Source organism: Ornithobacterium rhinotracheale DSM 15997 (genome assembly GCF_000265465.1).
Classification (GTDB): domain Bacteria; phylum Bacteroidota; class Bacteroidia; order Flavobacteriales; family Weeksellaceae; genus Ornithobacterium; species Ornithobacterium rhinotracheale.
In genome coordinates, this window is record NC_018016.1 from 173,015 (window position 1) to 372,500 (window position 199,486).

Genomic DNA, 199,486 nt, shown 5'->3' on the forward strand with positions numbered 1-199,486 from the left:
CATTCACCTCGATATATCCTCGTTCTGCCAATTTTACGCCTGCATTTTCCAAAGCTAAATCTTGTACATTGGCACGGCGTCCTGTGGCTACCAAAACCGCTTCGGCTTCTAAATCGCCATCGGCAGTTTGCACGATTGCAACATCCTCTTTTGCCGTAACCTTTTCTACTTTTTGGTTGAGTTTAATCTCGATATTGCGAGAATTCATAATTTTTTCTAATTCTGCCGCAATTTCTCTGTCCTCGCGCGGAACAAAGGTATCGCTGGTTTCAAGAATGGTTACTTTGGTTCCAAATTCTGATAGGGTAAACGCAAATTCAAGACCGATGTAGCCTCCTCCAATTATTACTAAATGTTTCGGTGCTTTCTGGAGTTCCATAATGCTTGTGCTATCGTACACAAACGGATTGTCTTTTAAGCCCTCAATCGGTGGTGCCCAGTTTTTGGCTCCTGTGTTGATGAAAACTCTCTCGGCAGAGATGGTTTCTTCTCCCCCGTCGGCAAGTGCTACTTTTACGGTGTTGGCATCTACAAAACTTGCTTTGCCCGTTACTACTTTGGCTACTTTTGCCACTTTGTCATAGTTGGCTTTGTTTAATTTCTCGATTAAAGCATCTTTCTCATTCACTGCCTCGCCTAGAGTGATTGCGTCTTGCTTTTGCATAGCATGCTTTTCGTGAGCCAAAAAAGCCAACTTTTTGGACGGAATACAACCTACATTAATGCAGGTTCCGCCATACATTTTGGGAGATTGTTCTACTAAAATTACAGATTGTCCGGCTTTGGCTAAATCCACTGCGAGCGTTTTGCCCGCTTTGCCAAAACCTATGATTAAATTTTGTACTTTTTCCATAGTTGTATTATTTAGTGTATAAAACCACTGCAAAAATCGTTCAATAATGTAATAAGTACGATAAAAAAATCCTATGCCCATAAGTTTGTAATTTTATAAGCATAGGATTTATTTTTATAGTTTAGTTATAAAAATTTATTTTATAGCTATAAGTTTTTAGAGCTTCTCGTAGGAGAGGATAGCGAGTGTCTTTTTAATATTTTTGCCTGGGGTGAAAATCACTTTGGGGTTTTTAATGCTTGTGGCATTTACCTCCTCGGCTTTGGCTTTGCCCTCGCTACTGAAACTTGTGCGCAGGCTACCCAGCTCGCCCAAACGGACGATTTGCCCCTCGGCTAAAGCGCCATCCATCACATCTACCAAGGCATACAGCACCGCGCGAATGTCTGCTCCGCTCACCGTGCTAATCTTCTCAATGGCTTTGGTAAGCCCCTCGAGGCTTAGTTCTCCGCTCATATTGGGCGAGGCGTAGTATTTCTTGGCGCCACCGCCCTTTACACCAGGCTCTCCTCTCTCGATTACTTTGTATTTAATTGGCATGTTTCTGTATTTTTGTGGGTTAATATTTAGATTAGTATTTGATGGCTATCACATTATCTTCCACAAGACCACCCCATCCTTCGTAAACACCATCTCCGCCTTGATAACATTGGACACCTAAAATCCTTGAAGCTTGAAGCCAGATAAAGTTTTCTTGTGTTCCTTGGATAGTATTTATTCCTTGGGTAGTAGATATTTGATCTGGTTCTGGTGAATCTATCATAGATAACTCTCTCTCATTTTTCAGAGGGCTACCATCATAAGTATACGGTCCTACGGGGAAAGAAAAGGATCTAAAAAAATTCTGAAAACACTCATCTCCTTCCTTACAATAATTGGGACCAAACACAAACCTGATGGCATTTGTTTCTAAATTAATTTTCTCTAATTCAGAAATGAGATTAGTTTTGGGAACACTAACAAATGCCTTTACTCTTTTCATAGTAGGATAAAGAGGTGCGTCGCCTGACTTCTCTGGGTCGAGACGAAGGACTCCATCGCATCCAACACTAATCGTGGTTTTCATGTTCCAACGCTTATTTTCTGTATCATATTTTATTATTCCCTGCGTGGTATATATAACGCTTTGCTCATTTATCAAGCTAGTATTTATGCTACCATCGCCTAGCCTCCACCAGCTATCCCTCTTTAGCGTTCCATCGTTAGCCATTACTACGCCAGAAATCTCTTCACTCGCGGGGCGTTCTTCTATATGCTGCACTTGTATTTTTGCTTTATTTTGCTCCGTCCCTTTAAAGGTTAAAGTTTTGCCGTCCATCGTTACGGTGCGGTCGGTAGAGAGGGTACCATTGCTCCCATAAAGCGTAGTGTCTAATTTCTTCCACTTGCCGCCGTTGTCTTTGGCGTCGTAATAGTAGTAGCCCACTTGGTCTATCAGCTCATATTTGCCTGTTTTGTTTTTGGTTTCAGCAAAAGGCTCTGTTACATAAAGAAGTAAAGAGTTTTGGTCTTCGCCTACCTTATTGGCATCGGTCATAGTCTTTACCTCGTCTGCCGTAAGGCGTGGTATTAGCAGTCCTTTAGCCTCATCCACGCTTCCTTTACCAATATCTAATGTGGCTTTAGGCGTTGTGGTGTTAATCCCTACTCTAGTTTGATTTTCTTGCGCTAAAAGGTTTCCTCCCATAGCTAAGATAGACAATAGTAAAATGTTTTTCTTCATTTCTATTTATTATTTTTGTATTGATTTTTATTTAATATTTTGATCTAGCATGTAATATTAATTTTCTCCAAGTTAAATATTTTTTAGTTTTTTATACATACATGATAAATGCTAACACATTTACACAATTTACCGAGATTTCTATATTTTATAGAGCAAGTTTTTATCTAAAAAACTATAACATCAAGATTAGTAAACTCCATATTATCAAAAACTTTGAAACGTGCAAAGGTAAAAAATGTTTTTTTAAAAACAATAAAAAACATAAACCCCACAAAAATCAAATTTTGTGGGGTTTATAAATAATATTCTTTACGATTTATTTTAAAATATTTTGAATAATGGCTTGTGCGTGCTCTTTTGAATTTTCGATGAAGAAACGGCTGGTATTTCCGCCTCCGCACACTACCCCCGCAACATAAAGCCCCTCAATATTGGTCATGTGAGAATCCTCTTTAAAGTCTGGCGTACGGAACGGATCGGTTTCGCAATTGATACCGATTTTCTCCAAAAATTGATAATTAGGATGATAGCCAATCATGGCAAAAACAAAATCGTTTTCTATTTCTTGCACTCCTTCTGGCGTTTTTAAAATAATGGAATTGGGCGTAATTTCTTGTACGCTCGTGTTGTAGAAACCTGTAATCTCACCTGATTTAATGCGATTTACGATATTCGGGCGGATCCAATATTTTACATTTTGCCCAATTTCGGCATCACGCACGATAAGGCTCACCTCTGCCCCTTTGTAGAAAAGCTCAAGAGCCACCTGCGTTGCACTATTGGCTGCACCAATCACTGCCACCTTTTTCCCGATATAGGGATGCGCATCATCAAAATAATGAGACACTTTCGGCAAACTTTCTCCTGGAACATTCAGCAAATTTGGCTCGTCGTAAAAGCCCGTTGCCACCACCACATTTTTGGCAAAATAAGCATCTTTCTCAGATACTACACGAAAGGTATTTTCTTCCTTTTTCACCTCCACAACTTCCTCCATGGTGTGAATGTTTAATTCCCATTTTTGCGCCACACGGCGATAGTATTCAAGTGCTTCGTCGCGTTTTGGTTTTTCGTTGATAGAAACAAAAGGCACACCCCCGATTTCTAATTTTTCTGAAGTGGAAAAGAAAGTCATGCTCTTAGGAAAATGATACACCGAATTGACCAAACTTCCTTTTTCTAAAACTATATGAGACAATCCATTGGCTTGGGCTTCAATCGCCGTAGCAATTCCCATAGGTCCTGCCCCAATGATTGCAATATCGTAAGTATTTTTCATGAGTCAAAGGTACGAAATGGGATTAAAAAAAACGATTTTTAAGCTATTTTTTGTCGGACTGAATAGCTAAAACGCACTCTTTTCTTTTCACTTTTCCGCTGAGTGTTTTGGGGAATTCTTTTAAATAAAAAACAGATTTTGGCATTTTATTTTTAGGCAAAAGCTCGGCGGGGATTTCAAGCGGAATCTCTTTTTCGCTTTCTAGTATTAAAACCAATTTTTCGCCTAATAATTCATCTTTGATTCCTCCCACGATAAAATTACACGGAATATAATTTTTTAGCAAGGCTTCAATTGGCTCGGGATTAATTTTTAAACCTCCAGAATTGATGATATTATCGGCTCGTCCTTGCCACACAAATTCATTTTTAGCCAAAATTTCCACCACATCATTGGTCTGAATCGGCTCCTGAAAATAAGGCGTTTGAATCTTTAAACAACCACGCTCATCTTGCGAAATTTGCATTTCTGCCAGCGTGTGAAATGATTTTTGCGCATTGAGTTTTCTGAGCGCAATGTGCGTAATCGTTTCGGTCATTCCGTAAGTTTCAAAACATTCGGAATTTATATTTTTTAGTTGATTTTCAAGCTTTTCGTTTACGGGCGCACCACCGAGAATTATTTTCCCCATCTTATTTAAAGATTCTAGCGAACGCTCGGCTTGCATGGGCGTGAGTGCTGCAAAATCCACATTTTCATGGATTTTCACAAGGCTTTTGGGCTCAATGCAAATAAGCTTAAATCCGATTTCTATCGCACGCACAATCATCATTTTGCCCGCAATGTATTGTGCAGGCAGGCACAACAAAGCCGAATCGCCTTTCTTTAATCCTAAAAAATCTGCCGTGAGCCTCGCCGAATGTTGCATCGCCTGCTTGGGCAAGCGAATTTCTTTGGGCGTTCCCGTAGACCCCGAAGTGTGTGCAATGATTTGGTCGTGGTGCAAGTATTCTTCCACAAAATCAAGAATTTCCTGCTCCCATTTTGCCTCTACACTTAATTGATTTAAATTAAAACTCTCCGATGAAAAATCTAAAATCATGGCTTTTATTTTTGTGTGCGCCAAAGTTTTTCGCCACGCACGACTAAATCCGCCGCAACATTATTGGTAAACAATCCACCTGTGCCCAAACCTTGCGGCAAATCATTATCGAACTCGGCAGTGAATTGCGCAATGGCATTCAGCCCAACATTGCTCTCGAGTGCAGAAGTAATCCACCAAGCGATATTTTGCTGCTCCGCCAATTGTATCCACTCCCTACTTCCTTGAAAACCACCTACCAAAGCTGGTTTTAAAATAATATATTGTGGCTTAATTTTTTGTAATAAATCCGCTTTTTGTTCAAAATCAAACACGCCGATGAGCTCCTCGTCCAAGGCGATGGGTGTGGGCGTTATTTGGCATAATTTTGCCATTTGTTCCCAATTTCCTGCCTTAATTGGCTGTTCTATGGAATGAATTTTTAGCTCGGCTAAATCCTGCAAAACTTCCTGTGCTTGCTCAAAACTAAACGCGCCATTGGCATCCACTCTTAGCTCTAAATCCTCGGCAGAAAATTGCTGGCGTAATTGTTTTAAAATCGCTTTTTCTTCTTGCCAATTGGTGCCGATTTTAATTTTAATACAAGAAAAACCTTGAGCTAATTTTTCCTTGATTTGTTCTTGCATAAATTCCACGCAACCCATCCAAATCAGCCCATTGATTTGAATGCCTTTTTCGGCACGAGAAAATGCATTGTTAAACAAAAATTCTTGTTTTCGGTGTTTTAGTGAAAGCATCGCTTGCTCCCCCCCAAATTGAATAGACGGGAATTTTCTATATTTTTCCCAATTAAAAGTTTTTTGCTCAGTAATTTCTTGGCATACTTGGGTTAAAACTTGCTCGTATTCGGGCACATCATCAGCACTTAAGCCTTCAAATAAATTACACTCGCCCATGGCGGTAAATCCCTCGTTTTCAATATAGATAAAATAAGTGGATTTGGTGTGCAAAACGCCACGCGAAGTGCCCCCTGCTCGCTTGAAAATTAAGGTATATTTATTGAAAAAAGCTCGCATATTTTAGTTTTGACGACCAAAAATTTTGATGATTTGCTCTGCCAATTCTTCGCCAATTCTGTCTTGTGCTTCCTTGGTGTTTCCGCCCACATGTGGAGAAAGCGAAAGCTGTGGATGCATCAAAATCTGCAAAGCTGGATTTGGCTCGTTTTCAAACACATCGAGTGCCGCACCTCGCACTTTGCCATCGTCTATGGCTTTAACCAAAGCAACTTCGTCCAAAACGCCACCACGCGCAACATTTACAATGAATACGCCGTCCTTCATTTTGCTAAATGCCAATTCATCAAGCAAATAGCGATCTTGCTTCGGTGTGTGAATAGTTATAAAATCTGAAAGTTTTAAAACATCGTCTAAATCCACGAGTGGCACTTTGATTGTAACCGTTTGTCCGTCATAGAATTCCAAAGTTACATCATCTTTATTTTCTGGATGGCTGTCTTGCTTAACGCCCATGACACGCATGCCTAGTCCCAGTGCCATTTCGGCTACTTTTCGACCAATTCTACCATAACCGATGATGCCTAGCACTTTGCCCTTTAGCTCAACGGCATTGGCGTAATCTTTCTTTAATTGATTGAAATTGACATCGCCCTCAAGTGGCATATTTCTATTGGAATCGTGAAGATTTCTTGCCAAACTCAACAAATGCGCCATCGTAAGTTCTGCTACCGATTGTGTTGCTGCGTTGGGCGTATTGATGACTTGTACGCCTACTTGATCGGCAAAATCAACATCGATGTTGTCTAATCCAGTTCCCCCACGACCGATGAGCTTTAGAGAAGGAACATCTTCCATTACTTCCATCGGTACCTGCGTTGCGCTGCGCACCAAAAGGATTTCGATGTTTTTGTCGCGCATGAATTTTATGAGTTTCTCTTGCGGAACTTTTTGTGTGAATAATGTAAATCCTGCTTCTTGCAACATTTTCCCTCCTTTAGCAGAAATTCCGTCGTTGATGAGTATATTCATTGGTAATCTTTGGTTTTTAGTCTTTGAAAAAAATTAAGCTTTTTGTTCTAAATGTTTCATACAATCTACCAAAACTTGCACACTTTCAAGTGGCAAAGCATTGTACAAACTTGCACGGTATCCGCCCACGCTTCGGTGTCCTTTGAGTGCTTCCACGCCTGCTTCTTTACAAATTTGAGCAAATTTTTCGCTCAAAGCAGTATCATTTAGCACAAAAGTTACATTCATATTGGAACGATCTTCCTCGGCTGCTACGCCTTTAAAAAGTGGATTTCGGTCGATTTCTTGGTAAAGCAATGCTGCTTTTTGATTGTTTATTTTTTCAATGGCTGACACGCCGCCTTGTTCCTTAAGCCATAAAAGATTTAAATAAGCGGTATAAATCGCAAAAACGGGCGAAGTGTTGAAACAGCTGTCTTTTGCCTTGTGCACTCTATAATCTAGGTATGAAAGCATTTCTCGCTCTGGATTGATTTGCAACATATCTTCTCGCACGGCTACAATGGTAGCCCCCGCTGCTCCGATGTTTTTCTGAGCGCCTGCATAAATGAGCCCAAATTGATTAAAATCTATCTCACGACTTAAAATATCTGAAGACATGTCGCACACCAATGGTACATTGGTTTTAGGGAAAGATTTCATCTGTGTTCCGTAAATGGTATTGTTTGATGTGCAATGGAAATACGGTGCAGATGAATCTATTAAATAATCTTTGGGAATATATGTGTAATTATCTTTGGCTGAACTGGCTACAACATTTGGTTTGCATAGTTTTTCTGCTTCGAGAATGGCATTATTTGCCCAACGACCACTGTCTAAATACGCAGGGCGATCGCCTGCTTTAGCAAAATTATAAGGCACCATGGCAAATTGCAAACTTGCGCCTCCTTGTAGAAATAACACGGTGAATTCGTCGTTGAGTTGCATGAGCTCTTTGAGTAGCTTTCGCGCATCGTGCAATACTTCTTGAAATGCCTCGCTACGGTGTGAAATCTCTAATATCGATAATCCTTTTCCGTTGAAATCTCTGACTGCTTCTGCCGCTTGCTCAAATACGCTCTGTGGCAATATACAAGGTCCTGCACAAAAATTATGCTTCTTCATTTGCATTTAATTTACTATGCAAAGATACTTTTTTTAAAAATGATTTTGCTATGATTTTTAAAAGTTTTAATGATTCTAAAATAAGGAGGTTTTAACTATAATTGAATGTTACTTCATTTTTAAAAATTGATGAATTTCATGTTTTTACTCCTAAAATAATGGTTAAATTTGTTTATCTTTAATTATCAATCAAATGAAAAAAATACTTTTTTTACTATTTTGTTGTGTTGTTTTGCTGAATTACCATTTCACGCAATTGCCTGAACAGGAAAATAAAATTATCCCCTATTTGGATTTATCGCACAAGAATTTAGATCACATTCCCGATTTGTCTAAACTTAGGGTAAAAAAATTGAATCTTTCTCACAACCAAATCACGGAGTTCAAGATTGATTCTTTGCCTCAAAACTTAGAATCCTTAGACCTATCACACAACAAATTGCTTTGGGGAGTAAGCATAAAAAAAGGAAAACGATTAGAGCATTTGAAAGAATTAAATCTAGCACACAACGAAGTGCTAGGCATTGACATAAAAATACCTCTTAAGAGATTGATTGTAGCCAATAATCCTATTTATGAAATTGATGCCCTCAATTTAGATTGTTTAAAATACTTTGATAGGCTTAATACGCCAGGACTTGATGGGGCTCGATTTTTTAATAAAAATAATCCCAAAGAAAGTCTATTAATCCCATTTTCTAAAATTGATACAATCGTTTCAAATGGAGAGCCTTTAATAGATGTTTGGTATATAGAATGATCAATATAATAAATGATTAAAGAAATTCACAAGTGCCTTATGAAAAATTAGCCAAAGAAGGGATTGATTAAATTTCATAGTCTATTTTCATTAATTGAATTCAGCATAGCACTTAAGAAACAAAAGTCAACTTAAACTTAACAATTATGATTAACAAACTCTTTTTATTGATTGCCTCCTTTCTATGCTCTGTTGTGTTTGCACAACCCATAGAAGGAACCTATGTTTTTCAGAGAGATTCACTTCCTATGCGATTAGAAATTAACAAAATAGACGAGAACAAATATTTATTTATGATTGATAGGAAAAATCTAAAAAACTATAAAGAATTTTCTGATAGATACCTAGGTGTCTTTACATTTAAAAATAACAAAATTGTTATAGATTATACTAACAATACATCTCCCTCATTAATCCTAAAATATAACAGAAAAAATAAAGACATCAAAGCCTATGCTGAAATTAGATATATAACAGGCAAAAGGGGGAGAGATGAATTTTATTCTGGTATTTATAGAAAGGTAGCCGAAAATCCCCGTCCTATTTTAAAGGGCATCATTGAAGAGAATTCTCATATACAAACAGATAGCGTTTATTTATTTGTCCCCACCCAAAGTAAATATTTTACATTATATGCTCTTCCTGGAATGGAAAAGGGTAAAAAAAGAATTTTTTTACCTAAAAACACTCCCATTCGTATGTTAGATGTGGTTGTTTCCACTAAAAATATCGAGAATGAATATGTATTTTCTGAAATATATTTAGAGAATAAAAAGTACTATGGCTGGCTTACCGACATTGAAAACAATGGTAGCGTGATAGATTATTACAAAAGAGAACGGTAAAATCAATTACATATATTCTGAATGAAATCAATTATTTATTAAACCCTTTTTTAACAAAGTGAGAAAAATTATATTTTACGTCTTTCTTCATCTAATTATTGCTTGCCAAAAAAAGGAAATCAGCGTAGAGACAATTCTTACCAGTGATTCCGTACAAACTTGGCAGATGTTCCGCAATGGCTTACCTGAAAACGGAGAAAATGAATATTTTACTTATTACTCTTTTGGAAAAGACTCCTCGCTGCTGAAGATTCAAAATTGTATGGGAATCCGAGATCATTACAACTCAATAGACTGGACTGGATTGTGGTTTATAAACAAGGATTCACTTTTTTTAAACAATTACCCAAATCATATTAATAAAAAGTTTCCAAAAGGATTAAGTTCTAAATACAAAATATTAAAAATTTCAAAGGATACTCTATTCCTTTCTCAAAATCAAATCTCTTTTTATCTACTCAAAATTGATAAAAAGGAAATTAAAAATGAGTGTGGAATTCCTATCCAAGTAAACCACTTTGAAAATGGTGGAAAGATTTACAGTGAAGACTTTTATCAAATCGATGAAATAACCCGTAGTGCATTATCGAATGAGATTAATTTTTAAATTGTTAATGTTACTATGAAAGACAAATTTATTGAGATATTGAATAGTAGTCAAGGAGGTAATTTTTGCCAATATTCTTGTTTTGAATCCTTCAAAAGATTTGGCATAATTACGCCGTATCATAAATTGGTCACACAATTACGAGAATAAAGTTTCTATACGTTTTCTACACTTTCTGAATGGATAGAACTGAGGTTTGTAATCTTTTTGATTTTTTCTTTTAGGGGTTTCTAACTGGATTTTCACCTCATTGAACAAGTCAAGCTGAACCGTTTGAGAAAGATAGCCCCTGTCTCCAAGTAACACGCAATCAGAAATTTGAAGTTTTATGTCTTTCAAATAATGAATGTCGTGAACGGAGGCGGGAGATAAGTCAAAACTTTGGAACACACCAGCAATAGAACAGATCGCATGTAGCTTGTAACCATAAAAGTGTAGATTTTGAGGAGCACAAAAACCTTTATTTGGCATTGAAAAGCTATTTTCTTTACAGATTTTGCTTCTGGAAGAGCGGGATAATTTACACACTTCTAAAGGCATGCTGTCCACCAAGAAATAGTTTTCAAAATCATTGAACTTTTTCACCATTTTGCACCTAATTTCTTCAAGAAAAGGGAAGAGTTTTCGTTTTCTTCTGTTGTAAACACTCCTTTCAATTTTAGATTCAATAGCCCAACCTTTTATCTCTCTAAAAAGCTGGTACTCAGAATCGATAGATTTAAATTCTGCTAAAATAATTAAGCTTATCAGCTCTATATCAGATAATTTTGGTTTCACTGGTTTAAAATAAAAATTTTCAGTTCCTGAAATTTCTATTAGTTTATTCAAAATAAAATTGTAACTTGCCTCTAGGTTGCTCATAATTGTATTTGATTGGTAACCAATGCAATTTACTTTTCTTTAGGCTCATGGGCAACCTTTTTTATAATGCACTACGGGTTGAAATAATTAAATCGGACAAAAGATTTCTAGCACTCAATCATGATGAAAACTTTGTGAATCTTTGGCAAATTCTGCAAAATGATAAACGACTTAAACAAGCAGAGCGCACTTTTAAAGAAGACGAAAAAGACGCCCCTTCAAAATCATATATTCAAATTGTAATTTTAGAAGAAGAGCCGACACTTTCCGCTCAGGTTTGGGTTGTGTTTTCTGATGAAGAAAAAATGCTGAATTATCAACTTAAAAGAAATATAAATTCAATATGGCAAATAATATCTTGCCAGACAGAGATAAAAAACGAAAATGTTTTTCCTATTTTTTAAAACAATTATTAGCACTTCGTCTACCAATGTTTAACATGACAAATTTCACGTTTATTTTCATAAAGAAGGTATTAAATTTACCATTATTTTAATTATCAATCAAATGAAAAAATTATTTATTTCTCTCGGTCTTATGGCATCTACGATGATGTTTGCGCAAGAAAAGAAAACTTCTTCAAAGAATATGGTTTTCTTCAATCAATGGTGTTTAAAGGAATATGCAGACATGGTGCCGTGTATTACTTTTTCTGAAAATAACATTGACTACAAATTGCTTTTTGGTAAATTTGGGGATTCTATTGATTTAAATCAACCTATAAAACTTATAGAAAAACACACGCAAAGCCCCAACTTCAAAACGCCCGAAGGTTACACCATAGAAAACACCTACAGCGATGTGAAAAAGTACGGAAACCTGAAAGGTTATCCTGGTTGGGCTTATTATGTAGAGCTGCCTTCTGGCTGGTGTGCCGCATTTTATAAAACTAAACCAAAAGATAATGATAAAATCAGTTTTTTCTTAAAAAAATATAACTAAAACAGCTTCCATAATTTCTATTAAAAATGAAAAAATTATTTATTTCTCTCGGTCTTGTAGCATCTACAATGATGTTTGCGCAAGAAAATCAAATTCCTTTAAAAAATTTAGTGAATTTTAATGTTCATTGTCTTAATTATGATAATAATTTTAGACCATGCATTAAGGTAAAAGAAGGAGATATCGTCTATACCTTAGTCTTTGATCAGACATCTTCGAAACCTGTTGATATCAATAAAACTTTAAATCTTTATATCAAATCAACACAAAGTCCTCATTTCAAAACGCCTGAAGGATTAACGATAGAAAACACCTACAACGATGTAAAAAAATACGGAAAACTCGTAAAAATCGCAGGATTTGGAAATTATGTAGAGCTACCTTCGGGCTGGCGTGCCAATTTCTACAATAAAGAAAATTTATTTGAAACACACGATAACGAAAAAATTGTTTCTTTTTCCAAAGTGTATAAAAAATGAAAAAAATATTTTTTTCAATAATTCTATTTTCTAGCATTTTTGCTTTGGGGCAAACTAACGGAGATCCCTTCAAATGTCCTAAATTCTATTTTTCTGCTAAAAATCTTTATACCAAATCGTATTTAGATTTAAACATGAAAATTATGGAGAAAGACATTACACTTAGTTCGCTCTATTTCGACTTCGATAAAGTTATAAAACTAATAGAAAATACTCTGAATTATAATCAAATACCTAGCAAAGAACAATCTCAAATTATAGAAGAAATTCAAAATTTAAAGGATAATTTGAGCTTAGACGAATTAAAGTCTTTGAATAAAAATACAGAAAAAGATAAATTTCCCAACATTATTGCTTTTAGTAAATCAGGATATTTATCTTCGCTAAACATAAATCCCATTTTGGCGAAATATTTACCTGAAGAAAAAGCAAAAAAAGTTGAAGAAGACTTTACCATTAATCACATAAATGCTAAAAACGCTGAATCATTCTTAGAAGAACAATTTTGCGTGTACAGAGAAAAAAATATAATAGACAAAAAATACGATAATCATTCAGATTTTATGGTTGATTATTTTAAGAAATTAAATTAATTAATAATATGAAAAAAATACTTTTATTATCAAGCATTATTTTTAGCAGTATTTGCTTTGGGCAAGATTTTAGAACACGAGAATTGCCGAGCAAGGATCTCCCAACAGAACCAATTTATGTGCTAGACGGAAATGTAATTTCCAAAGATCAATTGAAAAAAGTCAGTTCATTTGTCCGAGTTTTAAAAGGACCCGAAGCACTTGCCATTTATGGTGCGCAAGCTAGATATGGAGTGATTTTTCTTACAGAACATATGGATTGGGGTAAAACACCTTTGATTTTACTTAGTGGAAAAGAAATTTCTAGCGATGATTTTCTGAAATTGGATCAAAACGAAATTGAAAAAACTAATATCTTAAAAGGGAAAGAAGCCACCGATAAATATGGAGAAAAAGCAGAAAACGGCGTGATTGAACTCACTGCCAAAAATAAAAAAGATCATTTCTACTTATGCCAATGCAGTGGTAAGGATAAGAATACCAAAAAACCCATTGTATTTTTAGACGGGCAAGAAATTACACAAGATCAATTAGATAAACTTTCACCCGAAAACATTGAATCTTTTAAAATTTTAAAAGATCATGCCACTGATAAATATGGTGAAAGAGCGAAATACGGCGTAATTGAAATTACAAGCAAAAAATAAGAAAATAAAGTTCACTTAAAAAAAACCGCCCGTGATAATCATTATCACGAGCGGTTTAATTTTTTTTATTGATTTTGCTGTTGCATTTTCTGGTTAATTTCATCCAAGGCTTGCTGAAACAATTCTGGGTGAAATTTATAAACATATGCTACCATAATCATTAAAAATACCGAAAGTATAATAAGCCCAAAAGATAAAACTCTTGAAATTCTCTTATAGCGATAGGCTTCTACATACTGTGCCGCTTTATAAGCTTTATTATAACGCATGGCAAAAAAAGATGCTGTAAAACCAATCAACAATCCAAAAATCCCGCATGTAAGCACCCCCAAGACACTTGCAACAATAGCAAGCGTTAAATAATTTTCCTTGGGTGGCGGGTTAAAATTCTTATTAATTTCCTCCATTTATTTCAATTTTAAAGTGCATTTGCCACTTCTTGTGGGTTATGTTTATGTTTAAACATAATTGCAAACAAGATAGCTACTACAAGCGAATAAGCCGAGAATACGAGCCATACATCATGCCACAGGATTTCGCCGTTTGGCAAAGTGTAAAATTGCTCGATAAGCCAACCAGAAATGGTACTACCTAAAATAGCCCCAATTCCATTAGTCATCATCATAAATAAACCTTGAGCCGATGAACGAATTTTCTCGCTAGTAGTATTTTCCACGAAAAGTGAACCCGAAATATTGAAGAAATCGAATGCCATACCATACACAATGTTGGACAATAAAATCAACACAAATCCGAATCCTGCAGGCTCGCCATAAGCAAAGAACCCAAATCGCAACACCCAAGCGAGCATACTCATGAGCATTACTTTCTTAATTCCGAATTTCTTTAAAAAGAATGGAATGGCTAAAATAAAGAACACCTCAGAAATTTGTGAAATCGACATAATCACGGTCGAAAATCTCACCACAGCACTATTGGCATATTCTGGATTGTTTCCAAAATCCGACAAGAAAATATCGCCATAAGCATTTGTTAATTGAAGTGCCGCACCGAGCAACATCGAGAATACAAAGAACAATGCCATTTTATAATTTTTAAATAATCTAAAGGCATTTAGTCCTAATTTCTCTGACCAGCTTGCGTTTTTCGGGATTAAGTTTTGAGGCGGGCATTTTGGTAAAGTAAATGAATAAAGCCCTAGCACCAATGCCACTGCTCCCGCTATATAGAATTGATTTTCTGAGGCTTTATTCCCAGTTAAATTAGTAAGCCACATGGCTGCGATAAAACCAATTGTTCCAAAAACACGAATCGATGGAAATTCCTTCACAACATCGTAGCCATCTCTTTTGAGCAAACTATAAGCAATTGAGTTTGAGAATGCAATTGTGGGCATGTAAAAAATCATTGCCAAAAGCATTAACCAGAAAAATGCCGTAGGGCTTACCATACTTGGCAACAAAAATAAAGTTCCTGCATATAAAATGTGCAAAGCTCCGTATAACTTTTCCGCATTGATCCATCGGTCTGCCACAATCCCCATCAAAGTGGGCATAAATAGCGAAGCAATTCCCATGGTTGAGAAAACAGCACCGAACTCCGCTGCGTTCCAATGTTTTGTCCCAAACCAAAAGTTTGCCATAGTAATAAGCCAAGCTCCCCAAACAAAAAACTGTAAAAAACTGATTAATATTAATTTAGTCTTTGTCCCCATGATATTATATTGTTCTATTATTTTGAATTTTCTCTTCTTTTAAGTTCTTCTACCACCATTCCTGCAAATTCATAATCTTCATGACTGATTGCAATATTTTTTAAGCCTTCTAAATCATTGTTATTAAAAGTTCCCCATGACATGTTTCCAAAAGGAAGTTTGTCCATCGTTTCTTTTATAAATTTATAAGAATAAGCTAAAGTTTTTTCGTCCATATCTTTTTGGCGGATATCGCTTGGGCTGGGCGTATTTGCCACCTCTTCGATCACCTCCTCTATGGTTTGTTCTATTTTATCTTGGATTTCATCCAGCTCAGATTCCTCTTCTTCTACTTCCTCATCTTCCACAATTTTAAACTCCACGCCTGCCTGCTGCACCACTTGCTGATACGCAAAAATAGGAGCCTCCACTCGTAATCCAAGTGCTATGGCATCTGATGTGCGCGAATCTAGTTCAAACAATTCTCCATTTTCTTTTTCGAAAATTAAATTAGAAAAGAAAACACCTTCGTGAAATTTGTAAATAATCACCGACTTTAATTTTGCATTCATTCTTTGAATAAAGGTTACAAACAAATCATGTGTGAGTGGTCGTGGAGTGCTCAAATCTTTCTCGAGAGCCATCGCAATTGCCTGAGCCTCAAAATTTCCGATTACGATAGGAATTTTCTTTTGTGTTTCGTCTTCTTCTAAAATTAAAATATATGCCTCAGAATTGGCACTACTATAAGAGATTCCTCGTATACTAAGTTTTACTAAATCCATAATCAAGGGTAAATGTACTAATTTTAATTGAAAAAAAAACCGAACAAGCAAATTTTGCCTATTCGGTTTGGGATTTTTATTTAAATCATTAAAAAATGTATTTTTTTAAGCTTTTAGCTTTCTTAAAGCCTCTGTAAGTTTTGGCAAAACCTCCATGGCATCGCCCACGATTCCATAATCTGCCGCTTTAAAGAATGGTGCCTCGGCATCGGTATTGATGACCAAAATTCTTTTGGAAGCATTCACGCCCGCCAAATGCTGAATCGCTCCCGAAATTCCTGCAGCGATATATAAATTAGGTGCAATGTTTTTTCCCGTTTGCCCCACATGCTCGCTGTGTGGTCGCCAATCCATGTCTGAGACTGGTTTTGAACACGCTGTGGCAGCTCCTAGAACTTCGGCTAAATCTTCCAATAATTTAAAATTTTCGGCACTTTTGAGTCCACGCCCACCAGAAACCACAATTTCGGCAGTTTTTAAATCTTTGGCATTGCTTAAAGCTTCTACTTTTTCAACCGAGATTTGGCTATTTTCAGCTGAAACGGCTCTATTTTCTACTTCGCCCGCTACGGGATTTTGTTTTAATTCAAAGGCATTTACAGCCAAACACAAAATATTGCATTTAGCATCGCTTTCCACCTCCATAATTGCCTTGCCCGAAAATGCTTTACGCGCTACACGCAATGGCGACAATTGGCTAGGCTCGCTCACTACATTGGTAATCAAAGCCGCACCACTTTTTGCCGCTAGTTGCGGGGCCAAATTCAGCCCTTGTGTGGCGTGCGACATAACGATAAAGTTAAACTGCTCGCAATCGATTTGCTTTGCAATAGTTTGTGCATCTATCGCTTGTTCTGATTGAAGATTGATCACTTTCTGTGCACCATATGCAAACAATTCTTCTGGCTGAATGGCGTTTACGCAAAGGGCTGTAATTTCTTCGTTTAAATTTTGTGCATACGAAAGGGCTTCAAAAGCACTTTTTTTAAATTTCCCTTGATGGGTTTCTGCATATACTAAAACTGACATTCTAATTTTCTATTTAGGATTAAAATAGTTTGGTATCTTTTCTTAAAAGTTCCACCAATTCATCTATGGCATTGGCATCAATCATTTTCACAGCACCGCGTGATGCTGGCGTGGTAAATTGTTCTACTTTTAAGTTTGAAGTCGTTTCGCTCGGTGCAATCACCTCTAGTTTTTTGCTACGAGCTTGCATAATACCACGCATATTTGGGATTTTCAATTCGTTTTCAGCTACAATGCCGTTTTGTCCAGCAATTACGGCTGGTAGTTGCAATTTCAAATGCTGCACCTCGTCATCGTTTTCTACTACGGCAATGGCTTCATTATCTTGCACATCCAAGCCCTCGCAATTGTTAGCAAAAGGTATTTCAAGCAAAGCTGCCACAGTTGCTGGCACTACGCCACCATTATAATCAATTGATTCTTTTCCTGCTAAAATTAAATCAAAATTTTGTTCTTTTACCACTCGGGCAATTTCTTGGGCAGTAGCCAATGAGTCGCTCGGCTCGGTATCCACACGCATTGCTACATCGGCACCCATTGCCAAGGCTTTGCGCAACACAGGCTCACACGAAGCATCGCCTACCGATAATACACTTATTTGTGCTCCGTTTTTTTCTTTTAATTGAAGGGCTTTGGACAATGAATATTCATCGTGAGGATTGATTACGAATTGAATTCCTGTTTTGTCAAAAGATTTTCCGTCGGGCGAAAAATTGATTTTTGAGGTAGTATCAGGAACGCTACTTATACAAACTAATATATTCATTTTTTGTATCTTTTCTACTTTTGATATATTTTCGATCGGCAAAGATACAATTTCTATTACAGAATTGCTTAAAAAATGGAATTATGTCAGTTTTTTAGTTAAAATTTAAAATCGATTTTTGATGGTTTTTGGGCTAAAAATTCATCTAAATTCTATTTTTTCTTTCTAGGTTTTAGTTTTTTCATGCGTTCAAATTGTGCTTTCATTTTTTGTTCAGAGCTTAAATAAAACAACGGAATGTGCCAATGATATTTAATGGAAAAATGACGAATTCCAAACACGACAAGCACCGTAACAAGCTGAACGACTGGATTCTTTAATCCAAAAAAATGAGCTAAAAGCAAATATAGAAACGCTCCAATAATGCAGGCGATGGCATAAATTTCTTCTCTGAGCAACAGCGGAATACGATTGATTAAAACATCGCGCAACAATCCGCCAAAACAGCCCGTAATGGTTCCAAGTGCTACGCAAATCAGAGGCGAAAATCCTAAAACTAAGCCTTTTTCGAGCCCTACAATTGTGAAAAGCCCCAGTCCAAGCGAATCAAAAACAAAAAGTGTTACTTTGAAATTATGCTCCAGCGATTTAAAAAACATCGCGGCAGCACAACTGAGCACCGTAATCAAACAAATTCGCAAATCTGTCATCCAGAAAACGGGCACATCGAGCAACAAGTCGCGAATCGTTCCGCCCCCTACCGCCGTGGCAAAAGCAATGATGAGCACCCCAAACGGATCGAGCCTGCTTTGCATAGCGGCAAATGCGCCCGACATGGCAAATGAGATGGTTCCTACGATTTCTATAAACAGCGTTACATTGGCAGAAATTTCTGGCGAAAAAAACATAGTTTATTTTTAAATTTTTGCAAAGGTTAAAAAAATAATTGAAAGCCGTATAGCCTTTTTTAGTCTACTTCTAAGATTTCTGTGTCTTTTGAGAGGTAAACTAAATAAGCGTGCGCGACATCTACCTTTAGCTCAGATAAAAATTGCTTGTATTCTTGGATTTGCAAAATATGTTCTTCGGATTTTTCGCCCGTTTTATAATCAATTAGATACCAGCCTTTTTCAGTTTTCACCAAACGGTCTGGACGGAAAATCTTACCCGTTTTTGAAATAAAATCTCGCTCGTTGAGCACTGTGTGATGCTCGTAAGCTTCTTTTAATTCTGGCTTGGTTAAAAGCTGATGAATTTGTGATTGCAGAACTTGTTTTTCTTTTTGATCAATAAAGCCATTTCGCTCATAATCGTTAAGCACCGCCTCCACCTCTTCTTTGTACTGAATACGCTCTAGCACAGCATGGATTTTTTTACCATAATCCTGCAACTCTCTCTGGCGTACATCCCACATCTTGGAATGTTCGCTACTGATACGCACTTTTTCTTTCCAATCGTTGTACTTTAAGGGATAAAAAACAGTGTTGTCCTCAGATTTATATTCTTTTTTAGGACTTACTTTTTCTGGCTCTCCTACGCAATATTCTGCTTCTGCAGTGCCCACTTTTGAGTTCATGTATTCATCAAGAATCTCACTAAATGAGAAAGAATCATATTTTTTCTGTGTTTTGATGTACATATACAGCTGCTCCTCGGCACGCGTAGTGGCTACATAAAATTTATTGATTTGATCCATTTCGGATTCTTGCACATCTTTCTGAACAATATTTGCCATCTCATCGGGCAAATGCTCTACCACGCCTTTTAGCGGATTGGTTTTATTTACATAAAAATGATTGAATTTCCCTTCTTTTAGCGGAATCCATAATCCGTGATCCTTGATATCTAACTTAGTATAAGGCAAAAACACCACGGGAAATTGCAATCCTTTGGATTTATGTATAGTCATGATTTTCACGGCATTTACGCCACTTGGCACAGCAATGCTTTTTCTATCGCCACGCTCGTCCCAATAGGCGATAAACGCTTGGGCAGAAGATTCGTTTTGGGTTTGAAATTTTAAAATTTCATCTAAAAAATTTAAAACATATTCCTGGTTTTGCGCTTCGATTCCCAGTGCGGCAATCGTTTTCTCGGTCTGGTCATACAGCGAATTCATTTTTTGATTTAAATGAGACAAATCGACCGAAACTTTTGCCAATTCTGCAATGAATTGATAAAACGGAACGCGTAATACATGCAAAGAAAATTCCGTGAAATCTGAAACCTTCAGCTTTTTCATGCTTTTTAAATTCAGCAATAAATCGGCTCGGAATTTATGATTTTCGGTATCGGTAGTAAGTCTTAAAACCGATAAAATCAATTGAATTTCTGGATTATTAATGAGCAATAAAGCTTCATCAGAAAGCACTGCTATTTCGTTTTCTTGCAAAAATTCAGCAATGCGATTGGCCTCTTTGTTGGTATTGACCAAAACGGTTAAATCCCTAAGCTCGTAGCCTTTAGCCAAACAATTTTTCATTTTAGCTAAAAGATCTTCTAGCACATAATCGTTGTAATTTTTGGTATCGCCTTTTTCAATCGTAATGCGTTTTATGCAAACATAGCCTCCTTTTTTGTGATTGATTTTCTGTTCGTTGCCTTGGATATAAATATTTTTAAAACCTTCGTTTTGTATAAATTTATTGGCTACAAAGGTGTAAAAATCATTATTAAACTCGATGATTTCGTGATAGCTACGCCAGTTTTTATCTAAATTTTCTACCGAAACATTGCCATAAAATTCATTGCCTTGATTGATTAAACCAATCATCAAATCTGGGTTTCCTCCACGAAATCGATAAATCGATTGTTTCGGGTCGCCCACTAGCATTAGCGTATCGCCTTGTGCCAAAGCATTTTCTACCAATGGCTGTAAATTGCTCCACTGTATGCTCGAAGTGTCTTGAAACTCATCGATGAAATAATGGCGGTATTTGGTTCCGATTTTTTCATAAATAAACGGAGTGGGCTGCGATTGTAAATTCTCGTTGATGATTTTATTGAACTCAGAAATCAACATCACATTGCCTTCGCTTTCAATCTGCGAAAGATTTTTCTCGATTTCGTTGTAGAGCGACATGGTATTTATACTACCATACACAGCATTGCATACTTGTAGGCGAACGATTTTGGCTTTAATCTGCTCAACGGCTTCCTCAATTTTTGGAAAAATCTCTTCGATTCTATCCACCGCCGATGCCGACGCCGATGAAGAACCTAACTTTCTGCCTTCTAAAATATCGTTGTGCGTCTTGGTAGGAAAATCCATTTTTCCGTTCAAAATTTTAGTAAAAAAGGATAAAATGCCCCTACTTCCGCCACTAAAATCTTTGGGTGCTAGATTTTGCTCCTCGACCAAATTTAGGATTTCGGTGCATTTTTCAGTAAAAAAATCCTGAATTTCATTGATTTCCGTAATGAGTTTACCTCGAAATTCAACTAAATCTTTTAATTCTAACCGACCGATTTCTCTCATGTATTCTAGGAAATGATCGGCATATAAATGCGAGGCGTTGCTTTTTAATTCTTCTGAAATATCCCAACTTTTATCTCGGGCTAAATTTTCGGTTGCTGCCTGCGTAATGATTTTGCTTAAATGCTGATTGTTTTGCAAATCGGCGTAGAGCAAATCCACCGCTTCGCCCATTAATTGAGAAGTATCTAGCTCCACATCAAAGTTAGACGATAAGCCCAAATCGGTAGCAAAGGCACGCATAAGCCTTAAATTAAATGTGTCTATCGTGCTCACCGAAAACAGGGAATAATTATGCAAAATATCGCTTAAAACAGCTCCGCTACGCTCCTGAATTTCTTCTTTAGAAATATTTAAATGCTCCTGAATACTTGCTAATTCGGGTTCAGAAATTTTGCCATTTCGCCACTCATCAAGCTTTTGCAAAATACGCTCTTTCATCTCATTAGCCGCCTTATTGGTAAAGGTGATGGCTAAAATCTGGCTAAAACTTTTGCTATTTTTTTTCTGCAAAAGAAGGTGCATAATCTCCTGAACAAGTGTATAAGTTTTTCCTGTTCCTGCCGATGCACTATAAATTTTGAATTCCCCTGCTTGAAGCATTTTTTTATTTTCAAAAATAAGGTTTTTTGATGATTTTTTAGCTTTTGAGGAAAAGAAAAATCCGCTCCATCGAAATGAAGCGGATTTTGATTATTGTAAGATTACAATCTTGGGGCTAATTATAAATTAGCGAAGTATTGTAATGTACGGATTAACTGAGCAGTATAAGACATTTCGTTGTCATACCAAGCAACAGTTTTCACCAATTGTTTGTCTCCTACAGTCATCACTTTAGTTTGAGTAGCATCAAACAATGAACCGTAAGTGATTCCGATAACATCAGCAGAAACGATTGGATCTTCTGTGTAACCGAAAGATTCGTTAGCAGCTTCTTTCATTGCAGCGTTGATTTCATCAACAGATACATTTTTCTCAAGAACTGTAACTAATTCAGTAAGAGATCCTGTTGGGGTTGGTACACGCTGAGCAGCACCGTCTAATTTTCCGTTTAATTCTGGAATTACTAATCCGATAGCTTTTGCAGCACCAGTTGAGTTTGGAACGATACTTACAGCTGCAGCACGAGCTCTTCTTAAATCTCCTTTTTTGTGAGGAGCGTCAAGTGTGTTTTGGTCTCCAGTGTAAGCGTGGATAGTAGTCATTAAACCTTCTACTACACCGAATTTATCGTTCAACACTTTAGCCATAGGAGCTAAACAGTTTGTAGTACAAGATGCACCAGAGATTACAGTTTCGTCTCCTTTAAGGATATTTTGGTTTACATTGAATACAACAGTTGGAACATCTCCACCAGGAGCAGAGATTACTACTCTTTTAGCTCCACCTTTAAGGTGTAATTCAGCTTTTTCTTTAGTAGCGAAGAATCCTGTACATTCTAGCACGATATCCACTCCTAGCTCTCCCCAAGGAAGTTCTTCTGGATTTGGATTAGCAAGAACTTTTACTTCTTTTCCGTTTACTTTAAAGGCACCATCTAGCACTTCGATTTCTCCGTTAAAACGACCTTGAGTAGAGTCATATTTTAATAAGTGCGCTAATTGTTTTGCGTCTGTTAAGTCGTTGATTGCAACTACTTCCAATCCTTCAACTTCTTGAATTCTACGGAATGCTAAACGACCAATGCGTCCAAAACCGTTGATACCTACTTTTACATTTGCCATAATAATTGTGTTTTTAATTAAATTGTTTTTTTGTTTATAGATTATTATCGTGCCAAAATTTCAGACACTCTAATTAATTCATGATCGATTTCGTTGTGTTTTTGGATAGCTTCTTCGATAGGAGTATATACGATCTTATTGCTTCTTACTCCTGCCATTACATTGCTTTTTCCAGCTAAAAGCCCCTCAACTGCAGCGATACCTAAACGGCTTGCCAACACACGATCTGCACAGCTTGGAGTTCCTCCTCGCTGAATGTGTCCTAGCACCGTAACACGGATATCATAAGTTGGGTACTTAATTTTGGTAAATTTAGCCAAATCATAAATGTTACCTAGCTCCTCGCCCTCTGCCACAACAATAATGCTTGAGATTTTACCTGTTTGTTCACCACGATCTAGCGCGTTAAACATTTCATCGATTTCATCTCTTTTTTCTGGAATCAAGATATCTTGTGCGCCAGCTGCGATACCACTATTTAGAGCAATAAAACCTGCATCACGCCCCATTACCTCAACAAAGAAGACACGGTTGTGTGATTGTGCTGTATCTCTAATTTTATCTATCGCATCAACAGCGGTGTTAAGTGCTGTATCGTAACCGATTGTGTAATCTGTACCGAAGATATCGTTATCAATCGTTCCAGGCACTCCAATTACAGGGATTCCATGCTCTTCGTGGAATAATTTAGCTCCCGTAAAAGAACCATCTCCCCCGATTACCACAAGGGCATCAATTCCATTTTTTTGTACGTTTTCAAAGGCTTTTTTACGACCTTCTACAGTTCTAAATTCATCTGAACGGGCAGTTTTTAAAATTGTACCACCTCTATTAATAATATTACTTACACTTCTAGGTCCTAATGAAACTACATCATTTGTAATCAATCCCTCATAGCCTAAACGCACTCCTTTCACATTTAGCCCATGGTAAGATGCAGCTCGTACTACCGCACGCAGAGCGGCGTTCATTCCAGGAGCATCTCCCCCAGAAGTAATTACACCTATTGTGTTGATTTTTTTTGTTGCCATAGTTTAATTTTAACGATACAAATATAGTGAACTTTATTGATTATTTTATATGATTTATATTAGAATCTATATTACACCTTATATTTTAATACCTTAGAGCCAAAAACAATCACAATCTGTTCGAAACCTCCGTGCGCATTCCGCCAAATTTCTATGCGCATCGCGAAAAAATTGCATGCGCATGCAATTTTTCGGCAAAGCTCTCACAAGTTTTTTACACAATTTCGCTTTCTTATTTTAAGCTCAATCCTATCAAGATTTTCTCCACAAACACCGAAATGGCTGAAAGATTAACTATTTAATAAGCATTTAATAGTATTTTCTAACAATTTTCACAAAACAATTAAGCACTATTTTAAGACACAAATATCTTAATTATTTATTTATAAGCCATTTAAATTAAAACTGATTTTTACTCATTCTGATTATTTTTTATTTTAATTATTAAATTTATTTGTATATTAGTGCTAAATTAAATTTTGATAGAAAATGACTGAAAAAAGAGAGTTTTTAGATGTTTCGGTGGACTGTACCGTTTTTGGATATGATGATAAACAGCTAAAAATATTGCTGATTGAACAAAAAAAACAAAGTCCTGAGCATATTCCGCTCCGTGCGCTCCCAGGAGACCATGTGTATAAAGGAGAAGATATAGACGATGCTGCAAATCGTGTGCTAGAGGAGCTTACAGGTTTAAGAGGTGTTTTCTTAAAACAATTCCACGCATTTGGTAAGCCAGACCGCCTTCAACAAAAACAAGATAAAGAATGGTTGCTCAATGTGAGAAAAGATTTAAACAAACATGTGGTAACAATTGCTTATTATTCTTTAATTAAAATGGAGGATTTCGTGCCCGAGGCTGCCTCTTTTGCCAATAAAACTGAATGGGTGAATATTGATGAAATCCCACACCTTGGTTTTGACCACGATGAAATCTTTCAAAAAGCACTTGCTACATTAAGGTTTGATACCGAAAACTACAATATCGCTTTTGAACTTTTACCTAAAAAATTTACGCTCTCGCAACTTCAAAATATCTACGAAGTGATCCTAGACAGAGAGTTTGACAAAAGAAACTTTAGAAAAAGTATTAAAAAACTAAGCAATCTAATCCCGCTGAACGAAAAACAAAAAGGTGTATTCCACAAACCTGCACAGTTATATTCTTTTGATATCAAAAAACAAATCGAGGAAACAGATGTTATTTAATTAAAAAGCTCACAAAATCCTTGTTGATTTTTTTAAATATCATAATTAGATATATCTTTGTAGAACAATATTTTTTCGTATGAAGTTCAAAAGAATACTACTAAAATTAAGCGGTGAAGCCCTCATGGGTGAACGCCAGTATGGAATCGATCCTAAACAAATCGAAGCCTACTCTAAACAAGTAAAGGAAATCGCCGATATGGGATGCCAAGTGGCAATCGTGATTGGTGGAGGAAATATTTTTAGAGGAATTTCTGGTGCTGCCAATGGAATGGATCGTGTACAAGGCGACTATATGGGAATGCTAGCAACCATCATCAATGCCATGGCTCTACAACAAGGTCTAGAAGATGCGGGCGTAGACACGCGTTTGCAAACTGCCATAGAAATGGAGAAAATTGCAGAACCTTACATCCGCAGAAAAGCCATTAGACACTTAGAGAAAAATCGCGTGGTGATCTTTGGTGGAGGTCTTGGAAATCCATATTTCACAACCGATTCTGCCGCGGTGTTGCGTGCCATTGAAATCGAAGCTGATGCTATCTTAAAAGGTACTCGTGTAGACGGAATCTACACCGCAGATCCTGAAAAAGATGAAAATGCTAAGAAATTCGATAATTTATCGTTTAAAGAAGTTTATGACAAAGGCTTGAAAGTAATGGATATGACTGCCTTTACTTTAAGTGAAGAAAACAATTTGCCGATCGTAGTATTCGATATGAACACCGTGGGGAACTTGAAAAAAGTAATCGACGGAGAAGAAGTCGGAACCATTGTAACCAATTAATTAACTAAACAAATCAAGAATATGAATATAGACAATATTGTAAAGGAAACAGAAGCTGGTATGAAGGATTCTATCGCACACTTGGAAAAGGCTTTTAGCCAAATTCGTGCGGGGAGAGCTACTCCAGCGATGCTTGGTAGTGTAATGGTAGACTACTACGGAAACCTTACTCCACTTAGCCAAGTGGCTAATGTGAGTGCTCCAGATGCTATGACTTTAAATGTTCAACCATGGGAAAATAGCATGATTCAGCCTATTGAAAAAGCTATCATGGAGGCTAACCTGGGCTTTAACCCATCAAACAACGGAAATTCTGTAATCATCAGCGTTCCGCCATTAACAGAAGAGCGTAGAAAAGACTTAGTAAAACAAGCTAAGGCAGAATTAGAAACAGCCAAAATCAGTATCCGCAACTGGAGAAAAGATGCTAACAACACGATTAAAAAATCAGAAGAATCAGAAGATGTACAAAAAGGTCTAGAGGCTGATGTGCAAAAACTGACTGACCAATATATCGAGGTGGCTGATAAGACTTTCTCTAACAAGGAAGCTGAAATCATGAAAGTTTAATAACTCGTTTTTAATTTTTTCATAATAGATTTTTTCTGCTCCAGTTTTAATTTTTTAGAGTTTATTTTTTCCTCTAATTTCTTTTCTGGAGCAGTTTTATTTAAAACAAAAATAAGCGCGACTCATTTTGAGTCGCGCTTATCATTTATTAGGGCAAATATAATTTTATTCCGTAAAGCGAACATCTAAACGACGATTTTGCGCTTGACACGCAGGCGTGTCATTTGCCTCGCAAATTGGGTGCGCTTCGCCATAGCCTTCTGCTTCTAATCTATCAGCAGCAATTCCTTTAGCCACCAAAACATTTTTTAAACTTTCGGCTCTGGCTTGCGATAGCTTTAAATTATTTTCAGGACTACCAACATTGTCGGTGTAGCCTCCGATTTTTAGTTTCACATCTGGATAAGCGTTTAAGATTTTTACTAAATTCTCAATTTGCTTATTAGACTTTTCTGTAAGCTCACTACTTCCTGTTTTAAATCCAATTTGGTCTAAAGTTGTCCAAGTTTTGTACAATCCTGCGTTATCGATTTCGCCTCCATTTAACAAATCTACCAAATGCTTTTCAGTTGAATTAATCCCTTTGTTTAAAGTTTCATTGTTAGGTAAGGCGATTTCTGTAATTTCACCTAATTGATAAATGTAATTCCCATCAGCATCTATTAATTCTTCTTGTGGAGCTTCCTCTAAAATAATCGCTCCATTATCAATCGGTTTTCCTTCATATAAATTGCTTTCTTTCTTGATTTGTTCGCCCAAAATCGGAGCAATTACCAAACCTACCAAACAAGACAATTTAATCAAAATATTCATAGACGGTCCTGAGGTATCCTTGAACGGATCCCCAACGGTATCACCCGTTACAGAGGCTTTGTGCTCGCCAGTTCCTTTGGCATGCTTTACACCAGCCACCTCAACACCTGCTTCGATTGATTTTTTGGCATTATCCCAAGCACCACCTGCGTTGTTTTGGAAAATTGCCCAAATCACTCCCGAAACAGTAACCCCAGCCATGTAGCTACCAAGCGACTCTGCCCCCATTAGGAATCCAATCAAAATTGGTGTAAAAATCGCAATCGCACCTGGCAACATCATTTCTTTTAAAGCAGCTTTGGTAGAAATATCCACACATTTTCCGTATTCTGGCGTGCCTGTTCCTTCCATAATTCCTGGAATTTCACGGAACTGTCTTCTCACCTCTTGCACCATTTCCATAGCGGCTTTCCCCACCGAATTCATTGCCAAAGCAGAGAACACCACGGGAATCATTCCACCGATAAATAAAGCGGCTAAAACATTGGCTTTAAAAATATTAATTCCATCGATTCCTGTAAAAGTAACATAGGCAGCGAACAAGGCTAAAGCCGTAAGTGCCGCAGAAGCAATGGCAAAGCCTTTCCCAATGGCTGCGGTAGTATTCCCCACAGAATCTAAAACATCGGTGCGACCCCTTACTTCTTTTGGCAATTCGCTCATCTCAGCAATTCCACCTGCGTTGTCAGCAATTGGTCCAAACGCGTCGATGGCCAATTGCATCGCAGTGGTCGCCATCATTGCAGATGCGGCGATTGATACCCCATAAAATCCTGCAAAACTATAAGCTCCCCAAATTGCGCCCGCAAATAATACAATAGGTGCAAATGTTGAAATCATTCCTACACCAAGCCCTGCAATGATATTGGTCGCAGCACCTGTTGCAGATTTCTCTACAATGCTTAAAACAGGTCTCTTGCCAAGTGCGGTATAATATTCTGTGAAGTATGAAATGGCAAATCCTACAATCAATCCTATTAATACAGAATAAAAAACATAAATTGAAGGGATTTCTTGAATGCCTAAACCAAAGAAATTCATTTGTAGAACTTCTGGCAACATCCATTTAATCAAGAATAAAGAAACCACTGCTGTAAGTATAATTGAAACCCAGTTTCCTAAGTTTAATGCCATTTGCACTTTGTTTTCGCTTGCATCGTTTGACTTAATTTTTACGAAAAAAGTTCCGATGATTGAAAACACAATTCCGAATCCTGCAATAAATAAAGGTAACAAAATAGGACCCATACCGTGAAATGCCGTAGGTGCACTAGCTCCCATATCACGGATTACATAATTCCCAAGTACCATAGCCGCCAAAACAGTTGCTACATACGAACCAAACAAATCGGCTCCCATACCTGCAACATCCCCCACATTGTCGCCCACATTATCGGCAATGGTTGCGGGGTTACGCGGGTCATCTTCAGGGATTCCAGCTTCTACTTTCCCCACCAAGTCTGCTCCCACATCGGCAGCTTTGGTATAGATACCACCTCCTACACGCGCAAAAAGTGCAATAGATTCTGCTCCGAGTGAAAATCCTGCCAAGGCCTCTAGCACCATTGTCATACTCGAAACAAAATCTCCCTCGCTATCGCCTAAATAAGCCAACAAACAGAAGAAGATAAAACTTAGCCCAAAAACGGCTAAACCTGCAACGCCTAATCCCATCACCATTCCACCTCCAAACGAAACTTTTAAGGCTTGTGGCAAGCTAGTTTTAGCTGCTTGTGCCGTGCGCACATTGGCATCTGTTGCTACACGCATCCCGATGTTACCCGCAATGGCAGAAAACACAGCTCCCACGATAAATGCAGGAACAATCAACCAGTGGGTGGTGGGCACGATATAGGAAATAAATGCCAATGCCAGAGAGGCTACTAGTACAAAAATTAGCAAAATTCTATATTCTGCATTTAAAAAAGCCATCGCTCCTTCCTTGATGTGGTGGGCAATAGTCTGCATTTTGGCTTCGCCGCTGTTTTGCTTTTTAATCCACGAAAACTTCGCTCCCATTACAGCAAGTCCCAGTAGCGCCAACAAAGTCGGTAAATAAATAATCCAATCGCTCATATGTTATATTTTTATATTTTCTACTATTTTTCTTGACAATGTGTAAAAATTACATTTTTAATGATTTTTTAATCGTTTTTAAGGCTTAGCTTAAACAATATTTCAATCATTTTACCAAATTTGGAGCATAAAATTAATATTAATTTTTAAATTCACACAGTTTTCAGTTAATTAAACTAAAAAAAATTTTCGGCCAACATATTTGAAATTTCACAAGTAAAATCTTTATTTTTGAAAAATATTTGATTCCTAACCTATTATTTATGAAAAAAATACTTGTAGTTCTCGGCATTTGTTTGGTTTCTATTAAGCTAAATGCTCAAGAAATTGATGATCAAAATATCTATTTAAAGCAGCTAGAAATTAATGCTAAGGACAATAATGCAGCGATTCAACTGATTAAGGAAGTGATTTCTAAAAGAAAACAAAACAGCCCAAAGAGTTTGCCAGATTTTAGCTTTAAATCTTATACCAAATTCTCGAATGTGCTGAATTTCTTAATTCCAGAAAAAGAGATGGATGAGGAGACCAAAAAAAGTTTCCTGGAGACTAAGGAAAGTATTGATTTCATTTCTGAAAAGGCGGATAGGTATATTTATGACAAGCGTTTTGGCAAAAAAATGATTACTGAAACCTACCGAATTGCTGGTCTGCAATCGGAATTGCCAGAAATTGTAGCCATAGAGCCCCTACCTTATGATTTGAGCGATAAGACTTTCAATTTCTTTTATTTTAAAACCTTCATAAATCCCGTTTCCAATTACGGAATCAATTATTACAACTACCGCATAAAAGACACCATTGAGCTCAATAATCGAAAAACGATTCAAGTAAATTTCAAAAGCAATAAAGAAGCAAAAACACCACTTTATGGTAGCATTTGGGTGGATTTAGCCACAAAAGGGATTGCAAAATTTGAGGCTGAATACCAAAACGATCGAGATGAAATTTACAATTCTGGCGGAATTCAGCTTATAGGAAACGATGGGAAAATGAGCTATGAAATGCAGAGCAATTACAGATTTTATAAAAATGTGTGGATTCCCGTGAATCAGTCTTACCAATCCATTTCTTTAAAAAGAAAAAAAATAAATGGCAAGATGAAAGAAATATCCACGAGCACCTTTAGCATGGAAAAAACTTTTAGCGATTTCTCTACCGATAATCATTTTGTGGCTAAAGATTTCAATGGATATTCTCGCGAAATTGCCCCTAATGCCAGAAAACATTTTGATGAGCGAATTAAAGAATTTCGCCCAAAGGAATTAACGCCTATGGAAATTAAAAGCTATGCTCTAAACGATGCCGAGGGTGAAAAAGAACATATTGATTTCTACTTGAAAAAGGCTCGCTTTTTAATCAATGGGCTGAACTTTAACCTTGGAAAAGTTGATTTAGTTTTGCCCGAGTTTTTTGGGAACAATGAATACGAGGGAATCCGTTTAGGGCTGGGACTACAAACCAACGAGTATTTCAATAGGCGAGTGAGCTTTAATGGGCATGTAAATTATGGTTTTAAAGACAAAAAGATTAAATACGGCGTAGGTACCAAATATTTGGCAGTGCCTAAAAACAACGGATTCTTTTCCTTCGACTATATGGACGATTTGAACGCCGCGGGACGATTCTTCTCGCCACTCAGAACGGGGTTCAATGTTTTTAGAGTAACGGCAATCAACGGGAATAAGCATGATTTCTTTAATCAAAAGAAATTCTCCCTAGCATATCAGCAAGATTTCTTTGATAATCTCACCCTGAGACTAGGCACACACCACGCCGAGGAAAAAAATCTATTTAATCCTAATTTAGAAAATCAAAAATTCAACAATAATTTATTAAGTTTTAATCTAAAATGGTCGCCGTTTAGCCAATATGTAAAAGTGCCCTACGGAACCTTTACGCTAAAAGATGGCTCGCCGAATATTTATTTAAATGTATTAAAATCCAACAAAGTAGCCAACGGAGATTTCGACTTCACTCGTGTGGAAGGTGCCGTAGAATACCAATTCAACCTGTTCCCTAGAGAAACTTATATCAAAATCAACGCAGGAGCCACTTTGGGCAAAACACCACTCTGGTACAGCTTCAATCATGGCTCCAATAACCTTAACGAATCTGTTTTTGATATATTTAACCTAGGCGGAACCGACTCTTTCGAGACCATGCCTGCCGATGCATTTTATAGCACACAATTCATTTCGCTACTGGGGCGCCAAAAATTATTTAACTTAAACGGCAAAAAAAAATCTGCCCCTACCTATTTGATTGTAAAGACTATGTACGGGAAAATCCAATCAAACGACCTATTGTATGCCGATGGCAAAATTGCCCCTAATAAATGGTTTAGCGAAGCAGGTTTAGAATTTAGAAAACTACTGCTCGGCAGTGTGGGAATTGGGGTGTATTATCGTTTTGGGGCTTACAATGTGGGCAAAATCAAACAGGATTTAAGCATTAAATCCATCATAGATTTACCTTTTGCCAAAATTAAATTCTAAAAAAACGAAAAAACTTTTAGCCAAAAAACATAGGAAAATAAGCATACCTACAAGGTAGAAACACAAACCACACGGGAAAATGAGTATACCTACAAGGCAGATACGCAATCCACACAGGGAAATGAGCATACCTACAAGGTAGAAACACAAACCTCACAGGGAAATGAGCATACCTACAAGGTAGAAACACAAACCTCACAGGAAAATAAGCATACCTACAAGGCAGAAACACAAACCTCACAGGAAAATAAGCATACCACACTGGTTTAATGATAAAAAATTAGAGTTATAAACATAGTATTAAAAACTTTTTTTGTTGATTGGTTCAAAAAAACATACATTTGAAAAATTTATAACAAAAATCATCTCAATGAGTACACTACAACACTTCGACCCGAAAGATGCAGTTATTGAAAAAATCAAAGAAAAAGGCGGCTGGGTAAACTGCCACGCACACCTAGACAGAGCTTACTCGCTGCAAAAAGACACTTTCTCATTCACCAATTCTTACTTAAAAGAAAAATGGCACTTGGTAGATGAGATGAAAAAAAATTCTACCGTAGACATTATTTATGATAGAATGGCGCGTGCCATCGAGTATTTCTTGGAACAAGGCGCACAAGCCGTAGGTTCTTTTATCGATGTAGATGAGGTAATGCAAGACCGAAGCATCAAGGCAGCGCAGAGAATCATGGATAAATATGGAAAAGATATCGAGATTCGCTGGGCAAACCAAGTGTTGAAAGGAGTAATTGATCCAAAAGCAAGAGAATGGTTCGACCTTTCGTCTGACTTCGTAGACATCATCGGGGGGCTACCTGCCAAAGATTTTGGTAGAGAAGAAGAGCACCTTGACATCCTTATGGAAACTGCCAAAGCTAAAAACAAATTAGTACATGTGCATGTGGATCAATTCAACACAGACGAGGAAACTGAAACCGAGCTTTTAGCTAGAAAAACTATCGAACACGGATTACAAGGTAAAGTAACCGCAGTGCACTCAATCTCAGTAGCTGCACACCCTAAAAAATACCGTTACGAATTATATGATTTAATCAACGAAGCACAAATGCATGTTATCTCATGCCCTACTGCGTGGATCGACCACAACCGTACAGAGCGTTTGGCTCCAAGCCACAACTCCGTAACGCCAGTAGATGAAATGATTCCGCACGGAATTAATGTTGCCTTCGGGACAGATAACATCAACGATATCTATAAGCCGTTCTCTGATGGAAACTTGTGGACAGAACTTCGCGTAATGCTTGAATCTTGCCACTACTATGATGTAGAAAAACTTTCGGACATCGCAACCATCAATGGTCTAAAATGTTTAGGTATCGAGAAGTAATTTTTTTAAGTAAAAATCTAAAAAATATCCCTTTTTCTAAGGGATATTTTTTATTTAAAAGAACCAAATAAAATGCGTTTTATCAAATACTTTACTCTCCTTATTTCTTTGAATTTATTTGCACAGAAAATTCAAATTTTCGATGATTTCACGCAAACACCAATTCCATATGTTACTATTGAAACTAAGACCAATAAATATTTATCTGATTCTTTAGGAAAGTTTGTTTTTGAAAAAAATCAACCAAAAGACTTTAAACTATATAAGGAGAATTATCAAGAAAAAAATATTACGGCTAACGAGTTCAATGATAAAATCTTTTTACAGCCCAAAAGTATTCAAATTAAAAGTTTAAATCTAAATTTTAAAAACAAAAATGAATTTGGTAATAAAAAAGGAAAAGGTTCTGTTCCCTTAAACAATCAAATGGATTTCACAATTCTTGTGGAAAATCCAAAAAAGCAAAAATGTAAAATCCTTTCCCTAAATTTTAGCGTAAAATCTACGGATTCTATCTCCAAGAATCAATTTTTGGAAATTTCTTTTTTTGAAAATAAAAATAATAAGCCTTACGAAAAGATAGAAACTTCTCAACAAGTTTTAGTTCCGATAGAAAAACGCCACAAAAACTATAAAATAAATCTTGCAAAAGAAAATTTACTTTTTCCAGAAAGCGGTATTTTCACGAAGTTATCACTTTTCAGCAATATTGGCGAGGAGAACAATCAAGTAGGGCGAATTTCCCTAAACACCTTACCTAAATCTGGCAAAGCACTTGCCTATATTCGTAAAAAAACTCACACAAGTTGGGATAATATAGTGCCTCTTTTGGACTCGGGATCGTCTCCTTTGCCCACAATTCCAGCCATTAGTTTTGATTGTATTTGCGCTGAATAAAATTCACTTTACAATCTGTCAAATATTTAGTAAATTTGCGGTTTAATCTTGTAATTTAAACCCAAGTGATACAAAATTTGCCCAAAATACAATTTACCGATTCTGGTAATTTCTTTTTAATCGCAGGACCTTGCGCCATAGAAAACGAGGAAACTCCTTTTGCCATTGCAGAAGAATTAGTAAAAATCACTAATGATTTAAAAATTCCTTTCGTGTTTAAAGGTTCGTTCCGAAAAGCTAACCGTTCGCGTATCGATAGCTTTACGGGAATTGGAGACGAAAAAGCCTTAAAAATCATTCAGAAAATAGGCGAAACTTTTAATGTGCCTACTACAACAGACATTCACGAAAGTAGCGATGCCGCACTTGCTGCCAAATATGTAGATGTGTTGCAAATCCCCGCATTTTTGGTGCGCCAAACTGATTTAGTCGTAGCGGCTGCCAAAACGGGAAAAGCGGTAACTTTGAAAAAAGGACAATTTCTTTCGCCAGAAAGTATGCAATTTCCCGTGCAAAAAGTAACCGACAGCGGAAACCAAAATGTCGCCATCATTGAACGAGGTACTACTTTTGGCTACCAAGATTTGGTAGTAGATTTCAGGGGAATTCCTGTAATGCAGCAATATGCTCCTGTGATTTTGGACATCACACATTCACTTCAACAACCAAATCAATCAAACGGCGTAACGGGCGGAAAACCAGCACTTATAGAAACCATAGCTAAAGCTGGAATCGCCACAGGCGTAGACGGAATTTTCATCGAGACACACCCGAATCCAAGCCAAGCCAAAAGCGACGGTGCTAATATGCTACCGCTTAATCAAATGCGCGATTTGCTTGAAAAATTAATTAAAATCAGAGCGGCTATAAACTCATAAAATGAACAAAGAATTAATTCAAAAATATAATATTCCTGGTCCACGATACACCAGCTACCCCACTGTTCCCTACTGGGACAACGAGCATTTTTCGGTATCGGACTGGGAAGAAACACTTAAAAAATCATTTAAAGAATCTAATCAAAAAGAGGGAATTTCGCTGTATTTGCACTTACCATTTTGCGAAAGTCTGTGTACTTTTTGTGCTTGCCACAAGCATATTACCAAACGCCACCAAGAGGTGGAAATGCCTTATATCCAAACGGTTTTAAAAGAATGGAACTTATACTTAAATCTTTTAGACGAAAAACCAATCATCAAGGAATTGCATTTAGGGGGCGGTACCCCAACTTTCTTTTCGCCTGAAAATTTAAAATTCTTATTAGAAAGTATTTTCAGCAAAGCGGAAATTGCCGAAAATCCTGAATTTAGCATCGAAGGGCACCCCAACAATACAACTTATGAGCATATGAAAATGTTGTATGATTTAGGATTTCGCCGTATCAGTTTTGGTGTGCAAGATTATGATTTAAAAGTGCAAGAAGCCATTCACCGCATTCAGCCGTTTGAAAATGTAAAACGAGTTACCGAGCAAGCCAGAGAAATTGGTTATGAGAGCATTAGCCACGATTTAGTATTTGGATTGCCGTTCCACACTTTAGACAAAATGAAATACACCATTGCTAAAACCAAGGAGCTCAATCCAGACAGAATTGCGTTTTATAGCTATGCACATGTGCCGTGGATCAAAGGCGTAGGGCAGCGTGGTTTTGATGAAAAAGATTTGCCCTCTCCTGCCGAAAAACGAGAATTGTACGAAGTGGGAAAAGAAATTTTTGAACAAATGGGCTACGAGGAAATCGGAATGGATCATTTTTCATTAAAGACCGATAAGCTTTATTTAGCTTCAAAAAACGGAACGCTACATCGCAACTTCATGGGCTACAGTTCGTCTAAAACACAGGTAATGATTGGGCTGGGAATGTCCTCTATTTCAGATAGCTGGTATAGTTTTGCACAAAATAACAAATCCCTGAAAGAATACACCGAATTGGTAGAAAACGGAATTATTCCCGTAACCAAAGGGCATATCCTTAGCCGAGAGGATTTAACCATGCGTCGCCATATTCTAAATTTAATGTGTAATTTAAAAACCAATTTTAAAGAACTACCGATTGAGAATTTAGACGACATTAAAACACGATTGGCAGAAATGGAACGCGATGGATTGATTGAATTTACCGATGATGAACTAATCGTTACCGAAGCAGGACGAATCTTTATTCGCAACATTTGTATGGCATTTGATTTAAGAATGCTGCGAAATAAGCCCGAAACTCGAATTTTTTCGATGACAATTTAATTTTTTAGCCAAAATACTTAGTGTAATTTAAATACATTTAATAACTTTACCCCTTTAATTTTTACTTGAAAAATGGAAAAATCGATTACTATTCTTGATAAAACTTTTGTTCCTTTTCTCTCTGACGAGGAAATTCAAAATGCCATTGAAAATGTGGCACAAGACATTTACAAAAAATTTAAAGATGAAACACCGCTTTTCGTAGGAGTTTTAAACGGAGTAGTAATGTTCTTTAGCGATATGCTTAAGCACTATCCTGGCGATTGCGAAATCTCATTTATCCAAATGAAATCTTACCAAGGCACCTCTTCCACAGGACAAGTAAAAAGATTGATGGAAGTGCCAGATGAGCTGGTAAAAGATCGCCATATCATCATCATGGAAGACATCGTAGACACAGGCAATACCCTAGAGGCTCTCTACGACATGATGCAATCAAAACCTATTGCAAGTGTGAGCATTGCAACTTTGCTTTTCAAACCAAATGCTTACAAAAAAGACTTAAAAATCGATTATATCGGGCTTAGCATTCCAGACAAATTTGTAGTGGGATACGGCTTAGATTACGATGGATTAGGACGAAATATTCCAGAAATTTATCAATTAAAAGAAAATTAATCTTATATCATGAAAAACATAGTACTTTTTGGACCTCCGGGCAGTGGAAAAGGAACTCAAGCACAACTTTTAATCGACAAGTACAATTGGGTACAGCTTTCGACTGGAGACATGTTTAGACACCACATCAAAAACGAAACTGAATTGGGGCTACTTGCCAAGTCTTACATGGACAAAGGAAATTTGGTGCCAGATGAAGTAACAATCAACATGCTTAAAGAAGAATTAAGCAAGCACAAAGATGCAGAAGGAATTATTTTTGACGGGTTCCCACGCACTACGCCACAAGCCGAGGCTTTAGATGAGATTGTAAAAGAAGTTTTGGGCGAAGAAATCGACGCTACTTTAGCTCTTGCGGTGGAAGATGAAACCCTAGTACAAAGAATCCTTGAAAGAGGAAAAACAAGCGGAAGAAGCGATGATGCAAGCGAAGAAATCATTCGCAACCGAATCAAAGAATATTATAACAAAACCAATCCTGTTGCCGAGCACTACAAAGGACAAAACAAATGGAACGAAGTAAACGGCGAAGGAAGTTTAGAAGAAATTACAGCAAGATTGATTGAAAAAATTAATCAATTAGACTAATTTAATAATTTATAGACTTGAATAAATCCTTGTAAAAAATTACATTTACGGGGATTTTTTCAAGTCTTTTTTATCTTATGGAATATCACTTAATCGAAAAATATTTTCCTGCACTCAGCGAAACGCAAAAAAAACAATTTGAGCAATTAGGCACGCTCTACCCCGAATGGAACGAGAAAATCAATGTAATTTCTCGCAAAGACATCGAGGAATTGTACACACGCCATGTTTTGCACTCGCTTGCCATTGCCAAAGTGTACCAGTTTTTGCCCAATCAAAAAGTGCTTGATGTGGGCACAGGTGGTGGATTCCCTGGGATACCTTTAGCCATTTTATTTCCAGAAACGCAGTTTCATTTAGTGGATTCCATTGGAAAAAAAATCCTCGTGGTTCAAAATATTGCCGAAGCACTTGGGCTAAAAAATGTTGTCGCTGAACAAAAACGAGTAGAAAAAATCAAAGATAAATACCATTTTATAGTAAGCCGTGCAGTAACTCAAATGCCGAGATTCATGGCTTGGATTAAAGGTAAATTCTTAACCCAAGAATTTGAAAATCAAAAATTAAAAAATGGTATTTTGTATTTAAAAGGTGGTGATTTAAGCGAAGAATTAAAAGACTACCCTAAAGCTAAAATATACAATATTAGCGATTTTTACACCGAAGATTTTTTTGATACCAAAAAGGTGGTTTATTTAGCCATGAACACAAAATAATTTCGACAAAAACTAACAATTTTCATAGGTAAAGTTTCAAAATTTATTTTTAACTTAGTAAAGTTAATCTTAAAAATAAATATTTTATGGCTTTTCCTACTGATATTGAAATTGCCAACTCGGCAAATATTCAACACATCAAAAAAATCGCTGAAAAATTAAATATCCCCGAGGATGATTTAGAAATGTATGGCAAATACAAGGCTAAACTTCCGCTCACGCTCATCGATCCAGAGAAAATCAAGCAAAACAAATTGATTCTGGTTACCGCCATCACTCCTACTCCAGCGGGCGAAGGAAAAACCACCACTTCGATTGGATTGGTAGATGGGCTCAACAAAGTGGGCAAGCAGGCTCTTGCCGTGTTGCGCGAGCCTTCGCTGGGTCCCGTTTTTGGTGTAAAAGGCGGTGCTGCGGGAGGTGGTTACGCACAAGTAATCCCGATGGAGGATATCAACCTGCATTTTACGGGGGATTTTGCAGCAATTGAAAAAGCCAATAATTTACTTTCTGCTGCGTTAGACAATAATTTAAATAGCAAAAAACGCTCGCTCAACATCGACCCGAAAACCATTACTTGGAAACGCGTAATGGACATGAACGACCGCACTTTGCGCCAAATCATCATCGGTGTGGGCGACAACAACGGTGTGGTGCGACAAGATGGGTTTAACATTACGCCTGCCTCAGAAATTATGGCAATCCTTTGTTTGTCTGAAAATTTCTCGGATTTAAAAGAACGACTGGGCAACATTTATGTAGCTGATACTTTCAACGGAAAACCCGTTTTTGCACGAGATTTAAAAGTTGTAGGAGCTATGGCGATATTGCTAAAAGATGCCATCAAACCGAATTTAGTGCAAACTTTAGAGGGCAATCCTGCCATCATCCACGGTGGGCCGTTTGCCTCTATTGCACAAGGAACCAACACCGCGATTGCGACCAAAATGGGCTTATCGCTGAGCAATTATGTAGTTACCGAAGCTGGTTTTGGAGCAGATTTAGGTGCTGAAAAATTCCTTGATATTAAATGTACTTCGGCAGGCTTAAGCCCAGATGCTGCCGTAGTAGTGGCAACCGTGAGAGCATTAAGACATCACGGCGGAGCGAGCAAAGATGAATTGCAAAATCCAGATTTAGAAAAATTAAAATTAGGTTTCCCGAATTTGGAAAAACACATCGAAAATGTGCAAAAATTCAATTTAAAACCTGTTGTAGCCATTAATTTATTCCCAAATGACAGCGAAGAGGAATTGCAATACATCATCGACAAATGTGCCGAAAAAGGCGTAAAAGCTGTTGTAGCCGAAGGCTTTGCAAAAGGTGGAGACGGTATGAAGGATTTGGCTAAAGCCGTAGTAGAAATCGCTGAAAATAACACCGAAAAATTTACGCCGATTTACAATGCAAATGACAGCGTAGAAGATAAAATCAATAAAATTGCAACTGAGATTTATGGTGCAAAAAGTGTAAAATATTTAGCCAAAGCAAAAAGACAAATCAAAGAATTACAAAAAAACGGATTTGATAAATTGCCTGTTTGTATGGTAAAAACGCCAAAATCACTTTCTGATGATGACAAAAAACTCGGTCGCCCTGAAGGCTTCTTTGTAACCGTAAGAGAATTTGAAATTGCTGCAGGTGCAGGATTCATAATTCCGATGCTTGGCGATGCGATGCGTATGCCAGGGCTTCCGCCAGTGCCAGCAGCCGAAGGCATGGACATCGATGACCAAGGCGTGATTACTGGATTAAGCTAAAAAATAATTTTTCATAGTTTGTATTTCGCAGTGTTTTCTTACATTTGATGAAAACACTGCTTTTTTTAATTTAAAAATTTAAGAAAATGTACACCATTCGCAAAGCCGAACCTTCTGATTACAAAGCCATCGCTCGCTATCTACTCATGGCGATGGAAGACATTGTTTACAAATTCATCGGGCACGAAGATGAAGAAAAAGCCTTGGCTTTTTTAGAACATTTCATCCCCGAAAAAGACAATCAATATTCTTATGAAAATTGCCATGTAATATTGCACAACAACCAAGTGATTGGGGCAGCAGATGTGTACGATGGCGGCAAACTTGCAACACTCAGAGCTCCCATCAAAAAATATGTGGAAGAAACGCATTCAAAAGACTTTTCGCCCGAAGACGAAACCGAAGCTGGCGAGTATTATTTGGACACGCTCGGCATCGATCCTGCGTATCGTGGCAAAGGATTAGGAACTCAATTGCTTAATTTCCTAATCACAGAATATACTGTAAAACGCCACAAACCGCTCGGACTTTTGGTGGACAATGATAATCCTAAGGCTAAAAAATTATACGAAATTTTAGGTTTTAAAAAGGTAGCCGACAAAACTTTAGTCGGAAAAAAAATGGAGCACTTGCAATATGCCCCATCTCGAGAATAATTATTTTTTGGTAAATTTTCGTTTTCTCCAATAAGGGAGCAGCAAGCACATAAGCCCCACAAGCAGTGCAGGCAAAGCGATATTGTACCATCGCCAAGCGCTTTTTTCGTCTTTAATTCTATTTTTGTCTAAAAGATAAATCGTGCGTTGTTTGTCGTTTAGGTTTAGAATGGTTTCATCTCCTACCAAATAATCCATGCAATTTACCAAAAAGGCAGCGTTGTCATAAATCACACTCGGAGCCGCAGGCATATCTGGACGCATGCTGTATTTATCTGCTCCAAGTGGCAACGGCACACCGCGAAACAAGTGATTTTTGGCAAAATCACCATCGCCAATAATGATCATTTTGTTGTCTTTTACACTTGGTTTAAAGCCTTGCACCTCACGCGATTCGTAACGCCCAGCATAGGCAGATTTAAAATTTCCTTCGAGCAACACTGCCAAAGGATACACGCCTTCTTGAGCAGGATAGTTCTCTGGCACGGTATTATTAATTTCGTTAAAATCTATGTAGGTCAAAGGAGATTGCAACTGCACATTGGGCGAAGTGGATAAAAGCACCTCCGCCTTTACAGAATCTCTTGGTAAAATCTCAACGGGATTGGCAAATTCAAAACGCAACGGATTGCTAATTTTCTTAGTAATCGGTGAGTTTCTCATTGGCATACTCAGTGGGAAATAAGCCCACGGAAATTGCTCATAAGCTGCATTTCCATCGGTGTTGCCAATGGCAAGCGTTATGTAAGCCGATTGCAAATCTTTGACTACCGCAGGCATGATTCGCACACCGTAATTAAACAATAAATCTTTGATATTTGGGTCGCGTGGAAAAGCCACAATTTTATCTTTTCTGAAAAGGCTATCCATCTCGGCATCCACAGACTCCGTCATCCAAAGCGTTTTTCCGCCGTGCATAATATATTGATCTATAATCAATTTATCTGAATCAGAAAAAGGCTTAAGCGGCTTGGCAATCACCAAGGCATCAAATTTCTCAAGATTTTTTAAATCCTTGTTGGTAAGCGTAAAACTGCCATTGGTTATGGGCTCGGTATAAGGTTCGATGTCATAATCTGGTGCCAAGGCATTCAAAAATCCATCTAGATATTGGCGGAACAATTCGTCGTGATGCACGATTAATCCTATTTTTTTTCTTTGTTTTTGGGTTAATCGATAAATCTCTTTGATGAATTTATTTTCGATCTGGTCGGTCGAAGCCAAAGCACGCTGCTCGATCGGAATTTTTTGATTGCTCAACAATGAAATGGTTGCTGATTTGCCTTCGGTATCAATCGTCGCAAAAGGAAAAACACGCAAAATTTTATCATTGGTTGGCACTGCAATATCTTGCACCCCGTGCTGTTTTAAGCTATCTAAATTCAGATTTTCGGCTGTGGGGTTTATAAATTTAAATTCAATGTTTTTATTGGCTCGCTGAATTTCGTTTAAGAAAAACTGCGTTTCGTTTTTAAGCGTTTTAAAACTTGCCGTTAAATCTCCGTCCAGAAAAATATGAATTTTAATCGGATTTTTGATATTTTTTAAAACTTGCTCGGTACTTGGCGCAAAAGAATATCGCTTATCCTCGGTAAAATCCCAGCGTTTATAAAAGATTTGGCTTAAAAATATAATGACTAAAAGCCCAACGATGAGCACTAAACTAAGACTTACTTTTTTCATTTTTTATTCTTTAGCAATGAAACATAAGAAATGAGCAAAAACACTGGAATTAAGCCCAAGAAATAAATTAAATCTCGGGTATCTATCAATCCTTTCAAAAATCCGTCGTAATGAAAACTTGCGCCCCATTGTTGTAATGTGTAGTCTAAACTTCCCAATAAATTATAAGATGCAATTCCTTGAAAACCAAAAAACAACACAAAATTGCAAAATACAGCCACAATGTATGCCGTAACTTGCTGACTGAAAAATGTGGACGCCATAAGCCCCACTGCGGCAAATAATAAAGCCAACAAATATAAACCTAAATAAGCAGTAAATACGACGCCCGTGTCTATTCCGTTTAGGCTAAAATGAGCTAGCGTAATCACCGAAAAAAGCGTTAAAGCAATCATTAAAAGCAAAACAATTGCCACCGAAAAAAATTTACCCAAAATGATTTTTTTCAAAGAAATGGGCTGAGTCATCAGCCAATCTAAAGTGCCGATTTGCTTTTCTTCTGAAAATTGCTTCATCGTAATGGCGGGTACTAGAAAAAGCAAAATCCAAGGTGCTACAAAGAAAAATGAATCTAATCTTGCAATTTCTGAATTAAATACATTGTAATCGTTGTCAAAAAACCACAAAAACAAAGCACAAACCAAGGCAAAGGCAAATAAAATGGCATAAGTGGCATAATTGCCAAAATAGCCCCAAAGTTCTTTTTTTAAGACACTTAGCATAATTATTTGTTTTTATTGACCAATTTTACAATGAGCATAATGAGTGCCCCCATTGCCACAAACGAAATCAATGCCCAATACCAATATTGAATAAAAAATGTTTTTAATACCACCGCAAATACCACCGCAAATAGAATCAAAGTGGCGACTTCATTCATCATACGGAGCTGCACAGAGCCTAATGTAATTTTTCTATTCTTTAGGTTTTTAATCATTTGCCAACACCAATAGTGATACACAAATAAAATTAATACAAAAAGCAATTTCACATGCATCCAGCCTTGTGAGAGATATGCCCAATTCATTGCATAGAGCAAATAAATACCTGAAATCGTCATGATACACAATGCTGGAACAGTGATGATGTTCCACAGGCGTTCTTCCATAAAACAATATTGTTTATGCAAAATTTCCTTTTCTGTCGTGTTGTTTGATTGCAAAGCCTCGGTATGGTAAATAAATAATCGTACCATGTAGAAAATCCCTGCAAAATAACTCACCACAAAAATGATGTGTATTGCCTTTATAATCGAATAATCCATTTTTTACTTATTTTTTGATACTTATATAAATTTGAGCTCCTTCCTTTAGACCAAAAAGCGTGCATGCCGCTCCTTGCCTTTTGGGATCTGATTTGTACACGCCAATTTCCAAAAATCCCGTACAATTGAACAATGCAAAGACATTTCCCATTCGGTTGCGTTCCTCCTCATCGGGTTTTATATCGCTGTATCGTTCATGCACTTCGTCGATCGAATTGGAGTAAAATTTAATTTCAAAATTCCTGCCTCGCACAAAATCTCTAAAATATCGTTGAGTTACATTAGTCACCGCATTTCCAAACTTATCGACATAAATCACTGTCGCGATAATCGTGTCCTCATCGCGTTTCATAGGCACTAGCGAGTTGAGACTTACAAACTCTTCCGTCGCATTGCCGACCAAACTTAAAGTTCCGCCCCTAACCAAATGGCACGCCACTGGCACAAAAATATCTCGTGTGGGAAAATTACTAAACGGATCATATTTTCCAATCGTGATTTCCACCATTTCGTCTGGTTTGGTTTCAGCCAAAATAAGCGACAAAATTCCGTTATCTGCAGCCAAAAAATATTGCCCGTCGATGCGAGCCGCTAGAAGTTTTTTATTTTTATCTGGCAGGGCATCTACCCCGATGATGTGCACCGTGCCTGCGGGGAAATTGGGATAAGCATTTTTAATGATAAAAGCCGTTTCTTTTAAGTCAAAAGGTCTGATATCGTGAGAAATATCCACCAAGCGAGCATCGGGCAATTCTTTTAAAATACTCCCCTTCACTGCGGCAAGTGAATAGTCTTTTAATCCAAAATCTGTCGTAATTGTTATAATTGGCATGGTGAACTACAAATATATTGCTTATTTTTGTATCTGAATTAAAAAAATTAAAAATTCAATTTGAATAAAATAAGTATAGAACTCGCAGAAATCAATGTTCAGGATTTTTATGGCATTCAGAATAAGAATCTTGAATATATTGTACAACAATTTCCTAAACTTAAAATTGTGGCTCGCGGTAGAAAAATTACCGCAGTAGGTCCGGATGATGAGCTGGTGAATTTTGAACAAAAAATCAATATGATTTTAGATCACATTCATCATTTCAATCGCTTAAATGAAACGGATTTGGAATATCTTTTTGAAGAAAGTAAGCTTGCGCCTAAAAGAATTGCACTCGACGATACCATCATTCATGGGCTAAATGGCACCATTATTAAAGCCCTTACGCCCAATCAGCGAAAATTGGTAGATGCGGTGTACAACAAAGATATGGTTTTTGCTACGGGTCCCGCTGGAACAGGGAAAACCTACACTAGCGTGGCTCTTGCAGTGAAAGCACTGAAAAACAAACAGGTAAAAAGGATTATTCTTACGCGTCCTGCCGTGGAGGCGGGCGAAAGTCTAGGTTTCTTGCCTGGAGACTTGAAAGAGAAACTAGATCCATATTTACAGCCGCTTTATGATGCTTTGCGCGATATGATTCATTTTGATAAACTTGCTAGCTACATCGAAAAAGGCGTGATAGAAATTGCTCCATTGGCTTTTATGCGTGGACGCACGCTCGACAATGCTTTTGTGATTTTGGACGAAGCACAGAATACTACACATTCTCAAATGAAAATGTTTTTAACCCGTATGGGGAAAAATGCCAAATTCATCATTACGGGAGACCCTGGGCAAATAGATTTACCTCGAAAACAAAAATCTGGATTGAAGGAAGCTATGGCTATCTTAAAAAATGTGCCCGATATTGCATTTGTTCAGCTAGATGGTAAAGATGTGGTGCGCCACAAGATTGTAAAACAAATCATTGATGCCTATCAAGAATACGAAAAATAGGTTTTTAAGTAATTTTTTATTTGATTTAAAAAAGTATTTAATCCCGTTTTTACGCGTGTCTCCCTGAACTTGTTTTAGGGTCTCAACCACGCACAGGGATTCTGAATTAAATTCAGAATGACAAATCGAGATTAAATTTGAGAGATTCCAAATCAAGTTCGGAATGACAAAAATGTATTAAATTCTGTTTTTATAAACAAAAAAAGGAAGCGCAAAAGGCTTCCTTTTTTCAATTATAATTTTTTGAACAGGTTATTCTACAATCAATTTACCATGCATCATCACATAATGCCCTGGGAATGAACAAATGAAATCATATTCACCTTTGTCCAAAGCTGGGATTTCAATTGTATCTTCTTCGCCTCCACCTAAGATTCTAGTGTGCGCAATTACATCATCTTTCATTTCCTGCGGAATAAAATCGGTGTCCTTTGCCTGAGTAGCAGCTTGCCCAAAGGCATCTACATCGGTTCCTTTTTTAAGCAATACAAAATTATGCCCCATGGTTTCTTTGCTTTGCTCTCCCACATGTTTTAAAGTGAGTGTAATTGGCTCTCCAGCTTTGGCTTTCAATGTAGTTTTGTTAAACTTCATTTGATCTGTTGCCTCGATACTAAGTTGATTCTCTTTGGCTTCTGGAGCAGCTGCTTCAATCGCTGGTGCGTTGTTTTCTGTTGCTTTTTCGGTGCAGCAGCTTTTTTCTTTGCTACAGCTGAACATTACAGCCGCTGCGCTTAACATTAAAATTATCTTTTTCATATTATTTTATTTTTTTGTAAGTTTCAAAAGTTAGTTTTATACCTTTTTCCGTTGTTAAATCCTTAGCTTTTATCAGTTCAAACTGAGTGGCATCAATGGCTGGAAAATGCGTATCTCCTTCATAAGTTTCATGAATTCTCGTGATTTCTATTTCGTCGATTAAATCCATGGTTTGGCGATAAATATTGTCACCACCTATTACATGAGCTTTTTCTGAGTCTAAATTTTTTGCAGTGGCTACGGCTTCCTCCAAGCTAGTTACCCAAATTACTTGCTCGGTATTTGGTTTTGGGTCGCGAGAAAGCACAATGTGCACACGATTGGGCAATGGTTTTGGGAAAGATTCAAAGGTTTTACGCCCCATAATCATGGGGTGCCCCATGGTTACTTTTTTGAAGTGTTTTAAATCTTCTGGGATGTGCCAAATGAGCCCGCCGTCTTTGCCAATTACATTGTTTTCTGCCACGGCAACCACACTGATGAGTTTAAACTTTTTGTGCATTTTTCTCTGCTTTTAATGAAGCTAAAATTCCTACCAAAATACTCACAAAAATCACGCTCAATGAGAACCATTCAGGGATTTCGATATGGTGAATGAGTAGCATTTTGACACCGATGTAGAACAAAATTACAATGACACTGAATTTTAAATATCTAAATCTTTCAAGCATATTTGCCAAGAAGAAATACATGGAACGCAATCCTAATGTGGCAAAGATCGTCGCACAGAACACAATCAAGGAATCGTGCGAAATGGCTAAAATCGCCGGAATGCTATCCACCGCAAAAAGCAAATCGGTAAGTTCAATAATCACCAAAGCTCCAAACAACGGCGTGGCTACTTTCACACCATTTTCTATGGTGAAAAATTTATTTCCGTCAAGATTTTGGCTCATTTTTAAATGCTTATGCATAAATTTATCTAGAGCAGAAGTTTCTTCTTCTATTTCCTCATTGTTATTGATTTCTTCCCACAACATTTTCACCGCAGTAAAAAGTAAAAACACTCCGAACACATAAACAATCCAGCTTACTTTGTTAAATAATACAACTCCCACGGCAATCATGATTCCACGAAAGACAATCGCACCGATGATTCCCCAGAAAAGTGCCTTGTGCTGGTACTTTAAAGGAATTTTATAGGATGTAAAAATCATCGCAATCACAAATAAGTTATCTACGCTTAAAGAAAGCTCTATCAAATATCCCGTGATGTACTTTACCGCTGCCCGATACGGGGTTAAATGCGTAGGGTTGTGCACTAATTCGTTTTTGTACAAAAGGTACAAAACGCCCGAAAATCCCATAGCGATCGCAATCCAAAAAAGGGTTTCGATAGCGGTTTTCTTGTGCGAAATGTCTTCGGTTTTGTGCAATACTAAAAGATCAAAGGCTAAAAGTCCTGCTATAAAAATTAGCAAGCAAATCCATACAATTAAATTTAAATCCATTTAAGTTTTTTTAATTCCAAGATGATTACACTGCAAAAACTACACCAGCAAACGGACGAATCGCTGAAGAAAAAATACTATTTTCTTCTTTATACAAGACATTATACATAATTCCTGCTCTCAAAGAAACTCTCCCTTCGCTTTGGTATCCTCCTCCTATCCACAGAGCAGATTCATTGATATCATAACTATCGTTTGTAATTTTTGATTTTTGACTCCCTGAAAAATACTCATAATGCACTCTTCCAAAAAACTGAGGAACAAACATATAATTCACATAAGGACCGACTGAAAATAAATTACTTTTGAAATAATTATCTTTATTATATTGGTATCCAAGCGTAGCTCCCGCCTCTAGCCCGTTACCTAGCTCATACCCAAGTGATGGCGCAAGTGCCAAAGCCATATAATTATTATTCCCAAAGCTTAAACCTGCTCCCATTCCCAATCTCCAGCGATTAGGCTGCGCATTTTGGTCATATTGTCCCCCGAAGCCGTTCAGCTGAGCATGCCCAGACACCATTCCAAATGCCAAGGCTACCATAAATAAAATATTTTTCATAATTAAATTTTTTCAATTAAATTTGAATGCCCCAAAATTAATAAATTTAAATGACTCCAGAACAAGTACAAGCCGAAATTCAAGAAATCGCCATGCGATACAAGGATATGTTGAGAAACACATATCGCCATTTGTCTGACGAGGATAAATTGGTCATACGCAAAGCATTTGATCTTGCCATGGATGCACACAAGAATCAACGACGCAAAAGTGGCGACCCCTACATCTTCCACCCGATTGCCGTGGCGCAAATCGTGGCAGACGAAATCGGGCTTGGAGCTACCAGTATAAGCTGTGCACTCATGCACGATGTGGTAGAAGATACCGACTATACTTTACAAGATATCGAAAAACTTTTTGGGGCTAAATTTGCTAAAATTATCGACGGGCTCACCAAAATTTCGGTTCTAAACGACCAAGAGCTTTCCATTCAGTCTGAAAACTTTAGAAAACTTTTGCTCACGCTGTCTGAAGATGTGCGTGTAATTTTAATCAAAATCGCCGACCGCCTGCACAATATGCGCACGCTGGAATCTATGTCTCCAAGCAAGCAAATGAAAATTGCATCGGAAACGATTTTTATCTACGCTCCACTAGCCCACCGCATGGGGCTCTACAACATCAAAAGTGAGCTAGAAGATTTAAGCTTAAAATATACTAAACCAGAAGAATATTTTGAAATCGCGAATAAATTAAAGGCGGAGGAAGAAGATAGAAACAAGTATGTAGAAGACTTTAAAAATGCTATTTCGGAGAAATTAGACGAAGAGGGCTTAAATTATGAAATTAAGGGACGCGCCAAGTCTATTTTCTCGATTAACAAAAAAATGAAAAGCCAAAATGTGGCTTTTGAGGAGATTTTTGACAAATTTGCCATTCGCATTATTTATAAGTCCGACCTTAAGAACGAGAAATTCATTGCTTGGAAAATTTATTCATTAATTACCGCCATTTATAAGCCCAACCCTGCCCGACTTCGCGATTGGATTACGCTGCCTAAATCTACGGGCTACGAGTCGCTACACATCACCGTAATGGGACCTGGCGGAAAGTGGGTAGAAGTGCAAATCCGCTCGGAACGAATGGACGAAATCGCCGAAAAAGGGATTGCGGCACACTACAAATACAAGGAAAATTATAAACTCGAGGATTCCAAAGTTGAGGAATGGATTGCACAAGTGCGCGAAGTGATAGAAAATCAACGGAATAGCAACACTTCGGAATTTATTGATAATTTTAGACTTAATCTTTATACCAAAGATATTTTTGTCTTTACGCCAAAAGGCGAAGTGATGTCTCTGCCAAAGGGTTCTTGCCCGATTGATTTTGCCTACGCCATTCACACCAAGGTGGGAGACCGCTGTTTGGGAGCCAAAGTCAATGGAAAACTTTGTCCGTTAAGTTATGAACTTAAAAACGGAGACCAAATCGAAATTATAGCCTCACAAAACCAACGCCCCAAAGCCGATTGGCTCGATTATGTAAAAACAGGGCGTGCGCGTACCAAAATCAAGGCTTCGCTCAATGCAGAACGCCGCGAAAAATCGGAAGAGGGGAGAGAAATTTTAGAAAGAAAGTTGCGCCACCTGCGTTTAACGCTTGACGAAAGTATGGTAAATGAACTGCAAGCTTTCTTTAATGAAAAAAATTCGCAAGATTTATTTTTCCATGTGCAAAATGGCGTAATCGCTAACCAAGATTTAAAACGATTTGCCGATAAAAAAACAGGGGTTACCAGTTTCCTAAACCGATTTAAAACACGAAGCGGAAACAAAAAAGCCATTGTAGCACCACAACATCTTGACCAAGTAGTGTTTGGCGACGAAGAAAAGAAACTAGACTACACTTTGGCTAATTGTTGTAGCCCAATTCCAGGAGACGATGTCTTTGGTTTTATTACCGTAAATCGTGGTATCAAAGTGCATAAAAAGACTTGCCCAAATGCCATAGAACTCCGTGCCAACTACTCTTATAGAGTAATGGAAGCCAAATGGATAGACTCTTCTCGCAGAGAGTATAAAACATTTATAAAAGTAATAGGACTAGATCGCCACGGAATGCTCAACGACATCACCAATTGCCTTTCTAGAAACAATAATGTGGAGATGAAAAGCGTGAATGTGAGATCTGAGGGAGGAATGATGATTGGCGACCTTGAAATTGTGGTTTCTCATAAAAATCAGTTAGAAAATATTTTGTCTGAAATTAGACAAATAGAGGGTGTAAATAAAGTGAAAAGAAGCCAAGATTAATTTTAAATTTTATATTTTTGTTTTTTCAGAACCAAAAGAATTAAACTAGAAACTTAGAACATGGAAGAAAATACGCCGCAGAAATCTAATCTAGACATTGTAAAAGAAGTACTTACACACTTTTTGGACGAGCACAAACATCGCAAGACACCTGAACGCTATGCTATTTTAGAGGAAATTTATAGCACAGAAGACCACTTTGATATTGATGAGCTCTACATGAAAATGAAAGAAAAAAAATACCGTGTGAGCCGTGCTACGCTTTACAATACGATAGAACTTCTGATGGATGCCAAATTGGTGCGCAAGCATCTCTTCGGCGACTCTCTACAGGCGCGTTATGAAAAATGCTATTTCGACAAGCAGCACGACCACGTTTTGCTCACCGACACGGGCGAAGTTTTAGAATTTTGCGACCCTAGAATTCAATCAATTAAAAATACAATAGAAGAAGTTTTTGATATTACTATTGAAACGCATTCGCTTTACTTTTATGGCAAACGCAATCCAAAATAAAAAATATATATTTAGCCTATTTTTAGTTTTATTATTCAGTTCGCTTGTTTTAGCCCAAAAGAAAACAAGCAAAAAAGAAATGATAAAACTTGTAAATGCTGATAAAATTGAAAGAGTTCCCGAAAAATACAACGGGAATTTGTTGTTTTCTGGCAATGTAATTTTTACGCACAAGGGTGCCACTCTCAAAGCTGATAGTGCTGTATTTTATCAAAAAGAAAATTATTTCGAGGCATTTTCTAATGTGGAAATGAAAAACGAGAAATACGACATCACTGCTGGCTATGTGGAATACAACGGAAATACCGAAATCGCTATTGCCGAAAAGCATGTGGTGCTGCGAGATGGCAAACAAACGCTCTACACCGACCGATTGGAGTATGACCGAGCAAGCAACAAGGCTTTTTATAACACAGGCGGAACGATTGTGAGCAAAGAAAATACAATCACAAGCCAATCTGGGGAGTATGATGTGGCTACCAAAACCAACACTTTTGAGGGGAATGTAATCATCAACAACGAGGATTATTACATCGATAGCGATAATGTGGAGTATAATAGCAACGAGGGTTTTGTTCAATTTTTGGGCAAGACTACAATTCAAAGCAAAAAAAACAGTTCGCAATACATCAAAACCACTCGCGGAAAATATTATTTAAACAAGAAAGAGGCTTTCTTAAAAGATCGCTCATCGGTCTACAGCGATGGCAAATCTATTACCGCAGATGATTTGTATTACAATCAATTAACGGGACAAGGCGAAGGGAAAGGCGATGTTTTTCTAGATGATCCCGAAGAGAGAAGGTTTATAAAAGGAAATTTAGCTAAATTCTACAAAGAATTGGATTCTGCCTTTGTAACACAAAACGCTCTGGCTGTGCGTGCCTTTGAAAAAGATAGCCTATACCTGCATGCCGACACACTTTTGGCTACTAAACGAGATAGTGTGAGCCTTGTTCGTGCATTCCATAATGCTAAATTCTTTAAGTCCAACGCACAAGGCAAAAGTGACTCTATCGTTTATTCCGAAAAAACTTCTAGCGTAGGCATGTTCAACGATCCAATTTTGTGGAGCGATGCCAAGCAAATTACAGGAGATACCATCTTGGTATATATCAATGCAAAATATGAGCAATTGGATTCTATTCAAGTTAGGAACAATGCTTTTGCCATGGCACAGAGAGATTCTATTAATCCCAAAGATTTCAATCAAATAAAATCTAAAAACATGACTGCCATGTTTAAAAATGATTCGATTGAATGGGTACAAGCTTTTGGGAATGCACAATCCACGCTATTTCTTGAAGATGAGGACAAAAAAACGAAACAAAAAGAATTGCTAGGGATCAATCGTTCCGATTGTGGGATTATAGAGGCTACTTTCGAAGACCGAAAAATGGAAATCATCTCTTGCAAAATTGGGCAACAGTCTAAACTCTACCCGCCTGCAGATTTTCCAGAAGATCAGCAATATCTCCCTGGCTTTTTGTGGAGAGGAAAGGAAAGATTCAAACGCTGGCAAGACATCATGAACGACTCTCCTACTCCACCCGAACAAGAACCAGAAAAGAATCAAGAACCAAAAGTTATTCTAAAAAAAGAAGAACAAGATGATGCAAATTCCAAGCAATAGCAATTCTATTTTTGATGATTTTTATGATTGGCTGCACCAAGCATTGTTGGAACTTGGGTTTCAAAATGACTTCAATCGCTATGCTGTTGTTTTAACTCTTTTCGTTATTCTATTTGTAATTGTTGCCGTTGTGCTTTATGTCGTTCGGTTTATACTGCGTGGCGTCATGGAACAAATGGTGAAACGAACTAATTTTCACATTTTTAAATATTTAAGAAAACATTATTTTCCTCACAATGTAGCTTTATTAGCCCCTGTACCAATTATACTAAGTGCTATTCCTTTTGTGTTTAGAGATTTTCATGCACTACACAAAATCGCAGAAAAATTAGTTCAGGTTTATATCATATTTGTAATTATCAGGATTGTAATGTCTGTCATAAAATCCTTTTTTGATATACTACGAGAGCGACCTGCCTTTAAATACAAACCTATGTCCAGCTGGAGCCAAGTGATTCACATCATTTTCCTATTCATTGGATGTATTTTCTCCTACATGATTATCACAGGAAACGACATCACCACCCTCGCAGGAGTTCTAGGGGCAACATCGGCGGTTTTATTATTAATTTTCAAGGACACCATTATGGGCTTTGTAGCAAGTATCACGGTGGCTACCAACGACATGGTGAGACTTGGCGACTGGATTACGATGCCAGAATACAACGCAGATGGCGATGTGATAGAGATAAATCTGAATACTGTGAAAGTTCAGAATTTTGACAAAACGATTACAACAATTCCTACTTACAAATTGATTCAAAATTCGTTTCAGAACTGGCGCGGAATGGAGAATTCGGGAGGTAGAAGGATTAAACGATCGATTAACATCATTCAATCTACGGTGCGATTTATTCCTGAAAAAGAATTAGAAAAATTTTTAAAAATCCAGGGGATTAAAGACTACATCATTGAAAGACAGAACGAGATTAATCAATTCAATACTGAAAACAATGCCGATAAGAATTTCCTTGTAAATGGTAGAAATTTCACCAACTTGGGACTTTTTAGAAAATATGTAGAAATCTACTTAAACAATCACCCTCGCATCGATCATTCTAAAACGCAACTGGTACGCCAGCTCGCACCTACCTCAAAAGGAATTCCTGTGGAGATTTATGCCTTTACCAATACCACGATTTGGCGCGAGTATGAGGATATTCAATCTGATATTTTTGATCATTTAATCGCGGCAATTAAATATTTTGATTTAAAAATATTTGAAGATTTACACAACAAGATCGATCACTCGGTGGCACAAGATACTTTTGATCAGTTTGATTTCTTTAATCAAGAAAGTAAGTTAAAATAATTTTTTAAGAGTAATAAAAAAGCTTTCTTTTCTCGGCGAAAAGAAAGCTTTTATTTTTTCATAAACAATGCCTACTCAATTAGCCATTAATCCCCAAAATGGAGTTTACAAATGCCGTAAGCACTGATAAGATTAAGCTGAACAACATTGCCCACCAGAATCCATCGACACTAAATCCGCTAATTAATGCACTGCACAGCAGGATAATTATCGCATTGATTACCAACAAGAATAAGCCCAAAGTAAGCACCGTAAGTGGCAAACTGAAAAAGCTTAAAATAGGTTTTACTGTAACGCTCAAAAGTCCCAAAACTATTGAGAAAACAATTGCTGTCCCAAAACTATTGATATGGACTCCGCTCAAGTTGTTGGCTAAAAAATAAGCCACAGCCGAGGTAACTAGTAAATTAATAATTAAATTCATATAACTGATTTTCTGTTTAAATCTGTAATTAATAAAGGATTATCCTTTTTCAATTTTTCTTCAAGGCTCATAATTGAGTCTAAATTTGGGTTTTCTAAAAGAAATTCCAATTCTGGCGTAGTGATTCCTACCATTTGCAAAAACTGCACTTCGCCATGCAGCGTATCAATCTTGCCTAGCACCGAGTCTTCTACAAAAATAATGCCCGTAATATCGGTATCGCACTCAAGACGAATGGGTCCATTGATCGGCAAAAACTGATGTGGCATAAACCAATGTTGTGTCTCATTGACAAACATTGCTAAATTATTCATCACTTGCACTGCCCAAGTAGGATCCCCAAATTTTTCGTTTTTCTTATCGGCATCTAATTCAAATGGTTTTAGTCTAAAAGTAAGTTCAAATCCCCATTTGCTAAATTTCTGACCAAAGGCTTTTTCGTTGAAATACAACTCGCTTAAGCCATAAGAAATCAAATGTTTGTGATTTTCTGGCTCATCGCAATCAAATATGCTCACGCCCTGCAAGGCATCTAGATTCGGGTTGTAGAAAGCGTCTTCTTCTTGTGTAGCATAATGCCTAAAATCCATTTTGGGATAGAATTTTGCCAAATGCTCATCGATGGCAGCACGCCCTGGTGCTTGAGTTTCGTTTTTATAATTCTTAATGTATTCTTCTTTAGTCATGAACAAATTTTTCTGTTCAAAAGTACGCTATTTTTTGCGAATTTCTTAATTAAATCAAGGCTTTTTTCTTTTGACAAAAAAATAGTGTGGTAAAAACACTTTGCTTTTGAAAAAAATTCATACTTTTGCATTCCTTTTTTGATTAAAAAATAGCAGTATGGATACAGAGTTACTTTTGACGATTATAAAACAAACGGGAAAGGTTGTGATTGTTCTATTCCCGATTATTGATATTTTAGGGAACTTACCTATTTTCATTGGGTTAGAGAAAAAAGTAGGAGCCATCAACTCAGAAAAAGCGAGTATTGTGGCTGCATTGCTTATGATTATATTCCTTTTTGTAGGAAATGCTTTGTTTAATTTTATGGGAATTCCGTTGCCAGCCTTTGCCGTTGCAGGTTCGTTTGTACTATTTTTGCTTGCAGTGGAAATGATTTTGGGAGTAACATTCCACAAGACTGAAATCCCTGACAGTGTTTCTATCGTGCCAGTAGCATTCCCTCTACTGGCAGGTCCTGGGGTACTTACTACAATTTTGGCACTTAGATCTTTGTACCGAGTAGAGGCGATCATTGGTGGTATTATCATCAACTTGATTATTGTTTATGTAATCATGAAAAATTCAAAATATATCGGAAAATGGCTAGGTGATACTGGTGTTGTGATTGTACACAAAATCTCGGGAATTATCCTTTTGGCTATGTCGGTAAAAATCTTCTCAGAAAACTGGCCAGAATTATTTGGTGCAGCTTTCAATTAAAATCTGAATCTTTATTTATTGTTGTTATAAAAAGAAATCCTCTAGAATTTAAATTCTAGAGGATTTCTTTTTTTTATAATGTTTGGCCTACATAAAAATTGAACTAAGTAATCTTGTTTTGTCATTAATTTCTTCGTCAAGAGAAATCATAGATTCTGTTCTTAAAACATCTTCAATCTCATCTATTTTATAGATTACTTCTTTGGCATCTCTGGTATCTTTTGCGCGGATTTTACAGAAGATATTGTATTTTCCTGAAATCACACTAGCGACTGTGATATTTGGGATTTTTTTAAGACGCTGAAGCACTTCTTGGATTCGGTTTGATTTCGTAAGCATAATACCTACATAGGCAACGAAATCGTATCCCATTTTTGAATAATCAATGTTAAGCGTAGATCCTTTGATGATTCCTGCGTCTTCTAATTTCTTTACACGCACATGGATTGTCCCTGCTGAAACATCCATTTTCTTTGCAATTTCTGTAAATGGCATTCGTGTATTCTCTATCAGATAGCGTAAAATTCGCTTATCTACCTCGTCAATTTTGTAAGTTGGTCTCATAATTCAGATATTTTTAATTGTAACAAATTTAATAACATTTCACCAATCTTGCCAATATTCTTTGCGAATTTTTTAATAATAAAGCAAATATCATACTTATATAATACTTTTGGATATTTCGTAGCGTGGCTTTAAATAAAAACACGCGTCTTTTTTAAAAAAAGACGCGTGTTTTTCTAAAAAATGTAGTGTGTTTTTTATCTAGCCGTTGTTTGCCTTTAGCTATTTAGAAAATTGAACTGTTTTGTTTTTAAGTTTTGTACTATCGTTTACGGCTTTTTTGTCGAGCGTTTTTTTATTGGTTTCTTGCTCTTCATCGTCCGATTTTAGTGAGAACAATTCTCTAAATCTATTAAATGCTCTATGGTAAACAATCCCTGCTCCATAACTTTGGGCATAAGTGTTGTTGACATTGTAGTTTTCCAAACCTATGGTGGAAGGTCTAGAGAATGCTCTGAGTCTTAGCCCCCCGTCTATTTTTTTAGAAATATCATAATCTAGCTCAAACGAAGTTGTAACTTCTTCGTTGAATTGAGACCCCAGCGGTGTTCCCACCATTCCGTTGATTTTCAATCTTGGATTGATGGCAAAATTAAACTGAGTTTGAATTCTATCTGCTTGATTTCTACTGTCTGATGATTGCAAATAAGTAGGATTGATCTCTAATCCTGGGATAATGCTAGAAAAGGCATTTCCTATCTGGCGACCAAGCAATTCAAAGGCAGACGATGTGGCAACATCTGATGCAATGGCTGTTGTAATGCTTTGATTTACATCAAATTTACCTAAAACAAGGATAGACCCCACTTGCCTGATTCTCTCGTCTACATTGTTTTTAATCTTGCTATTGAGCATGCTTTGCACTTGGCTATTTGCCTCTGGCACCTCAATGCCTAAATCTATATTGGTTTTGTTTAAATCTCCACTGATGGAAGCTACTACATCCACCTCCATTGGTTGCAAATAAGTAGCTCCTATGTATGCACCTAAATTGCTCACATTTCTGGAGTAAACTGCTCGTAAATTCATTTGTGCATTATATGGATTTCCATTAAATCGAATGTAGCCTCCTTTCTCGATGTCAAACTTTTTATCAATAATCACACTTTGGCGATAATTGTACACCCCATCTGTGATTACATATTCACCATCGATACTAAGGTTTCCAGCTCGGTTCATGGCTATCTTGAAGTTTTTGGCATATCCTTGCGCCTCTATTTTGTCATCAGATTTTTCATCTAAAACTAAATTCACCGTAGTATTGGCGTCTACATTTAGGCTTAAATCCATAGAGAAACCAGAAACACGCTGCTCCTGCGTCTCGTCTTGCACAATACTTCCCTCCTCGTCTACCGAATAAAACTGAATGAATGGGTTGTCGCTCACATTCTTGGTTCCAGAAGTATTTAAATTTATTACAGAGCCCTTTAGCACATCTAGATTTCTTCCAGAGATTACCAAGTCGCTTGCAGGACCGAACATGAAAAATTCGCCCTTAGCAAATACACGACCATAGAACATCTCATTGTCCTTTACGCTAGTGCTTATAACTAAAAGTTTATTTGTTTTAAAGTCTAAATCAAGGAACCAGCTCGATAGGTCTGAGAAAATCAGCGAACCATCTACTATTCCTTTGGTTTTGGAATTGGTCTCGGTAAAGGTGATATTGTCTAATTCCAATTGCCCGTTGAATCCTGGTTGTTTATTCAAAGTCAATTCATTTTCTCCATCGAACTGATAGCGAGTTCCTAGGTAAACAACTTTAAATCCTAAATTCTTCATCGTTACCTCTCCCGAAATCGATGGATCCATTAAATTTCCTTTTACAACAACATCTCCAGAAAGTTTTCCTTTCCAGTCGGTCATCACTTCGTCCAAGAATGCTCCTAAAATATCTACATCAAAATCATCAAAGTTTGCCACCAAATCTAGCTCTGGCTGCGAGTTGGTATTTTTAATATCCCCACTCACAAACAATGTGTTTTCGTTATACTTGTCTAAACTTCCCGTGATGTTGAATGTCTCTGTTTCCACATCATATTTAGTTTCCGTTGCAAAGTTCCCGATCAGTCTATCATTTAATTGAATAGAATCAATCTTTAAATCAGCAATTGGCTCTACTTGATTGTTATCTTTCTTAATATCAATAGTTCCGTTGGCTATTCCCTTTAAATCCATACCCGCCATGTAGGATTTTGGAATGGCTTTTTCTAAATGAATGTTTTGAATTTCTGTTTGAAAATTAAATTTCTCTGGATTGAAATAATCTCCATTGATTTTTAAATATTGATCGTCTGACTGCAATACGAAATCCGAAACTTTATAAATGTTTTTATCAAAATCTATACTGGCATAATTGCTATCGGTGGAATTATCGGGATTGATATGCCACTCAACGCCTTCCAAATTGAATTTAGATGGCGAAAATCCTACTTTGATTTTATGCTCTTCATCAAATGTTTGATAAAAATTAAGATTAAACTCAGACGCCTTTTGCTCGCCCGCAAAAAAGTGCATTTTTGCATTTAGCGTATCTCTTTCGTTTTTACCATCAAGTCTTAAATTAGAAAACAAGAAATTCTCTATTTTCAGCTTTTCGCTGGTGAGTTCTATGGTTTTCTCCTCTCCCGCAGTGGCAGCTAAATGTATATCTTCTGCCATATAATCTTTGTAGCGGATACTTGGCGATCGGAAATCGATTTGGAACACATCGTTATCATTATCAATCACTCCAGCGGCAAGTGTTTGCGGTTTTACGCGCAAATTGGGCAAAAAGTAATTGATCAAATCATCTTCTACAATGACCAAATAGTTTAAGTGTTGCCCTTTGGATACTTTTTTCTTTTTATAATCTACCAAGAAATTCCCCACACCGTTGTAGATAATATCGCCCAACTCGTCCAATTTATATTGCCCCTCCATGGTGGCTGTCAAATAATTAGGCATTTGTAAATCGATGAGTTTTTCTCCGTTTGGAGTTTTAGAGAATGATAAATCTGTTTTTGGCAGATTTACAAGCAAAGTATCTGAATTAAAGGTAATTTGATCCATCACAAAATCTCCTTGCAAATCATTGATGTCCGAGAACCTCGCATCACCTTTCACTTTGGCTTTAATCCAAGAATTTTTCTTATCAGTGAGTTTAAAATAATTTAAATTCACATACGACACATTGGATTCAAAATTTGCCTTAATCTCTTTTTGGCTAAAATCAAAAAATCCTTGATAATCCAATTGTGCTTTGCCTGGATCGTTGATAGAAAGGTATCCGTTGTAAGTTTCCTTGCTCAGCACACCATCTAGGCTCAAATTGTTGTAACGCTCGCCCATCAAATCCAGATAATTGATTTTTCCTTTGGCAGTAAGCGTCATAGTATTGATGTCAAAACCAGCTCCTTTAAAGTCGATTTCACCCGAAACTTTATCGAGCATTTTCAACTCAGTAAGTTGTTTTAAATCAAAATTTGGCGTATTGATAAATCCATTATAAGTAGGATTTTCTTTGCGATAATCATACATATTTAAATTCACAAAAGCTTGTCCCAAAGCTGATTGCAAATTCCCTTTGGCATACACCAATTGATCATCAAGATTAAAGGCTCCGCCATAATTCATTTCGCCAAATCGCTTGATGTATGGCGTGATGTTTTTATCTATAAAAGTTGGTAAAATTCGCACCAACTCGTCGTAAGAAGTACTGACATTCAATTCGTTTGAAAACACCCCGATATCGCCATCAATCATATTCTGAAGATTGATGACAGGCGTTTTTATTTTCGTTTTCCCGTTGGCTAAGTTTAATTCGGCAAGGTTTAAATTATTTAAACTCCCCGTTGCTTTCCCCGAAATCTGGACTTTCTCGCTCGAGTCCCAATCAGGCACAAAATAGCGAATATCCTTAAAGCCAAGCACATTATCCTTACCAAGTAGCAAATCCCAATCTACTTTGTTGCTAAAGTCTGAAAAAGCATTTTCGGTAGGCGTGAGCAATCGGATATGCCCTTGCAAGAAAGATGATTCTGTTTTAAAGGTTAAATCATTGAAATAAAGCCCAGTATTATCCATTTTAAATTTCGAAGCTAATTTCTTTAATTCAAAATTTTCGCCATTTTTCTTGGCTAAAAAGCTTAAATTTCTAATATCTGCTTCGTAAATATCATCGTGCATTTTGAAGCCCTTTACTACTGCATTTAAGTTATTTGCATCGAGCCACACGCGGCTTTTTTCATCTAAATTATCATTAATGATAGAAAGTGCACTTTCGTTGATTTCGATGTTTCCTCGAAGTTTAAAATGTGATTCGGTGGTATCTCCCGTAGCAAAAACATCGAGAAATCGCATAAAATTGGACAAGCTATCTCCTTTATAAGTCAGCACCTTAACGCGTGCTTGATCTAGCACCAAGCTTTTCACCGCCACATTGTTGGAATCTTGATAAATATCCCACAAACTGATGTCTGCCGTTACTTTTTTAATATCGATAAAATCGTTTTGCTTGTAATCTTTAGCCGAAATATCACTTAAAACGATGTCGCCCCAGAAATCAATATCCACTCCTCCCACACTGATGGAGGTGCCGAAATCTTGGTTTACTTTTTCTACAACTTTACTGATAATTTTAGACTGAACAGATGGGATTTGAATCGCAAAAAACAATCCTGCTGCCAGCAGTATAATTATGGCAAAAAATATTAAAATAAAGCGAAAAAACTTTTTCAAGGTTTTATATATTCAATTTTAAACTTTAACTTTGTCTCTATGAGCGAACCAATCATACTTGCCATAGAATCTTCTTGCGACGACACTTCGGCAGCGGTTATCAAAGGTAACACTATCTTATCCAACATTATAGCAAGCCAAAAGGTACATGAACAATACGGCGGCGTGGTGCCAGAATTGGCGTCTCGTGCTCACCAGCAAAACATAGTTCCTGTGGTAGCTACAGCGTTGAATAATGCAAAAGTAACACAAAAAGATTTAACTGCAATAGCTTACACGCGAGGACCTGGATTATTGGGCTCACTTTTGGTGGGTAGCAGCTTTGCAAAATCTATGTCAATCGCTCTAAACATACCACTTATCGAGGTAAATCACATGCAAGCACATATTTTTGCACATTTCATAAGCGATGCCAATGAGCAGCGTCCTAGTTTCCCGTTTTTGTGCCTCACTGTGAGTGGCGGGCATACACAAATCGTAAAGATTTCGAGCTACACGGAATTGGAAGTTTTGGGCGAAACCAAAGATGACGCCGCGGGCGAGGCTTTTGATAAAATTGGCAAAGTGCTGGGACTTCCATATCCTGCGGGTCCTGTGATGGATCGTTTAGCCCAGACGGGAAATCCTGAAAAATTCGTTTTTACCAAACCTAAAATGCCTGGTTATGATTTCAGTTTTAGTGGACTCAAAACGGGCGTGATGAATTTCTTAAACAAAGAAAAACAGAAAAATCCGAATTTTGTAGAAGAAAATTTGAACGACTTGTGCGCAAGCGTTCAGCATACGATTACAGAAATGTGTATCGAGAAATTATTGCAAGCGGCACAAGATTTAAACATCAAACATATTGCACTCGCAGGCGGTGTTTCTGCCAATAGCGAACTGCGTAAAAAAATCAAAAATCTAGAAAAATTAGGTTTTACAACTTATATCCCAAAATTTGAATACACAACCGACAATGCTGCCATGATTGCCATGGTGGGAAGTATTAAGTACCAAGCGCAAAGTTTTTCGGATGTAAGTGCTAAAACCATAGCAAGATACAAACTTTAATTTATGCATTTATTCATCGGGATTAAACAAGAAAATCAAGCACTTTTAAACGAAAATGAAAGCCACCATTTAGCTAAAGTTTTAAGGCTAAAAGTAGGCGATGAAGTACTTTTTACTGAGGGCAAAGGCGAAATGTTTTTAGCTACCATTTCGCAAGTGCTCCCCAAAAACACTTTGCTACAAATCGTTGAAAAAACGGATTACAATCAATCCCGAAACTACAAATTACATGTGGGCATTGCACCAACCAAAAACATTGACCGTACAGAATGGTTTCTCGAAAAATCCATCGAAATCGGAATTGATGAAGTGAGTTTTTTAGAGACTTTTCATTCAGAACGCCGAAACATCAAACTCGATAGAATGCAACGCGTGGCAACTGCCGCCATTAAACAATCGCTTAAGGCAGAAGACACACAACTTCATGATTTGATTAAATTCAATGATTTTTTGGCACAACACAAAGATTTTCAAGGACAAAAATTCATCGCACACTGCAACACCGATTTTGCCCGAAAAGATATTAAAGACTGCATTTTGCCTGAAAAAGATTATTTATTTATCATCGGTCCCGAAGGTGATTTTTCGGCAGATGAGATAGAATTGGCTACGGCACAGAATTTTATCCCCATCAGCCTTGGCAACCAAAGAATGCGCACCGAAACAGCCGCACTCAACACGGCTTTTATCGCCAATTGGGTAAATAAATAATATTAAAAAACCCGTAGTGCATTATAAAAAAAGGTTGCCCATGAGCCTAAAGAAAAGTAAATTGCATTGGTTACCAATCAAATACAATTATGAGCAACCTAGAGGCAAGTTACAATTTTATTTTGAATAAACTAATAGAAATTTCAGGAACTGAAAATTTCTATTTTAAACTAGTGAAACCAAAATTATCTGATATAGAGCTGATAAGCTTAATTATTTTAGCAGAATTTAAATCTATTGATTCTGAGTACCAGCTTTTTAGGGAGATAAAAGGTTGGGCTATTGAATCTAAAATTGAAAGGAGTGTTTACAACAGAAGAAAACGAAAACTCTTCCCTTTTCTTGAAGAAATTAGGTGCAAAATGGTGAAAAAGTTCAATGATTTTGAAAACTATTTCTTGGTGGACAGCATGCCTTTAGAAGTGTGTAAATTATCCCGCTCTTCCAGAAGCAAAATCTGTAAAGAAAATAGCTTTTCAATGCCAAATAAAGGTTTTTGTGCTTCTCAAAATCTACACTTTTATGGTTACAAGCTACATGCGATCTGTTCTATTGCTGGTGTGTTCCAAAGTTTTGACTTATCTCCCGCCTCCGTTCACGACATTCATTATTTGAAAGACATAAAACTTCAAATTTCTGATTGCGTGTTACTTGGAGACAGGGGCTATCTTTCTCAAACGGTTCAGCTTGACTTGTTCAATGAGGTAAAAATCCAGTTAGAAACCCCTAAAAGAAAAAATCAAAAAGATTACAAACCTCAGTTCTATCCATTCAGAAAGTGTAGAAAACGTATAGAAACTTTATTCTCGCAGTTGTGTGACCAATTTATGATACGGCGTAATTATGCCAAATCTTTTGAAGGATTCAAAACAAGAATATTGGCAAAAATTACCTCCTTGACTACTATTCAATATCTCAATAAATTTGTCTTTCATAGCAACATTAACAATTTAAAAATTAACCTCATTCGATAATGCACTACGGGTTATAATGAACTTTATTATTTCTATTTCTTTCTAAACTACAATAATCATTTATTACATTTTCACTCTAAAAAAGCAAATCCAAACTATTTACTTTTACATAATAAAAAAAGCTAAAACTTATAAATAAATTTTAGCTTAAATAAATTTCATTAGCCTCAAAATTGAGCCGCTTATTTTCTAGCTTTGATCATTCTCCAATTGCCCGATATATCTTTCTGTGCCTTTACTTTAGAGAATTTTTTCTCAAAAATCTTTTCAGTTTCATCTTTTAAATCTTGATGAATTTCTACATACACTCTTGCCTGCGGACTGATGTGGGACACGGCATAATCACAAATTGCTTGATAATAAAGCAATGGCTTTTCATCTGGAACAAATAGTGCCGTTTGTGGCTCAAATTTCACCACCTGCCTGTCCATTTCTTCTTTCTCTTTTTCTGGAATATAGGGCGGATTACTCACTATCAAATCCCATTTTGGCAAATCTTTATCAGCCGAGAGTTTAAAAATATCTCGCTCCAAGAAATTCACCTCAACCATATTAATGTCCGCATTTTTCCTTGCGACTTCTATCGCCTCTTTGCTTATATCGATACCATACACATTGGCGTTTGGCAAATATTTTTTAAGCGAAATGGCAATCGCACCACTTCCTGTCCCGATGTCCAAAATATTTCCCGAAAAATCTTCTGGATATTTTTTCAAAATCCACTCTACCAATTCTTCGGTTTCTGGACGCGGAATCAGCACATCTCGATTTACATAAAATGGTAGTTTCATAAACTCGGTTTTGCCTATCACATATTGGTAAGGCTCACCTTGTTTTAATCTAGCTAGTGAAATATCAAACAACATTTGACTTTGCACCAATTCTGCCCAACTTTCGTCTAAACCTGCTCGAATGATGCTTTTATTTTTCTTTAAATAAAGCTCGGCAAGTTCATAAAAAATCACATCAATTTCTTGGGGAGTGTATAAATCTTTTAATGCTTGGTCATATCTCTCTTTAAATGTACGAATTGTCATTTTCTTTGGTATTTTTTACTTATTAAATCTCTCTATGATTTGCAAAGCTAATGCCAAAGCTTTTGTTCCGTCTTCTAATGTTACAGGAATCGGCTCATCGTACATAATGGCTTTTGCAAAACTTTCTAATTCGTCCAAAATTGCATTATTGGCAGTGATTACGGGATATTCAAACCAAATTTTCTTTTGTTGTTTTTCGGCATTTTCAAGCACCATTGCAAATTCATCGGCATCGTTTCCAGATAAATCTTCCATGCGAATGATTTCTGATTTCTTCTCTAAAAAGTCTACTGAAATATAGGCATCTTTCTGGAAAATTCGCATTTTTCGCATATTTTTCATCGAAATTCGGCTAGTAGTAATATTGGCAACGCAGCCGTTTTCAAAAGCTAAACGAACATTGGCAATATCTGGCGTTTCGCTAATGACAGAAACACCGCTGCTGTGAATTTCCTTTACCTCCGATTTCACCATAGAAAGAATTACATCTAAATCGTGAATCATTAAATCAAGAACCACAGGCACATCTGTCCCTCTTGGATTGAACTCCGCTAAACGGTGAGCTTCTATAAATAAAGGCGAGCTCAAACTACTTTGCACTGCTGTGAACGCAGGATTGAATCTCTCCACATGCCCTACTTGCCCTTTTACATTGTGTTTTTTAGCCAATTCGATGATTTCTCTCGCTTCTTCCTCGGTCTTAGCGATTGGCTTTTCCAAGAAGACATGTTTTCCTTTGCTTATAGCTTTTTTTGCCACTTCGTAATGCGACAAGGTAGGCGTCACAATGTCTAAAACCTCCACAGCATCGAGCAATTCATCTAAATCCGAAAAGTATTTATACCCAAATTTAGAGGCAACTTCTTCGCCATTATTTTCATCGGTATCATAAAAGCCCACAAGCTCATAAAGCGATGATTGTTGTAATAGTTTTAAATGTATTTTGCCTAAATGTCCTGCACCGGCAACACCTACTTTTAGCATAATATTTTTGGTTTTAATTTAGGTCGATAAAATTAAATATAATTCGGTATATTTTTTAATTTTTCGGTGATTTTTTTCATTTTTGCAAAAAAATAGGGAGATTGGAAGAGACTTTTAAACACAAGGGACTGAGAAAAAAATTGATTGATTTACTGAGAGCCAAAGGGATAAATGACGAATCGGTGCTCGATGCGATGAATAAAATACCTAGACACTTGTTTATAGATTCTGCTTTTGAGGCGCATGCTTACGAAGATAAGGCGTTTCCTATCGCTGCGGGACAAACGATTTCTCACCCTTTCACGGTGGCTTTTCAATCATCGTTACTACAAATTCAGCCAGGCGACAAGATTTTGGAAGTAGGCACTGGGAGCGGGTACCAAACTTCGGTTTTAGTAGCCATGGGAGCCGAAGTCTATACCATTGAAAGACAGAAAACTTTGGTCGATTTTTCAAGAAATATTTTAAGCAAAATAGGTTTTAGTCCTAAATATCAAACCTTTGGAGACGGATATAGAGGCATGCCTACTTTTGCTCCGTTTGATAAAATCATTGTAACAGCGGGAGCTCCTTTTTTACCTAAAAAATTACTTAGGCAATTAAAGATTGGAGGCTTAGCGGTGATTCCTATCGGAGACAAACAGCAGAAAATGTACACTTTCTTGCGCGTGTCCGACAAGAAATTTGAACAAATGAGTTTTGGGGATTATCGATTTGTTCCTATGTTAGAAAAAAAGGATATAGCCGATTAAAGCTATATCCTTTCATTTTTTTATTAAGCTCTGATGACTTTTACTTGCCCGTCGATTCCGAGTTTTATGATTGAAGAACTCGTGAATTTAGGCACAAAATCTTTGGCTTCGGGCAAAATGTAATCTACTTTTTCTAAAATTTCGGGATTGATTTGTGAAAAGGTTTCAGGTGCTGCTTCGCCCGAAATATTTACCGATGTTGAAATCAATGGCTCTCGCACCTTGCCTATGATTCTCTGCAAAACGGGATCTTTTACCATGCGAATTGCCACACTCCCATCGGGTGCCAAAACATATTTAGGCAAAGATAAAATCTTGTCGTAAACGATGCTCACGGGCTTTTCGCTCAAATCCATTAAATCCCAGGCCAGTTCTGGCACTTCTACCACTTGTTGCAATCGGGCAGGATTGTCCACCAAAAGGATAAAACTTTTGTTTTTAGGTCTTTGTTTAATCTCAAAAATTTTATCAATTGCGGCTTGATTCGAGACCAAACAGCTCAGCCCAAAAGTGGTATCGGTATGCGTTAAAATCACGCCTCCGTCTTGCAAAATCTCGGCAACTTTAGCTATATCTGTAGACATTATTTCTTGATTTTATACGGCTACACCATTGTCTCTCAAGGCATCGTTAAGCGATGTCTTTTTGTCGGTAGATTCTTTTCTTTGCCCAATGATTAAGGCACAAGGCACTTGAAATTCTCCCGCAGCAAATTTTTTAGGCATCATTCCTGGAATCACCACAGAACGCGGTGGCACATAGCCTCTCACTTCTTTTGGCTCAGCCCCCGTTACATCAATGATTTTGGTAGACGAAGTAAGCGTTACACCTGCACCAATCACTGCCTCTGCCCCAATGCGCACTCCTTCGACAATGATACATCTTGACCCAATGAAAGCATTATCTTCCACAATCACAGGTGCAGCTTGCAATGGCTCAAGTACACCACCGATTCCTACTCCACCACTCAAGTGAACATTTTTACCGATTTGTGCACAGCTTCCCACAGTCGCCCAAGTGTCTACCATGGTTCCTGTTTGCACATGCGCCCCAATGTTTACATACGATGGCATCATTATCACTCCACTTTCTAGAAATGAGCCATGTCGAGCAATTGCATGAGGCACTACACGCACGCCTTTTTTGGCATAGTCTCTTTTTAAAGGAATTTTGTCATAAAACTCAAATGGTCCTACTTCGATAGTTTCCATTTGCTGAATTGGGAAATAAAGCACCACTCCTTTTTTCACCCATTCATTTACTTTCCAGTCGTCGCCATTTGGCTCAGCTACTCGCACACGCCCAGCGTCTAATTCATCTATAAGGTATCTTATGGCTTGTTGCGTTTCTTTTTCTTTAAGCAATTCTCGCTCTTCCCAAGCCTTTTCTATAATGTTCTGTAAATCGGTCATATTTCCTATTTTAATTTAAGCTACAAATATAATTAGTTTTTGATTAAATAATCTTTATTTATAAATCTTGTTTACAATTAAGGCTATTGCCCCGTCGCCCGTAACATTGCATGCTGTCCCAAAGCTATCCATAGCGATGTAAAGGGCAATCATCAATGCCACGGCTTCTTGGTTAAAGCCCATCATACTTTGCAAAATCCCAACGGCTGCCATGATGGCTCCTCCAGGCACGCCAGGAGCTGCAATCATCACAACTCCGAGCATAAAAATAAAATGTGCAAACATTTCGAAATTAAAAGGCATTCCCTGCATTAGCATAAGTGCCATGGTACAAGCCACGATTTTCATTGTGCTCCCCGCCAAATGTATGGTTGCACAAAGTGGCACCGTAAAACCTGCGACATCTTCGTCCACGCCATTCATACGAACTTGCTCTAGCGTTACGGGAATTGTGGCGGCAGAAGATTGGGTTCCCAGAGCTGTGAAATAAGCTGGCAACATAATGCCCAAGGCTTTGAATGGATTTTTCTTAGCAATTAGCCCCGCTATTATATACTGAATCAAAATTAAACCTATGTGCATTACGAAAATTACACCGATAATTTTTAAAAACACCGATAAAACCGAGGCTACTTTTCCGCTAAATGCCATTTGAGAAAATATGCCTAAAATGAAAATTGGCAATAATGGTATGATTACTTTTTCTATGACTTTGACTATGATTTCTTGAAAATCTTTAAACACATTTCCCAAGGCTGATTCTCTCTTAAATGATAATCCTAAACCAATCATAAATGCCATGACCAATGCCGACATGATATTAAGCACAGGCGGGATTTGAATGGAAAAATACGGCAAAGCTTCTCGCACATTCTCTTCCACATGATTGATGTGGTAATCCTTTGCAAAGATTAATCTCGGGAAAATAGCATCGCTCACAAAATAAGTCATAAATCCAGAAAAAAATGTCGATGCATAGGCAATCAAAACAGTAATGATTAAAAGCTTGCCCGCGTTCTTTCCCAAATCCGAAATTGCAGGAGCCACGAGTCCCAAAATAATTAAAGGAATAGAGAAGGTCAAAAACTCATCAAAAAGTGTGTTGAATGTTGCAAAAATTCTATTGAGCCATTCGGGGAAAAATAACCCCGAAACAATTCCTAAAACAATCCCTAAAAAGACCTTAAATAATAGATTTGAAAATATTTTGTGCATCATTTTTTTATACATTTTTTAATTTAAAGACTACTTTTCGCCAAATCTTTAAAACTACAATGACAAAAGTAGTGAAATTTTACTTTTTTATAATACTTAAATGCCTTACTTTTGCACCAAACCTATTGTGTAATATGACTGACTTATTAACCTTTTCAGTTGGTGCTTTTGTAAGCATCTCCACCTTGACCAACCCGATTACGAATGTACCGATTTTTCTTGGATTATTGGGCGACGAAGATGATGAAACACGCAAAAGAATTGCCAAAAAAGCATGTTTAATCGCTTTTTTCATTTTATCGTCTTTTGTACTTTTAGGAACATATATTTTTAGCATTTTTGACATCACAGTACCTTCCTTTAAAATCACTGGGGGGCTTCTTGTATTTTATGTAGGTTTTGAGATGTTGCTTTCTAAGAAATCTACCATCCGTAGCTCTGGGATTGAAAAGCCTGATGATGATGTGGCAATTTCTCCTCTGGCAATCCCTTTTGTTGCGGGACCTGGTGCCATTGTAGCCTCTATGAACTCCGTCTCAAACGCCAATTTTTTCCGCGTTTTGATTGTGGTTTTAATCATTGCCTTAATTATGGCGCTAAATTACTACGCCTTTAATTTCAGCAGACTTATTATCAAAAGATTAGGAAAAAACATCATCAATGTTTTGGGCAAAATCATGGGGCTTATCATCGCCATTATTGGTACAGATATGTTTATTCAAGGGATTAAGCTATCGTTTCATTTAGACTAAAATTTCTAAAAAACAAGACAGAAAAAAACGCTGAAAATATGAATTTTCAGCGTTTTTTCGTTTTTATTAAACTCATTATTTAATGTTATTTTCTTTTAGCCATTGGCGATATTTGGCTGCATTTTTTTGATGCTCTGCATAGCTATTGGTAAAATTATGATAGCCAGGTCTGTCTGGATCGGCACAGAAAAAGATGTAATCGTGTTTTTCTGGTTTCAAAACTGCATCTATCGCCGTGGTGTTTGGCAAGCAAATCGGTGCGGGTGGCAAGCCATAATTCAAATATGTATTATAGGCAGAAAGCGTTTTTAGATGTTTTTGATAAACGCGCTGCACCTTTTGCGTGAAACCATGTTGCAATTTATAAGCATACACCGAAGTAGGATCGGCTTCTAGTTTTTTGCCTTGTTTTAAACGATTGAGATAGGCTCCCGCCACACGCGCCTGCTCATCGGGTTTAGGCGATTCCATTTGCACGATAGAGGCTAGTGTGTAGACCTCGAGCTCCGTCATTCCAGAATTTTTGAGTTGTTGTTTTCTTTTGTCGTTCCAGAATTTGTCGTGTTCCTTCAGCATACGATCTACGAAATCCTTGCCCGATGTAATCCAAAAGAAATTATAAGTATCTGGAATAAAATAGATTTTGGCAGTTTCCATGTCTAAGCCATTTTCCTTCACGCGCGGATTGTTTAAAATTGCCTCTACAATACTTGCAGAATCCGCCGTGATGCCTTTGGACGCATCTCTTGCCAAATGGAAAATCGTAGGCGAGTTAGGAATACGAATCTTTACTTCGGATTGCTTTCCGCTTTTTAAAACATTTACCAAGTCTTCATTGGACATCTCGGGGTTTAATTCATATCTACCCGCTTTGATATTCTTGTCATAATCTTGCGTGCGTGCATAGGCATCAAACTGATCGATGTTTTCCAAATGCGGCGCGATAGAATCTAGCACGCTTTGGTAGGTTGCATTTTCTGGTATATATAGAAAGGCTTTCTCCTTAACCAAAGATTTGGATTTATAAAAATATCCACAACTTTGAAACAAAAGAAAGAAAAATAAAAAACCTAAAAAATATGTTTTTTTCATCATTTTTTTCAATTAAGTATAAATCTCTCCTTGAAACACTTGCTTGGCAGGTCCCGTTAAAAATACTTGCACAAATTGCTCGCCTGAGGGTTCAAATTCCACAAAAAGAGTTCCGCCGAGGGTTTCAATCTCGATTTTCTTTTGGTCGGTTTTCTCGTTGGCAAAATAAGCAATTGCCGAAGCCGTAACGCCTGTTCCGCAAGAATAAGTTTCGTCCTCCACGCCACGCTCATAAGTTCTCACCTTTAATTTCTCGGGCGAAAGGATTTCAACAAAATTCACATTAGAGCCCTCTGGATACAATTCCGAATATCGAATTTTGGCACCTGCATTTTTCACATCTATTTCATCGGCTTTATCTACAAATTCCACATGGTGTGGCGAACCTGTATTTAAAAATGTATATTCTGGCTGAATTTTGACAGCTTCTACATCAATCATTTGCAAACGAATATTTTCCCCGATAAACTCCGCAGAATGCTTGCCATCGATGGCATTAAATTCCACCAAATTCCCATTTACTAAGCCTAAATCTTTCATAAACTGCGCAAAGCACCTGCCGCCGTTTCCACACATAGTGCTCTCGTTTCCGTCTGAATTGAAATAGCGCATTTGGTACATATTATCTTTTTCAAACAAAGTAATCAAGCCATCTGCCCCCACTCCCATACGGCGTGTGCATAGACTTTCAATCGTTTTTTGATCATAATTAAAGGTAGCTTCTCGGTCGTCGATCATCACAAAATCATTGCCCGCTCCTTGATACTTATAAAAGTGTATTTTCATGTGGCTAAGATAAATATTTAGTGCTTTATGCCTTTTATTTTTTAATTGATTTAACACATTCTCTGCAATAATGATTATCTCTAAGGCTTTAAAATTGAAAATAATCTGTTAAACCAAAGCTCTGAATTTAAACTATTCTAATCCGAGTTAAAGATTGTTAAACATTCAGTTTCAATAAAATTTGTGGTACCAAATTTGATTTTAACACTCCACGAACAATAAAACTTTTATATACAATGAAAAATATACTAACCTATGCCTTGGTAGGAGTCGTGAGTGCTGGTACTACCTACGGATTGATTGAATACTCACAAAGCAACTTTAATTCAAACCAAATTATTACAACCTCTGCAAATGGTTCTGACAATAATAACGGACAGTTTGCAACTTATAGCTACACTTCTGGCGGAACGGTAATGCCAGATTTCACAAAAGCGGCAAACGAATCGGTGAATGCCGTGGTGAGTATCACCAACTTGCAAGATGCTAGCCAGCGTTCTAGCCAACAAGGAATAAATCCTTTTGACTTGTTTAATGATCCTTTCTTTGATCAATTCTTTGGTCCAAGAAATAAAAATCAAAGACAACCACAAAGACAAAATCAATCAGACAATGAGCCAATTCCAGTAGGTGCTGGTTCTGGTGTAATTATTTCGTCTGACGGGTACATCGTAACCAATAACCATGTGGTGAAAGATGCTGCAAAATTGGAAGTAACATTAAATAATAAGCAATCTTATGTAGCTAAATTAATCGGAACAGACCCGAATACAGATTTGGCTTTATTAAAAATTGATGAAGATAATCTTCCTTTCTTATCTTTCTTTAACTCAGACGATTTGCAAGTAGGAGAATGGGTACTTGCTGTAGGAAACCCATTTGGTCTTACCTCTACCGTGACTGCAGGTATCGTGAGTGCAAAAGGGCGTGGAATTGGAATTTTAAGTAAAAATAGCGACCACCCAATCGAATCATTTATCCAAACAGATGCGGTGATTAACCGAGGAAACTCAGGTGGAGCACTTATCAACACCAATGGGCATTTGGTAGGAATCAACACAGCGATTTTCTCTGAAACTGGTTCGTATGCAGGATACGGATTTGCTATTCCATCGAACTTGGTGAAAAAAGTAATCAACGATATTAAAAACTATGGAATGGTTCAGCGTGGATATGTGGGAATCCAAGGATTTGACCTTTCAGATGAAATGCGCGTAAAAGCTTATAACAAAGATAAAGGTACTAAATTAAGATCTGGAAGAGGTATCTATGTAACTGATGTTACACCAGATGGAGGTGCGCAGCAAGCAGGTATCAAAGTAGGAGATATCATCGTAAAAGTAGACGGACAGCCGATCAACACCTTCTCTACTCTATCTTTTGCCGTAGGTAGAAAAAGCCCAGGCGACAAAGTGAGCGTAGAGGTATTGAGAGATGGTAGCAACAAAACTTTTGATGTTATACTAAGAGATTTAAAAGGAAACGCAAAAATCCGTTCAAAACAAGATTTAAGCGTGTCTGAAAAATTAGGCGCAAGCTTTAAACCATTGACCGATAAACAAAAAATACAATATGGCATCAATAGCGGAGTGCTGGTAGAAAGCCTTCAGCCAAATAGCCAATTTGCAAAAATCGGAATCAACGAGGGATACATTATACTAAAAATCAATGGAAAAGAAGTAAACAGCGAAAAAGACATCAACAAAATTTTGAAAAACTTCAAAGGAAATGTTTCTGTAAATTTTGTCGATCGATATGGTAGAATTTATACGCAAGGTTTTTCAATGTAATCTTGATTTAATAATTTTTAAAGTTAGAAAAGGAAAGCACTCAATCACGGATTGAGTGCTTTTTTTGTATTAATTCAGAAAATCAACACGCTACGGAAAATAAAAAATTTTATATTTGCACACATTTATAAATAAAACAGACCTGATTATCTGAAGGATTTATCTATGAAAAAAATATATTTTTTAGGTATTTTTTGGTTTATTTCGTCTTGGCTTTCTGCCCAAGTGAAATACCAAGCGGTAACGCCTTACACAGTGTTTAATATAGGCTACACCTACCAGAATGCTAGCTTTTTAAATGCTGGTGTAGATGAATATTTGGTAATGCCAAACAATTACATCATCGATCTTGGAGCGAGTGTGGACATGGGGATTTTGAGTAAAAAATTTACTGCAATTCCCAAAGTGAGTGTGGGCTACTTATTTAATGCCAAAAATAGTGTGATAGATCCGTATTCAAGCAATTTTAATTCTGCTTTTTATGTTGTAAGGGCTAATGTAACTCCTTGGAGCATAGAGCCAGAAGCAGGAATTACGGTTCTGAGTCTTTTGGAGCTTACGGCGGGTTATGGTTTTGAGTTCCGTGAGCATAAAGAGGCTTCGCTTGATGGATTAAAAATTGGTTTCAATGTAAAATTACCATTGTTGCTATTTTTTCATGATTAAATTTTTCAAAAGTTAAATGAGAGCGGAATGTGCCTAAAATGGGCATTTAAAATAAGAAATATGTCATATTAAGCATTTTAACGCAAATTAAAATTGTGAAGAAACTTAACAAATGTTATATTTGCGAGTTATTAAAAGAAAAATTAAAAGTAATTTAAAGAATAATGCAAGGAAAAGGATTAGTTATCTCGTTTGCGATTGCTCTTGCGGTGTTGAGTGTGTACTACCTAAGTTTTACTTGGTACACTAGAAGCATCGAGGAAAAAGCAAACCGAGAGGTGGTTTACAAAATGGATTCGATTGAAAAGAAAAATCCGAATCTAACGGTTGCTGAACAAGAATCTTACGAAAATGAATTTACTCGTAAGGCGCTAGATCAGTTAAGCAAGGATACTTTAAATTTAGGTTTCGTAAAATATACTTACGAAACTGCCAAAGACAAAGAGATTGCTTTGGGACTAGATTTAAAGGGTGGAATGAACGTGATTTTACAAGTTTCTGTAAAAGATTTATTGGAAGACTTGTCTGATCATTCTACCAATCCGCAGTTTAAAGAAGTGCTTGAACAAACTGATTTGGCACAAAGAGGTAGCAACAGAGATTATTTAGATGATTTCTTCATTCAGTACAATGATTTGAAGAAAAAAGATCCATCGCTTCGATTGGCTTCATCTGGGTGGTTTGGTACTCGTAAAAACAGCGAGAAGATTGGTATCAACACTACGGATGCTGAAGCTGAAAAAATAATCAGAGAATATGTAGAAGCAAAAGTAAGTACCGCTTATCAAGTAATCCGTGCTCGTATCGACCAGTTTGGTGTAACTCAGCCAGTTGTTCAACAAATTGGAGAAAAATCAAGTGGTAGAATCTTGGTGGAACTTCCAGGGATTAAGGATACAGATCGTGTGAAAAAATTATTGCAATCTACTGCAAAATTGGAGTTCTGGGAGGCGGTTCGCCTAGATGAGAGCATTCACAACTATTTTGTAAGCTTAAGCCAAAAAATAGAGGCAGCTCAAATCGAGAAAGGAAAAGATTCGCTACAATCTGTAAGAAATTCATTGATTTCTAAATTAGCTCCTGCAACAGGAAGCAACGCTATCTATTATGTAAGAGTTCAGGATACTGCTATTGTGAATAATGCACTTAAAAACCCAATTGCAAAAACTATTTTGCCTGCAAACATGAGATATTTTAAATTCTTATGGGGGAATAAGGCTTCTGAAACAGCAACTAATGAATACATCTTGCCGCTATACGCCATCCGTGGAAATGCTAAAAATTTACCATTGCTTGATGGTGGTGTGGTTACAGATGCTAGAGCTGAAAGACAGACTCAAACAATTAGACACAATGTCGTGGTTTCTATGCAAATGAACTCAAAAGGTTCGCAAGAATGGTATGAAATCACTAAAAAATTCAAAGGACAACCAATTGCTGTTGTGTTAGATAACTTAGTTTATACAGCTCCAAATATTAATGAACCTATCTCGGGAGGGCGTTCTCAAATCACTGGAGACTTTACCATGAATGAGGCTAAAGATTTAGCAAGTGTTTTGGCAGCAGGTTCTTTACCAGCTTCAGCTAAAATTATCCAAGTAGATGTTGTAGGACCTTCGTTAGGTAAAGAATCTATCCACAATGGTATTGTGTCTTTTGCGATTGCACTATTGGTAGTATTCATCTACATGATTTTCTTCTACAACGGTGCTGGATTTATCTCAGTCATTGGTCTATTAGCCAACATCTTATTCTTGATGGGTATTCTAGTGTCGTTTGGAGCGGTGCTTACACTCCCAGGTATTGCAGGTATTGTGCTTACTATGGGTATGGCGGTAGATGCCAATGTGATTATCTATGAAAGGGTAAAAGAAGAATTGAGCAAAGGCAAAGGCATTAAACAAGCTTTAGGTGATGCTTACACTTGGAAAGGTGCTTACTCTGCAATCATCGATGCGAATTTAACTACATTGATTACTGCAATTGTTTTATTCTTCTTCGGAGACGGACCTATCAAAGGTTTTGCTGTAACCTTAATCATTGGTGTATTTACTACTTTATTCACTTCAGTGTTATTGTGTAAATACTTCATCTACAGACGAGTGGATAACGGAAAATCAATCACATTTGGTAACAAGATGACAATCAACTTCTTGAAAAATGTAAATATTGATTTCTTCAAATTCAAAAAAGCTGCTTTCATTTTATCATCTATCTTAATTCTTGTAAGTATTGTTTCGCTTGCTACAAGAGGATTGAACTTAGGTATTGAGTTCCAAAATGGTAGAGAATATAAAGTGAGATTTGACAAGCAAGTGAAGGCTAACGAAATCGCTGCAGATTTAGCAAAAGTATTTATTGATGAAAATGGAACCAAATACTCTCCTAATGTTGTAACCATTGGTAATGCAAACCAAGTAAAAGTTACCACAAAATATAAGAGTAATGATGATAGCCAAGCAGTAGATGTGGAAGTTGAGAAAAAATTATACGAAGGCTTGAAACAACATTTCCCTAACCTATCATTTGACCGATTTGTGAATGTAGGTGCAGGAAAAGATGGAGCTCTAGGTGTTGTAGAGTATAGAAAAGTAGGACCATCTATTGCAGATGACATCACTTACAACGCATTCTACTCTGTAGCCATTGCATTAAGCTTGGTATTCCTTTACTTATTACTCACATTCCGCAAGTGGCAATTCAGTGCAGGTGCCGTATTAGCAACCTTGCACGATACCATCATCGTATTAGGATTATTCTCAATCTTCTATGGTGTTTTACCATTCTCTCTAGAGGTAGATGTTGCATTCATCGCTGCAATTCTTACTGTAATTGGATACTCTCTGAACGATACTGTAATTGTATTTGACAGGGTGAGAGAATTTATGGGAGATTTCAAAAACATGCCAGTAAAAGATGTAATCAACAAAGCAGTAAATACTACTTTGACTCGTACATTGAATACATCACTTACAACATTGTTCGTAATCTTAGTAATCTTTATGTTCGGAGGAGAATCAATCAGAAGCTTTATGTTTGCACTACTCATAGGTGTGGGTGTAGGTACATACTCTTCTGTATTTGTAGCAAGTTTCTTGCTTTATCAATTCTCTAGCAAAAGAAAAGTAGAGAACAAAAAATAAGTTTAAATACTGAATTTTTAAAAGCCACTCAATTGAGTGGCTTTTTTTATGGAATAATTAAAAACTTTTCACACACCCATTCTTAACATAGAAAAGTTAATTTTAAATAATTCTGAATTAAATTATTGTTCATTATATAAATAACTCCTAAATTTAGAACAGTAATTCAAAATTTTTCGAGTATGAGAAAATTAATAATTAAAGTGATTTTCTGTTCCGCAGCTATTGTTGGGAGTATCCCATATACATACGCCCAACAAACGGTTATAAATCACGTTGTAAAGGTTTCAACTCCTATGCCTGATTTACTACAATCTTTGGCAGAAAAGTCCGGTAAAAAGATAGATTTTAAGGCAAGTGATTTAGATGATATTTTAGTATCCCCGCACGACTTTAAAAATCTCACCTTAAAAGAAGCTCTTGAATATCTTTCTTCAAACTATCCTATTGAGGTAGATTACGAAAAGGGAAAAATTGAAATCTTAAGAGACTACTCAAGAGATCAATTACTTGGGTTAAACAATAAAATCGACTTAAAATCTGTCGTAGTCACAGCTTTAGGCATTAAAAGAGAAGAAAAGTCATTAGGCTACGCTCTACAAGAAATCAAAGGAGATGATTTAGTAGCATCAAAAGAAAAAAATATTACAAATGCTCTAAGTGGGAAAGTAGCAGGGCTTCAAGTTGTAAAAGGAAGTAATGGTCCTGCAGGCTCTTCCAAAATCGTATTAAGAGGAAATAATTCATTGACAGGAGACAATCAACCACTTATTGTCGTAGATGGTATTCCTATGGATAACTTTACTGGAGCTACAAATAATGACTTTTACAACCCATCTACAGATATGGGAAATGGATTGGGAGATCTAAACCCAAATGACATCGAAAGCATGTCTGTACTGAAAGGACCCGCTGCTGCTGCTTTATATGGTTCTAGAGCAGGAAATGGTGTAATATTAATCACCACTAAAACTGGAAAAAAACGTAAGGGATTGGGCATTACATACAATTCATCTATTGGTTTTGAAACCATATTTATGTCTCCTGATATTCAAAGTTCTTTTGGACAAGGTACAAATGGTATTTACAATGCACTGAATGGAAGTAGCTGGGGGCCAAAAATTGAAGGGCAAACTGTTGAGAATTGGGATGGACAACAGGTTCCTTTAAAATATTATAACAACCTAGACAATTTTATGAAAGTTGGTTATGAAACACAGCAATCTCTATCTTTTCAACAACAAATCAGCGAAGGAACATCTCTATATTCATCAATCACTTATGTGAATAACAGAAGTAATATACCTGGTGCTGAACTTAGAAGAATTAATTTCGTAACAAGAGCTCTTACAAAATATGGAGAAAGCAAAAAATTATCAACAGACTTCAAAATACAATATATTAATTCAAGAGTTAGAAATAGACCTTTGAGTGGTAGTCGTATCAAAAATAGCTTTAGAACATTGGTTGCTATGCCTGTAACTGTTGATGTAAGAGATTTTGAAAATGCAGTAAATAAGTATGGAAATCATTTCTGGTACAATCCTTCCGCTGGACTAAACCCATACTGGGCTTACAAATATGATATAAACAAAGATTCTAGAGATCGCTTCTTGCTTCATGGTGCCATAAAATATGATTTTACAGACTGGCTATTTGCTGAATTAAAGGTAGGTTCTGACTTGTACACCACCAATAATGAATCAAAAACCTACGGAAAAGGAATTTTAACTCCAAATGGATTTTATTCAACTGGCAAAGGGACTTTTAACGAAACAAACGGAAGTTTTTTAATCAGTGCTACTAAAGATAATTTATTTGGAAAATTTGGAATGGCAGCAACATTTGGTGGGAATCTAATGAATCGCAAAAGATCTTATATTGGTGTAAACGCTGGAGAACTAGAAGTTCCCAACCTATTCTCTGTGTACAATAGTAAAGGAAACCCCACTCCAGAAGAAAGTATTAGTCAACACAAAATCAACTCATTGTACGGAACTTATCAAATTAGTTACGACAAATTCTTATTCTTAGACTTTACAGGTAGAAATGATTGGAGCTCAGCTTTAAGTAAAAAAAATAGATCTTTCTTCTACCCGTCAATCAGCACATCTATTGTTTTTTCAGAAATGATAGAGAAAATTAGAGATGAAAAAATCTCATGGCTAAATTATGGTAAAATTCGAGCATCATATGCTTCTGTAGGTAACGATATGGGTCCTTATCAATTATATAACACTTATACAATAAACAAAGATCCTAATGGAAATGTAATCGCAGGTACTAATAAAGTTTTATACAATGAAAATGTAAAAAATGAATTGATTAAATCTTGGGAATTAGGCTTTGAGGCTAAAATGTTTAAAAATAGAATTGGTTTAGATTTCTCATTATATAAGTCAAATGCGACCAATCAAATTCTAAACTTGCCTAAAGACCCTACAAGTGGATATGTAAGTGAAAAGGTAAATGCAGGAGACATTGAAAATAAAGGTTTTGAACTTATGCTTAATGCAGATATTATTAGAGCAGAATCATTTAACTGGAATTTGAATGTAAATCTTTCTAGAAACATCAACACCATTATAGAACTTACAGAAGATGTATCTCAATATCAATTAGGTGGTTTTGAAAATGTAAAAATATTAGCTGCAACTGGCGAAAAGTACGGAGTTATTTATGGATCTAAATATGCCAGAGTTGAAGATGTAAACAGCCCATTCTATGGAGAAATTATCGTTGATAAAGAAGGCGTGCCAAACGCAGCTAACGGATCTTTCTATTTAGGTAGCCAGCAACCTAATGCCCTACTAGGCATTACCAACAGTTTTAAGTATAAAAATTGGAATTTTAGCTTTTTGATTGATGGTAGATTTGGAGGTAAAATATTTTCAGGAACCAATTATGGATTAAAACAAAATGGTAATTCTGCACTCACCGTCGTTGATGGAAAAAGAGAAGATATCATTTTCAATGGAGTTGTAAGCGATGGAAATGGAAACTATACTAAAAATACAAAAGCCATTTCGCCTCAATTATTCTGGACTCAATTAAGTGGTAAATCAAACCCTAATTTGGGTATTACAGAAGATAACTTATACGATGCCACAAACATTAGAATTAGAAATATTCAAATCGGATATAAACTACCGAGTAAACTAACTGACGCAATAGGAATTCAATCAGGAAAGATAGGATTTTCAGTAAATAATGTTTTGATGTTAAAAAGCCATTTAAATGGAATAGATCCAGAATCTGTTTATGCTACAGGTACAAATGCTACAGGTTTTGAATATTTCTCTCCTCCAACGTCAAGATCATATTTCATAAACTTTTCCCTTAGTTTCTAAAATTTTTAAATTTAAAAAAAATGAAAAATTCAAATATTTATAAAATTGCTGCCTTATCCATATTTACTACTTTTATCTCTTGTAAGGACTTTGAGGAAATAAATATAGATCCTCTAGCAGCAAATATAGACCAAGTTCAAACCGAGTACTTTATCAATAATTCAATCATCGGAACTCAACAAAATCCACACATAGCAGAAAGAGTTTTTATCCTCTATTGGAAAGCAGCTGGTAGAATGGATAGAATTAACACATTACCAATTGGAGTTTCTAATGATGACTGGACTAGAGATTATTATGACTATCTAGCTGGCTGGCAAACTAATGTAAACACTGCAATAAAAGTTGCAGAAAACTTGGAAAAACAAGGAAAAGCAGAAGATTATGTGAAAAATTTAAAGCAAGTTGCTCGAATTTGGAGAGTATACCTACTTAGTGAAGGTGTTGACAATTTTGGTCCATATCCAATCAGCAAATTTGATGGAAGCAATCCTGAATTTTCCAGTGTCGAAGAAGTTTATAAATTTATGCTAAAAGAGCTAAAAGAAGCATCTGAGACTATGATTGATAATGTAAATGTAGAAGATCGCGTAGCAAAATTAGACCCTGCTTATAGATATGATTTTGACAAATGGAAACGATATGCAAACTCTATGAGAATGCGACTTTCTATGAGAATTTCAGAAGTATCTCCTGACATTGCCAAACAAAACTTTGAAGACGCTGCTAAAAGCAATAAATTTATTGAATCTTTAAGCCAAAATTTCCAAGTAGAAGAAAAACCAGGCTGGAGTGATCTAACTGGAGTAATGAGTCGTGAATGGAATAATCAATATTTATCATCTACAGCAAATAACCTATATATAGGACTAGGGGGGATAAAATCTTCGGAACTACTTAGTAATTACTCACAAGATTTAAAAAACTATATAAAGCCTGAAAACTATTTAGGAGTAAAATACGATAAACATTTTGCAACTAAAACAAATGATCCATCCGCAGGATTTTGGTTTGATGGCTTACACTACAGCATGGATCCAAGAGCGTACAAAGCTTATCCAATTCCTGGAAATTTTGAAGACCCTCAGTTCAATTACTATCCTTCTTGGTCTAAAAAGAATGTTACCGAAACTAAACGAACTTTAATCAATGTAGAAGATAAAAAAGTTCTAAAAGAAATTAATGCAAAATATACATGGAATACTTATAGTTTAGGAGATTGGGGAGAAAAAGCCGCTATAAACAATCTATTTGGATGGCCTGGAACTTTACCAAGATTGGTAACTAAATTTAGAGATAGCTCGGCTAAAAGAATTTTCTTTGCCTCTTGGGAAACATATTTCCTTATTGCTGAAGCTTCTTTGAAAGGATGGAGTGTTCCTATCGAGGGTAAAACTGCATATGAAAAAGGAATTAAAGAAAGTTTTGAATACTGGGGCACCTTGCCTTATTATGACAAATACATTGCCTCTGATTCATATAATAAAAATGGAACATCTGTTAAGTGGGAGCACACAACAGAACCTTCACCTATAAATATGGATTACATGGATGGTTACTCCAATCAAAGTAAAACAGTCATTTATGAATATCCAAAAAATAAACTATATAAAAACGGAACCATAAAAAATGATCAATTGACTAAAATCATCACACAAAAATTCATTGCTCAACTTCCATGGTTACCACTAGAAACTTGGAGCGACCACAGAAGATTAGGATTACCTTTCTTTGATAATCCAGCTATAGAACAACCTCTCCCTGGTATTCCTACCTTGAACGATAATAATTATAAAGAAAGTAAGATTGAGTTTTTTCCACAAAGGCTTCCATATCCATCTAACCTGAAAAACAATGTTCCGAAAAGTTATCGACAAGCAGTTGAATTACTTGGAGGAGAAGATAATGTACATACTCCATTATGGTGGGCTAAGAAAAAATAATACTTCCCATTATCCTTTTTAACCTCTGTAATTTGATTACAGAGGTTTTTTACTTAAATCTCTTATCTATTAAAATCACAGGCAAAATATACCAAGAGATCAAACATAAAAGAAGAATAAGATTACACACTAGCTTTGCCCATTGTTTCTTATGTTTTAAGAAAATAGCCTCAATAAATAAAATTAAAAAAAATACAATATTTATTATTGGCAAAATAATTAAGAACAGAAACACTCCTCCCTCATTAAAAAATGCAATACTCAGCCCAAAAACTAAGCTATAAACAAGGATTAAAATGAGTAACCGCAACAAAAAATGCTTAACAACAGTAAAGCACTAACTAATATTTTTCTTTTTTCTGGCTCCATTCAACTAAAATATATTTTAAACATTTTTGAATACAAAAAAGCCTTATCCACAAAGATAAGGCTTTTTCTAAATTTTCGTTTTTCTATTATTTGTCTAAAACTTCCATATCAAAGAACAAAGTAGCATTTGGCGGAACGACTCCACCTGCTCCTTGCGATCCATAGCCCAATTGTGGCGGAATGATTAAAAATACTTTACTTCCACGATTGAACATGGTAAGAGCTTCCATCCAACCTTGGATTAAACCAGTTAATCCAACATCGATATTTAAAGGCTGATTTCTATCGTAAGATGAATCTAATTTTCTACCATCGGCAAGACGCAATGTGTAGTGAACATCGATATTGTCTCCTTTTTTAGGTTTTTCGCCTGTGCCTTCTTCAAGCACTACATATTTTAATCCGCTTGGAGTAGATTCAGCTTTTGCGCTTAAATCTTTTATTCTTTGTACTTCTTTTTTCATTTCTTCTTCTCTTTTTCTTTTGGCTTCTTCTAGTTTAGCTTGGTGATCGGCTTTAGCTTTTTCAAATGCTTTATTGGCATCATATTTTTTGTAGGCGTCTCCTTTACGCACGATTTCTACCTTGTTGATTTTGATATCTTCTTTCGGCTTGTCTTGTGCGTTTTTCTCTACATTGGCAATGGTATCAATTACATCTAAACCTTTTACCACTTGCCCAAAAATAGTGTGTCTGCCATCTAACCAAGGTGTAGGCACCTCAGTGATAAAGAACTGGCTACCATTGGTATTAGGACCTGCATTTGCCATAGAAAGCACCCCTTTTTTATCATGTTTTAAGTCATTGTCTACTTCATCTTCGAAATCGTATCCAGGACCTCCCACACCAGTACCTTGTGGGTCTCCCCCTTGAATCATAAAATCTTTGATCACTCGGTGAAAAATCAACCCGTCGTAATACGGAACGCCTTTTTTCTTGGCTTTGTTTTCTTTTACGCCTTCTGCCAAACCGATAAAGTTTGCCACCGTCATAGGCGCTTCTTGCTCGTATAATTTAATTAGCATGTCGCCCTTAGAGGTTTCCATGTTGGCATATAAGCCATCGTCTAAATTTTTAAATTCTTCTTTACTCATAAATTTTGGAATTGAGGTACACCTTGTGAGGAATAAGCCCGCAAGGCATACTATTAAAATTGTTTTTAAATTTCTCACTTATTTTTATTTTCAATTAATTCTATTTCTATAACTAAAGGCTCATTGGCTCCAATTTTATTGCCATCTCCGTTGGCACCATACGCCAAAGACGAAGGCAAAAGCAGGGTAGCCTTTTCGCCCGCGTTCATTCTTTTCAAGGCATATTCTATGCCAATTAGCATTTCTGCCTTGCCCATTACTTGCTTTTTTTTGCCAATTTCCGAAGCAGAATACAGCACACTATCCTGCAAATCTTTTATGACATAGGTATAAACAATTGTATCGTTGTCTTGAGTATTTTTTTCGCCCAACTGCGTTTTCGTCATTTTAAAACCTGATTGCGTATTCACAAATTCCTGGGAGGGATGCGCTTGCATGTAGGCATCAAAATATTGATTTTCTAAGTTTTTTAAATCACGATTAAATTGCTTAGAATATTCCATAAATCCGCCTTTTTTGTATTGAGACGGATATTGTGGCGGGTTGTGCGTGCAAGCCCCCAAGGCGATTAGGCTAAGCCAAAGTATTTTTGAGTTTTTCAGCATAATTAGGCAACAAATCTATGAATTTTTTTACAGTTTCTTCTAGGCTAAGCTCCGAACGCCCTCCTGCTGCGTTGATATGACCGCCCCCGCTAAAATGCGTGCGTGCCAATTCGCTTACATCAAAATCTTCTTTAGACCTAAATGAAATTTTGACAAAATCCTTTTGTGTGTCTTCTGCCATAAAGACAGAAAATACATAGCCTTTTAAATTTAAACCATAATTTACAAAAGCATCGGTATCCCCTTTCTGGAATCCATTGCTGAGCAATTCCTCTCGGCTTAAAGTGAAAAGTGCCGTTTTGTACTCGGGAAACAATTGCATATTGTCTAAAAATCGACTGAGCAATTTGAAACGGGCTTCGGTGGCGGTGTCAAAAATTTCGTCTTGAATTTTATACGGCAAGGCTCCTTTGCGCACCAATTGTGCCGCAACTTCCAAGGTAGAAGCCTTGACCGACGGAAATCTGAAATTTCCCGTATCGGTGAGCAATCCTGTGTATAAGCAAGTAGCGATGTCCTCGTCAATGAATTCCGTCCAATTCATTTGCTCGGCCAAATGATATATCATTTGGCAAGTGGCTGGCATCTCGGTATCCGAGTACACAAAATCAAAATCATCTGGTTGCTGGTGGTGATCGATTAAAATCTTTAATTCTCTAGATTTTTCTACCGCCGTGCCCAGTTCATCGATTCTGTCGAGCGAATTAAAATCTAGCAAAAATATAATTTCGGCATTTTTTATTTTAATCTCAGCACCTTGTGGATTGAATTCTGAATTGAAAACCGTCTTGGAATAAGGCATGAATTTCAAAAACTTAGGAAAATCATTTGGGCTCACGACTTCTGCCTTGTGTCCCATTTTGATTAAAATTTGAGCCAAGGCTACCGTGGATCCAATGGCATCGCCATCGGGATTCTTGTGCGGAATCACTACGATTTTTTTAGGCGTTTGGAGTATTTTTTTAAGTTCTTGTATCTGAGATTCTGTAAACATGTTATTTTTTAATTTTTGACTTTCATTTTGCCATTTCTAAATCGCTCACTTGCCGTTTGATAATAGCTTATCGTGAGATTTAAAAGACTATCTACGGGCTTTTTCAATTCTATGAGATTGGTATTTTTGGCGTCCCAAAGATATTGATTGTATTTTTTTCTGTCGTTTAATTCGGTAAAAATATTATTTTTTAACAATCCGAGCGTTCTGTAATTTCCGATTAATGCTCGCTCATCTTCTTTATTAAATTCAAAAACATTTTCGCCATAAAACTGGGAATCATAGCCCCAGCCTAAATATCCAAAAAGTGTAGGCATCAAATCTATTTGAGAACAAAGTCTGTCTTCTTTTTTCTCCAGTCCTGCATTGTAGATAAAAGCCGGAATGTGGTGTTTCTCGACATTGATTTCCCACTTGCCTGCACTACTCGCGCAGTGATCTGCCACGATAACAAAAATCGTGTTTTTGAACCATTTTTCTTTTTGTGCTTGTTTTATGAATTTTTCCAAGGCATAATCGGTGTACCGCACCACGCTCTCACGCTCTCCTTGTGGCATATCTACCGCTCCTTCTGGAAAAGAATAGGGCTTATGATTGGAAGTGGTCATAATAAATTGAAAAAATGGCTTATTCTGGGCATAAGATTTTTGTGCATATTTAAGCGATTGCTTGTAAATATCCTCATCGGCAATGCCCCACGCGTTTTCAAAAGTCACCTCATTATCTTCGATTTCATAGCGTTTGGTATCCAAGAAATCAGGTAGAGGATTTCCTCTATCTCGATCCACGATTTCAAAACCTTGTCCGCCAAAAAATGTATTCATATTATCGAAATAACCATCGCCTCCATAAATGAATTTTAAATCATAATTTTTCTTCTTTAAAACCGTAGCGATAGAGAAAAGGCTATCGTTGTTCAATCTTCTCACTATGCTATTGCCTGGTGTAGGCGGCACGCACAAGGTTAAAGCCTCCATACCACGCACCGTGCGTGTGCCTGTTGCATACAAATTGGTAAAAAAGATACTTTTGCTAGACAAAGAATCCAAAAACAGTGTAAGCTTTTCTTTATTCCCAAAAACACCCAAGAAATCTGCACTTAAACTTTCAATAGTAACAAGAATAATGTTTGGCGTTTTCAGCGTGTCGCTAGTGGCTGGAACAATTCTTTCAATATTATCAAATTCGGAATTTGTGTATTTTTCTCCTTTTTGTAATAAGTTTTGTTTCAAAATAGAATATGCCTCTTTATCATCAAGTTGCATGTAAAACTTACTGTAATCTAGCTCATTAGCTCTATATGCTGCAAAAATAGAATATACGCCATTTTTGCTTAATTCGCTCTTATAAGTATTTTGGCTCCATTCGGCATCGGTATTTTTTACTGAAAAAATGTAAATGGCAGCGACCAGAAAATATCCTACCACCACCCATAAACGGCTTAAAAATTTAGTTTTTTGATTAAATGTATTGTATAAACTTTTAGTCTTATAATAAATGAAAAATAAAACCAAAATAAATAACACTAGCCCTCCTACTAAAAACGGAATCGGATAAGATTGATTGATGTTTTCTACAACTTCGTAAGTATAAATTAAGTAATCTACTGCAATGAAATTAAATCTTACATTAAACTCATCCCAAAAAGGAAATTCTGCGGCAATGGCAAATAGACTTATGAAAAGCATAATGCCCGTGATGAAGAAAGTGAGCACACGATCTACTATGCTGCCGATGAATCTTGAAGGGAAAAACAACAGATAAACTAAATAAAATAAACTAAAAAATACGACTGCACCAATGTCAAAAAATAGCCCGTATCCAAATATTTTCAATAGATTAATGATTGAAAAATCTATACTATTGAAACTTAAAATATAGAAAATTAAACGAGTTAAGAAACAAAGTAGCAAAAAAGTGATTTGAAATGCCCATAAAAGGCTAAATCTGGATTTCAGTATATTTTTCATAAAGCGCATATATAAGGGTAATAAATTAATACTCCGATTACTAAACTGATAAGTACCGCAAAACCTGATGCTCCCGCCGAAACATCTTTTATGAAACCTATCTTCTGATGAAAATCTGGATGCACAAAATCACATAGTTTTTCTATCGCGGTGTTTAAACTTTCTGCCGTTAAAATCAAGGCTAAACAAAAAAGCTGAATTGCCCACTCTATGCGACTAATCCCGAAATAAAAACCTAGAAATATGAGCGGGGTAAATAGTATGATTTGTGAAATAATGGCATGCTCTGTCGAAATCAATTTCCACATGCCTATGAATACATATTTTACGCTTTTTATGCGTCCTCCTACAAATTTTTTCATTTTTTATATTTTTTATATACCCACTCTACAAGAAAACAAAATAAGATAATTCCTGCCGAAACATAGATTCCTAGTTTATTTTCTTGCCATTGTTGATTGACTAAAATTACAAATGCAATAGCACTTAATATTGTTCCCAAAAGTGGAATGATTCTGACTGAATTTGTGCTTTTATAGCACTTTAAATTAACTAAATTTACTACGCCAAAAATAAGAATAAAACCAAGGCTTCCCGCCGTAGATATGCTTTCTAAATCGAGCGTGTTTACTAAAACAAAGGTAGAAACTGCCGTGATCATAAGCCCTATGGGTTGCCCCCATAGTTGCCCCAGAAAATGATGCGGAAGCTCTTTATCCTCTGCAATTTCATAATTTACTTGGCTACCACCATATAATGAGGCATTTATCGCAGAAAAAGTGGAAATTAATGCCGCAATGGTGATTATGGTAAACCCAACTTTACCTAGCATAGGTTTTGCAGCCTCGGCAAGCACATAATCCTGCGCCCTCGCAATATCCGAAAAAGGCAAAGAACCCACCGTAACATAAGCAATTACGATATATAAAAGAATTACAAAAATCACCGAGATGTAGTAAGCTCGTGATACATTTTTTTCTGGATTTACTAAATCTGGCACTGCATTGGCTATGAGCTCAAATCCTTCATATGCCACAAAAATCACCATTCCGCCCGCAAAAAGCTTTACGGGAGATTCCCAATGCGAAATGGAAAGCTGCGAAATGTACTGACTCTCCATCAAGCCATAGCCCCCGATGGCTACGAAGGCTAATAGTATTATTAATTTGATAATCACAGCGTAGGACTCTATTTTCCCTACGACTGCAATGCTGTAATAATTGATAATGGTGGCAAATAAAATAATGAAACTTGCAAATAAGTGAAAATCAAGTTTTTTATCGCCCATGATTTCCCACAAGTTTGGGGCATATGAACCAAATGCCGATGCATAGAGCGATAGCATAATGATGTAGCTTAACCACAATAAATTATTTATCGCCCCGCTAAAAACCGTTACACCAAATCCTTGATTTACAAACTTTACCGTTCCTCCACGATCAGGATAAGTTTGCGAAAGCTTGGCATAGCTATATGATGTAATCAAAGCTAAAATCCCCGCAAACAAAAATGCTACGGGGGTACCTCCTTTTGCCAAAGAAACGGCTAATCCAAGCACGGCAAAAATACCGCCACCCACCATTCCTCCAATTCCGATGGAAATTGCCTCTTTTAGACCTATTTTTTTTTGCATTCTTTAGTCTAAAATTTCATCGATTTTTTCGGTAGGGCGAGCCACAACGGCTCTGTCTCCATTGATTACGATAGGGCGTTCGAGCAATTTTGGATTTTCTACAATGGCAGAAATAATCTGCTCATCTGTTAAATCTTTTCCTTTGTAGTTTTCTTTCCAAATATCTTCGTTGGTTCGTACCAAATCTATGGGCTTTAATCCTGTTTTAGCTAAAATATCTTTAATTTGATTTTCGGATATTTTTTCGTCTAAATATTTATAGATTTCAAATTTTTGGTTTTTATCTTCTAAATACTGTAATGCCGCACGACTTTTGCTACATCTGGGATTGTGAAACACTTTGATCATCTTGAACAATTAAATTTTTAACTTTAAATGTTCAAATTAAATAAATTTATCTTTGTTTCGCAAAATATTCTTTCCAAATTTGTTTCCCCAATGATAGACTTGAAATTTCTGTTACTTCAATTGTTGGCTCTCCTGTGCTTCCGTCTGTATAAATTTTATCGCCTTTATAAGTTACTTTAGTCTTTTTAAGCCCTATCAGTCTTCCATCTTCTGTTGTATTTGATTTTGTATCATTGCTATTGGTATAATATAGCGCATCCACAAATCCTTTTTCATCGAAATGAGCTCCCCAAACGACAATTGCATGCCCCCCGCCGGCGATTTGAATACCTATAGACATGACATCTCCTCGGCTGAGTGCTTGATCACAAAACTTGGTAAAACGATAAGCATCAACGTTAAAATCTCCATTGGCTATGTTTTTATTTTTAAAAACTTCTTCGAAAAATCCTCCGCCTGGGATTTTCACGCTAGAGTCTGATAAAAACCAATTAAACGCAGGCTGAACACGGTTTCCGCGCGATGGCCAATGTTTTTTCAAATATTTGTAAATCTCACTATTGTATGTATCTTTATACTCTCTTGGCATTCCAGATTTTTCTAAGGTTTTACCTTTTAATCTGTAATATTCCTCAATATTTTCTTTGTTTTGATCCATCCACCAATGCAAAACATTTGCTGTGGTAGCTGCCCAACAAAGCGGATCGTTTGCTTGGTCTGTATCATACCATTTTTTGGTTTTATCCCAAACTACTGTTTTATTTTCTGAATATCTAATCGGCACCCAATCGTTTGCTTGGGGAATATCTACCCCTTCTGCAAAAACATCTTGATTTTTATATTTTTTGCTTGGTTCGTTAAGTAAAGATTTATCTATTACCTGCCAAGCGACGTACAAAGTTACATCATGCGAGGGCATTTTAAACTCTCTTCCGTGTTTAATCCATGCACCTTCTTCGGGAGAATCGTTGTAGCCTCCTCTGGCTTCATAATTAAATCTTTTGAAATGATCTCTCGGGTCGGGTAATGATACTACTTCTCCTGGTTTGGCAAATATATCGTTTATAGCTCCCGTTCCGCCTGCTGCATTAAAAGATAATCGGTAGGTGCCTTCGGGATTGGTTCCATTGTCGGTGTTTGGTGTTGTAGGAGTTTCTGTTGTGGGATTTTCGCCTGAGTCGTCTCCTGCATTATCTCCTGTTTCATCACTAGTGGTGCTAGGGATTTCATCTTTTCCTTTCTCTTTTACTACTTCTTTTTTCTTTATCTCTGGCGTGCTGTTTTCATCATCGCTACACGAATAGACTAAAAAAAGCATAACTGAAAGGCTTAAAAGAAATTTTATCTTTTTCATTTTTTTCTGGAAATTTATTTGACTGCAAAGTTAGATTATCTTTGGATAATAAACACACTCCATCAAGTACTTTTTATTTTTAGCAATGTAAAATTCAAAAAAAAAAAACAGAAAGCTTTTTTACGGCTTTCTGTTCTTCTATCCTAAGTTATTTTAAAATCTCGCGTCCTATCACCAGTTTCTGAATCTCTGTGGTTCCCTCTCCTATGGTACACAATTTTGAATCTCTAAAGAATTTTTCCACAGGAAAATCTTTGGAATAACCATAGCCCCCAAAAATTTGTACCGCATCGGTGGCGATTTCCACACAAGATTCCGAAGCATACCATTTAGCCATAGCACCTTCTTTGGTCATTTTTAGATTTTTCTGCTTCATTTCGCAAGCTTTCAAAATCATTAATTCAGAAGCGTGAATTTTAGTTGCCATTTCTGCCAATCTAAAATTAATGGCTTGGAAATTAGCAATTGGCTGACCGAATTGTTTTCTTTCCTTAGCATATTGCAACGCTGCTTTATAAGCCCCTTTTGCAATACCCAAAGCCAAGGCTGCAATCGAGATTCTCCCGCCATCTAAAATGGCTAAAGCCTGTCTGAACCCGTCGCCCACATTGCCTAAACGATGCGAATCTGGCACGCGTACATTATCAAAAATCAATTCGGCTGTTTCCGAAGCACGCATACCTAATTTATTCTCTTTTTTACCAGAAGTAAAGCCTGGCATTCCTTTTTCTAGCACAAAAGCGGTTGAATTCCCCGAAGTTCCCACCTCGCCCGTGCGCGTCATAATCACAGCAATATCGCCAGAAATCGCGTGTGTAATGAAGTTTTTCGCTCCATTAATCACCCATTCATCGCCATCTTTCACGGCAGTGGTACTCATCCCGCCCGCATCAGAGCCCGTATTGTGCTCGGTAAGTCCCCAAGCTCCTAGAGCTTGTCCAGATGCCAATTTCGGAATCCATTTTTGTTTTTGTTCCTCGTTCCCAAAAGTCAAAATATGATTGGTACAGAGCGAGTTGTGAGCCGCCACCGACAATCCAATGGAAGGATCTACTTGCGAAATCTCGTCGATAATGTCCACATACTCCTCATAACTCAAGCCCGAACCGCCTAATTCTTCTGGCACAAATACGCCCATACAGCCCATTTCGCCCAATTCTTTAAACAATTCTACAGGAAAATGTTGTGCCTCGTCCCACTCCATCACATGGGGTTTAATTCTTTGTTCGGCAAAACTTCTAATGGCTTCTACAATGATATTTTGTTCTTCTGTTCTTTCTCTCATTTTCTCAAAATTTTCAATCAAATTTTAATATATATTGATTTTTTAGCTGGGTTAAAAGTTCGATATTATCAATCTTCAATTTTTCTAAATCTGCGACTGATTTAAACTTCCCCATAAAACCCCGAAATTTAAGAATATTTTTAGCATCTGCCTCACTAAATCCTATTTTTAACCAATCTTTTAAAGTCATTTCATTGGGATACAAAATCATATTTTGCTGCTTTTTCTGAGGTGCAGACTTCGTTTTGGGCAGAGTAATAAAATCTTTTATTTGATTAAATTTAAAATCATTAATAACATAGCAATCCTTAATTTGTTGTAAATTCTCAAATTCACCACCCAAAATTTTATCTCTGTATTTAATTATAGCTTGGGCTTGTTTTTCTGAAAAGCCCAGCTGTTCCCAGCCTTTTTGGTCTAAAGTATTAGGATTAAAATTCGATATTTTAATGGATTTTTTATCACTAAAAGTTTTCGGCGATGGTGGCGTAGATTTCGTTGCCACTTCGCGGAGTTCAATATACGGTAGAAGCTCTTTAAATTTCGCCTCGCTCACGACAAAGCAATTCGCAAATTCTTCCGCGGATTGGAAGTTTCCGCCCAGAGAAAAACGATATTTTACAATGATTTCTGCTTGCTTTTTAGAAAAGCCTAAACGCTGAAACCCCTCGGCATCCAAAGCATTGGGATTAAATTTTTCTAACTGAATTTCGGTAGTTTTTTCATCTAAACTTTCGGTTTGTGCTAAATAACTTTTCACCTCATCGGGAAGCTCGGCGGGCTTGCTTTCTGCTGAAAAATTAGGCATAAATTCTAAACCTAAAAGCCCCACAACGACCAAAAAACACAACAACAAAAATGCAACTCGCTGACTACGATTGACTGAAAAATGCTGAAAAAAATCCCTCAAAATGTGTTTTTTAATTATAAATCAAAAACTGATTTTCTTTTTTTGATGAAGCCGTCTTTTACCCAAAGGAAAAACGCCATGATTAAATAAAAAACAAAGGTAATTCCTAATGTGGCAAAAGATAAATAAATGAAAAGCAAACGCAATTTGGCGGCACGCATTCCGAGCTTGTCCGAAATACGAGAAATTACCTCAAATCCGTGAGCTTCCATTTTGATTCTTAAATCGTCTAGCATGATTTTAAAACTTGATTTCCAATGTTACAAGATAAACATTTTTTGTGATTGCAAAAACTTTTTTTCAATTCTAGCAAAGCTTGGCTATCTTGTGCATTTTCAATTTCAATTCCTAAATTTCTAAAATTCAACAAAATAGAGTTTTCTTCGGCTGGAATTTCGGCATAAGCCTCTAAAAATTTTTCCACATCAAAATCGGCTTGATTTTTCTCAAATAAAAACAAAATCGGATACCAAACATTGATTAAGATTAAATGAATCAACGATTTGGATATTTTTTTAGTCGTTTTTCGTTTGCTTTCTACGCCTATTTTATAATGATTATCCCAATATTCGCTCGTGGAAAATCGCTCAAAAATGGTGTAAAATTCTTTTAAATTCCGTGCCGATTGTAGCAAAGAAAACATTTGGTGCGTTTCGCGATAAATCCCTGCTAATTGTGCAATTCTCAGCGTAGGAAAGCTCGGCGGGCGCAATCGCAAAAACTTAAATAAATGATTGGAAACGGGCGACAATTGATGTTTATGCCGAATAAAATCATAGGATTTTTTCAACGCAATGCTATAATCATCTTGTGGCTCTTCCAGAAATCCCGCTTGCCCTAAAAGCAATGCCTCGGCTTCTCCATGATTGGCACGCAACACTTGGAAAGGAAAAGATTTAGCCAAAAGCCGCATAGGCTCGGCATTGATTTTCAATCCAAAAATATAGCTTAATTCTTCAAACAAAAGGGCTTCCCAATCGCCTTTTAAATATTGCAATCGCTGATTGAGCTGCTCGGATTTTTGTTGCAATCGATCGATGAATAATCGCTCGGTAAAGGTTTTTAGATAAAAGTCATCTAGATCTCCCATGAATTTTTCGCAAGGAATGAAATCAAAATTTTCTTGCAAATTTTGATATTTCCCGATGATGGCATTTGGCAAATATTTCTTTAGTTCTAAAGTAGAAAATTTGCCCAATGATTCTTGGTAATCGTCTTCAAAAACGATGTGCAAAATGATATTTTGGTAGTTTTTGTCTTGCTGATGATTATGCAAAATCCAGTCAGACGATTTTACATGAATTTCCACATTGCCAGCCCATAAAATACCATTGATTTTCAATTTGGCATTGATGAAATCGGGACCTGCGTGCTCGTTTCTCTCTCCTGGCGAAATCACCTCGATGCTCTCGCCTTGGGTAGAAAGCAAAGGCGTTCCTTTACTCCACAGTTTAAATTTCCAAATGTAGTAAAGAAACGCCTCGTTTATTATCATAGAACAAATTTTGTCTTATATCGCCTCCTCGCCTTTCATTTTTTCGGCGTTTTCTGCTAATTTAAGTGCATCGATCATCTCTTGAATGTCGCCATTCATAAAGTTATCGAGATTATAAATCGATTTATTGATTCGGTGATCGGTCACACGCCCTTGCGGATAGTTATAAGTACGGATTTTTGCCGAACGGTCTCCCGAAGACACCAACGAACGACGCTGTGCGGTACGCTCGCTCATAATTTTTTCAAACTCGATTTCGTATAATTTGGTGCGGAGCATTTGCAAGGCTTTTTCTCTGTTGGCGTGTTGCGAACGAGATTCTTGACACTGAATCATGATTCCCGTAGGCTTGTGCGTTAATTGCACCTTGGTCTCTACCTTGTTTACATTCTGTCCTCCCGCTCCACTTGAACGCGCTGTTTGGTATTCCAAATCTGCTGGGTTGATTTCCACATCCACTTCTTCTGCCTCTGGCAATACAGCCACTGTAATCGCCGAAGTGTGCACACGCCCTTGCGACTCCGTTTCTGGCACACGCTGCACACGGTGCACCCCACTTTCAAATTTCATTGTTCCGTACACAGAATCACCGCTCACCTCGAGCACCAATTCTTTGTATCCTTTGATTCCTCCTTCGGTTGCGTTTAAAACCTCAAAATTCCAATTTTTACTTTTGAAATACATAGAATACATACGGAAAATATCTTCTACGAAAATCGCCGCTTCGTCCCCACCAGTTCCTGCACGCAATTCCACAATCACGTTTTTGTCATCTTCGGGATCTTTCGGAATTAAAAGATATTTCACTCTTTCCTCGATTTCTGGAATCGCTGCCAGTGCACTGTCTTTTTCCTCCTTGGCAAGCTCTACCATATCTCTATCCTCGGCAGATTCGATGATTTGGTTTGCCTCCTCGAGCAAGTTTAATTGTGCCTCGTACTCTTCTTTTACCTCAACAATTTCTTTTAAATCTGAGTATTCTTTATTGAGCTTGGCATAACGCTGATGATCGTTGATGACATCGGGCTGAATGATTAAATCAGCGATTTCATCAAAGCGTTGTTGTATTCCTTGTAGTTTTTCTATTAAGTTTGACATGGTTCAAATTCTTTGAAAGTGGGTGCAAAATTAAGGATTTTATTTCAATTTTTATTTAGCTATATTTTTGGGCTAAATTATCCATTAATTTTTCAAGAAAATTGGTCAATGGTCGCTTTACCATCATCTCAATCATCGGATTGAATTTTCCATTAAAATCAATAAAAACCTGAGTTTGTGAATCGCCCAACGCCTCGGTTACAATTTTCATTTCATAATTAAAGTTGGCATTCGGTGATTCAAATAAAATGTAATTGGGTTCGTTGATTTCTTTTAATTTAAGCCCTACCTTTGGCATTCCATTCAACTGAAAGTCAAAACCTTTAGCATCATCATACAGAAAGAAATTGGTATTTTCTGGCATTAAGCTTTCGTAATTTTCTGGCTGTGCTAATGTTTGGTGAATTTGTGCCTGTGGCTGATTTATAACAATTTTTTTACTTTCAAATTTCATTTTTTAATTAATTTTATATCTTTAAAATGTAAAACTACAAAAATGTACAGAGTTTTTATTAATAATGTAGAAGTTTCTTTTGCTGAAAATCCAAGTAAAAAGGCTAATTGCCTAAATATCGTGGTGAAAAACACCAAGGTTTTTGAACACATTTACAACCTTTGTATGCTCGAGGAAAACGAGGGCGAAATGGGTTCTTTTTGTATTGTTTCAAAAAAGCCTAAAAATACTTTTGAGGAGTTTAAAGCAAGTTTTGAGAACATCAAAGCGGCAGGCGGTATTGTTCAAAATAAAAAAGGGGAAATTTTGATGATTTATCGCCTCAATACTTGGGATTTACCCAAAGGAAAAATCGAAAAAGATGAGAAAAAACAAGCGGCCGCACTGCGCGAAGTGGAAGAAGAATGTGGCATTACAGATTTAAATATTACTAAAAAATTGCCGAAGACTTATCACATGTACGAGCTTAAAGGCAAGCCCGTTTTGAAAACAACTTACTGGTATGAAATGCTCTACAAAGGCGATGAATTGCCTACGCCACAAACGGAAGAAGATATTTCTGAAGCACAATGGTGCGACCGATCTTTTGTGCTAGATGTGCTGAAAAATAAATCAAGTTACAAAAATATCGAAATCTTGCTAGAAGATTATTTAGAGTTATAAAAAAACAATGACGCCGAGCGAAATTTCGCTCGGCGTCAATTTTTATAAAATTATGAACATTACATTCTTTGTGGCACTTTGATTCCAAGTAAATTGAGTGATTTTTTGATTTTCACGGCTACTTGCTCGGCTAGGTGCAAACGAACTTGTTTTTGCAAATCGGTATCGGCGTTGAGAATGCTGTGATTTTGATAGAACGAATTAAATTGTTTTACCAAATCATACACATAGTTTGCAATCAAAGCGGGGCTCAGTTCTTGAGCGGCTTTTTGCACTGTTTCGTTGTATTCGTTAATGGCTTTAAGCAAATCTTTTTCTATCGTGCTGAATTTATATTCGCTCATATCTACCGATTGTGGCTGCTCTCTGCGCAACACCGACTGGATACGCACATAAGCGTATTGAATAAATGGCCCTGTGTTCCCGTTGAAATCGATGCTCTCTTTGGGATTGAACAAGATTCGTTTTTTAGGGTCCACTTTTAGGATATAATATTTCAACGCGCCCAGCCCGATGATTTCGTATAATTCTTCTTTTTCCTCTTCGCTGAGCCCATCTAATTTTCCTGCTTCGGCAGCAATGTCTTTGGCGGTTTGTTTCATCTCATCCATCAAATCGTCTGCGTCTACCACGGTTCCCTCACGAGATTTCATTTTCCCGTCTGGCAAGTCAACCATTCCATATGATAAATGATGTAATTGGTCTGCCCAATCAAAGCCTAATTTCTTTAATATTAAAAATAAAACTTTAAAGTGATAATCTTGCTCATTCCCCACGACATAGGTCAAACCATCGATATTGTAATTTTTGAAACGCTCTACGGCTGTTCCTAAATCTTGCGTGATGTAAACCGAAGTTCCGTCGGCACGCAATACTAATTTTTCGTCTAGTCCTTCGCTGGTTAAATCAATCCAAACTGAGCCGTCTTCTTTCTTGAAGAAAACACCTTTTTCTAAACCTTGATTCACCAAATCTTTACCGAGCAAATAAGTTTCGCTCTCGTGCTGCACTTCGTCGAAGTTTACACCAAGACGCTCATAGGTTTCATCAAATCCTTTGTACACCCAATCGTTCATCGTAGCCCAAAGCGTACGCACTTCTGGGTCGTTGGCTTCCCATTTTCTGAGCATTTCTTGTGCTTCTAAAAAGATAGGAGCTTTCTTTTTCGCCTCTTCCTCGCTCACGCCTTGCTCCACCAAATCTTTGATTTCTGCACGATAGGCTTGATCAAAAGCTACATAGTATTTCCCCACCAAATGGTCGCCTTTGATATTGGCGCTTTTCGGTGTTTCGCCGTTGCCAAATTTCTGCCACGCCAACATGGATTTACAAATATGGATTCCACGATCGTTCACGATTTGTGTTTTGATGACTTCGTTGCCCGCCGCTTTTAAAATCTCGGCTACCGAGTAGCCCAATAAATTGTTACGGATATGCCCCAAGTGCAATGGCTTGTTGGTGTTAGGCGAAGAGTATTCTACCATCAATTTTTGTTGAATGGCTGGGGCTTTTTCGCCCTCCGTTAATTGCTGTAAGTATTCTGCAAAAAACTTTTCTGAAAGTACAAGATTCAAAAATCCTTTCACAACATTGTAGCCCGAAAAAAGATTTTTTTCCATCAAAGCCTCTCCTATCATTTCGCCCGCTTGCTCTGGTTTGGTTTTAAGCAAACGCACCAATGGGAAAACGACTAAAGTGTAATCTCCCTCAAACTCTTTTCTCGTAACTTGAATTTCCACACTCTCTGGCGAAAGCTGAAATTTCTCCTTTAGCGTGTCTAAAATTATCTCGGCAATATGTTGTTTTATGTTCATTTAATTTAAAAATTTATATTTTTAATTTTCCTTGAATAAAAATTACACAAAAATCAGATTTTTCCTCATAAAAAATATGAATTTAAACGATTTTTGGGTTTTAGTTCAAAGTTTCAAAAATACGATAAATTATAGTTTTTGCAAAACATATCCGCTCCCGTTTTCTTTCTCCCCCTATTCAAATTAACTTTACATTGTCTTGATAATTTGTGTTCTCATTTTACACATTATATTTTGGCTCTACGCTTTTTAATCGCTTTTTTAGTTTTTCGTAATAGGGAAACAGTCATCATAACCCGTAGTGCATTATAAAAAAGGTTGTCCATGAGCCTCGGGTTAACATAATTTTATTTAATAAACTCTTCTAATGTTTTAATTTCAAATTCTATTTTACTATTTTTTGTTATTTCTTCTAATTTTGACTGCCAGCTTTTTAACAACTCAGGGGAAATATTTTCCTTTGGCATATAAATAAATATGAATTTAAGTATTAGTTTAATTGTTCAATATTTTCTAACTTTTTCCTCTCATTTATAATCAGTTCACCTTCCAAATAATTTGCCATTTCTAAAAGAATTTTAGCAACTTCTTTTTTCATTTTCTTTTCTATATCAATTTTAATACTGCCATTCTCTAAATATCTAACGACTAAATCATGTTGATTTTCCACAATTTTATTTGTACTATATACAGTTGTCTTGTTTAAATTGTAAAGGACGCGTTCTTTTGCCCAATCTGGTACTTTTGTTATGTTTTCTAACACATGTTTTCCTTCTTCTGTATTTTCATACCACACAAAATAATCTTTATTAAATTCGATAAATTCGATCCATTTCAGATAGTCTATTTTTTCAATTGAATTTGATTTCAAATCTGATTTCATTCCTACAATTTTTATATTGTCATTTCTTCCTATTTTCATAATTTCTATTTTACGAAATCTTCTATGGTGTATTTACATTTGAAGCTCTGCAATAACTTTTTCATCTATTATTTTTGTGCCATCTACTAAAAGTAAAGCGTCGAGATAGTTTGCCATTTCTAAAAATAATTTCAAATCAGAAATTGTAACTTTCTTTTCAAAAGAAATTGTAATTCTTTTTAGTTCTTTATGAAAGATAACCCCAATATTATATATGCTTTTTGAGTCATTCCAGTCTCGATAACAGCTTGTATAATCAAATAAAGAAAGAAAACTCTCTTTAAAATCATCTGGAATTGTATCAATTTTAGATAAAATTTCTTGTCCATCTTCTGTGTTTTCAAACCATGTGAATAAATCAGACGCATTGACATAATCTCTCCATTTATTATAATCTAAATCTTTTAAATTATTTTCATCAAATATACCGAATTTATCACTCGCAATATATAATTCTCTAACTTCTCCTATATTAAGTATCATAATTTTATTTAATAAACTCTTCTAATGTTTTAATTTCAAATTCTATTTTACTATTTTTTGTGGTGATACATATACTGCACCATTCCATCGGCAAGACCTATTTTTGGCACATGCATCTTTTTAGCTTTGGCAAATTTCATTACCGAAGTATAGATTTCCAACGCTGGAACGATAACATCTGCACGGTCGGGTTTCATGTTGTAAATAGACAAACGATCTTCGAAATCCAAAGCACTTAAAATCTTTCTTTGTTGGTTCAGATAAGTAAAGCTGAGTGCTTTCTTTTTACCCGAATATTTAAAAATATGGTTGATGTTCCCCCCCGAACCAATCATCTCGATATTGCCTAAATCTTTACAATTTTCAATTACCCAAGGTTTCACTTCTTTTACCAAATAGGAAGCATCTACCTTGCCATTGAGCCAGCGCACCGTTCCCACATCAAACGAACGGGTATTGAGCACTTTTCCGTGCGCCAAAACGGTGAGCTCGGTACTACCACCTCCTACATCTATGTATAGATAGGAATTCTTATCGTTTACATATTCTTTTAGCTCGGTTTCAAAAATGATTTGCCCTTCTTTTTGTCCGTCGATAATTTCTAAATCCACGCCTGCTTTTTCGCGGATTTTCTTTACGATTTTTTTACCGTTTTTCACCTCTCGCATGGCAGATGTAGCAAAGGCTGAATAGCCTTGCACTTGGTGCACATCCATCAAGAGTTTGTAGGCAGTCATGGCTTGGATCAGTCTTTTTTCGTTTTCCTCAGAAATTTCGCCTCGCACAAAGGCATCTTCTCCCAAACGAATCGGCACACGCACCAAGCTGGTTTTGTTGAATGTTACACGACCTTCCTCATTATATATGGAACACACCAAAAGTCTTACAGCATTTGAACCTATGTCTATGGCGGCAAGTTTAGTTATTTTCATTATACAATTTTTTATAATATTCGTAAATGCTAATTTGCGAACGATTTTCTGGCAAATCGTTGCTTTGATAAATTTCGTCTTGTGTATTATTTTGGATTCTACCTTTTACATTGTCATTAAAACTTAAATCAAAGGTATCCATTACTTCTTTCTTCAATTCAGGGTCATAGATAGGGCAGCCTACCTCCACACGGTGATCGATGTTACGCGTCATCATATCGGCAGATGAAATGTAAACTTGATCATCTCCCCCGTTTTTAAACCAATAAATACGCGGGTGCTCCAAGAATTTATCTACCACGCTGATGGCTCTTATGTTTTCGCTCATGCCTGGAATGCCAGGAATCAAACAACAAATGCCACGAATTACCAAACGCACTTCTACCCCTGCTTGGCTGGCTTGATACAGCTTATCTATCATCTTTTTATCTGAAAGGCTATTGGCTTTGATATTGATTTGCGCGGGTTTTCCTTGCTTTTTATTTTCAATTTCTTGATTGATGTAGCGTGTGAGCTTTCGGCGCATTTCGTGTGGCGAAACGATTAAGTGCTTATACGGCTTAACTTTATAATTAAATTCAAAGAAATCAAACACTTGCGATACTTCCTCTGTAATTTCTTTGCGAGAAGTAAGCAGCGTAAAATCGGTATAGATTCTCGCAGTTTTCTCGTGGAAGTTCCCCGTACTCACAAATGCAATTTTCTTTTCCACCCCCTCTCGCTCATAAGTTACCAAACCTAACTTTGAGTGAACTTTTAAATCTGCCACACCAAAGATTACTTTCACGCCCTCGTCTTGCAAAGTTTTAGACCAGTGCACATTATTTGCCTCGTCAAATCTTGCACGAAGCTCCAGCACGGCAGTTACTTTTTTACCATTTTTGGCGGCATTCACCAGTGCACTCATAATTTGCGATTCGCTAGCCACACGATACACCGTCATTTTAATCGATTTCACATGCGGGTCTATCGCTGCCTCGCGCAAAAATTTCAACAAAACTGAATAATCGGCATACGGGGCATACAACATGTGGTCTTGCTTTTCAATCTCGCTGATGTAGCTTTTTACATGCTGTAATGCAGGTGGTACAAGTGGTTTTATCTTTTTAAATTCTAGATCGGTTCTGCCCAAATTCGGGAATTTAATGAAATCTCGCTTATTGTGGTATTTGCTACCTGGCGAAATGGTATCATAAGAATCGATATGTAATATCTTTTTTAAATAATCTAAAGTATCTGGTGCCATATCTCTATCATACACCAAACGCACAGGCTCACCACTACGGCGACGCTCCACACTGCGCGAAATCCTATCCATGAAACTTTTTTGCACATCTTGATCCAAATCCATTTCGGCATCTTTGGAGGATTTAAAAGAATGTGCCTCGATATGGTCGTAATCAAAAATATTGAAAATCTCATTTAAGTTATATCGAATCACATCTTCAAGCATCATGATATAGTGGCGATTCTCGTCCATCTTGGGCAATACCACAAAGCGTGAGAAGAGATGTGTAGGCACTTCAATAATCGCGTAGGTATTGACTGGCTGTGGCTCATTTTCGGGTTTAATGCCCTTCCAAGCCTTAGAATTTTGTCTTAAACGGCGAGTCTCGGATTTAATTTCAGGATTTTTCACCATTTTCACTGCCAAGTAGTTTGCCCCCTCTCGCAATTCTGGAATTTTGGTACTATCTGGCGGGTATAGATACACCGCAATGGTATGGCTTAATTTATCTTGAAAATAATCGCGAATATAGTCGGCATATTTCCCCGAAACCTCGGTGTCATCGATAAAGAAAATATCCTCTTTCTCTAATTCTCGGATAATCTCATCATAAGTATCATCATAGGTTTGCTGTTGCAAGGAAACGCTTTCTTTGATGTCGTTTAATAAAGTTTTAAGCGACTGACCTTTAATTATATTGGAATAAATCTTTTGGTCTATCTCCAAAGCACGCACCACCGTAGCGTATCGCACTTTGTAAAACTCGTCTAAATTATTTGAATAAATACCTAAAAATCTTAGTCGTTCTAATAACGGAACGCTTTTATCTCTGGCCTCTTGCAATACTCTTGCATTGAATTTCAGCCAGCTAATCTCGCGGTTTATGTACTTGTAATTACTCATATATAGGTTCAGAATTTTTCTTTTTTCATCATTAAATTAAACCTCAAAAATCAAGATTTAATTCAAATGATAAAGTTACAAAAAATTGATAAGATTTCGTGCATAAAATTAATTTTTACACAAAATTTACACCTAAAGGGTTTTACCTGCGTGAGTGGCATCTACAAAATTTTTATTTTTTGTATTTTAGCCGAAATTTTATTTTAATCCAAAATGAAAAAAACACTTTTAATCGCTTGTATGGGCTTATCGCTAAGTGCCTGTAAATTTTTAAAAACCTCGAAAGAACCTGAAACTACAACTGTGGAAAATCCCGCTGAAGTGAAAAATCTTTATCAATTCACCGTGAAAGATATCGACGGAAATGATTTTAATTTCTCGGACTTAAAGGGCAAAAAAATCATGATTGTGAACACCGCCTCGGAATGTGGTTTCACACCGCAATATGCTGATTTAGAAGAATTATACCAAAAATATAAAAATCACAATTTCACTATTGTAGTTTTCCCTTCCAACAACTTCAAAGGGCAAGAACCTGGTAGCAATGCCGATATCAAAAAATTCTGCACAGGCAACTACAATGTTACTTTCCCGATGATGAGCAAAATCGATATAGTGGGCGAAAATCAAGCTCCGATTTATCAATTTTTGACTCAAAAAAGCGAAAACGGCGTAATCGATGCACCCGTGGAATGGAATTTCCAAAAATTCTTGATTAATGAAGATGGCACAGTGGCACGCGTTTACTACTCTCGCACAAAACCTACCGATGCCGAGATTATGGAATGGATTGAAGAATAAAATCTTCTTTTCAAACAAATATAAAAAAAAACGATTTTTTTAATTTTATTTAAATGAATATTATAAAGAAACTTCTTTTTTCTACTCGTGCCATGGCAGTGATGCTTTTGATTTATGCGGTGGCTATGGCAGTAGCAACTTTTATAGAGAATGATTATGGCACACCCGCCGCCAAGCAGCTTGTGTATTACAGCGTTTGGTTCAGTGTATTGCAGGTGCTTTTAATCATCAATTTTATAGCCAACATCTTCCGATATCGCTTGTGGCACAGGGGCAAATGGAGTGTTTTGCTATTCCATGTGGCGTTTGTGGTAATGTTCATCGGGGCGGCTTACACGCACCTATTCTCGGTAGAGGGCATGATGAACATCCGCGAGGGAGAAACTTCAAACCACATTATTTCTAATAAAACTTATGTGAAATTAGATATTTTTGATGGCGACCAACATTTGGCTTACGAAACGCCCTACACCATGACTTTCTTAAATAGCAAAAAGGTGGGCTTTCCTTTGCATAGAAACTTTAGCCAAAGATATTTGTTTAAAGACCGAGACATTTCGGTGAGATCTTTAGACTACATTCCGCATGCCAAAGATACCGTGATTGCAGGTAAAGGAAAATTAAGCCTAGAAATCGTAACCGTGGGACAAGGCGGACGCAAAACCAACTATATACAAGAGGGCGAAATCAAGGAAATCGGTGGGGCAATTTTCACTTTCAATAATCCTATCGAAGGGACTATCCAAATCTCTGGAAACGAAAATGCACTCACAATTAATTCGCCACTTGAGGGGCAGAGCATGAGCATGCAAGGACAGCAAATGGGAGCTGTAACAGATTCTGCCACCTTTGCCCAGAGTTTACAAAAAATCGAAGTGAACACGCCACAAAATGCAAGATTGCGCGCCATGTACCAAATCGGCCCTGTGAATTTTGTGTTGGCTAAACCTGCCTACCGCGGAACGCTAGAATTTATTGCAGGTGATAAAAATAAAGACCAAGAAAACAGCAACGTGGTAGTGCTTGAGTATAAAGATGGGAATGTAAAAGACACCCTCATCTTGCGCGGCGGCGAAGGCTATACCAACTTGAGCGCACGCAAACAAATCAACGGGCTTATGATTTCTGCAGGCTATGGCTCCAAAATCATCAACACGCCATTTGCCATTAAATTAAAAGATTTTCAAATGGAAACTTATCCTGGCTCTCAAAATCCTTCATCGTTTGCAAGCGAAATCGCTGTAATCGACAACGGAAAAGAGAAAGATTATAGAATTTATATGAACAATGTGTTGGATTATGGCGGGTATCGCTTCTTCCAATCAGGCTACGACCCAGACCAATTGGGGACTCGCCTATCGGTAAACCAAGACCGCCCAGGGACAATCATTACTTACATCGGATATTTTATGCTGTATCTAGGAATGTTCTTAACACTTTTCTGGAAAGGTTCACGATTTACAAATCTTGCTAAAATGCTTAAAAATTTAAGTCATAAAAAATACCTATTTTTAGGATTTTTAAGCGTTCTTTCGCTTCAAAACTTAAAAGCACAAGATGCCGAAAGCCACATCAGAACGCTTGACAGCATCGCTAATTCTGCCGAGGCTGAACAACACCACGAACACGATGGGCACAATCACGGCAGCGATGAATTTGCCATGAAGGCCGATAACATCACCACAATCGAAAAAGGCGAAGACATTGTAAAACAAATTCATTTTTCGCCAGAACATCTTGATAAATTTGAACACCTTTTAATCCAAGACGATCGCGGGCGCATTAAACCCGTGAGCACTCATGCTCTTGAGTTGTTGAGAAAAGTATATAAATCAGACAAGTTTTATGGCTTGCCTGCCACCGCTTGGTTTATTTCTGTTCAGCAGAATCCTAGCTTGTGGGCAAAGGCTCCAATCATTAAAGTAGGCAAAGACATCGGTCCTGAATTATATAAAAAATTAAAGGTAGATGAAACGAACCATACTTCTCTTATGAATATGGTGAACCTAGGCACAGGCGAATTTTATTTGGCTAAAGCCTACGGCGAATCTTTTAGAAAAAAACCTTCTGAAAAGACCAAACAAGACAACGAAATCATTAATGTTACCGAGCGTTTCACGATTTTGGATAACTTGGCTAAAGGCTATTATTTAAAAATGATTCCTGTGCAGAACGACATCAACGAAACTTGGACGAGCTGGATTAAACAAGGCGAAACCATGGACATCGATACCACAGCACTTGCTTTCTTTAATAAATACTTTAACGCCGTGAACCAAGCACAGAAAAACAACGACTGGGCACAAGCAAATAGCGTGGTAGACGAGATTGGTGCTTATCAACAAAAATGGGGCAAAAACATCGTTCCACCACAAACTAAAGTGAATATTGAGGTTTTTTACAATCATTTTGAACCATTCTTTCATGTAATGAAAGTTTACGGAGTATTGGGCATTATCTTTTTGATTTTAGGATTTATGAATTTATTTTCAAACAAAAAAATCCTTAGAAAACTCATTTTTTATACCCTCATTGCCACTTGGGCAGTATTTATGGTTCACGCCTTTGGGCTTGGCTTGAGGTGGTATATTTCGGGACATGCCCCATGGACCAATGGTTACGAAGCCATTGTATTCATCTCATGGATTGGTGTTTTGGCAGGGCTTATTCTCTACCGAAATAGCAACGCATTTTTACCCGCAGCAGGGTGTTTCGTTGCGGTAATCATGATGGGCTTTGCGCACGGTTCAGCTTTGCTAGACCCGCAAATCACGCCACTGGTTCCTGTGCTTAAATCATATTGGCTCATTATACATGTTGCCATCATTGCAGCAAGTTACGGTTTCTTTGGGCTCGGAATGGTATTAGCAATTTTCTCTTTGGTTTTATATTGCTTAAAACCTTCAAAAATTATAACCAAAAACATCAAAGAACTCACTATCGTAAACGAAATGTCGCTTACCATCGGTATTTTCCTACTCACGGTGGGAACTTTCCTTGGCGGAATGTGGGCAAACGAAAGCTGGGGACGCTACTGGAGCTGGGACCCGAAAGAGACTTGGGCGTTTATTTCTATCATTGTGTATGCCTTTGTATTACACATGCGATTGGTGCCTGGACTTAGAGGAAATTTTGCGTTTAATATTGCATCTCTGTGGGCGGTGGCTTCTCCGATTATGACTTATTTTGGGGTAAACTACTACCTCAGCGGATTGCACACCTACGCCGCGGGAGATAAAATCCCAATCCCTACTTGGGTACCAATAAGTGTAGCCATTGCATTGGTATTAAGTTTAGTTTCTTACTATTTCTATCGTAAAAACCATAAAAAATTGGTTTCTCAATAGATTTATAGAATCAATGAAAAAAGCGCGAAAATCGGATTTTCGCGTTTTTTTTTGGTTTAATCTTTTAAACTCTGCCCATAGATTTCCCATTTAATTTAGGAGACATCTGTGGCGTTGTTTAATTGTAAACAACCAGCAAAAATTTCACCTCTTAATCACATTGCATAAACTCTCCACGAGCTGTCACCCTGAACTCGTTTCAGGGTCTAGCACGAAGAGATTCCGAATCAAGTTCAGAATGACAGATATGAATAAAAATCTGTAAATTCCGTTTTTTCAGATTCCGAATCAAGTTCGGAATGACATCACCACGCACCACTTTCTGAAACGCGTGTCACCCTGAACTCGTTTCAGGGTCTAGCACGAAGAGATTCTAAATTAAATTCAGAATGACAGATATGAATAAAAATCTATAAATTCCGTTTTTTCTGAGATTCCGAATCAAGTTCGGAATGACAAAATAATATTTCACCTATTAAAAATCAGTATTTTATTGTTTTCTTTATCTTGCTTGCCCTTTGAAATTAGCCTATCTTTGTTAGGATTGGAATTTTGAAAATTCTGATTTCATTCATTTTTTAATTTTAATCAAAAAAATAGCTGATATATGAAGAAACTTATTTTTGCACTTTGTTTTATACAGAGCCTCTTGCTTTCGGCTCAAACCGAAACGCCTCCCATGGGCTTTATGACATGGAACTACTTTGGTGTGGATTTCAACGAAAATGACATTAAATCTCTTGCCGATGACTTGGTAAGTACTGGGCTCAGAGATTTGGGCTACGATTACATCTTTATAGACGATGGCTGGCAGGGCGGACGAGATAACAGAAACAACATTATTCCCGATCCGCAGAAATTCCCCTCTGGCATCAAAGCACTTGCCGATTATGTGCATTCAAAAGGCTTAAAAATAGGAATTTATTCCGATGCGGCTCCCCTCACTTGCGCGGGCTATACTGCGAGTTTAAATTTTGAAGAGCAAGATGCCAAAACCTTTGCCGATTGGGGAATTGATTATCTAAAATATGACTATTGTGGTGCTCCAGCTGACAGCGTAACGGCAAAAAAACGCTACAAAAAAATGAGCGATGCACTCAAGAAAACCAACAGAAATATAGTTTTCAGCATTTGCGAATGGGGCGATCGCAAGCCATGGCACTGGGCTAAAAACGCAGGCGGAACCCTTTGGCGCACATCGGCAGACATTCGCGATAAATGGAAAGCCACCGAGCCCTACACCACGCCCGAAGAATTGCACCGCTGGGGGGCAGGAATTTTAGATATTTTAAACATCAACGCTCCGCTTGATGAGTTTGCGGGCAACGGCTACTGGAACGACCCCGATATGCTCGTGGCTGGGCTTTATGGCAAAAAAGGTGCACCGTCTACGGAGCTAAACGGACATGGCTGTACCGACACAGAATACCAATCACAAATGAGCCTATGGAGTTTGATGGCTTCGCCTCTGATGATTTCTCTGGACTTAAAAAGCATGACGCCTAAAACCAAGGAAATATTAATGAATCCCGATGTTATCGCCATCGACCAAGATGCACTTGGCAAACAAGCTAAAAGAGTGATTTTTACCGAAAAATTACAAGTTTTTGTAAAGTCCTTGGCTAATGGAGATGTTGCGATAGGCGTGCTTAATACCGAAGATAAAAAGGCAAAAGTAAACCTTGATTTAACTAAAATCGGGGTAAAATCTTATCGCCAAGCCAAAGATTTATGGTCTAAAAAATCTTTTAAAATTCGTGGAAATAGCATTTCGCTCAATATCCAACCTCATGAAACTATTTTGCTTCGTTTGAGCAAATAAATTTTATTTTTTCAAGGCTAAACCTAGCGTTTAGCCTTGAAAAAATCTTTGATAATAAGGCTACATTTTTCAGCTAAAACACCGAACTTTTCTTGCGTTTTAGGATGTAAACTTAAGCCCGCTTGTCGGTAGCCTCGGTGCAAGTCTTCTGCCCCAACTACCACCCGATCAATCTGCGACCAGTACAAAGCACCTGCACACATTACACAGGGCTCTAGCGTTACATACAACGTACAATCTTTTAAATATTTTCCTCCTAAATATGCCGCCGCCGAAGTAATGGCTTGCATCTCGGCATGTGCCGTAACATCGGTAAGGCGTTCGGTCAGATTATGCGCACGAGCAATGATTTTATCCTTGCACACGATGACTGCTCCCACGGGAATTTCATCGGCTTCGTAAGCTTTTTGTGCTTCGATATAGGCTTGCTGCATAAAATATTCATCGGTAAAAATTTCCATTTTAGTTTATTTTCTTAATTAAAACAATTTCAGTCAAGACAACTGCAATTATAATTTTAAAAAAATCATTTATAAAAATAGGAAAAACATTATATATAATTAAAAAATACACGAAAACATTTATTGAAATTAAGCATAAATGTATTAGTATTTTATTAGTTTCACTATAATTATTTTCAAATACTATTTTTGTGATATTTCCCGAATAAAGATAAGAAAATCCATTCAGTACAAATAGAATAATAGAGTCATCAGTGTCTCAATTGTTCCTAAAATTGTACTAGCTTTTGGATATACTAAGGGGTAAATTCTTAAAAATTCAAATAAAGAAATTATTAAAAAACAAAATAATATTTGAACACCTACAATCAAAAAAAATTTTTTTAATCGGATTTTCATTTTAAAAATGCCTAGGGAAAGCTTTTTGAGGTTCTTGTTTTAGTAAATTAATCTTGATTTGGCTTTCCAAAAATCCATAGCCATAATTAGCAAATTGTAAAATCACTACTACCACGCTGAGAACGCCCACGCGCAAACAACGGTTTTGCACCGAAGATTCAATCAAAATCCATAAAAAATAGATTCCGTAGAGGTATAATAAATAAGGAAAACCTAAAAATAGTAGTGCTAAAGCCAATAAAAATCCTAAATCAAAAAAGGTAGGAAACCAAAAACTTGCCTTGGTATAAGCTGGGTGCAATCGGTTTAAAATTGGGCGTGCCCGACCAAAACCACGCACTTGCCGTGCAAAACTCTCCAAGGTGTTTCGGCGTTTGTGCTCTACTTTTAAATCGGAAAAGCCTTCGGACTGAAAGCCAAGTTCCCACAATCGCATTGTTAAATCTGGGTCTTCGCCTATACGCATGGGGATAAATCCTCCGCTAGCTTCAAACGCCGCACGCGAAAGCCCCATATTGAAACTCCTAGGCTGAAACTTACCTACGCTATTTCTGCCACTACGCAATCCACCTGTGGTGGCTGTGGAGGTCATGCTATAATTAATTGCCTTTTGCAATATAGAAAAATCTTTGCCCGCCGTATCGGCTCCGCCATAGAAATCCACCCAACGGGTAGAGAGTTTTTGATATAATTTTTCAAAATAATCGTTCGGCACAATCGTATCGGAATCAAAAAACACGAAATAATTTCCCGTGGCTCGTTTCATTCCATAATTTCGGCTAAGCCCTGGTCCTGAATTGGGCTTAAAAAAATAAGTGATTTTTAAATCTTTTTTTGCCAACGATATCACGGGTTGCAAATCGACCGAAGAACCATCGTCCACCACTACCACCTCAAAATCTTTGAAAGTTTGGCGTGCAAGACTTTGTAGCAATTCGCTCAATTCCTCGGCACGATTGTACACGGCAATAATTACCGAAAATTTAATTTCCTTCATCTTCTTTTGCCTTGTCGTAAATCTCGTATTTCACAAATTCGGTTTCGATTTTTCCGTTATAGAGCTTAATTTTCTCGGTGTACCACAAGCCTGTGTCCTTGGCTGATTCTAAATCTGATGTGATGAACCATGCAAAAGTGTTTGGATAATTATTTTTAAGCGTGTCGCCTATTCTCCTGTAAAAATCTTCGGTTTTCACCTCCAATCTTTCGCCATATGGCGGGTTAAATACAATTAAAAGTGGGAAATGCTCTTTTTTAGTTTGGAAGAAATTCACCTGTTTCACTGTAATGAAATCTTGCAAATCCGCCGCTTGAATGTTTTTCTCAGCAACTTTTGTCATCAACATATTGATGTCGTATCCTATGATTTCGCCATGAAATTCCTGAATTCTATCGATTCTAGTTTGTTTGATTTTTTGAAATAAATCAGCATCAAAATCTTGCCAATTTTCAAACGAAAAATGCGGACGATGCAATTGTGGCGGGATATTCATCGCAATCATAGCCGCCTCTATCAGCAAAGTTCCCGATCCGCACATGGGATCCAGAAAATTTCCTTTTCCGTCCCAACCTGCCATTTTAAGCAAGCCCGCCGCCATTACTTCGTTCATTGGTGCAGCCCCCGTTTCTTGGCGATAGCCTCGCTTGAACAATGCTTCTCCACTACTATCGAGCGAAAGCGTAACCGTGGTGTGACTAATGTGCAAATTGATGACAATATCTGGCGTGTTTTTCTCCACACTCGGACGCTTTCCCGTTAAATCTCTAAATCTATCTACAATGGCATCTTTCACTTTAAGTGCCGCAAATTGAGAATGCTTAAAGTTAGGGGAATTTACCGTAAAATCTATTCTAAAAGTTTGGTTTTCATGAAAAATTTTCTCCCATGCAAAGTCCTTTACCGCACGATAAAGTTCGTTCTCATTTTTAGCCTTGAAACGCTCGATGGGTTTAAGGATACGCACCGCCGTTCTTAAGCTATAATTGGCTTTGTACATAAAGCCATTATCGCCTTCAAACTCCACCAATCGGTTTTTAATTTTGACATTGGCACCGCCCAACTCTCTAATTTCTTTAGCTAAAATCTTCTCAAACCCATAAAAGGTTTTCGCTTGCATTTTAAAATTTTCCATACAATAATTTAATGTTGCAAAGATAGGAATTTGTTTGAATGTTTTTGGCTAAAAACTTAATTGCACCAAAACGGGCAAGTGATCGGAAAACCACAACCCACTAGCTCGCTTATCGGCAATGTGGCGGTGTTTTAAAATTTTGAGATTTTGGGCAAAAATATAGTCGATTCGGGTTTCTAGCAGAGCGTCCAATTTCCAAGCATTGAATGTGCCTTTGGGACCATAATGCGGTGTATTGCTGTGCAAAAATGTGTCTGAATAGTGTTTTTGTAGATATAAAATAGGGGCTTCGTTGGAATCTAAATTAAAATCACCCGTGAGGATAAAAGCTTGCCCTTTGGGAACCATGGCTTTGATTTTGGATTGAATTAATTTGGCTGACTCCAAACGAGCTTTTTCGCCCTGATGATCAAAATGCACATTGAACACCCAAAGCTTTTTACCATTTTTGATATTCTGAAGTTCGGCAAAAGTACAAATACGCTCAAGGGCTGCATCCCAGCCTATCGAAACTTTTTCGGGCGTTTGTGATAACCAAAATGTGCCAAATTTTAATTTTTTCCAGATTTTTTTATTGTAAAAAATGGGGGCATATTCTCCTTTAGTTTTACCATCTTCTCGCCCCACGCCCACAAAATCATAATTCGGTAACATTTTTTGAATGTCTAAAAGTTGAGTATGCAATACTTCCTGAAAACTAAAAATAGATGGCTGGTAATAATTGAGTAAAGTAGAGAAATCATCTTTTCGGTGGTTCCAGTAGTTTTCTTTGTCATTGGGATTGGCATAACGGATATTGTAGCTCATTACTTCAAAAGTTTGAGCATTTAATAAAATTCCAAAGAAAAATGCCAAGAATAATAATTTTGTTTTCATGATTGATTTTTGAATTTAATTCTCTCGAGTGAAGATACAAAAAAAGCCTCGATTTAAAGAAATCAAGGCTTTTAATTTTATAAAGGAAGGATAAATTATCCTCCGAAGTCGTCGAAACGAACATTCTCTCTTGGTACACCAAAGTCTTCGCACATTTTTACAACGGCTTTGTTCATCATTGGTGGTCCACAGAAATAGTATTCGATATCTTCTGGTGCTTCGTGATCTTTCAAATAATTGTCGATCAAGGCTTGGTGAACGAATCCTACGAAACCATCTCCTTCCACATCATTGATGTCTTTTTTCTCTTTCCAATTGTCTTCTGGAAGTGGCTCAGACAATACAATGTAGAATTTGAAGTTAGGGAATTTTTCTTCCAATGCTCTAAAGTAGTGAATGTAGAATAATTCTCTCTTAGAACGCCCTCCGTACCAGTAAGATACTTTACGATTTGTTTTAAGCGTGTGGAATAATTGATATAAGTGAGAACGCATAGGTGCCATACCTGCACCACCACCGATATAAATCATTTCTGAATCAGAATCTTCGTTGATGAAGAACTCACCGTAAGGTCCTGAAATCACACATGGATCGCCTGGTTTAAGTGAGAAGATGTAAGAAGATGCTACCCCTGGATTTACATCCATCCATCCACCTTTGGCTCTATCAAATGGTGGTGTTGCGATACGCACATTCAGCATAATTTCTCTACCTTCTGCAGGGTAAGAAGCCATTGAGTAAGCTCTTTCTACTTGCTCATCGTTCTTCATTACAAGTGGCCAAAGTTTAAATTTGTCCCACTCTTCTTTAAATTTCATTGGCTCTCCTGGGTGATCTTGTGGGTGAGCTGTGATGTCGATATCCTCGTATTTTACTACGCATTTAGGCACTTCAATTTGAATATATCCTCCTGCTTTGTAGTTCATATCCTCTGGAATCTCAACAACAAATTCTTTAATAAATGAAGCCACATTGTAGTTACGCACCACTTTAGCATTAAATTTCTTGATACCAAATACTTCTTCTGGTACGCGGATTTTCATGTCTTGCTTTACTTTTACTTGACAAGCTAAACGAGCTCCGTTTAATAATTCTTTTCTTGTAAAGTGAGGCGTTTCGGTAGGTAATGCTTCTCCACCACCTTGGTCTACATGACACTCACATTGTAAACATGAACCACCTCCACCACAAGCTGATGGTAAAAATATACCAGCATTACCAAGTGTAGTTAACAAAGATCCTCCTGAAGGGACTTCAATAGTTTCGTCGTTATTAATCGTGATTTTTACGGGGCCAGATGGCGCTAATTTTTCTTTAGTAAACAATAATATACTTACAAGTATTAAAATCAATACTAAGAAAGCGACAACGGCTGCCAATATTGTTGTAATCATTGGTTGTTCTCTTTAGGGTTAGTATTCTCTACAGTTGCAGTGTTTGCAGGTGTAGCTTCTTTTTGCTCATCTTGTGAAATCACTTCTTCTGTCGCTTGGTCTGCTTGAGCAGCAGCTTCTTTCTCTTCGTTTCCAGTAAGCATACCACCAAAGCTCATAAATCCAATTGCCATAAGACCTGTTGTGATAAATGTAATTCCTAAACCTCTCAATGGAGCAGGCACATGCGAATATCTGATTTTTTCTCTAATTGCAGCAATGGCTACAATAGCTAAAAACCAACCTATACCTGAACTAATTCCATAGTTTAATGCTAAACCAATCGTAGGAATTTCTCTTGATTGCATAAATAATGAACCTCCTAAAATCGCACAGTTTACCGCGATAAGTGGCAAGAAAATCCCTAATGAGTTGTATAAAGCTGGTGCAAATTTCTCTACAATAATCTCTACCAACTGTACCATGGTTGCAATGGTAGCGATGAATAAGATAAATGACAAGAAACTCAAATTCACATCAGCGAACTCTGGTCCTAGCCATTGCAAGGCTCCATCTTGCAAGATGTATTGATCTAGCAACCAGTTTACAGGAACTGTAATCGCCATTACGAAGATTACGGCAGCTCCCAAACCTACGGCTGTAGATACTTTTTTAGAAACGGCAAGGTACGAGCACATTCCTAAGAAAGTCGCGAACACCATGTTGTCCACGAAAATTGATTTGAAAAATAATTCTATATGTTCTAACATAATTTCTAATTTTTAGGATTAATGTGCGTCCTCGATTAATTTTTTGTTTTTACTTCTTTGAATCCAAATGATGATTCCCAAGGTAATTAACGCCATTGGAGAAAGGAGCATAAATCCGTTGTTCTCATAGCCTATGCTATAAAGACCTGTTTTCTGGATTGGGTCTCCCAATACTTGGAATCCTAATAAAGTTCCAGAGCCTAAAAGCTCTCTGATCGCTCCTACAATCACCAAAATCAAACCATATCCTGCTGCGTTTCCGATACCATCTAGGAACGATGCCCAAGGACCATTTCCTAAAGCAAATGCCTCAAAGCGTCCCATGATGATACAGTTTGTAATAATCAAACCTACGAATACTGAAAGCTGCTTACTTAATTCATAAGAGAATGCTTTTAGCACTTGGTCTACAATAATTACCAACGCCGCAACTACAATCAATTGTACGATAATTCTAATTTTACTTGGAATTATGTTTCGCATAAGCGAAATCACTACGTTCCCCATTGCTAGCACGAACATTACAGAAAGTGCCATAACTATGGCAGCTTTTAATTGTGCTGTAATTGCCAATGCAGAACAAATACCTAATACCTGAACGGTGATTGGGTTATTGTCATTCAATGGGCTAATAATTAATTCTTTATTCTTTTTTGAAAGTGCCATAATTAATTTTGTTTTGCTAGTTCTAATAAATAAGGTGAATACATCTCTAGCGTGCTATACAACATAGCGGTAACACCGTTTCCTGTAATGGTAGCACCTGCAATAGCATCTACTTTGTGGTCTTCTTTTCTTTCGTTAAGTGGATCCATATTCCCTTTTTGGATAGTAATTCCTTTCAACTCATGATTATCATCGTAGATGTGCTCTCCGTGGAAATCATCCATAAAGAATCTTTCCTTGATATTTGCCCCAAGACCTGGAGTTTCCCCAGCGTGGTCAAAGTAAATACCTTGCACTGTTAAATCTTGTTTCAATGCGATATATCCCCAAATTGCATCCCAAAGACCTTTTCCTCTCATAGGCAAAATGTAGAATTTTTGTCCTTCTTTTTCTCCGATGAATAAAGGTAATTTAATTTCGTTTTTGTTTTTCTTAGCTAATTCTTTTTTAAGATCAATTAGATAAGCTTTTGGATCTTCAATAAATTTACCGTTTTGGATAACATATTGTTTCACGATATATTTATTAAACTCTTGTTCTACTTTATCGGTTGGAATAAAATTAACTGAACCTGCTCCACTGTATGGATTTTCGTCGTTGTTTTCTCCCATTGCATAAAGTATGTTTTGCTCTTTTTCCAAAGTTTGGTTAGCTTTAATTCTACCTTTTAAAGATGAAGCTACAAAGGCCAAAAGAGCACCCACCACAACCACCATTACGATGGCAAATATTATAGTATAAGCGTTACTGTCTGTTCTCTTTGCCATGATTATGCAGTTTTAAGTTTTAAACGTTTTTTTCTTTTGCTGATGTTTCCTTGGATCACATAGTAATCAATGGTAGGAGCAAATACATTCATAAGTAAGATGGCAAGCATCACACCTTCTGGGTAAGCAGGGTTGAAACATCTAATCATGATGGCTAAGAAACCTACTAAGAAACCATAAATGTATTTTCCTTTTTCAGTTTGGGCAGCGGTCACAGGGTCTGTCGCCATGAATACTGCTCCAAAAGCAAAACCTCCAATGATTAATTGTTGCCACCAAGGGAAGCTCATCAATCCATAGAATTGACTATATTCTGAAATCCATCCTGCGTCTACCACTCCATTGAAGATAAGTCCCATAACGGCACCTCCTACAAAGGTAGAAAGAATGATTTTCCAGCTTCCGATTCCTGAATAGATTAAGTAAAGAGCTCCTAATAAAATAAGGAATGTTGAAGTTTCTCCCACAGAACCTGGAATGAAACCAAAGAACATATCTGATACGCTATAACCTGCTGGTGTGTTTTGCGCTAAATGCCCTAAAATTGTTTCGCCTGAAATAGCATCTACTTGAGCACCACCTGCGATTTCTTTCATACGATCTACCGCTCCAGCTACCCAAACTTTATCACCACTCATCCAAGTAGGATAAGCAAAGAATAAGAACGCTCTAATGGTAAGCGCTGGGTTCAAGATATTCATACCAGTACCTCCAAATACCTCTTTACCAATCACAACACCGAATGCTACAGCTACTGCAAGCATCCAAAGTGGAATATCAATCGGAACGATAAGTGGAACTAAAATACCTGTTACAAGATAACCTTCTTCTACTTCATGTTTCTTGATTGCAGCAAAAAGGAACTCAATTCCTAAACCTACTACATAAGACACGATCAATAGTGGAATGATTTTCTTGATTCCAATCCAAATATAATCCCAAGCTAAACCATCGCTGAATGATTGTAAAAAGCTTGGAGCCACGCCGTTGGTTTTAGCCCAATCAGCATCGTGCAAAAAGTGCTGATACCCTGCGTTCCAAATAGCGAAAAGCAAACATGGAATCAAAGCGATGATTACAGTATTCATCACCCTTTTAAGGTCAGCCGCATCGTGAATTTGCGATCCTTTTGACGCAGAAACTTCATCTGGGGTGTATAGGAAGGTATGAAACGCTCCAAACACAGTACCCATGCTAGTTCCAGCGTACTTTTGTTTTAATTTATGTAAATTCTGTTTTAAAGCCATTTTTTATATTTTAATTAGCCAACTTCTTTATTCATTACATCTAAACCTTCTCTTATGATTTGCTGATGTGGGATTTTAGAAACACAGATAAACTCTGTAAGCGCAAAATCCTCTGGAGCTACTTCATAAATTCCTAGAGCTTCCATCTCGTCTAAATCTTTATAAAGACATGATTTAAGCAATTGCATAGGGTAAATATCTAGCGGAAATACTTTTTCGTACTCACCTGTAAGCACAAAAGCTCTCTGCTCCCCGTTAGTATTTGTAGATAAGTTATACTTTTTATTAGGAGACAAGAAAGAGAACATATTTGCTCTAAGAACGCTAAACTTATTAGCTCTAGGCAATGCCCAGCCAAAGAAGTCATAATCATTTCCTTCTTCCAAAATCACCACTTGGTTGGTGTAAGCTCCTACATAATCTTGTGCAGTAGCCTTTTCGCCAGAAATAGGATTTCCTTTGATGATTCTGTTATTATCTCCTTTGATGGTAACTTGTGCCAAAACATCTTCTAATTTAGCACCCGCTTTGGCTCTTACATATTTAGGATTTTCCACCTGTCCACCATTTACGGCGATTAATTTAGTTAGGTTTAATTTTCCTGTTAAAAGGAAATCTCCTATCGTTACTAAATCTTCAGGTTTCACCACCCAAATTCTTTCACCTTTATTGATTGGGTCTACTTTTGCGATTTGTGTAGAAACATTCCCCACTGGGTGTGGTCCATAAGCCTTGTGCAATTCCACCCCGTTCAATTTAGAGAACGCAGAAGCGCCACTATCTTTCCCAATGGTTAAATGAATTTTTCCCGAAGTTAATTTTCCGAGTGCATCGATAGCTGCTTGCAATTCTCTCTCCTTACCTTCCACTAGGTAATCGGCATCTGGTGCCAAGGGTGCTGAGTTGTACCCCGAGATAAAAATTGCTTTTGGCGTTTCTTCTGGATTTGCAATCACATCATAGGGACGCTGTTTTACAAATGGCCAACAACCACCTTCTAGCAATCGTTGTTTTACTTCCTCTGCGGTAGCCTTGCTCAAATCTAGCGGAGTAAATTCTAAGCTAGTATTTGCCCCATCTGGTTCAACTACAATAGCTAAAATTTTTCTTTTTTCGCCTCTTCTCACTTCTTTTACTGTACCACTCACGGGCGATGGGAACAAAATTTTATCATCCATTTTGGAATGAAAAACTGCTTCTCCAGCCTTCACTTGATCGCCCTCTCGCTTGATCAAACGAGGGATAATCCCGTGAAAATCATCAGGTACAATGGCATACTCTTTCGATTCGGCTGCTTCCGATACAATCTTGTCGGCTTCGCCCACAAGTTTAATATCTAAACCTTTACTAATGCGTATGTCTTTGGACATAAAATAAATTTTTCTTTTTTAAACAGCCACAAAAATATAAATTTGCATAGCAAACTGCAAGATTTTTACTATACTTAATTTTTTAAATAAGATTAAAACATCTTATTTTTATTAATTCTAAATAATATTTTTTTTACGCCCGTTATGAGAATTTTAATGATAATCATTTGTCTTTTAGTTCAAAACGCCACAGCTTGGGCGCAACTAAAGACAATTCAACTCTTTAATCCCCAAACAAATGACCACACTCCCGTGGTGAAAATAGGAGAAAATCTGATTTTTTCTTTCGATGATTTAAACCAAAATTATCAAAACTACGATTATAAAATTGTTCGCTACAACCGAAATTGGGAACCAAGTGCTGCCTTTGTTTCTGAATTTTTGGAAGGAGCGCAACGCAATCGTTTTAGAAACTACAAAAGCTCCTTCAACACGCGAGTGAATTATATGCACTACGAAGTCAAATTTCCAAATGCCGATTTCAGTTTTAAACTGTCTGGAAATTACGGCATTCAACTGCTGAAATCTGGCAGCAATGAGGTGTTGGCAGAAAAGCGTTTCTATGTAGTGCAACCGCTTGCAGATGTGGGCGTTTCGATAGAGCGAATCAACAATAACAAAGCTAAAAACCAGCGTATGGCAGTGGTGGTAAATAGCCCTTCGCTAGACTTTTTTAAGTCTAATGACTACGACTTATTTATCATGCAAAACAACAATCCCAAAGCGAGCAAAACATTGGGCAATCCCACTTTTACGCAATCGCACCAATTAATCTATAAATCTTTTGACACTAATTTTGCAGGCGGTGCTGAGTTCGAATTTTTTGACACCAAAAATATAGACATCGCGGGCATGACGACTCAAAATATTTTAAGAGATCGTGTATATAATGTATTCTTGTACCGAGTTTCCTATCCCGAGCATCGGGTTTACGAAGATCAGCCAGATCTAGATGGCGATTATTATATTAGAAACATGGCAACAACGCCACAAAATTCAGCTTTTGAGGCAGATTATGCCGAAATCCATTTTTTTCTCGAAGATTTTGAACCCAAAGGGCAAGAAAATGTGTGCGTGGTAGGAGCCTTTAACGATTTTTCTTGCACAGATGATTCGGTATTGCACTTTAATTCTGAATTTGATGTTTGGGAAACCAAGATTTTGCTTAAACAGGGCTATTACAATTATAGTTTTGCTACCCGAAACGAAGACCAACAAATGGACTACGCTAGCGTTACGGGGTCTTTCTGGGAAACTGAAAATAAATACAGTGCCCTGCTCTACATCAAACCCTGGGGGCAACGCTACGATTTGCTTGTGGGCTATGGCGAGGGATATTCCAAGCCTCCTTATAAATAGGACTTAGTATAACCGAGCTAAATAATCAAAATGAGAGCCATCTGCAATTTTTTCGCATTGTAGTTTGGCTTTTTTTGCGGCTTGTTGCAACTTATCATAAGACAGATACAACCAGTCTAATTCCTCGGTTTCTCCGTTATAGTTTATAGTGAATTCCACTTCGCCATAGTACTTTTCGGCTTGCGGAACTACAAATTCTCCCTCTTCGTTTTCAAACAGATAAATTAAGTCTGAAGAATCCACCAAGATTTGCCCCTCTGGGGCTAAAAGCGTTTTTAAATGTTTTAAAAAAGGCAGCAAATTCGATAATTTCCCACAAATTCCCGTGCCGTTCATCAGCAACAAAATCGTGTCGTATTTTCCTTGGCACAACATCACATCTTGCACGCGGGCATGTGCAATTCCGCGCGCTTGGCACACCGAAATGGCTTCGGGCGAAACATCTATTGCCTCTACACGCTCCACACTCGGCACATTTTGCAAATACATGGCATGCGCCCCTGCTCCACAGCCCACATCTAGCACTTTGCCATAAGCCAACTCCAGAGCGGCTTGTTCCAGCGGAGGCATTTCTTCGATTTCTCTAAAGAAATAATCTACTGGAAACTCCTCTGCATCAATCAGATTGGTCCGAGTAAACACCTTGGTTTTTAAATCATTTTCAAAATAATCTTTCATGGCTATGCCTAATAAATGCTGCATGTTTCAATCAAGTTTAGGGCGACAAAGATACAAAGCTTTTAGTTTAATGCCTCTTTGGGGCAAATTATCTAGCCAAGAATGTTTACTTTTGCATAGTGTAAGAGCCTTAGCCTTAAAATTATATCCAAATGAATATTTTAAACCTACAAGATAAGCACCCTGCCGATATTGCCGAGCAATTGGCTTCGCTAGATCCTAAAAGTAGAGATGTTTCTTTCCTGTTTCTTTCTAGCGAAAAGAAATCGGAAGTTTTCCCCTACTTTGATACCGAGTTGCAACAGGAAATCATAAAATCGCTGGGCGACAAAGACATTGCCGAGGTGATGAACAATCTAGAGCCCGATGACAGAACGGCTATTTTTGAAAGCTTTCCAGATGATTTAATCAAGCATTTAGTCAATCTTCTGGATAATAGCGAAAAGGAGACTGCCTTAAACCTAATTGGCTACCCCAAGGATTCGATCGCTAGGCTTATGACACCACAGTATGTGCAAGCACGCCCCAACTGGACGGTGGGCGAAACATTGCAACACATTAAAAAACATGGCAAAAACGCAGAAACGCTAAGTTTTATCTATATCGTAAATAAAAAAAATGAGCTGATAGACGACCTAAAAATAGGGCAACTCCTGATGGCTGAAAACGACATGCCTCTTAAAAACCTGATGGACAATAATTTTGTGAGCATTCCTGCCATGACTTCCATCGAAGATGCTTTTGCTTCTTTTGAAAAATACGACCGCTCGGCACTCCCCATTATTACCGATGCTGGGGTGCTGGTGGGCATTGTAACTTTTGACGATATTCTAGACAAAATCAAGGAACGAGACACCGAGGATATTCAAAAATTTGGGGGTGTTGAGGGGCTTGAGCTTTCCTACACCCAGACCTCGCTTTTGGAACTCGTGCGCAAACGCGCGGGCTGGCTCATCATTCTATTTTTAAGTGAAATGCTCACGGCATCTGCCATGGGCTATTTTGACGACGAAATCGAAAAAGCCGTGGTACTTGCGCTTTTTGTGCCACTCATTATTTCTAGCGGGGGGAACTCTGGCTCGCAAGCGGCATCGCTCATCATTCGAGCCATGGCATTGCAGGAACTTAAACTCAAAGACTGGTGGTATGTGATGAAGAAAGAAATCCTCTCGGGTTTAATGCTTGGATTTATCCTCGCCATTATAGGCTTTGCCCGTATTTTTATCTGGCAAAAAACAGGGATTTACGACTATGGCACTTATTGGCTATGGGTGGCTATTTCTGTGTCTGTATCGCTACTATTTATTGTGCTATGGGGCACCCTTTCGGGCTCGCTTATACCCTTTATATTAAGACGCGTGGGGCTCGATCCCGCCACTGCATCGGCTCCATTTGTCGCAACCTTGGTCGATGTTACAGGGCTTATCATCTATTTCAGTGTTTCGGCATTGTTCTTAAGCGGAAAGTTGTTGTAGCATTACGAAAAAAGCTTTTTCTTTTTGCTTAGAAAAAGCCTTTTCTCCTTTGCTCTAATCGGTGTTTTTTTCAAAAGATATTTTTAAACGCATTTTTCCTCAACAAGAGTGCTTTCACTCGCCGACTAATCCGCACCCAAACTCCGACTAGTCCGTGTTTTTGCTCGAACTAGTCCGTTCTATCGCACCGACTAGTCTGTGCTACACACCAAACGGGTTCAGCCTTGCGCCCCCACTGGTTCGCACTAAAAATGCAATTACTTCCCTTGTCAATAAACACTAAATCCTATAAACTACAAAACGATTGCAACTCAAAAGCTACACTCGTTTTTGGATATATATTAAACATATACCTTGATTAAGTTACTTGCCAAACTGCGCCTTGGCGTCTCTTAGCTCTACTTTGGCTAAGGCATCTTTTAAAGTTTGCCCAGGCGTAAAGCGGATATTTACTCGTTTCACTTTATTAGGCGTAGCGTCCTCCTCTTTAGCCGCCCCCTCAGAATTGAGCGTAAGATGAAACGAACCCCAATCGCCTAATTGCACCGTTTGCCCATTGAGCAAAGCGCGAATGAGCACCTTTTCAAACTGAGCCAGTGCCATCTCCGCCTCTTTGGGATTGAGCGTAGTCTCCTCCGAAATCTGAACAGCTACCTCTTTTTCCTTTAACATGCCTACACTGCGTAGGGCTAAATACCACTTAGCAGGCTCACTCGGCTTGCTTGGGTTTTTCTTCTGAATTTTGTTATAAAATACTGGCATAATACTTTACTTTTTTTTAATTCTTATTGTTTCATATTTATGATTCATATTCCTATTTGTAATTCATATTTATAATTTTTCTTTTTGTAGGGTTAATTCCTCACCTTTCCCATAAGGGAATAAAAAAGCCTGCAAAGTCTTTCTATAAGCGCCTTTGCAGGCTTCTTCTTTCTTTGTTCTTTTGGCTTGACCCAAAACGAACCAAAGTCCGCGACAGCGGAGTATGTGAGTCAAGAGCAAGAGAAATGGGCTACTGCGTACCGTAGGACTCCGCGGGCTTGCCTCCCTTTCTCCCTAGGCTTATCCCTCGGACGCGCTCCGCTCCGCCTACTGCCCATGCACTTGCTCGGTAAGGCTTCGCTTTGCTTGAGCGTGAGTTGGGTGAGTGAAGGCAGGTTTAGGGAGAGCCTCCATAGCGAACTTGAAAGCGACAGCTTTCAAATAGCGGAGGCGAACCCCGTGCCGCTAGGCAAACCGCTGCCTTCGCTCTTGACTTTTTGCTTTCACATACTCTTGCTCCAAGTCTTTGCAAGACTTTGGGTCAAGCCAAAATGAACAAGAAAGAAAACACTCCACCCTATCAAGCCCCCCCCTCCCAGAGGGGAATTGAACGCTCGCTAATCTTGGCGACAGCGCAATGGTTGCCCCCATTTACGATAGCTGCTACTGCTACCACTGAAGTACAAGTAGCACGCGTGGGAACTATCGTACGGAGAAGAGGTCCAGTACCAGCCTTCAGGATCGCCTGGAAGTGGATACCACCTTCCAGCGCTCTTACCGCCCGCATAAGTGAGGTGCAACACATCAGACTGCCAAGCTTGTGCATTTTTGCTTGGAAGTAAATTATTATAAGCATCCCACTCCTCTTTTGTAGGCACATGATAACCCGCAGGACATGGATCATTGAAAGTCTGTAATTGGTAATCGCTGTACCAAGGCATGTCAGGGTGGGTCATAGAACCACTGGTAGGAGAAGTATAAGTGGTAAGCTCGTGCCCATCGGCTTTTCTACCCCACTGGAAGTGTGAACCATAAGCATTTTCATCTCTTAATGACTTAGCCCCCTGCACTGGGTTAAAGGCTGGGTGGTCTACATTGGCATAATTAGCCCCTAAATTATTGTTAAGCCATAGCTTGCCGTCTAAGCCTTTTACTGGCACATAGATAAATCTATGCTCGTACTTGCCATTGGTCATTACATTAAAGTTCTTATCTAGGATACCGCCTATTCCTTTTAATACGACATCGTAACGTGTACCATTCATATCAATAGGGAAGGTAGCAATGGTATATTGCTCGCCTGGCGCCAGCTGTTTTACTAAATACTCGCCGTCGCCATCTACACTTATCGTGGCGGTAAGCTTCCCCTGCACCCCAAAGTTGCCCGCAGGGATAGAGAGGCTTAAATTATTTATATCACCATTTTGCCCTGGTGCGGTTCTTATGTTGTTAATGTTTACAGCATTATATGAGCCTTTCCCATTGGTATATGGGATTTTTATCGTTACTTTTTCTGCTCCGTTGTTTATTTTCCCTGGAACAACGGTATTGGTAGGCTGGTAATACAAAGATACCGTGTAATTGTCTTTGTTCGCAACACTTGCAGAACCTAAACCTACTTGCGTTTGCAAGTCGGCAGTTAAGCCTAAATGATTAAAATTTGCTACCAAAGCTCCCTCTTGGGGCGTACCTGTAAGCGTATAACTCAACGTGGTTTTACCGCCTGCCTGCAAACTCACATTAGAGTTCTGCCCAGAAGAAACACTCACCCCTCCTTTATTGGAAATGCTCACGGCGCTAGAAAAATCTACATTGCTAATGGGAGAAAAACCATTGTTTTGCAACTCAAACTTTACTTTATTGGCACTATTCATCGCAATACCTGCGACATAAGTCCCCTCAAAGCCCGCTGGCACTATTGCCACATTTTGGGACTGTGCACTCGTCGCATTCGGAATACAATCCCAATGGGCTCGACCACCTTTCAACCCAAAATACATCTCTAAACATTTCTTGGTCGTGTTGTAGATCATAGTACCCTCTGCCACATTCTCAAACTTAGAACGCTCCTCCGTACTAAAATTCGGGAACGAAACCCCTTGCGCTTGCTTTTGGGTCTCTGCATCTTTCAATAATGCCTCGTTCCGAGAAATGTCTAAACTCGCTACAGGATTTGAGGTATTAATACCCACACGCCCCTCTGCATCTTGCTGCGCAAGGGCTACACCGCCCGACAGCAACATTCCTAGAAGATAAAAACTTCGTTTCATACTTTTTTACTTTTTTAAAATTAAACTTTATGATTTATTACTTTTTATTTTTCTTTATATCACACGGGATTTTGTATAGTGTTTCCTTTTTGCAGGGCTAAATCACCTATGTGAGAGGAGAATTAACTCCGCCCATGCACCTGCTCATTAACGCTTCGCTTTGTTTGAGCGGGTGAACCTTTGCGCACGCAGGGTGAGTGAAGGCAGGTTTAGGGAGAGCCTCCATAGCGAACTTGAAAGCGATAGCTTTCAAAAAGCGGAGGCGAACCCCGTGCCGTTAGGCAAACCGCTGCCTTCGCTCTTGACTTTTTCGTTTCACATACTCTTGCTCCAAGTCTTCGCAAGACTTTGGGTCAAGCCAAAATGAACAGAAAAACACCTCGCTCTATCAAGCACCCCTCTTAAAAAAAGGAGAATTAACTCCGCCCACGCACTTGCTCATTAACGCTTCGCTTTGTTTGAGCGGGTGAACCTTTGCGCACGCAGGGTGAGTGAAGGCAGGTTTAGGGAGAGCCTCCATAGCGAACTTGAAAGCGATAGCTTTCAAAAAGCGGAGGCGAACCCCGTGCCGTTAGGCAAACCGCTGCCTTCGCTCTTGATCTTTTGCTTCTTTTCTATCAAGAGAAAAGAAGAAGAAAGAAAACACTAACACTATACAAAATCCCAAAGAACTTCTCATTTATATTAACAGCTATAAAGCTGTGCTACTTTCAACAAAAAAGCCTTACCGTGGAGTTAGGGGATTTCCACAGCAAGGCCAAAACTTAAAAACGATTGTCGGCTATTCTCATAGCGAACATCACATAACAACTCTCCTAACTGTTTAGCTAGAAAAATTAAGTATGAAAAAAAACTTTCTACTAGGAAGCCCGTTCCATGAGAGTGTATGAAGAAAAGTATTTTACAGTGTAGGGCACTGCAAAAACATTTATTTTTAGATAAACATAAAGCCAATGCTCCTAAACGGAACTTTGGCTTTATTTTATAATATAGTATAGCTAGCCATAAGCTGGCACCACTATTTTTTATCTTTAAATCGAATGGAAAACTACTTGCAAAAGCAAATAGACAGGTTATATTAAGGTATAAGTTGTGTGTGTGTGTGTGCTTACACTTTTTCCTGTATTAAGCAAGGAAAAACCGTTAAACTTATCACAATTCATTATATATTGTACACACTGTTTCATAAGAGTGGGGCAAAGCTATAAAAAGTTTTAGGAACTGCAAGCCTTTAGCATGTTAAAATATTTTACCAAGCCGGCAATTTTTCGCTGCCAAAAGGCTAGCTAAAGCCTCTAAAGTAGCCTAAGCAACTAAGAATTTTATGCTTTTAAAAAAAAAGTAGTTTTAGTCCTCACAAATTTAGTACATTTGTCATCATGACAACAGTACTAACTGCAAAAGACTTTGTATCAGACCAAGAGGTAAAATGGTGCCCTGGTTGTGGCGACTATTCTATCTTAAAACAAATGCAATCGGTATTGCCAGGCTTGGGAATCCCGAAAGAGGATATTGTATTTATTTCAGGAATCGGGTGCTCTTCTCGCTTTCCTTACTATATGGATACTTATGGCATGCACAGCATTCACGGGCGTGCTACTGCCATCGCTACGGGAACTAAAATTGCCAACCCCAATCTGCATGTCTGGGTGATTACAGGCGATGGAGATAGCCTTTCTATCGGGGGAAATCACTTGATTCATGCTTTGAGGAGAAATGTGGATTATAACATTTTAATGTTTAATAATGAAATCTACGGGCTCACCAAAGGGCAATATTCGCCTACTTCCAAACAAGGTTTAAAAACTAAATCTTCGCCCATGGGCTCTATCGATTACCCGTTCAATCCACCCGTAGTGGCACTAGGTGCAGAGGGCTCTTTTGTGGCGCGAAGCATGGACAGAGACCCGCTACATCTACGCCAAATGATGGAGCGTGCGGCATCTCACAAAGGAACGACTTTCCTAGAGGTGTACCAAAACTGCCCTATCTTCAACGATGGCATTTTTGAAGAGTTTACCGATAAAAAACAAAGACCAGAAACCGCACTGTATGTGGAAGATGGCAAGCCACTCGTCTTCGGGAAAGAAAACGAAAAAGGAATCATTCTCGATGGTATCACACCAAGGTTTGTCAATTTTAAAGAAGAAGGTTTAAGCGAAAATGATTTGATGGTGCATGATGAAAAAGATTTAATCAAGGCTGAAATTTTGGCTAGATTTGATTTCATTGGCGGAGAAAATTTGCCACGCGTTTTTGGTATTTTCTATGCCAAAGAACGCCCTACTTACGAGGATTTACTACTAGACCAAATCCACCGTGCCGAGGAACATTCGCAAGAAACCTTAAATCAATTACTTTCTGGAGATAATTTCTGGGAAATTAAATAATTAAAAAAACTGTAAAATTTTAGCTATAAATAATAATGAAGAAAATTTATTTGCCGCTGTTTGCAGCACTTGCACTAAGTGCTTGTAAAACAGCTCAGACCAATCAACAATCAACGGAACCTAAAGAAGTTACAGAGCAATCTGTTCCGCTCACAAAATTAACGCCCGCTCAGGTGAAACACGAAGGTATCGACCTCGAAAACATGGACACTAGCCTGCGCCCACAAGATGATTTCTACAATTTTGTAAACGGAAAATGGATGCAAAAAGCCAAAGTCCCTGCCGACAGAGGACGTTGGGGAAGCTTTGACCAACTAAGAGAGAAAAACGACGAAGTTTCTTTAAAAATATTAAAAAACCTTTTAAATCAGCAATTTGCAGAAGGTAGCGACGAGAAAAAAGTGGCTGATTTATACCAAAGTATCATGGATACTGTTTCGAGAGATAAAGCAGGGTTAAGCCCTATTCAAGGGAATTTAGACCGAATTGATAAGGCTAAATCGCTGAAAGATATTACCAATTACCTCATCGCTGAAACGCCTTACTACGACAACGAGTTATTTGATTTTGGTGTAGGAGCTCACCCTAAAAATTCAAACCAAAATGCGGTGTATTTAGGCTCAGGAAATCTGGGCATGAACCGTGATTATTACCAGAAAAAAGACAAAGAATCTCAATCAAAATTAGAAGCCTACCGCGAATATTTGGTAGATTTATTTAAATACATGAAAGACCCAACACCAGAAAAATCTGCGACAGCGGTTCTAGATTTTGAAAAACAAATCGCAAGTAATTTGCTTGGTTTTGAGGATTTAAGAGATGCCGAAAAGCAATACAATCCTGTAAAAACTAAAGATTTAAGCAAATATGTGAAAAATGTAGATTTGCAAAAATTCTTAAAAGGACAAGGGGTAAATGTAGACGAAGTTTTGATTCCTGAGATTAAATACTATAAAAACTTCGATAAGCTTTACAACCAGAAAAATCTTTTTGCTATCAAAAAATATTTAAAAGCACATGTTGTAAACGGGGCGAGTTCGGCTCTAGGGACTGATTTGGATAAATTACGCTTTAATTTCTACAGCAAAAAGCTCAACGGAATCGAGAAAATGCGCGATAGAGACAAGCGTGCACTGGGTACCATCAACGATCATTTGGGCGAAGCATTCGGAAAATTATATGTAAAAGAAGTTTTTCCGCCAGAGGCAAAAGAACGCGCTTCTGAAATGATCGACTACCTTAAAAAATCATACAAAAAACACATTAACGAATCTAGCTGGATGACGCCTGCCACCAAACAAAAGGCACTTGAGAAACTGGCTAAATTCACCGTGAAAATTGGGTATCCAGATAAATGGAAGGACTACTCTGCCGTGGAAATCAAAAGTACCAAAGACGGCGGTAGCTACTACCAAAACTTGCAAAATCTAGCACACTGGAACTTCCAAAAAGACATTGCTAAAATCGGAAAACCCGTAGATAAAACCGAATGGCACATGTCTCCACAAACTGTGAACGCATACTATAACCCGTCTTACAACGAGATTGTGTTCCCAGCAGCGATTTTGCAACCACCTTTCTTCAACTTTAAAGCAGATGCTGGCGTAAACTTCGGAGGAATTGGTGCCGTAATCGGGCACGAAATCTCTCACGGATTTGATGACAGTGGGGCTAAATTCGACGGCGATGGAAACTTAAACAATTGGTGGACAAAAGAAGATGAAACTAAATTTAACCAATTAGGAAAAGCACTTGCAGCTCAATTCAATGCCTATGAGCCATTCCCAGGAATTAATGTAAATGGAGAAGCAACCCTTGGCGAAAATATTGCCGACCTAGGCGGTGTGAATGTTGCCTACGATGCACTACAACTGTATCTAAAAGATCACGGAAATCCTGGCAAGATTGATGGATTTACTCCAGAGCAAAGATTCTTTATCTCTTGGGGAACTATCTGGCGCACAAAAACCAAAGATGAATCTTTGAAAAATCAAATCAAAACCGATTTCCACGCACCAGGCATCTATCGTGCTACCGCTCCTCTAGAAAACATCAATGCGTTTTATGAGGCATTTGACATTCAGCCGAATGATAAAATGTATAAATCACCTGAAAAACGCATTGTAATATGGTAATTCCACTATTCTTAAGAAGATTGCTTTTTGGAAATAAAATTTTAAACACAGATACTATGGACGCACTTAAAAACCCAAATGCTACGCTAATTGATCTTAGAAATCAAGACGAGCTAGATGAGTTCGGCTCAATTGAACAAGCTAAACACATTCCTCTAATGGAGCTACCGAGCCAATTGGAAGAAGTGAAAAAGTTTAGCTTACCGATTGTTTTGTTCTGCAAAGCAGGCGGAAGAGCTGAAAAGGCTAAACAATTCCTTGAATCACAAGGCATCACCGAAGTCTACAATGCTGGTGGCTACGATGATGTAAAAGAAATTTTGGGGTAATATAAATCACACACATACAGAAAAGGCTTCCGATTTCGGAAGCCTTTTTAATATTAAAAAATCCATATCTTAACAACCCATCCATAATTTTTATCTTTATACCACTTTAATCTCAATGTTTCTTTTGATACATTATTCTGAAAAAGATAAGTATCTGATGTTGCCAAATATCTGATAAAATCATAATTGTTCTGCTTCGCTAATTCTATAAACTCATTTGTTAAATAATACTTTCCGTCTTTTCCTTGATAAAATGCTATATTAGAATCAGTATAATAATTCGTTATCTGTACCAATCCTTGCTTATCTTTAGAGGGATCTGATTCGTATACCCAATAATTTCTATTCAAAATATTTGTGTCTTCCTCTACTTCAAAATACAATTGATTCTTAATATAGCCATTTTGTTCATATTTAAATCTAGATTTTTCTTCAATCAATTTACCACCATTTTGCAACTCATAAGCCTTAACCTCCTCGAGTGTTGCCCCTTTCTTAAAAAATGGGAATGTTTTTAAAGTAGCCTGAGGAGCCAACTGTTTAGGGAAATAAGTAGCTGTGTAATGATTATGCCCCTTATCATTCATAAACTCAATTCGAACTTGTTTTTCTTCGTTTATAAAAACTTTTTTATCAATTTCATTCAAAGATAGTGTATTCTCAAACCCTTTAACTATTTTTTCAATAAAACCATTCTCTCGTAAATAGTTTTCAAAACTTTCTTGGTTTTCGTTTGATAAAGTTCCTCCTTTAGCGTAAATAGAAGATTTTACATATCTATTTAGGTTAACTAAATAAGACACCTCATCAAAAATATTATTCTTTAGTCTAAAATTTAAAAGTGTACCCGTACCTGTATCTGTTTCTCTTGCCAATTCAGAATTTCTATCTTCTTCATAAAGTTTCAATTCAGCAGTATTTAACCCAAATTCAAAACTTGGCAAAATATAATTATCTGATTCACTTTTTTGTTTTATGACCAACTTCCCTACTACATTTCCATTACTTATAAAAGAAATCTCGCCAGTTCTTGCCTCAGCACCATCATTTGCATTTACATGAAAAAAAACTTCACTATTCTCGTAATCAATCCTTATTCCAGAAATCCAGCTTACACTAGATAAGTATCTAAAATTATTTGTATTTGCTACAATCTGAACCGAGTAATCTCCTAAAGGTGATGCTACAATCAATTCCTCAGGGTTTGCCATAACTTTAACTGCCTCTCCTTCTTGAGTAATAGCAATGGTTTTCTTTATATCTTTGGCAACAACTTCAACATAACCACTTCTATCTCCTGCTTGATTGTTTTCATCAACTCTAATAATTAAAGAATTTTGAGAAAAGCTTGCGTGTATCCAACTATCAGAGACTAATATTTTCAAATCCTTAACATTTGTTTCAAGATTTAAAGTTTTCTCAATACCAGATTTAGGAACCAAAATATCTTTTTCTTTGATGAACAATTGCGGCACATCAACATTTTTATCATCATCTGAACAAGATGTTAAGCCCAAAGATGAGAGACTTAAAAAGAATAAAGCACCTCTAAAAAATAATTTCTTCATAAAAAGTTTATTTAAAATAATTAATCTAATTTTTGCGAGTGCAATATATAAAATTTCTATTTAATAGAAAATTTTTCAATTTAGAAGATTGATTTATAGAAATTTAAAGAAAAAAATCCACTCAACGTATTCTATTGAGTGGATTAGCAAATATTATGAAAACAAAAACATTTTACTTAGTTTCTAAGACCTTTAATGCATCTTGGTCATCATACTTCAAGATCTGTTGTTTCAGTAGTTCCCTCATCTGTTTCTGCACTTTTGCATAGGCTGGATTTCCATACACATTTCTCAACTCATGCGGATCTTTCTTTAAATCAAACAATTCCCAATTATTAAGTCTCTTATAGTATCTAATAAGTTTGTAACGATCGTTTCTTACCCCAAATTGCGGAGACACTGCGTGCTCACCGTTTTCGTAATAATGATAGTATAACTGGTCTTGTACTTTAGCTTTTGGATTTTCCAAAACAGGCACAAACGAAACACCTTGCATATCTGCTGGGATTTTTGCTCCTGCCAATTGCAACAAAGTAGGTGCGATATCGATGTTGGACATAAAGGCGTTGGTTTCAGTTTTGGGCTTAATTAATTTTGGATATTTAATCACAAAAGGCGTTCTAAATGATTCCTCGTACATCCATCGCTTATCGAACCAGCCGTGTTCTCCCATGTAAAAGCCTTGGTCTGAGGTGTAAATCACAATGGTATTATCAGATAAATTATGTTTATCTAAATAATCTAATGTTCTACCGATGTTGCGATCTAGCGAAATGGCAGTAGACAAATAGTCGTTCATATAGCGATTAAATTTCCATTCTGCTAAGTTTCTACCCTGTGGCTTATCTTTCTCAAATGCCGCACGGATTGGCTCATAATAGGCATCATACGCTGCACGCTGCTCAGGAGTCATACGCGTAAAGTTTCCGTCTTTGGTGTTTTTTGGCAACATTTTTAAATCATAGCCCAAACGCATATCTTTTAAGATAGACATTTCTTGCATCGCTGCCGCAGGACGAGATTTATAATCATCATAAAAAGTCTTAGGAATTTTAAATCTTACGCCATCAAAAGCCCCTAAATCTGGCAAATCTGGCATCCAAGTGCGGTGCGTATTTTTATGCCCGATAATCAAGCAGAACGGTTTGTCTTTGTCTCGATTATCTAGCCATTTTTCAGCTTCGTCTTCCACTACATTTGCCACATAGCCCTGCTCTCTCACTCTGCCCTGCGCAGTGATGAAGTCTGGATTAAAATAATGCCCTTGCCCTACTAAGACTTTATAAAAATCAAATCCCTTAGGATCATGACCTAAGTGATATTTCCCAATCCAAGCAGTTTGGTAACCTTCGTCTTGTAATATGTTTACAAATTGCTGCTGGCTACTATCGTAAGAAGAGGTTTCATTGTCTTTATAGCCATTTTTAGTACTAGTTTTCCCAGTCAGTAAGCAAGCTCGGCTAGGCCCGCAGATGGAATTATTTACATACGCACGCTTAAAGAGCATTCCCTCATTAGCAATGCGATCGATATTCGGCGTTTGGATGTACTTGTCCTTGTGATTGTATGCGCTAATGGTTTGATACGCATGATCATCGGACACGATGATAACGATGTTTGGTTTTTTACTTTGTGAGTAGCTTACACTCAAAATGAAAAAGTAAAAAATAATTAAATATTTCTTCATGATGTTAGAATTTTGGTACACTAAATTAAGAATATTAGCTTAAAAAATCATATAAATCCAAATAAAACTAAAAAAAATCATATATTTAACCTTCGAAAAATAGATGATGATATGAGCAGTAGTTATAATCCATTAAGCTTTGTATTGGTAAAACCAGCGGGTCCAGACTGCAACTTAGGTTGCACCTATTGTTTTTATCTTGAAAAAGCGGAACTCTATAAAAACACCAAAAAACACCGCATGAGCGATGAGGTTTTGGAAGAACTAATAAAACAAGGTATAGAACAATCTCATGATTATATCAATTTCACTTGGCAAGGAGGCGAACCCACGCTCATGGGGCTAGATTTCTTTAAAAAAGTAATTAAATTCCAACAGAAATACGCGCGCAACAAATCCGTAGCCAATGCTCTACAGACCAATGGCGTTTTGCTAAACGATGATTGGGCTAAATTCTTGGGACAATGGAGATTTTTAGTAGGTCTCTCTCTCGACGGCCCCGAGCATATTCACGACAAATACCGATTCACTGCTGGGGGCAAGCCTTCTTGGGACAAAGTGATGCGTGCCCACGAATTGCTCAAAAAATATAATGTAGATACCAATGCGATGTGCTGCGTTACCGATTATTCGGCAGATTATCCCGAAGAATTGTATAATTTCTACAAGAGCTTGGGGCTTACTTGGATGCAGTTTATCCCCGTGGTAGAAACTGACAAAGAAGACCCTACCAAAGCGGCGGATTTCTCGCTCACACCTGAAAAATATGGCAAATTCCTGAATAAAATTTTTGATTTATGGCTAGCTGATTTCGATCGTGGCGAACCGACTACGGTGATTAGAAATATAGAATCCGTATTCCATACCTATGTAGATATGCCTGCACCTGAATGTACTTTGCTCGAGCAATGTGGCGTCTACCCTACCGTGGAACACAACGGCGATGTGTATAGCTGCGACTTCTTTGTGGAAAACGAGTGGCGACTTGGCAATATTATGCAAAAAGATCGCTTGGTGGATATGATAAATTCTGCCCAGCAAAAGAAATTTGGGCGAATGAAAAAGGATTTACCTCCCAAATGCCATACCTGCGAGTGGTATAAACACTGCTATGGCGGCTGCACCAAAGACAGAATCAAAGATGCACGCGATAATGGAAATCCTCGTTTTTGCCAGTCCACGATTGATTACCTTAAACACATCGACCCCACGATGAAGCGTTTGGCTAAAGAATGGAAGCAAAATCAATTGGCTCAAAACCCTATTACTTACGATATTTACAACGCAGGATACGATTTTTAATACAATTTAAAAAGCCTTTAATTTTACGATTAAAGGCTTTTTTTAGCTCCAAAAGCTAAACCTCACCAAACCAATGTGTTAAAATTTTGTTTTTCATTTTAAATATATTTAATTTTAAATCGTTATAGTCCTTAAAACTAAATAATTATGAAAACAAAAATCTTATTTTTTAGCCTTTTTATAGGCTTATTTGTCTTAACAACCGCTTGCAACAACGATGACGACCCTAAACCACCCACCGAATTAATCGGTCAATGGAAATGTCTTGGTTTTGGCAATACCAATGGAGAGTTTAGAGCAATTGAACCCACAGAGCGTGCAGAAGTGATTTATATTCTTCATTTTAAAAATGATTTTACTCTCTCAAGCGCAACTTCGACAAACTCGATTTGGGGAAAATACAACACATACGATTCTCAAACTATCAAAATCCTTTTAGCATCAACTAATGTAGCTGAATTTGAAGATGGGGGTAAATATATAAAAAGCCTATATGACGCAGACCACTATTCATTTACAAAAAAAGGAAACTTACAACTTTTCTACTCAGACACAGAATACTTATTGTTTAACGAACTATATTAATAAGCAAATAAAATGAGAGCAAAAATTCCACCATAGGTTATTTTGTTTGATGGGTAGAAACGAATCCATCCACATAAGGTGCATCTGATTTAATTACGGCAAATGCTTGTCTGACGAGTTTGTTAGCAACAGCGATAAGAGCCACTTTGGAAGGCTTCCCGTTGGCTTTCAACCGTGCGTAGCATTCTTTACAGGTTGTGTTTCCACGTAAAGCAGACCACGAGGCGACATAAAGCAAAGAACGCAGGCTCGCATCCCCGTTTCGGTTAATCCCACCTTTGATGTGTACGGATGTTCCTGACTGCTGGTAAGTCGGGCATATCCCGATAAAACGGGAAACCTGCTTTGCATTGTTGAAATAGGAGAATCCTCCGGTAGCGACAATCAAGGCTGTAGCCAAAGTGATGCCAATCCCTTTGATGGATGTGAGTAGTTTAACCTGCCTGTCAAACTCAGACGAAGCCAAGTCTGCAAGTTCGGATTCCAAAGACTCAATTTGGCTTGCCAAAAAAGAAATGGTCTTATCCAACGCTTTCATCCCGTTCTTGTCTTGGAACGGAAGCATAACGAGGGAGCTTTTCAGGTTCTTGCTCGCCGTAAGCTGTTTCTTCAACTGCCTGATAATCGTTTTCTTCTGCTTCAGCAGCATGACGGCTTCAGAGGGCATCTTGTAAACGGGAGGATTCATTTTCTCCCCGTACATGGCAATCATACAGGCATCTTTGGGGTCGGTCTTGGTGACGGTCATCATCATGCGTGAGAAGTGCTTGATTTGTTTGGGATTTACCATACTGGAAGCTATTCCTTGCCTGTCAAGCAGATAAAGAAGCAGAAAGCCGTAATTGCCGGTGGCTTCCATCACACAATGATGTTCTGTTACGGAAAGCGAGCCGATGAACTTCCTGATACCTTTTACGGTATTAGGGTAAGTTTGGGTCTGATAACCCGATACTTTCGGAAAAGCAGCTACAAAGCTGTCCTTGCTGATGTCAATTCCAATGTAAGTCATAACGTCTTTAATTTGGTTGAATACATCCTGTAATCTATCGTCGCCAACACGGGATCATAAGTCCCAACGAACTATCCAGATTTCAGATGTAAAGGCATGGGGACTGAACGTTAAACCCGGTTTCTTGAACCACCCCTTAATCGGTCTTTGTCCATGCCTATATCAAAGTTATAAATTATCAAATTATTAACCAACGTACAAATGTACGACCCTTTAAAATTAAAATAATTTAGCACAAAGTGCGATTACTTGCCAATTTTTAAATTATGAACATTTATTTAACTAAAATTAAAGAACATAAACAAACAAACAAAAATTTAAAACGAAATTTATTTATAATAATCGCACTGAGATTCCTTTTATTTTCATCGCTAACTTTTTTGATTTTCAAATACGAATCTCTTAGCAAAATCTTATTTTTCACATTAGTAGGATTTTTTTTAATTGTTTTCATTTTTATTTTTAAAATTCATTCTAAGCTAAAAAATAAATTACTTTTAACTCAAAATTTAATTCAAATAAATCAAAAAGAATACGATTTTTTAACCGAAAATAAAAAACCATTTTCAAACGGCGCACAATGGATAGATCCTACGCACAATTACACTTTTGATTTAGACATTTTTGGCGAAAGTTCACTATTCCACTACCTGAATCGCTGTGCCTCTATTTTGGGAGAAAGAAATTTGGCTCAAAAATTAAGTTCAGGTTTGGGAGAAAATGAAATTACCGCCAACCAGAGTGCAATTCAAGAATTAAGCAAAAAAATTGATTTTAGGCAATTTCTATTGGCACATACTATGCAACTTGAAAATGAGGAAAAAAATTACCAGCAACTCCTTAATTGGGCAAATAAAAAATCTAAATTTAATTTTTTTTTCAATTTTATGCTGTATCTATCGCCAGCTCTTTTCATCATTTCAGTAGGGGCTTCAGTGTATGATTTAAGATTTTTATGGCTAAGTTTAATTGCATTTTCAATTAATTGTTTTATTCTTTTGTTTTTCTACAAACCTATTATGAACGAAATCGCGCAATTTGAGCGAATTTCGGCAATTATTCAAATTTACAGCCAAAGCCTATCAATCATAGAAAAAGAACATTTTAACGATAAAAAACTAAACGAACTTAAACAAAAAATTCAACAAAATACATTTTCTGCAAGCCAAGAATTTAAACAACTGGCACGGATTTTTTCTGATTTAGAAGGAATTTTCAACATTGCAGGAGCTTTGGTTTTCAATGGCTCAGTACTATACCACATTCATATCTTTAAACGGCTATTCGCTTGGAAAGAAAAAAATGTACAAAATATTGAATTCTGGACGGCAGTCATCGGCGAATTTGAAATGCTCAATAGCCTAGCAAATTTTGCATACAATAACCCCAGCTATTGCTTTCCACACATTAATCAAAATAATTCTATTTCGTTTGAAAATATGAGCCATCCGCTTATTAACACTCAAAATAGAATTGGGAACACGATTGATTTTAATCCGCAACATTTTGTAATTCTCACAGGAGCCAACATGTCTGGAAAAAGTACTTTTTTGCGCGCATTGGGCGTAAATTTAGTTTTAGCCAAAATCGGTTCGCCCATCTGTGCAAGGCACGCCAACATTCAGCCGATGAATATTTTGGTTTCTATGCGACAAACAGATTCGCTAAATGATGGGAAATCGCTTTTTTATGCTGAAATTTTAAGGCTAAAACAGATTATTTATAATTTAAAAACTGAAAAATCCTTTGTATTGCTTGATGAAATTTTGCGGGGGACAAATTCCGAAGACAAGCAACTCGGAACACAAAAAATTGTAGAAGAAATTTTAAATTTAAAAGCTTTTGGCTGTTTAGCAACACACGATTTAGTCATCACAGAAATGGCTAAAAAATATCCTACTCAACTTGCCAACAAATATTTTGAGACCCGAGTTATAAACAATCAACTAGCCTTTGATTACCGATTAAGAGAGGGAATCAGTAATAGTAAAAATGCACTTCATCTCATGGAATCCCTTGGGATTTTCTCTACCATGGAATGCAAATAATCGTTAAAAATTAGGTTTAAAGGGTGTAACTCGCTAAATTTGCACCGCAAAATAAAATTAAAGATTGGAGGATAAATTTGACGGGTTGCAACCTCATTAAAAAATGCTAATACGGATTTTTTCTATATTCACAGCTTCCCATTTTATTTATTGCTCCGGTGTAACAAAAAAAATTAAATTATGTCTTATTTTTTTACATCAGAGTCGGTGTCTGAAGGGCACCCAGATAAAGTAGCAGATCAAATTTCTGACGCTATTTTAGATCACTTTTTGGCATTTGATAGCCAAAGTAAAGTTGCTTGCGAAACTCTTGTAACCACAGGACAAGTAATCTTGGCGGGCGAGGTGAACTCAAAAGCCTATGTTGATTTACAAGAAATTACACGCAAAGTTATCGGTCGTATTGGGTACAACGACAGCCAAATGAATTTTACAGCAGATTCTTGTGGTGTGCTTTCTGCCATTCACGAGCAGTCGCCAGACATTAGACAAGGTGTAGTGCAATCTGAAAAAGAGAATCAAGGGGCTGGAGACCAAGGAATGATGTTTGGTTATGCGACCAACGAAACCGAAAACTTTATGCCTTTGGCACTCGATCTTTCGCACAGAATTTTGCTTGAATTGGCAGATATTCGCAAAAACGGAACCGAAATGCCTTACCTTCGTCCAGATGCCAAAGCACAAGTTACTTTGGAATACAGCGACGATAACAAGCCTACAAGCATCCACACGATTGTGGTTTCTACACAGCACGATGAGTTTGGCGATGAAAGAGCAATGCAAGAGCGCATCCGTAGAGATGTGATTCAAATTGTGATTCCGCGTGTGATTCAGAAATTGCCTACGCACATCAAGGAATTATTTACATCAGACATCACCTACCACATCAACCCAACGGGCAAATTCGTAATCGGTGGACCGCACGGAGATACAGGACTTACGGGGAGAAAAATCATCGTAGATACTTATGGTGGTAAAGGTGCCCATGGTGGAGGTGCTTTCAGTGGTAAAGACCCATCTAAGGTAGACCGTTCTGCGGCTTATGCTATGCGCCATTTGGCTAAAAACTTAGTAGCTGCAGGCGTGTGCGAAGAAGCTTTGGTACAAGTGTCTTACGCCATAGGTGTAGCAGGGCCTATGAGCCTTTGCATAGAAACTTATGGAACAAGCAAAGTAGATTTAAGCGATGCAGAAATTGCTCAAAAATTGCTTGAAAAATACGATTTCCGTCCTTATGCGATTGAAGAAAAATTCAAATTGCGTAATCCTATCTACGAAGAAACTGCGGCTTACGGGCACATGGGTCGTGAACCTCGCACCGTGAAAAAAGTTTTTGAAGGAAACGGACGCGATAAAGTAGAGTGCGAAGTAGAACTTTTCACTTGGGAAAAATTAGATATTGTAGATGAATTAAAAGCGCTATTTGAGCTTAAATAATTAATCTTTCTTTTATAAAAAAGGCTGAAATTCTAGAATTTCAGCCTTTTTTTGATTAATGAAGTTTTTTGTACTATTCTTGAGTGTTTAAATTTTTATCTACCAAGATAATTTTCTCTGCTTTAAAATTCGGTTTTCCTGCTTTTTTAGCTTTAAAAATAATTTGGCAAAGGTCTAAATCTCCATCAAGCACTGGCTTCTCACCCACATTCACAAAAGTAGGATAAAGCACTTTTTCTCCACTTGAGTGCAAACGATCGTTGGTCAAATTTTCCATGGATTGCAAGTTCAGTGGCTTGATTGAAACAAACTCATAAGACTCGCTGTTATACGGAATCGCTAGGCTCAGCGCATTGACAGATTTAAGCCCTTTACCTTTGATGGTTACAATCACATCCTCTCCCGCTTGGTAAGATTTCTTATCGGTTGAAAGGCTTAAATTTCCCTCCACTTTGTCCGATGTATTTGGGTTTACGCCATCTTCCAATTGTGTGGCAACATTGGAAATATCGTAGGCATCGATCCAGCCATTTTTATTGACATCACCACGGCTTACATAACCTTCAAAATCAGAATCTCCTTGTTTAAGCCCTGTATAGTTGATGTAAGATGTAAAGTCGTTTTGGTCGATTTTGCCATCGTTGTTAATGTCGCCTGGGATATAGCTTTCTGTACCAGGCACCTTGAACACATAAATTTCGCGTCCGCTTCCGTAGTTACCCACCGCTTCGGTTACAGCGATTTTCACGAAACGAGCCGTTGGATGTTTTTCAAAATTAAATACCTTTGGTGTATCACTTCTATCCCAGCTAAATGTTCCGCTTTCTGTCCAGTTCTTTTTATCTTCGCTGGTGTACACTTTTCCTTTTAAGAAGATACCATTTCCGCCATCTACTCTTGGCAAATAAGAGAATTTATCCAATTCGTTATATGATTTTAAATCAATCACAATATCAAACGGAACAGCTTGGGCTCTGTATTTTGTATGCATGGTAGAGCCTTCGTTTCTGTCGAATAAATTGCTTAGCTCAAAGCCTTCTTGCATAGGCACAGAAATTTCTCCTTGAATGCCCTCAATCGCAAATTGCAACGGATTGGCTTTGGTCGTTACCGCAAGTGTTTCCCAGTCTGATGCGCCCGATTTATTTACCGCTCTTAATTTTAGCTCATAAGGCGTTTCTGCGGTCAAGTTTTCAATCAACAATTCGTTATTTTTAATGGTAGAAAACTTAACATCGCCAAGCATGATTTCGTAGAAATCCGCGTTTGGTTCCGCTGTCCAAGTTGGGCGAAGGCTATACGGTTTTATATTCTCATCGGTCACTGCAAAATTTTGTGGTGCCTGCAATGCGCCTGTTTTCTTTAATAATGGATTTTCTATATTAAATTTAAATCCTTTTACTTCTAGCTCTACTCTGTTTTGAGCAACATCTGTTTTTTCCAAACGAACTAAAACTTGCGGATTTTTGATGATTTCCACTTTTTCAAACTCGCTACCTTTGGTCGCAAATTGATTAAAATTTGGTTTTTCGTTATAGAAATAAACATTGGTTTGCTCCATGAAATCTTTTAAAGAATGTACTTCTTTTAGCTTAATTCTTTTTCTACCAATGCGTGCTTTTAATCTTTTAGGCTTTTCGCTTACATTAATTCTAAATTCTGTAATTTTTTCTTTTACAAAACCTTTAAAATCACCACTTGTAGGCTCCACCACTACTTTAACTTTATCTCTATCTTGGTCTGAATTGATTATAGTTTTGGTTGATTTTCCTTTTAAATAAGCTTGTGTGAGCCCATCGTCGTCGTATGCAGTAAAGCTTGATTTTCCATGAGGATAAATGTCATAAATTCTTAAAGCTTTATCTATTTCAGATACATTGTTATTAGGATTTGCCATCGGAATGATTGCGCCTGCTTTCACAAAAACTGGCAGTTTCCAAATTGGTGCATCAAAATTATTGATGACTTGCCCACCTTGGTACACATCGCCAGAGAAATAATCGATCCAGAGACCTTGAGGCAAATAAATATTGTTTCTAACATCGTTTCCTTTGTCGTCTGATTGTGTTGCTTGATAAATCGGTGCTACAAGGAAGTTCTCGCCACACAAAAATTGATATTCAGTCGCTTTACCGAGCGTGTATGGATTGGGCTCGGCAAGAAGCATTGCACGCACAATTGGATCTCCATCTACTGCCTCATTTGCCACACTATAAATGTATGGCATTAATTCAGATTTTAATTTTAAATAATTTCTATTAATTGAAGTCGTAGGCTCTCCCAAAATGTGTGGATATTTAGGATTTGCACCCCAGCCATCCATGTTCAGCTGCATAGGTGTAAAGGTTTTCCATTGGAAATCACGAATATTCACAATTGGATTTTTACCTCCAAAGATTCCGTCCATATCCGATGAAATATTGGGCTGACCAGATAATCCACTACCTAAGTAGGTAGGTATATGGAATCGGATATATTCCCAGTTTCCGCCTGTTTGGTCTCCCGACCAAATTCCTGCATAGTGCTGTGTGCCAGCCCAGCCATCTAACGAAATAATGAAAGGACGAGCATCGTTTCCGTATTTAGGCATAATTTCGGCGACATCTTGCACGCCATTTAGCCCAAAAGAATATCCTGCTCCCACCCAAGCCACATCGGTCTTGAGCACTCGCACGCCTGCATCTTTCACTTCCTTGATAATGTCTCGCTGCAAGAGTGCCTCAATACCTTTTTTCGGGTGTAAATCAGACTGTGTCCAAAGCCCCACCTCTACGCCATGCTTATTGGCATACTCAGTAAATTGCTTTAAATTCTGAATATTCCCTTCCAGCGTATTGGTTTGCCCATATCCTGCACCATAACCATCGTTGGGCAAAATCCACCCCAGTGGCATATCGTAACGGCTGTAACGATCGACCACGGCACGCGCCGAAAATTGATAATTATTTTTTTCTCCGTTCAAGGATTCTTTGATGCCACCATTGTCCTTTTGGCTTTCTTTGTACTTTTTGCCATCTTCAAACAAAATTCCCTTAGGGTCTTCTTTCCAATAATCTCGGTTATAAGCATTTAAATGCCCTTGATAAAATCCAAATTTTGGTAACAAAACAGGATTTCCCGTTAATTGATAATAGTCGTTTAAAAGCCCCACTGGCGTTTCGCTCACCATGAAGAACACATCGGCATAGTTTGTATCGTGTTGCAATTTTACCACACCGCTGTTTCGGGTACCAAAATCGTATTTACCTTTTTTGAAAGTGTACCACATAAATCCGTAGCCCTCCGTAGACCAATAAAAAGGCTTAGGCGAAGCCACGCCGCCATCTGTCCAGCTGTTTTCGTTTACAATGTTGATGGCTCTGCCTTTATGCGAAAATCGTCCGTTTTGCACGCCGCCGCCATAGAAATACTCGTTTGGCCGTTCTTTTAAAGTAATAACTACACGATTTTTTTGAAATTCAACAGGCGAAGCTTCTTTTACCACCCATTGGTTATTTTTCTTATTTTTTATGCTAAATAATCCCGATTTTTTATCAAAAACCACAGCAATTACATCTGTATCTATAGTAATATTGCTGCCGCTTTCGTTTAAGGATAAATTTTGTACTTTTTTGCGGGCATTTGGGATTAAGATTTCTGCCTCTGGCTTGGCTTGTGGCTTTCGGAACGAATTGCCCGAAGGGTCTAGAAAATACCTAAAAATATTGTTTCCATAGAAATCTAAAAGAATCTTTTGCTGATTTTGCAAAATGATTTCTACTGTGGTAGCATTCAATTTTTTTGCACCCACAATGGGCGAGCTTTTTACTCCGAGTTCACTTGTGGAACTAGTTTGTTGCGCTTCGGTCATCGTGGGAGTTGCCACAAACCCAACTACCGAAAGGGCAAACAAGGCAATTTTGTTTGTTTTCATTTATAAAATTATTTATTAAAAAATCGATTAAAAATAAATTTCAGACTAATTTACAAAAAAATCATAATTAGCCACAATTTATCCATAAAAAAAGCCACCCATCAAATTGACGAATGGCTTTAATTCTTAAAATCAATAAACTACATTTTCTTAAATGCCTTATTTATTACACATTATAAATAGGCGCTGTTTTGTCCAAAACTTCTTTTAATTCTTTGGCTGCGTTGTAATACCGAATATTATCTATATCCTCTGGATCCTCTTCATAATATTCTTTCTGTTTCTCATAATAATCGTTCATAAAATCTTGATAATTACTATCATTGCAAAGCCTTAATATAACAGCCTTTTTCATTGGGGCAAATTGACCTAAAATATCCCATAATTCCTCCTCTGTTTTGTCTTTTATATATTCGTACAATACCGTTAAATCTTTCCATTTTTCAAAAAAGGGAAGGGCTTCAAACTTTAATATAGCGCTAATTTTTTCTTTAACCTCATTTATAGTTGTTTCATTTATCAAGCACCCCTTGTTATAAGATATATTTCTACTAAAATCATACATTATATTAAAAGAATTTCTTACTCCTTTAATTGTTTCCAATCCTTGTAACTTGTTTTTGAACAATATAGGCTGTATTATCTCTTCTAAAAAAATATAATGTAACCAATATTTTGTATTAAAAATTTTTATTTCATTATTTTTTTCCTCCAAAAACCAACTGAACCCAAAATATCTACCATGATCTTTTTTCAAAAAAATAATACTATCGTCTATACTTATATGGTCAAAATGGTTTAAGTATTTTTTCACACCATCTACAATATATCTATTACACTCAATTATTTCCATATTCTTAATCTTTAAAATTAATATCGTTCATTTTGAAAGGAGGTATTTTTATATTATCTCCATCGCTAATTATCTTATATACATCCTCTCGGTGGATTCGGACATTTGTATTACCCTGAAATTCTTTTGGCAATTTGGAGTCTATTGTCCTCACCTCAAATTCTATAAATTTTTTATTAGGATTGTCTCTAAAAACATTTATCAGCTCGCTTTTCTGGTTTGGTGTCCAAGGGGAAGTTTTACTTAACTTACTATCGCTTATAATCGCTCTAAAATAAGTTCTCCCTCTATTGTCTCTAACCTGTTTCAAAAATAATTCATCGGCAAGAAAAAAGCAATTTTGCAAAACAAAAAAAAGCCGTTCGAAAAAATCGAACGGCTTTAACTTTTGTCGGGGTGGCAGGATTCGAACCTGCGACCTCCTGGTCCCAAACCAGGCGCGATAACCGGGCTACGCTACACCCCGAACAAAAAACCTTAACAATAAAATAACCCTAAAAAAAACCACTTTAACAGTGGCCTCAATTGTGATCACGGCAGGATTCGAACCTGCGACCGATTGCTTAGAAGGCAATTGCTCTATCCAACTGAGCTACGTGACCGCTTTTTTTAAACTTGTCGGGGTGGCAGGATTCGAACCTGCGACCTCCTGGTCCCAAACCAGGCGCGATAACCGGGCTACGCTACACCCCGAGGCTGCGGAGAGACTGGGACTCGAACCCAGGCGACGGTTTCCCGCCGACAGATTAGCAATCTGCTCCGTTACCACTCCGGCACCTCTCCTTTCGCTTTACTAAATAACTTTAAGCCTTTAGTCTCAAAAGCGGTTGCAAATATATAACTCATTTTTTATTTTCCAAAAAATTATCGCTTTTTTTTGCAAATATTTTTCAGCAAAAACATTTAATCATTTAGTAATCAAAAAGAAACAAAATATCATTTTTTATCATCACTGGCAAATAAGTATATTTATCTTATCTTTGATTTAATTTCTAGATTTTTATTCTTTACTTCTTTTTATATTTAAAAACATCGTATATTTGTTTAACTTAATCAAAGAAAAAACACAATGAATAAAGAATTAATAGGTACAGGTGTAGCACTTGTAACTCCGTTTTTAGACAACGGCGAAGTGGATTATCAAGGATTGGAAAGTCTAGTAAATCACGCCATCGATGGCGGGGTGGAATACCTTGTTGTGATGGGGACTACGGCAGAGGCTGCTACTTTGACCAAGGAAGAAAAAACGGAAGCTATTGCCTGCATCAATAGAGCAAATAATGGTCGTGTGCCGATGGTGCTCGGTATTGGAGGAAACAATACAAGAGAAGTGATCAAACAGATAGAATCTACGGATTTAACTGATTACACAGCAATTTTATCGGTTTCGCCTTATTATAATAAGCCTACGCAAGAGGGAATTTACCAACATTTTAAAAGCATTGCGGAATCTACCGAAAAAGACATCATTTTATACAATGTCCCAGGAAGAACGGGCTCAAACATCGAGCCTGCAACTACGATTCGCTTAGCAAACGATTTTGAAAATGTGGTAGCCATTAAAGAGGCTTCGCCAAGCTATAGCCAGTCGGCAAGTTTACTTTTAAATAAGCCTAAAGACTTTTTGGTGCTTTCTGGCGATGATGAGTATGCTCTCCCGATGACTTTGGCAGGTGGCTCGGGCGTAATTTCGGTTATTGGGCAGGCGATGGGCGAATATACGCAAATGATTCGCCACGCACTTAATCGTGAAGTGGATCAAGCTTATGAAATTTTCTACAAACTTTTGCCACTTACGCGTGCTATTTACAAAGAAGGAAATCCTGCGGGAATCAAAGCTACTTTGGAACATTTGAACATCTGCGACAGAAACACCCGTTTGCCACTAATAAAAGCAAGCCAACAGCTTTCTGATGAAATTAAAAGTTATTTATAAACAAAATACTTTCAGAACAAAGAATCCTTGGTGAATTTTCGTCAAGGATTTTTTTTATTTAATAAAATTCAATACCTTTAGTGACTGATTGAGTATTAATCTTTCAGTATTTATATAGATTCTTCTAACAGAAATAGGATTATTTATCATGGATTACATCAAAATAAAAGGTTTTAAATCAATAAAAGACACATATATAGAAATAGCGCCTATTAATATATTAATAGGCGCAAACGGTAGTGGTAAAAGTAACTTCATATCATTTTTCGATTTTATACACGCAATCTATAATCTCAAATTAAATGAATACACTGCGTTAAAAGGTGGTGGAGACAAAATTCTTCATAAAGGAAAAAAAATAACAAATGAACTTTCATTTAAAATTGAATTCGATTCTGGTAACAATGGATATGAAGTTAATATGAAATTTGGTGATGATGGATTTGTCATAACAAGAGAAAATTTAATTTACAAACAAGATAATTGGATTATTTCTACATCTAGCAATGAAACAAAGTTGAAATACTCTACAATTTTTAGAGCTAAATATATCAAAAATTATTTAAACGGATTTAGAAGGTATCATTTTCATGACACAGGAAAAAACTCACCTTTTTCAAATTACAGTAATATTGAAAATGATTCATACTTTTTCTATACAGATGGTTCAAATATTGGAGCTTTTCTATATAAAATCTTAAATGAGGATAAAAGTACATATAAAAAAATTATTAAAAACATAAAATCTATTGCTCCATATTTTTCTGATTTCTATCTAGTTCCAAATAAAGAAAAAAACATAAGATTACAATGGAATGATATTTATAGTGATACTATATATGGTGCTAATGATTTTTCTGATGGTACTCTGAGGTATATAGCTCTTTCAATTTTATTTCTCCAACCCAATCTCCCCCACACAATTATTATTGATGAGCCTGAATTAGGATTACATCCCACAGCTATATCAAAATTATCAGGTATGATAAAAATAGCAGCGTCCAAAAATTGTCAGATAATCATTGCTACCCAATCTGCCGACTTAATTAAGTACTTTAATCCAGAAAATATCATAAAAGTAGATCAAGAAAACGGAGAAAGTAATTTCAAAAGACTGAGCAATGAAGAACTTAAGATTTGGCTTGAAAATTACACCTTAGATGATTTGTGGAAAAGAAATTTAATTCAAGGCGGACAAGTAAATTATTTTTAAAAAATGAAAAGAATTTTAATAATATGTGAGGGGCAGACAGAATTAGAGTTTTGTAATAAGATTATTTATAGATACTTAATAAAACATGATATTTTCGTATCATCGACAATTATTGGAAAATCTGGAGGTATTGTTGTTTGGGAGACTTTGAAAAATCAAATCGAAAAATTTTTATTTAACGATACTAATATTTACGTAACAACATTAATAGACTTTTACGGAATACATTCTAATCATAAATTTCCAAATTGGGAAAAAATAGAGATTATCAATAACAAGTTTGAATTTGTTAGACTCATCGAACAAGGAATGAAAGAAAATATTGATATAAAAATTCAAAATCGCTTTGTCCCATATATACAACTTCATGAATTTGAAGCTTTGTTATTTATTGATATTAAATACTTTGAGAATATCTTTACGGATGATGAGTTAATTGGGGAAAATGTAATTAAACATTTGATAGAAACAAATAATAACCCCGAAACGATTAACAATAAAAAAGAAACATCTCCTAGCCACCTACTATTAAATCATATTAAAGGCTATAACAAAGTAGTATATGGCAATATTTTAGCCGAAGAAATTGGGATAGAAAATATCACAAAAAAAGCTATTAGGTTCAATTCTTGGATAAATAAATTAATCAATATTTTTTCTGACAACGTACTATTCTAAAAGTCGTAATGGCTATTTTTTTATATTTTTGCAAGGAATGAATTTTTAGAATTAAATGAAGAATTATTGGAAAAAGAGCCTTTTTATACTTGGAGCTCTCAGCATTGTTTCATGTACTACAACTAAGCATGTAAAAGTGGTAAAAACCATTACCAAAACTGATACTATTTATGTAAATCCATTTAAAGATGTAGATGTAAATAATTATGTTGTCGCAAAACCAGAGGGCTACACCATCAACAACGACTACTACCCTGCCGTGAGTCAAGATTTTAGACAAAAATTTTTGATTTTACATTACACGGCACTTGACACGCCAAAATCACTTATGGTTTTGAGCGAAAGAAATGTGAGCGTGCACTATGTGGTAAACGACTATGATGACAACCAGATCAATGCACTTGTGAGCGAAAACAAACGCGCTTGGCATGCGGGCGTGAGCTACTGGGGCGGGCGTACTAATTTAAACGATTCTTCCATCGGGATAGAAATCGTAAACATGGGGAACACTTATGGAGAGTATCAGGATTTTCCAGATTACCAAATCAAAAAAGTAGGTGCCCTTGCCAAGGATATTGTGAGCCGTTACAACATCGATCCCACCCATGTTTTGGGACACGAAGATATTGCGCCACAGCGAAAACCAGATCCAGGACCTAAATTCCCTTGGAAAAGACTGTATGATGAGTATGGCGTGGGAGCTTGGTACGATGAACCTACCAAAATATTCTATATGAATCAATTTCCTGAGGCACAAAAAGATGACATGAATTTCATTGCAGATTTTCAGAAAGATTTAGCCACTTATGGCTATGAAATCTCACCTCTTGGCTACTGGGACGAAAAATCGAAAAAAGTGGTAAAAGCCTTTCAAAAACACTTTAGACCCACAAATTACGATGGAAACCTAGATGCAGAAACTTGGGCAATCTTAAAAGCTTTGCTTAAAAAATATAAATCTAAATAATTCATTTTTCTGGTATGAAAAAATTGCTCATTTGCAGTATTCTCATTTTAAGCTTAGCCTTAAAAGCTCAAAAAAACGCTCCATTGTATGTAAACGAAATTCAAATGCAGTGGGTAGACAGCTTGTCTCAACAAATGTCTCTAGACGAAAAAGTGGGACAGCTATTTATGGTTGCGGCTTACACCAACAAGGATTCGGTGCATGAAAAAGAAATCGAAAATTTGATTGCCAAAGAAAAAATAGGCGGATTGATTTTTATGCAAGATAATGCCGAAAAGCAAGTTGAGCTAGCCAATCATTACCAGAATTTATCCAAATATCCACTACTCATAGGCATGGACGCTGAGTGGGGGCTCGCCATGCGGCTTAAAAACACACATCGTTTCCCGTGGGCAATAACGCTCGGGGCGGTGCAAAACAACGATTTGGTATACCAAATGGGCAAAAAAATCGCCGAACATCTAGCCATGGTGGGAGCTCAGTTTAATTTTGCGCCAGACATTGATGTAAATGTAAATCCTAACAATCCAATCATTGGGAATCGCTCATTTGGCTCATCGCCTAAAAATGTGGCAGAAAAGGGATTTTATTACATGAAAGGCATGCAAGATCAGCGAATTTTGGCTTCTGCCAAGCACTTCCCTGGGCACGGCGACACCGACCAGGATTCGCACCAAACGCTACCCACCATCGCACACAGCAAAGCTCGCCTAGAAGCCATAGAATTGGCACCTTTCAAAGATTTGATACAGAAGGGAGTTACTGCCATTATGGTAGCACATTTGAATGTTCCTGCCTTTGAACAAGATCCTAAAAAACCTGCTTCGCTTTCAAAAAATATTGTAACTCATTTATTGAAAGAAAAAATGGGATTTCAGGGAATTATCATTACCGATGCGCTCAATATGAGTGGCGTGACCAAAAATTTCCCTGACGGAGAATCGGATTTTATCGCCTTTGAGGCTGGAAACGATATTTTGCTATTTTCTCAAGCAGTGGCAAAGGGCAAACAAAAAATTATAGACGCCATAAAATCTGGACAAATTTCTGAACAAAGATTAAATGAGAGTGTTCGCAAGATTTTAATGGCTAAATACTACTCGCATTTAAATCAAAGAAAACCTCTTTTTGCTGAAAATTTAATCCAAAAATTAAATGACAATGAAAGCAAAACACTTAATTATCAAATTTTTGAAAATGCCATGACGCTGCTCAAAAACGATAAAGCTCAATTACCTTTTTCTGCCAATGAGAAAATTGCTTGGCTCCCACTAGGAGAAGAAAATTACGAAATTTTAGCTCAAAATTTAGCACAATTAAACATTCAGCAAATTGGTAGAAATGAAAAAGATTTAAAGAAATTTGATAAAATCTTTATTTCTTTTCATGTTTCTAATGCCTCTGCATATGCTTCCTACAAAATCAGCGATGCAGACCGCAAATTGATTGAGGATTTAAGTCAAAAAAATAAGGTTTCGCTTGCCATTTTTGGTAGTCCTTATGCACTAAAAAATTTAGAAACACAAAATATCAAAAGCATCTTGGTCGCATACCAAAACCACCAAGATTGTCAGGAAATTGTGCCAGAAATCCTTTTCGGCAAGAAAAACACGCTGGGCAAATTGCCTGTAGATGTAAAAGATTTCCCTGTGGGTTCAGGGCTTAATTTATTAGAAATCAATATTGAATAAATTTGAGATGGAAGATTTTTTTATAGAACTTATTATACATTTTGTGTGGACAACCTTTCTTATCTGGTTTATAGGGTATTTGGTAGCCAGACTTTTAAAAATTAAAAGACCTATTATGTTTTCTATTGTGATTGCTATAATCGGTATTTTTTCAGTTCTTGGGTATTTTATACTAAATCTCAGATTCAGTCCATAAAAGATTTTAAATTTTTAAATTTGCCTAAAATTATTAAATCAATGAAAATAGGAATCGTCTGTTATCCCACCTATGGTGGGAGCGGAATCGTGGCAACAGAACTCGGTATGGAAATGGCTAAAAAAGGGCACCAAGTGCATTTTATAAGCTACAGCTTGCCAGCTCGTTTAGATGTCACTATTTCAAACATTACTTTTCATCAAGTACATATCAAGGAATACGAACTCTTCCATTACCAGCCTTATTCTCTTGCACTTAGCACACTTATTGTGGAAATCGCAGAGCGGCAAGGTTTGGATTTACTGCATGTGCATTATGCCATTCCGCATGCTTATGCGGCATACATTGCCAAGCAGATTTTAAAAGAAAGAGGGAAAGATTTGCCAATCATTACCACTTTGCATGGCACCGATATTACGCTTGTAGGGAAGCACCCATCGTATAAATCGGCAGTGGAGTTTAGCATCAATCAATCTGATGTGGTAACTACGGTTTCAGAAAGCTTAAAAAGAGATACTTACACGGTTTTTAATATTTCTAAACCGATTGAGGTGATTCCAAATTTTATAGACAATGAACTTTATAATGATTTGGGCGAATGTATCCGTAGCCACATTGCAGAACCAGATGAAAAGATTTTAATCCATGTATCGAATTTAAGAGCCGTAAAACGCGTAACCGATGTGGTGGAAGTGTTTTATCGTGTGCAGAAGGAAATCCCTTCCAAGCTCATTATTGTGGGCGAAGGTCCTGAATGGGACAATGCTCTACATTTAATCCAGAAATATAATTTGGACGACAAGGTGAAAAACTTTGGAAAAGTGAAAAACCTCAACCAAATTTTATGCACTTCGGATCTTTTTGTATTGCCTTCGGCACAAGAAAGTTTTGGATTGGCAGCACTTGAAGCCATGGCTGCGGGCGTGCCTGTTTTAAGCTCTGATGTGGGCGGAATCCCTGAGGTGAATATCGACCGAAAAACAGGCTATGTATGCAATATGGGTGATGTAGAGACCATGGCACAAAAGGCAATTGAACTTTTGAGCAATGATGAATTGCTTGCCGAAATGAAGGTTAATGCCAAAAAAAGGGCGCATGATTTTGATATCAAAAACATACTGCCCCTTTATGAAAATCTTTACCAAAGAGTACACGAGGAATTTTAAAATTCCTCGTTTTTTTTATCTTTTATTTAAGCTAAATTCTACTGGAATCCCGTGCTGGCAAGCTACTTTGATTTCCGTTTTCCCTGCATGGTGCTTCACCTCAACTTTCTCGTTTGGTTTAGCCAATTCAAAATTGCCATTCAGCACCACTCTTCTATGCGTTACGCCGCTTTCTCTACTCGTGGTGTAATTATAATCTCCTAAGTCCAAATCTGGGTTACAAACACTCATCAAAATTCCCGAATTTTGTGGCTGAACCATTACCATCGTTTGTTCTGAAATCTCTTTGATCAACTTAGCCTTATCATCTCTAAATTCTTTAAAAACCGCATACGCCTCTACCCCACTTGGCTTATCTTTTACAATGTGTGCCACCTCATCTTGACGCAAAATCTGATAATCTAATCTTCCTTTTCTAATTCTCTTTTCTTGTGATTCATCGGCATTCAAGAAAACAGTATAAGCATATTTTTGTGCTTTTGGAGCATTTCCATGATTTAACACCGCTGAATAAAATAAACCTTTTGCCATTTTTTTAGTTTTATCATTTGGCGAAGTTTGTTCTCTTAATTTAATCTTTAAATCTTGCCCTTTTGGCACATAATACAGCGTTCCCGTAAAATCTTTGAACATGTAGCCATTGCGATTTTTTTGATAAGAGTAAACTATATTTTGTTTAGCAGTTTGCTGGAACAAGGTCGTTTGTGTAGGATATTCCTTATTATCATTTGAAATATTTGAACCTAAACAAATTAACTGATTTCCAAAACAAAACACAGATTTATAAGCTTTGAACGAAGGCGTAAAATTCTTAACATCATATTCGCCCAATTTCATTGCAAACATGCCATATTTGCCTTCTGCCAAACGAGAACTGCCCGCAAAAGTACTAGGCTGAGTGAGCATATCGCTCCCCGCAAAAGGAGATTCCAAAATATCCCAAGGCAACTGAATACTTGTAACGCCTGGCGCACGATTCCAATCCCAGCCATCTTCTGCAAAACCGCTTGCACGCTCAGTAATCACTCCGTCTTTATTGGCTGTCCCGATGATTTGTACCAAACCATAACTCTGGTAACGCCCATAGCGATTGTCTCTAGCATAAAGCTCTGCTCCCCAAATGTTTTGCGTGAAACCTTTTAAGGAAACCATATAGTTTTGATAACGATAAATGCCCTGGCTTGCATAATTAAAGACATAAAATCCTTGAGGCGAATCAGATGGCTTAACACCCTCTTTTTCAAATAAATTAATGAATTTCTTATATTCTGAAGAAGGTGTAATTCCTTTGCTTAAACGGAGAAAATCGGCAGCCAATTCTTTGTCCAACTCTGGATTAGAAACCGCTGTGTAGGCAAACGCCAAAACGGCTCTCTTGCTCATTCCGCCATATACAGGATGGAAAGGATGTCGCCCAGCATCTGCCAAGCCCCAATCCCTTAAATTGGCATATCTCACCAAGGATTTTAGTGCAAATTTATATACATCATACGCAGGTTTATCTAGCACAAAATCGGTTTTTTCCACACAATTCAAATACTCCCCAATCCCAGCATACCCTGGCACAGAATAAGCGGGGTAATTACCACCATGATGAAATCCTGTTCCATCGATTTTGATACCCCCAATCGTGCCTGGCGTAAATTTCAAAGTGCTACTAATCCAGCGGCTTAGCGATTTTAAATTTCGGTATTTTTCCTCTGGCGTATCTGCCCACAGTGCAGCCGTCAATCTTGGCGTGAGAAGCGTGTTCCAAGAATCACAAAGCTCATCTCGTTTAGCCTCTACAAGGGCTCGCGTTTCTGCCAATCCGCTCCAGAAAACCAAGGCTTTGCGTGCTTCGTTCCATAAGTTTTCTTGTTTTAGCACCTCTTCCATTCGCCAAAGGGCACCAAACATTTCTTTGATATCATACCCATAATGGTGATTGGTTCCCATGCCGCTCTCGTAGGCAAATCCTTGATTTAGCATGTATTTCACTCCTTTGATGAAATCATTTTTAAACTTAGGATTTTTGGTATTGATATAGGCTCGAGAGTTTAAATCTAAATAATCATTGATTTCGATAAAGCTTACATCTTCGCCTTTGCGCACATTGTTTTTTTGCATTAGAGGGGCACCTTTTGTCCCGTCGGGCGAAATGTGTAAAATTTGGTCTAATTCCAAGAGTCTTGCACTTTCTTTTTCAGAAAGATTTTTCTCAGAATACATCTTTTTCACGCGTTTTTCTACTTGCGCAATTTGTGCTTTTTGCGCTGGCGAAATCTGAGCTGGAATGGCTAAATCATATGGCGTTTGCTCCCATTTGTGCAACAATCCCCAATGCCAAATATCTCGCTTGAGATGTCTATTATTTTCTGGGATTTGCGCATCGGGTGTGGCTTGGCGATCTACATAATTTTCAAAACTTACACGATCGATGAAAATATGGGAATTTGATACATTTTTAGGCGAAATCACATTCATTGCCACAATTGGCTTTTCGGTTGTTTTGCCACCATCGGGTGTCCACATATCTGAATACGAAATCCATGCAGCACGCCAACCCGTAAAATTTAGATTAAAATCAAATGTATATTGCACTTGACCTTGCGCATCTACAAAATTAAAAACCAAAGGTGTCTTTTGTGGTTTTTCGTTAAATACCCAAAGCTTAACACCTGCTCTTTTCTTGAAATTTTTGACGCTTTTGGCTATATCTGGGCTAGCGAAAACCAAAGTGGATTGTGGAGCTACCCACTGCCATAAGAGTGATTGTTTTCCGTCTTTGTAATATTTATCACTCAACGAAATCGTTGATTTTTTGCCAGAAATTTTCACCTCTTGTGGTAAGGTATTTCCTTCAAAACTTTGCGCTCCTGCTTGCCCAAAGATCAGTGCAGAAAATGCTAAAAAACTATATTTATTCATATTCTATTTTTTTCTATGCATAAGAAACAAAGATATAAATTTAATCAATGCACAGACTATGCTTTGTGTCATATTTACAAACAAAAAAGACAGCTTTTTCAAGCTGTCTTTCCTTTATTTAATGTTTAAATTATTCTACAATAACGCCTACTTCTGCGGCACCTAATCTCTGCTTACCGTCGAGTGTTTGCAATGCTTTTAATTTTAAAAATCTCGTTTTTAAGGCATTTTTAAACACAATGTTCTGCGTAATTGGATTGTTTTCAATATTATCAAACTCGCCTTGGGCTACTGGTGTCCAGTTTTTGCCATCGGTGCTTGTTTCAACTTCGTATTTTTTAACAATGCCGAGCACACCGCTACCCGTAGGTGGAGTGTAAATCAGCTCTTTCACATTCTGTAGATTACCCAAATCGAGCACAATTCCTGGGACTTCTGCCACAGGACTTGCCCACCAGCTTTGTTCATTATCATCTACCATGCGTTGCATTCTGTCTTGCTCTTTTGGACTAATGATTTTGAAATCTTTTTTTGCAAAAGAGAATCTTCGATTGATGATATCACTTGATTTTTTGGTTTTAGCATCTACCGATTTAGCCAAAACAATTCCTTGTTTTAATTGAAATGGTGATTGATATAATTTAGCATTTTTATCAAAATCGGAATTTGATATATTTTGATTTTCTGGCAATACTAAATAATAAATATCCACGCCTAAATCATCGGCAGAGAGCGTAACTTCGCCATTTCTATTGCGATCAATGTGAGGCGTTGTCAATAAAGTTGGAGCATTGTACAATTGAACGGTGGAAATCACGGGTGTTGCTAGCGAACTCTCGATATTGAAACGCAAAGCAGTTGCCGTAACGGGTCTAAAACGCAAAATTCTCTTATATCCAATGGTGGTTCCTTCTCCTATCTTTTGCCACTTTCCATCAATCTGGGCTTCTATGCTGAAGGCTTCAACTCTTTGTCCTAAGCGTATATTTTCTTGGGCTAAAAATCGGTTGAAGGTCTGTGGCTCTTTAAATTTAAAGATAACAAATCCCGTTTTCTTATTATCGTCAAGTGCCCAATAGGTGTCCAAATCATCATCTAATAGATTTTTGGGCGAAAAAGCTTTGTTGTTATTTCTAATGTTTGAAACCTCAATTTTCACCGATTTTAAAACTGGATGAGCAAAATCTTCTTTTAATTTTTCGCCTAAACGCATTAATTGCTTTTCATCGTTTTCGTGGATAAGCCCGCGTGTATCAATCGGAATATTGAGCAATAAATTGGCATTTCTACCTACTGATTTGTAATAAATGTCTAAAAGATGGGGCAAAGTCTTCACTTGATTGTCTTGGTTTTTATGATAATACCAGCCTGGTCTTGTGGAAACATCTGCTTCGGCAGGCGACCAATCTTTTCCTCCTTTTATCCCATTGACTAGGAATCTTCTATTGTCTTTCCCAGGAATAATGCTATCTCTATCAAGCGTACTCCAATTGGTTACGGCTGCAATTCCTTTTTCGTTTCCTACCCATCTTGCATCTACGGCATCTCCCCAAATAATAGCTTTAGGCTGATGTTTACGCACGATTTCGGTTACCTTGTCCCACTCATAATAAGTTTTACTATCGATTTTACGAGTTTCGCGTGCGCCACCATAGTAGCCATCTCCGCCATTGGCTCCATCGAACCAAACTTCGTAAATATTTCCATAATTCGTCATCAATTCCTTTAATTGATTATGAAAATATTCCACATATTCTGCGGTGGCATATCCTGGGTGATTTCTATCCCAAGGCGATAGATATACTCCGAATTTCAGTCCATATTTTTTGCACGCATCGGCTACTTCTTTCACGATATCTCCTTTTCCATTTTTGTACGGAGAGTTTTTGATTGAATGCTCGGTGTATGCCGATGGCCAAAGGCAGAATCCATCGTGGTGCTTGGCCGTGAGAATAATCCCCTTCATGCCAGCATCTTTCACAATGCGAGCCCACTGTTCTGCGTCAAATTCTGTGGGGTTAAACTTTTTAGGATCTTCATCGCCATAGCCCCATTCGCGATCGGTAAAGGTATTCATGTTGAAATGTGCAAAAGCATAATATTCCAACTGATTCCATTTTACTTGCAAATCGGTAGGCGTAGCACCATACGGTGCAGGTGCACCTGCAATTTGATTAATTTTATTAGGCGTGGCACATGCTAAAAACAAAGCACTTGCCACACCTAAAATCATGTTTTTTTTGTTCATTTTTTAGCCTTAAAACTAAATTTTTACTTTAACCACTAGTTTTCTCACAGTTCCTTCCCCTATCACTGGAGCATGCGCATCTTCTGGATAAAAAATCACAAAATCATTAGGCTGCAATTCAAAATATGAAGTGGCAGCATCGTTGTACAATCCACAATCTTTTTCTTCTAAATAAGCTTGTTTTTCGTCGGTGCACTCGTCTAAATCTTTCCAACCGATGATTTCTTTCCCTTCCAAAACGATTTGGATATCAATATACTTCTTGTGATATTCCAAAACTTGCTCTTCTTTTTTCTTCAAAGTTGAATTGGAGTTTGCGATGAATAAATTGTCATCGTCTAAATAAATTTTGCCCAATTCGGCATTTAATAAATCATGAGATTTAATGTAATCAAAGGCTTTTTTAAAAGCTGGGTGCAGATTCTCGTATCTGCTGCTGTTTTTTAAGTTAGATAAAATCATAATTAAATATTTATTTTTTAAGTTTTCTGGTTTTCCAAGTAAGACCTGTAAAGTCTTTGTTATTTTTAGTAAAAAGGCTAAAGAATAGTGCCAATCCAATGCTTGCAACCAATCCAATTAAGCCATATAATAGGAATGAAATTGGGGTATGATCTTTCACAAGATAAAGAATGAACACACCGCAAATAACGCCCAATAGTGCCGATTTTCCGTTTACGCGTGGGAAGAAAATTCCAAGGATAAACAAGGCTCCCAATCCGCTAGTGAGCAATCCCAAAAATGTATTGAACTGATCCCAAAGCGAAGCAATATTCCATGTAGCTAAAACGAGTGCCATTGCCATTCCCAATAATCCGATCAATATGCCCGAAAACTGCGCGGCTTTCATTTGTTTTTTAAGCTCAATGTTTGGGAAAATGATTTTGTAAAAATCATTGACAAGCACTGCCGATGCCGAGTTGATATTAGATGAAAGTGTGCTCATCGCTGCGGCAAAAATGGCTGCGATTAATAAACCTGCAAAGCCGATTGGCATTTCGGAAACGATAAATTGCGGAAATACCGAATCTACATTTGGATTTGTGATTGAAAAATCCGCTGGATTTGATTTATAAAAGGCAAAAAGACCTGTTCCTAAAAGGAAGAAAAGTACACTCACAGGCACGCTGATGATACCATTTAGCCAAATACTTTTAGCGGTAGATTTCTCATCTTTTGTCGTCATATAACGCTGTACCACCGATTGATCGCTGGTATAAGAAATCATCGTATTGGCAAATCCGCCCAAAAGCACTACCCAAAATACGGGCTCTGAGAAATTAAAATCAAAATCAAAGGTTTTCATTTTGTGGTATTCTATCGTGGTTTCCCAGAATCCTGATAGCCCCCCTTCTACGCCCATTAGCATAAAAACTAAAGCGGCAAAAGCTCCTACAATGAGTATAAATCCTTGAATCACATCGCCCCAAACCACTGCTTCCATTCCACCACTGGTAGAATAAATAATGGTTACAATACTCATGATCAAAATGGAATAATACACGCTGAACCCCGTAACGGCATTTAAGGCTAAAGAGGGCAAGAATAACACAATGGCAATTCGGCTGACCATAAAAAATAGGAATAAAGTCGCCGCTACCCAACGCGTTAATCGATTGAATCTGGCTTCTAGATATTGGTATGCCGTGTCAAAATTAAAGCGTAAAAAGAAGGGCAAAAAGTATTTTATAATAAATGGTGCCGCCAAAATAATCGACATATTGAACATAAACATACGCCAATCCGAGGCATAGGTTTTGGCAGGTATGGAAATAAATGTAATTGCACTTAATGTGGTGGCAAAAATACTAATCCCCGCTGCCCACCAAGGAATCCTTCCACTGGCTTTGAAATAGTCATCGGTATTATTATTGTTTTTCATAAAGAAAAATCCGAGCAATAACATTCCCCCGAAATATAAAATCAGTACCGCATAATTTATCCAACCAAAATTGCTTTTATCCTGAAATTCGTAATGCATAATGTAAGGCGATCGAACGCCTGCACGCTCCTCGCCCCCCATAACATAAAGCGATTGCTTATCTGAGACTGTGCCAGTTACTGCGGTAGGATTTTTCAAATCTTGCTTCATCGCAAACCAAGCATCGGTTATGGTATTATACACCAAAACTTTATTATTAAATCCTTTATGATTTTGCCACAAAGAATCTCTGAGTGCCGTATTTTCCTGCTGAATGGCTTTTTCTACTTGATGAAATGTGTCGCCATGATCACCGCCCACAATCACAATGCTTGATGCTCCCACAGCTCCTGCCGATGCCACTGCTAGAGGAAAATCTTTTTGTTCAATCTGGATATTTTGTTTTTTAACCCATTGATTTTTATTATAATTATAGACCTCAGCATAAAAAGTTGTAAGCTCTCCTTTCGGCTGATTTCTTCCGCCCAAGGCAAACAAAGAAATGCCACTTCCGTCTTGCTGTGCTACCAGAGCTGCCCCAGAAACTGGCAATGGATAATCTGATAATTTACTCCAATCGGAGTTTTTTAAATATAAATCCAATTGCAAAAATTGCTGAGAGGAACTGCCATTTTCCAACTGCCCACCCAAAACATAAATTTTGCCTTTTAACTCACAAGCCGCCGCCGCTCTCACAGGAACAGGCAACGAAGGAAAATCTTTGATTTGAATATTTCCGCTGTCGTATTTAATTAAATATACCTTATCGGTGTATCCATTATTCGTTTGCCCGCCTATGATGAGTAATCCTTCGGGCAAACTCACATAAGCGGGTTCTGCCACGGCTTCGGGTAAATTGTCTCCTTGATATACTAGCTCAAACTTTTGGTTTTTATTTTGTTTAAAAACAAAAACCTCTTTAGATAAATATTTTTTTCCGTTTTGCCATGGCTTACCCTCTGGAAACGACGAACCGCCTGCCACGATAAAATAATCGCCTACTTTTCCAAAGGCACTTCCTGCCAAGCCCTCGTCAAAATATTTATTTTTTAATTCACTAAAATTATAAACTTCTGCTGTCTCAATTTTATTTTGAGCCACAAGCCCAAAAATCATAAACAGAGAAAAACACAGTGCTAAAATGTACCTCAAATGCCTCATGTAAAAAACGTGTTTTTAATCTGTTTTTAAAATTTCATCGCAAAGCAGACTTCCGTAAATCATCATGCGCGGAATGTGAAATGGCCCTTTGAACAAATTTCCTTTGGCGGGCTGTGCTACGCTACCATCTCGGTGCAAATAGCCATACCATTCGCCATGTTTTTCATCTGGAAAATGCTTGTATGTCCACTCGGAAATTAATTGATGTTTTTCTAAATATTTTTTGTCTTTGGTGGCTAAATAAGCGTAAAGATTTGCGATAATTGCCTCGGTTTGAGGCCACCAGAATTTCATATCTTGGGCATAATCTTGACATGGCAAATTCTTGCAATCTCTAAAATTAATGATTCCGCCATATTCTTTGTCCCAGCCCCAGTCCCAACTCCAGTCGAGAATTTTTAATCCTAAATCAGTCAGTTTTTTATCCCAATTTCGGTTTTTGGCTTCTTCGAGAATAAACCAAGCTGTTTCGATACAATGCCCTGGATTGATTAATCTTCCCGCATTGGTATCAATAAATTCGCCGTTTTCGCCCACTACCTCGAGCAAAGCCTTAAATTCTGGTTTTAAGAAATCTCGCTCCAAAATTTCGATAGAATCATCAATTTGCTGATTCAGTGCATCATCTTGAATCGCTAAACGAATACGAGATGCGGTATTAATGAGAATCATGATAATTGAGTGCCCTTTCATAGGCAAAGTATCGGTGTATTTAGGCTCGAGAATGCCAGGCGTGGTCAAGAATCTTTGCATTTCCTTAAACAAATGCAAAGCTTTTTCCGCATACTTTTTTTCGCCCGAAGCTATGGCGTATTCTGCAAAAGCGATTGCTGCAAATGATTCTGAGAATACATAACGGCGTTTTCTGAGCGGTCGCCCGTCCTCGGTTACTTCAAAAAACATTCTGCCATCGGTGTCAAAACAATGGTTTTCTAAAAATTCTACGCAAGTTTTTGAAGCGGCTAAATATTCAGGATTTGGCTCAATCTGGTTGTATGCCATCGCTGCGATAAATCCAAAACGCCCTTGAAACCAAACGGATTTTGTAGTATCCATCAAACTCCCATCTTGGTTAAGGCAAGTGTACAAGCCTCCGTGTTTGCGATCGATTCCGTTCTTTAACCAAAAGGGTAATATATCTTGTGTAAGTTGCTCTCTATAAGATTTTTGCCAATCCTTCAAATATTGTTTTACATTCATTTCTTAAAAAATTAATTGCGTAAAGATACATTTTTTTAATTTTTTATGAAATGATAAAATTCTTGTTTTTAAATCTATTTTTTAATTTTTTCGCCACATACTTTGCAATATCTTGCATCTTTATCATTATCATGATTTCCGCAACGATCACAGATCAATACAAATGAACGGTATTTATAACGATTGATTTCCGAGGTTACAATTCCCGTAGGAACTGCAATGATGCTATACCCGCAGAGCATCAAAACTACTGATAGGAATTGCCCCATCGGGGTAACTGGCGAAATGTCTCCATACCCCACCGTGGTAATGGTTACCACTGCCCAATAAATGCAGGTAGGGATATCGACAAAACCATTTTCTCCGCCTTCGATTACATACATCAATGCGCCCACAATTACGACTAGAATGACTATAAAAATCATAAAAATATAGATTTTTCTTGAATTTTTCTTGAGTGCATCCATAATGAAGGCTCCATCATACATGTAATCCATTAGATTGAAAATCCTAAAGACTCGCAAGATTCTGAGCAATCGGATAATCATAAAGAATTTGGTCATCGGGAAAATTAAGCTCAAGAAAAATGGTACAATCGAAACAAAATCTATGATTCCCATAAAGCTAAAAATATAGCTTAACTTATTACGAACCACCCAAATACGCATAATATATTCTATACTGAAGAGGATAGAGATTATCCACTCTACGGTGAAAAATAATTCATGGTATTTATCGTTTAGGCTATTGATGCTTTCTAAAACTACGGTGAGCGTGCTGATGATGATTAAAATCAAAAGCGTGATGTCGAATAGCTTACCGAGTGGCGTGTCTGAATAATATATGATTCTAAAGACATCCCACTTCCAACCTCTTTCTGGGATTAAATTATGTTCTCTTAATTGTTTTCTCCTTCTTCGTATCATCAATCAAATGGTTTTTCACAAAATAAGACAAAAATACTAAATGTACAAAGTACAATAATTTATTTAAAACTCGTTTTTTTTGTTTACGAAAAATGCAGAGAATCTAGTCCTCTGCATCTTACATTTAATTAAAAAAAGTATCAAAATGATTTTTTAGTCGTTGTCGTCGCCGTAATATTTTTCGCCGATTTTAATTCGCTCACGACCATTCTGAAGACGCCAGTGGTTGCTATCTCTAAGCGAGTATGCACAGCCACAATATTCTTGCATGTAGAATCTTTCTCGCTTGCTGATTTCGAGCATTCGGGCAGATCCTCCTTTTTTGCGCCAGTTGTGTGTCCAGTAAGTTATGCCTTCATATTTTTCGGCAGCACGCTCTCCACAATCATTGATTTGGGCAAAATTCTTCCATCTTGAAATCCCCAGAGAGCTTGTAATGGTATCGAAACCATTCTCATACGCATACAAAGCGGTACGCTCAAATCGCATGTCAAAGCACATGGTGCAACGAATGCCTCGCTCTGGTTCAAACTCCATTCCACGTGCACGCTCATACCAGTTGTCTACATCATAATCTGCATCAATAATTGGAATATTATGCTTTTCGGCATAGCGAATGTTTTCATCTTTTCTTAAATCGTATTCCTTCTTTGGGTGAATATTGGGGTTATAAAAAAAGATGGTAAAATCGATGCCAGAAGCCATGATTGCCTCCATCACTTCGCCTGAGCAAGGGGCACAACATGAGTGCAAAAGCAATTTTTTTCCGCCATTTGGCAATACCAATTTATCTCGTTTCACGGTAGTATCCATACAATTTATTTAAAGCTTGGGTGCCAAAGATACTACATTTAGATAGATTAACAAATTAGATTTTCTTTGCTTTTAATTATACCCAAAAAAAGAAAACAGCCTGAATGTATGCAAATTAATCTGGCATCCTAGCTTTATACCTAAGCTATGATTATACTCAAACTTGTTTAAATAACCTGTATTGTAAAATGTGGGGTCGTATTCCAGACCTAGATAAATTATTTCTGAAATTCTAAATTTAATAGGAATACTCAATCCAAAGGAAGTGTACTCAATCTTCGAGTTGCGTTTATTATCATAAAACTCATCTCGTCCTCTAAAGGTAACATTCATTCCATAGCCTACATCAAATCGATTAAATCTGTGATTATTAGTCAGCTTCAGAACATCGGTATATGCATTCCCATAATGGGAAAAAAGAATATATCTTGGTAATTGTAGATGACTTTCGTAAATAAGATTTATATATTGATTAGGGGAATGATAATACCCTACTCCCAATCCGTATGCAAGCCTGAAATTATCGCCATCACCGTTTTCTATTTCTTTGTAAAAATTGGTGTACAATGGGCTATCAAAATTCAAGAAAACCTCATTTTTATGATTCCCTACTCCAAATTTTTTATAAGTAGAGCTTTTCTCATGAGTGTCTATAAAAATAGAAGCTGGATAGGAATATTGCTTATCATTTTTTAAATCAACTAGCAATCCTAGTCCTAAATTATAAAAGTTATTGACCAATGTCAAAGAATGAGTACTTGGCACCAAGTACTCATTCTCAACACTGTCTGTTATTATCTCAAACTTCAAATCTTTTTCACTTCTTTTGGCTAAAATTTCAAATCTATTATTTTCACTTTCAATTGTGTCTTGATTGTAAATCATCTTGGCAGGTTCGTTTACATATATGGTAACTCCCTTATTTTTACCATTGAACAAAGACGCACAAGAACTTAAACTCAAAACAAGTAGACAAAAACTTATATACTTCATAATCAAAAAAATTAAGTTTAGAGATAATTATTTTTTACAAATTAAACGCCCTCTTCTTCTTTGGGCTTTACAAACCAAGGTCTTGCCGATGGAGTAAACAGCAAGATAAGTGCAATTATCTGCAATAAGCATGAAATTGCATAGAAAAATAATAAAACTTTATCTATTCGCATCAAAATAGGCAATACAGAAAAAATAATAACAAATATTCCCAAAACACCTAATACCAAAATAACTATTCTTGCCCAATTTTTCCCCTTATACACCATATAGAGTAAAAATATATTCAATAAAAAACCTATGTATCCTCCAATTTTTCCGCCCTCTGTTGCGGCAGAATTTTGAGGAACGCCTTGTGCATACTGCTGTTGAATTTCTGCAACATATGCATCTAGACTTTTACTAAGAAACTGATGTGAAATAATCCCTAAGACGATAGATATCCCAAAAAGGATCAACGAAGTTTTCACATTCTGTGGCATTTTTGCGGTAAGATTTCCCATAGTAAATAATTTTTTGATTAAACTAAATTGTTCTCATTTTTTTAAATAAATATTTAAAACTTTTAGTGAAGGTACAAATTAATTTAATATGAAAATGATTTAATTAAAATTTTAACAGCATTATTTTTAAACAAAAAAATCGCAGATAGCAATATACCTGCGATTTCATTTTTTAACTTATTTAAAACTTAAAACAATTCAGTTAAGTGCTTGATATTGCTACTAATGGATTGTTCTATATCTCCAAATTTGCCTTCGGCAAGTTTTTTAAACATCGAAGTGGTAAATCCTTTCATCTGCTGCAATGTGATGTGTGGTGGCATTGCCAGCGAGTTTGGATTGGTGTAAATGTTTACCAATGCAGGACCATCATGCTCAAATGCTTCTTTAATGGCTGATTCCACTTCGCTTGTTTTGTGAACAGCAATTCCTTTCATGCCCATTAATTCCCCGATTTTATCGAATTCTGGATTCACCATATCGGTTTGCCAGTCTACATAACCTGCTACTTGCATTTCGAGTTTCACCATTCCCAAACTTCTGTTATTGAAAACGATAATTTTTATCGGCAATTTGTATTGCATTATGGTTGCCAAATCGCCTAAAAGCATAGATATTCCCCCATCACCACACATGGCAACCACTTGGCGATGTGGTGCTGCTCCTGCCGCCCCAATTGACATAGGCATTGCATTTGCCATAGAACCATGATTGAAGGAACCTGTTAAATATCTTCCTCTTTTACCTTTGATAAATCTAGCAGCCCAAACAGATGTCATTCCCGTATCTACGGTGAAAATCGCATCATCTTCGGCTAATTCATTGATGACATGTGCCACATATTCTGGTTGAATTTCGTCGGTTTTGGTAGAATCTTCTTTTACAAATCTTTCCAAAGCATCTTCGGACTCCTTGTACTCTTTTTGCATTTTTTTCAAGAACTCATCGCTGTCATTGCCTTTTAATTTTGGCAACAAGGCATTGATGGTATCTTTGATATCTCCTGCCAATCCAATGTCTACTTTAGCACGGCGACCAATTCTGCTTGGTTTTTCATCAATTTGAACGATTTTGATTTTCTGTGGCAAAAATTCTGCATAAGGGAAATCGGTTCCGAGCATAACTAAAACATCGGCATCGTTACAAGTTAAATACCCAGAACGGTGCCCTAGCAATCCATTCAACCCCGTAGCATAAGGATTATCCACTCGGTCAAAGAAAATTTTACCTCTAAACGAGTAAGCCATTGGTGCTTTTAGCTTTTCGGCTAGTGCCATGACTTCTGGCACTGCATGGCGACAACCATGCCCGCAATAAAGAGAGATTTTCTTGTTTTGGTTTAAAAGTTCTGCCAAAGTGTCCAATTGCGCATCGCTAGGGAGATAAACGCTTTCTGTTTTATAATTTTTCTGAGAAGTAATGATGTCATTTGCCTCTGCAGCAGCTACATCCCCTGGCAACCCAACTACGGCAACGCCCTTTTGCTCGATGGCTGCCTGAATAGCGTGTTGCATCATATGCGGGAATTGCGTAGGCGTATTAGCCACATACACATATTTGCTACAATCTTGGAACAAATAAAATGGATTGGTTTCTTGGAAATATTCTTGTCCAAATTTATTGGACGGGCAAGTACTTGCAATTGCAATTACAGGGTTTCCTGCACGGTTGGCATCATACAATCCATTGATTAAATGCACATGCCCAGGTCCCGAACTTCCCATACAGCACCCAATCCCGTTGAGCTCGGCATCCATCGAAGCGGCATAAGCTCCCGCTTCCTCGTGGCGCACATGCACCCACTCTAGTCTGCCATCGTTTCTGATGGCATCGTTTACGGGATTTAAACTATCTCCCGTGATTCCGTAAACTCTTTTTACGCCTGCTTCCACAAGCATTTCTACTAATTGATCTGCTACTCTTTTAGCCATAATTTTATTGTTTAAGATTTTCTTACTGAAAATCGCTCAAAAATTAAGCCAGAGTATTGCAATAGCCTTGGAATTTCTTAGAAATCTTTTAACAGATTAGTTTCTCTACTTTGCTTAATTATAAATAATTAAAATTTGATTTTTTAATCCACATGCTCCACCTTCAATAAGTCTAAACTTTCGTGAAAAAGCTCTTTGGAAATTCTCGCTACATTGTAGATAAAGATGTAGTTTTTGTGCGTAGTTGTGTTTTTAAGCATTTGCAACTCATCTACCAATTTATCGCATTCGGCGAGCTCTTGTGTGTAGTCCTCTTCTGGATTTTCCCATAGGCTTAAAATCTGATCAAGCGTTTCGGACACGCGAATGCAATATTGCAACTCATCAGCCGACACAAAATCTTTTGCCTTATGCACGCCAAATGCCGAAATATACGACAACAAAGTATGATTAAAATAAGTTAAATTACGAGCCGTTGCAATCATTTTTCGTTTGCTTTTAGGCTCCAATTTCATTCCTTTCCAAGCATTGGTAAGTGTAATATCTGCTCGGTGCGCACTTCGCTGATTGTGCAAATAAGTCGTATTTCCTACGCCTATGTCATAAATAGATTCAAAATAGCGTTTGTTTTTAAGCAATGCATTTTTCAGAATGGCGTTGAGCTGCTTGTATTGCCAATCTGGCCAAAGGAATCTCACGGCACAATAAGCCAATAATGCTCCAATGAGCGTATCGATTAAGCGTGGTGCCATGACAAGCAATCCTTTGTTGGACTGAATGTTGAACGCCTCCAACACAAAAATCGTAATAAAAATTACCGCAATGGTGTAATTTTTCTTTAAATAATAATTAAATGAATAAATCGAAATCAACAACACAATGACTTGCCCCGCGGCAGTAGGGATTAAATTCGCAATCAACACTCCCGCAATCACGCCCAAGAAAGTCCCGAGCACACGGTACAAAATTCGCTGACGAGTGGCATTGTATGTCTGCTGACAAACGATGAGCGAGGTGAGCAAAATCCAAGCACCTTTATCAATATTAAATAAATACATTATGGCATAGCCCACTACAAAACAAAGGCTGATGCGCACTGCAAATCTAAAACGGGAATTGCTAGGATTTAGCAATTGCGAAATACTTGGCTTTTCGGTTGAGATTTTTTGGTTCACCGCGCGTTGCTGTTCCTCGATTGGTAGCTCGTCGATGTGTTTTAAAATATAATTAATCTCGTTTAAGTTTTTAAACAAAAGACGCAACGCCTTATTTTCTGAATCCTTAGAATAATGCGCCATTAAATCTCGCATGGCACTTGCCGTCCAGTCCAGACTTATCGGGTGCTGATACACTGAATTAGACAACAAACTTTGTGCGTACAAATGTAGCGCATTGGCAATCTCTTTCATCATCTGCCCCAGCCCTTGAATCAGCTCTTTGTTCGGTGCTTCTTTAGATAAAACATCATACTGGTCGTGGCTCGAAGTCGCACGCTCGTGCAACATTTGGAGCATATACCATTTTTGATAAAAAACATCGATTCGGTGCATAGATTCTGCCGAAGACTCATTGGTAAAGCTGTATAAATCTTTTTTGATTTGCTCAATTTGCTGAAAAACCTCAATGTTTAATAAAGCCAATTCGTTACGAATTTTCTCTTGATCTTCAGGCAGGCTCGGGAATAATTTAGATTTATTATTAAAATATTCAGCGAGTTTTTCATATCCAAATGCTACTTGCTCTTGGAGGATTCTCCAAGGTTTTTGATATAATAAAAACAATGAAACTGCACTATAAAACGCACCTCCTAAAAAGAAAAATACGGGCTGATAATAAAATGGCTTATGCGCTCCCGTACCGAGCATGGTATAAGTAATAATGAGCAACCCACCAAAGGTAACTCCCTGAAAGCGTGCATCTCTCCCCCCTAGCAAAGTAAGCCAAAAAGTAGTAATACCAATTCCTATGATGAAGAGCCATGGAATATCAATCGTGAGCTCTACAAAAAGGCTGAGTATTGGCAATAAAATAATAGATGATAAAAGTGATTTTAATCTCCCACGCGGGTGCACATCGGTCTCGGCGAGCGATGTTGCCACAATCCCGAGTGCTAAAGTGGTGGCGATAAATGCATCTCCAAAAATCTTAACAGGCACGAGCAAAACAGCGATACACAATGTAACTTTGAGCGCCCATAATTTATTTGGAACTTTGATGAAATTTTCGATCCAATAGCGGTTGAATTGGTTTTTGAGAGATTCAATATAGCTCATAGCATCATTATTTGTGGGCAAAATTACGCATAATCCTCAATATGCGCTAAAAGATTACCGAAATGTTTTTGGGTTTTCTGATTTATTTCAATTCGGCAAAAATCTATAAAAAAAGGATTTTTGCCCCTTTGAACAAAAATCCTTTAAATTCCTTTTTTTAGGTTTAAATCTTATTCCCCTCTTTCCTATTTTTAAAAAAATAGAAACCGCTACCCAGAATCAATAAGGCAAAAATTACATTGCTTGCCAAAGTGATTGTAGAGCCTAATTGAATGGATTTTGGTTCAAATTTGAAAACAATTTCGTGCTTGCCTTTAGGGATTTCAAGCCCGCGAAGGAAATAGTTAGTCTGCACAATTGGAGCTTCTTTTCCATCGATACTGGCTTGCCAACCTTTGTCATAAAACACTTCAGAAAACACCGCAAAACCATCATTGGCATTCTCGCTAGTATAATGGATTTCAAATGGTAAATACTTTGTCAATTCAATATTAGCATTGGCAGAAGAATAGTTTTTATTTGCTGAAAAATTATTGACTACCGCTTGATTTTTGATGTCGATTTGTCCAATTTTCACAATAGACTCGTTGTCGTCTTTAGCCTCTAAAACTTGTTGCACAAACCACGCATTTCCTGCAGGATTTGGATTTTTCATCACCTGAGGTTCTTGCGGATTGCCCACAATCACATAGCGTGTATTGAGCATATTTAAGATGTTTTCGAGCGAACGATTGCTTAAGCCCAATTGTTTTTTCTGGATAGAATCACTTGTAAAATAGACATCTATGATATTTTGATAATTCTGCAATTTAGCGCCGTGGTAGCCCCCAATCGCATTGACGAAATAAGATGTAGAGGCATCATTGAATGTATTAACTGCTCGGTTAAACACACGATAATGCCCTTTGTCGTTTTCTTTGATTTGGTTTAAAACATTATTCATCGGGATTTTGTATGCAATCTGCATCACCATCGGATTGCTTTGTGCCGCCTGCATCATGCGATCGGTCATTTGTGTAGGAAACGGATTTTTCACCCATTGTGCAGGAATAAAGTTTTCTTCGTTTAAGTATCGTTTATCCACACCCCAAACATCAATTAAACTTAAAATTGCAATGCCTGCAATCACGATTTCTTTGTGTTTCAAAACCTTGAATTGATACAATAAAAACAAACCTAAAGTGAGCACAACAAAGACAATCGTGCGCAAAGTATCCGCTTTAAACATCGCAATTCTATCCGCTTTAATGCCTTTTGCCATGGCTTGTGGCAATTGTGAATCTATCTCAGATGTAAACGAGAACATACTACCACCCGCCACATACAAAATCACTAAAAACAGCACAACGCCTCCACCTGCATAATACAAGATTTTCTTCTTTGTTTCTTGGCTTAAAGTTTTATCTTTAAAGTAGCGATACACCGCAAAAGCACCTAACAATGGCATAGTAAATTCCGCCATGACAAGAATAGAAGAAACGGCTCTAAATTTATCGTAGAATGGCACATAATCTATAAAGAAATCAGTGATAGGCATAAAGTTTTTGCCCCAAGCAAGGATAAAACTCAACAGCGTAGCACTTAAAAGCCACCATTTGTATCTTCCTTTAACCAAGAATAAGCCCAAAATAAACAAAAATACAACCACCGCACCTTGATAAGCTGGACCACTTGTAAATGGCTGATCGCCCCAATAAGTTGGGATAGCACTAATGTTTTGACTCATAGAAGCTAAAGCTTGCGGGTAAATTTCTTCGTATTTGGCTTGAGGATTTTGCGCTGCATATTGTGCCGCCACTTCGCCCGCCGCTTGCTGAACAGATTCTTGCAAATTCTTTTTATAAGTTTCTGGCTCGGTAGAACCTCCACCCATAAAATTAGGGATAAAAAGGTTTAAGGTTTCTAGTTTCCCGTAGCTCCAAGCCGTGATGTAATCTTTGTTTAAGCCAGCATGATTGCTATGTTCATTTTGCAACAAAGTTACATTGTTTTTGCCACGGGTGCTTAATTTTCCGTACTCATAAGTGGCTAAATAATTGGTGCTATTTAAGCCTAATGCTAGAAACAATGCCACAACGCTTAGCCCTAGCGAAATTCCAAATGCTTTGATTTGTTTTTGTTTAAAGGCTTCTACCCCTTCAAAAATGACAAATAATCCCATGACAAAACCGAAATAATAAGTCATTTGTGGGTGATTGGCATTCAGCTCCAATGCCATAAAAAGTGTTGTGAGCAAAAGCCCTAAAATATATTTCCGTTTAAACAAAAGGATAATTCCAGCGGCTAATGGTGCAAAATAAGCAATGGCATGTGCTTTGGAATTGTGCCCTGCCTCGATAATGATGACAAAATAAGTGCCTAAGCCAAAGAGAAATGCACCCACAAGTGCGTATTTCCAATTTTTAAACAATACCAAACCGAGTATAAAAAATCCCGCCAAAAGCAAAAACATGTAATCGGCAGGACGCGGCAAAAAGCGCAAAACTTGGTCTATTTTCTTAATCACATTGTATTGGTAGCTCGCCCCCGTTTGGTAAGTGGGCATACCGCTAAACATGGCATCGCTCCAGTACACATTTTCGCCCGTAGCTTTTTGATACTGGTGCATGCTCTCGGCACTACCTTTGTAGTTTACGATATCGGGTTGCAACAAAGCTTGGTTTCCGCTGATAACGGGCATGTTGTATGCCAAAGCCACAAGGGCAATCAGCACGATAGAAATTAACCCAAAAATTACATTTTTATTTAGTTTCATCCTCTTCAATTTCTTCGTAATCTACCGTTTCGGCATCTACATTATACTTTGATTTTTCTACTTCTTTTGTTTTAAAGATACGCACATCTCGGTCTTCGTTTCGTCTGCGAGACGAGGATTTTTTGATGGTTTTTCGGTAGTAATCATATATAAAATACAGAATTACTCCAAGCAATACTAATTTCAAAATAGGTGTCATTTAATTTTAAGTGTAAAATAGCTAAAAAACGAATTTAATAAAAAAAGGAACAAACTCAAACACTTTATGAGCGTTTAAGCCAGTTCCTTTTGCTTTCAATCTCAAATAATTATTTATTATTGATTTCTGTATGAGTGTTTGTGGTAGACGAGAAATTCATTTTTTGTCCTTGATATTCCTGAGTTTCTCTCACTACTTCTTTTCTCTTGATGTCTGCAGAAGAAATCCAGCCCGATTTTTGGTCTAATTTAGCCAAACCGTCTACACTTCCCTCTAGGCTTCTGTACAAATTCACTCCTTGCGGATTTGATTGCGAATCGCTTCCCTTGCTGCTTCCATCGATTTTAATGTCTACCACTCCATTATCTACTGATTGTAGCGTGTAGTTCATCGTAGATTTTGCTTTATCTGTCCCTTCTGATTTGCTCCATTTTCCGCCTAGTTTCACAGCTTTTTTAGGATAGAAAGAAGTTGATTCATCAAAAATTGTTTGGATCGCTGTAATGTTCAATGTTTGGCTCAACACTTGGTCTAGCCCTTCTTGCTCCTCTTTGCTTAAATCTTTTTTAAGCTCTTCTTTCACAGCGTTTCGCACAGGCAATAAATTAGTTACATCTACTACTTTACCGCTACGAGTAATTTCCATTTTAAAGACTTTTCCTACAATGGCTTTATTAAATTCCCATTGTCTTGCAGCTCCTTTATCGGTTGGTTTTTCTGCATCGGTATCAAACCCAATTGTTTTTTTATCGCTCTTGTTCTCTTCTTTAAAACGAGTAAACTTAACATCTAGCACATAAGTACTATCTTTTACTTGCGCCACGGTATAATCAAGTGCTGTGGTAGAAGTTTGCTTCACAGTTTGGCTCTGTTGCCCATTAGACTGCGTCATGGTAGCATTATTGGTAAGGCTAAACGGATAAGTTTTTCCTTCTTCTAGATTAAAAGCAAAAACATATTCACCTTGGGCATTTTTAGTAAATGCTTCTGCTGGAACCTCTTTTTTCACTTCAGTTTTTGTGGTCTCGCTAGTTGTGGTGGTTGTATTTTCTTTTTTACAAGAAAAAGCCAAAGCCACAATCGAAAGTGCTATTATTGATTTTTTCATATTTTTAATTTCAATGTTTAATGTATTGCAAATATACAATTTAGTTTTTAACATCATCTAATTTCAAATTGATATTGCAGGACAATCATATCTTTTCTTTCGCTCACTTCTTTGCTCACCGCGTCAAAAACAGGTCGATTGGCATAACCTAGCGATAATTTGCTGGCTTGCCCATTGAGGTAAACATTCACGCCGGCATTGTAGCTAACGGCAGCATCTTCCAATCCTTTGTAGTTGGCATAACGCAAACCTACGTTTGGCTGAATTCTCACATCATTGGTTCCGCTTTTTGGCAACAGATAGCCCAAATTCCAGTACAAAGTGTTTCCCGTTCCCATCATGGGTTCCTGCACGCCTTTTCCGTTAAAACTTATTCCGCCCTTGTCGGCTATACCATTTGGGCCTACATTTCTCACATAATCATCTCCAAAATCGGTGTAGAAATAGCCCAAATAAGTTGTTAGAGCATCTCCTCTTTCAGACAATTTTTTCTCCATAAACACATCTGTCGCAAAGTTTTTGTAGTCAAAATATTCAATATTTGGCGCCAAGCCTCTTTGCATCATATCTGGCTGATATGCACCACCTATTCCTACGCTTAATACATTTTTGGTTCCTAAATAAGTCCCTGCCGAACCGCTAAAGGCATTGAGATTGCTCTCATTTTCCCAAAATTCATATTTAAAATAGCCCGAAATTCGTTTTTTGGAATTATTTACGGCATAATCCACCTTGGTCTGGTTTGCCGTAGTGGTTTTATTAAACTCTGGAGCCGAAAGAGCTACACGATAGTCCAACTTCCCGATTTGCCCTTTGGCATAAACACCTAAGCTTCGCCCCAAATCGTCTTGCCTGTTCAAAGTAAAAAGTGAAAAAATTTCCGAATCTAAATTTAGCAAGTTTCCATTGCTAAAAGATGAAATCCTATTGCTCGTGCCCCAGCTGCTTTTCCCCGCCCCCAGTGCAAATGCTGGGCTAAAAGTGTAATCTGCGTGCAAATCAATCAACTGCACACGAAATGTATTGAAAGTATTTTTGTTGATATTATTTCCTCCGATTTGAGAAAAAACATAAAATTTCTCGCCAATTCTAGACTGAATGCCTAAACGCAACCTCCTCATCGAGAAATCTAGTCCATTATTCACCGCTTCGCCATTGAGTTTAGTTCCTGGATTATAATTGGCATATCTTGCCCAAAACTGCCCTCTTAAATTTGCCTGAATATAGGATTGCCCATCATCAAAGTTTAAACGCAAATGCCTTTTCTGCGCTTGCACTTGCAAACTCATCAATACCACAAAACAAATTCCTGCTATCTTTTTCATTTCTTAAAATTTTTAGCAAAAATACACCTTTATAAAAAAAATTGGGTTATGATATATTTCACAACCCAACTTTTGAATGGTTTTATTTTTTTATCTCATAAACAATAATTCTCTATATTTTGGCAATGGCCACATTTCGTCGTCGATTCGCATTTCGAGCGCATCGACATGCAAACGAATTTCTTCTAATTTAGGAATTAATTGAAAACAGAAATGATCGGCTCTTTCCTGTGCAGTTTTCATTAATTTAGCTTCGGCACGGATTTCTCTTAACTGAGAAACTAAATCTTTAATAACTGTATGATGCCCAGAGATTTCCTTGATTAAATCTAATTGATCTTTAGCATATTCTTTATATTCTTCGCCAAAAATCTCCTTCATACCTCGCACATTTTCAAGCAATTGATTTTGGTATCGCACGGCGGTAGGCAAGATATGGTTTCGAGACAAATCGGCAAGCACACGAGATTCTATCGCTACAAGATTAATGTATTTCTCGAGTTTTATTTCGTTTCTCGCCTTGATTTCGCGCTCGTTATACACTTCGTTTTCCACAAAAACTTGCATGTTCTTTTTCTCCAACTCCACACGCAATGCCTCTGGCGTAGTTCGCAAGTTTTTCAAACCTCGTTTTTCGGCTTCTTTTCGCCATTCTTCTGAGTAGCCATCACCTTCAAACAAGATTTTTTTACAGGCTTTCACATCATCTCTTAATTGATTAAAAATCGCCTCATCTTTCTTTAATCCTTTAGCAATCAGCGCATCTACTTTCTTTTTAAAAGTTTTAAGCTGCTCTGCCATGATGGTGTTCATCGTGATGATGATTTCGGCACAGTTGGCAGAAGACCCCACGGCACGCACTTCAAATTTATTTCCTGTAAAAGCAAATGGCGAAGTACGGTTTCTGTCGGTATTATCCAATAAAATTTCTGGGATTTTCCCGACTAAATTTAGTTTTAAATCCGTTTTTTCGCCTGCGCTTAATTTTCCTTTAGTTACTTTTTCCAATTCATCCAAAACTTCTCTTAACTGAGAGCCAATAAATACAGACATAATGGCTGGTGGTGCCTCATGCCCACCCAAACGGTGGTCGTTGGTAGCCGATGCAATTGCCGAACGAATCAAATCGCCGTAATTGTGCACCGCCATAATGGTATTGATGAAAAATGTAAGAAATTGTAAATTTTGTTTTGGATTTTTACCTGGGCTTAAAAGATTATCGCCTTTATCGGTCGCTAGCGACCAGTTGTTGTGTTTTCCCGAACCATTGACATCGGCAAAGGGTTTTTCGTGCAACAACACCTTTAAATGATGTTTTGCTGCCACTCTTCCCATAATGTCCATCAAAAGTGAATTATGATCCACCGCTAAGTTTGCTTCCTCAAACATCGGTGCTAGCTCAAACTGATTGGGTGCCACCTCATTGTGTCGAGTGGTTACGGGAATCCCTAATTTCATACATTCCACCTCGAGCTCCTTCATATAATTAATCGCACGAAACGGAATCGAACCAAAATAATGGTCGTCTAGCTGTTGCCCCTTAGCTGGTGGATGTCCAAGCAAAGTGCGACCTGTGAGCCCAATATCGGGGCGAGCACTTGCCAAACCTGCATCTACCAAAAAGTATTCTTGCTCCCAGCCGAGCGTGGTTTGCACTTTCTTGACATTTTTATCAAAATAAGAACGCATCACATCGCCCGCCGCATTGTCTATGGCTTGAATAGCTCGCAAAAGAGGTGTTTTATAATCTAAAGTTTCGCCCGTGTAGGAAATAAACACCGACGGAATACACAAAGTGGTATCAATAATAAAGGCGGGCGAAGTGGGATCCCATGCCGTGTACCCTCGTGCCTCGAAAGTATTTCGGATACCGCCATTTGGAAAACTTGACGCATCGGGCTCTTGCTGAATCAACATACCACCGTTGAAACGCTCAATCCCACGATTGCCCTCAATAGGAGAGAAAAACGAGTCGTGTTTTTCTGCCGTGGCTCCCGTAAGTGGCTGAAACCAGTGCGTGTAGTGCGTAACGCCCTTGGACAAAGCCCAATCTTTCATAGCGGTGGCGATTTGGTCGGCAATGGAGCGGTCGATGTTTTTACCGCGTTCCACGGTTTCTACCATTTCTTGGAAAGCTGATTTGGTGAGATATTCACGCATTTTCTCGAGCGTAAAAACATTTTCACAAAAATATTCCGAAAGTTTTTTTTCTACTTTAAACTTTCTATACGGAATGCTGGCGAGCCTTTCTAAGGCATTAAATCGTAAGGTTGACATCAATATTTCTTTTAGTTCGCTCGCAAATATACAAATTCAAACAAATTACCCTATAAAAAATAGGGGTAAATTTAATTTTTAATACTTTTTCAAAACAAACACCCCATTTCAACACCCCATTTCAAGCAAGAAAATACAAAAATCAATTTTTAATACATTTTCTAATGTTAATTATTTGGAATTTCCATGATTATTAAATATATTGCACTAAGCAAATTAATGAAAATCAAAAAATTATGGACAATTTATCAGCAATTTTAGTCGCAATTTATTTAATTCTTGGTGCTTTTTTAAGCGTTTGGGCTATTGTAGACTGCATTAAAACAAAAAGGGAATACAGCACTTTATGGATTTTGGTCGTATTTTTCTTCCCACTTATAGGTGCTTTTGCTTATTTCATGACCAAACCGAGAGCTAAATTTAAGCCGTTTAAAAACAACATTCAATCTTATAGAAAATAGATAAGATTTAAAAGAGATTTTTCACAAAAACATCCCCGCTCGGCAAAGCCGAGCGGGGATGTTTTCTAATGTAAATGATTAATCACGATTTACACCGCCACCTCGCATCATTTTAAGTTGTTCTAAATGATCTTTAATCAGCTTTTGAAACTCAGCCGATGAAATGGTTTTGTTTTTATTGAATTTCTCAATACTTGGCAAACTACTCTGCTCCCCGATGTTGATGGCAATAGTTTCCACATTATTCTCTGGTTGATTTTCTGGATGCGAAACGACTTTCATGATTAAACCTGGCAATCCGTAATAGTCTAGTGGTCCCATTTTATAAGGTACATCGGTTGTGTACCACGCAGTGATTACAATTCCCGTATCGGTTTTAGCCACCGCTTTTCGGCAAAGAAAGCCTAAAATTTCTTGCTCTCCGTCTTTCAATTCCCATTGATAATTTTGCTGCAATTGGCTTTCTACCCAAAACTTTTTGCGGGCATAAATCGCTTCTTGTATTTGTTTTTTGTCGGCGTAATTTGTCAAAACCGATTCCACTTTCACCTCGCCCTGCACAGGTAGTATGTATTTCTTCTGACCATTGTCTACAACTTCTTGCTTTTGATACAAACTTTTATCTTTAAAAATAAACAATTTGTAGTAAGTAGGGCGGCTATACACTTGCATCATTAATTTGTGCGTATCGTTTGGATTGTCTCCACCTATTTTCATATGCTTGGTTTGCTCGTAGTCTACCACGACGCTTTGAGCACATAAAACCATGGAAAACAACAATAAAACTGAGTTTAAAATAATTTTTCTCATATCAAATATTTTTAATAAATTTAGAAAAAAATATTTATTCATGAAAAAGTTACTTCTGATTTTTAACACTTTAACACTTATCGGTTGTCAAAAAGATTTTTTCCATAATAATTTTGAATATTACCAAACTGATAATTATCCCAATAAAAAAGCGGCTCGATTTATAAAAAATCAAGATACACTGCGTTTCGTTTTGGCAGCGGATTATCGCACAGACTACCAAATTGCACAAAAATTAAAAAAAGATTTTGGCAATGACCCAATTTACTTTAAAAGTAGGGATATGCGCAAAATCCTAAGAAGAAATAAAATCGGCAAACCGAGCGAACAGTTTTTATTTTACTTTACGCCAGATTATGTACACCTCAATTCGTTGGGATTTTATTACGACAAAGCATTCCCTGAAAGCAAACTAAAGGCAAGCAAAGATTCTGTGGTAGTGCGCGAAGACGGGAAAGTAATTTCGCTGTATTATCCTTACAAAAATCAATATGCGGTAGAAAATTTTGTTCCAATGACGCAGGGTTTTGCAAGAATCATTACAATAAACAAAGCGAGCTACAACGAAAGACAAACCAAGGGATTTTTACACGAAGTAAATTCCTATATAAATGATAATTTTAGAGATAAAAATTACAAGGCTAAAAATTATTTGTTGCTAAATCAAGAGTAAAAAATTAAACAAAAAAAGGCTTCTCAATGAGAAGCCTTTTTCCATCGTTAAAACTTGTATTTCACTTGCAAGATGAAGTATTTTCCCAAAACTTCTTTTCTATAAATGTAGGTATAAGTATCTGTAAAACCTTCGGACACGATTAAATTATTATCTAACAAATTATTGGCTGAAAATTTCACAAAAACTTTGGCTGCCGGACGAAATCTCACAGATGCAGACAAAGAATGATAATGATTTAAAAAATCGCCATTTCTCCACTGCTCGTTGTAGGCGTAATTGCTTTCCACAAGCCATTTTTCGCCCAAGATAAATGCCATGTTTGCAAAAGGCGAAAGTGTTTTAAATTTATTTCCTCTACTCCCTGTTTTATAGTTGCTTACGCCGAAACTTGAACCAAAATTCAGCTCAAAAAGATTATTCCATTTCAATAAATTGTTTAATTGATAATTTTGCGATGTATTGTCCACGGCAAAGTATTTTCCGTTTGAACGCGTATCAAAATCGCTTTTTTGCCAATTTGCCTTTAATTTTAATTGATATTTTCTAGAAAATCTTTTACTAAAACCTAAGTTTGCTGCATAATTGTGCTCAGGCATATTTGCATTAAATGGCGATAAAATTTGATTTAAAGTATTGGCTTCTACTTGATTTCTGATATTGTCTAATTTCCTCAAATAACTCAATTGAAAGTATGCATCTACAAACTTGAACAGATTATTGTATCCCACAAACGCGGTTATTCTTTGATTTTTGGCAACATTAAGCAACGGATTCCCCTCATACAATGTATTGAAATTCACGACATCTAAGCCTTCGCTAAATTCGGAAAGACTAGGCAAACTGTAAGATTGCAAATAACTGGCTTTGAATGTATAATATCCCGCAGTGAGATTCGCCGAAGCGTGCGGTAACACCTCCGTTCCCTTTAACGTTTGAGATGATTTAGGTTGTTTATTTTCTGAATGATAAGCACTCAAAGTGGCTCCAAAATTTAAATTTAAATTTTTGATTTTTCTTGAATAATTGGCGTCTGCATAAATTTCAGAAAAGCTAAAATCCGCAGCTTTTAGCACTCTATTTAGTATCGTGGTTTGATGAGAATTAAATTCATTATCAAGTTTTTGCTTATTGTAATTCAGCCCAGCTGTTACTCTTAAATTACTCACGGGCGTGAGCAAACGATTGTAAACCGCCAAACCAGACAATACATTGGATTTATTTTTCGTCTGTTTTTCAAAGCCATAGTCCTCTGCACCTTTCGACAAATTCCAAATATTATAAAACGGATTTTCGTTTGATTTTATAGCAAGTGTAGACGTTTCGTTATTATATAAATGCAGAACATAAATACCTAAATTATGCTCTCCCATTTTCTTGATGACACTCAATTTTTGATTAAAATTTTGGTCATCGTTATCGTCATTCACTTTTCTAAAAGCCTTCAAAGAGCCATTTTCTGCCACAAAGCTGGTATTATCGGTAAAGTTTTCGGATTTTTTAGCATTGAAATTTGCTTGATATTTCACTTGCCAGTCGTCTTTCGGAGAATAGTTGAGCGTAAACCGAGACAACAAAGCCAGCAAATCATGTTCCTTTTTATTCTCATCAATTTGCGTAAAATCTTGATACATTTTTCTGTAAGATTCAGCATAGCGCACATTGCTTTTATTTGCCATCACAAAACCTGAAATATACAACTTGCTATTCTTTTGATACCCTAAATTTAAAGCCGTATTTGCACTGCGCATATCGGGCGAATTTCTATCAATTGCGATGGCATTGCTATTGCTACTTCTGAGCGAAAACAAACCGCCCTCTCTCCTTAAATAATCCGTTACGCCAGAAAGCTCTCTATAATCTTGATTAGAGAAAACTTGTTTGCCAAATGTATTATAATCCGAAATTAAAGTTCCATCGACTTTTCTTGAAAAGTAGAAAAGATTTTCTTGCAAATCGGTGTGTTTGTGAGCATCGCCCCCAATGGATAAATTACCGAAAACAAGACTTTTTTTATCTTCCTTTAAAACGATGTTTAATTCTGGTTGGTCTTCTTCTTGCAACGAACTTGCAAAGGGATTCATCTTTAATTTCTGGCTTAATTGAATTTTCTCTACCGCATCCGAAGGTAAGTTTTTAGAAATCAATTTGGCATTATTCCCGAAGACTTCTCGCCCCTCAACCTTGATAGATTTTATAGGCTTGCCTTGATAATACGCCACGCCGTTTTCTATGCTCACGCCTGGCAATTTCTTTAAAATATCTTCTAAAACCTCCTCATTCCCCGTTTGAAAAGATTGCGCATCATACTCTATGGTATCCCCTTTTATCTGAACAGGAATCCTGCCTTTGGCAATCACATCTTTTAACGAAACCATCTCATTGGTCAAGATTATTTTCTTAAAGTTTTCAGTTTTTACATCAATTGTTTCTACTCGCTTGCTGAAACTTATATGATTGATTTCAAACTTAATTTTCTCGCAAGGTAGAGCAAACTCGAAATTTCCATTTTCATCAGAAAACACAAAACCTAAAGATTTATTTTTGGAGTCAAAAGCCGTAATCGAGGCATCGTACACGGGATAATTGATAGAATCCAACAACTGCCCTTTAAAAGAACATTTTTGCCCAAAACTCCCAACGGAATACAACAGAAATAGTAAAAATATTGATTTTTTCATCTTTTCGCAGTTTACTACTCTATAAAACTACAAAAAAATATTAAAATTCGTATTTATTTTAAATCAAAAATGCCTTTAATTATGATTTTTCAGGCAAAAATGGCTGAAATTGAATTTCCCCGTCATTCCACTGAGCGACAATGTGCTGAATGCCATTGGTTAAATAAATCCACGGGGCACGGATTTCTTGATTATATCGTAGGATTTGATCCATGGTTTTTTGCGTAATTTTCACCTCGGGCTTTTTGCATTCACACAAAATAAAGGGTTGTGCTTTTTGATAAACAATGCAATCAGCTCGCTGTGGCAGTCCGTTGATTTTTACAGGAATTTCCGCCCCTATGCTTTCTGGTCTGTATTTTAAACTCCTAACCAAAAACTGCATTACATGCTGGCGCACCCACTCCTCGGGCGTGAGCACGAGCCATTTTTTTCGCCACGCACAAAAAATAAATGTGGTTTTTTCCGTTTTTTTGATACGAAATTGGTATTTTTCGGGAAAATTTAGAACGGGCAGTTTTATGAAAGAGTTTGAAAGCATACGCAAAGATATACAAAACAAAAGATTTCAACCGATTTATTTTTTCTGGGGAGATGAGCCTTATTTTATAGATGTTTTGACTCAAGAAATTATAAAAAATGCACTTTCCGAAGAGGAAAAAGCCTTTAATGAACATATTTTTTATGGCAACGAAATCAGTATAGAAGATGTAGTGATGCAAGCCAAACAATTTCCCGTAATGGCAGAGCGACAGCTCATCGTAATCAAAGAAGCACAGCACCTGAGCCGCACGATGGCAAATTTTGCCACCTATGCCGAGGATCCCGTGCCCACAAGCATTGTGGTCTTTAATTTTAAAAATAAAAAACCAGATGGGCGTAGTGCTTTTTTAAAAAATATCAAAAAAACGGGCGTGGTGGCGGAGTCCAAAAAAATGTATGAAAACCAATTGCCCACTTTTATCGAAACACAAGCGCAATCTTTAGGGCTAAAATTACACCCAAAAGTTAAATTTCTGCTCACGGAATTCATTGGGAACGATCTTTCTAGAATCCAAAACGAATTGGCAAAAATTGCCTCGGTGATAAAAAATGGCGAAGAAGTTTCGCCTGAATTTATTGAGAAAAATATAGGTATCAGCAAGGATTACAACAACTTTGAATTGGTGTCTGCCATTGCCGAAAAAAATCAATTAAAGGCTTTTAGCATTGCTAAATATTTTGGTAAAAATCCGAAAGACAATCCTATCATCGTGACCAATTCTGCATTGTTTAATTTCTTTTCAAATCTGCTACTCTTCCACTCGCTGCTGGACAAAAGCCGTGGCAATGTTGCAGCAAATTTAAAAATTAATCCATTTTTTGTAAAAGAATACGAATTGGCAGCGCAGAACTACCCGATAAAGAAAGTTACGCGAATCATCTCGTTTTTGCGAGAAAGCGACGCCAAGTCTAAGGGTATCGGCAGCTCCAATAACACAACGGGCGAAGATATTTTGATAGAATTTTTATATAAAACTTTCAAGATTTAACTTTGCACAGACTTTAGTATATAATAATGAATAATTTATTCCGCACGATATTCCTTTTATCAATCACCTTTAGCCAAGCACAAAACCAAAATCTCCCGCAAGACTTTCGTTCGCCCTTGGACATTCCACGCTACTTAGCAGGCAATTTTGCCGAGCTTCGTGGTTTTCATTTCCATTCGGGCATCGATATCAAGACGCAACAGCGCGAAGGCAAAAATGTGTATGCCATTGGCGATGGCTATATTTCGAGAATTAGCATTTCGCCCTCGGGCTATGGCAATTGCTTGTATGTAACGCACCCCAACGGCTACACCTCTGTATATGCACACTTGCGCGAGTTCAAAGGGGCGATTGAGGACTATGCTCGCAAGCAGCAACATTTGTTACAGTCTTTTGAAATCAATGTTTATCCTCCCAAAGAGGCACTTCCTGTGAAAAAGGGCGATGTGATTGCACTTTCAGGAAACTCAGGCAGTTCGGGCGGTCCGCATTTGCATTTTGAAATCAGAGATACCAAAACAGAAGAAACCATCAATCCTTTTTTGTTTGGGCTCACTACTCCAGACACGCGCAAACCGATGATTAACGGCATGTATATCTATGCACTCAACGGGAATGTTGCAGGTAAAAAACGCTACGACTTAACGGGAGCCACTCAGTTCAAAACACCTATTTATGCCACGGGCGAAGTAGCTTTTGGGATTAAAACTTATGACAAAATCAACGGGGCAGAAAACTGGGACGGCATTTATAACATTAAAGTATATGCCAACAATGATTTAATTTTTGAATTTAAAACCGATCAATTTAGTTTTGATGAAACGCGCTACATCAATTGCCTTACGGATTATGCGCAATACATGACAAACAAAGGCTTTATTTATCAATTATACAAAAAGCCTGGCAACCAACTTCGCATGATAAAATTGGCTAAAAACGACGGAATTTTGAATTTAGCCAACGGAAAAACCTACAACATCAAAATCGTAGTGAGCGACTTTGCAGGCAACACCAGCACGGGGACTTTCACCATTGTGGGCAAAGCGGGCAACACAACGCCTGCCGAAAAACCAAACAAAAACCGATTGTATTGGGACAAAGAAAATTATTGGACCAATGGCGAAGTAGAACTTAGCTTTCCGCCACAGGCTTTCTACGAAGACTTTAACCTTGAATACAAAAAAGCCAACGGCAAATATTACATTCAAAACGACAAAGTGCCTTTGCATAAATTCTATACGCTCGCCATTGTACCAAAAGATATTCCAACTCAAAAAGTGGACAAAGCCGTGATTGCTGTGGAGTATAACTATGGAGGCAAAAAAGTAACCGACTATTTCCCTACCTCCTACCAAAACGGAAAATTGGTAGCACAAGTGAGAGATTTTGGAGTATTCAAAATTGATGTAGACGAAACCGCTCCGAGCATTCAGCCGCTGGACAAATCCAAAACTTTTTCGGCTAAAAATGGCAGAATTAGTTTTAGGGTAAAAGATAGCCAAAGCGGCATTAAAAAATATGATGCCTACATCGATGGCAAATGGGCGATTCCCGTGTATGATAAGAAAAACAAATTGATTTATGTGGATTTAAACAAAGAAGACTTAAACGCTGGCAGTCATCAATTTGAGTTAAAGGTAACCGATTTCAATCAAAATGTAGGCAACTACGCAACCACGATTATTTATCAATAATTATTCTCTATGAAAAAGCAATTTTTAGCCTTAAGCAGTATTTTAATGTTGGCGCAAAGCACTTGGGCGCAAGTAAAAAAAGAGAATAAAAACGAAAAAGTGAATTTGCCCGAAATTATATTTCAGGCAGAGGAAAAGGAAAAAATTTATTCTGAAAACCTAGACCCCGAGGTAGTGAAAAATGCGCCATCGCTCACGGGAAGCTTTACCGATATTTTAAAAACCTTGCCCTATGTGAGCGTGAACACCGAGCTGAGCTCGCAATACATGGTGCGCGGTGGAAATTACGACGAAAACCTAATTTATGTCAATGGGGTTCAGATCTATAAACCTCAACTGATTAGAAACGGAGCACAGGAAGGGCTCAACTTCCTAAACCCAAACATGGTAGCCAATGTAAATTTCTTGCCCGGTGGCTGGGAAGCACAATTTGGCGATGCTATGAGCTCGGTACTTGATGTGATTTATCGCACGCCCACTCAGTTTGAACTTTCTTCTCAATTAAGTTTAATGGGCGGCAACCTAACGCTGGGCACCATGAGCAAAAATAAGAAACTGAGTGCCTTAGTGGGTGCAAGATACCTCAACCGCAGCCTTTTGCTTAAAACTCAAGAAGACGAAACCGAGTTTAAACCCTCTTCCTACGACATTCAAGCAAATGTTCAGTATAAAATAAGCCCTAAGTGGCAAGTGGGCTTTATTGGCAACTTCAACAATAGCTTATTTCAACAAACGCCCCACAGCCGAGAAACCAATTTCGGAACCCTGCAACGCCCCATTCAGCTAAAGGTGTACTATGCAGGAAATGAAAAAGACCGATACATGACTAATTTTGGGGCAATTACCTCTATTTTTAAGCCCAATGGTCTTTGGGATTTAGGGCTAGATTTGTACTCCTACCAGAGCAAGGAAGAAGAATATTTTGACATTCAAGGGGCTTATTTCATAAGAGATTTAGACCCCAAAACCATGGAGCCGATTAATTCGCCCAATGCAGCGGGACAATTAGACCATGCAAGAAATGATTTAGATGTTTTGGTCGCAGGAGTGCAACATCGTGGAAAATACAAATTCAATAGCAATTCCAATCTTGAATGGGGGCTTGGCGTGCAGCGAGAAAACATGCAAGATATGCTCAACGAGTGGCAAATGATTGATTCCGCAGGCTACAATGTTCCGCATGGGCACCAAAAAAGATTATTGCCTGGCGAGGTGGATAGAGGATTGCTTAAGCTCAATTATGCCATGCGCTCCCAGCACAATATCACGATGCAACGCTACACATCCTTTGCACAATGGAGCAAAAAATTCTACTGGAACTCCGCCAAAGTTTTGCTCAATGCTGGGGTGAGAGGCACCTACAATGATTCAAACCAAGAATTAAACATCAGTCCGCGTGCGCAAATTGCCATTCGCCCTGATTGGGTAACAAGCCAAATCTTCCGCTTTGCAACAGGATATTATGTGCAACCACCTTTCTATAAAGAGTTTAAGAAACCAAACGGCGATTTAAACCCTGATGTAAAGTCCCAAAAATCCCTGCAAGTAATGGCAGGACACGACTTTGAATTCTTTATGTGGGAGCGCCCGTTTAAGCTCACCACCGAATTGTATTACAAGAATATACAAGACCTCAACCCTGTGTACATAGACAATGTGCGCATGCACTACTTTGCTAGCAACGATGCCAAAGGGCGTGCTTATGGTATAGATACTCGATTGTATGGCGAGTTTATCCCAGGTTCCGATTCTTGGTTAAGCCTTTCTTATGCCAAGTCTGAACAAAACATCGGGGAACAAGGCTGGATTCCGCGTCCTACCGATCCACGATTTAAGGCTTCGCTTTTCTTCCAAGATTATATGCCCATTTACCCTAGTCTTAAAGTAAATGTGAATTTAATCTATGCTTCGGGCTTACCTACGGGTGCACCGATTTTCACCAATCCGTATGATTTCACGAGCTATTTGCCCGACTACAAACGCGTAGATATTGGATTTTCTAAGATTTTAATCGACCGAGAGAAAAATATACATTTGGGCAATAATTTGTTTCATGGGATAAAAAATCTTTCGGTGGGCTTAGAGGTATTTAATGTATTCGACATCAAAAACACCATCTCTACCCAATGGATACGAGATGTAAATAGTGCCAAGATTTACGGCGTGCCTAACCGATTGACGGGGAGATTCTTCAATGCTAAATTAAATTTAAGTTTTTAATCTATTTAGACTTAGTCTCTTCTTAGCTTAATTAAAGCCAAACAAAATAGCGATTTCTTAAATTTTTTACTTACTTTTGCGCGAAAGTTAAATTATATGAAATCAAAATTATTATTAGGAGCACTATTGGCTTTTGGCAGCCTTTCCGCTCAAGTACAGCAATCTACAGAATTGCCCGTGTCTAAGAAAAATGTGGTAAAAACAAATCTTTTAGCTTACGCTTTTCCTAACTTCAATGTAACTTATGAGCGTGTGTTTACTAAAAAATTCTCACTTGCAGCAGCAGTGGGCTACACGCCAGCTTTTAAGCCAAATAACTATGTTAGTATCAATAACAACAATGATGTAGACATCAGCTCTATAAGCATTTCTAATTTCAGCTTTACATTAGAGCCTAGATTCTATTTGGGCAAAGGCTACTCACAAGGCTTTTACCTCTCTCCTTACTATCGCTACTCTAAATTGAGCCTAGAGAAATTCTCTGTTTCTGAGTCTAAAGGCAATGCAAAAGTTGATATTTCTGGAGATTTAAGCGCCAATAGCTTAGGGCTAATGATTGGGAAACAATGGTTTTTGTGACAAAAGAAAAACTGGGTGCTAGACTGGACAATCATCGGGGTACATGCTGGTTTTTCGGCAGGAAACCTTTCTGGAAAGTCTAACCAAACACTCTCTGCCCAAGAGCAAGCAGACTTTAAAAAAGATTTAGAAGATGTTTCTCTAGACTTCGTGAAAATCAAAGCGAATGTAGATGCACACAATGCCTATGTAGAAACTGATGGAGGCTGGCTAGGTTTGCGCACTGGTCTATCTTTAGGATACAGATTTTAATCGGCAAAACAGTCATTCTTTATAAAAACAAAACGCCCGTGTAGTTGTGCTACACGGGTGTTTTTGTGTGTTCTAAAAAAATGTTTTCTTCTACTCCCTGCCTCTAGCTTAGGCATAAAACCAGCGCAACATTGTCTTGAAACCTGCGCAGGTTTTGCTCCAAACCCGCGCAAGTTTTAGCCCAAACCTGCGCGGGTTTCTTTTGGAACTTGCGCAGGTTTTTACAACACTACAAAAAGAAAGGCACTAAAAAAATAGTGCCTTTTCTATTATAAATAGGAATGATAAATAAAACTACGCCTTTTCAAATCCTGCCGACTTCATCACATCTAGAATACGCTTGCCTGGGCGGTAGTTTACGCCTACTTTCTTGATTAATCCCGCTTGAAACTCTTTCTCGCTTGCGGCAGCTCCACTGCTTAGCGTAGGGTAGAGCGTTCCTAGTTTCTCTAAGCGTACAATCTTACTGGCGGCCAAGGCGTCTTGAATTACATTCTCTAGCGCAATGATGACACCACGGATGTCTGCCTCGCTAAGTGCCGAAAACTTCTCAATTTGTTTTACCAAATCGTCTATACTATACTCTCCATCGTTCACCACATTGGCATAAAACTTCTTGGTGCCGCCACCTTTTACACCGGGCTGACCTCTTTCTACTACTTTGTATTTAATGCTCATTTTTGTTTTTTTTTGATTGTTAATTCTTATTTGTTATTCATAATTCATATTTATAATGCTTCTTTTTATAGGGCTAATTCCCCTCTCTACAGATCCCTTTATAGGCTTTGGGCTTGTCTTTTCTTCTCACCCTGTTTCACCCTATGGGCTACCCTATGCCTACGGCTGGTTGACAGAGAATAACTATAATTAATTATCTTTGGTACAACGAACAGGATAGCCATACTGACTTATTTCAACAACTGTATCATATGATTCTATATAGTATGCCCAGTTGCCAGCTTTCGCGTAGTAATTCTGTCTAAGCCCCTCATTTGTCCAATATTTTATATCTCCGCTAAATACAAAGGAACCATTTTCTGTCCAATGTGGTGTTGGTATAAACAACGGTGCTATTGTAGGACTTTTCAGTGCCCTAAGACCGACTGAAGCATCTACTAAATTTTTCCACTCCAAAGCAGAAGGTAATCTCCATCCCTCTGGGCATGGATTATTAAATGTACGCCTATCTTTCCATGGTATACTATAGTATTCATATTTTCGGTTCATGCCTCCAAAATAATTAGATGTATAAATCCACAACTCATGTCCATCAGGTTTTCTACCCCAGTTAAAATTAGAACCATGGGCTTTGTAATCCAATTTATCTGTTGCCTGTTGTACTGGGTTAAAATACGGAGAACCCACTCTCGCATACTCTGCCCCTAAGTTGTTGTTAAGCCATGTTCTGCCGTCTGGTCCTTCTATTGGCACATAGATAAATTCATGCTCTTTTACTTTCGCGCCATAGCCTACACAGTCAAATGTCGTTTTGCCAAAACAACGGTCTGGGATACCACCTATACCTTTTAATACAACATCGTAACGTGTACCATTCATATCAATAGGGAAAGTAGCAATGACATATTGCTCCCCTGGCGCCATTTGCTTTACTAAATACTCTTGGTCGCTACCCCCCACCGTAATCGTTGCCTCTAACTCACCAGTTACGCCAAAGTTACCCGCAGGGATAGAAAGGCTTAAATTATTTACATCACCACCTTGCCCTGCTGCGGTCTTAATGTTGTTAATGTTTACAGCATTATATGAGCCTTTCCCATTGGTATATGGGATTTTTATCGTTACTTTTTCTGCTCCGTTGTTTATTTTCCCTGGAACAACGGTATTGGTAGGCTGGTAATACAAAGATACCGTGTAATTGTCTTTGTTCGCAACACTTGCAGAACCTAAACCTACTTGGGCTTGCTGGTCTGCCGTCAATCCTAAATGATTAAAATTCGCTACCAAAGCTCCCTCTTGGGGCGTACCTGTAAGCGTATAACTCAACGTGGTTTTACCGCCTGCCTGCAAACTCACATTAGAGTTCTGCCCAGAAGAAACACTCACCCCTCCTTTATTGGAAATGCTCACGGCGCTAGAAAAATCTACATTACTAATGGGAGAAAAACCATTATTTTGCAACTCAAACTTCACCTTATTGGCTCTATTCATCACAATACCTGCGATATAAGTCCCTTCAAAGCCCGCTGGCACTATCGCCACATTTTGGGACTGTGCACTCGTCGCATTCGGAATACAATCCCAATGGGCTCGACCACCTTTCAACCCAAAATACATCTCTAAACATTGTTTAGTAGTATTAAAAATCATTGTACCCACCTTAGGGTTTTCAAACTTAGCACGCTGTTCCGTACTAAAATTTGGGAACGATACCCCTTGGGGCTGCGTCGATGGCAAGTTGCTCAACTCCGCAATGTCCAAAGTAGCTTGGGGAGAGTCGGTATTAATCCCTACACGCCCCTCTGCATCTTGCTGCGCAAGGGCTACACCGCCTGCCAGCAACATTCCTAGAAGATAAAATCTTTTCTTCATCTTTTTTACTTTTTTAAAATTAAACTTTATGATTTATTATTTTTTATTTTTCTTTATATCACACGGGATTTTGTAATTCCCCTCCCACAAAGAGGTGGCAGGCATATGCCTGACGGAGTGTTTATTCTTTATTACTTTTTTCTTGAAAAAAAAGTAATCAAAGTCCGCGACAGCGGAGTATGTGGAGCAAGAGCAAGAGAAATGGGCTACTGCGTACCGTAGGACTACGCGGGCTTGCCTCCCTTTCTCCCTAGGCTCATCCCTCGGACGCGCTCCGCTCCGCCTACTGCCCATGCACTTGCTCGGTAACGCTTCGCTTTGTTTGAGCTGGAATGCTCGAAGCTTACGCGTGGTGGTGAGTGAAGGCAGGTTTAGGGAGAGCCTCCATAGCGAACTTGAAAGCTAAAGGCTTTCAAATAGCGGAGGCGAACCCCGTGCCGCAGGCAAACCGCTGCCTTCGCTCTTGATCTTTTGCTTTCACATACTCTTGCTCCAAGTCTTCGCAAGACTTTCTATCAAGAGAAAAGAAGAAGAAAGAAAACACTAACACTATACAAAATCCCAAAGAACTTCTCATTTATATTAACAGCTATAAAGCTGTGCTACTTTCAACAAAAAAGCCTTACTGCAGTATTAGGGAATACTACAGCAAGGCTAAAACTTAAAAACGATTGTCGGCTATTCTCATAGCGAACATTACATAACAACTTTTCTAACGGTTTCGCTAGAAAAATTAAGTATGAAAAAAAACATTCTACTAGGAAGCGCGTTCCACGAGAGTATATGAAAAAAAGTATTTTACAGTGTAGGGCACTGCAAAAACATTTATTTTTAGATAAACATAAAGCCAATGCTCCTAAACGGAACTTTGGCTTTAGTCTCTTTATACAATATAGTATAGCTAGCAACAAGCTAGCAACAATATTTTTGGTTTTTAAATAAAGGAAAGAAGCATTTGCACAAGCAAACAGACAAACTATATTATAAGGTATATAATTGTGTGTGTGTGTGTGTGTGTGTGTGTGTGTGTGTGTGTGTGTGTTTACGCTTTTTCTTGAACTATGCAAGAAAAAGTTGTTAAACTTATCACAATTCATTATACGTTGTACACACTGTTTCATAGAATTGCTGCAAAGCTATAAAATGTTTTAATAACCACAAACATGTTTTTTGTTAAAATATTCAACTTGCTTTCAAGCAACTAAGATTTTTCCATATAAAGTTTGGTAATTCAATAAAAAGGCATACTTTTGCACCTCAAAACATACATAATAATCATTTAAAACAATATTGGAATGTATTTAGACCCACAAAAGAAAAGAGAAATTTTTGAAAAGTACGGAGAAAACGCTAACGATACAGGATCTCCAGAGAGCCAAATCGCACTTTTCACTTACAGAATCAACCACCTATCTGAGCACTTAAAAGTGAACAGAAAAGATTTCAACACTGAAAGAGCTTTGGTGAAATTGGTAGGTAAAAGAAAAAGTTTACTAGATTACTTAATCAAAAACGACATCGAAAGATACCGTGCAATCATTAAAGAATTAGGTATCAGAAAATAATTTTTTTTCGCACAAAATTTTTTGAAAGCAGCCACAACTACATGTTATGGCTGTTTTTTTATACTCAAAAAAACAAAGGGCTAGGCAAAAAAATTGAATTTAATTACTGAAAATCACAAGATTTGCCTTACCTTTGGTAACTATAAATTATCGTATGAATAATTATCAAGAATTTACAGAAGAAATCCGTCTAAAAGACGGGCGTTCCATTACCCTTTCCACCGGAAAACTTGCTAAGCAAGCCGATGGCGCAGTGGTAGTGAAGATGGGTGGCACCATGCTCCTTGCTACCGTAGTAGGAGCGAAAGAGGCTAAAGATGGCGTAGACTTTATGCCGCTTACCGTAGAATACCGCGAAAAATTCTCTGCCGCAGGGAAAATCCCTGGAGGTTTTATCAAAAGAGAAGGTCGCCCTACGGATGATGAAATCTTAACAATGCGATTGGTTGACCGCGTGATGAGACCTTTGTTCCCAAAAGATTATCACGCAGAAGTCCAAGTAATCATAAGCGTTATGTCTTACGACGGAACTGTGATCCCAGACTCTTTGGCTGGTCTTGCAGCATCTACCGCAATGGCATTAACCGATATTCCTTTCAAAAGCTTAATTTCTGAAGTGCGTGTAGTGCGCGTGGACGGAGAATTACTCATCAACCCAGACCTAGAAACATTGAAGAAAGCAGACCTAGATATTATGGTAGGAGCTTCTAAAGATTCTGTGGTAATGGTGGAAGGTGAGATGAACGAAATCTCTGAAAAAGAAATGGTAGAAGCCATTAAATTTGCTCACGAAGCTATCAAAGAGCAAATCGAGGCACAAGAAAGATTGGCTGAAAAAGTAGGAAAATCTTTCCCAAAAAGAGAATACTGCCACGAAGTGAATGATGAAGCATTGGAGCAAAGAATCCATGATGAGCTTTATCAAAAATTATATGATGTGGCTAAAGAGCCAAGCGATAAGCACGAGCGTTCTGAGAAGTTTGATGCTGTTTTGGCTGAGTTCAAAGCTCAATTTAGCGAAGAAGAATTAGAAGAAAAAGAAGCCTTAATCGATAAATATTTTGGAGACACCAAAAAAGAGGCAGTTCGCCAAATGATTTTAAACGAAAATGTTCGTTTAGATGGTAGAAATCCAAAAGAAATTCGCCCAATCTGGTGCGAGGTAGATTATTTGCCAGCAACACACGGGTCTTCAATCTTTACCCGTGGGGAAACTCAATCATTAAGTACCGTAACCCTTGGTTCGTCACTTGATGTAGATAGAATCGATAGCATTGTAGAAGAATACGACAAAAAATTCTATTTACACTACAATTTCCCACCATTCTCAACTGGTGAAGCTCGCCCAATTAGAGGAACTTCTCGCCGCGAAGTAGGTCACGGAAACTTAGCTGAGCGTGCATTGAAAAAAATGATTCCAGCCGATAATCCATACACTATTCGTTTAGTTTCTGAAATTTTAGAATCAAATGGTTCTTCGTCTATGGCAACTGTGTGTGCAGGAACTTTAGCTTTAATGGATGCCGGTATCAAAATCAAAAAACCAGTTTCTGGTATCGCCATGGGACTTATCACCGATACAGAATCTGGAAAATGGACTGTGCTTTCAGACATCTTAGGAGACGAAGACCACCTAGGAGATATGGACTTTAAAGTAACCGGTACTCGCGACGGTATCACTGCTTGCCAAATGGATATCAAAATCGCAGGACTTAGCTACGAAATCCTAGAAAAAGCCTTGATGCAAGCACACGAAGGTAGAATGCACATCTTGGATAAAATCTTAGAAACTATTCCTGAACCAAACGAAAATTACAAACCAACGGCTCCAAAAATTGTTACTTTAAGAATTAAAGGAGACTTCATCGGTGCAGTTATTGGACCTGGTGGAAAAGTAATCCAAGAGCTTCAAGCAGAAACAGGCACTACCATTTCAATTGAAGAAGATGGCGATTTCGGAGTTGTGGAAATTTCGGGTGTAGACCAAAACGGAATGGATGCCGCTGTTCAAAGAATCAAAGACATTACTTTTGAGCCAGAAATCGGAGGCGTTTATAAAGGAACCGTAGTTTCTATCAAACCTTTTGGTGCATTTGTTCAAATCAAAAAAGGCGTTGAAGGACTAGTTCACATTTCAGAGCTTGAGTGGAGCCGCGTAAACGATGTAGAAGATGTGGTGAAAGTAGGCGACGAAATCGAGGTGAAATATCTTGAAAACGACAAAAAGACTGGTAAAATGAGACTTTCAAGAAAAGTTTTATTGCCTAAACCAGAGAAAAAAGATTAAAAATTCATATTTTTAAGTTTTTTAATACTAAAAATCCTTTCTACAATAGAAAGGATTTTTTGTTTTTCACTACATTTACCCTTTCAAATTAAAATACATTTTTAAACAATGAATACTCCCAATTGGCCCAATATTCCTTTTCCTAAGGCTGAACAAAAAGACTATGTGCGCGACATTCACGGAGAGCGTGTAAACGACCCTTATTTCTGGATGAATGCTTATTTCAAAAAAACAGAAGATAGCCCTGCCGTGCTTGCTCATCTAGAACAAGAAAACATCTATGCCGAGGAAATGATGGCAGATACCAAAAATCTGCAAGATAAACTCTTTGTAGAAATGCGTAGCCGAATCAAGGAAAAAGATGAAAGTGTACCAACCTTTATCAATGGCTATTATTACTACACTCGCACCGAGGAGGGCAAACAATATTATAAATTTTGCCGAAAAAAGGCATCGCTTGATACGCCAGAAGAAATTTTGCTAGATGTAGATGAAATGGCAGAAGGCAAAGCTTATTTCAATGCTAAAGGTTTCTCTATCAGTCCAAATAACGAATTATTGGCTTTTGGCGTAGATGAAGTTTCAAGACGACAATATAAAATCTTTATTAAAGATTTAAAAACAGGAAAAATCTACGACGAAGGCATCCAAAACACTTCGGGCTCAAGCGTTTGGGCAAATGATAATCAAACGATTTTTTACACCGAAAATAATACAGAAACACTTTTAAGCGAAAAAATTAAACGCCACCAATTGGGCACACAAGCCAGCGAAGATGTTTGTGTGTATCATGAGCAAGACCCAACCAATTACATCGGAGTTTATAAATCTAAAAATCGTGATTATATCCTAATTTATTCATCGGCTACCACTTCATCGGAGGAGCGATTCATCAAAGCCAGTGAGCCTTTTAGCGAATTTCAAGTTTTCCAAAAACGCCGAAAAGATGTTTTATACAGCGTGGTGCCGCTGGAAGACAGATTTTTAATCATGACTAATGACCAAGCCGAGAATTTTAAGCTTATGCAATGTCCGCTTGATAAAACTACGGTAGAACATTGGGAAGAAATCATTCCGCACCGCAGCGATGTTTTGCTCGAAAGCGTAGAAGAATTTAAAGACTTTTTAGTCATTACTGAAAGGTTTAACGGACTCACGCGTTTAGTCATTCAAAACCGAAAAACCAAGGAAGAAAAACTCGTAAGTTTTGACGATCCCACCTATGTGGTATACCCAAGCGGCAACGAAGAATACAATTCACAAGAGTTGCGATTTGTGTACAATTCTATGGTTACCCCGCCGTCGGTCTACGATGAAAATATGGTAACGGGCGAAAGAAAATTGCTAAAACAGCAAGAAGTTTTAGGCGACTTCAACAAAGATTTATATACATCTGAAAGGCTTTTTGCCACTGCACAAGACGGCACAAAAATTCCGATTTCGGTTGTTTATAAAAAAGATACGCCTCGAAACGGAAACACTCCACTCCTACTCTACGGCTATGGTTCTTACGGCTATTCGCTCGACGCAAGTTTCTCTACCACAAGACTTTCATTATTAAATCGAGGTTTTGTTTTTGCCATTGCCCATGTGCGTGGGGGCGAAGAAATGGGGCGTGCTTGGTACGAAAACGGAAAACTACTTAAAAAGAAAAATACATTCAATGATTTTATAGATTGTGCCAAATTTTTAATCCAAGAAAACTACACTTCGCCAGCACACTTGTATGCCGAGGGTGGAAGTGCGGGCGGACTGCTCATGGGAGCAATTGCTAACCAAGCACCCGAACTCTGGAACGGAATCATTGCACAAGTGCCTTTTGTAGATGTCATCAACACAATGCTCGACGAGACGATTCCGCTCACTACCAACGAGTACGACGAGTGGGGAAATCCGAACAATGAGGAATTTTATCATTACATGAAATCCTACTCCCCTTACGAAAACATCAAGGCACAAAAGTATCCCAACATGCTCATCACCACAGGATTGCACGATAGCCAAGTGCAATATTTTGAGCCTGCAAAATGGGCGGCAAAGCTGAGAGATTTCAACCAAGGAGAAAGTAAAATCTTGTTTAAAACCGAAATGGATTTTGGACACGGGGGTGCATCTGGACGATTTGATTATCTAAAAGAAACCGCTTTTGAATTTGCCTTTTTATTTAAATTAGAAGGAATTACAAAATAATTTTCATGATTAAATTTTGAAAATTAAAAAATATATAAAAATCGTATTTTTGCATTTATGAACTACGAAGAAACCATCATTGCCCCTGCTACGGGCATGCAATCAGCTGCAATTGCTGTACTTAGAATTTCTGGCGAAAAGGCTTTTGAAATCACCGAAAAATGCTTTCAACCTAAAAATAAAAAAAGAAAGATTTCGGAAAAATCGCACGCCTTGATTTTTGGCGATATAGTAGACAACAAAGGCAATTGGATTGATGAAGTGCTGGTTTCTGTGTTTAAAAATCCAAATTCCTACACGGGCGAGGACACGGTAGAAATCTCGTGCCACGGCTCGTCGTTCATCATTCAGCAAATCATAGATTTATATTTAAAAAATGGCGCACGCATGGCAAATGCGGGCGAATTTACCTTGCGTGCCTTTAAAAACGGAAAATTAGACTTGGCGCAAGCCGAAGCCGTGGCGGATTTAATCGCTTCGGACACGCAAGCGGCACATGATTTAGCGATGAACCAAATGCGTGGTGGCGTTTCGACCAAATTGAAAGAACTGCGCAAACAGCTCATTCACTTTGCTGCGATGCTGGAATTGGAACTGGATTTTACCGAAGAAGATGTGGAATTTGCCGACCGAGAGGAGTTTCTACTTTTGGTTAAAAATCTACAAACGCACATTCAAGCTTTGATAGATTCGTTTCAATACGGAAATGCGATAAAAGACGGAATTCCAATTGCGATTTTGGGTAAGCCGAATGCGGGAAAATCTTCGCTACTCAATAGTATTTTGAACGAAGATAAAGCCATTGTTTCTGATATTGAAGGAACAACACGCGACAGCATAGAGGATGTAGTGATTGCTAATGGGATTAAATTTAGATTAATCGACACGGCGGGCATTCGCGAAACCGAAGACACCATCGAGGCTCTAGGGGTAGAACGCGCCATTGCCAATGCCAAAAAATCGAAATTAGTTCTATTTTTATACGACACCGAAAACACTCAACCTGAAGAAATTACAAAATTACTGCAACCGATTAAAAATTTAGGAATTCACCTATTTTTAATTGAGAATAAAATCGATGTGCGAAATGGATTTAACCCAGAATTCTTTAATTCCGATGAAATTTCATCGCTAAAGGAAAACTTTGCCAGTGTAAAAAATCTTGGAATTTCGGCTAAAAATCCTGTTCAAGTTTCTGATTTAATGACCGAAATCGCTAGTCTTGTAAAAGATTGGAAAAACACTAGCGACACGATTATCACCCATGCGCGTCACAAAGAAGCACTCGAGAAAACTTTGACAAGTCTACAAGCCACGCAACAAGCACTCGAAATGAATATCCCTGGGGATTTGATGGCGCAAGATGTGCGAGAGGCAATTCGCCACTTGGGAAGCATCACGGGCGATATCGAAGTCGATCGTGATATTTTGGGTACTATCTTTAGTGAGTTCTGTATCGGGAAGTAGGTAGTGTTAATACCGGACAACAAAACACTACCAAGCGACTAATATAGTGATAGTTACAAATTTTCTTCTTACATTTGTTGTAAATCGTCAGTAAAAAGTTTACCTGTTTAATAGTTAAAAAAGAAAATACTAACTTTACAAAAAACACTTAGAACATGATAGAAATATACCTAATAAGACACGCAGAAACTGAATACAACCGTATTAATAATAAAATTGGAGGACGCTCAAGCCATTTACATATCAACGAAACAGGTAAACAGCAAGCTCAAAGCTTAAAACAAAGAATTTCGGAAAGTCAAATAATCTTTGATAAAATGTTTTGTTCCACCTCTGTGAGGGCAAAAGAGACTATATCTTTTATTGCCAACACTCCAGATAATATTATTTATTCGGATAAATTAGAGGAACTTTCTCAAGGGGATTGGGAAGGACTTCCAAGAAATCAGATATACACAAAAGAAAGACTAGATGAAATTAATGCTAATAATTATACATTTAAGGCTCCAAACGGAGAATCACAAGAGGAAGTGGAGCGTAGAATGTATAAATTTATAAAAGAACAAATAATATTAAAACACAAAGAAGGAAAATTTCTAGTCCTTACACATGGAATGAGCATAAAATGTTTCTTACGAAAAATTTTAGATTTCAATCCTGCAATCACATACAAAATCACTATTGATAACACTGGCGTTACAAAGCTTGTACATTCACAAGAAAAAGGTTGGGAAATTTCTTATATAAACAGGCACCAAGAT

163 protein-coding genes, 4 tRNA genes and 1 pseudogene (2 of these 168 cut by a window edge) are annotated in these 199,486 nt (G+C 37.4%); 68 read left to right on the forward strand and 100 right to left on the reverse strand.

The features are described 5' to 3' along the window. The 8 genes from ORNRH_RS00835 to serC all read right to left on the reverse strand — a co-directional run. Window positions 1-853: the 5' portion of an FAD-dependent oxidoreductase gene (locus ORNRH_RS00835; RefSeq protein ID WP_036600857.1), read on the reverse strand. Its footprint begins 494 nt before the window's first position; 853 of the gene's 1,347 nt are visible here — the first part of the coding sequence; the start codon lies at window positions 851-853; its stop codon lies off the left edge, out of view. A 156-nt stretch (window positions 854-1,009) separates the two neighbouring features. Beyond that, a complete protein-coding gene (locus ORNRH_RS00840) occupies window positions 1,010-1,393 on the reverse strand; it encodes an HU family DNA-binding protein (RefSeq protein ID WP_014790022.1) in 384 nt (127 codons plus the stop codon). 31 nt (window positions 1,394-1,424) lie between these two features. Then, a complete protein-coding gene (locus ORNRH_RS12465; RefSeq protein ID WP_014790023.1) occupies window positions 1,425-2,576 on the reverse strand; it encodes a hypothetical protein in 1,152 nt (383 codons plus the stop codon). A 319-nt stretch (window positions 2,577-2,895) separates the two neighbouring features. Then, window positions 2,896-3,858: a YpdA family putative bacillithiol disulfide reductase gene (locus tag ORNRH_RS00855; protein WP_014790024.1), complete on the reverse strand. Its 963-nt coding sequence runs from the start codon at window positions 3,856-3,858 to the stop codon at window positions 2,896-2,898. Window positions 3,859-3,901: 43 nt separating this feature from the next. Continuing rightward, window positions 3,902-4,900 carry an AMP-binding protein gene (locus ORNRH_RS00860; RefSeq protein WP_014790025.1) on the reverse strand — a complete coding sequence of 333 codons (999 nt, stop codon included), beginning with the start codon at window positions 4,898-4,900 and terminating at the stop codon, window positions 3,902-3,904. Between the two features lie 5 nt (window positions 4,901-4,905). After that, window positions 4,906-5,916, reverse strand: a complete 1,011-nt coding sequence (locus tag ORNRH_RS00865; protein WP_014790026.1) for an o-succinylbenzoate synthase — start codon at window positions 5,914-5,916, stop codon at window positions 4,906-4,908. A gap of 3 nt (window positions 5,917-5,919) precedes the next feature. Next, window positions 5,920-6,888: a D-2-hydroxyacid dehydrogenase gene (locus ORNRH_RS00870; protein WP_014790027.1), complete on the reverse strand. Its 969-nt coding sequence runs from the start codon at window positions 6,886-6,888 to the stop codon at window positions 5,920-5,922. A 33-nt stretch (window positions 6,889-6,921) separates the two neighbouring features. After that, a complete protein-coding gene (serC, locus tag ORNRH_RS00875) occupies window positions 6,922-7,992 on the reverse strand; it encodes a 3-phosphoserine/phosphohydroxythreonine transaminase (protein WP_014790028.1) in 1,071 nt (356 codons plus the stop codon). A 193-nt stretch (window positions 7,993-8,185) separates the two neighbouring features. Here serC and ORNRH_RS11475 point away from each other — a divergent pair, with 193 nt between their 5' ends. From ORNRH_RS11475 to ORNRH_RS00890, 3 genes are all read left to right on the forward strand, one after another. Continuing rightward, a complete protein-coding gene (locus ORNRH_RS11475; protein WP_014790029.1) occupies window positions 8,186-8,752 on the forward strand; it encodes a hypothetical protein in 567 nt (188 codons plus the stop codon). A 146-nt stretch (window positions 8,753-8,898) separates the two neighbouring features. Beyond that, window positions 8,899-9,597 (forward strand): hypothetical protein, encoded by a 699-nt coding sequence (locus ORNRH_RS00885; RefSeq protein WP_014790030.1) that lies wholly within the window; start codon window positions 8,899-8,901, stop codon window positions 9,595-9,597. 58 nt (window positions 9,598-9,655) lie between these two features. Further along, window positions 9,656-10,204, forward strand: coding sequence for a hypothetical protein (locus ORNRH_RS00890; protein WP_036600869.1), 549 nt, complete (start codon window positions 9,656-9,658; stop codon window positions 10,202-10,204). Here the strand turns inward: ORNRH_RS00890 and ORNRH_RS00895 are convergent. Then, a pseudogene (locus ORNRH_RS00895) lies at window positions 10,181-11,065 on the reverse strand (IS982 family transposase). The gene ORNRH_RS00890 and the pseudogene ORNRH_RS00895 sit on opposite strands and share 24 nt — an antisense overlap. 134 nt (window positions 11,066-11,199) lie before the next feature. Between ORNRH_RS00895 and ORNRH_RS00900 the strand changes: the two are divergent. The 5 genes from ORNRH_RS00900 (at window position 11,200) to ORNRH_RS00920 (ending at window position 13,726) form a co-directional block, all read left to right on the forward strand. Then, window positions 11,200-11,469 (forward strand): hypothetical protein, encoded by a 270-nt coding sequence (locus ORNRH_RS00900; protein ID WP_155814483.1) that lies wholly within the window; start codon window positions 11,200-11,202, stop codon window positions 11,467-11,469. Window positions 11,470-11,572: 103 nt separating this feature from the next. After that, window positions 11,573-12,007 (forward strand): hypothetical protein, encoded by a 435-nt coding sequence (locus ORNRH_RS00905; RefSeq protein ID WP_014790033.1) that lies wholly within the window; start codon window positions 11,573-11,575, stop codon window positions 12,005-12,007. Between the two features lie 26 nt (window positions 12,008-12,033). After that, entirely contained in the window at window positions 12,034-12,486 is a 453-nt protein-coding gene (locus tag ORNRH_RS00910) for a hypothetical protein (protein WP_014790034.1), read from the forward strand. After that, window positions 12,483-13,079 (forward strand): hypothetical protein, encoded by a 597-nt coding sequence (locus ORNRH_RS00915; RefSeq protein WP_014790035.1) that lies wholly within the window; start codon window positions 12,483-12,485, stop codon window positions 13,077-13,079. The genes ORNRH_RS00910 and ORNRH_RS00915 overlap by 4 nt, the downstream gene beginning before the upstream one ends. Before the next feature lie 8 nt (window positions 13,080-13,087). After that, the gene (locus ORNRH_RS00920) at window positions 13,088-13,726 is read left to right on the forward strand and encodes a TonB-dependent receptor plug domain-containing protein (protein WP_014790036.1); all 639 of its coding nucleotides are present in this window, start codon (window positions 13,088-13,090) and stop codon (window positions 13,724-13,726) included. Window positions 13,727-13,791: 65 nt separating this feature from the next. Here the strand turns inward: ORNRH_RS00920 and ORNRH_RS00925 are convergent, their stop codons facing one another. The 9 genes from ORNRH_RS00925 to pfkA all read right to left on the reverse strand — a co-directional run bounded on the left by ORNRH_RS00925 (window position 13,792) and on the right by pfkA (window position 24,130). Beyond that, window positions 13,792-14,133, reverse strand: a complete 342-nt coding sequence (locus tag ORNRH_RS00925) for a CD225/dispanin family protein (RefSeq protein ID WP_014790037.1) — start codon at window positions 14,131-14,133, stop codon at window positions 13,792-13,794. An 11-nt stretch (window positions 14,134-14,144) separates the two neighbouring features. Beyond that, complete coding sequence (locus ORNRH_RS00930; protein WP_014790038.1) at window positions 14,145-15,401, reverse strand: nucleoside permease; 1,257 nt, start codon at window positions 15,399-15,401, stop codon at window positions 14,145-14,147. A 17-nt stretch (window positions 15,402-15,418) separates the two neighbouring features. Beyond that, entirely contained in the window at window positions 15,419-16,165 is a 747-nt protein-coding gene (locus ORNRH_RS00935; RefSeq protein WP_014790039.1) for a bifunctional nuclease family protein, read from the reverse strand. Window positions 16,166-16,270: 105 nt separating this feature from the next. Beyond that, on the reverse strand, window positions 16,271-17,194 hold the full coding sequence (locus ORNRH_RS00940) for an electron transfer flavoprotein subunit alpha/FixB family protein (protein WP_014790040.1): 924 nt from the start codon (window positions 17,192-17,194) through the stop codon (window positions 16,271-16,273). A 19-nt stretch (window positions 17,195-17,213) separates the two neighbouring features. Continuing rightward, window positions 17,214-17,960: an electron transfer flavoprotein subunit beta/FixA family protein gene (locus tag ORNRH_RS00945; protein ID WP_036601009.1), complete on the reverse strand. Its 747-nt coding sequence runs from the start codon at window positions 17,958-17,960 to the stop codon at window positions 17,214-17,216. Window positions 17,961-18,112: 152 nt separating this feature from the next. Beyond that, window positions 18,113-18,808: a trimeric intracellular cation channel family protein gene (locus ORNRH_RS00950; protein WP_014790042.1), complete on the reverse strand. Its 696-nt coding sequence runs from the start codon at window positions 18,806-18,808 to the stop codon at window positions 18,113-18,115. A 59-nt stretch (window positions 18,809-18,867) separates the two neighbouring features. Next, window positions 18,868-21,978 carry a UvrD-helicase domain-containing protein gene (locus ORNRH_RS00955; protein WP_014790043.1) on the reverse strand — a complete coding sequence of 1,037 codons (3,111 nt, stop codon included), beginning with the start codon at window positions 21,976-21,978 and terminating at the stop codon, window positions 18,868-18,870. 119 nt (window positions 21,979-22,097) lie between these two features. Beyond that, a complete protein-coding gene (gap, locus tag ORNRH_RS00960; protein WP_014790044.1) occupies window positions 22,098-23,099 on the reverse strand; it encodes a type I glyceraldehyde-3-phosphate dehydrogenase in 1,002 nt (333 codons plus the stop codon). Between the two features lie 44 nt (window positions 23,100-23,143). Further along, the gene (pfkA, locus tag ORNRH_RS00965) at window positions 23,144-24,130 is read right to left on the reverse strand and encodes a 6-phosphofructokinase (RefSeq protein ID WP_014790045.1); all 987 of its coding nucleotides are present in this window, start codon (window positions 24,128-24,130) and stop codon (window positions 23,144-23,146) included. Window positions 24,131-24,619: 489 nt separating this feature from the next. On the opposite strand from pfkA, the gene ORNRH_RS00970 reads away from it, so the two are divergent. The 3 genes from ORNRH_RS00970 (at window position 24,620) to frr (ending at window position 26,696) form a co-directional block, all read left to right on the forward strand. Then, window positions 24,620-25,339, forward strand: coding sequence for an NUDIX hydrolase (locus ORNRH_RS00970; RefSeq protein WP_014790046.1), 720 nt, complete (start codon window positions 24,620-24,622; stop codon window positions 25,337-25,339). A gap of 79 nt (window positions 25,340-25,418) precedes the next feature. Next, on the forward strand, window positions 25,419-26,126 hold the full coding sequence (gene pyrH / locus ORNRH_RS00975; protein ID WP_014790047.1) for a UMP kinase: 708 nt from the start codon (window positions 25,419-25,421) through the stop codon (window positions 26,124-26,126). A gap of 21 nt (window positions 26,127-26,147) precedes the next feature. Next, window positions 26,148-26,696 (forward strand): ribosome recycling factor, encoded by a 549-nt coding sequence (gene frr / locus ORNRH_RS00980; RefSeq protein WP_014790048.1) that lies wholly within the window; start codon window positions 26,148-26,150, stop codon window positions 26,694-26,696. 165 nt (window positions 26,697-26,861) lie between these two features. Here frr and ORNRH_RS00985 read toward each other — a convergent pair whose 3' ends face one another. Continuing rightward, window positions 26,862-29,585 (reverse strand): sodium-translocating pyrophosphatase, encoded by a 2,724-nt coding sequence (locus ORNRH_RS00985; RefSeq protein ID WP_014790049.1) that lies wholly within the window; start codon window positions 29,583-29,585, stop codon window positions 26,862-26,864. 263 nt (window positions 29,586-29,848) lie between these two features. Here ORNRH_RS00985 and ORNRH_RS00990 point away from each other — a divergent pair, with 263 nt between their 5' ends. From ORNRH_RS00990 to ORNRH_RS01035, 10 genes are all read left to right on the forward strand, one after another. Next, window positions 29,849-32,083: a DUF5686 family protein gene (locus ORNRH_RS00990; protein WP_014790050.1), complete on the forward strand. Its 2,235-nt coding sequence runs from the start codon at window positions 29,849-29,851 to the stop codon at window positions 32,081-32,083. 370 nt (window positions 32,084-32,453) lie between these two features. Then, the gene (locus tag ORNRH_RS00995; protein ID WP_014790051.1) at window positions 32,454-33,434 is read left to right on the forward strand and encodes an amidohydrolase family protein; all 981 of its coding nucleotides are present in this window, start codon (window positions 32,454-32,456) and stop codon (window positions 33,432-33,434) included. Window positions 33,435-33,506: 72 nt separating this feature from the next. After that, window positions 33,507-34,331: a hypothetical protein gene (locus ORNRH_RS01000; protein WP_014790052.1), complete on the forward strand. Its 825-nt coding sequence runs from the start codon at window positions 33,507-33,509 to the stop codon at window positions 34,329-34,331. 65 nt (window positions 34,332-34,396) lie between these two features. Further along, a complete protein-coding gene (kdsA, locus tag ORNRH_RS01005) occupies window positions 34,397-35,209 on the forward strand; it encodes a 3-deoxy-8-phosphooctulonate synthase (RefSeq protein ID WP_014790053.1) in 813 nt (270 codons plus the stop codon). Between the two features lies 1 nt (window position 35,210). Next, window positions 35,211-36,572, forward strand: coding sequence for an oxygen-independent coproporphyrinogen III oxidase (hemN, locus tag ORNRH_RS01010; protein WP_014790054.1), 1,362 nt, complete (start codon window positions 35,211-35,213; stop codon window positions 36,570-36,572). Window positions 36,573-36,644: 72 nt separating this feature from the next. Continuing rightward, on the forward strand, window positions 36,645-37,190 hold the full coding sequence (gene hpt / locus ORNRH_RS01015) for a hypoxanthine phosphoribosyltransferase (RefSeq protein WP_014790055.1): 546 nt from the start codon (window positions 36,645-36,647) through the stop codon (window positions 37,188-37,190). 9 nt (window positions 37,191-37,199) lie between these two features. Continuing rightward, window positions 37,200-37,778, forward strand: a complete 579-nt coding sequence (locus ORNRH_RS01020) for an adenylate kinase (RefSeq protein ID WP_014790056.1) — start codon at window positions 37,200-37,202, stop codon at window positions 37,776-37,778. A gap of 77 nt (window positions 37,779-37,855) precedes the next feature. Beyond that, complete coding sequence (gene rsmG / locus ORNRH_RS01025) at window positions 37,856-38,494, forward strand: 16S rRNA (guanine(527)-N(7))-methyltransferase RsmG (RefSeq protein WP_014790057.1); 639 nt, start codon at window positions 37,856-37,858, stop codon at window positions 38,492-38,494. 86 nt (window positions 38,495-38,580) lie between these two features. Next, window positions 38,581-40,254 (forward strand): formate--tetrahydrofolate ligase, encoded by a 1,674-nt coding sequence (locus ORNRH_RS01030; protein ID WP_014790058.1) that lies wholly within the window; start codon window positions 38,581-38,583, stop codon window positions 40,252-40,254. Between the two features lie 86 nt (window positions 40,255-40,340). Beyond that, a complete protein-coding gene (locus ORNRH_RS01035; protein ID WP_014790059.1) occupies window positions 40,341-40,910 on the forward strand; it encodes a GNAT family N-acetyltransferase in 570 nt (189 codons plus the stop codon). Here the strand turns inward: ORNRH_RS01035 and gldG are convergent, their stop codons facing one another. From gldG to ORNRH_RS01055, 4 genes are read right to left on the reverse strand one after another with little or no spacing between them, the layout of a single operon-like run. Next, the gene (gene gldG / locus ORNRH_RS01040; protein WP_014790060.1) at window positions 40,911-42,593 is read right to left on the reverse strand and encodes a gliding motility-associated ABC transporter substrate-binding protein GldG; all 1,683 of its coding nucleotides are present in this window, start codon (window positions 42,591-42,593) and stop codon (window positions 40,911-40,913) included. Further along, the gene (locus tag ORNRH_RS01045) at window positions 42,590-43,315 is read right to left on the reverse strand and encodes an ABC transporter permease subunit (protein ID WP_014790061.1); all 726 of its coding nucleotides are present in this window, start codon (window positions 43,313-43,315) and stop codon (window positions 42,590-42,592) included. Before ORNRH_RS01045 ends, gldG begins: the two co-directional genes overlap by 4 nt. A 2-nt stretch (window positions 43,316-43,317) precedes the next feature. Continuing rightward, entirely contained in the window at window positions 43,318-43,857 is a 540-nt protein-coding gene (locus tag ORNRH_RS01050; RefSeq protein WP_014790062.1) for a CopD family protein, read from the reverse strand. Window positions 43,858-43,864: 7 nt separating this feature from the next. Further along, a complete protein-coding gene (locus ORNRH_RS01055; RefSeq protein ID WP_014790063.1) occupies window positions 43,865-44,689 on the reverse strand; it encodes an SAM hydrolase/SAM-dependent halogenase family protein in 825 nt (274 codons plus the stop codon). Between the two features lie 60 nt (window positions 44,690-44,749). Here ORNRH_RS01055 and ORNRH_RS01060 point away from each other — a divergent pair, with 60 nt between their 5' ends. Continuing rightward, complete coding sequence (locus ORNRH_RS01060) at window positions 44,750-45,691, forward strand: PhoH family protein (protein ID WP_014790064.1); 942 nt, start codon at window positions 44,750-44,752, stop codon at window positions 45,689-45,691. Window positions 45,692-45,943: 252 nt separating this feature from the next. Here the strand turns inward: ORNRH_RS01060 and azu are convergent, their stop codons facing one another. From azu to ORNRH_RS01080, 4 genes are read right to left on the reverse strand one after another with little or no spacing between them, the layout of a single operon-like run. Further along, complete coding sequence (azu, locus tag ORNRH_RS01065) at window positions 45,944-46,450, reverse strand: azurin (RefSeq protein ID WP_014790065.1); 507 nt, start codon at window positions 46,448-46,450, stop codon at window positions 45,944-45,946. Window position 46,451: 1 nt separating this feature from the next. Continuing rightward, window positions 46,452-46,952, reverse strand: a complete 501-nt coding sequence (locus tag ORNRH_RS01070; protein ID WP_014790066.1) for a dihydrofolate reductase — start codon at window positions 46,950-46,952, stop codon at window positions 46,452-46,454. Further along, window positions 46,936-47,901 carry a TerC/Alx family metal homeostasis membrane protein gene (locus ORNRH_RS01075; RefSeq protein WP_014790067.1) on the reverse strand — a complete coding sequence of 322 codons (966 nt, stop codon included), beginning with the start codon at window positions 47,899-47,901 and terminating at the stop codon, window positions 46,936-46,938. The genes ORNRH_RS01070 and ORNRH_RS01075 overlap by 17 nt, the downstream gene beginning before the upstream one ends. Before the next feature lie 25 nt (window positions 47,902-47,926). Further along, a complete protein-coding gene (locus ORNRH_RS01080; RefSeq protein WP_155814484.1) occupies window positions 47,927-48,463 on the reverse strand; it encodes a transporter in 537 nt (178 codons plus the stop codon). Between the two features lie 50 nt (window positions 48,464-48,513). On the opposite strand from ORNRH_RS01080, the gene ORNRH_RS01085 reads away from it, so the two are divergent. From ORNRH_RS01085 to ORNRH_RS01100, 4 genes are read left to right on the forward strand one after another with little or no spacing between them, the layout of a single operon-like run. Next, window positions 48,514-50,715, forward strand: a complete 2,202-nt coding sequence (locus ORNRH_RS01085) for a RelA/SpoT family protein (RefSeq protein ID WP_014790069.1) — start codon at window positions 48,514-48,516, stop codon at window positions 50,713-50,715. Between the two features lie 60 nt (window positions 50,716-50,775). After that, window positions 50,776-51,231, forward strand: coding sequence for a Fur family transcriptional regulator (locus tag ORNRH_RS01090; RefSeq protein ID WP_014790070.1), 456 nt, complete (start codon window positions 50,776-50,778; stop codon window positions 51,229-51,231). Continuing rightward, window positions 51,209-52,864 (forward strand): OstA-like protein, encoded by a 1,656-nt coding sequence (locus tag ORNRH_RS01095; protein ID WP_014790071.1) that lies wholly within the window; start codon window positions 51,209-51,211, stop codon window positions 52,862-52,864. Before ORNRH_RS01090 ends, ORNRH_RS01095 begins: the two co-directional genes overlap by 23 nt. Beyond that, entirely contained in the window at window positions 52,842-54,176 is a 1,335-nt protein-coding gene (locus ORNRH_RS01100; RefSeq protein WP_014790072.1) for a mechanosensitive ion channel family protein, read from the forward strand. Before ORNRH_RS01095 ends, ORNRH_RS01100 begins: the two co-directional genes overlap by 23 nt. A 79-nt stretch (window positions 54,177-54,255) precedes the next feature. Here ORNRH_RS01100 and ORNRH_RS01105 read toward each other — a convergent pair whose 3' ends face one another. Then, window positions 54,256-54,600, reverse strand: a complete 345-nt coding sequence (locus tag ORNRH_RS01105) for a phage holin family protein (protein WP_014790073.1) — start codon at window positions 54,598-54,600, stop codon at window positions 54,256-54,258. After that, on the reverse strand, window positions 54,597-55,286 hold the full coding sequence (locus tag ORNRH_RS01110) for a suppressor of fused domain protein (protein WP_014790074.1): 690 nt from the start codon (window positions 55,284-55,286) through the stop codon (window positions 54,597-54,599). Before ORNRH_RS01110 ends, ORNRH_RS01105 begins: the two co-directional genes overlap by 4 nt. Window positions 55,287-55,443: 157 nt before the next feature. Between ORNRH_RS01110 and ORNRH_RS01115 the strand changes: the two genes are divergently transcribed. Then, window positions 55,444-56,046, forward strand: a complete 603-nt coding sequence (locus ORNRH_RS01115) for a MarC family protein (RefSeq protein WP_014790075.1) — start codon at window positions 55,444-55,446, stop codon at window positions 56,044-56,046. Window positions 56,047-56,133: 87 nt separating this feature from the next. Here the strand turns inward: ORNRH_RS01115 and ORNRH_RS01120 are convergent, their stop codons facing one another. Then, window positions 56,134-56,610, reverse strand: coding sequence for an Lrp/AsnC family transcriptional regulator (locus tag ORNRH_RS01120; protein WP_014790076.1), 477 nt, complete (start codon window positions 56,608-56,610; stop codon window positions 56,134-56,136). Window positions 56,611-56,832: 222 nt separating this feature from the next. After that, window positions 56,833-61,329: a translocation/assembly module TamB domain-containing protein gene (locus ORNRH_RS01125; RefSeq protein WP_014790077.1), complete on the reverse strand. Its 4,497-nt coding sequence runs from the start codon at window positions 61,327-61,329 to the stop codon at window positions 56,833-56,835. Window positions 61,330-61,368: 39 nt separating this feature from the next. On the opposite strand from ORNRH_RS01125, the gene tsaD reads away from it, so the two are divergent. The 3 genes from tsaD to ORNRH_RS01140 all read left to right on the forward strand — a co-directional run bounded on the left by tsaD (window position 61,369) and on the right by ORNRH_RS01140 (window position 64,067). Further along, a complete protein-coding gene (gene tsaD, locus ORNRH_RS01130) occupies window positions 61,369-62,382 on the forward strand; it encodes a tRNA (adenosine(37)-N6)-threonylcarbamoyltransferase complex transferase subunit TsaD (RefSeq protein ID WP_014790078.1) in 1,014 nt (337 codons plus the stop codon). A gap of 3 nt (window positions 62,383-62,385) precedes the next feature. Further along, a complete protein-coding gene (locus ORNRH_RS01135) occupies window positions 62,386-63,093 on the forward strand; it encodes an RsmE family RNA methyltransferase (RefSeq protein ID WP_014790079.1) in 708 nt (235 codons plus the stop codon). 89 nt (window positions 63,094-63,182) lie between these two features. Further along, the gene (locus ORNRH_RS01140; RefSeq protein WP_014790080.1) at window positions 63,183-64,067 is read left to right on the forward strand and encodes an IS982 family transposase; all 885 of its coding nucleotides are present in this window, start codon (window positions 63,183-63,185) and stop codon (window positions 64,065-64,067) included. Between the two features lie 182 nt (window positions 64,068-64,249). Here the strand turns inward: ORNRH_RS01140 and prmC are convergent, their stop codons facing one another. Together prmC and ORNRH_RS01150 are read right to left on the reverse strand one after the other, a co-directional pair. Beyond that, on the reverse strand, window positions 64,250-65,104 hold the full coding sequence (prmC, locus tag ORNRH_RS01145) for a peptide chain release factor N(5)-glutamine methyltransferase (RefSeq protein WP_014790081.1): 855 nt from the start codon (window positions 65,102-65,104) through the stop codon (window positions 64,250-64,252). A gap of 15 nt (window positions 65,105-65,119) precedes the next feature. Further along, on the reverse strand, window positions 65,120-66,088 hold the full coding sequence (locus ORNRH_RS01150) for a Gfo/Idh/MocA family oxidoreductase (RefSeq protein WP_014790082.1): 969 nt from the start codon (window positions 66,086-66,088) through the stop codon (window positions 65,120-65,122). Window positions 66,089-66,189: 101 nt separating this feature from the next. Between ORNRH_RS01150 and ORNRH_RS01155 the strand changes: the two genes are divergently transcribed. Further along, complete coding sequence (locus tag ORNRH_RS01155; protein WP_014790083.1) at window positions 66,190-66,840, forward strand: protein-L-isoaspartate(D-aspartate) O-methyltransferase; 651 nt, start codon at window positions 66,190-66,192, stop codon at window positions 66,838-66,840. A 23-nt stretch (window positions 66,841-66,863) separates the two neighbouring features. Here ORNRH_RS01155 and ORNRH_RS01160 read toward each other — a convergent pair whose 3' ends face one another. Genes ORNRH_RS01160 through ORNRH_RS01170 form a run of 3 tightly spaced genes read right to left on the reverse strand, consistent with a single transcriptional unit; the run spans window position 66,864 to window position 69,470 of the window. Continuing rightward, window positions 66,864-67,424: an L-threonylcarbamoyladenylate synthase gene (locus ORNRH_RS01160; RefSeq protein ID WP_014790084.1), complete on the reverse strand. Its 561-nt coding sequence runs from the start codon at window positions 67,422-67,424 to the stop codon at window positions 66,864-66,866. A gap of 12 nt (window positions 67,425-67,436) precedes the next feature. Then, window positions 67,437-68,252, reverse strand: coding sequence for a 2,3,4,5-tetrahydropyridine-2,6-dicarboxylate N-succinyltransferase (locus ORNRH_RS01165; RefSeq protein WP_014790085.1), 816 nt, complete (start codon window positions 68,250-68,252; stop codon window positions 67,437-67,439). Window positions 68,253-68,306: 54 nt separating this feature from the next. After that, window positions 68,307-69,470, reverse strand: a complete 1,164-nt coding sequence (locus tag ORNRH_RS01170) for a dicarboxylate/amino acid:cation symporter (protein ID WP_014790086.1) — start codon at window positions 69,468-69,470, stop codon at window positions 68,307-68,309. 131 nt (window positions 69,471-69,601) lie between these two features. On the opposite strand from ORNRH_RS01170, the gene ORNRH_RS01175 reads away from it, so the two are divergent. Continuing rightward, window positions 69,602-70,219, forward strand: a complete 618-nt coding sequence (locus tag ORNRH_RS01175; protein ID WP_036600898.1) for a MarC family protein — start codon at window positions 69,602-69,604, stop codon at window positions 70,217-70,219. A gap of 75 nt (window positions 70,220-70,294) precedes the next feature. On the opposite strand, the gene mltG is transcribed toward ORNRH_RS01175, so the two are convergent. Continuing rightward, complete coding sequence (gene mltG / locus ORNRH_RS01180; RefSeq protein WP_155814485.1) at window positions 70,295-71,314, reverse strand: endolytic transglycosylase MltG; 1,020 nt, start codon at window positions 71,312-71,314, stop codon at window positions 70,295-70,297. A 9-nt stretch (window positions 71,315-71,323) separates the two neighbouring features. Next, window positions 71,324-72,097, reverse strand: a complete 774-nt coding sequence (gene dapF, locus ORNRH_RS01185) for a diaminopimelate epimerase (RefSeq protein WP_014790089.1) — start codon at window positions 72,095-72,097, stop codon at window positions 71,324-71,326. A gap of 236 nt (window positions 72,098-72,333) precedes the next feature. Here dapF and ORNRH_RS01190 point away from each other — a divergent pair, with 236 nt between their 5' ends. From ORNRH_RS01190 to ORNRH_RS01210, 5 genes are all read left to right on the forward strand, one after another. After that, the gene (locus tag ORNRH_RS01190; RefSeq protein ID WP_014790090.1) at window positions 72,334-73,887 is read left to right on the forward strand and encodes a Do family serine endopeptidase; all 1,554 of its coding nucleotides are present in this window, start codon (window positions 72,334-72,336) and stop codon (window positions 73,885-73,887) included. 165 nt (window positions 73,888-74,052) lie between these two features. Continuing rightward, the gene (locus ORNRH_RS01195) at window positions 74,053-74,553 is read left to right on the forward strand and encodes a hypothetical protein (protein ID WP_014790091.1); all 501 of its coding nucleotides are present in this window, start codon (window positions 74,053-74,055) and stop codon (window positions 74,551-74,553) included. Window positions 74,554-74,717: 164 nt separating this feature from the next. Further along, window positions 74,718-77,696: a protein translocase subunit SecDF gene (locus ORNRH_RS01200; RefSeq protein WP_014790092.1), complete on the forward strand. Its 2,979-nt coding sequence runs from the start codon at window positions 74,718-74,720 to the stop codon at window positions 77,694-77,696. A 182-nt stretch (window positions 77,697-77,878) separates the two neighbouring features. Further along, complete coding sequence (locus tag ORNRH_RS01205; protein ID WP_014790093.1) at window positions 77,879-81,046, forward strand: SusC/RagA family TonB-linked outer membrane protein; 3,168 nt, start codon at window positions 77,879-77,881, stop codon at window positions 81,044-81,046. 20 nt (window positions 81,047-81,066) lie between these two features. Beyond that, window positions 81,067-82,989: a SusD/RagB family nutrient-binding outer membrane lipoprotein gene (locus ORNRH_RS01210; RefSeq protein WP_014790094.1), complete on the forward strand. Its 1,923-nt coding sequence runs from the start codon at window positions 81,067-81,069 to the stop codon at window positions 82,987-82,989. A gap of 455 nt (window positions 82,990-83,444) precedes the next feature. On the opposite strand, the gene ORNRH_RS01220 is transcribed toward ORNRH_RS01210, so the two are convergent. The 14 genes from ORNRH_RS01220 to ORNRH_RS01285 form a co-directional block, all read right to left on the reverse strand. After that, complete coding sequence (locus ORNRH_RS01220; protein ID WP_081484544.1) at window positions 83,445-84,452, reverse strand: peptidylprolyl isomerase; 1,008 nt, start codon at window positions 84,450-84,452, stop codon at window positions 83,445-83,447. Window positions 84,453-84,526: 74 nt separating this feature from the next. Then, entirely contained in the window at window positions 84,527-85,057 is a 531-nt protein-coding gene (locus tag ORNRH_RS01225; RefSeq protein ID WP_014790096.1) for an FKBP-type peptidyl-prolyl cis-trans isomerase, read from the reverse strand. Further along, a complete protein-coding gene (locus ORNRH_RS01230; RefSeq protein ID WP_014790097.1) occupies window positions 85,026-86,051 on the reverse strand; it encodes a DHH family phosphoesterase in 1,026 nt (341 codons plus the stop codon). The genes ORNRH_RS01225 and ORNRH_RS01230 overlap by 32 nt, the downstream gene beginning before the upstream one ends. 8 nt (window positions 86,052-86,059) lie before the next feature. Next, window positions 86,060-88,021 (reverse strand): LTA synthase family protein, encoded by a 1,962-nt coding sequence (locus tag ORNRH_RS01235; protein WP_014790098.1) that lies wholly within the window; start codon window positions 88,019-88,021, stop codon window positions 86,060-86,062. Further along, window positions 88,018-88,383 (reverse strand): diacylglycerol kinase, encoded by a 366-nt coding sequence (locus ORNRH_RS01240; RefSeq protein WP_014790099.1) that lies wholly within the window; start codon window positions 88,381-88,383, stop codon window positions 88,018-88,020. Before ORNRH_RS01240 ends, ORNRH_RS01235 begins: the two co-directional genes overlap by 4 nt. Further along, the gene (locus ORNRH_RS01245; protein WP_014790100.1) at window positions 88,380-89,654 is read right to left on the reverse strand and encodes an APC family permease; all 1,275 of its coding nucleotides are present in this window, start codon (window positions 89,652-89,654) and stop codon (window positions 88,380-88,382) included. The genes ORNRH_RS01240 and ORNRH_RS01245 overlap by 4 nt, the downstream gene beginning before the upstream one ends. 3 nt (window positions 89,655-89,657) lie before the next feature. Then, the gene (gene arsC / locus ORNRH_RS01250; RefSeq protein WP_014790101.1) at window positions 89,658-90,002 is read right to left on the reverse strand and encodes an arsenate reductase (glutaredoxin); all 345 of its coding nucleotides are present in this window, start codon (window positions 90,000-90,002) and stop codon (window positions 89,658-89,660) included. A gap of 46 nt (window positions 90,003-90,048) precedes the next feature. Beyond that, window positions 90,049-91,356 carry an IdeS/Mac family cysteine endopeptidase gene (locus ORNRH_RS01255; RefSeq protein ID WP_036600901.1) on the reverse strand — a complete coding sequence of 436 codons (1,308 nt, stop codon included), beginning with the start codon at window positions 91,354-91,356 and terminating at the stop codon, window positions 90,049-90,051. A 148-nt stretch (window positions 91,357-91,504) separates the two neighbouring features. Beyond that, window positions 91,505-92,641, reverse strand: coding sequence for an acyl-CoA dehydrogenase family protein (locus tag ORNRH_RS01260; RefSeq protein ID WP_014790103.1), 1,137 nt, complete (start codon window positions 92,639-92,641; stop codon window positions 91,505-91,507). 13 nt (window positions 92,642-92,654) lie between these two features. Further along, window positions 92,655-93,551 carry a ComEA family DNA-binding protein gene (locus tag ORNRH_RS01265; protein ID WP_014790104.1) on the reverse strand — a complete coding sequence of 299 codons (897 nt, stop codon included), beginning with the start codon at window positions 93,549-93,551 and terminating at the stop codon, window positions 92,655-92,657. 14 nt (window positions 93,552-93,565) lie between these two features. After that, on the reverse strand, window positions 93,566-93,787 hold the full coding sequence (locus ORNRH_RS01270; RefSeq protein WP_014790105.1) for a PspC family transcriptional regulator: 222 nt from the start codon (window positions 93,785-93,787) through the stop codon (window positions 93,566-93,568). After that, on the reverse strand, window positions 93,781-95,046 hold the full coding sequence (locus ORNRH_RS01275; protein ID WP_014790106.1) for a DUF2851 family protein: 1,266 nt from the start codon (window positions 95,044-95,046) through the stop codon (window positions 93,781-93,783). The genes ORNRH_RS01270 and ORNRH_RS01275 overlap by 7 nt, the downstream gene beginning before the upstream one ends. 15 nt (window positions 95,047-95,061) lie before the next feature. After that, the gene (gene prfA / locus ORNRH_RS01280; RefSeq protein WP_014790107.1) at window positions 95,062-96,144 is read right to left on the reverse strand and encodes a peptide chain release factor 1; all 1,083 of its coding nucleotides are present in this window, start codon (window positions 96,142-96,144) and stop codon (window positions 95,062-95,064) included. A 55-nt stretch (window positions 96,145-96,199) separates the two neighbouring features. Then, entirely contained in the window at window positions 96,200-96,598 is a 399-nt protein-coding gene (locus tag ORNRH_RS01285) for a hypothetical protein (RefSeq protein ID WP_014790108.1), read from the reverse strand. 42 nt (window positions 96,599-96,640) lie between these two features. On the opposite strand from ORNRH_RS01285, the gene ORNRH_RS01290 reads away from it, so the two are divergent. Next, window positions 96,641-97,261, forward strand: coding sequence for an NUDIX hydrolase (locus ORNRH_RS01290; RefSeq protein WP_014790109.1), 621 nt, complete (start codon window positions 96,641-96,643; stop codon window positions 97,259-97,261). A gap of 59 nt (window positions 97,262-97,320) precedes the next feature. Here the strand turns inward: ORNRH_RS01290 and argS are convergent, their stop codons facing one another. From argS to ppk1, 5 genes are all read right to left on the reverse strand, one after another. Next, window positions 97,321-99,075: an arginine--tRNA ligase gene (gene argS, locus ORNRH_RS01295; RefSeq protein ID WP_014790110.1), complete on the reverse strand. Its 1,755-nt coding sequence runs from the start codon at window positions 99,073-99,075 to the stop codon at window positions 97,321-97,323. A 490-nt stretch (window positions 99,076-99,565) separates the two neighbouring features. Continuing rightward, window positions 99,566-99,997, reverse strand: coding sequence for a hypothetical protein (locus ORNRH_RS01300; protein ID WP_014790112.1), 432 nt, complete (start codon window positions 99,995-99,997; stop codon window positions 99,566-99,568). A 33-nt stretch (window positions 99,998-100,030) separates the two neighbouring features. After that, window positions 100,031-100,480, reverse strand: coding sequence for a hypothetical protein (locus ORNRH_RS01305; protein WP_014790113.1), 450 nt, complete (start codon window positions 100,478-100,480; stop codon window positions 100,031-100,033). A gap of 50 nt (window positions 100,481-100,530) precedes the next feature. After that, window positions 100,531-101,412, reverse strand: a complete 882-nt coding sequence (locus tag ORNRH_RS01310) for a Ppx/GppA phosphatase family protein (RefSeq protein WP_014790114.1) — start codon at window positions 101,410-101,412, stop codon at window positions 100,531-100,533. Continuing rightward, window positions 101,399-103,543 (reverse strand): polyphosphate kinase 1, encoded by a 2,145-nt coding sequence (gene ppk1, locus ORNRH_RS01315; RefSeq protein ID WP_014790115.1) that lies wholly within the window; start codon window positions 103,541-103,543, stop codon window positions 101,399-101,401. Before ppk1 ends, ORNRH_RS01310 begins: the two co-directional genes overlap by 14 nt. Window positions 103,544-103,756: 213 nt before the next feature. Between ppk1 and ORNRH_RS01320 the strand changes: the two genes are divergently transcribed. The 3 genes from ORNRH_RS01320 to ORNRH_RS01330 all read left to right on the forward strand — a co-directional run bounded on the left by ORNRH_RS01320 (window position 103,757) and on the right by ORNRH_RS01330 (window position 109,513). Next, window positions 103,757-104,344, forward strand: a complete 588-nt coding sequence (locus ORNRH_RS01320) for a glutathione peroxidase (protein ID WP_014790116.1) — start codon at window positions 103,757-103,759, stop codon at window positions 104,342-104,344. 53 nt (window positions 104,345-104,397) lie between these two features. Then, window positions 104,398-107,691 carry a cytochrome c biogenesis protein gene (gene ccsA, locus ORNRH_RS01325; RefSeq protein ID WP_014790117.1) on the forward strand — a complete coding sequence of 1,098 codons (3,294 nt, stop codon included), beginning with the start codon at window positions 104,398-104,400 and terminating at the stop codon, window positions 107,689-107,691. 607 nt (window positions 107,692-108,298) lie between these two features. Then, complete coding sequence (locus ORNRH_RS01330) at window positions 108,299-109,513, forward strand: glycoside hydrolase family 27 protein (RefSeq protein WP_014790118.1); 1,215 nt, start codon at window positions 108,299-108,301, stop codon at window positions 109,511-109,513. A gap of 23 nt (window positions 109,514-109,536) precedes the next feature. Here the strand turns inward: ORNRH_RS01330 and ORNRH_RS01335 are convergent, their stop codons facing one another. The 10 genes from ORNRH_RS01335 to ORNRH_RS01380 form a co-directional block, all read right to left on the reverse strand. Next, window positions 109,537-109,974: a nucleoside deaminase gene (locus tag ORNRH_RS01335; protein WP_014790119.1), complete on the reverse strand. Its 438-nt coding sequence runs from the start codon at window positions 109,972-109,974 to the stop codon at window positions 109,537-109,539. A 400-nt stretch (window positions 109,975-110,374) separates the two neighbouring features. Further along, a complete protein-coding gene (locus ORNRH_RS01340) occupies window positions 110,375-111,370 on the reverse strand; it encodes a glycosyltransferase family 2 protein (protein WP_014790120.1) in 996 nt (331 codons plus the stop codon). Further along, window positions 111,357-112,505 (reverse strand): THUMP domain-containing class I SAM-dependent RNA methyltransferase, encoded by a 1,149-nt coding sequence (locus tag ORNRH_RS01345; RefSeq protein WP_014790121.1) that lies wholly within the window; start codon window positions 112,503-112,505, stop codon window positions 111,357-111,359. The genes ORNRH_RS01340 and ORNRH_RS01345 overlap by 14 nt, the downstream gene beginning before the upstream one ends. 48 nt (window positions 112,506-112,553) lie before the next feature. Beyond that, window positions 112,554-113,381, reverse strand: a complete 828-nt coding sequence (locus tag ORNRH_RS01350) for an endonuclease/exonuclease/phosphatase family protein (protein ID WP_014790122.1) — start codon at window positions 113,379-113,381, stop codon at window positions 112,554-112,556. Between the two features lie 95 nt (window positions 113,382-113,476). Continuing rightward, window positions 113,477-114,775, reverse strand: a complete 1,299-nt coding sequence (gene nqrF / locus ORNRH_RS01355) for an NADH:ubiquinone reductase (Na(+)-transporting) subunit F (RefSeq protein ID WP_014790123.1) — start codon at window positions 114,773-114,775, stop codon at window positions 113,477-113,479. Beyond that, entirely contained in the window at window positions 114,772-115,524 is a 753-nt protein-coding gene (gene nqrE / locus ORNRH_RS01360; RefSeq protein WP_014790124.1) for an NADH:ubiquinone reductase (Na(+)-transporting) subunit E, read from the reverse strand. Before nqrE ends, nqrF begins: the two co-directional genes overlap by 4 nt. Window positions 115,525-115,542: 18 nt before the next feature. After that, window positions 115,543-116,190: an NADH:ubiquinone reductase (Na(+)-transporting) subunit D gene (locus ORNRH_RS01365; RefSeq protein WP_014790125.1), complete on the reverse strand. Its 648-nt coding sequence runs from the start codon at window positions 116,188-116,190 to the stop codon at window positions 115,543-115,545. A 2-nt stretch (window positions 116,191-116,192) separates the two neighbouring features. Continuing rightward, entirely contained in the window at window positions 116,193-116,957 is a 765-nt protein-coding gene (locus ORNRH_RS01370; RefSeq protein WP_014790126.1) for a Na(+)-translocating NADH-quinone reductase subunit C, read from the reverse strand. Between the two features lie 2 nt (window positions 116,958-116,959). After that, a complete protein-coding gene (locus ORNRH_RS01375; protein WP_014790127.1) occupies window positions 116,960-118,204 on the reverse strand; it encodes an NADH:ubiquinone reductase (Na(+)-transporting) subunit B in 1,245 nt (414 codons plus the stop codon). A 14-nt stretch (window positions 118,205-118,218) separates the two neighbouring features. Further along, the gene (locus ORNRH_RS01380) at window positions 118,219-119,574 is read right to left on the reverse strand and encodes a Na(+)-translocating NADH-quinone reductase subunit A (RefSeq protein ID WP_014790128.1); all 1,356 of its coding nucleotides are present in this window, start codon (window positions 119,572-119,574) and stop codon (window positions 118,219-118,221) included. Window positions 119,575-119,730: 156 nt separating this feature from the next. Here ORNRH_RS01380 and ORNRH_RS01385 point away from each other — a divergent pair, with 156 nt between their 5' ends. Further along, window positions 119,731-120,933 carry a type IX secretion system plug protein gene (locus tag ORNRH_RS01385; protein ID WP_052040707.1) on the forward strand — a complete coding sequence of 401 codons (1,203 nt, stop codon included), beginning with the start codon at window positions 119,731-119,733 and terminating at the stop codon, window positions 120,931-120,933. Window positions 120,934-120,936: 3 nt separating this feature from the next. Here ORNRH_RS01385 and ORNRH_RS01390 read toward each other — a convergent pair whose 3' ends face one another. After that, window positions 120,937-121,635 carry a class I SAM-dependent methyltransferase gene (locus ORNRH_RS01390; RefSeq protein ID WP_014790130.1) on the reverse strand — a complete coding sequence of 233 codons (699 nt, stop codon included), beginning with the start codon at window positions 121,633-121,635 and terminating at the stop codon, window positions 120,937-120,939. A gap of 128 nt (window positions 121,636-121,763) precedes the next feature. On the opposite strand from ORNRH_RS01390, the gene mgtE reads away from it, so the two are divergent. Continuing rightward, window positions 121,764-123,086 carry a magnesium transporter gene (gene mgtE, locus ORNRH_RS01395; protein WP_014790131.1) on the forward strand — a complete coding sequence of 441 codons (1,323 nt, stop codon included), beginning with the start codon at window positions 121,764-121,766 and terminating at the stop codon, window positions 123,084-123,086. Window positions 123,087-123,449: 363 nt separating this feature from the next. Here mgtE and ORNRH_RS01400 read toward each other — a convergent pair whose 3' ends face one another. Together ORNRH_RS01400 and ORNRH_RS01405 are read right to left on the reverse strand one after the other, a co-directional pair. Next, window positions 123,450-123,848 carry an HU family DNA-binding protein gene (locus ORNRH_RS01400; RefSeq protein WP_014790132.1) on the reverse strand — a complete coding sequence of 133 codons (399 nt, stop codon included), beginning with the start codon at window positions 123,846-123,848 and terminating at the stop codon, window positions 123,450-123,452. Window positions 123,849-124,465: 617 nt separating this feature from the next. Continuing rightward, window positions 124,466-126,118, reverse strand: coding sequence for a fibrobacter succinogenes major paralogous domain-containing protein (locus ORNRH_RS01405; RefSeq protein ID WP_014790133.1), 1,653 nt, complete (start codon window positions 126,116-126,118; stop codon window positions 124,466-124,468). A 1,379-nt stretch (window positions 126,119-127,497) separates the two neighbouring features. On the opposite strand from ORNRH_RS01405, the gene ORNRH_RS01410 reads away from it, so the two are divergent. Genes ORNRH_RS01410 through ORNRH_RS01420 form a run of 3 tightly spaced genes read left to right on the forward strand, consistent with a single transcriptional unit; the run spans window position 127,498 to window position 130,972 of the window. Then, window positions 127,498-128,508: a 2-oxoacid:ferredoxin oxidoreductase subunit beta gene (locus ORNRH_RS01410; protein ID WP_014790134.1), complete on the forward strand. Its 1,011-nt coding sequence runs from the start codon at window positions 127,498-127,500 to the stop codon at window positions 128,506-128,508. A gap of 35 nt (window positions 128,509-128,543) precedes the next feature. Beyond that, complete coding sequence (locus ORNRH_RS01415; protein WP_014790135.1) at window positions 128,544-130,643, forward strand: M13 family metallopeptidase; 2,100 nt, start codon at window positions 128,544-128,546, stop codon at window positions 130,641-130,643. Beyond that, the gene (locus ORNRH_RS01420; RefSeq protein ID WP_014790136.1) at window positions 130,637-130,972 is read left to right on the forward strand and encodes a rhodanese-like domain-containing protein; all 336 of its coding nucleotides are present in this window, start codon (window positions 130,637-130,639) and stop codon (window positions 130,970-130,972) included. The genes ORNRH_RS01415 and ORNRH_RS01420 overlap by 7 nt, the downstream gene beginning before the upstream one ends. Before the next feature lie 53 nt (window positions 130,973-131,025). On the opposite strand, the gene ORNRH_RS01425 is transcribed toward ORNRH_RS01420, so the two are convergent. Both ORNRH_RS01425 and ORNRH_RS01430 read right to left on the reverse strand, forming a co-directional pair. Beyond that, window positions 131,026-132,540 (reverse strand): BACON domain-containing protein, encoded by a 1,515-nt coding sequence (locus ORNRH_RS01425; protein ID WP_014790137.1) that lies wholly within the window; start codon window positions 132,538-132,540, stop codon window positions 131,026-131,028. 172 nt (window positions 132,541-132,712) lie between these two features. Continuing rightward, complete coding sequence (locus ORNRH_RS01430) at window positions 132,713-134,227, reverse strand: sulfatase family protein (protein ID WP_014790138.1); 1,515 nt, start codon at window positions 134,225-134,227, stop codon at window positions 132,713-132,715. A gap of 111 nt (window positions 134,228-134,338) precedes the next feature. Here ORNRH_RS01430 and ORNRH_RS01435 point away from each other — a divergent pair, with 111 nt between their 5' ends. Together ORNRH_RS01435 and ORNRH_RS01440 are read left to right on the forward strand one after the other, a co-directional pair. Next, window positions 134,339-135,529, forward strand: coding sequence for an anaerobic sulfatase maturase (locus tag ORNRH_RS01435; RefSeq protein WP_014790139.1), 1,191 nt, complete (start codon window positions 134,339-134,341; stop codon window positions 135,527-135,529). 147 nt (window positions 135,530-135,676) lie between these two features. After that, window positions 135,677-136,114, forward strand: a complete 438-nt coding sequence (locus ORNRH_RS01440; protein WP_014790140.1) for a hypothetical protein — start codon at window positions 135,677-135,679, stop codon at window positions 136,112-136,114. 37 nt (window positions 136,115-136,151) lie between these two features. Here the strand turns inward: ORNRH_RS01440 and ORNRH_RS01445 are convergent, their stop codons facing one another. After that, the gene (locus ORNRH_RS01445; protein ID WP_014790141.1) at window positions 136,152-137,123 is read right to left on the reverse strand and encodes an IS110 family RNA-guided transposase; all 972 of its coding nucleotides are present in this window, start codon (window positions 137,121-137,123) and stop codon (window positions 136,152-136,154) included. A 266-nt stretch (window positions 137,124-137,389) separates the two neighbouring features. Here ORNRH_RS01445 and ORNRH_RS01450 point away from each other — a divergent pair, with 266 nt between their 5' ends. Next, entirely contained in the window at window positions 137,390-139,171 is a 1,782-nt protein-coding gene (locus ORNRH_RS01450) for a MutS-related protein (protein WP_014790142.1), read from the forward strand. A gap of 180 nt (window positions 139,172-139,351) precedes the next feature. After that, on the forward strand, window positions 139,352-140,608 hold the full coding sequence (gene metK, locus ORNRH_RS01455) for a methionine adenosyltransferase (RefSeq protein ID WP_014790143.1): 1,257 nt from the start codon (window positions 139,352-139,354) through the stop codon (window positions 140,606-140,608). 73 nt (window positions 140,609-140,681) lie between these two features. Here metK and ORNRH_RS01460 read toward each other — a convergent pair whose 3' ends face one another. The 6 genes from ORNRH_RS01460 to ORNRH_RS01490 form a co-directional block, all read right to left on the reverse strand. Then, entirely contained in the window at window positions 140,682-144,521 is a 3,840-nt protein-coding gene (locus tag ORNRH_RS01460; RefSeq protein ID WP_014790144.1) for a TIM-barrel domain-containing protein, read from the reverse strand. Between the two features lie 166 nt (window positions 144,522-144,687). After that, on the reverse strand, window positions 144,688-145,374 hold the full coding sequence (locus ORNRH_RS01465) for a hypothetical protein (protein ID WP_014790145.1): 687 nt from the start codon (window positions 145,372-145,374) through the stop codon (window positions 144,688-144,690). Between the two features lie 391 nt (window positions 145,375-145,765). Then, window positions 145,766-145,840 (reverse strand) — tRNA-Pro (locus ORNRH_RS01475). Window positions 145,841-145,902: 62 nt separating this feature from the next. Then, window positions 145,903-145,976 (reverse strand) — tRNA-Arg (locus ORNRH_RS01480). 16 nt (window positions 145,977-145,992) lie between these two features. Beyond that, window positions 145,993-146,067: transfer RNA gene (locus tag ORNRH_RS01485), tRNA-Pro, on the reverse strand. 6 nt (window positions 146,068-146,073) lie between these two features. After that, a tRNA-Ser gene (locus ORNRH_RS01490) sits at window positions 146,074-146,157 on the reverse strand. Window positions 146,158-146,443: 286 nt separating this feature from the next. Here ORNRH_RS01490 and dapA point away from each other — a divergent pair. The 6 genes from dapA (at window position 146,444) to bshA (ending at window position 153,221) form a co-directional block, all read left to right on the forward strand. Continuing rightward, on the forward strand, window positions 146,444-147,310 hold the full coding sequence (dapA, locus tag ORNRH_RS01495; RefSeq protein ID WP_014790146.1) for a 4-hydroxy-tetrahydrodipicolinate synthase: 867 nt from the start codon (window positions 146,444-146,446) through the stop codon (window positions 147,308-147,310). Window positions 147,311-147,458: 148 nt separating this feature from the next. Next, window positions 147,459-148,523, forward strand: a complete 1,065-nt coding sequence (locus ORNRH_RS01500; RefSeq protein WP_014790147.1) for an AAA family ATPase — start codon at window positions 147,459-147,461, stop codon at window positions 148,521-148,523. Window positions 148,524-148,526: 3 nt separating this feature from the next. Continuing rightward, entirely contained in the window at window positions 148,527-149,201 is a 675-nt protein-coding gene (locus ORNRH_RS01505; protein ID WP_014790148.1) for a DUF4276 family protein, read from the forward strand. Between the two features lie 55 nt (window positions 149,202-149,256). Then, window positions 149,257-150,168, forward strand: coding sequence for an N-acetylmuramoyl-L-alanine amidase (locus ORNRH_RS01510; protein WP_014790149.1), 912 nt, complete (start codon window positions 149,257-149,259; stop codon window positions 150,166-150,168). 14 nt (window positions 150,169-150,182) lie between these two features. Continuing rightward, window positions 150,183-151,859, forward strand: coding sequence for a glycoside hydrolase family 3 protein (locus ORNRH_RS01515; protein ID WP_014790150.1), 1,677 nt, complete (start codon window positions 150,183-150,185; stop codon window positions 151,857-151,859). A 237-nt stretch (window positions 151,860-152,096) separates the two neighbouring features. Then, entirely contained in the window at window positions 152,097-153,221 is a 1,125-nt protein-coding gene (gene bshA, locus ORNRH_RS01525; RefSeq protein WP_014790152.1) for an N-acetyl-alpha-D-glucosaminyl L-malate synthase BshA, read from the forward strand. Between the two features lie 15 nt (window positions 153,222-153,236). On the opposite strand, the gene ORNRH_RS01530 is transcribed toward bshA, so the two are convergent. The 16 genes from ORNRH_RS01530 to ORNRH_RS01605 form a co-directional block, all read right to left on the reverse strand. Continuing rightward, the gene (locus ORNRH_RS01530; protein ID WP_014790153.1) at window positions 153,237-156,131 is read right to left on the reverse strand and encodes a chondroitinase family polysaccharide lyase; all 2,895 of its coding nucleotides are present in this window, start codon (window positions 156,129-156,131) and stop codon (window positions 153,237-153,239) included. Between the two features lie 130 nt (window positions 156,132-156,261). Continuing rightward, window positions 156,262-158,379: an alpha-L-fucosidase gene (locus ORNRH_RS01535; protein ID WP_221403032.1), complete on the reverse strand. Its 2,118-nt coding sequence runs from the start codon at window positions 158,377-158,379 to the stop codon at window positions 156,262-156,264. Between the two features lie 15 nt (window positions 158,380-158,394). Further along, window positions 158,395-158,841: a YhcH/YjgK/YiaL family protein gene (locus ORNRH_RS01540; protein WP_014790155.1), complete on the reverse strand. Its 447-nt coding sequence runs from the start codon at window positions 158,839-158,841 to the stop codon at window positions 158,395-158,397. Window positions 158,842-158,851: 10 nt separating this feature from the next. Further along, on the reverse strand, window positions 158,852-161,461 hold the full coding sequence (locus tag ORNRH_RS01545) for a sodium:solute symporter family protein (protein WP_014790156.1): 2,610 nt from the start codon (window positions 161,459-161,461) through the stop codon (window positions 158,852-158,854). 15 nt (window positions 161,462-161,476) lie between these two features. Beyond that, complete coding sequence (locus ORNRH_RS01550; RefSeq protein WP_014790157.1) at window positions 161,477-162,661, reverse strand: AGE family epimerase/isomerase; 1,185 nt, start codon at window positions 162,659-162,661, stop codon at window positions 161,477-161,479. 74 nt (window positions 162,662-162,735) lie between these two features. Continuing rightward, complete coding sequence (locus ORNRH_RS01555) at window positions 162,736-163,587, reverse strand: ion transporter (protein ID WP_014790158.1); 852 nt, start codon at window positions 163,585-163,587, stop codon at window positions 162,736-162,738. A 153-nt stretch (window positions 163,588-163,740) separates the two neighbouring features. Next, complete coding sequence (locus tag ORNRH_RS01560; RefSeq protein ID WP_014790159.1) at window positions 163,741-164,400, reverse strand: epoxyqueuosine reductase QueH; 660 nt, start codon at window positions 164,398-164,400, stop codon at window positions 163,741-163,743. Window positions 164,401-164,472: 72 nt separating this feature from the next. Further along, window positions 164,473-165,393 carry a hypothetical protein gene (locus ORNRH_RS01565; RefSeq protein ID WP_014790160.1) on the reverse strand — a complete coding sequence of 307 codons (921 nt, stop codon included), beginning with the start codon at window positions 165,391-165,393 and terminating at the stop codon, window positions 164,473-164,475. A 41-nt stretch (window positions 165,394-165,434) separates the two neighbouring features. Further along, complete coding sequence (locus ORNRH_RS01570) at window positions 165,435-165,896, reverse strand: hypothetical protein (RefSeq protein WP_014790161.1); 462 nt, start codon at window positions 165,894-165,896, stop codon at window positions 165,435-165,437. Between the two features lie 188 nt (window positions 165,897-166,084). Then, on the reverse strand, window positions 166,085-167,827 hold the full coding sequence (locus tag ORNRH_RS01575) for a ubiquinone-dependent pyruvate dehydrogenase (RefSeq protein ID WP_014790162.1): 1,743 nt from the start codon (window positions 167,825-167,827) through the stop codon (window positions 166,085-166,087). A gap of 143 nt (window positions 167,828-167,970) precedes the next feature. Further along, on the reverse strand, window positions 167,971-170,100 hold the full coding sequence (locus ORNRH_RS01580; protein WP_014790163.1) for an FUSC family membrane protein: 2,130 nt from the start codon (window positions 170,098-170,100) through the stop codon (window positions 167,971-167,973). A 163-nt stretch (window positions 170,101-170,263) separates the two neighbouring features. Further along, entirely contained in the window at window positions 170,264-172,855 is a 2,592-nt protein-coding gene (locus ORNRH_RS01585; protein ID WP_014790164.1) for a YfhO family protein, read from the reverse strand. Continuing rightward, on the reverse strand, window positions 172,842-173,042 hold the full coding sequence (locus tag ORNRH_RS01590) for a hypothetical protein (RefSeq protein ID WP_169313176.1): 201 nt from the start codon (window positions 173,040-173,042) through the stop codon (window positions 172,842-172,844). The genes ORNRH_RS01585 and ORNRH_RS01590 overlap by 14 nt, the downstream gene beginning before the upstream one ends. Window positions 173,043-173,163: 121 nt before the next feature. Next, entirely contained in the window at window positions 173,164-174,162 is a 999-nt protein-coding gene (locus tag ORNRH_RS01595; protein WP_155814486.1) for a DUF6263 family protein, read from the reverse strand. A 53-nt stretch (window positions 174,163-174,215) separates the two neighbouring features. Continuing rightward, window positions 174,216-175,487, reverse strand: a complete 1,272-nt coding sequence (locus ORNRH_RS01600; RefSeq protein ID WP_014790167.1) for a porin family protein — start codon at window positions 175,485-175,487, stop codon at window positions 174,216-174,218. 90 nt (window positions 175,488-175,577) lie between these two features. Then, a complete protein-coding gene (locus ORNRH_RS01605) occupies window positions 175,578-177,764 on the reverse strand; it encodes a glutamine synthetase III family protein (RefSeq protein ID WP_014790168.1) in 2,187 nt (728 codons plus the stop codon). A 236-nt stretch (window positions 177,765-178,000) separates the two neighbouring features. On the opposite strand from ORNRH_RS01605, the gene ORNRH_RS01610 reads away from it, so the two are divergent. After that, on the forward strand, window positions 178,001-178,225 hold the full coding sequence (locus ORNRH_RS01610; protein WP_014790169.1) for a PLDc N-terminal domain-containing protein: 225 nt from the start codon (window positions 178,001-178,003) through the stop codon (window positions 178,223-178,225). A gap of 78 nt (window positions 178,226-178,303) precedes the next feature. Here the strand turns inward: ORNRH_RS01610 and ORNRH_RS01615 are convergent, their stop codons facing one another. After that, entirely contained in the window at window positions 178,304-179,035 is a 732-nt protein-coding gene (locus ORNRH_RS01615) for a GLPGLI family protein (protein ID WP_014790170.1), read from the reverse strand. A gap of 40 nt (window positions 179,036-179,075) precedes the next feature. Between ORNRH_RS01615 and ORNRH_RS01620 the strand changes: the two genes are divergently transcribed. Beyond that, the gene (locus tag ORNRH_RS01620) at window positions 179,076-179,708 is read left to right on the forward strand and encodes a hypothetical protein (protein WP_014790171.1); all 633 of its coding nucleotides are present in this window, start codon (window positions 179,076-179,078) and stop codon (window positions 179,706-179,708) included. 47 nt (window positions 179,709-179,755) lie between these two features. On the opposite strand, the gene ORNRH_RS01625 is transcribed toward ORNRH_RS01620, so the two are convergent. Further along, window positions 179,756-182,389 (reverse strand): porin family protein, encoded by a 2,634-nt coding sequence (locus ORNRH_RS01625; RefSeq protein ID WP_014790172.1) that lies wholly within the window; start codon window positions 182,387-182,389, stop codon window positions 179,756-179,758. Between the two features lie 79 nt (window positions 182,390-182,468). Next, on the reverse strand, window positions 182,469-182,810 hold the full coding sequence (locus ORNRH_RS01630; protein WP_169313177.1) for a type I restriction enzyme HsdR N-terminal domain-containing protein: 342 nt from the start codon (window positions 182,808-182,810) through the stop codon (window positions 182,469-182,471). Window positions 182,811-182,910: 100 nt separating this feature from the next. Between ORNRH_RS01630 and holA the strand changes: the two genes are divergently transcribed. From holA to ORNRH_RS01655, 5 genes are all read left to right on the forward strand, one after another. Beyond that, window positions 182,911-183,921, forward strand: coding sequence for a DNA polymerase III subunit delta (gene holA, locus ORNRH_RS01635; protein WP_014790174.1), 1,011 nt, complete (start codon window positions 182,911-182,913; stop codon window positions 183,919-183,921). A 26-nt stretch (window positions 183,922-183,947) separates the two neighbouring features. Next, window positions 183,948-185,615, forward strand: a complete 1,668-nt coding sequence (locus ORNRH_RS01640; protein WP_014790175.1) for a M23 family metallopeptidase — start codon at window positions 183,948-183,950, stop codon at window positions 185,613-185,615. Between the two features lie 9 nt (window positions 185,616-185,624). Next, window positions 185,625-187,835 (forward strand): TonB-dependent receptor plug domain-containing protein, encoded by a 2,211-nt coding sequence (locus ORNRH_RS01645; protein ID WP_014790176.1) that lies wholly within the window; start codon window positions 185,625-185,627, stop codon window positions 187,833-187,835. A 96-nt stretch (window positions 187,836-187,931) separates the two neighbouring features. Continuing rightward, entirely contained in the window at window positions 187,932-188,414 is a 483-nt protein-coding gene (locus ORNRH_RS01650; RefSeq protein WP_042275116.1) for a DUF3575 domain-containing protein, read from the forward strand. 15 nt (window positions 188,415-188,429) lie between these two features. Next, window positions 188,430-188,666: a hypothetical protein gene (locus ORNRH_RS01655; RefSeq protein ID WP_042275119.1), complete on the forward strand. Its 237-nt coding sequence runs from the start codon at window positions 188,430-188,432 to the stop codon at window positions 188,664-188,666. A 294-nt stretch (window positions 188,667-188,960) separates the two neighbouring features. Here the strand turns inward: ORNRH_RS01655 and ORNRH_RS01660 are convergent, their stop codons facing one another. Together ORNRH_RS01660 and ORNRH_RS01665 are read right to left on the reverse strand one after the other, a co-directional pair. After that, a complete protein-coding gene (locus ORNRH_RS01660; protein ID WP_014790177.1) occupies window positions 188,961-189,344 on the reverse strand; it encodes an HU family DNA-binding protein in 384 nt (127 codons plus the stop codon). A gap of 189 nt (window positions 189,345-189,533) precedes the next feature. Next, a complete protein-coding gene (locus ORNRH_RS01665) occupies window positions 189,534-191,216 on the reverse strand; it encodes a fibrobacter succinogenes major paralogous domain-containing protein (protein ID WP_014790179.1) in 1,683 nt (560 codons plus the stop codon). Window positions 191,217-192,511: 1,295 nt separating this feature from the next. Between ORNRH_RS01665 and rpsO the strand changes: the two genes are divergently transcribed. The 5 genes from rpsO to ORNRH_RS01690 all read left to right on the forward strand — a co-directional run. Further along, a complete protein-coding gene (rpsO, locus tag ORNRH_RS01670; RefSeq protein WP_014790181.1) occupies window positions 192,512-192,781 on the forward strand; it encodes a 30S ribosomal protein S15 in 270 nt (89 codons plus the stop codon). Between the two features lie 154 nt (window positions 192,782-192,935). Further along, on the forward strand, window positions 192,936-195,068 hold the full coding sequence (locus ORNRH_RS01675; RefSeq protein ID WP_014790182.1) for a polyribonucleotide nucleotidyltransferase: 2,133 nt from the start codon (window positions 192,936-192,938) through the stop codon (window positions 195,066-195,068). 108 nt (window positions 195,069-195,176) lie between these two features. Then, a complete protein-coding gene (locus tag ORNRH_RS01680; protein ID WP_014790183.1) occupies window positions 195,177-197,258 on the forward strand; it encodes a S9 family peptidase in 2,082 nt (693 codons plus the stop codon). Window positions 197,259-197,315: 57 nt separating this feature from the next. Continuing rightward, window positions 197,316-198,725, forward strand: coding sequence for a tRNA uridine-5-carboxymethylaminomethyl(34) synthesis GTPase MnmE (gene mnmE, locus ORNRH_RS01685; RefSeq protein ID WP_014790184.1), 1,410 nt, complete (start codon window positions 197,316-197,318; stop codon window positions 198,723-198,725). Window positions 198,726-198,880: 155 nt separating this feature from the next. Continuing rightward, window positions 198,881-199,486: the 5' portion of a histidine phosphatase family protein gene (locus ORNRH_RS01690; protein ID WP_014790185.1), read on the forward strand. It continues 6 nt past the right edge of the window; the window shows 606 of its 612 coding nt (coding positions 1-606); it begins with the start codon at window positions 198,881-198,883; its stop codon lies beyond the right edge, outside the window.

Excerpts from the sequence above, each read along its gene's own strand:
- ORNRH_RS00840 (WP_014790022.1), bottom strand. The coding sequence starts at position 1,393 with ATGCCAATTAAATACAAAGTAATCGAGAGAGGAGAGCCTGGTGTAAAG.
- ORNRH_RS12465 (WP_014790023.1), bottom strand. The coding sequence starts at position 2,576 with ATGAAGAAAAACATTTTACTATTGTCTATCTTAGCTATGGGAGGAAAC.
- ORNRH_RS00855 (WP_014790024.1), bottom strand. The coding sequence starts at position 3,858 with ATGAAAAATACTTACGATATTGCAATCATTGGGGCAGGACCTATGGGA.
- ORNRH_RS00860 (WP_014790025.1), bottom strand. The coding sequence starts at position 4,900 with ATGATTTTAGATTTTTCATCGGAGAGTTTTAATTTAAATCAATTAAGT.
- ORNRH_RS00865 (WP_014790026.1), bottom strand. The coding sequence starts at position 5,916 with ATGCGAGCTTTTTTCAATAAATATACCTTAATTTTCAAGCGAGCAGGG.
- ORNRH_RS00870 (WP_014790027.1), bottom strand. The coding sequence starts at position 6,888 with ATGAATATACTCATCAACGACGGAATTTCTGCTAAAGGAGGGAAAATG.
- serC (WP_014790028.1), bottom strand. The coding sequence starts at position 7,992 with ATGAAGAAGCATAATTTTTGTGCAGGACCTTGTATATTGCCACAGAGC.
- ORNRH_RS11475 (WP_014790029.1), top strand. The coding sequence starts at position 8,186 with ATGAAAAAAATACTTTTTTTACTATTTTGTTGTGTTGTTTTGCTGAAT.
- ORNRH_RS00885 (WP_014790030.1), top strand. The coding sequence starts at position 8,899 with ATGATTAACAAACTCTTTTTATTGATTGCCTCCTTTCTATGCTCTGTT.
- ORNRH_RS00905 (WP_014790033.1), top strand. The coding sequence starts at position 11,573 with ATGAAAAAATTATTTATTTCTCTCGGTCTTATGGCATCTACGATGATG.
- ORNRH_RS00910 (WP_014790034.1), top strand. The coding sequence starts at position 12,034 with ATGAAAAAATTATTTATTTCTCTCGGTCTTGTAGCATCTACAATGATG.
- ORNRH_RS00915 (WP_014790035.1), top strand. The coding sequence starts at position 12,483 with ATGAAAAAAATATTTTTTTCAATAATTCTATTTTCTAGCATTTTTGCT.
- ORNRH_RS00920 (WP_014790036.1), top strand. The coding sequence starts at position 13,088 with ATGAAAAAAATACTTTTATTATCAAGCATTATTTTTAGCAGTATTTGC.
- ORNRH_RS00925 (WP_014790037.1), bottom strand. The coding sequence starts at position 14,133 with ATGGAGGAAATTAATAAGAATTTTAACCCGCCACCCAAGGAAAATTAT.
- ORNRH_RS00930 (WP_014790038.1), bottom strand. The coding sequence starts at position 15,401 with ATGGGGACAAAGACTAAATTAATATTAATCAGTTTTTTACAGTTTTTT.
- ORNRH_RS00935 (WP_014790039.1), bottom strand. The coding sequence starts at position 16,165 with ATGGATTTAGTAAAACTTAGTATACGAGGAATCTCTTATAGTAGTGCC.
- ORNRH_RS00940 (WP_014790040.1), bottom strand. The coding sequence starts at position 17,194 with ATGTCAGTTTTAGTATATGCAGAAACCCATCAAGGGAAATTTAAAAAA.
- ORNRH_RS00945 (WP_036601009.1), bottom strand. The coding sequence starts at position 17,960 with ATGAATATATTAGTTTGTATAAGTAGCGTTCCTGATACTACCTCAAAA.
- ORNRH_RS00950 (WP_014790042.1), bottom strand. The coding sequence starts at position 18,808 with ATGTTTTTTTCGCCAGAAATTTCTGCCAATGTAACGCTGTTTATAGAA.
- ORNRH_RS00955 (WP_014790043.1), bottom strand. The coding sequence starts at position 21,978 with ATGCTTCAAGCAGGGGAATTCAAAATTTATAGTGCATCGGCAGGAACA.
- gap (WP_014790044.1), bottom strand. The coding sequence starts at position 23,099 with ATGGCAAATGTAAAAGTAGGTATCAACGGTTTTGGACGCATTGGTCGT.
- pfkA (WP_014790045.1), bottom strand. The coding sequence starts at position 24,130 with ATGGCAACAAAAAAAATCAACACAATAGGTGTAATTACTTCTGGGGGA.
- ORNRH_RS00970 (WP_014790046.1), top strand. The coding sequence starts at position 24,620 with ATGACTGAAAAAAGAGAGTTTTTAGATGTTTCGGTGGACTGTACCGTT.
- pyrH (WP_014790047.1), top strand. The coding sequence starts at position 25,419 with ATGAAGTTCAAAAGAATACTACTAAAATTAAGCGGTGAAGCCCTCATG.
- frr (WP_014790048.1), top strand. The coding sequence starts at position 26,148 with ATGAATATAGACAATATTGTAAAGGAAACAGAAGCTGGTATGAAGGAT.
- ORNRH_RS00985 (WP_014790049.1), bottom strand. The coding sequence starts at position 29,585 with ATGAGCGATTGGATTATTTATTTACCGACTTTGTTGGCGCTACTGGGA.
- ORNRH_RS00990 (WP_014790050.1), top strand. The coding sequence starts at position 29,849 with ATGAAAAAAATACTTGTAGTTCTCGGCATTTGTTTGGTTTCTATTAAG.
- ORNRH_RS00995 (WP_014790051.1), top strand. The coding sequence starts at position 32,454 with ATGAGTACACTACAACACTTCGACCCGAAAGATGCAGTTATTGAAAAA.
- ORNRH_RS01000 (WP_014790052.1), top strand. The coding sequence starts at position 33,507 with ATGCGTTTTATCAAATACTTTACTCTCCTTATTTCTTTGAATTTATTT.
- hemN (WP_014790054.1), top strand. The coding sequence starts at position 35,211 with ATGAACAAAGAATTAATTCAAAAATATAATATTCCTGGTCCACGATAC.
- hpt (WP_014790055.1), top strand. The coding sequence starts at position 36,645 with ATGGAAAAATCGATTACTATTCTTGATAAAACTTTTGTTCCTTTTCTC.
- ORNRH_RS01020 (WP_014790056.1), top strand. The coding sequence starts at position 37,200 with ATGAAAAACATAGTACTTTTTGGACCTCCGGGCAGTGGAAAAGGAACT.
- rsmG (WP_014790057.1), top strand. The coding sequence starts at position 37,856 with ATGGAATATCACTTAATCGAAAAATATTTTCCTGCACTCAGCGAAACG.
- ORNRH_RS01030 (WP_014790058.1), top strand. The coding sequence starts at position 38,581 with ATGGCTTTTCCTACTGATATTGAAATTGCCAACTCGGCAAATATTCAA.
- ORNRH_RS01035 (WP_014790059.1), top strand. The coding sequence starts at position 40,341 with ATGTACACCATTCGCAAAGCCGAACCTTCTGATTACAAAGCCATCGCT.
- gldG (WP_014790060.1), bottom strand. The coding sequence starts at position 42,593 with ATGAAAAAAGTAAGTCTTAGTTTAGTGCTCATCGTTGGGCTTTTAGTC.
- ORNRH_RS01045 (WP_014790061.1), bottom strand. The coding sequence starts at position 43,315 with ATGCTAAGTGTCTTAAAAAAAGAACTTTGGGGCTATTTTGGCAATTAT.
- ORNRH_RS01050 (WP_014790062.1), bottom strand. The coding sequence starts at position 43,857 with ATGGATTATTCGATTATAAAGGCAATACACATCATTTTTGTGGTGAGT.
- ORNRH_RS01055 (WP_014790063.1), bottom strand. The coding sequence starts at position 44,689 with ATGCCAATTATAACAATTACGACAGATTTTGGATTAAAAGACTATTCA.
- azu (WP_014790065.1), bottom strand. The coding sequence starts at position 46,450 with ATGAAAAAGATAATTTTAATGTTAAGCGCAGCGGCTGTAATGTTCAGC.
- ORNRH_RS01070 (WP_014790066.1), bottom strand. The coding sequence starts at position 46,952 with ATGCACAAAAAGTTTAAACTCATCAGTGTGGTTGCCGTGGCAGAAAAC.
- ORNRH_RS01075 (WP_014790067.1), bottom strand. The coding sequence starts at position 47,901 with ATGGATTTAAATTTAATTGTATGGATTTGCTTGCTAATTTTTATAGCA.
- ORNRH_RS01080 (WP_155814484.1), bottom strand. The coding sequence starts at position 48,463 with ATGAAAAATATTTTATTTATGGTAGCCTTGGCATTTGGAATGGTGTCT.
- ORNRH_RS01085 (WP_014790069.1), top strand. The coding sequence starts at position 48,514 with ATGACTCCAGAACAAGTACAAGCCGAAATTCAAGAAATCGCCATGCGA.
- ORNRH_RS01090 (WP_014790070.1), top strand. The coding sequence starts at position 50,776 with ATGGAAGAAAATACGCCGCAGAAATCTAATCTAGACATTGTAAAAGAA.
- ORNRH_RS01095 (WP_014790071.1), top strand. The coding sequence starts at position 51,209 with ATGGCAAACGCAATCCAAAATAAAAAATATATATTTAGCCTATTTTTA.
- ORNRH_RS01100 (WP_014790072.1), top strand. The coding sequence starts at position 52,842 with ATGATGCAAATTCCAAGCAATAGCAATTCTATTTTTGATGATTTTTAT.
- ORNRH_RS01105 (WP_014790073.1), bottom strand. The coding sequence starts at position 54,600 with ATGAATTTAATTATTAATTTACTAGTTACCTCGGCTGTGGCTTATTTT.
- ORNRH_RS01110 (WP_014790074.1), bottom strand. The coding sequence starts at position 55,286 with ATGACTAAAGAAGAATACATTAAGAATTATAAAAACGAAACTCAAGCA.
- ORNRH_RS01115 (WP_014790075.1), top strand. The coding sequence starts at position 55,444 with ATGGATACAGAGTTACTTTTGACGATTATAAAACAAACGGGAAAGGTT.
- ORNRH_RS01120 (WP_014790076.1), bottom strand. The coding sequence starts at position 56,610 with ATGAGACCAACTTACAAAATTGACGAGGTAGATAAGCGAATTTTACGC.
- tsaD (WP_014790078.1), top strand. The coding sequence starts at position 61,369 with ATGAGCGAACCAATCATACTTGCCATAGAATCTTCTTGCGACGACACT.
- ORNRH_RS01135 (WP_014790079.1), top strand. The coding sequence starts at position 62,386 with ATGCATTTATTCATCGGGATTAAACAAGAAAATCAAGCACTTTTAAAC.
- ORNRH_RS01140 (WP_014790080.1), top strand. The coding sequence starts at position 63,183 with ATGAGCAACCTAGAGGCAAGTTACAATTTTATTTTGAATAAACTAATA.
- prmC (WP_014790081.1), bottom strand. The coding sequence starts at position 65,104 with ATGACAATTCGTACATTTAAAGAGAGATATGACCAAGCATTAAAAGAT.
- ORNRH_RS01150 (WP_014790082.1), bottom strand. The coding sequence starts at position 66,088 with ATGCTAAAAGTAGGTGTTGCCGGTGCAGGACATTTAGGCAAAATACAT.
- ORNRH_RS01160 (WP_014790084.1), bottom strand. The coding sequence starts at position 67,424 with ATGTCTACAGATATAGCTAAAGTTGCCGAGATTTTGCAAGACGGAGGC.
- ORNRH_RS01165 (WP_014790085.1), bottom strand. The coding sequence starts at position 68,252 with ATGACCGATTTACAGAACATTATAGAAAAGGCTTGGGAAGAGCGAGAA.
- ORNRH_RS01170 (WP_014790086.1), bottom strand. The coding sequence starts at position 69,470 with ATGATGCACAAAATATTTTCAAATCTATTATTTAAGGTCTTTTTAGGG.
- ORNRH_RS01175 (WP_036600898.1), top strand. The coding sequence starts at position 69,602 with ATGACTGACTTATTAACCTTTTCAGTTGGTGCTTTTGTAAGCATCTCC.
- mltG (WP_155814485.1), bottom strand. The coding sequence starts at position 71,314 with ATGATGAAAAAAACATATTTTTTAGGTTTTTTATTTTTCTTTCTTTTG.
- dapF (WP_014790089.1), bottom strand. The coding sequence starts at position 72,097 with ATGAAAATACACTTTTATAAGTATCAAGGAGCGGGCAATGATTTTGTG.
- ORNRH_RS01190 (WP_014790090.1), top strand. The coding sequence starts at position 72,334 with ATGAAAAATATACTAACCTATGCCTTGGTAGGAGTCGTGAGTGCTGGT.
- ORNRH_RS01195 (WP_014790091.1), top strand. The coding sequence starts at position 74,053 with ATGAAAAAAATATATTTTTTAGGTATTTTTTGGTTTATTTCGTCTTGG.
- ORNRH_RS01200 (WP_014790092.1), top strand. The coding sequence starts at position 74,718 with ATGCAAGGAAAAGGATTAGTTATCTCGTTTGCGATTGCTCTTGCGGTG.
- ORNRH_RS01205 (WP_014790093.1), top strand. The coding sequence starts at position 77,879 with ATGAGAAAATTAATAATTAAAGTGATTTTCTGTTCCGCAGCTATTGTT.
- ORNRH_RS01210 (WP_014790094.1), top strand. The coding sequence starts at position 81,067 with ATGAAAAATTCAAATATTTATAAAATTGCTGCCTTATCCATATTTACT.
- ORNRH_RS01220 (WP_081484544.1), bottom strand. The coding sequence starts at position 84,452 with ATGAGTAAAGAAGAATTTAAAAATTTAGACGATGGCTTATATGCCAAC.
- ORNRH_RS01225 (WP_014790096.1), bottom strand. The coding sequence starts at position 85,057 with ATGCTGAAAAACTCAAAAATACTTTGGCTTAGCCTAATCGCCTTGGGG.
- ORNRH_RS01230 (WP_014790097.1), bottom strand. The coding sequence starts at position 86,051 with ATGTTTACAGAATCTCAGATACAAGAACTTAAAAAAATACTCCAAACG.
- ORNRH_RS01235 (WP_014790098.1), bottom strand. The coding sequence starts at position 88,021 with ATGAAAAATATACTGAAATCCAGATTTAGCCTTTTATGGGCATTTCAA.
- ORNRH_RS01240 (WP_014790099.1), bottom strand. The coding sequence starts at position 88,383 with ATGAAAAAATTTGTAGGAGGACGCATAAAAAGCGTAAAATATGTATTC.
- ORNRH_RS01245 (WP_014790100.1), bottom strand. The coding sequence starts at position 89,654 with ATGCAAAAAAAAATAGGTCTAAAAGAGGCAATTTCCATCGGAATTGGA.
- arsC (WP_014790101.1), bottom strand. The coding sequence starts at position 90,002 with ATGATCAAAGTGTTTCACAATCCCAGATGTAGCAAAAGTCGTGCGGCA.
- ORNRH_RS01255 (WP_036600901.1), bottom strand. The coding sequence starts at position 91,356 with ATGAAAAAGATAAAATTTCTTTTAAGCCTTTCAGTTATGCTTTTTTTA.
- ORNRH_RS01260 (WP_014790103.1), bottom strand. The coding sequence starts at position 92,641 with ATGAGAGAAAGAACAGAAGAACAAAATATCATTGTAGAAGCCATTAGA.
- ORNRH_RS01270 (WP_014790105.1), bottom strand. The coding sequence starts at position 93,787 with ATGCTAGACGATTTAAGAATCAAAATGGAAGCTCACGGATTTGAGGTA.
- ORNRH_RS01275 (WP_014790106.1), bottom strand. The coding sequence starts at position 95,046 with ATGATAATAAACGAGGCGTTTCTTTACTACATTTGGAAATTTAAACTG.
- prfA (WP_014790107.1), bottom strand. The coding sequence starts at position 96,144 with ATGTCAAACTTAATAGAAAAACTACAAGGAATACAACAACGCTTTGAT.
- ORNRH_RS01285 (WP_014790108.1), bottom strand. The coding sequence starts at position 96,598 with ATGAAATTTGAAAGTAAAAAAATTGTTATAAATCAGCCACAGGCACAA.
- ORNRH_RS01290 (WP_014790109.1), top strand. The coding sequence starts at position 96,641 with ATGTACAGAGTTTTTATTAATAATGTAGAAGTTTCTTTTGCTGAAAAT.
- argS (WP_014790110.1), bottom strand. The coding sequence starts at position 99,075 with ATGAACATAAAACAACATATTGCCGAGATAATTTTAGACACGCTAAAG.
- ORNRH_RS01300 (WP_014790112.1), bottom strand. The coding sequence starts at position 99,997 with ATGAAAATAGGAAGAAATGACAATATAAAAATTGTAGGAATGAAATCA.
- ORNRH_RS01305 (WP_014790113.1), bottom strand. The coding sequence starts at position 100,480 with ATGATACTTAATATAGGAGAAGTTAGAGAATTATATATTGCGAGTGAT.
- ORNRH_RS01310 (WP_014790114.1), bottom strand. The coding sequence starts at position 101,412 with ATGAAAATAACTAAACTTGCCGCCATAGACATAGGTTCAAATGCTGTA.
- ppk1 (WP_014790115.1), bottom strand. The coding sequence starts at position 103,543 with ATGAGTAATTACAAGTACATAAACCGCGAGATTAGCTGGCTGAAATTC.
- ORNRH_RS01320 (WP_014790116.1), top strand. The coding sequence starts at position 103,757 with ATGAAAAAAACACTTTTAATCGCTTGTATGGGCTTATCGCTAAGTGCC.
- ccsA (WP_014790117.1), top strand. The coding sequence starts at position 104,398 with ATGAATATTATAAAGAAACTTCTTTTTTCTACTCGTGCCATGGCAGTG.
- ORNRH_RS01330 (WP_014790118.1), top strand. The coding sequence starts at position 108,299 with ATGAAGAAACTTATTTTTGCACTTTGTTTTATACAGAGCCTCTTGCTT.
- ORNRH_RS01335 (WP_014790119.1), bottom strand. The coding sequence starts at position 109,974 with ATGGAAATTTTTACCGATGAATATTTTATGCAGCAAGCCTATATCGAA.
- ORNRH_RS01340 (WP_014790120.1), bottom strand. The coding sequence starts at position 111,370 with ATGAAGGAAATTAAATTTTCGGTAATTATTGCCGTGTACAATCGTGCC.
- ORNRH_RS01345 (WP_014790121.1), bottom strand. The coding sequence starts at position 112,505 with ATGGAAAATTTTAAAATGCAAGCGAAAACCTTTTATGGGTTTGAGAAG.
- ORNRH_RS01350 (WP_014790122.1), bottom strand. The coding sequence starts at position 113,381 with ATGAAAACAAAATTATTATTCTTGGCATTTTTCTTTGGAATTTTATTA.
- nqrF (WP_014790123.1), bottom strand. The coding sequence starts at position 114,775 with ATGATTACAACAATATTGGCAGCCGTTGTCGCTTTCTTAGTATTGATT.
- nqrE (WP_014790124.1), bottom strand. The coding sequence starts at position 115,524 with ATGTTAGAACATATAGAATTATTTTTCAAATCAATTTTCGTGGACAAC.
- ORNRH_RS01365 (WP_014790125.1), bottom strand. The coding sequence starts at position 116,190 with ATGGCACTTTCAAAAAAGAATAAAGAATTAATTATTAGCCCATTGAAT.
- ORNRH_RS01370 (WP_014790126.1), bottom strand. The coding sequence starts at position 116,957 with ATGGCAAAGAGAACAGACAGTAACGCTTATACTATAATATTTGCCATC.
- ORNRH_RS01375 (WP_014790127.1), bottom strand. The coding sequence starts at position 118,204 with ATGGCTTTAAAACAGAATTTACATAAATTAAAACAAAAGTACGCTGGA.
- ORNRH_RS01380 (WP_014790128.1), bottom strand. The coding sequence starts at position 119,574 with ATGTCCAAAGACATACGCATTAGTAAAGGTTTAGATATTAAACTTGTG.
- ORNRH_RS01385 (WP_052040707.1), top strand. The coding sequence starts at position 119,731 with ATGATAATCATTTGTCTTTTAGTTCAAAACGCCACAGCTTGGGCGCAA.
- ORNRH_RS01390 (WP_014790130.1), bottom strand. The coding sequence starts at position 121,635 with ATGCAGCATTTATTAGGCATAGCCATGAAAGATTATTTTGAAAATGAT.
- mgtE (WP_014790131.1), top strand. The coding sequence starts at position 121,764 with ATGAATATTTTAAACCTACAAGATAAGCACCCTGCCGATATTGCCGAG.
- ORNRH_RS01400 (WP_014790132.1), bottom strand. The coding sequence starts at position 123,848 with ATGCCAGTATTTTATAACAAAATTCAGAAGAAAAACCCAAGCAAGCCG.
- ORNRH_RS01405 (WP_014790133.1), bottom strand. The coding sequence starts at position 126,118 with ATGAAACGAAGTTTTTATCTTCTAGGAATGTTGCTGTCGGGCGGTGTA.
- ORNRH_RS01410 (WP_014790134.1), top strand. The coding sequence starts at position 127,498 with ATGACAACAGTACTAACTGCAAAAGACTTTGTATCAGACCAAGAGGTA.
- ORNRH_RS01415 (WP_014790135.1), top strand. The coding sequence starts at position 128,544 with ATGAAGAAAATTTATTTGCCGCTGTTTGCAGCACTTGCACTAAGTGCT.
- ORNRH_RS01420 (WP_014790136.1), top strand. The coding sequence starts at position 130,637 with ATGGTAATTCCACTATTCTTAAGAAGATTGCTTTTTGGAAATAAAATT.
- ORNRH_RS01425 (WP_014790137.1), bottom strand. The coding sequence starts at position 132,540 with ATGAAGAAATTATTTTTTAGAGGTGCTTTATTCTTTTTAAGTCTCTCA.
- ORNRH_RS01430 (WP_014790138.1), bottom strand. The coding sequence starts at position 134,227 with ATGAAGAAATATTTAATTATTTTTTACTTTTTCATTTTGAGTGTAAGC.
- ORNRH_RS01435 (WP_014790139.1), top strand. The coding sequence starts at position 134,339 with ATGAGCAGTAGTTATAATCCATTAAGCTTTGTATTGGTAAAACCAGCG.
- ORNRH_RS01440 (WP_014790140.1), top strand. The coding sequence starts at position 135,677 with ATGAAAACAAAAATCTTATTTTTTAGCCTTTTTATAGGCTTATTTGTC.
- ORNRH_RS01445 (WP_014790141.1), bottom strand. The coding sequence starts at position 137,123 with ATGACTTACATTGGAATTGACATCAGCAAGGACAGCTTTGTAGCTGCT.
- ORNRH_RS01450 (WP_014790142.1), top strand. The coding sequence starts at position 137,390 with ATGAACATTTATTTAACTAAAATTAAAGAACATAAACAAACAAACAAA.
- metK (WP_014790143.1), top strand. The coding sequence starts at position 139,352 with ATGTCTTATTTTTTTACATCAGAGTCGGTGTCTGAAGGGCACCCAGAT.
- ORNRH_RS01460 (WP_014790144.1), bottom strand. The coding sequence starts at position 144,521 with ATGAAAACAAACAAAATTGCCTTGTTTGCCCTTTCGGTAGTTGGGTTT.
- ORNRH_RS01465 (WP_014790145.1), bottom strand. The coding sequence starts at position 145,374 with ATGGAAATAATTGAGTGTAATAGATATATTGTAGATGGTGTGAAAAAA.
- dapA (WP_014790146.1), top strand. The coding sequence starts at position 146,444 with ATGAATAAAGAATTAATAGGTACAGGTGTAGCACTTGTAACTCCGTTT.
- ORNRH_RS01500 (WP_014790147.1), top strand. The coding sequence starts at position 147,459 with ATGGATTACATCAAAATAAAAGGTTTTAAATCAATAAAAGACACATAT.
- ORNRH_RS01505 (WP_014790148.1), top strand. The coding sequence starts at position 148,527 with ATGAAAAGAATTTTAATAATATGTGAGGGGCAGACAGAATTAGAGTTT.
- ORNRH_RS01510 (WP_014790149.1), top strand. The coding sequence starts at position 149,257 with ATGAAGAATTATTGGAAAAAGAGCCTTTTTATACTTGGAGCTCTCAGC.
- ORNRH_RS01515 (WP_014790150.1), top strand. The coding sequence starts at position 150,183 with ATGAAAAAATTGCTCATTTGCAGTATTCTCATTTTAAGCTTAGCCTTA.
- bshA (WP_014790152.1), top strand. The coding sequence starts at position 152,097 with ATGAAAATAGGAATCGTCTGTTATCCCACCTATGGTGGGAGCGGAATC.
- ORNRH_RS01530 (WP_014790153.1), bottom strand. The coding sequence starts at position 156,131 with ATGAATAAATATAGTTTTTTAGCATTTTCTGCACTGATCTTTGGGCAA.
- ORNRH_RS01535 (WP_221403032.1), bottom strand. The coding sequence starts at position 158,379 with ATGAACAAAAAAAACATGATTTTAGGTGTGGCAAGTGCTTTGTTTTTA.
- ORNRH_RS01540 (WP_014790155.1), bottom strand. The coding sequence starts at position 158,841 with ATGATTTTATCTAACTTAAAAAACAGCAGCAGATACGAGAATCTGCAC.
- ORNRH_RS01545 (WP_014790156.1), bottom strand. The coding sequence starts at position 161,461 with ATGAGGCATTTGAGGTACATTTTAGCACTGTGTTTTTCTCTGTTTATG.
- ORNRH_RS01550 (WP_014790157.1), bottom strand. The coding sequence starts at position 162,661 with ATGAATGTAAAACAATATTTGAAGGATTGGCAAAAATCTTATAGAGAG.
- ORNRH_RS01555 (WP_014790158.1), bottom strand. The coding sequence starts at position 163,587 with ATGATACGAAGAAGGAGAAAACAATTAAGAGAACATAATTTAATCCCA.
- ORNRH_RS01560 (WP_014790159.1), bottom strand. The coding sequence starts at position 164,400 with ATGGATACTACCGTGAAACGAGATAAATTGGTATTGCCAAATGGCGGA.
- ORNRH_RS01565 (WP_014790160.1), bottom strand. The coding sequence starts at position 165,393 with ATGAAGTATATAAGTTTTTGTCTACTTGTTTTGAGTTTAAGTTCTTGT.
- ORNRH_RS01570 (WP_014790161.1), bottom strand. The coding sequence starts at position 165,896 with ATGGGAAATCTTACCGCAAAAATGCCACAGAATGTGAAAACTTCGTTG.
- ORNRH_RS01575 (WP_014790162.1), bottom strand. The coding sequence starts at position 167,827 with ATGGCTAAAAGAGTAGCAGATCAATTAGTAGAAATGCTTGTGGAAGCA.
- ORNRH_RS01580 (WP_014790163.1), bottom strand. The coding sequence starts at position 170,100 with ATGAGCTATATTGAATCTCTCAAAAACCAATTCAACCGCTATTGGATC.
- ORNRH_RS01585 (WP_014790164.1), bottom strand. The coding sequence starts at position 172,855 with ATGAAACTAAATAAAAATGTAATTTTTGGGTTAATTTCTATCGTGCTG.
- ORNRH_RS01595 (WP_155814486.1), bottom strand. The coding sequence starts at position 174,162 with ATGAAAAAATCAATAATAGCACTTTCGATTGTGGCTTTGGCTTTTTCT.
- ORNRH_RS01600 (WP_014790167.1), bottom strand. The coding sequence starts at position 175,487 with ATGAAAAAGATAGCAGGAATTTGTTTTGTGGTATTGATGAGTTTGCAA.
- ORNRH_RS01605 (WP_014790168.1), bottom strand. The coding sequence starts at position 177,764 with ATGTCAACCTTACGATTTAATGCCTTAGAAAGGCTCGCCAGCATTCCG.
- ORNRH_RS01610 (WP_014790169.1), top strand. The coding sequence starts at position 178,001 with ATGGACAATTTATCAGCAATTTTAGTCGCAATTTATTTAATTCTTGGT.
- ORNRH_RS01615 (WP_014790170.1), bottom strand. The coding sequence starts at position 179,035 with ATGAGAAAAATTATTTTAAACTCAGTTTTATTGTTGTTTTCCATGGTT.
- ORNRH_RS01620 (WP_014790171.1), top strand. The coding sequence starts at position 179,076 with ATGAAAAAGTTACTTCTGATTTTTAACACTTTAACACTTATCGGTTGT.
- ORNRH_RS01625 (WP_014790172.1), bottom strand. The coding sequence starts at position 182,389 with ATGAAAAAATCAATATTTTTACTATTTCTGTTGTATTCCGTTGGGAGT.
- holA (WP_014790174.1), top strand. The coding sequence starts at position 182,911 with ATGAAAGAGTTTGAAAGCATACGCAAAGATATACAAAACAAAAGATTT.
- ORNRH_RS01640 (WP_014790175.1), top strand. The coding sequence starts at position 183,948 with ATGAATAATTTATTCCGCACGATATTCCTTTTATCAATCACCTTTAGC.
- ORNRH_RS01645 (WP_014790176.1), top strand. The coding sequence starts at position 185,625 with ATGAAAAAGCAATTTTTAGCCTTAAGCAGTATTTTAATGTTGGCGCAA.
- ORNRH_RS01650 (WP_042275116.1), top strand. The coding sequence starts at position 187,932 with ATGAAATCAAAATTATTATTAGGAGCACTATTGGCTTTTGGCAGCCTT.
- ORNRH_RS01660 (WP_014790177.1), bottom strand. The coding sequence starts at position 189,344 with ATGAGCATTAAATACAAAGTAGTAGAAAGAGGTCAGCCCGGTGTAAAA.
- ORNRH_RS01665 (WP_014790179.1), bottom strand. The coding sequence starts at position 191,216 with ATGAAGAAAAGATTTTATCTTCTAGGAATGTTGCTGGCAGGCGGTGTA.
- rpsO (WP_014790181.1), top strand. The coding sequence starts at position 192,512 with ATGTATTTAGACCCACAAAAGAAAAGAGAAATTTTTGAAAAGTACGGA.
- ORNRH_RS01675 (WP_014790182.1), top strand. The coding sequence starts at position 192,936 with ATGAATAATTATCAAGAATTTACAGAAGAAATCCGTCTAAAAGACGGG.
- ORNRH_RS01680 (WP_014790183.1), top strand. The coding sequence starts at position 195,177 with ATGAATACTCCCAATTGGCCCAATATTCCTTTTCCTAAGGCTGAACAA.
- mnmE (WP_014790184.1), top strand. The coding sequence starts at position 197,316 with ATGAACTACGAAGAAACCATCATTGCCCCTGCTACGGGCATGCAATCA.